Annotated in this window: 213 protein-coding genes, 4 tRNA genes and 1 pseudogene (1 of these 218 cut by a window edge); 140 read left to right on the plus strand and 78 right to left on the minus strand. The window is 66.8% G+C overall.

What is annotated here, in order from left to right; all coding sequences use genetic code 11:
- The 3 genes from IC40_RS0112735 to IC40_RS0112745 form a co-directional block, all read right to left on the minus strand.
- Positions 1-214, minus strand: partial view of an iron-dependent transcriptional repressor DtxR gene (locus IC40_RS0112735; RefSeq protein ID WP_030135097.1) — the start only. 488 nt of this gene lie to the left of the window's left edge; only the first 214 of its 702 coding nucleotides appear in the window; the start codon lies at positions 212-214; its stop codon lies beyond the left edge, outside the window.
- 157 nt (positions 215-371) lie between these two features.
- Positions 372-1,331, minus strand: coding sequence for a sigma-70 family RNA polymerase sigma factor (locus IC40_RS0112740; protein ID WP_030135098.1), 960 nt, complete (start codon positions 1,329-1,331; stop codon positions 372-374).
- A gap of 147 nt (positions 1,332-1,478) precedes the next feature.
- Complete coding sequence (locus IC40_RS0112745) at positions 1,479-1,889, minus strand: DUF3099 domain-containing protein (protein ID WP_030135099.1); 411 nt, start codon at positions 1,887-1,889, stop codon at positions 1,479-1,481.
- Positions 1,890-1,945: 56 nt separating this feature from the next.
- Here IC40_RS0112745 and IC40_RS0112750 point away from each other — a divergent pair, with 56 nt between their 5' ends.
- Positions 1,946-2,182, plus strand: a complete 237-nt coding sequence (locus IC40_RS0112750) for a DUF3039 domain-containing protein (protein ID WP_030135100.1) — start codon at positions 1,946-1,948, stop codon at positions 2,180-2,182.
- Here the strand turns inward: IC40_RS0112750 and IC40_RS0112755 are convergent.
- On the minus strand, positions 2,172-3,146 hold the full coding sequence (locus tag IC40_RS0112755) for a YihY/virulence factor BrkB family protein (RefSeq protein WP_030135101.1): 975 nt from the start codon (positions 3,144-3,146) through the stop codon (positions 2,172-2,174). The genes IC40_RS0112750 and IC40_RS0112755 overlap by 11 nt on opposite strands.
- A gap of 61 nt (positions 3,147-3,207) precedes the next feature.
- Complete coding sequence (locus IC40_RS0112760; RefSeq protein ID WP_023985651.1) at positions 3,208-3,399, minus strand: DUF7455 domain-containing protein; 192 nt, start codon at positions 3,397-3,399, stop codon at positions 3,208-3,210.
- A gap of 135 nt (positions 3,400-3,534) precedes the next feature.
- Here IC40_RS0112760 and IC40_RS0112765 point away from each other — a divergent pair, with 135 nt between their 5' ends.
- Positions 3,535-3,891, plus strand: a complete 357-nt coding sequence (locus IC40_RS0112765; protein WP_030135102.1) for a DUF952 domain-containing protein — start codon at positions 3,535-3,537, stop codon at positions 3,889-3,891.
- A gap of 46 nt (positions 3,892-3,937) precedes the next feature.
- Positions 3,938-4,744, plus strand: coding sequence for an SDR family NAD(P)-dependent oxidoreductase (locus IC40_RS0112770; RefSeq protein ID WP_030135103.1), 807 nt, complete (start codon positions 3,938-3,940; stop codon positions 4,742-4,744).
- Between the two features lie 13 nt (positions 4,745-4,757).
- Here the strand turns inward: IC40_RS0112770 and IC40_RS0112775 are convergent, their stop codons facing one another.
- Together IC40_RS0112775 and ppgK are read right to left on the minus strand one after the other, a co-directional pair.
- Positions 4,758-6,161: an RNA polymerase sigma factor gene (locus tag IC40_RS0112775; protein ID WP_030135104.1), complete on the minus strand. Its 1,404-nt coding sequence runs from the start codon at positions 6,159-6,161 to the stop codon at positions 4,758-4,760.
- Positions 6,162-6,346: 185 nt separating this feature from the next.
- On the minus strand, positions 6,347-7,108 hold the full coding sequence (gene ppgK / locus IC40_RS0112780) for a polyphosphate--glucose phosphotransferase (RefSeq protein ID WP_030135105.1): 762 nt from the start codon (positions 7,106-7,108) through the stop codon (positions 6,347-6,349).
- Between the two features lie 70 nt (positions 7,109-7,178).
- Here ppgK and IC40_RS0112785 point away from each other — a divergent pair, with 70 nt between their 5' ends.
- On the plus strand, positions 7,179-7,988 hold the full coding sequence (locus IC40_RS0112785) for an inositol monophosphatase family protein (protein WP_030135106.1): 810 nt from the start codon (positions 7,179-7,181) through the stop codon (positions 7,986-7,988).
- A 4-nt stretch (positions 7,989-7,992) separates the two neighbouring features.
- On the opposite strand, the gene cei is transcribed toward IC40_RS0112785, so the two are convergent.
- Positions 7,993-8,643, minus strand: coding sequence for an envelope integrity protein Cei (gene cei, locus IC40_RS0112790; protein ID WP_030135107.1), 651 nt, complete (start codon positions 8,641-8,643; stop codon positions 7,993-7,995).
- 170 nt (positions 8,644-8,813) lie between these two features.
- Between cei and IC40_RS0112795 the strand changes: the two genes are divergently transcribed.
- The gene (locus IC40_RS0112795) at positions 8,814-9,116 is read left to right on the plus strand and encodes a DUF4193 domain-containing protein (protein WP_015306517.1); all 303 of its coding nucleotides are present in this window, start codon (positions 8,814-8,816) and stop codon (positions 9,114-9,116) included.
- A gap of 31 nt (positions 9,117-9,147) precedes the next feature.
- Here the strand turns inward: IC40_RS0112795 and IC40_RS0112800 are convergent, their stop codons facing one another.
- Positions 9,148-9,636 (minus strand): DUF3093 domain-containing protein, encoded by a 489-nt coding sequence (locus IC40_RS0112800; protein WP_030135108.1) that lies wholly within the window; start codon positions 9,634-9,636, stop codon positions 9,148-9,150.
- A 25-nt stretch (positions 9,637-9,661) separates the two neighbouring features.
- On the opposite strand from IC40_RS0112800, the gene dut reads away from it, so the two are divergent.
- Complete coding sequence (dut, locus tag IC40_RS0112805) at positions 9,662-10,126, plus strand: dUTP diphosphatase (RefSeq protein WP_030135109.1); 465 nt, start codon at positions 9,662-9,664, stop codon at positions 10,124-10,126.
- Positions 10,126-10,833, plus strand: coding sequence for a DUF3710 domain-containing protein (locus IC40_RS0112810; protein WP_030135110.1), 708 nt, complete (start codon positions 10,126-10,128; stop codon positions 10,831-10,833). The genes dut and IC40_RS0112810 overlap by 1 nt, the downstream gene beginning before the upstream one ends.
- Here the strand turns inward: IC40_RS0112810 and IC40_RS0112815 are convergent.
- Positions 10,830-11,531: a hypothetical protein gene (locus IC40_RS0112815; RefSeq protein ID WP_030135111.1), complete on the minus strand. Its 702-nt coding sequence runs from the start codon at positions 11,529-11,531 to the stop codon at positions 10,830-10,832. The two genes, IC40_RS0112810 and IC40_RS0112815, sit on opposite strands and share 4 nt — an antisense overlap.
- 109 nt (positions 11,532-11,640) lie before the next feature.
- Here IC40_RS0112815 and IC40_RS0112820 point away from each other — a divergent pair, with 109 nt between their 5' ends.
- Together IC40_RS0112820 and IC40_RS0112825 are read left to right on the plus strand one after the other, a co-directional pair.
- Entirely contained in the window at positions 11,641-12,012 is a 372-nt protein-coding gene (locus IC40_RS0112820) for an OB-fold nucleic acid binding domain-containing protein (RefSeq protein WP_019512968.1), read from the plus strand.
- On the plus strand, positions 12,009-12,674 hold the full coding sequence (locus IC40_RS0112825; protein ID WP_030135112.1) for a DUF3159 domain-containing protein: 666 nt from the start codon (positions 12,009-12,011) through the stop codon (positions 12,672-12,674). Before IC40_RS0112820 ends, IC40_RS0112825 begins: the two co-directional genes overlap by 4 nt.
- On the opposite strand, the gene IC40_RS0112830 is transcribed toward IC40_RS0112825, so the two are convergent.
- Positions 12,648-13,313: a potassium channel family protein gene (locus IC40_RS0112830; RefSeq protein ID WP_030135113.1), complete on the minus strand. Its 666-nt coding sequence runs from the start codon at positions 13,311-13,313 to the stop codon at positions 12,648-12,650. The two genes, IC40_RS0112825 and IC40_RS0112830, sit on opposite strands and share 27 nt — an antisense overlap.
- On the minus strand, positions 13,310-13,978 hold the full coding sequence (locus IC40_RS0112835) for a potassium channel family protein (RefSeq protein WP_090559184.1): 669 nt from the start codon (positions 13,976-13,978) through the stop codon (positions 13,310-13,312). The genes IC40_RS0112830 and IC40_RS0112835 overlap by 4 nt, the downstream gene beginning before the upstream one ends.
- A 102-nt stretch (positions 13,979-14,080) precedes the next feature.
- Here IC40_RS0112835 and IC40_RS0112840 point away from each other — a divergent pair, with 102 nt between their 5' ends.
- The 5 genes from IC40_RS0112840 (at position 14,081) to IC40_RS0112860 (ending at position 18,601) form a co-directional block, all read left to right on the plus strand.
- Positions 14,081-16,084 carry an APC family permease gene (locus IC40_RS0112840; protein WP_191293373.1) on the plus strand — a complete coding sequence of 668 codons (2,004 nt, stop codon included), beginning with the start codon at positions 14,081-14,083 and terminating at the stop codon, positions 16,082-16,084.
- The gene (locus IC40_RS0112845; RefSeq protein WP_030135116.1) at positions 16,081-17,256 is read left to right on the plus strand and encodes a class I SAM-dependent RNA methyltransferase; all 1,176 of its coding nucleotides are present in this window, start codon (positions 16,081-16,083) and stop codon (positions 17,254-17,256) included. Before IC40_RS0112840 ends, IC40_RS0112845 begins: the two co-directional genes overlap by 4 nt.
- A gap of 184 nt (positions 17,257-17,440) precedes the next feature.
- Positions 17,441-17,743, plus strand: a complete 303-nt coding sequence (locus IC40_RS26865; protein ID WP_138158114.1) for a hypothetical protein — start codon at positions 17,441-17,443, stop codon at positions 17,741-17,743.
- A gap of 46 nt (positions 17,744-17,789) precedes the next feature.
- Complete coding sequence (locus IC40_RS0112855; protein ID WP_030135118.1) at positions 17,790-18,065, plus strand: helix-turn-helix transcriptional regulator; 276 nt, start codon at positions 17,790-17,792, stop codon at positions 18,063-18,065.
- 2 nt (positions 18,066-18,067) lie between these two features.
- Positions 18,068-18,601, plus strand: a complete 534-nt coding sequence (locus IC40_RS0112860; RefSeq protein WP_030135119.1) for a membrane protein — start codon at positions 18,068-18,070, stop codon at positions 18,599-18,601.
- Between the two features lie 2 nt (positions 18,602-18,603).
- Here the strand turns inward: IC40_RS0112860 and IC40_RS0112865 are convergent, their stop codons facing one another.
- Positions 18,604-19,146, minus strand: a complete 543-nt coding sequence (locus tag IC40_RS0112865; RefSeq protein ID WP_030135120.1) for a TetR/AcrR family transcriptional regulator — start codon at positions 19,144-19,146, stop codon at positions 18,604-18,606.
- 101 nt (positions 19,147-19,247) lie between these two features.
- On the opposite strand from IC40_RS0112865, the gene IC40_RS0112870 reads away from it, so the two are divergent.
- From IC40_RS0112870 to dxs, 3 genes are all read left to right on the plus strand, one after another.
- Positions 19,248-19,568 carry a hypothetical protein gene (locus tag IC40_RS0112870; RefSeq protein ID WP_138158113.1) on the plus strand — a complete coding sequence of 107 codons (321 nt, stop codon included), beginning with the start codon at positions 19,248-19,250 and terminating at the stop codon, positions 19,566-19,568.
- Between the two features lie 78 nt (positions 19,569-19,646).
- Positions 19,647-20,948, plus strand: a complete 1,302-nt coding sequence (gene nhaA / locus IC40_RS0112875; RefSeq protein ID WP_030135122.1) for a Na+/H+ antiporter NhaA — start codon at positions 19,647-19,649, stop codon at positions 20,946-20,948.
- A 27-nt stretch (positions 20,949-20,975) separates the two neighbouring features.
- A complete protein-coding gene (gene dxs / locus IC40_RS0112880) occupies positions 20,976-22,886 on the plus strand; it encodes a 1-deoxy-D-xylulose-5-phosphate synthase (protein ID WP_030135123.1) in 1,911 nt (636 codons plus the stop codon).
- Positions 22,887-22,897: 11 nt separating this feature from the next.
- On the opposite strand, the gene IC40_RS0112885 is transcribed toward dxs, so the two are convergent.
- The 3 genes from IC40_RS0112885 to IC40_RS0112895 are packed head-to-tail and all read right to left on the minus strand — an operon-like array spanning position 22,898 to position 25,231.
- On the minus strand, positions 22,898-23,389 hold the full coding sequence (locus IC40_RS0112885) for a phosphate-starvation-inducible PsiE family protein (RefSeq protein ID WP_030135124.1): 492 nt from the start codon (positions 23,387-23,389) through the stop codon (positions 22,898-22,900).
- 5 nt (positions 23,390-23,394) lie between these two features.
- Complete coding sequence (locus IC40_RS0112890; protein ID WP_030135125.1) at positions 23,395-24,648, minus strand: HRDC domain-containing protein; 1,254 nt, start codon at positions 24,646-24,648, stop codon at positions 23,395-23,397.
- 1 nt (position 24,649) lies between these two features.
- Entirely contained in the window at positions 24,650-25,231 is a 582-nt protein-coding gene (locus IC40_RS0112895) for a DUF3000 domain-containing protein (protein WP_030135126.1), read from the minus strand.
- Positions 25,232-25,310: 79 nt separating this feature from the next.
- On the opposite strand from IC40_RS0112895, the gene hemE reads away from it, so the two are divergent.
- Genes hemE through IC40_RS0112915 form a run of 4 tightly spaced genes read left to right on the plus strand, consistent with a single transcriptional unit; the run spans position 25,311 to position 30,778 of the window.
- A complete protein-coding gene (gene hemE / locus IC40_RS0112900; protein WP_030135127.1) occupies positions 25,311-26,360 on the plus strand; it encodes a uroporphyrinogen decarboxylase in 1,050 nt (349 codons plus the stop codon).
- On the plus strand, positions 26,357-27,697 hold the full coding sequence (locus tag IC40_RS0112905; protein ID WP_030135128.1) for a protoporphyrinogen oxidase: 1,341 nt from the start codon (positions 26,357-26,359) through the stop codon (positions 27,695-27,697). The genes hemE and IC40_RS0112905 overlap by 4 nt, the downstream gene beginning before the upstream one ends.
- A gap of 4 nt (positions 27,698-27,701) precedes the next feature.
- A complete protein-coding gene (hemQ, locus tag IC40_RS0112910; RefSeq protein WP_030135129.1) occupies positions 27,702-28,394 on the plus strand; it encodes a hydrogen peroxide-dependent heme synthase in 693 nt (230 codons plus the stop codon).
- Positions 28,395-28,447: 53 nt separating this feature from the next.
- A complete protein-coding gene (locus tag IC40_RS0112915; RefSeq protein ID WP_042509690.1) occupies positions 28,448-30,778 on the plus strand; it encodes a putative bifunctional diguanylate cyclase/phosphodiesterase in 2,331 nt (776 codons plus the stop codon).
- On the opposite strand, the gene msrB is transcribed toward IC40_RS0112915, so the two are convergent.
- From msrB to IC40_RS0112935, 4 genes are read right to left on the minus strand one after another with little or no spacing between them, the layout of a single operon-like run.
- The gene (gene msrB, locus IC40_RS0112920; protein ID WP_030135131.1) at positions 30,735-31,154 is read right to left on the minus strand and encodes a peptide-methionine (R)-S-oxide reductase MsrB; all 420 of its coding nucleotides are present in this window, start codon (positions 31,152-31,154) and stop codon (positions 30,735-30,737) included. The two genes, IC40_RS0112915 and msrB, sit on opposite strands and share 44 nt — an antisense overlap.
- Complete coding sequence (gene aftC / locus IC40_RS0112925; protein ID WP_030135132.1) at positions 31,151-32,422, minus strand: arabinofuranan 3-O-arabinosyltransferase; 1,272 nt, start codon at positions 32,420-32,422, stop codon at positions 31,151-31,153. The genes msrB and aftC overlap by 4 nt, the downstream gene beginning before the upstream one ends.
- Before the next feature lie 35 nt (positions 32,423-32,457).
- On the minus strand, positions 32,458-34,080 hold the full coding sequence (locus IC40_RS0112930) for an alpha/beta hydrolase (protein WP_411431663.1): 1,623 nt from the start codon (positions 34,078-34,080) through the stop codon (positions 32,458-32,460).
- A gap of 13 nt (positions 34,081-34,093) precedes the next feature.
- Complete coding sequence (locus tag IC40_RS0112935) at positions 34,094-34,864, minus strand: pyrimidine reductase family protein (RefSeq protein WP_030135134.1); 771 nt, start codon at positions 34,862-34,864, stop codon at positions 34,094-34,096.
- 35 nt (positions 34,865-34,899) lie between these two features.
- Here IC40_RS0112935 and zapE point away from each other — a divergent pair, with 35 nt between their 5' ends.
- Positions 34,900-35,937, plus strand: a complete 1,038-nt coding sequence (gene zapE, locus IC40_RS0112940; protein WP_030135135.1) for a cell division protein ZapE — start codon at positions 34,900-34,902, stop codon at positions 35,935-35,937.
- Here the strand turns inward: zapE and IC40_RS0112945 are convergent.
- The 6 genes from IC40_RS0112945 to IC40_RS0112970 form a co-directional block, all read right to left on the minus strand.
- A complete protein-coding gene (locus IC40_RS0112945; RefSeq protein WP_030135136.1) occupies positions 35,912-36,487 on the minus strand; it encodes a GNAT family N-acetyltransferase in 576 nt (191 codons plus the stop codon). The two genes, zapE and IC40_RS0112945, sit on opposite strands and share 26 nt — an antisense overlap.
- Entirely contained in the window at positions 36,451-36,975 is a 525-nt protein-coding gene (locus IC40_RS0112950) for a hypothetical protein (RefSeq protein WP_030135137.1), read from the minus strand. The genes IC40_RS0112945 and IC40_RS0112950 overlap by 37 nt, the downstream gene beginning before the upstream one ends.
- A 66-nt stretch (positions 36,976-37,041) precedes the next feature.
- Entirely contained in the window at positions 37,042-37,464 is a 423-nt protein-coding gene (locus IC40_RS0112955) for a PPOX class F420-dependent oxidoreductase (protein ID WP_030135138.1), read from the minus strand.
- Between the two features lie 9 nt (positions 37,465-37,473).
- Positions 37,474-38,184, minus strand: coding sequence for a Clp protease N-terminal domain-containing protein (locus IC40_RS0112960; RefSeq protein ID WP_030135139.1), 711 nt, complete (start codon positions 38,182-38,184; stop codon positions 37,474-37,476).
- A 48-nt stretch (positions 38,185-38,232) separates the two neighbouring features.
- Positions 38,233-38,709: an SRPBCC family protein gene (locus IC40_RS0112965; protein WP_030135140.1), complete on the minus strand. Its 477-nt coding sequence runs from the start codon at positions 38,707-38,709 to the stop codon at positions 38,233-38,235.
- Positions 38,706-39,374 carry a class I SAM-dependent methyltransferase gene (locus tag IC40_RS0112970; RefSeq protein ID WP_030135141.1) on the minus strand — a complete coding sequence of 223 codons (669 nt, stop codon included), beginning with the start codon at positions 39,372-39,374 and terminating at the stop codon, positions 38,706-38,708. The genes IC40_RS0112965 and IC40_RS0112970 overlap by 4 nt, the downstream gene beginning before the upstream one ends.
- Before the next feature lie 24 nt (positions 39,375-39,398).
- On the opposite strand from IC40_RS0112970, the gene IC40_RS0112975 reads away from it, so the two are divergent.
- Together IC40_RS0112975 and IC40_RS0112980 are read left to right on the plus strand one after the other, a co-directional pair.
- The gene (locus IC40_RS0112975) at positions 39,399-39,584 is read left to right on the plus strand and encodes a hypothetical protein (protein ID WP_019511834.1); all 186 of its coding nucleotides are present in this window, start codon (positions 39,399-39,401) and stop codon (positions 39,582-39,584) included.
- A 229-nt stretch (positions 39,585-39,813) separates the two neighbouring features.
- Positions 39,814-40,866, plus strand: a complete 1,053-nt coding sequence (locus IC40_RS0112980; protein ID WP_030135142.1) for a 3-deoxy-7-phosphoheptulonate synthase — start codon at positions 39,814-39,816, stop codon at positions 40,864-40,866.
- 5 nt (positions 40,867-40,871) lie between these two features.
- Here the strand turns inward: IC40_RS0112980 and IC40_RS0112985 are convergent, their stop codons facing one another.
- Positions 40,872-41,417 (minus strand): DUF1697 domain-containing protein, encoded by a 546-nt coding sequence (locus IC40_RS0112985; RefSeq protein WP_030135143.1) that lies wholly within the window; start codon positions 41,415-41,417, stop codon positions 40,872-40,874.
- A gap of 56 nt (positions 41,418-41,473) precedes the next feature.
- On the opposite strand from IC40_RS0112985, the gene IC40_RS0112990 reads away from it, so the two are divergent.
- The 7 genes from IC40_RS0112990 to IC40_RS0113020 all read left to right on the plus strand — a co-directional run bounded on the left by IC40_RS0112990 (position 41,474) and on the right by IC40_RS0113020 (position 45,793).
- On the plus strand, positions 41,474-41,905 hold the full coding sequence (locus IC40_RS0112990) for a type II toxin-antitoxin system Rv0910 family toxin (RefSeq protein WP_030135144.1): 432 nt from the start codon (positions 41,474-41,476) through the stop codon (positions 41,903-41,905).
- Positions 41,906-41,948: 43 nt separating this feature from the next.
- Positions 41,949-42,821, plus strand: coding sequence for an extracellular catalytic domain type 1 short-chain-length polyhydroxyalkanoate depolymerase (locus tag IC40_RS0112995; RefSeq protein WP_411431664.1), 873 nt, complete (start codon positions 41,949-41,951; stop codon positions 42,819-42,821).
- Between the two features lie 37 nt (positions 42,822-42,858).
- Positions 42,859-43,164, plus strand: a complete 306-nt coding sequence (locus tag IC40_RS0113000; RefSeq protein ID WP_030135146.1) for a hypothetical protein — start codon at positions 42,859-42,861, stop codon at positions 43,162-43,164.
- A gap of 39 nt (positions 43,165-43,203) precedes the next feature.
- Complete coding sequence (locus tag IC40_RS0113005; RefSeq protein WP_030135147.1) at positions 43,204-44,022, plus strand: hypothetical protein; 819 nt, start codon at positions 43,204-43,206, stop codon at positions 44,020-44,022.
- A gap of 53 nt (positions 44,023-44,075) precedes the next feature.
- Positions 44,076-44,264, plus strand: a complete 189-nt coding sequence (locus IC40_RS27840; RefSeq protein WP_131701330.1) for a hypothetical protein — start codon at positions 44,076-44,078, stop codon at positions 44,262-44,264.
- Positions 44,265-44,284: 20 nt separating this feature from the next.
- Entirely contained in the window at positions 44,285-45,010 is a 726-nt protein-coding gene (locus IC40_RS0113015) for an Rv2253/PknI dimerization domain-containing protein (protein WP_030135148.1), read from the plus strand.
- Positions 45,011-45,241: 231 nt separating this feature from the next.
- The gene (locus tag IC40_RS0113020; protein WP_051644330.1) at positions 45,242-45,793 is read left to right on the plus strand and encodes an LppA family lipoprotein; all 552 of its coding nucleotides are present in this window, start codon (positions 45,242-45,244) and stop codon (positions 45,791-45,793) included.
- On the opposite strand, the gene IC40_RS0113025 is transcribed toward IC40_RS0113020, so the two are convergent.
- A complete protein-coding gene (locus tag IC40_RS0113025; RefSeq protein ID WP_030135150.1) occupies positions 45,790-46,494 on the minus strand; it encodes a hypothetical protein in 705 nt (234 codons plus the stop codon). The genes IC40_RS0113020 and IC40_RS0113025 overlap by 4 nt on opposite strands.
- Before the next feature lie 134 nt (positions 46,495-46,628).
- On the opposite strand from IC40_RS0113025, the gene IC40_RS27845 reads away from it, so the two are divergent.
- The 3 genes and pseudogenes from IC40_RS27845 to IC40_RS0113040 all read left to right on the plus strand — a co-directional run bounded on the left by IC40_RS27845 (position 46,629) and on the right by IC40_RS0113040 (position 50,478).
- Positions 46,629-47,891 carry a hypothetical protein gene (locus IC40_RS27845; RefSeq protein ID WP_030135151.1) on the plus strand — a complete coding sequence of 421 codons (1,263 nt, stop codon included), beginning with the start codon at positions 46,629-46,631 and terminating at the stop codon, positions 47,889-47,891.
- Between the two features lie 116 nt (positions 47,892-48,007).
- Positions 48,008-48,205: pseudogene (locus tag IC40_RS27560) on the plus strand (helix-turn-helix domain-containing protein); the annotation flags it as partial.
- Positions 48,206-48,357: 152 nt separating this feature from the next.
- Positions 48,358-50,478 (plus strand): winged helix-turn-helix domain-containing protein, encoded by a 2,121-nt coding sequence (locus IC40_RS0113040; protein WP_030135152.1) that lies wholly within the window; start codon positions 48,358-48,360, stop codon positions 50,476-50,478.
- 829 nt (positions 50,479-51,307) lie between these two features.
- On the opposite strand, the gene IC40_RS0113050 is transcribed toward IC40_RS0113040, so the two are convergent.
- From IC40_RS0113050 to IC40_RS0113075, 6 genes are all read right to left on the minus strand, one after another.
- The gene (locus IC40_RS0113050; RefSeq protein ID WP_030135153.1) at positions 51,308-51,703 is read right to left on the minus strand and encodes a hypothetical protein; all 396 of its coding nucleotides are present in this window, start codon (positions 51,701-51,703) and stop codon (positions 51,308-51,310) included.
- A 123-nt stretch (positions 51,704-51,826) separates the two neighbouring features.
- Positions 51,827-51,901 (minus strand) — tRNA-Val (locus tag IC40_RS0113055).
- 13 nt (positions 51,902-51,914) lie between these two features.
- Positions 51,915-51,988: transfer RNA gene (locus tag IC40_RS0113060), tRNA-Cys, on the minus strand.
- A gap of 27 nt (positions 51,989-52,015) precedes the next feature.
- A tRNA-Gly gene (locus IC40_RS0113065) sits at positions 52,016-52,088 on the minus strand.
- 95 nt (positions 52,089-52,183) lie between these two features.
- Positions 52,184-52,600: a DUF6636 domain-containing protein gene (locus tag IC40_RS0113070; RefSeq protein WP_030135154.1), complete on the minus strand. Its 417-nt coding sequence runs from the start codon at positions 52,598-52,600 to the stop codon at positions 52,184-52,186.
- A gap of 22 nt (positions 52,601-52,622) precedes the next feature.
- On the minus strand, positions 52,623-53,636 hold the full coding sequence (locus IC40_RS0113075) for an alcohol dehydrogenase catalytic domain-containing protein (protein ID WP_030135155.1): 1,014 nt from the start codon (positions 53,634-53,636) through the stop codon (positions 52,623-52,625).
- 148 nt (positions 53,637-53,784) lie between these two features.
- Between IC40_RS0113075 and IC40_RS0113080 the strand changes: the two genes are divergently transcribed.
- The 4 genes from IC40_RS0113080 (at position 53,785) to pip (ending at position 58,940) form a co-directional block, all read left to right on the plus strand.
- A tRNA-Val gene (locus tag IC40_RS0113080) sits at positions 53,785-53,856 on the plus strand.
- Positions 53,857-54,014: 158 nt separating this feature from the next.
- The gene (locus tag IC40_RS0113085) at positions 54,015-57,332 is read left to right on the plus strand and encodes a bifunctional diguanylate cyclase/phosphodiesterase (RefSeq protein WP_030135156.1); all 3,318 of its coding nucleotides are present in this window, start codon (positions 54,015-54,017) and stop codon (positions 57,330-57,332) included.
- A gap of 57 nt (positions 57,333-57,389) precedes the next feature.
- Complete coding sequence (locus tag IC40_RS0113090; protein WP_030135157.1) at positions 57,390-58,013, plus strand: flavin reductase family protein; 624 nt, start codon at positions 57,390-57,392, stop codon at positions 58,011-58,013.
- 6 nt (positions 58,014-58,019) lie between these two features.
- On the plus strand, positions 58,020-58,940 hold the full coding sequence (pip, locus tag IC40_RS0113095; protein ID WP_019512679.1) for a prolyl aminopeptidase: 921 nt from the start codon (positions 58,020-58,022) through the stop codon (positions 58,938-58,940).
- 5 nt (positions 58,941-58,945) lie between these two features.
- Here pip and IC40_RS0113100 read toward each other — a convergent pair whose 3' ends face one another.
- From IC40_RS0113100 to IC40_RS0113145, 10 genes are all read right to left on the minus strand, one after another.
- Positions 58,946-59,314: a SpoIIAA family protein gene (locus IC40_RS0113100; RefSeq protein WP_019512678.1), complete on the minus strand. Its 369-nt coding sequence runs from the start codon at positions 59,312-59,314 to the stop codon at positions 58,946-58,948.
- Positions 59,315-59,346: 32 nt separating this feature from the next.
- Positions 59,347-59,700 (minus strand): ferredoxin, encoded by a 354-nt coding sequence (fdxA, locus tag IC40_RS0113105; protein WP_030135158.1) that lies wholly within the window; start codon positions 59,698-59,700, stop codon positions 59,347-59,349.
- Positions 59,701-59,775: 75 nt separating this feature from the next.
- Positions 59,776-61,116, minus strand: a complete 1,341-nt coding sequence (locus tag IC40_RS0113110; RefSeq protein WP_030135159.1) for an NtaA/DmoA family FMN-dependent monooxygenase — start codon at positions 61,114-61,116, stop codon at positions 59,776-59,778.
- 7 nt (positions 61,117-61,123) lie between these two features.
- Positions 61,124-62,269, minus strand: a complete 1,146-nt coding sequence (locus IC40_RS0113115) for an LLM class flavin-dependent oxidoreductase (RefSeq protein ID WP_234411579.1) — start codon at positions 62,267-62,269, stop codon at positions 61,124-61,126.
- Positions 62,270-62,339: 70 nt separating this feature from the next.
- Positions 62,340-63,434 (minus strand): NADH:flavin oxidoreductase, encoded by a 1,095-nt coding sequence (locus IC40_RS0113120; RefSeq protein ID WP_030135161.1) that lies wholly within the window; start codon positions 63,432-63,434, stop codon positions 62,340-62,342.
- 64 nt (positions 63,435-63,498) lie between these two features.
- Entirely contained in the window at positions 63,499-64,734 is a 1,236-nt protein-coding gene (locus tag IC40_RS0113125) for a DUF445 domain-containing protein (protein WP_030135162.1), read from the minus strand.
- Positions 64,731-65,387 carry an Abi-alpha family protein gene (locus tag IC40_RS0113130; RefSeq protein WP_051644332.1) on the minus strand — a complete coding sequence of 219 codons (657 nt, stop codon included), beginning with the start codon at positions 65,385-65,387 and terminating at the stop codon, positions 64,731-64,733. Before IC40_RS0113130 ends, IC40_RS0113125 begins: the two co-directional genes overlap by 4 nt.
- A gap of 221 nt (positions 65,388-65,608) precedes the next feature.
- Positions 65,609-65,734, minus strand: coding sequence for a hypothetical protein (locus tag IC40_RS28460; RefSeq protein WP_267880947.1), 126 nt, complete (start codon positions 65,732-65,734; stop codon positions 65,609-65,611).
- Between the two features lie 64 nt (positions 65,735-65,798).
- Positions 65,799-68,162, minus strand: coding sequence for a phosphoketolase family protein (locus IC40_RS0113140; protein WP_411431659.1), 2,364 nt, complete (start codon positions 68,160-68,162; stop codon positions 65,799-65,801).
- Between the two features lie 41 nt (positions 68,163-68,203).
- A complete protein-coding gene (locus IC40_RS0113145; RefSeq protein WP_030135165.1) occupies positions 68,204-70,696 on the minus strand; it encodes a glycogen/starch/alpha-glucan phosphorylase in 2,493 nt (830 codons plus the stop codon).
- An 81-nt stretch (positions 70,697-70,777) separates the two neighbouring features.
- Between IC40_RS0113145 and IC40_RS0113150 the strand changes: the two genes are divergently transcribed.
- The 4 genes from IC40_RS0113150 to IC40_RS0113165 all read left to right on the plus strand — a co-directional run bounded on the left by IC40_RS0113150 (position 70,778) and on the right by IC40_RS0113165 (position 74,624).
- The gene (locus IC40_RS0113150; protein WP_030135166.1) at positions 70,778-71,830 is read left to right on the plus strand and encodes a phosphotransferase family protein; all 1,053 of its coding nucleotides are present in this window, start codon (positions 70,778-70,780) and stop codon (positions 71,828-71,830) included.
- Positions 71,831-71,901: 71 nt separating this feature from the next.
- Positions 71,902-72,786 carry an acyl-CoA dehydrogenase family protein gene (locus IC40_RS0113155; protein ID WP_030135167.1) on the plus strand — a complete coding sequence of 295 codons (885 nt, stop codon included), beginning with the start codon at positions 71,902-71,904 and terminating at the stop codon, positions 72,784-72,786.
- Positions 72,773-73,855 (plus strand): acyl-CoA dehydrogenase family protein, encoded by a 1,083-nt coding sequence (locus IC40_RS0113160; protein WP_030135168.1) that lies wholly within the window; start codon positions 72,773-72,775, stop codon positions 73,853-73,855. The genes IC40_RS0113155 and IC40_RS0113160 overlap by 14 nt, the downstream gene beginning before the upstream one ends.
- Before the next feature lies 1 nt (position 73,856).
- On the plus strand, positions 73,857-74,624 hold the full coding sequence (locus tag IC40_RS0113165; protein ID WP_030135169.1) for an enoyl-CoA hydratase/isomerase family protein: 768 nt from the start codon (positions 73,857-73,859) through the stop codon (positions 74,622-74,624).
- 1 nt (position 74,625) lies between these two features.
- On the opposite strand, the gene IC40_RS0113170 is transcribed toward IC40_RS0113165, so the two are convergent.
- Positions 74,626-75,099, minus strand: a complete 474-nt coding sequence (locus tag IC40_RS0113170) for a DUF1990 domain-containing protein (protein WP_030135170.1) — start codon at positions 75,097-75,099, stop codon at positions 74,626-74,628.
- Positions 75,100-75,160: 61 nt separating this feature from the next.
- Between IC40_RS0113170 and IC40_RS0113175 the strand changes: the two genes are divergently transcribed.
- The 11 genes from IC40_RS0113175 to pdxT all read left to right on the plus strand — a co-directional run bounded on the left by IC40_RS0113175 (position 75,161) and on the right by pdxT (position 85,084).
- Complete coding sequence (locus IC40_RS0113175) at positions 75,161-75,778, plus strand: PaaI family thioesterase (protein WP_030135171.1); 618 nt, start codon at positions 75,161-75,163, stop codon at positions 75,776-75,778.
- Positions 75,775-76,200 carry a TIGR02611 family protein gene (locus IC40_RS0113180; RefSeq protein ID WP_030135172.1) on the plus strand — a complete coding sequence of 142 codons (426 nt, stop codon included), beginning with the start codon at positions 75,775-75,777 and terminating at the stop codon, positions 76,198-76,200. Before IC40_RS0113175 ends, IC40_RS0113180 begins: the two co-directional genes overlap by 4 nt.
- 66 nt (positions 76,201-76,266) lie before the next feature.
- Positions 76,267-78,321, plus strand: coding sequence for a threonine--tRNA ligase (gene thrS, locus IC40_RS0113185; protein WP_030135173.1), 2,055 nt, complete (start codon positions 76,267-76,269; stop codon positions 78,319-78,321).
- Positions 78,318-78,902 (plus strand): ATP adenylyltransferase, encoded by a 585-nt coding sequence (locus IC40_RS0113190; RefSeq protein WP_030135174.1) that lies wholly within the window; start codon positions 78,318-78,320, stop codon positions 78,900-78,902. The genes thrS and IC40_RS0113190 overlap by 4 nt, the downstream gene beginning before the upstream one ends.
- On the plus strand, positions 78,899-79,561 hold the full coding sequence (pgsA, locus tag IC40_RS0113195) for a phosphatidylinositol phosphate synthase (RefSeq protein ID WP_030135175.1): 663 nt from the start codon (positions 78,899-78,901) through the stop codon (positions 79,559-79,561). Before IC40_RS0113190 ends, pgsA begins: the two co-directional genes overlap by 4 nt.
- Entirely contained in the window at positions 79,558-80,508 is a 951-nt protein-coding gene (locus tag IC40_RS0113200) for a phosphatidylinositol mannoside acyltransferase (RefSeq protein ID WP_081843430.1), read from the plus strand. Before pgsA ends, IC40_RS0113200 begins: the two co-directional genes overlap by 4 nt.
- 8 nt (positions 80,509-80,516) lie before the next feature.
- The gene (locus IC40_RS0113205; RefSeq protein WP_030135177.1) at positions 80,517-81,662 is read left to right on the plus strand and encodes a glycosyltransferase family 4 protein; all 1,146 of its coding nucleotides are present in this window, start codon (positions 80,517-80,519) and stop codon (positions 81,660-81,662) included.
- The gene (locus IC40_RS0113210; RefSeq protein WP_030135178.1) at positions 81,659-82,681 is read left to right on the plus strand and encodes an NUDIX hydrolase; all 1,023 of its coding nucleotides are present in this window, start codon (positions 81,659-81,661) and stop codon (positions 82,679-82,681) included. Before IC40_RS0113205 ends, IC40_RS0113210 begins: the two co-directional genes overlap by 4 nt.
- A 67-nt stretch (positions 82,682-82,748) precedes the next feature.
- Positions 82,749-83,651, plus strand: a complete 903-nt coding sequence (pdxS, locus tag IC40_RS0113215; protein ID WP_019511267.1) for a pyridoxal 5'-phosphate synthase lyase subunit PdxS — start codon at positions 82,749-82,751, stop codon at positions 83,649-83,651.
- Between the two features lie 3 nt (positions 83,652-83,654).
- Positions 83,655-84,503 (plus strand): acyl-CoA thioesterase II, encoded by an 849-nt coding sequence (gene tesB / locus IC40_RS0113220; protein WP_030135179.1) that lies wholly within the window; start codon positions 83,655-83,657, stop codon positions 84,501-84,503.
- Positions 84,500-85,084, plus strand: a complete 585-nt coding sequence (pdxT, locus tag IC40_RS0113225) for a pyridoxal 5'-phosphate synthase glutaminase subunit PdxT (protein ID WP_030135180.1) — start codon at positions 84,500-84,502, stop codon at positions 85,082-85,084. Before tesB ends, pdxT begins: the two co-directional genes overlap by 4 nt.
- Here the strand turns inward: pdxT and IC40_RS0113230 are convergent, their stop codons facing one another.
- Entirely contained in the window at positions 85,085-86,296 is a 1,212-nt protein-coding gene (locus tag IC40_RS0113230; RefSeq protein ID WP_030135181.1) for an acyl-CoA dehydrogenase family protein, read from the minus strand.
- A 169-nt stretch (positions 86,297-86,465) separates the two neighbouring features.
- On the opposite strand from IC40_RS0113230, the gene IC40_RS0113235 reads away from it, so the two are divergent.
- Positions 86,466-87,221 (plus strand): YebC/PmpR family DNA-binding transcriptional regulator, encoded by a 756-nt coding sequence (locus tag IC40_RS0113235; RefSeq protein WP_030135182.1) that lies wholly within the window; start codon positions 86,466-86,468, stop codon positions 87,219-87,221.
- A 9-nt stretch (positions 87,222-87,230) separates the two neighbouring features.
- Here the strand turns inward: IC40_RS0113235 and IC40_RS0113240 are convergent, their stop codons facing one another.
- On the minus strand, positions 87,231-87,878 hold the full coding sequence (locus IC40_RS0113240; protein ID WP_030135183.1) for an NAD(P)H-binding protein: 648 nt from the start codon (positions 87,876-87,878) through the stop codon (positions 87,231-87,233).
- A 30-nt stretch (positions 87,879-87,908) separates the two neighbouring features.
- On the opposite strand from IC40_RS0113240, the gene IC40_RS0113245 reads away from it, so the two are divergent.
- The 6 genes from IC40_RS0113245 to IC40_RS0113270 all read left to right on the plus strand — a co-directional run bounded on the left by IC40_RS0113245 (position 87,909) and on the right by IC40_RS0113270 (position 91,670).
- The gene (locus IC40_RS0113245; RefSeq protein WP_042509692.1) at positions 87,909-88,217 is read left to right on the plus strand and encodes a hypothetical protein; all 309 of its coding nucleotides are present in this window, start codon (positions 87,909-87,911) and stop codon (positions 88,215-88,217) included.
- Between the two features lie 90 nt (positions 88,218-88,307).
- A complete protein-coding gene (ruvC, locus tag IC40_RS0113250) occupies positions 88,308-88,865 on the plus strand; it encodes a crossover junction endodeoxyribonuclease RuvC (RefSeq protein WP_030135185.1) in 558 nt (185 codons plus the stop codon).
- Positions 88,862-89,452 (plus strand): Holliday junction branch migration protein RuvA, encoded by a 591-nt coding sequence (gene ruvA / locus IC40_RS0113255; protein ID WP_030135186.1) that lies wholly within the window; start codon positions 88,862-88,864, stop codon positions 89,450-89,452. The genes ruvC and ruvA overlap by 4 nt, the downstream gene beginning before the upstream one ends.
- Positions 89,453-89,454: 2 nt before the next feature.
- Positions 89,455-90,510 (plus strand): Holliday junction branch migration DNA helicase RuvB, encoded by a 1,056-nt coding sequence (gene ruvB / locus IC40_RS0113260; protein ID WP_030135187.1) that lies wholly within the window; start codon positions 89,455-89,457, stop codon positions 90,508-90,510.
- Positions 90,511-90,515: 5 nt separating this feature from the next.
- Positions 90,516-90,902, plus strand: coding sequence for a DUF1304 domain-containing protein (locus IC40_RS0113265; RefSeq protein ID WP_030135188.1), 387 nt, complete (start codon positions 90,516-90,518; stop codon positions 90,900-90,902).
- 54 nt (positions 90,903-90,956) lie between these two features.
- Entirely contained in the window at positions 90,957-91,670 is a 714-nt protein-coding gene (locus IC40_RS0113270) for a hypothetical protein (protein ID WP_030135189.1), read from the plus strand.
- 16 nt (positions 91,671-91,686) lie between these two features.
- On the opposite strand, the gene gabT is transcribed toward IC40_RS0113270, so the two are convergent.
- A complete protein-coding gene (gene gabT / locus IC40_RS0113275) occupies positions 91,687-93,030 on the minus strand; it encodes a 4-aminobutyrate--2-oxoglutarate transaminase (RefSeq protein ID WP_030135190.1) in 1,344 nt (447 codons plus the stop codon).
- 197 nt (positions 93,031-93,227) lie between these two features.
- On the opposite strand from gabT, the gene yajC reads away from it, so the two are divergent.
- The 6 genes from yajC (at position 93,228) to IC40_RS0113305 (ending at position 101,328) form a co-directional block, all read left to right on the plus strand.
- Positions 93,228-93,587: a preprotein translocase subunit YajC gene (gene yajC / locus IC40_RS0113280; protein ID WP_030135191.1), complete on the plus strand. Its 360-nt coding sequence runs from the start codon at positions 93,228-93,230 to the stop codon at positions 93,585-93,587.
- Positions 93,588-93,667: 80 nt separating this feature from the next.
- On the plus strand, positions 93,668-95,479 hold the full coding sequence (gene secD / locus IC40_RS0113285) for a protein translocase subunit SecD (protein WP_030135192.1): 1,812 nt from the start codon (positions 93,668-93,670) through the stop codon (positions 95,477-95,479).
- 4 nt (positions 95,480-95,483) lie between these two features.
- Complete coding sequence (gene secF / locus IC40_RS0113290; RefSeq protein WP_030135193.1) at positions 95,484-96,716, plus strand: protein translocase subunit SecF; 1,233 nt, start codon at positions 95,484-95,486, stop codon at positions 96,714-96,716.
- Positions 96,716-98,365: an ABC transporter substrate-binding protein gene (locus tag IC40_RS0113295; protein WP_030135194.1), complete on the plus strand. Its 1,650-nt coding sequence runs from the start codon at positions 96,716-96,718 to the stop codon at positions 98,363-98,365. The genes secF and IC40_RS0113295 overlap by 1 nt, the downstream gene beginning before the upstream one ends.
- A gap of 49 nt (positions 98,366-98,414) precedes the next feature.
- The gene (locus IC40_RS0113300; protein WP_030135195.1) at positions 98,415-98,939 is read left to right on the plus strand and encodes an adenine phosphoribosyltransferase; all 525 of its coding nucleotides are present in this window, start codon (positions 98,415-98,417) and stop codon (positions 98,937-98,939) included.
- 79 nt (positions 98,940-99,018) lie between these two features.
- The gene (locus tag IC40_RS0113305; protein ID WP_081843437.1) at positions 99,019-101,328 is read left to right on the plus strand and encodes a RelA/SpoT family protein; all 2,310 of its coding nucleotides are present in this window, start codon (positions 99,019-99,021) and stop codon (positions 101,326-101,328) included.
- Positions 101,329-101,386: 58 nt separating this feature from the next.
- On the opposite strand, the gene IC40_RS0113310 is transcribed toward IC40_RS0113305, so the two are convergent.
- Together IC40_RS0113310 and IC40_RS0113315 are read right to left on the minus strand one after the other, a co-directional pair.
- A complete protein-coding gene (locus IC40_RS0113310; protein ID WP_030135197.1) occupies positions 101,387-102,379 on the minus strand; it encodes a peptidylprolyl isomerase in 993 nt (330 codons plus the stop codon).
- A gap of 16 nt (positions 102,380-102,395) precedes the next feature.
- Positions 102,396-103,271, minus strand: coding sequence for a peptidylprolyl isomerase (locus tag IC40_RS0113315; RefSeq protein ID WP_030135198.1), 876 nt, complete (start codon positions 103,269-103,271; stop codon positions 102,396-102,398).
- Positions 103,272-103,391: 120 nt separating this feature from the next.
- Here IC40_RS0113315 and IC40_RS0113320 point away from each other — a divergent pair, with 120 nt between their 5' ends.
- Together IC40_RS0113320 and hisS are read left to right on the plus strand one after the other, a co-directional pair.
- Complete coding sequence (locus IC40_RS0113320; RefSeq protein WP_030135199.1) at positions 103,392-104,060, plus strand: MBL fold metallo-hydrolase; 669 nt, start codon at positions 103,392-103,394, stop codon at positions 104,058-104,060.
- Positions 104,057-105,316 carry a histidine--tRNA ligase gene (hisS, locus tag IC40_RS0113325; protein WP_030135200.1) on the plus strand — a complete coding sequence of 420 codons (1,260 nt, stop codon included), beginning with the start codon at positions 104,057-104,059 and terminating at the stop codon, positions 105,314-105,316. The genes IC40_RS0113320 and hisS overlap by 4 nt, the downstream gene beginning before the upstream one ends.
- Before the next feature lie 64 nt (positions 105,317-105,380).
- On the opposite strand, the gene IC40_RS28250 is transcribed toward hisS, so the two are convergent.
- On the minus strand, positions 105,381-105,896 hold the full coding sequence (locus IC40_RS28250; protein WP_030135201.1) for a hypothetical protein: 516 nt from the start codon (positions 105,894-105,896) through the stop codon (positions 105,381-105,383).
- 22 nt (positions 105,897-105,918) lie between these two features.
- Between IC40_RS28250 and dtd the strand changes: the two genes are divergently transcribed.
- A complete protein-coding gene (dtd, locus tag IC40_RS0113335; RefSeq protein WP_030135202.1) occupies positions 105,919-106,350 on the plus strand; it encodes a D-aminoacyl-tRNA deacylase in 432 nt (143 codons plus the stop codon).
- Between the two features lie 50 nt (positions 106,351-106,400).
- On the opposite strand, the gene urtE is transcribed toward dtd, so the two are convergent.
- The 5 genes from urtE to urtA are packed head-to-tail and all read right to left on the minus strand — an operon-like array spanning position 106,401 to position 111,135.
- A complete protein-coding gene (urtE, locus tag IC40_RS0113340) occupies positions 106,401-107,093 on the minus strand; it encodes an urea ABC transporter ATP-binding subunit UrtE (RefSeq protein WP_030135203.1) in 693 nt (230 codons plus the stop codon).
- Positions 107,093-107,926: an urea ABC transporter ATP-binding protein UrtD gene (gene urtD, locus IC40_RS0113345; RefSeq protein WP_030135204.1), complete on the minus strand. Its 834-nt coding sequence runs from the start codon at positions 107,924-107,926 to the stop codon at positions 107,093-107,095. Before urtD ends, urtE begins: the two co-directional genes overlap by 1 nt.
- A complete protein-coding gene (urtC, locus tag IC40_RS0113350; RefSeq protein ID WP_030135205.1) occupies positions 107,923-109,053 on the minus strand; it encodes an urea ABC transporter permease subunit UrtC in 1,131 nt (376 codons plus the stop codon). The genes urtD and urtC overlap by 4 nt, the downstream gene beginning before the upstream one ends.
- The gene (gene urtB / locus IC40_RS0113355; protein WP_030135206.1) at positions 109,050-109,934 is read right to left on the minus strand and encodes an urea ABC transporter permease subunit UrtB; all 885 of its coding nucleotides are present in this window, start codon (positions 109,932-109,934) and stop codon (positions 109,050-109,052) included. Before urtB ends, urtC begins: the two co-directional genes overlap by 4 nt.
- A 7-nt stretch (positions 109,935-109,941) precedes the next feature.
- Complete coding sequence (gene urtA / locus IC40_RS0113360; protein ID WP_390894696.1) at positions 109,942-111,135, minus strand: urea ABC transporter substrate-binding protein; 1,194 nt, start codon at positions 111,133-111,135, stop codon at positions 109,942-109,944.
- Between the two features lie 277 nt (positions 111,136-111,412).
- On the opposite strand from urtA, the gene IC40_RS0113365 reads away from it, so the two are divergent.
- The 4 genes from IC40_RS0113365 to IC40_RS28255 all read left to right on the plus strand — a co-directional run bounded on the left by IC40_RS0113365 (position 111,413) and on the right by IC40_RS28255 (position 114,709).
- Positions 111,413-111,844 (plus strand): Rv2576c family protein, encoded by a 432-nt coding sequence (locus IC40_RS0113365; RefSeq protein ID WP_030135207.1) that lies wholly within the window; start codon positions 111,413-111,415, stop codon positions 111,842-111,844.
- A 48-nt stretch (positions 111,845-111,892) separates the two neighbouring features.
- Positions 111,893-112,936: an Rv2578c family radical SAM protein gene (locus tag IC40_RS0113370; protein ID WP_030135208.1), complete on the plus strand. Its 1,044-nt coding sequence runs from the start codon at positions 111,893-111,895 to the stop codon at positions 112,934-112,936.
- A gap of 76 nt (positions 112,937-113,012) precedes the next feature.
- Positions 113,013-114,275 carry a DUF222 domain-containing protein gene (locus tag IC40_RS26875; protein ID WP_051644334.1) on the plus strand — a complete coding sequence of 421 codons (1,263 nt, stop codon included), beginning with the start codon at positions 113,013-113,015 and terminating at the stop codon, positions 114,273-114,275.
- On the plus strand, positions 114,272-114,709 hold the full coding sequence (locus IC40_RS28255; RefSeq protein ID WP_051644335.1) for an HNH endonuclease signature motif containing protein: 438 nt from the start codon (positions 114,272-114,274) through the stop codon (positions 114,707-114,709). Before IC40_RS26875 ends, IC40_RS28255 begins: the two co-directional genes overlap by 4 nt.
- Here IC40_RS28255 and IC40_RS0113390 read toward each other — a convergent pair.
- The gene (locus IC40_RS0113390; protein ID WP_030135210.1) at positions 114,706-115,449 is read right to left on the minus strand and encodes a phytanoyl-CoA dioxygenase family protein; all 744 of its coding nucleotides are present in this window, start codon (positions 115,447-115,449) and stop codon (positions 114,706-114,708) included. The two genes, IC40_RS28255 and IC40_RS0113390, sit on opposite strands and share 4 nt — an antisense overlap.
- Before the next feature lie 74 nt (positions 115,450-115,523).
- Here IC40_RS0113390 and IC40_RS0113395 point away from each other — a divergent pair, with 74 nt between their 5' ends.
- The 3 genes from IC40_RS0113395 to IC40_RS0113405 are packed head-to-tail and all read left to right on the plus strand — an operon-like array spanning position 115,524 to position 117,489.
- On the plus strand, positions 115,524-116,156 hold the full coding sequence (locus IC40_RS0113395) for a TetR/AcrR family transcriptional regulator (RefSeq protein ID WP_030135211.1): 633 nt from the start codon (positions 115,524-115,526) through the stop codon (positions 116,154-116,156).
- 41 nt (positions 116,157-116,197) lie between these two features.
- Positions 116,198-117,118, plus strand: coding sequence for a carbon-nitrogen hydrolase family protein (locus tag IC40_RS0113400; RefSeq protein WP_030135212.1), 921 nt, complete (start codon positions 116,198-116,200; stop codon positions 117,116-117,118).
- Complete coding sequence (locus tag IC40_RS0113405; protein WP_030135213.1) at positions 117,115-117,489, plus strand: hypothetical protein; 375 nt, start codon at positions 117,115-117,117, stop codon at positions 117,487-117,489. Before IC40_RS0113400 ends, IC40_RS0113405 begins: the two co-directional genes overlap by 4 nt.
- On the opposite strand, the gene IC40_RS0113410 is transcribed toward IC40_RS0113405, so the two are convergent.
- The gene (locus IC40_RS0113410) at positions 117,486-118,724 is read right to left on the minus strand and encodes an acyl-CoA dehydrogenase family protein (protein ID WP_030135214.1); all 1,239 of its coding nucleotides are present in this window, start codon (positions 118,722-118,724) and stop codon (positions 117,486-117,488) included. The two genes, IC40_RS0113405 and IC40_RS0113410, sit on opposite strands and share 4 nt — an antisense overlap.
- Positions 118,721-119,842, minus strand: a complete 1,122-nt coding sequence (locus IC40_RS0113415; RefSeq protein ID WP_030135215.1) for an acyl-CoA dehydrogenase family protein — start codon at positions 119,840-119,842, stop codon at positions 118,721-118,723. Before IC40_RS0113415 ends, IC40_RS0113410 begins: the two co-directional genes overlap by 4 nt.
- Positions 119,843-119,944: 102 nt before the next feature.
- Here IC40_RS0113415 and IC40_RS0113420 point away from each other — a divergent pair, with 102 nt between their 5' ends.
- A complete protein-coding gene (locus tag IC40_RS0113420; RefSeq protein WP_030135216.1) occupies positions 119,945-120,835 on the plus strand; it encodes an acyl-CoA thioesterase in 891 nt (296 codons plus the stop codon).
- A gap of 57 nt (positions 120,836-120,892) precedes the next feature.
- Here the strand turns inward: IC40_RS0113420 and IC40_RS0113425 are convergent, their stop codons facing one another.
- Together IC40_RS0113425 and ypfJ are read right to left on the minus strand one after the other, a co-directional pair.
- Positions 120,893-121,411, minus strand: coding sequence for a DinB family protein (locus tag IC40_RS0113425; protein ID WP_030135217.1), 519 nt, complete (start codon positions 121,409-121,411; stop codon positions 120,893-120,895).
- Positions 121,408-122,304 (minus strand): KPN_02809 family neutral zinc metallopeptidase, encoded by an 897-nt coding sequence (gene ypfJ, locus IC40_RS0113430; protein WP_030135218.1) that lies wholly within the window; start codon positions 122,302-122,304, stop codon positions 121,408-121,410. Before ypfJ ends, IC40_RS0113425 begins: the two co-directional genes overlap by 4 nt.
- Before the next feature lie 75 nt (positions 122,305-122,379).
- Between ypfJ and IC40_RS0113435 the strand changes: the two genes are divergently transcribed.
- Entirely contained in the window at positions 122,380-123,855 is a 1,476-nt protein-coding gene (locus IC40_RS0113435) for a carboxylesterase/lipase family protein (RefSeq protein WP_030135219.1), read from the plus strand.
- Here IC40_RS0113435 and IC40_RS0113440 read toward each other — a convergent pair.
- The gene (locus tag IC40_RS0113440) at positions 123,849-124,340 is read right to left on the minus strand and encodes an SRPBCC family protein (RefSeq protein ID WP_030135220.1); all 492 of its coding nucleotides are present in this window, start codon (positions 124,338-124,340) and stop codon (positions 123,849-123,851) included. The genes IC40_RS0113435 and IC40_RS0113440 overlap by 7 nt on opposite strands.
- Positions 124,341-124,438: 98 nt before the next feature.
- On the opposite strand from IC40_RS0113440, the gene aspS reads away from it, so the two are divergent.
- Positions 124,439-126,214, plus strand: coding sequence for an aspartate--tRNA ligase (gene aspS / locus IC40_RS0113445; protein ID WP_030135221.1), 1,776 nt, complete (start codon positions 124,439-124,441; stop codon positions 126,212-126,214).
- Entirely contained in the window at positions 126,211-126,663 is a 453-nt protein-coding gene (locus IC40_RS0113450; protein ID WP_030135222.1) for a nitroreductase family deazaflavin-dependent oxidoreductase, read from the plus strand. The genes aspS and IC40_RS0113450 overlap by 4 nt, the downstream gene beginning before the upstream one ends.
- 14 nt (positions 126,664-126,677) lie before the next feature.
- Here the strand turns inward: IC40_RS0113450 and IC40_RS0113455 are convergent, their stop codons facing one another.
- A complete protein-coding gene (locus IC40_RS0113455) occupies positions 126,678-127,862 on the minus strand; it encodes a thiolase family protein (protein WP_030135223.1) in 1,185 nt (394 codons plus the stop codon).
- A 225-nt stretch (positions 127,863-128,087) separates the two neighbouring features.
- Here IC40_RS0113455 and IC40_RS0113460 point away from each other — a divergent pair, with 225 nt between their 5' ends.
- The 5 genes from IC40_RS0113460 to IC40_RS0113480 all read left to right on the plus strand — a co-directional run bounded on the left by IC40_RS0113460 (position 128,088) and on the right by IC40_RS0113480 (position 137,426).
- Complete coding sequence (locus tag IC40_RS0113460) at positions 128,088-129,431, plus strand: hypothetical protein (protein ID WP_030135224.1); 1,344 nt, start codon at positions 128,088-128,090, stop codon at positions 129,429-129,431.
- Between the two features lie 41 nt (positions 129,432-129,472).
- The gene (locus IC40_RS0113465) at positions 129,473-132,787 is read left to right on the plus strand and encodes a transglutaminase family protein (RefSeq protein WP_030135225.1); all 3,315 of its coding nucleotides are present in this window, start codon (positions 129,473-129,475) and stop codon (positions 132,785-132,787) included.
- On the plus strand, positions 132,787-135,411 hold the full coding sequence (locus tag IC40_RS0113470; RefSeq protein WP_030135226.1) for a circularly permuted type 2 ATP-grasp protein: 2,625 nt from the start codon (positions 132,787-132,789) through the stop codon (positions 135,409-135,411). Before IC40_RS0113465 ends, IC40_RS0113470 begins: the two co-directional genes overlap by 1 nt.
- On the plus strand, positions 135,408-136,295 hold the full coding sequence (locus IC40_RS0113475; RefSeq protein WP_030135227.1) for a transglutaminase family protein: 888 nt from the start codon (positions 135,408-135,410) through the stop codon (positions 136,293-136,295). Before IC40_RS0113470 ends, IC40_RS0113475 begins: the two co-directional genes overlap by 4 nt.
- A gap of 69 nt (positions 136,296-136,364) precedes the next feature.
- Entirely contained in the window at positions 136,365-137,426 is a 1,062-nt protein-coding gene (locus IC40_RS0113480) for a zinc-binding metallopeptidase family protein (RefSeq protein WP_030135228.1), read from the plus strand.
- 42 nt (positions 137,427-137,468) lie between these two features.
- Here IC40_RS0113480 and whiA read toward each other — a convergent pair whose 3' ends face one another.
- Together whiA and IC40_RS0113495 are read right to left on the minus strand one after the other, a co-directional pair.
- Positions 137,469-138,497 (minus strand): DNA-binding protein WhiA, encoded by a 1,029-nt coding sequence (gene whiA / locus IC40_RS0113485; RefSeq protein WP_234411580.1) that lies wholly within the window; start codon positions 138,495-138,497, stop codon positions 137,469-137,471.
- Positions 138,498-139,508: 1,011 nt separating this feature from the next.
- Positions 139,509-140,078 (minus strand): hypothetical protein, encoded by a 570-nt coding sequence (locus IC40_RS0113495; RefSeq protein ID WP_030135231.1) that lies wholly within the window; start codon positions 140,076-140,078, stop codon positions 139,509-139,511.
- Positions 140,079-140,146: 68 nt separating this feature from the next.
- Here IC40_RS0113495 and IC40_RS0113500 point away from each other — a divergent pair, with 68 nt between their 5' ends.
- The 11 genes from IC40_RS0113500 (at position 140,147) to aroB (ending at position 151,556) form a co-directional block, all read left to right on the plus strand.
- The gene (locus IC40_RS0113500; RefSeq protein ID WP_030135232.1) at positions 140,147-140,977 is read left to right on the plus strand and encodes a DUF3097 domain-containing protein; all 831 of its coding nucleotides are present in this window, start codon (positions 140,147-140,149) and stop codon (positions 140,975-140,977) included.
- Between the two features lie 9 nt (positions 140,978-140,986).
- Entirely contained in the window at positions 140,987-142,312 is a 1,326-nt protein-coding gene (locus tag IC40_RS0113505) for a replication-associated recombination protein A (RefSeq protein WP_030135233.1), read from the plus strand.
- A complete protein-coding gene (locus IC40_RS0113510) occupies positions 142,312-142,713 on the plus strand; it encodes a secondary thiamine-phosphate synthase enzyme YjbQ (protein WP_030135234.1) in 402 nt (133 codons plus the stop codon). The genes IC40_RS0113505 and IC40_RS0113510 overlap by 1 nt, the downstream gene beginning before the upstream one ends.
- Positions 142,714-142,788: 75 nt before the next feature.
- Positions 142,789-145,476 carry an alanine--tRNA ligase gene (gene alaS, locus IC40_RS0113515; RefSeq protein ID WP_030135235.1) on the plus strand — a complete coding sequence of 896 codons (2,688 nt, stop codon included), beginning with the start codon at positions 142,789-142,791 and terminating at the stop codon, positions 145,474-145,476.
- Between the two features lie 3 nt (positions 145,477-145,479).
- Positions 145,480-145,974: a Holliday junction resolvase RuvX gene (ruvX, locus tag IC40_RS0113520; RefSeq protein WP_030135236.1), complete on the plus strand. Its 495-nt coding sequence runs from the start codon at positions 145,480-145,482 to the stop codon at positions 145,972-145,974.
- Entirely contained in the window at positions 145,967-147,223 is a 1,257-nt protein-coding gene (locus IC40_RS0113525; RefSeq protein ID WP_030135237.1) for an endolytic transglycosylase MltG, read from the plus strand. Before ruvX ends, IC40_RS0113525 begins: the two co-directional genes overlap by 8 nt.
- 37 nt (positions 147,224-147,260) lie before the next feature.
- A complete protein-coding gene (locus IC40_RS0113530; RefSeq protein ID WP_036469958.1) occupies positions 147,261-148,094 on the plus strand; it encodes a shikimate dehydrogenase in 834 nt (277 codons plus the stop codon).
- Between the two features lie 9 nt (positions 148,095-148,103).
- Positions 148,104-148,529, plus strand: a complete 426-nt coding sequence (locus IC40_RS0113535; RefSeq protein ID WP_030135239.1) for a prepilin peptidase — start codon at positions 148,104-148,106, stop codon at positions 148,527-148,529.
- A gap of 81 nt (positions 148,530-148,610) precedes the next feature.
- Entirely contained in the window at positions 148,611-149,846 is a 1,236-nt protein-coding gene (aroC, locus tag IC40_RS0113540; protein WP_036470006.1) for a chorismate synthase, read from the plus strand.
- 2 nt (positions 149,847-149,848) lie between these two features.
- Positions 149,849-150,484, plus strand: a complete 636-nt coding sequence (locus IC40_RS0113545; protein ID WP_030135241.1) for a shikimate kinase — start codon at positions 149,849-149,851, stop codon at positions 150,482-150,484.
- Positions 150,477-151,556 (plus strand): 3-dehydroquinate synthase, encoded by a 1,080-nt coding sequence (gene aroB, locus IC40_RS0113550; RefSeq protein ID WP_030135242.1) that lies wholly within the window; start codon positions 150,477-150,479, stop codon positions 151,554-151,556. Before IC40_RS0113545 ends, aroB begins: the two co-directional genes overlap by 8 nt.
- On the opposite strand, the gene IC40_RS0113555 is transcribed toward aroB, so the two are convergent.
- Entirely contained in the window at positions 151,557-152,075 is a 519-nt protein-coding gene (locus IC40_RS0113555) for a B-4DMT family transporter (protein WP_030135243.1), read from the minus strand. It lies immediately after the preceding gene.
- A gap of 33 nt (positions 152,076-152,108) precedes the next feature.
- On the opposite strand from IC40_RS0113555, the gene IC40_RS0113560 reads away from it, so the two are divergent.
- The 4 genes from IC40_RS0113560 to IC40_RS0113575 are packed head-to-tail and all read left to right on the plus strand — an operon-like array spanning position 152,109 to position 154,799.
- On the plus strand, positions 152,109-153,200 hold the full coding sequence (locus IC40_RS0113560; protein ID WP_030135244.1) for an aminopeptidase P family protein: 1,092 nt from the start codon (positions 152,109-152,111) through the stop codon (positions 153,198-153,200).
- Between the two features lie 18 nt (positions 153,201-153,218).
- Positions 153,219-153,782 (plus strand): elongation factor P, encoded by a 564-nt coding sequence (efp, locus tag IC40_RS0113565; protein ID WP_030135245.1) that lies wholly within the window; start codon positions 153,219-153,221, stop codon positions 153,780-153,782.
- An 11-nt stretch (positions 153,783-153,793) separates the two neighbouring features.
- Positions 153,794-154,273, plus strand: a complete 480-nt coding sequence (nusB, locus tag IC40_RS0113570; RefSeq protein WP_030135246.1) for a transcription antitermination factor NusB — start codon at positions 153,794-153,796, stop codon at positions 154,271-154,273.
- A gap of 4 nt (positions 154,274-154,277) precedes the next feature.
- Complete coding sequence (locus tag IC40_RS0113575) at positions 154,278-154,799, plus strand: hypothetical protein (RefSeq protein ID WP_030135247.1); 522 nt, start codon at positions 154,278-154,280, stop codon at positions 154,797-154,799.
- 10 nt (positions 154,800-154,809) lie between these two features.
- On the opposite strand, the gene IC40_RS0113580 is transcribed toward IC40_RS0113575, so the two are convergent.
- Positions 154,810-156,210: an aminotransferase-like domain-containing protein gene (locus tag IC40_RS0113580; protein WP_030135248.1), complete on the minus strand. Its 1,401-nt coding sequence runs from the start codon at positions 156,208-156,210 to the stop codon at positions 154,810-154,812.
- 244 nt (positions 156,211-156,454) lie between these two features.
- Here IC40_RS0113580 and IC40_RS0113585 point away from each other — a divergent pair, with 244 nt between their 5' ends.
- The 8 genes from IC40_RS0113585 (at position 156,455) to IC40_RS0113620 (ending at position 165,518) form a co-directional block, all read left to right on the plus strand.
- Positions 156,455-156,919 (plus strand): GNAT family N-acetyltransferase, encoded by a 465-nt coding sequence (locus IC40_RS0113585; RefSeq protein WP_030135249.1) that lies wholly within the window; start codon positions 156,455-156,457, stop codon positions 156,917-156,919.
- 166 nt (positions 156,920-157,085) lie between these two features.
- Positions 157,086-158,678, plus strand: a complete 1,593-nt coding sequence (locus IC40_RS0113590) for an HNH endonuclease signature motif containing protein (protein WP_051644336.1) — start codon at positions 157,086-157,088, stop codon at positions 158,676-158,678.
- 198 nt (positions 158,679-158,876) lie between these two features.
- Positions 158,877-159,635: a GntR family transcriptional regulator gene (locus tag IC40_RS0113595; protein ID WP_030135251.1), complete on the plus strand. Its 759-nt coding sequence runs from the start codon at positions 158,877-158,879 to the stop codon at positions 159,633-159,635.
- A complete protein-coding gene (locus IC40_RS0113600; protein WP_019514073.1) occupies positions 159,632-159,859 on the plus strand; it encodes a 4Fe-4S dicluster domain-containing protein in 228 nt (75 codons plus the stop codon). The genes IC40_RS0113595 and IC40_RS0113600 overlap by 4 nt, the downstream gene beginning before the upstream one ends.
- Before the next feature lie 40 nt (positions 159,860-159,899).
- Positions 159,900-161,264: an ABC transporter substrate-binding protein gene (locus IC40_RS0113605; RefSeq protein ID WP_030135252.1), complete on the plus strand. Its 1,365-nt coding sequence runs from the start codon at positions 159,900-159,902 to the stop codon at positions 161,262-161,264.
- Entirely contained in the window at positions 161,261-162,103 is an 843-nt protein-coding gene (locus IC40_RS0113610) for an ABC transporter permease (RefSeq protein ID WP_030135253.1), read from the plus strand. Before IC40_RS0113605 ends, IC40_RS0113610 begins: the two co-directional genes overlap by 4 nt.
- Positions 162,100-162,840, plus strand: coding sequence for an ABC transporter ATP-binding protein (locus IC40_RS0113615; RefSeq protein ID WP_030135254.1), 741 nt, complete (start codon positions 162,100-162,102; stop codon positions 162,838-162,840). The genes IC40_RS0113610 and IC40_RS0113615 overlap by 4 nt, the downstream gene beginning before the upstream one ends.
- Complete coding sequence (locus tag IC40_RS0113620) at positions 162,837-165,518, plus strand: fumarate reductase/succinate dehydrogenase flavoprotein subunit (protein WP_030135255.1); 2,682 nt, start codon at positions 162,837-162,839, stop codon at positions 165,516-165,518. The genes IC40_RS0113615 and IC40_RS0113620 overlap by 4 nt, the downstream gene beginning before the upstream one ends.
- Here IC40_RS0113620 and IC40_RS0113625 read toward each other — a convergent pair.
- Positions 165,515-166,717: a serine hydrolase domain-containing protein gene (locus tag IC40_RS0113625; protein WP_030135256.1), complete on the minus strand. Its 1,203-nt coding sequence runs from the start codon at positions 166,715-166,717 to the stop codon at positions 165,515-165,517. The genes IC40_RS0113620 and IC40_RS0113625 overlap by 4 nt on opposite strands.
- Before the next feature lie 31 nt (positions 166,718-166,748).
- On the opposite strand from IC40_RS0113625, the gene IC40_RS0113630 reads away from it, so the two are divergent.
- The 13 genes from IC40_RS0113630 to metK all read left to right on the plus strand — a co-directional run bounded on the left by IC40_RS0113630 (position 166,749) and on the right by metK (position 181,115).
- Entirely contained in the window at positions 166,749-168,029 is a 1,281-nt protein-coding gene (locus IC40_RS0113630) for an MFS transporter (protein WP_030135257.1), read from the plus strand.
- Between the two features lie 71 nt (positions 168,030-168,100).
- Positions 168,101-168,682: a bifunctional pyr operon transcriptional regulator/uracil phosphoribosyltransferase PyrR gene (gene pyrR / locus IC40_RS0113635; protein WP_019514080.1), complete on the plus strand. Its 582-nt coding sequence runs from the start codon at positions 168,101-168,103 to the stop codon at positions 168,680-168,682.
- The gene (locus tag IC40_RS0113640) at positions 168,679-169,635 is read left to right on the plus strand and encodes an aspartate carbamoyltransferase catalytic subunit (protein ID WP_030135258.1); all 957 of its coding nucleotides are present in this window, start codon (positions 168,679-168,681) and stop codon (positions 169,633-169,635) included. Before pyrR ends, IC40_RS0113640 begins: the two co-directional genes overlap by 4 nt.
- Entirely contained in the window at positions 169,632-170,927 is a 1,296-nt protein-coding gene (locus IC40_RS0113645; RefSeq protein WP_030135259.1) for a dihydroorotase, read from the plus strand. The genes IC40_RS0113640 and IC40_RS0113645 overlap by 4 nt, the downstream gene beginning before the upstream one ends.
- 64 nt (positions 170,928-170,991) lie before the next feature.
- On the plus strand, positions 170,992-171,492 hold the full coding sequence (locus IC40_RS0113650) for a PH-like domain-containing protein (protein ID WP_030135260.1): 501 nt from the start codon (positions 170,992-170,994) through the stop codon (positions 171,490-171,492).
- Positions 171,489-172,655 (plus strand): glutamine-hydrolyzing carbamoyl-phosphate synthase small subunit, encoded by a 1,167-nt coding sequence (carA, locus tag IC40_RS0113655; RefSeq protein WP_030135261.1) that lies wholly within the window; start codon positions 171,489-171,491, stop codon positions 172,653-172,655. Before IC40_RS0113650 ends, carA begins: the two co-directional genes overlap by 4 nt.
- Positions 172,655-176,002 (plus strand): carbamoyl-phosphate synthase large subunit, encoded by a 3,348-nt coding sequence (carB, locus tag IC40_RS0113660; RefSeq protein WP_030135262.1) that lies wholly within the window; start codon positions 172,655-172,657, stop codon positions 176,000-176,002. The genes carA and carB overlap by 1 nt, the downstream gene beginning before the upstream one ends.
- Positions 175,999-176,799 carry an orotidine-5'-phosphate decarboxylase gene (gene pyrF / locus IC40_RS0113665; RefSeq protein ID WP_030135263.1) on the plus strand — a complete coding sequence of 267 codons (801 nt, stop codon included), beginning with the start codon at positions 175,999-176,001 and terminating at the stop codon, positions 176,797-176,799. Before carB ends, pyrF begins: the two co-directional genes overlap by 4 nt.
- 463 nt (positions 176,800-177,262) lie before the next feature.
- Complete coding sequence (mihF, locus tag IC40_RS0113670; protein ID WP_011894593.1) at positions 177,263-177,580, plus strand: integration host factor, actinobacterial type; 318 nt, start codon at positions 177,263-177,265, stop codon at positions 177,578-177,580.
- A 10-nt stretch (positions 177,581-177,590) separates the two neighbouring features.
- Positions 177,591-178,169 (plus strand): guanylate kinase, encoded by a 579-nt coding sequence (gene gmk, locus IC40_RS0113675; RefSeq protein WP_030135264.1) that lies wholly within the window; start codon positions 177,591-177,593, stop codon positions 178,167-178,169.
- Positions 178,170-178,263: 94 nt separating this feature from the next.
- Entirely contained in the window at positions 178,264-178,554 is a 291-nt protein-coding gene (gene rpoZ / locus IC40_RS0113680) for a DNA-directed RNA polymerase subunit omega (RefSeq protein WP_030135265.1), read from the plus strand.
- Between the two features lie 14 nt (positions 178,555-178,568).
- On the plus strand, positions 178,569-179,807 hold the full coding sequence (coaBC, locus tag IC40_RS0113685; RefSeq protein WP_030135266.1) for a bifunctional phosphopantothenoylcysteine decarboxylase/phosphopantothenate--cysteine ligase CoaBC: 1,239 nt from the start codon (positions 178,569-178,571) through the stop codon (positions 179,805-179,807).
- A gap of 99 nt (positions 179,808-179,906) precedes the next feature.
- Positions 179,907-181,115 carry a methionine adenosyltransferase gene (gene metK / locus IC40_RS0113690; RefSeq protein WP_030135267.1) on the plus strand — a complete coding sequence of 403 codons (1,209 nt, stop codon included), beginning with the start codon at positions 179,907-179,909 and terminating at the stop codon, positions 181,113-181,115.
- 60 nt (positions 181,116-181,175) lie between these two features.
- On the opposite strand, the gene IC40_RS0113695 is transcribed toward metK, so the two are convergent.
- Genes IC40_RS0113695 through IC40_RS0113705 form a run of 3 tightly spaced genes read right to left on the minus strand, consistent with a single transcriptional unit; the run spans position 181,176 to position 184,550 of the window.
- A complete protein-coding gene (locus IC40_RS0113695; RefSeq protein WP_030135268.1) occupies positions 181,176-182,654 on the minus strand; it encodes a flavin-containing monooxygenase in 1,479 nt (492 codons plus the stop codon).
- A 5-nt stretch (positions 182,655-182,659) separates the two neighbouring features.
- Positions 182,660-183,616 carry an alpha/beta hydrolase gene (locus tag IC40_RS0113700; protein ID WP_030135269.1) on the minus strand — a complete coding sequence of 319 codons (957 nt, stop codon included), beginning with the start codon at positions 183,614-183,616 and terminating at the stop codon, positions 182,660-182,662.
- Positions 183,617-183,620: 4 nt separating this feature from the next.
- Positions 183,621-184,550: an alpha/beta hydrolase gene (locus IC40_RS0113705; RefSeq protein WP_030135270.1), complete on the minus strand. Its 930-nt coding sequence runs from the start codon at positions 184,548-184,550 to the stop codon at positions 183,621-183,623.
- Here IC40_RS0113705 and IC40_RS0113710 point away from each other — a divergent pair.
- The 14 genes from IC40_RS0113710 to IC40_RS0113775 all read left to right on the plus strand — a co-directional run bounded on the left by IC40_RS0113710 (position 184,549) and on the right by IC40_RS0113775 (position 199,859).
- On the plus strand, positions 184,549-185,259 hold the full coding sequence (locus IC40_RS0113710; RefSeq protein ID WP_110783325.1) for a lysoplasmalogenase: 711 nt from the start codon (positions 184,549-184,551) through the stop codon (positions 185,257-185,259). The two genes, IC40_RS0113705 and IC40_RS0113710, sit on opposite strands and share 2 nt — an antisense overlap.
- A 67-nt stretch (positions 185,260-185,326) precedes the next feature.
- The gene (locus tag IC40_RS0113715; RefSeq protein ID WP_191293394.1) at positions 185,327-187,267 is read left to right on the plus strand and encodes a primosomal protein N'; all 1,941 of its coding nucleotides are present in this window, start codon (positions 185,327-185,329) and stop codon (positions 187,265-187,267) included.
- A 25-nt stretch (positions 187,268-187,292) separates the two neighbouring features.
- The gene (locus IC40_RS0113720; protein WP_030135273.1) at positions 187,293-189,113 is read left to right on the plus strand and encodes a DUF2207 domain-containing protein; all 1,821 of its coding nucleotides are present in this window, start codon (positions 187,293-187,295) and stop codon (positions 189,111-189,113) included.
- Positions 189,107-189,649 (plus strand): LemA family protein, encoded by a 543-nt coding sequence (locus tag IC40_RS0113725; protein WP_030135274.1) that lies wholly within the window; start codon positions 189,107-189,109, stop codon positions 189,647-189,649. The genes IC40_RS0113720 and IC40_RS0113725 overlap by 7 nt, the downstream gene beginning before the upstream one ends.
- 9 nt (positions 189,650-189,658) lie before the next feature.
- On the plus strand, positions 189,659-190,585 hold the full coding sequence (gene fmt / locus IC40_RS0113730) for a methionyl-tRNA formyltransferase (protein ID WP_030135275.1): 927 nt from the start codon (positions 189,659-189,661) through the stop codon (positions 190,583-190,585).
- Entirely contained in the window at positions 190,582-192,033 is a 1,452-nt protein-coding gene (locus tag IC40_RS0113735; protein WP_030135276.1) for an RsmB/NOP family class I SAM-dependent RNA methyltransferase, read from the plus strand. Before fmt ends, IC40_RS0113735 begins: the two co-directional genes overlap by 4 nt.
- Positions 192,034-192,077: 44 nt before the next feature.
- Positions 192,078-192,770: a ribulose-phosphate 3-epimerase gene (gene rpe, locus IC40_RS0113740; protein WP_030135277.1), complete on the plus strand. Its 693-nt coding sequence runs from the start codon at positions 192,078-192,080 to the stop codon at positions 192,768-192,770.
- A gap of 14 nt (positions 192,771-192,784) precedes the next feature.
- Positions 192,785-193,768 carry a bifunctional diaminohydroxyphosphoribosylaminopyrimidine deaminase/5-amino-6-(5-phosphoribosylamino)uracil reductase RibD gene (gene ribD / locus IC40_RS0113745; protein ID WP_030135278.1) on the plus strand — a complete coding sequence of 328 codons (984 nt, stop codon included), beginning with the start codon at positions 192,785-192,787 and terminating at the stop codon, positions 193,766-193,768.
- A gap of 177 nt (positions 193,769-193,945) precedes the next feature.
- Positions 193,946-194,095 (plus strand): hypothetical protein, encoded by a 150-nt coding sequence (locus IC40_RS27850; RefSeq protein WP_157837319.1) that lies wholly within the window; start codon positions 193,946-193,948, stop codon positions 194,093-194,095.
- Positions 194,096-194,254: 159 nt separating this feature from the next.
- Positions 194,255-195,118: a sugar phosphate isomerase/epimerase family protein gene (locus IC40_RS0113755; RefSeq protein ID WP_030135279.1), complete on the plus strand. Its 864-nt coding sequence runs from the start codon at positions 194,255-194,257 to the stop codon at positions 195,116-195,118.
- 48 nt (positions 195,119-195,166) lie between these two features.
- Positions 195,167-196,150 (plus strand): endonuclease/exonuclease/phosphatase family protein, encoded by a 984-nt coding sequence (locus IC40_RS0113760; RefSeq protein WP_051644337.1) that lies wholly within the window; start codon positions 195,167-195,169, stop codon positions 196,148-196,150.
- Between the two features lie 339 nt (positions 196,151-196,489).
- Positions 196,490-197,254: a glycosyltransferase family 2 protein gene (locus IC40_RS0113765; RefSeq protein WP_042509795.1), complete on the plus strand. Its 765-nt coding sequence runs from the start codon at positions 196,490-196,492 to the stop codon at positions 197,252-197,254.
- Complete coding sequence (locus IC40_RS0113770; protein WP_030135282.1) at positions 197,251-198,072, plus strand: FkbM family methyltransferase; 822 nt, start codon at positions 197,251-197,253, stop codon at positions 198,070-198,072. Before IC40_RS0113765 ends, IC40_RS0113770 begins: the two co-directional genes overlap by 4 nt.
- A 317-nt stretch (positions 198,073-198,389) precedes the next feature.
- A complete protein-coding gene (locus IC40_RS0113775) occupies positions 198,390-199,859 on the plus strand; it encodes a hypothetical protein (RefSeq protein ID WP_157837320.1) in 1,470 nt (489 codons plus the stop codon).
- A 72-nt stretch (positions 199,860-199,931) separates the two neighbouring features.
- On the opposite strand, the gene IC40_RS0113780 is transcribed toward IC40_RS0113775, so the two are convergent.
- The gene (locus IC40_RS0113780; RefSeq protein WP_030135284.1) at positions 199,932-203,804 is read right to left on the minus strand and encodes an alpha/beta fold hydrolase; all 3,873 of its coding nucleotides are present in this window, start codon (positions 203,802-203,804) and stop codon (positions 199,932-199,934) included.
- 254 nt (positions 203,805-204,058) lie between these two features.
- Here IC40_RS0113780 and IC40_RS0113785 point away from each other — a divergent pair, with 254 nt between their 5' ends.
- Together IC40_RS0113785 and IC40_RS0113790 are read left to right on the plus strand one after the other, a co-directional pair.
- Complete coding sequence (locus tag IC40_RS0113785; RefSeq protein ID WP_042509799.1) at positions 204,059-204,706, plus strand: hypothetical protein; 648 nt, start codon at positions 204,059-204,061, stop codon at positions 204,704-204,706.
- Between the two features lie 79 nt (positions 204,707-204,785).
- Positions 204,786-206,894, plus strand: a complete 2,109-nt coding sequence (locus IC40_RS0113790) for a hypothetical protein (protein WP_240478687.1) — start codon at positions 204,786-204,788, stop codon at positions 206,892-206,894.
- Between the two features lie 10 nt (positions 206,895-206,904).
- On the opposite strand, the gene IC40_RS0113795 is transcribed toward IC40_RS0113790, so the two are convergent.
- The 6 genes from IC40_RS0113795 to IC40_RS0113820 all read right to left on the minus strand — a co-directional run bounded on the left by IC40_RS0113795 (position 206,905) and on the right by IC40_RS0113820 (position 213,669).
- On the minus strand, positions 206,905-208,143 hold the full coding sequence (locus IC40_RS0113795) for a glycosyltransferase family 2 protein (protein ID WP_030135287.1): 1,239 nt from the start codon (positions 208,141-208,143) through the stop codon (positions 206,905-206,907).
- A 26-nt stretch (positions 208,144-208,169) separates the two neighbouring features.
- Positions 208,170-208,991 (minus strand): glycoside hydrolase family 16 protein, encoded by an 822-nt coding sequence (locus IC40_RS0113800; RefSeq protein ID WP_081843434.1) that lies wholly within the window; start codon positions 208,989-208,991, stop codon positions 208,170-208,172.
- Positions 208,988-209,947 carry a glycosyltransferase family 2 protein gene (locus tag IC40_RS0113805; protein WP_042509700.1) on the minus strand — a complete coding sequence of 320 codons (960 nt, stop codon included), beginning with the start codon at positions 209,945-209,947 and terminating at the stop codon, positions 208,988-208,990. Before IC40_RS0113805 ends, IC40_RS0113800 begins: the two co-directional genes overlap by 4 nt.
- Before the next feature lie 69 nt (positions 209,948-210,016).
- Entirely contained in the window at positions 210,017-211,276 is a 1,260-nt protein-coding gene (locus IC40_RS0113810) for a hypothetical protein (RefSeq protein WP_138158111.1), read from the minus strand.
- 93 nt (positions 211,277-211,369) lie between these two features.
- Positions 211,370-212,962, minus strand: a complete 1,593-nt coding sequence (locus tag IC40_RS0113815; RefSeq protein WP_030135291.1) for an MFS transporter — start codon at positions 212,960-212,962, stop codon at positions 211,370-211,372.
- Complete coding sequence (locus tag IC40_RS0113820) at positions 212,962-213,669, minus strand: LppX_LprAFG lipoprotein (RefSeq protein WP_030135292.1); 708 nt, start codon at positions 213,667-213,669, stop codon at positions 212,962-212,964. The genes IC40_RS0113815 and IC40_RS0113820 overlap by 1 nt, the downstream gene beginning before the upstream one ends.
- Positions 213,670-213,734: 65 nt before the next feature.
- Here IC40_RS0113820 and IC40_RS0113825 point away from each other — a divergent pair, with 65 nt between their 5' ends.
- The 3 genes from IC40_RS0113825 to IC40_RS0113835 all read left to right on the plus strand — a co-directional run.
- Positions 213,735-214,334, plus strand: a complete 600-nt coding sequence (locus IC40_RS0113825) for a riboflavin synthase (protein ID WP_030135293.1) — start codon at positions 213,735-213,737, stop codon at positions 214,332-214,334.
- Positions 214,335-215,881: 1,547 nt separating this feature from the next.
- Complete coding sequence (locus tag IC40_RS28600; protein ID WP_478354255.1) at positions 215,882-217,498, plus strand: cadherin-like domain-containing protein; 1,617 nt, start codon at positions 215,882-215,884, stop codon at positions 217,496-217,498.
- Positions 217,396-217,930, plus strand: a 535-nt coding sequence (locus IC40_RS0113835; RefSeq protein ID WP_030135295.1) for an Ig-like domain-containing protein, incomplete at its 3' end; no start/stop codon positions are given. The genes IC40_RS28600 and IC40_RS0113835, both read left to right, overlap by 103 nt.

Raw genomic sequence — 217,930 nt, forward strand, 5'->3', positions numbered from 1 at the left:
CCAGATTGCGGCCCTTCTCGGTGAGTTCGAGATGGCGGTCACCGGCGACGTGCAACAAGCCGTCGCGTTCCATCCGGGACACGGTCTGACTCACGGTCGGTCCGCTCTGATCCAGACGTTCGGCGATGCGGGCCCGCAGCGGCACCACGCCCTCTTCCTCGAGGTCATAGATCGTCCGCAGGTACATCTCGGTGGTATCGATGAGGTCGTTCATGCCCTACCTTCCAGGCCCTGCTGTTACCACCCGAGTCTAGCTGGCCGGTGTCGTGAGCAGGGTTCCAACATCCCTTGTGAACATCCAGGTGCACATCCACGACGTCGTGATGCCCGCCGCGGAACGCGACGGGCATCACGGGGTGGGTGGTCTGGGTTCAGCTGGCGTATGACCGCAACCGCTCGGCCCGATCTCCGTTGCGGAGCTTGGACATCACTTCGCGCTCGATCTGGCGGACCCGCTCGCGGGACAGCCCGAACAGCTTGCCGATCTGATCGAGGGTGCGCGGCTGGCCGTCGTCCAGACCGAAGCGCAGCCGGATGACCTGCTGCTCACGCTCGTCGAGGGTGGCAAGCACATACCGGATATCGGTATGCAGGAGCTCGGAGATCACGGCGTTCTCGGCCGACATCGCCTCGGCGTCCTCGATGAAGTCACCCAACGGTGCCTCTTCGTCACTGCCGACCGGCATGTCCAGGCTCACCGGGTCGCGGCTGTGCTCCAGCAGGTCGGTGATCTTCTCGACCGGGATGCCCGACTCCTCGGCCAGCTCTTCGTCGGTGGCCTCACGACCGAGATTCTGATGCATCTCGCGCTTGATGCGGGCCAACTTGTTGACCTGTTCGACGAGGTGGACGGGAAGCCGGATGGTGCGGCTCTGATCGGCCATACCGCGGGTGATGGCCTGGCGGATCCACCACGTCGCGTAGGTCGAGAACTTGAAGCCTTTGGCGTAGTCGAACTTCTCCATCGCGCGGATCAATCCGAGGTTGCCCTCCTGGATCAGGTCCAGCAACGGCATGCCGCGACCGGTATAACGCTTGGCCAGCGACACCACCAGACGCAGGTTGGCCTCCAACAGATGACGACGCGCTGCGTCACCGTCACGGACCACGGCCGCCAGATCGCGGCGTTTCGCCTCGCCGAGACGCTTCTTGGTGTCCAAGACATGCTGGGCGTACAGACCGGCCTCGATGCGTTTGGCCAGCTCGACTTCGTCGGCCGCGTTCAGCAGCGCGGTCTTACCGATGCCGTTGAGATACACGCGGACCAGGTCTGCGGCGGGGCTCTGGGCGTCCAGATCGGAATCGATGCGGCTTGCGGTGGCGATCGCCATTTACGGCCTCCTGCTCGGCGGAACTGTCACTGCGTACAACGCCCGAGGGGGTTCGTGAGTTCCCGCTCGGTTCCAGTGGCATACCACCTGACCTGCGGCTTTAAACAGACGACCTGAGAATGTCCTGAGAAGTGCCGAAGAGGCTGCTCAGTCGGGAACGCCGGGGCCCGCATGCGGACTGCCCGCACTCGGATCGGGCCGCACGGGTGCCTGCAGCGCCGGACGCTCGGCCGTCGGGAACAGCGGAGTACGCCGGCCCGAACGAGCATCGGGGTAGCGGCGCGGCTCGGAGGCGCTGCGCGGCGGACGGTCGTTGGCGATCAGCACCGCGATCCACGGCAGCGGGATCGAGGCCACGATGATCGCCAGCGAGATCAATCCGTTGTGCCAGACCCCGTAGGCGACGGCGGCCAGTACGAGCGCGGGAATGCGGAAGGACATCAGCGTCAGGTACTTGCGCACCCGGGCGCGGTGCTGCTCGTCGTGGGGAAGTGCAGCGCGGGTGATGAGCACCGGGCGACCTTGGTCGTCGAAACTCAGCTCAGGGCTTTGTTTCATATCTTTACTGTCCCACACCCGCGACACCTCCCGCACCTGCCGGGCACAATGGTGGGATGCAGACCCAGACCATCGAGCGGCCCGATACCGACGAACGCGTCGACGACGGGACAGATGACGACGCCCCCAAGGTCTTTCATTACGTAAAGAAGGACAAGATCGCCGAAAGTGCCGTCATGGGCACGCATGTCGTCGCGTTATGCGGTGAGGTGTTCCCGGTGACCAAGGCCGCCAAACCCGGTTCGCCGGTGTGCCCGGACTGCAAGAAGATCTACGAGCAACTCAAGAAGTAGCGTCGCCTGGATCGGGCCGCGGCTCGGACTTGGCGGTGCCGGCCCGCGCGGTGTCGGTCTTGGCCGATATCCACTCGCGAACCCGGTCCGCGTGCGTGACCGGGGCCGGCCACTCCTCCTGGATGGCCGCATTGAGTTCGGCGCCGATCATCACCGCGAAGCCCGCCAGGAAGGCGAACAGCAGGAAGGCGATCGGGGTCGCCAGTGCGCCATAGGTGTAGCCGGTCGCGGTGATCCAGGTCAGATAGAACCGAAGGCTGAACGTGGCGATCAGGAAGACCGCGGTGGCCAACACCGCGCCGACGACCAGTCGATGCGTGGGCAGCGGACTCGGTAGCGAGACGCGATAGAGCACGGTCACCACGACGATCAGCGCGATCACCAGCACGGGGTAGTAGCCGTACTGCAGCGCGTGCGACCAGCTCTCCGGGATGTACTCGGTGATCTTGCGCGGTCCGAGCGCGATGAACGGGGCGGTCAGCACCGCGCTGACCAGCATGATCACGTAGAGACCGAGCGCGAAGAAGCGCTGTCGGACCGGGTGGCGCAGCGGGGTCTGATCGTGCGCCTCGACCACCGAGTCCACGAAGGCCGACACGGCCGACGATCCTGCCCACAGCGATATGACGAATCCGAGCGACACCACCTCGCCGCGGGCCGAGCGCACGATGTCGTAGATGGTCGGCTCGATGATCTCGTTGACGACGTTCTGCGAGAAGAATCGTTCCGAGGTGCCGATCAACTGCTCTTCGATGGTCGGCAGGGTGTCGGGACCGAACAGCGGAGCGAGATAGGCCAGACTGCCCAGCATCCCGAGCAACAGCGGGGGCAATGAGAGTGCGCACCAGAATGCGGCTTGCGCGGACTCCGAGAAGATCGAATCGTCCCACGCCTTCGACAGCGTGCGCTTGAGGATGGGCCAGATGTGGTGGCGTGACGGTCTTGTCGAGGACTGGTCGCTCATCACTGGTCCAGCATTCCCGACGAAAGCACGCGCCGCCCCGAGGGGCGGCGCGTGATGTTCGCTATGCGTCGACCGGACTGACCTCGATCACGGCGGCCAGTTCGATCAGCTTCGCCTCGTGCTCGTTGGCGTGATGCTGGCAGAACAGCAGCTCGGCACCGGAGGGCAGCTTGGCGCGTACGCGTGCGGCGGCACCGCAGCGGTCGCAGCGATCCGCCCGGGTCAGTTCCGGACTCATCAGGGTTGCGTTCACGGCGCTTCCTCCGTTCTGCCTGGGTGCGTATGTCTACTGTGTCAGACGTTTTCGGTTCTGGCCTTGTTCCCCGGGGGTTCACCGGTGTGTCGTGTCTCACTGCGCCGGCGTTACCGTACGGGCAACCTGGACAGCGTGAGTACCCACACCGAGCTCCTTTTGCACCTGTGCGCCGCCGAAGAATGGGAGCGGGCCCGCGTTGCCGGTGAGCACCGGCCGGCATCGCTGGACGATGTCGGATTCGTGCACCTCTCCACTCCTGAACAGGTGCATCTGCCCGCCAATCGCTTGTTCGCGGGGCGGACCGATCTGGTACTGCTGCACATCGACCCGCGGACGCTGACCGATGAGGTGCGATGGGAGCCCGGGGTGCCGACCGATCCCGAATCGATGGTGTTCCCACACCTTTACGGCCCGTTGCCGACCGCTGCTGTGACAAGTGTCACGCGGTATCTGCCGGCGGCCGACGGCCTTTTCGCCGCACTCGGGTGAACGTCTTCGGACACGCCGCCATGGTAGTCACCGGTACGTTGAGCCGGTGATCTCAGAGCAGCGGGTCGCAGTGGTGACCGGTGCCAGCCGCGGTGCCGGGCGCGGCATTGCGACCGCACTCGGCGAGCACGGGTGGAAGGTCTATGCCACCGGACGCACCATCGACGCCGCACCGACCGGCGGCGTGGCGATCCGGCTGGACCACGCCGATGATGCCGCCGTGGGGGAGTTGTTCGCGCGCGTCGGCGCCGACGAGGGCGGGCTGGATCTCCTCGTCAACAACGCCGCCGTGGTCCATGACGACCTGACCGGGTCGAAGCCGTTCTGGGACAAGCCGATCGGCCTCGGCGATGTGCTCGACGTCGGCCTCCGCTCGGCATATGTCGCGTCCTGGCACGCCGCGCCGCTGCTGTTGCGGCGCCCACGCGGGTTGATCGCCTTCACCTCGTCGCCGGGGTCGGTGTGCTACATGCATGGTCCCGCCTATGGGGCGCAGAAGGCTGGGATCGACAAGATGGCCGCCGATATGGCCGTCGACTTCCGCGGCACCGATGTCGCGACGGTGTCGATCTGGATGGGCATCCTGCTCACCGAGCGGCTGCGGCGCGCGTTCGACGGCAAGCCGGAGGCTTTGGCGGCGACCGCCGAGCACGCCGAGACCCCGGAGTTCACCGGACATCTGATCGACGCACTGTTCGCGGATCCGGAGCTGGCCGCGCTGTCCGGGCACACGCTGATCGGAGCGGAGCTCGGTGAGCGCTACGGCATCACCGACGACGGTGGCCGCCGCCCACCGTCGCACCGCGCCTGGCTGGGCGCCCCGCGGACGCCCAGCGACACCGTCGTCCGATGACGGACCCGACCACCTAGTCGAGGTAGTCGCGCAACACCTGGGAACGGCTGGGGTGGCGCAGCTTGCTCATCGTCTTGGACTCGATCTGACGGATGCGCTCACGCGTCACGCCGTAGACCTGACCGATCTCGTCGAGGGTGCGCGGCTGCCCGTCGGTGAGGCCGAACCGCAGGCGCACCACGCCCGCTTCACGCTCGGAGAGGGTCTCCAGCACCGACTGCAGCTGGTCCTGCAGCAGCGTGAACGACACCGCGTCGACGGCCACCACGGCCTCGGAGTCCTCGATGAAGTCACCGAGCTGGCTGTCACCCTCGTCGCCGATGGTCTGGTCCAGCGAGATCGGCTCACGCGCGTACTGCTGGATCTCCAGCACCTTCTCCGGCGTGATGTCCATTTCCTTGGCGAGTTCTTCGGGGGTGGGTTCGCGACCCAGGTCCTGAAGCAGCTCACGCTGGATGCGCCCCAGCTTGTTGATGACCTCGACCATGTGCACCGGGATGCGGATGGTGCGGGCCTGGTCGGCCATGGCGCGGGTGATGGCCTGGCGGATCCACCAGGTGGCGTAGGTCGAGAACTTGTAGCCCTTGGTGTAGTCGAACTTCTCGACGGCGCGGATCAGGCCGAGGTTGCCCTCCTGGATGAGGTCCAGGAACGCCATGCCACGTCCGGTGTAGCGCTTGGCCAGCGACACCACCAGTCGCAGGTTCGCCTCCAGCAGATGATTCTTGGCACGGTCACCGTCGCGGCAGATCCACTGCATGTCGCGGCGCTGGGCGGCGGGCAGCTTCTCACCCTTTTCGGTGAGCTCGGTCATCAGCTGAGTGGCGTACAGGCCGGCCTCGATGCGCTTGGCGAGTTCGACCTCCTCCTCGGCGTTGAGCAGCGCGACCTTACCGATCTGCTTGAGGTAGGCGCGCACCGAGTCCGCCGAGGCGGTGAGCTCGGCGTCCTTACGGGCCTGCCGCAGGGCCTCGGATTCCTCTTCGTCCCAGACGAAGTCTCCGGAGGCCTTGTCCTTCTCGGACGGTTCGGCGATATCGTCGTCGCCGTCCTTGGCCGGCTTGGCCGCGGCGGGGGCCGCGTCATCGCCCTCGGCCTCTTCATCGGAATCCGCGTCTGCGGTGTCGGCCTCGTCGTCGGTCTCCAGGTCGTCGATCTCGACATCCTCGAGATCGTCGCCGGGCTCGACATCCAGATCATCGGCACCATCGAGTTCCTCGCCGAGGTTCACTTCCTCGCCGGACTCGTCCTTCTTGCCTCGCGGCGATGCGGCCTTGGCCGGTGCCTTCTTGGCGGGCGCCTTCTTCGCGGCCCGCTTGGCCGGTGCCTTCTTGGCCGGCGCCTTTTTCGCGGCGGTCTTGGTGGCGGTGGCCTTCACCGGCTCATCGGTTGCCGGGCTTGCCTCTGTCGCTGCCACGTACACCCTCTCGGTAATGCTGGACGGTGACCACGCGCAGGCGTCACCGACATTCTTCGGCTGTCTCGAATAGTGGCGTCGTATCTCTTGGGATATCCGCCGCTATCTGTCGGTGGCGGCCGCCGTCGACCATTGTAACGACAGTGTGGTCCACCACCGTGCCGAGCGGCAAATCCGGGCGTGTGTTACTGCACGTGAATGCCCTTGGCGGCCATCGCCGCGCCGACGATTCCCGCCGAGTTGCGCAGCGCGGCAGGCACCACGGGCGTGCGGTTCTTGAGCATCGGGATCCAGCGGTCGGCCTTGCGGCTGATACCACCGCCGGCGATGAACAGGTCGGGCCAGATCGCGTTTTCGATGGTCACCAGCACCTTGGTCACCTCTTCGGTCCAGCGCTGGTAGTTCCATTCCTTGCGCTCCTTCACCGAGGAGGCTGCCCGGTGCTCGGCTTCCTTGCCGTCGACCTCGAGATGACCGAACTCGGTATTGGGGAGCAGCACGCCGTTGTAGATCACCGCCGACCCGATGCCGGTGCCGAACGTGAGGAGCACGATCAGACCGCTGTTGTCCTTGCCCGCGCCGTATTGCTCCTCGGCAAGGCCCGCGGCATCGGCGTCGTTGAGCACGGTCACGTGCTGACCCTCCAGCACGTTGCTGATCACCTCGGGGGCGTTGGTGCCGATCCAGCCCTTGTCGACGTTGGCCGCGGTGCGCACGACGCCGTTGGTCACCACGCCCGGATAGGTGACGCCCAGGGGGCCGGTCCAGCCGAACTCGCGGACCACGGCCGCCACGGTGGCCGCGACGGCGTCCGGGGTGGCAGGTTGCGGGGTCGCCAGTTTGATCCGGTCGCCGATGAGGGTTCCGGTATCGAGGTCGACGATGCCCCCCTTGATACCGCTGCCGCCGACGTCGACGCCGAAGCCAGTATTGGGCGAATCGGTCATTGGAACGCTCCTCAGCAGGGTCCGGCGGGCAATCCGACATCACCCTAACGGGTTGTGGTGCGATGTACCCATGACTGATCCGCAGACGTTGCGCCAGGTGTCCGAGCAATTGGCCACGGAGGCGGCAACTTTCGTGCAGACCCGACGGGCAGAGGTGTTCGGGGCCGCGCCGGTCGCCGATGCGGTACAGGCCAAGAGCACGCCGACGGACCCGGTGACCGTGGTGGACACCGAGACCGAACGGCTGCTGCGTGACCGTCTGGCCGAGTTGCGGCCCGGCGAGCCCATCCTCGGTGAGGAGGAGGGTGGTTCGGCGGTGGCCGAACCCGGCGTCCCGGTTTGGGTGATCGACCCCATCGACGGGACGGTGAACTTCGTCTACGGCATCGAGGCCTATGCGGTGTCCGTCGGCGTCCAGATCGATGGTGTCTCGGTCGCCGGCGCGGTGGCTCATGTGTCGACCGGCGAGATCTACTCGGCGGCGGTGGGGCACGGCGCGACGGTCACCGGCGCCGGTGTGCGGACCGAGTTGCGCTGCAACACCATCGACGATCTGTCGATGGCGCTGGTGGGCACGGGCTTCTCCTACGATTCGGCGAACCGGGCCAGGCAGGCCGAGGTGCTGGCCGCGCTGTTGCCGCAGGTGCGCGATATCCGGCGCATCGGGTCCTGCGCGCTGGACCTGTGCATGGTGGCGCGGGGACGTCTTGATGCCTATTTCGAGGACGGCGTGCACGTGTGGGACTGGGCGGCCGGTGCGCTGATCGCCGCCGAGGCCGGAGCCGTGCTGCGACTGCCTGCCACCGGAGGGAGCGACGGGAGCGGTGCGCTGATGGCCGCCGCGCCCGGTGTCGCCGAGGCGTTGGCCGGCCGGATCTGAGAGCTCAGCAGGTGGCGCTGTGGATCTTGGTCAGCAGCGCGGCGTCGGCCGGTTGGGTCGCGTCGGGCCGCAGGCCGGCCAGCATCGCGTCGATATCGTCACTGCGACTGAACTCGCTGAACTCGGTGCCGACCGCCAGGTCAACGGTGTCATCGGTGCGGCCGTCCTGGAACAGCTCGGTGCACGGCGCGACGAGCCAGACCGCGGCCGCGGCCGCCCGGCCCGCCTCGCCGAACCGGATCTGACCCTGGCATTGGAGTCTGCTGTTGGCATACACCGGGTCGTTGGCCGCGGTGGGCTGGGCGAAGCCCAGACCCTGTAGCGCCCCGGACACATCGGCGGCCTGCCCGGCTTGACCGCTGGCGTTGAGGACGCGCACCTTGGTATCTGCGAGGCGGGCGGGCATCACCTCGGCCATTTCGGTACGCGAGACGGGTTCGCCGAGTTGGGTCTGGGTCGCGTCAGCGGCAGGCGGTGGCGCATTGCAGGCCACCGCTTCGGGCACCACGGTCGACTGGTTGAGCGCGACGACCCAGATCACGCCGGTCACCAGGGCCAGCACCACGAACAGGCACAGCACCGGGATGACGTTGCGGCGACGGAACGGCCGACCGTGCTTGTCGAACGCCGTGCCGTCGGTGATGGATGCGACCACCACTGCACCTTAGAGGTACGCCGCGATGGGTGCTTCTACCAGTACGTTTGTGCTGTGACATAAATCACAGTCAATCTGAACCCAATCGGGGCACGAATCATTTGGCGTAGGCGTTCTGCGCTGGTACAAAGCCTTGCTGCATGACGCTGCATGAAATAGGAGGGGATTGAATGGCCACCGACTACGACGCTCCACGGCGAACAGAGACCGACGACGTCTCGGAGGATTCGCTCGAAGAGCTCAAGGCGCGACGCAATGAGGCCCAGTCGGCCGTCGTCGACGTCGACGAATCGGAGTCCGCCGAATCGTTCGAACTGCCCGGCGCCGATCTGTCCGGCGAGGAACTGTCGGTGCGGGTCGTGCCCAAGCAGGCCGACGAGTTCACCTGTTCGAGCTGCTTCCTGGTGCACCACCGCAGCAGGTTGGCAAGCGAGAAGAACGGCGTGATGATCTGCACCGACTGCGCCGCCTAGCGCCGCATAACCGGTCCCGGTGATCCAGTAGTCAGCTGCGCAGGGCCGCCAGCACCCGGTCCGGGTGCCGGCAACTGACCAGCCAATAGGGGGTCGGATCATCGGGATCGTCGAGTACCACCAGCACCATCGGGCCGACCCAGGCCCGGTGCAGCACATAGGCCGCTGGGTCCAGTTGGCGACCCAGGGCCGACGATTTGGCCGATCGGGGAACCTCGGCCGACCGGGCGATCAGGTTCACCGGCAGATGTGCCGGACCCGCCCACAACTCGACCGGCGCCTCGTCTGAGGTGCCGTTCTGGACGACCCGGACTTCCATCCGTCCCATCCACATCAGCGCCGCCGCCGCAACGGGGAGCAGCACCGCATAGGGCACCCAGTCCGGCAGGGCGGCCACGCCCATGTTGACCTCGGCGGCGATCAGTGCGGCGAGGCCCAGTCCGGGCAGCCAGAACCACCACGGGACCCGGAGTCGCTCGCGGTAGCGCACGGTTTGGGCGATGGCGCGCGTATCGGACACGTGCCCAAGAGTAATCTTTGCGCCCGTGCCCTCTTCTCTGCCGGTCGTGCGATTGGATCGCGACCTTCCGATGCCCAGCCGGGCGCACGACGGTGATGCCGGCGTAGACCTGTACAGCGCCGTCGATGTCGACCTCGCGCCGGGGCATCGCAGCCTGGTCCCGACCGGGATCGCGGTGGCCATCCCGCACGGGATGGTCGGTCTGATCCACCCGCGGTCGGGATTGGCTACGCGCGTGGGTCTTTCGATCGTGAATAGTCCAGGAACCGTCGACGCCGGGTACCGTGGTGAGATCAAGGTGGCGTTGATCAACCTCGATCCGCAGCAGCCGATAGCGGTGCGACGCGGAGATCGCATCGCACAGTTGTTGGTTCAGCGGGTCGAGCTTCCGGAGCTGGTCGAGGTCTCGTCATTCGACGAGGCCGGGCTGGCTGACACTTCCCGTGGCAGTGGTGGCCACGGCTCTTCAGGCGGACATGCGAGTTTGTGATGACAGATAACGACGACGAAGATTTCGACGGCCCGTTCGACATCGAGGACTTCGACGACCCGGAGTCCGCGACGGTGGCGCGCCTGGACCTCGGTTCGGTGCTCATCCCGCTGCCGGCCGCCGGTCAGGTGCAGGTGGAGCTCACCGATCAGGGTGTGCCGAGCTCGGTCTGGGTGGTCACGCCCAACGGCCGGTTCACGATTGCGGCGTACGCGGCGCCGAAGTCGGCGGGGCTGTGGCGTGAGGTGGCCACCGAGCTGGCTGAGTCGCTGCGCAAGGACGGCGCCAAGGTGCGCATCGAGGACGGCAAGTGGGGCCGTGAGGTCGTCGGTGCCAGCACTTCGGTTCCACAGGGGCAGCAGCCCGGCGTGGTGCGCTTCATCGGTGTCGACGGTTACCGGTGGATGATCCGCTGTGTCGTCAACGGGCTCCCGGAAAAGGTCGACGCGCTGGCGGTCGAAGCGCGAGAAGCGTTGGCCGACACGGTTGTTCGTCGCGGTGACACGCCGTTGCCGGTGCGCACACCGCTGGCTGTGCAGCTGCCGGAGGCGATGGCCGCCCAGCTGCGTGCCGCGGCGGCCCAGCAGGCCGCCGCTCAGCAGGCCCAAGCCCAGGCTCAGGGGCAGGTCCCGCCGGAACCCGCAGCGCGGCGCAGCGCGCAAGGCACCGCGATGCAGCAGATGCGCAGCACCATCACCGGCGGCTAGAGCCCGCTCAGAGCGGTCAGGCAGGCCGCACCGAGGCGTGCCGGGTCGGCTCCGATCTCGTCGAGGGTCACCGTCTGCAGTGCGGCGCGCGGCGCCGCGGCGGCCCACTCGTAGCCGACCTGCCCGGGATGGATCGGGTCATCGATGGCCGCGGCAATGCCCATCGGCACCGTCAGCGTGCGTAGTTCATCGACCGTCGGAGCCACATATCCGGCGGCCTCCTCCATCGCATCGGGCAGGCCCGGCCACTGCCCGGCCCATGACCGGGCCAACTCCTCGGCCAGCCAGGCCGGACTCGATGCCCGCATCGCGGTGATCGTCGGCGCCAGCCCCTCGGTGCGTAGCTGATGCGCCGACGCGCGTGCCGCCAGCGCGGCCACGGCGTCCCCGGGCGCCCCCGACCAGGCGGGCAGCGCGGCGAGCACCGCGACGGTGCTGTCCGGGTGGGCCAACGCCCAGTGTGCGGCGACGGCCGCGCCGATCGACACCCCGCCGACCGCGATCGGACCGGCCGCCGCGGCGGTCTCGGTCAGCGCCGCCAGATAGCCGTCGATCAACCCGTGCGGGTCGGGAGCCGGGGTGAGTACCACCGCGCCCACCGCGTGCAGCGGCTCGGCGAAGGCGCGATAGGCGTAGTCGTCGTCGGATCCGGTGCCTGCCATCAGAACGGTCGTGACGCCTGTCAAGTCGACGGTCATCATCCGATCGTGCCGCGCCGATGCCCGGCGTGGCGAATCGGAACCAACAGGTCTACGGTGGCGTTGGTCAGTATGCGGATCGAAGACGATTCGCGGTGAGGGAGAGGTCATGGCTACCGCCGAGGGGTATCTTCGCCGGCTTACCCGCCGGTTGACGGAAGATCCCGAGCAACGCGATGTCGAGGAACTCAGCGATGAGGCCGCCGGCACCGGCGCGCAGAAGGCCATCGACTGCGAGCGCGGTCAGGAAGTCACCATGGTCGGCACGCTGCGCAGCGTCGAATGCAACGGCAAGGCCTGCGCCGGGGGCGTCAAGGCCGAACTGTTCGACGGGACCGATGCGGTGATGCTGGTCTGGCTGGGCCAGCGGCGCATCCCCGGTATCGAGACCGGCCGGACCCTGCGTGTGCATGGACGAATCGGCAAGCTCGACAACGGTGCGAAGGCGATCTACAACCCGCACTACGAGATCCAGAAGTGACGGGGGATACCTCCGAAGTCACCGCCGAGGAACCCGCCAAGAAGGGCGGCCAGGCGATCCTGGACCAGATGGGCGGCATCAGCGGCCTGATCTACTCCTCGCTGCCGGTCCTGGTGTTCGTGCCGGTGTCCACCAAGTTCGGTCTGATGCCCGCGATCTGGGCGGCACTCGGGGTGGCGGCGCTGGTCCTGGTGTGGCGGTTGATCCGGCGTGAGACGGTGCAGCCCGCGGTATCCGGTTTCATCGGCGTCGGGATCAGCGCGCTGATCGCCTGGTGGCTCGGTGAATCACGCGGCTACTTCGCCTACGGGATCTGGATGTCGCTGGTCTACGCCGCGGTCTTCACCGTGTCGATCGTGATCCGCCGACCGTTGGTGGGTTACGCCTGGGGTTGGTTCAGCGGTCACGGTAGGGATTGGCGCTCGGTGCGCCGGGCGGTGCTCGCCTTCGATGTGGCGACCTTCGCGTGGGCGATCGTCTTCGCATCGCGGTTCGTCGTGCAGCGTCACCTCTACGACGCCGACGACGTCGGCATGCTCGGTGTGGCCAGGATCGCCATGGGCTGGCCGTTGACCGGGGTGGCGGCCGTCATCACCTGGTTCGCCATCCGTGCCGCGCAGAAGGCGCTGCAGGACTCAGCGCGCCTGCGGCCGCAGGAGTAGCTGGCGTAGATCGTCCTCGGCCTCGGTGGTGGCCACGAAAACCAGCTCGTCGCCACCCTCCAAGGGTTCGTCACCTTCGGGGACAATCACCCGCTGGCCGCGCAGGATGGTCACCAGTGACGCGTCACGCGGCAGATTGAGGCGCTTGACGGCCTTGCCGCCCCACGGGGTGTCGTCGGGCAGGGTGATCTCCACCAGGTTGGCCTGGCCCTTGCGGAAACTGAGCAGCCGCACCAGGTCTCCCACCGCCACCGCCTCCTCGACCAGGGAGGCCAGCATGCGTGGGGTGGACACCGCGACGTCGACACCCCAGTTCTCGTCGAAGAGCCACTCGTTGCGAGGATCGTTCACCCGCGCCACCACCCGCGGCACCGCGAACTCCGTCTTGGCGAGCAGGCTCAACACGACATTGGCCTTGTCGTCACCGGTGGCGGCGATCACCACGTCGAATTCCTCGAGCCGCACCGACTCCAGCAGGCTCAACTCGCAGGCGTCGCCGAGACGCCAGTGCGCCGCCGGGATGGCGTCGACGTCGATGTGTTCGGGATCGCGCTCCAGCAGCGTGACCTCGTGGTTGGAAACGAGTTCACGGGCGATGGACCGGCCCACGGCGCCGGCTCCGGCAATGGCCACCTTCATGCGTCGTCCTCGCTGGGCGGTAGAGCCGAGATCGCCATGGCCTCGGCGATGTGACCGGAGATCGCGGCGATGAAGACCTGGTCACCGGCCTGGATGATGGTCTTGGCATCCGGGAGCAGACCACTGCCCATGCGCAGTAGGAACGCAACCCGGCCACCGGTGGTGGTCTCCAGCTCGGTCACCGGATGACCGGCCCAGTCCTGATGCAGCGGGAGCTCGGCCACGCCGACATTGCCCGACGGGTCCCGCCACTTGGTGGTCTCGGACTCCCTGGTCAGCACGTTGAGCAGCCGGTCGGTCGTCCACGGCACCGTCGCGACGGTGGGAATGCCCAAGCGTTCGTAGACCGCCGCGCGTTTGGCGTCGTAGATGCGCGCCACGACGCGCTCGACGCCGAAGGTCTCTCGTGCGACACGCGCGGAGATGATGTTGGAATTGTCACCGGAGGAGACCGCGGCGAAGGCGCCCGCCTCCTGGATTCCCGCACGCAGCAGCACATCCCGGTCGAATCCCATGCCGAGCACGCGCTCGCCGGTGAACTCCGGGGACAGCCGGTTGAACGCGGTGGAATCACGATCGATCACGGCCACCTCGTGTCCGATCCTGGACAGTCCGTCAGCCAGCGATGCGCCGACCCGGCCGCACCCCATCACCACTACCCGCACACTCGGTCCTCTCTGGCCGTCGTCCAGGAATACCGCCATATCCAACACACCGGTGTCCCGGCGCACCCGGAACGCTACAGCCAATCGTCGCTGCGCCTACTCTTGGCACTCGTGTCCAAGCTTTCGACCGCCGCCAGGCGGTTGGTCCTGGGAAGACCGTTCCGCAGCGACAAGCTGTCCCACACGCTGTTGCCCAAGCGGATCGCGCTGCCGGTGTTCGCCTCCGACGCGTTGTCCTCGGTTGCCTACGCACCCGAGGAGATCTTCCTGGTCCTCTCGGTGGCCGGCTTGGCGGCGTACTCGTTCGCGCCCTGGATCGGTCTTGCCGTTGCGCTGGTGATGATGATCGTGATCGCCAGCTACCGGCAGAACGTCCATGCCTACCCCTCCGGCGGTGGCGACTACGAGGTGGTGACCACCAACCTGGGTGGCACCGCGGGATTGACGGTGGCCAGCGCGCTGCTGGTCGACTACGTCCTTACCGTGGCCGTCTCGATGTCCTCGGCGATGGCCAACATCGGATCGGCGATCCCGTTCGTCAATCAGCACAAGGTGTTGTTCGCGGTGCTGGCGATCCTCGTGCTCGCCGCGCTGAACCTGCGCGGCATCCGCGAGTCGGGCACCGCCTTCGCCATCCCCACCTATGCCTTCATGGTCGGGATCTTCGTGATGCTGGGGTGGGGTCTGTTCCAGATCTACGTGCTGGGCCACGAGCTGCGCGCGGAGTCGGCGTCCTTCGATGTGCATTCCGAGCACGGTGACCTCATGGCGGTGGCCATGGTGTTCCTGGTGGCGCGGGCGTTCTCGTCCGGTTGTGCGGCCCTGACCGGTGTGGAGGCCATCAGCAACGGTGTCCCCGCATTCCAGAAACCCAAATCGCGCAATGCGGCCTCGACGCTGCTGATGCTGGGAGCGGTCGCCACCACGCTGTTCATGGGGATCATCCTGTTGGCCAAGGAGACCGGCGTGAAGATCGCCGAGCACCCGGAGACCCAGTTGGTGGGTGCCCCGGCGGGATATCACCAGAAGACGCTGATCGCCCAGCTCGCCGACGCGGTGTTCCACGACTTCCCGGTCGGCCTGTACGCCATCGCCGGGGTGACTGCGCTGATCCTGGTGCTGGCGGCCAACACCGCGTTCAACGGATTCCCGGTGCTGGGGTCGATCCTGGCCCAGGACCGATTTCTGCCGCGGCAGCTGCACACCCGCGGTGACCGGCTGGCATTCTCCAACGGGATCCTGTTCCTGGCATTCGCGGCCATTGCCTTCGTGGTGGCGTTCCAGGCCGAGGTCACCCACCTGATCCAGCTCTACATCGTGGGCGTCTTCGTCTCTTTCACGCTCAGCCAGATCGGGATGGTGCGGCACTGGACGCGGTATCTGAAGGTCGAGACGGACCCGGCCGTGCGTCGGCACATGATGCGCTCACGGGTGATCAACGCCGTCGGCTGTGTGTGCACCGGCACCGTGCTGGTGGTCGTCGTGATCACCAAGTTCATGGCCGGTGCGTGGATCGCCATCCTGGCCATGGGATCGCTGTTCGTGCTGATGAAGATGATCCGCAGGCACTACGACACCGTGGCGCGCGAACTCGACGAGCAGGAAGCCGAACTCGAGGACGTGGTGCTGCCCAGCCGCAACCACGCCGTGGTGCTGGTGTCCAAGCTGCATCTGCCCACCCGCCGCGCACTGGCCTACGCGCGAGCCACCCGGCCGGATGTGCTGGAGGCGATCACGGTCAGTGTCGACGACGCCGAGACCCGCGAGCTGGTGCACCTCTGGGAGGAGAGCGACGTCAGCACACCGCTGAAGGTCATTGCCTCGCCGTACCGTGAAATCACCAGGCCGGTACTGGATTACGTGAAGCGGGTGACGCGGGAGTCGCCGCGCACGGTCGTCACGGTGTTCATTCCCGAGTACGTCGTCGGGCACTGGTGGGAGCAGGTACTGCACAATCAGAGCGCGTTGCGGCTGAAGGGTCGGCTGCTCTTCGAGCCGAACGTGATGGTCACTTCGGTACCCTGGCAGCTCAACTCGTCGGAGCGGCTCAAGACCATGCAACCGCAATCGGCCCCCGGCGATGCACGCAGAGGATTTCTGGATTGATCGAGCTGACGCTGACCACCGGGCCGGCGGCCAACGGGGGCAGCTGTGTCGCCCGTCACGACGGGCGCGTGGTGTTCGTGCGGTACGCACTGCCGGGCGAGGTGGTCCGGGTGCGGGTGGTCTCCGAGCGCGGATCCTATTGGCACGCAGATGTTGTGGAGGTCATCGAGGCCTCGCCCGACCGAATCGACTCGCTGTGCTCCATCGCCGGGGCCGAGGGTTCGGGATGCTGCGATCTGGCGTTCGTGCAACCCGCTGCGGCGCGCCGGATCAAGGGCGACGTGGTGGCCAACCAGCTGAGCAGGCTCGGCGGGTTCGAGTGGTCCGGGGAGGCCGAGCAGGTGGGAACGGGGGGTGCCACCGGTTGGCGCACCCGTGTCCGACTGGACGTCTCGGACGCCGGTCGTGCCGGGTTCCACCGCTACCACAGTGACGAATTGGCCGAATCGCTGCACTGTGCGCAGCTGCCCGCCGGAATGCTCGAGGGCATCGATGGATCGCGTTGGCCGCCAGGGGCGCAGCTACACATCGCCGTCGACGATCTCGGTCGTCGCCATGTCGTACAGGCCGGACCGCGCACCGGACGCAAGGTGAGCACCCAGGTGGTGGAGGGCGACTACGAGGCCGTGCAGGAGATCGGCGGTCGGCGATGGCGCGTTCCGGTGACGGCTTTCTGGCAGGCGCACAAGGATGCTCCGCGCACCTACAGCGAGCTCATCGGTAGCGTCGCCGGTGCACAACCGGGTGGCACGGCGTGGGACCTGTACGGCGGTGCCGGGGTGTTCGCGTCGGTGCTGGCCGACGCCGTGGGGGAGAGCGGCCGGGTTCTCACCGTCGACACCTCCCGAGGTGCGGCGCGATCGGCGCGGGCGGCGCTTGCGGATGCCCCTCAGGTATCGGTGGTGACCGACTCCGTGCGCCGGGTGGTGGCCGCCGAACCATCGCGTCCCGACGTCGCGGTGCTCGACCCGCCGCGTTCCGGTGCCGGCCGTGAGGTCATCGATGCGCTGGCCGGTGTGCCGCGGGTTGTTCATATCGGTTGTGAGGCAGCATCGTTCGCGCGGGATATCGGTGAGTACCGACGCCACGGCTACGACGTGGAGTCGCTGCGCGTGTTCGACTCTTTCCCGCTGACCCATCATGTCGAATGTGTGGCGGTGCTGACCCGCTGACTCGGGCCGCGCGGTGCACCATGACAAGGTGCACGTCCCGGGAGAGAACGCGTAATCCGCCGGCGATCGGTGGTGCGGTCGAGCGGTAGACGGCCCCGGGCCTCTGACGTCGCCTCTGACAATCTCGACAATGCAGCGGTGGATTTCACGTCAGCGGGTATCCGCCGTTTCGGGGTGAATGTTCATGAAAAAGATCTCAGGTACGGCAGTCGCCTACGGCGGCTATGTCCTCTTCCTCGTCGGCTTCATATCGCTGGGCCTGTTCGTCGCAGCACTGGCCGTCGGGAGCGATTCGGCGATGGTGTGCGCCATCGTGTCGGCGGTGGCCTTTGCTTCGGCCGTCGCGGGGTTCCGAACGGGGGCGCGCCGGTTCGGCAGCGTCTGGGCGAAACCGATCACCGATGCTGACTTGCGCGTATACGAGGCCCGCTATCGCGATCGGCGACCGCCCGGCGCGGCTGGTCGCCGATCTTTACCGGCTGGATAATTGCTTTGACTTGACGGATCGTTGGGTTTTCCCAACAATTGCTTGTATGAGTCCGGTGAAACGGGGTGAAACGCTCCCGATCCACAACCGCATCCGCGTTCTGCGCGCGGAGCGCGGTATGAGCCGGGCCGACCTGGCGGCTCTCATCGAGGTCAACCCGCAGACCGTCGGTGCGCTGGAACGGGGCGATCATTACCCGAGCCTCGATCTCGCGTTCCGCATCTGCGATGTGTTCGATCTTCCGGTCGAGGCGGTGTTCTCGCGGACCGAGTTCGCACCGTTGTCCGGCCAGGTCTACCGACGCGACATGGGAGGCGATTGACGATGGCTGACGCGGATGTGATCGAGCGCTACCAGAACTTCCGGACCAGGCGGTTTTTGAAGCAGGAACAGGTGTGGGAGAACTCGCTACCCGGTTGGCGCAGCAGGCGGCGCAGGCGGATTCTCGTGGGAATCCTCGCGGTGACGTTCGTGGCGATGTTCGGCGTCAGCGTGTTGTGCGCATTCGGCGTGTCCTGGGCGCCGCTGCTGTGGCTACCCGCGTGCGTGGTGTTCTTCCCGGCCTGGATCGCCATGCAGATCGTGTCCAGTCGTCGCGGCGACGCGCCGCAGGGCGCGCTGGACGAATTCGAGATAGCCCAGCGCAACAGTGCCCGGTCGATCGGGCTCACCGTCACCCAGAACCTGGTGATGATCCCGGTGCTCTATCTCGTCTTCGGGTCTGTCATCACCGGTGGTACTGATCCCAACATGGCGTATGCGGGCGGCTTGATGGCTTTGACGACGTTGCTCATCGGCGGTTGCACCCCGGCGATGATCCTCGGCTGGACCCGCCCCGACCCCGAACCGGACGTCTGAGCTCAGCTGCGCAGCGCGGTCGACAGCAGGTCGAACAGTCGCCCCTCCCAGTCGCCGACCCGGCCGGTGCGTGCTCTTTCGGCGACGTACGCCCCGACAATGGCATCGATGAGCGCCTCCGGATCGATATCGGCCGGGATACTGCCGTCGGCCTTGAGCTCGTCGACGACGACGACCAGTGCCGCCCGCTGGTTGCCGAGGACTTCCCGGAACAGTCCGCTGAATTCTGGGTCTTCGTCGGTCAGGAGTGAGGCGAAGCCGCCGAATCCGATGCCACCGTCGACTGCGGCGACGGCGTTGCGCACCAGCCAGTGCAGCCGGTCGGTGGTGTCGGCGCGGGGCGGTGGCGGTGTGGGTGTCATCAACTCCGAAAGAGCGGCGCGCAACATGGCGCGCCGGTCCTGGTGCCGGCGGTAGATGGTGGTCTTGGCGATTCCGGATTGGGCCTGAACCGCCTGAATGGTCACCGCTCCGGGTCCCGCTGACCGCAACAGGTGCAGCGCGGTCCCGGTGATCCGACTGCCGACCTCGTCGGAATCCGCCATCGATGGTGTCCTCTCGGTCCCGGGAATGTCCGTCCTCCATTATGCGCTACGCTATACGTAGCGCTACGCAACGCGTAGCGTATCGCATGAAGGAGTGAATGATGAAGAAGTGGAAGGGCACGACCGTCATCTATCTCGGCTACGTCAGCCTGCTGGTCGGATTCCTGTGCCTCGGCCTGACGGTCGCCGCTCTGGCGGCGCGGAGCCCGTGGTTCATCGCGACCGCCGCAGTGCTGGTCGGTGCTTTCGGCGCGGCCGTCATCGGCGTTCGGAAGGGCCTTCGTCGAGGGGTTTCCAGCCTGTGGGCCGAACAACGCCCGTCCGGTGACTCCGAGCGGTACCTGGCCAGATACCGCGGCGGTGCCGGCACCGCGCCCGAGGCGACCCTCGACGTCCCCGTCGTCGGGTCCCGGGCGGCGTGACACCGCGACCGGTAATCTCCGTACCGGTGTGCCGGGAAGTCTGGTCGGCGTTCATTTCGCGCTGACCAAGGGAGCTTCATGAACAACCGCAGACTGCTCACCCTCGGCTCGTGGCCCGAGGCCAAACGGGTCTCGGAGATCCTGCGCAAGGAGACCGTCGGCGGCGTCATCCTGCTCCTCGCCGCGGCGTCCGCCATCATCTGGGCCAATTCGCCTTGGGCGGGCAGCTATTTCGCGATGCGGGACCTCGAGATCGGGGCCGAGCCGTTCGGGTTGCATCTGTATCTGTCGATCGGGCACTGGGCCGCCGACGGTCTGCTGGCCATCTTCTTCTTCGTGGTGGGACTGGAACTCAAACGGGAATTCGTCGCCGGCGACCTGCGCGACCCGGGTCGTGCAGCGCTGCCGATCGCTGCGGCAGTCGGCGGCATGGCGGCGCCCGCGCTGATCTTCGCCGCCATCGCATGGCGCGGAGGCGAGGGCGCGCTGCACGGCTGGGCGATCCCCACCGCCACCGATATCGCGTTCGCCGTGGCCGTGCTCGCGGTGATCTCGACCCATCTGCCGTCGGCGCTGCGGATGTTCCTGCTGACCCTGGCGGTCGTCGACGACCTGTTGGCCATCACGGTGATCGCGGTGTTCTACACCGACGATCTCGACATCGGCGCACTCGCGGCGGCGCTCATCCCCCTGGCGCTGTTCGCGTTCTGTGTGCAACGGGGCATCAAGGCCTGGTGGATCCTGGTCCCGCTGTCCATCGCGACGTGGGTGCTGATGCACGAATCCGGTGTGCACGCGACCGTTGCCGGCGTGCTGCTCGGCTTCGCCGTACCGGTGCACCGATCGGTCACCCGTGCCGGTAAGGACCTCGGTTCCGGCATGGCCGAATACTTCGAACACAAGACCCGTCCGCTGTCCGCGGGCGTGGCGATTCCGGTGTTCGCCTTCTTCGCCGCCGGCGTCGCGCTCGGCGGATTCAGCGGCTTGGCCCAGGCGCTGACGAATCCGATCACCCTGGGCATCGTGGCGGGCCTGGTGTTGGGCAAACCGGTCGGCATCTTCTTGACCACCTGGACGCTGTCGAAGCTCACCCGCGCCGAACTGGACAGTTCGCTGCGGTGGGTCGACGTCCTCGGGGTGTCGATGTTGGCGGGCATCGGTTTCACCGTGTCGTTGCTGATCGGTGATTTGGCTTACAGCGACGCGACACGCGAAGAGTTCGTCAAGGTAGGGGTGCTGACCGGTTCGCTCACCGCGGCAGTCGTCGCCGCGGTGGTGCTGGCCACCAGAAACGCCGCTTACCGCCGAATTCAAGAGGCCGAAACGGCCGACGATGATCATGACGGAGTGCCCGACATCTACCAGCCTCGACAGGACTGACCCATGGTGCGTGGGTAAGCTGGCGGGATGCTTAAACAGATCCGCGGACCAGCAGATCTACAGCGCCTGTCGCAGTCCCAGCTCACCGAGCTGGCCGGCGAAATCCGTGAATTCCTCATTCACAAGGTAGCTGCAACCGGCGGACATTTGGGCCCCAACCTCGGGGTCGTCGAGCTCACCCTGGCGCTGCACCGGGTTTTCGACTCGCCGCACGATCCGATCATCTTCGACACCGGGCATCAGTCCTATGTCCACAAGATCCTGACCGGCCGCGCCGACGACTTCGATCAACTGCGTATGAAGGACGGGTTGTCCGGTTATCCGTCGCGTGCCGAGAGCGAGCACGACTGGGTCGAGTCGAGCCATGCCAGCACCGCACTGTCCTACGCCGACGGGCTGGCCAAGGCTTTCGAGCTGTCCGGGCACCGCAATCGTCATGTCGTCGCCGTCGTCGGGGACGGGGCGCTCACCGGTGGCATGTGCTGGGAGGCGCTGAACAATATCGCCGGGTCCGACCGGCCGGTGGTCATCGTCGTCAACGACAACGGACGCAGCTATGCGCCCACCATCGGTGGCCTTGCCGATCACCTGGCCGCGCTGCAGCTGCAGCCGGGGTACGAGAAGTTCCTCGAACGTGGCCGTGATGTCGTGCGCGGGGTCCCCGTCATCGGTGAGATCTGCTACCAGTGCATGCACAGCGTCAAGGCAGGCCTGAAGGACGCGCTGCAGCCCCAGGCCATGTTCACCGATCTGGGTCTGAAGTACGTCGGCCCCATCGATGGTCATGACGAGCACGCCGTCGAAGCGGCGCTGCGGCACGCCCGTGGTTTCAACGCGCCCGTCATCGTGCACGTCGTCACCCGCAAGGGCATGGGCTACGGGCCTGCCGAGGCCGACGTCGCCGAGCAGATGCACGCCTGCGGTGTGATCGATCCGCTGACCGGTCTGGCGACCTCCGAATCGGCGCCCGGCTGGACCGCGACGTTCTCCGACGAGCTCATCCGGATCGCCCGGCGGCGCCGCGATATCGTCGCGATCACCGCGGCCATGCCCGGTCCAACGGGATTGAGCGCTTTCGGCCAGCAATACCCGGATCGTCTGTTCGATGTCGGTATCGCAGAACAGCATGCGATGACCTCGGCGGCCGGGCTGGCAATGGGGGGAATGCACCCGGTGGTCGCGGTGTATTCGACCTTCCTCAACCGCGCCTTCGACCAGATGATGATGGACGTTGCGCTACACAACCTGCCGGTGACGATCGTGCTCGACCGTGCGGGCGTGACGGGGCCCGACGGTGCCAGTCACAACGGCGTCTGGGACATGTCGATCCTGGGGATCGTGCCCGGGATGCGGGTGGCCGCCCCGCGCGATGCGGCCCGGCTACGCGAGGAACTGGGCGAGGCGCTCGAGGTCAAGGACGGTCCGACGGCGATCCGGTTCCCCAAGGGTGCTGTCGGCGAAGACATTCCGGCGTTGGAGCGGCGTGACGGTGTCGACGTGCTCGCCAAACCTGGACCGGGACTGACCGAGGACGTACTGCTGATCGCGGTCGGGTCGTTCGCCCAGATGGGCCTGGCCGCCGCTCAGCGTCTGCAGCAGCAGGGGATCGGCGTCACCGTGGTCGATCCGCGCTGGGTGCTCCCCGTGCCCGAGGTGTTGCAGGCCATGGCGAAGGCGCACAAACTGGTGGTCACCGTCGAGGACAACGGTCTGCACGGTGGTATCGGATCCTCGGTGTCGGCGGCGTTGCGCCACAACGAGATCGATGTGCCGTGCCGTGACGTGGGTGTGCCGCAGGAGTTCCAGGTGCACGCGTCGCGCGGTGAGATCCTCGCCGAGGTCGGCCTGACCGATCAGCACATCGCCCGACAGATCACCGGGTGGGTCGCCGCACTGGGCTCAGCGGTGGGGGACCGGGTCGAGAACAGCGTCGACTAGCGACCTTGTGCTCAGTCGTCCTCGTCGGGCGGCGCCGCCAGCCGGCGTTGCCGCAGTACCCATGCCGCGATCGCCAGGACAAGTACGAGTGCGCCGAGCACCCCGGTCTGCACGATGGTCCTGGCGAATTCCGGGCCCTGGCCGACCAGCTTCGCCGCCTCCACTGACTGCACCACGATCTCCTTGATGCAGGCCAGGATTCCGACGATCAGAAACGGTTCGACGGCAATCTCGTGCGATCGCAGGCTCGTTCGCACCGCGTAGAGCAGTTCGACGAAGATGAAGATCAGCAGGACACCGTCCAGCAACTCAAGCATCACGTTGGAGGTCGGCGCGTCCAGAAGTGAGAACATGGTCTTGACCTGGGCGACCAGCAGGGCCACCGCTCCGGCCACCAGGATCACCGCGATACCCCAGTAGACGGCGTCCTCGACGATGCTCAGGACGCGGTCGGCGAACCGCTGGCGGTCCTTCTCGTCGTGCGTTTCTTCCTTCTCGGCCATGTCGGCTACCCGTCGGCGGGTGTGGTCAAGGCTTGCGTCAACACCGGCACCGTGAGCTCCCGCTGCCACGGGCGCGCTCCGGCCTGCGTCAGGTAATCCTCGACCGCTGCCCGCACATCGGGCACCGGCTGCCAGTCCCAGCACAACCGGCGCACGGTATCGGGCGTCAGTAGATTCTCGGTGGGTACCGAGACACGTTCGGAGAGTTCGGAAAGGGCGGCGCGCGCAGCCTCGAGCCGTTCGGCGGCCTCCGGCTTGCGCCGTGACCAGCGAGCCGGCGGCGGCGGACCGGTGGTGGGCTCGGCGCCCGTCGGTGGATCCGGGTCGGTGCGGGCCCTGGCCAGCGCGTCCAGCCATACCTGCGCGCTGCGGCGCTGTCGACTGCCGCCGAAAACCGGCAAGGCGGTGAGCTTTTCGATGGTGTCGGGGTCGCTGGTGGCGGCGCTGACGATCGCGGCGTCGGGCAGGATACGTCCCGGCGCGATATCGCGGCGCTGGGCAATGCGGTCGCGGGTGATCCACAGTTCGCGCACGGCGGCCAGAGCGCGCGGGTCGCGCACCTTGTGGATACCCGATGTCCGCCGCCAGCGGTCACGCCGGGTGACCGTCGGTTCGGCGGTGCGCAGATGCTCGAATTCCTGTGCCGCCCAGTCGGTCTTGCCCTGTTCGGCGAGCACCGTCGCGAGCGCCTCACGCAGCTCCAAGAGCACCTCGACATCCAGCGCCGCGTAGTTGAGCCAGTCGGCGGGCAACGGACGCTTGGACCAGTCCGCGGCGCCATGCCCCTTCACCAGACCGAGGCCCAGCAGCCTGCGCACCATCTCGGCGAGGTTGACGCGCTCGAACCCGGCCAGCCGCGCACCCAATTCGGTGTCGTAGAGCCGCGGCGGTGTCATGCCCAGCTCCGCCAGGCAGGGCAGGTCTTGGTCGGCGGCATGCAGCACCCACTCGTCGGTGCTGAGCACCTCGGCCAGCGGGGCCATGACCTTCAGCGTGTCGCCGCCGTGATTGACCGGGTCGATCAACACGATGCCCGATCCGGCGCGCTTGATCTGAATCAGGTAGGCGCGGTTGGAGTATCGGAAGCCCGACGCGCGTTCGGCGTCGATCGCGAACGGGCCCGATCCGGCGGCAAGCAGGTCGGCTGCCTTGACCATGTCGCTGGGGTACAGCGCTACCGGCGGCACGCCGCCTGCGGGTGCCAGCAGGGGAGTCGCCTCGGGTTCGGGCGCGGCCCCGGAGTCCTCTGATTCGGTCATGTCAGGCGCGGGTGCGGGATCCCAAGCTCGTCACGCCGGCCGGCGGTAATCCAGCCGCATGCTCCAGCACCTCGCAGAATGCCTGCACGTGCGGGCCGAGTTCCAGGTCGGTTGCCGTCCACGAGGCACGCAGCTCGAGCTGATGGGCGCGTGGGGGCCCGGAGATGTCGCCGTAGCGCACCGAGGTGGTGGCGGTGACGGTGCCGCCGAGGGCGGTGACCGCCTGTGCGTGCGCGGCCAGCGCGTCGGCCAACCAGCTCCACGCAACCTCCGGCAGCAGCGGATCGACGGCCTCGGTGGAGTCCAGGTCGGCCTGGATGTAGGCAACCAGTCGCATGGTGCCGTCCCAGGCCTCGGCACCCTCGGGATCGTGCAGCAAGATCAGCCGACCGAAGGCGTCGCCGTCGGAGCGCTCCGGCACGACCGCGACGTCCGGGTGGCGGACCTCGGCGCCCAGCGCGTAGCTGAACGGGGCCAATCGCTGCGGGGGGCGGATCGGACCCAGCTCGATCTCCGGCCGCACGGTTGCGGCATTCATCGCCGCAACTGCGGTCCGGAACTGAGCCGGTTCGACGGATGTCACAGTCAGCGACGCTAGCCCCAACTGCTCTCAGCCTTGCGCAGGCGCGCCGTCTTTCGGGCGCGTGGCAACATAGGTGCCGATGAGCACCCGTCGTGACCTGCCAGAGTCGCCATTTCTGGCCGCCGCTACCGGCCGCACCCCGTCCCACACCCCAGTGTGGTTCATGCGGCAGGCCGGGCGTTCGCTACCCGAATACCGTGCGCTGCGCGCCAACCACAAGATGCTGGAGGCCTGCTTCGATTCCGAGCTGGTCTGTGAGATCACGCTGCAGCCGGTGCGCAGGCACAAGGTGGACGCCGCGATCCTGTTCTCCGACATCGTGGTGCCCCTGCGGGCCTCCGGTGTCGCATTGGACATCGTTCCCGACGTCGGACCGGTGATCGAGCACCCGATCCGCACACCGGCCGATGTGGCCGCACTCACCCCGCTGGAGCGTGCGCAAGTGGCACCTGTCAGCGATGCGATATCGCTACTGGTGGCCGCGCTGGGGGATGTTCCGCTGATCGGATTCGCCGGCGCCCCGTTCACGCTGGCGTCCTACCTGGTGGAGGGCGGGCCGAGCCGCAACCACGAGAAGACCAAGGCCATGATGCTCGGCGAACCCCAGACCTGGCACGCCCTGATGACCTCACTGACCGATCTCACGATCGGCTTCCTGGAGGCGCAGTTGGACGCCGGTGTCGACGCCATCCAGCTCTTCGATTCCTGGGCGGGCACGCTGTCGCTGGCCGATTACCGCGCCTACGTCCTGCCGCACAGCTCGCGGATCTTCGCGACGCTGGCGCCGCGTGGCGTGCCGATGACGCACTTCGGCGTCGGCACCGCCGAACTGCTCGGTGCCATGGGTGAGGCCGGCGCGACGATGGTCGGGGTGGACTGGCGGACGTCGCTGACCGCGGCGGCCCAGCGCGTGGGTCCTGGAAAAGCGCTGCAGGGCAACCTCGATCCGGTGACGTTGTTCGCCGGCTGGCCCGCGGTCGAGCGTGCCGCGCGTGCCGTCGTCGAAGATGGCCGGGCCGCGGTGGCCGCGGGCGCGGCCGGACATGTCTTCAACCTCGGTCACGGTGTGCTGCCCGCCACCGATCCCGAGGTGGTGACCGACCTGGTCTCGCTGGTGCATTCGTTGTGACCACGTACTGCGTTGTCGGCGGCGGAATCTCGGGATTGGCCGCCGCCTACCGGCTGCGGGTCGCGGCCGGTCCGGATGCCGAGATAACGCTGTTCGACCCCGCCGACCGGCTCGGCGGGGTGCTGCGCACCGAACAGGTCGGCGGCATGACGATGGATCTGGGCGCCGAGGCGTTCATCACGCGCAGGCCCGAGGTTCCCGCGCTGCTTGCCGAGTTGGGGCTGACCGACCGGCAGGTGGCCAGTGCCGGTGCGCGACCGCTGATCTACAGCCAGGGCAGGCTGCACCCGCTGCCCACCGGCACCCTGCAGGGCGTGCCCGCGCATGCCGAATCGGTGGCCGGTCTGGTCGACGAGGCGACCGTCGCACGGATAGCCGACGAACCCCGCCGACCGCTGAACTGGCGGCCGGGCGCTGATCCGTCGGTTGCCGAGCTGATCGGTGATCGCTTCGGCGCCCAGGTCGTCACCCGGTCCGTCGAACCGCTGCTGACCGGTGTCTACGCGGGGTCGGCCGCGACCATCGGCGTGCGCGCTGCGTTCCCGGCGTTGGCGGCCGCCCTGGACCGCGGTGCCCGCAGCCTCACCGAGGCGGTGCGGACCGCCCTGCCGCCGCCACAGCCCGGCCCGGTCTTCGGTGCGCTCGACGGCGGTTACACCGTGCTCGTCGACGAACTGGCCCGCCGCGCCGGGGTGCGCTGGGCGCAGGTCGGCATCGAACGGGTGGCGCGGTCCCCGCGTGGTTGGGACCTGGTCGACGACGAGAGCAGGCACTGGTCGGCTGATGCGGTCGTGCTGGCCGTGCCCGCGCCGCGGCTGGCCCGCCTGATCGAACACGTCGCACCGCGCAGCGCGGCGATCGCGCGCGGAATCCCGGTGGCCTCGACCGCCCTGGTGGCGCTCGCCCTGCCCGGTGGCACACCGCTGCCGGACCAATCGGGCGTGCTGGTCGCCAGCGGCGAGGCATTGCACACCAAGGCCATCACGTTGACCTCCCGCAAGTGGGGCAGGCGCGGCAATGTCGAGCTGGTGCGGTTGTCCTACGGCCGGTTCGGGGACAGCCTGGCCCGAAGCGTCGGTGACGACGAGTTGTTGAACTCTTCGCTCGACGACCTGCAACAGGTGTTCGGGATCAGCACCGACCCTGTCGATTTCCGGGTACAGCGCTGGATCGAGGCCATGCCGCAGTACGGGCCCGGCCATGCCGAGCGGGTGGCGGAGTTGCGCGCCGGACTGCCGCCGACGTTGGCCGTCGCCGGTGCCTACCTCGACGGGATCGGGGTGCCCGCCTGCGTGGGGTCCGGCACGAAGGCGGCGGCACGGCTGGTGGCAGGATAGCCATATGGCCAAGCTCGATTACGACTCGCTCAACTCGATGACCCGGTACATGATGATCTCGGTGTTCGCCGTCCAGCCGGAGGCGCTCGACGCCGACCGCAGTGCCGTCATCGACGAGACCGCGACCTTCCTCAAGCAGCAGGAGGAGGGCGATGTCGTCGTCCGTGGCCTCTACGATGTCTCCGGTTTCCGGGCCGATGCCGACTACATGATCTGGACCCACGCCGAACGCGTCGAGGATCTGCAGGCCACCTACAAGGCCTTCCGGCGCACCACCCTGGGGTTGGCCAGCGATCCGGTGTGGAGCGTCGTCGCCCTGCACCGGCCCGCGGAATTCAACAAGAGCCATGTCCCGGCGTTCATCGCCGGTGAGGATCCCGGCGATTACATCTGCGTGTATCCCTTTGTGCGGTCCCTTGATTGGTATCTGTTGCCCGATGACGAGCGCCGCAAGATGCTCGTCGAGCACGGGATGGCCGGCCGGGAGTACCCGGACGTGCGTGCCAATACCGTGCCGGCGTTCGCCCTCGGTGATTACGAGTGGATCCTGGCCTTCGAGGGGCCGGATCTGGCCCGCATCGTCGAGCTGATGTGGAAGCTGCGCTACACCGATGCCCGGCGCCACGTCCGCGAGGAGACGCCGTTCTTCACCGGTCCGCGGGTGGGTGTCGAACAGCTGCTGAACGCCCTGCCGTGACCCCACGCCCCGACCGGATGCGCGTCGACCTGATTGTTTGCTAGCGTTTGACGATGCCGACAGTCGCCCGGGTGGGGGGCGGGGCCGCGGTCACCACCATCGCGTTCTCCGTGTGGCTGCTCACCGGCTGGGGTTCACCCGATGTGCGGGTTGCGGTCGAAGATCTGGCCTTCATCGTGATCGCGGTCTTCGTGACCGGTTGCTGTATGCACGCGGCATGGCGTGCCCAGGGTCGGCAGCGGGTGGTCTGGGGCTGTGTCAGCGCGGGCATGGTCGGCTACACCTTGGGCTCGGCCATCTGGGCGTATTACGAGGTGTGGCAGGTGGCGTCGCCCTTCCCCTCGATCGCCGACGTGGCCTATCTGGTGTTGCCGATCTTTGTCTGCATAGGTTTGCTGGCTGTCCCGCACGCGGCGTCCGGCTACACCCACGGCAGGCTGGCGCTCGACGGTGTCATCGTGGCGGTCGCGTTCTTCCAGATCGGCTGGTGGACGGTGGTGGACACCATCCTGCAGTCCGATGGGGCAGGTCGTCTCTTACTGGGCATTGCGCTGGCGTACCCGATGCTGGACCTCGGGGTGCTCACGGTGGCGGTGCTGGTCCTGTCCCGGGCGCCCGCCGGTCAACGTCAGTCTCTTGCGCTGCTGGTCGGCGGGATGACACTGATCGCCATCGGCGACGGCATCTTCGTGTTCACCAACACCCATGACAACGAGTCGTGGGTGCCCTTCTCCAGCATCGGATGGGCACTCGGGCTGTTGCTGATAGCGCTGGCCGCCCTGACGTCCCGCAGGGACACCAGCACGCGGGCCGATATCGATCAGCCGATCACCCGCGGCGCCATGTGGTTGCCCTACATCCCGATCGTGCTGGCCCTGGCCGCGGCGGCGATGCACTTTGCTGGATCGCCGGGGGTGCCGCCGGCCCTGTTGATCTCGGTGCTGCTCATCGTGCTGGTGCTGGTGCGGCAGTTCATCGTGGTGGGGGAGAACAGTCGGCTGCTGGAAACGGTGGCCGCCCAGGCCATGCGCGATCCGCTGACCGGGCTGGCCAACCGCGCACTGCTGCAGGACCGACTGACGCACGCGATGGCGCTGCACGAGCGTGACGACGAGGCCGTCACGGTGCTGTCGATGGACCTCGACGACTTCAAGCTCGTCAACGACGGACTGGGCCATCCGGCCGGTGATTCACTGCTGATCCAGGCCGCGGAGCGCATCGTCACCTGCACCAGGGCCGGCGATACCGTCGCCCGGATGGGTGGCGACGAGTTCGTCGTGCTGATGGAGGGTGACGAGGCCGCCGCGCGGATGGTGGCCCACCACGTGGTGGCGGCTTTCGCCGATCCGTTCGTGGTCGACGGATATGAGTTGCGGCTCTGTCCCAGCGCGGGGTTGGCCGTCGCGAATGCCGAGGGGCCCAGGCTGTCGGCCGATGATCTGCTCAAGCGGGCCGATCTGGCGATGTACGCCGCCAAGCGCGGCCGCATCACCGGTGTGCACATCTACTCCGATGACGATGTACCGGCCGGCATGGCGGATCCGGTGCAATTGCGTCGCAGAGCGGGCGACAGCGCGCACGACAGCGCGATCGCGTTCCAGATGCTGGGCCAACTGCGCCATGCGATAGACAACTTCGAGCTCACGCTGGTCTACCAACCGAAGTTCGACCTGGTCGACGCATCGATCATCGGGGTCGAGGCTCTGGTCCGCTGGCCGCATCCCGACCGCGGACTGCTCGGGCCGGACCAGTTCCTGCAACTGGTCCGCGATCACGGGTTGATGCGACCCATCAACGAACTGGTGCTCGAGCAGGCGCTCGGACAGGTGGCCATCTGGCGGGATCTGGGTTTCCGGGTTCCGGTCGCGGTCAACATCTTCGCGCCCTCACTGGCCGACTTCGGGCTGCCGGACCGCATCCAACGGGCGCTGCGGGCTCGGGATCTGCCGTCCGAGATTCTGACCGTCGAGATCACCGAGGATCTGCTGCTCGACAACCGCGAGGTGGCCGCCACGGCGATCGACCAACTGCGCGCCAGCGGTGTCCGGGTGGCCATCGACGATTTCGGCAGCGGATATTCGGCCCTGTCGTACCTGCGCGATCTGCACATCGACGAACTGAAGCTGGACAAGGGCTTCGTCACCACCATCACCGCGGATCGCCGTGCCGGCGCCATCGTGCGGGCGGTGATAGACCTGGCCCGGGAACTCGGCCTGAGCACCGTGGCCGAAGGTGTGGAGAGCGCCGAAACCGCTTCGCTGTTACGGGAGTACGGCTGCCAGGTCGGGCAGGGGTACTACTTCAGCGAACCGCTGACACCGGCGCAGTTGCTGGCACTGCTCAGGACCCGGCGGCGGGAACCAGACGCAGCGATATGGAATTGATGCAGTACCGCTGGTCGGTCGGCGTGGGGTAGCCCTCACCCTCGAAGACATGTCCGAGGTGGCTGTGGCAGTTGGCGCAGATGACCTCGACGCGCGTCATGCCCAGCGAGTCGTCACGGCGCAGGATCACCGCGTCGGAGTCGGCGGGATCGTAGAAAGACGGCCATCCGCAGTGGGATTCGAACTTCTCGGTGCTGCGGAACAGCTCCGCCCCGCAGGCCCGGCACTCGTAGACCCCCGCGGTCTTGGTGTCGGTGTACTCGCCGGTGAACGGCCGTTCGGTACCCGCGCGGCGCAGCACCTGGAATTCGGCGGGGTTGAGCTTCTCGCGCCATTGGTCGTCGGTCAGCTCGATCTTGGGACCAGGGGTCGTCATGATTTCACGCTAGCGCGCCGATCGGCATCCGTCATCCACGGCGGATCGATGCCGGAATCCAGCCTGCCGTCGGCCTTTGCGTCCAGGTAACGGAAGTACAGCACGCAGAACACGACGATCAACAGCAGTGACCAGCCGTACGTGATCTTCATGTACTCCAGGAAGCGTCCGGTGGTCGGCCAGTGCGCCAGCAGCCAGCGGTCCATGGTCATGAATCCGTACACCGCAAGCCAGGCCGGCCAGTTGTGCAGTACCGAGTTGCGCAGCACCACCGTCATCAGGAACGGGAACAGCATGGTCGAGTAGTAACCCTGCCCCAGCGAGAGCACCAGGAACGAGGCGGTCAGCAGCACGCCGGAAGAGGTCAGCAGCCAGAACAGCGGGTCGCGTTCGCGGTAGTACTTGTAGAGCAGGTAGAGGCTGCCCGCGGCCAACAGCAGGAACAGGATGCGCAGGGACAGGATCAGCCACATCGGCAGGCCGTAGTAGATGCCGTTGCCCAGGATCGAGGAGTTGAAGTAGTCGCGCGTCTCCATGATGTAGGGCAGTGTCCGGTGCACGAAGCTCATCGGGTCCGACACCAACGGCCAGGCGGCCGCGTTGAAGATCAGCGGGACGCCGAAAGCCGTGATCAAGGTGTAGAACTGGCGGTTGAGCACCGGCAGCAACAGCAGCGGCGCCAGGGATGGTTTGACCACCAGCGTCAGGCCGATCGCGGCGCCCGCCAACAGTTCTGCGGTGCGCCCGCCCTTGAGCAGGAACCGGAAGAACAACACCGCGCCCAGCAGCATGCAACCGTTGATGTTGGTGAAAACCAGTGTGTTCGTGACTGATTCGGTGCAGAACATGGCCAGCAGCAGTGCGGGCGCGGCCACCGAGGACAGTGTGTAGTTGAACATCCGCAACAGCAGGTATGCCGCGATCAGGAACGCGATCACATTGAATGTGATGTACCAGTACCGGGCGGCATCGACGGGCAGGTAGCCGAACGGGGCGAGCAACAGCGTTCCGCCGGGTGGGTACAGGTAGTGCGGATCGACGTGGTTGAAGTTCTCGTTGTAGATGTCCCAGCCCATTTTGAAATTGATGACGGCCCGGTAGACCGGCCCGAAGTCATCGGTGATGTAGCCGTTGGTGCCCAGCACATAGCTGCGGTGGATCACCGAGAGGATGGCGATCGGCCACAGAACCGACCGCAGGATCGTTGCCGTCGACGGCGGTGTGGTGCTGGGACGGAACGCGTTCAGGACGGACTGCTGGAACGACACCTGCGCAATTTACACCGGGCGTCCTGACGGTCCACTCAGGCAGGGCAGAACGTGTCGGTCTCGGGCAGCGTGCCTTTTTCCAGGTAACCGATCACCGGGGGCAGCGCGCAGGGCGAGTAGATGCTGGCGCCGTGTCCGATGCCCTGGAAGATCACCCGCTTGCTGTTGGAGCCGGCATTGATGATGGTGGCCGCGACCGCGGCGACGCCTTCGTTGCCGATGACGGGATCGTTCTGCACACCGAGCAGCAGGGTGGGGATCTTCAGATCCTTGGGGTCCTCGCCCGCCGAGCCGCTGGGCCAGCTCAGGCAGTTCACCATGCGCAGTGCGCCGACGGTGCCGAATTGGGGGTAGGTGCGGTTCCAGGCGACGACGAGTTCGCGGACGCGGTCGGGGGTGGGTCGGTTGAGTGCATCGCTGCAGCTGTTGACGAACTGGCCGTCGGTTTGACGAAGATCCTCGGCCTGGGCGATCAGATCGGTCATGGCCCCGGTGTCACCGCCGCGGGCGGCGGCGATGGCGCCGCCGAGAGCATTGGTCGCTGCCACCCGATCACCGCGGGGGAAGGCCAACGCGGTGGTGATGGCGTCGGCGACCGCGGCCTCGGAGGCGCCGTTGGGTCCGCGTCCCTCGCGGGCGGCCTTGAGCAGCGCGTCGACCTCGCCCTTGGGGTCCGGGCTCAGCGGGCAGTTGATGGCGGTGCACTGCGCGGCGAAGGCGTCCAGCGCGGCCTGCTGGCCCTTGACCTTCTGCTCGGCGGCGGCCTCGGCGCCGATCGCCAACGGCAGGGGGGAGTCCAGCACCAGGCGGGAGACCTTGTCCGGGTGCGAGCCGGCGTAAGCCAGTGCGACCTGGGCACCGTTGCCGATCCCGAGCAGCGCGATGGTCGGCACGTCCCAGGTGCTGCGCAACCGCTCGATGTCCTCGGCGGCGTGGGCATTGTCGTAGGCCGAGTCGCCGGGGGCGATGGTGTCGGTACAGGTCGTGGTGGCGGTCTGGGCGATCGCGCCGAGCTTGGCCACCGGGTCGTCCCCGGTCTCGAACTGGGTCTGGTCGATCATCTCCTGGCGGTCGAAAAGATCGCGGCAGTCGATGGCCTTGGACAGTCCCATGCCGCGGCGGTCGACCGCGACGATCGGGTTGGTCTTCAGGATGTCGGTGCCCGACCGGGACAGCCAGACCGGCAGCTGGGTGGACGACGGCAGGTCGCTGCCGGTGGTGAACACCAGCGGGCCGGCGTCGGCCGGGGTGGCACTGGTGCGGGCGCGCACCACACCGATCGGGATCGTCCCGTTGGCACCCTTGATGGGATCGAGGTCGGCGTCATAGGTCGCACATTCGAGGGTGACACCGGGCACCGGCGCCACGGCGGCGTCACGGAATGTCTGTGCGGTGCAGTCCGACCAGTTCAACGCCCGGTCGTTGTCGGCGCTCGGCGCTTCCCACGCCGGTGGTCCGGAGACCGTGGGTGTGGGTTCCGGAGCACCCTGCGGGCCGGCGCCCTCGTCGGTGGCGTATTGCGGGTTGGCGGCCAGCAGGGGTGCACATGAGGTCAGCAATACGGCGACCGCGGAAACCCCGAGTGCCCTGATCGCCGGACGGACTCCTCGAGTCGCCGCGCTCCTGCCCGCCGTAACCATGCCGACCACAGTAGCGATCACGCACGCCGGATCAGTCGCGGCTGTAGCGCGTGTACAGATAACCGTCGTCGTCGGTCAGCGTGTGCCGTCGGCGCATCCGGGTGATCGCCTCGTCATGGCCGTCGGTGATGCGCTTGGCCGAACCGCCCACCAGGGTCGGCGCGATCGTCAGGCACAGTTCGTCGAGCAATCCCGCCGAGATCAGGGCGCCGAGCAGGCTGGGGCCACCCTCGGTGAGTACCCGCGGCAGGCCCAGCCCGGCCAGCGTGTCCAGTGTGGTGGCCAGATCGACGGTCCCGGGATCACCGGGGGCGGAGCAGTCATACACCTGCGCCAGCCCGGCGAACTCGGCGCGCGCCTCCTCGGCGGACTCGTGGGTGGTCAGGATCAGTGGCGGCACCTCGGTCTGCGTGAACACCGGCAGGCTGTGGTCCAGCCGTGCGCTGCGCGTGACCATGGCGATGGGTGGCACCTCGGCCTGGCCCCGGGCGTTGCGCGCCTGGCGTTCTGCCGCACCCAGCTGCGCACCGGAATAGCCTTCGACGCGCACCGTGCCCGCGCCGACGAGCACCACATCGGCGAGCTCGCGCATCAGGCGGTAGAGCGCGCGGTCTCCATCGCCGCCGAGGACGCCGGATTTCCCGTCGGCGGTCGCCGCCCCGTCGAGACTGGTGATGAAGTTGGCCCGCACCCAGCAGGAACCGAGCTTTTCGGGGTAGGCGTACAGCTCGGAAAGCCCGGCACCGGCATCCTCGACCGGGCCCAGCGTTGTGAAATCCGTCCCAGCGGCGCTATCCGACATGGGTTTCATTGCAGCACGTCGATAAGGTGCACGACATGCAAAGCGGCGCCGGGGTCGATGGTTTGGTGGATCGGCACCCCAAGGTGACGCCGGAACAGCTGGTCGCCCGGCTGGTGCCGCCGCCGACCTTCGCCGATGTCAGCTTCGACACCTACCGTCCCGATCCCGCCGAGCCGTCGCAGGCCGCGGCGGTCGAGCGGTGTCGGGAGTTCTGCGAGCAGGCGCTGCAGCGCCGGGCCGGCAAGAAGAAGCTGTTCGGTAAGCGGGAGGTGCTGCCCGGGGTGGGGGTGTACCTCGACGGCGGGTTCGGTGTCGGCAAGACCCACCTGCTGGCCTCCACCTACTACGCCCTGACCAACGCCGACGTGGCGCCGACGGCGTTCGCGACGTTCGGCGAGCTGACCCAGCTGGCCGGGGTGTTCGGTTTCACCGAGTGCATCGAGCTGCTCAGCCAGTACATCGTGATCTGCATCGACGAGTTCGAACTCGACGACCCCGGCAACACCACGTTGATCTCGCGGCTGCTCTCGGCACTCGTCGAGCGCGGGGTGTCGATTGCCGCCACCTCCAACACGCTGCCCGAGCAGCTGGGTGAGGGCCGGTTCGCCGCACAGGATTTCCTGCGCGAGATCAACACGCTGGCCGCGATCTTCACGACCGTGCGGGTCGAGGGTCCCGACTACCGGCACCGCGGTCTGCCGCCCGCGCCGGAGCCGCTGTCCGATGACGAGGTGCGCGCCCGCGCCATCGGCGTCGACGGCGCGACGCTCGACGATTTCGACGCGCTGTGCGCCCACCTGGCGACCATGCATCCTTCGCGCTACCACGCGTTGATCGACGGGGTCCGTGAGGTGTTCATCACCGGCGTGCACCCGATCACCGATCAGAGTGTGGCGCTGCGACTGGTGGCCCTGACCGACCGGCTCTACGACGCCGGCGTCCCGATCCTTGCCTCGGGCACCAAGCTCGACACGATCTTCAGCGACGAGATGGTGGCCGGCGGCTTCCGCAAGAAGTACCTGCGGGCCACCTCCCGGTTGTTGGCACTCACGGCCGCGGCGCAGTCGGGCTGAGCCCTCGCACCATCACGTAGTCGTTCTCGACGTTGTTTCCCAGCTGGAACGTCTTGGTCCCGGCGATCTCGAAACCCGATTTCGTGTAGAAGCGTTGGGCCCGGGCGTTGTCCTGGTTCACCCCGAGCCACACGCATGCCGCGCCCAGGTCGGTGCAGTGTCCCAGCGCATGTGACATCAGTGCGGCGGCGACGCCGCGGCCATGGGCTTCGGGTGCGGTGTACATCTTGGACAGTTCGACGGTCGGCCGGAGCGGGACGGCGCTTTGCACGTCGGGGTCATCGGGCTCACCGCGAATCAGCATGGTGTAGCCGAGGATCCGTTGTTCCTCGCAGGCGATCAGCACGATGCGATCCGGGTCGCGCAGATAATCCCGGAAGGCCTGCGGTGAGAGGTGGGTCGCGACGAACGCGGCCACATCGGCGGGGTCGGATTCGGGCGGGCAGGCCAGTGGGAAGGTGGCGGCCGCGACCGCGGCCAACTCGTCGACATCCGCGGCCGTGGCGGCCCGGATCACGGCAGGGGAGAGCCTGGCTGCCAGATGTTCCACTGCGCCAGATGGGTTCCGGTCTGCGGGTTGATCATCACCACGTTGGTGACCAGCGCGCGGTAGACGTCCCAGTAGACCCCGCCGGAGACGGTGGCCCCGGGCGGGGCGTTGAGCAGAGCCTTCTCCAATGCATCGGGGGCGTCGGTGTGCTTGGCGGCGTAGGCGTCGGCGTACGGGGTGACACCGCTGAACGTGGTGGCGATCGACAGCTTGAACGGATTGGGTGCGGAGATGACGTGCACCGTGATGCCGGCGCGCCACGGGCCACCCTGGGCGCGCCAGCGCGGCGAACCGTTCCAGCCCCAGCCGGGCGGGACGGGGACCGGGAGCACGTCGTGGACGGTCACATCGGCGACGAAGTCGTCGTATTGGACGCGCAGCGTCTGTCCGAGATCACCGATCGGCGTCTCGGCCGCGGCGGCGGGCGGGGCGACACCGACCGCCACCAACGTCATGGCGGCGATAAGGATCGACAACAAGCGCGACATACAAACCCTCCCTTTGCTGCCTCGCATGATGGCACATGCCCGGCGGCGGCTCGGAGGTTCGGCCGTTTAGGCCACCCAGGGGCCGTGTCCGCCGATGGATTCGATGCGGATCCGGGTCAGGAATCCGTCGGGCGCATCGGCGGGTGGGAAGTGCTCATCGGAGCCGAGCATCGCGACGGCCAGCTCCTTGAGGACGTCCAGGCCGCCTTCGACGACGCGTGCGGTCCCGGTGACCGACAGGTACTCGCGTTGCTGGCCGGGCTTGGCGGGAGCCAGGATGGTGGCGGTGACCCTGCCGTCGCGGCGGACGTTGCGCACCTTGCGATAGGTGTCGCTCAGGTGGGCCGAGACCAGTTCGTCGCCCTCGGGGGTGGACTGCAGCGCGACCCAGACGACGGTGGCCTGCGGGCTGCCGTCGGGGTTGATGGTGACCAGCGTGGCGTCGGCGCCCGCACCGATGAGTTCACGGGCGGCTGCGTTGAGTTCCATGTCGCAGTTCTACAGTTCGTCGTCGGGTTTCATTCCCGGCATCGCCGACAGCAGGTCGACCAGGGTGGCGGTGAGCCGATCCCTGTCGAGGCCCAGGCCGTGCAGGGGGCCGTCCCCGGCTTCGGATTCCAACAGCGCCAGCAGCATGTGTTCGGTGCCGATGTAGTTGTGGCCCAGGCGAAGTGCCTCGCGGAAGGTGAGCTCCAGGACCTTCTTGGCGGCACCGTTGAAGGGCACCAGGTCCATTGTCTGACCGGTGGCGGCCGGCAGGGTGATCGCCGCGCGAAGCTGGTCGGGTTCGATGCCCTGGGCCCGTAGCAGGGCGATGGCCAGCGAGTCGGTATCGACCAGCAGACCGAGAATCAGGTGCTCCGGGGTGATCTCGGTGTTCTCTGCGTCGCGGGCGGCGTTCTGGCTGAAGACGACCGCGGCGCGGGCTCGCGGGGTGAACCGTGCGAAACCCTCGTTGGGGTCGATGGTGTCGCCCTTGGGGACGAACCGTTTCTGGGCGGCCTGTTTGGTGACGCCCATGCTGGCGCCGATGTCGGTCCAGGAGGCCCCGGAGCGGCGGGCCTGGTCCACGAAGTGGCCGACGAGGTGGTCGGCGACCTCGCCGAGGTGTTCGGCGGCCAGGACGGCGTCGGAGAGTTGTTCGAGGGCGTCGGTGTGGACGGACTTGATGGTGCGGATCAGGTCGTCGAGGCTGACGGAGGTGCTCATGCGTCAACCGTAGGTTGACGGACCATTGTCGTCAACCCCGGGTTGACGCTATGGCCGCGGATAGCCGCGCCGCACCGTGCGATCGAGAATGCCCAGCGTCGCGCGCAGTGCCGACTCGGGGATCACCGGGAAGATGCCCGCCTCGCGCCACTTGTCGTCGATGGCCGACCAGTCGTAGAACGATGTCACGACGGTCCCGTCGTCGGCGGGCTCCAAGCGGTAGCCGTAGACGTGGCCGATCTGCGGCTTGATCTGGCCGAGGATGGTCCAGGCGATCAACCGGTCCTGCTCGTAGTCGACGATATCGACGGTCACGTCGTACTTGCCCATCGGAAAGTCGTTGAGCGCCTCCCGATCCATGTGCACCACGAATTGGTCACCGACCTGTCGGGCCGGCTCGCCGCTCGCATCCTGCAACATGCCGGAGGCGTCGATGGCCACATGGCCGTGCGGATCGGTCAGCACGGCGAAGATGTCGGCGGCCGGGGCGGCGATGGTGCGTTGGACTTCCATGCGGTCGCTCACGGGGACACTCCTTGCTGGCGGTTGGGTTTGCGGGCGATCAGATACCCCTGCGGGGTCGATTCGACACCGTCGTCGTCGGGGGCGCGGACCAGTTGGGCGTACACCGGGAGGCCCGCGGCGCCGAGCGACTCGGCGACCGAATCCGGGCGGCGGCGCTCGAAGACCAGATCGACGTGTTCGCCGAACGCCTCGGTCAGATGACGTGGTTGATCGCCGACCTGAAAGGCCGCCAGCGCGACGCCGCCGGGAATCAACACGCGACGGAACTCGGCGAACACCCCGGCCAGGGCGTCGTCGGGCACATGGATGATCGAATACCACGCGCACACCCCGCCGACGCTTTCGTCGGGCAGCGGCAGCGCGGTCATCGATCCGACGGTGAAATCGATACTCGGCCACGCTCGGCGCGCCTGGTCGATCATGTTGGGAGACAGGTCGATTCCCGATACGGCGGCGCCATACTCCCGCAGGATCGCGGTGGCCGCGCCGGTCCCGCAGCCGACATCGACGACGGGCCACCCTGCCGGTACCGAATCGGCGAACGCCCGCAGCATCGCGCGGTCGACAGGCTTGTCGTCGAGGTGGCCCGCGAAGGCGTCGGCATAACCGGCGGCAGTGCGGTCATAGCCGGCTCGGGTGCGCTCCAGAAACGAGATGTCAACCATCGCTGCCGAGGTTACTGTCGCAGTATGCGTATCGCGGTGTTGTGCATCGGAATCGTCCTGGCGGCCTTCGGCACCCTGTTCGCCCTGCAGGGTTTCGGTGCCGTCGGAGGCAGTCCGATGAGCAACACCACCACGTGGTCGGTGCTGGGTCCGCTGATCGCCTTGATCGGGGTGGGCATCGCCGGTTATGCCTGGCGGCTCAAGCCGTGACGCCGAGGCCGCTTTGGCCCGTGCGCGGCGGGCGTGTAACCTGGCCGACGTGAACATCGGTGTATGCGCCGCCTATTGGCGCTTTATCAAGGCTCCGGGCGGAGCCGATAAAGCGTTGATCTAACCGCGCATCCACCCGGAGCCCAGGCAGTGACCACCACGGTCGCTGCCTTTCGTCATTACGAGGGCGCCGAAACTCACGCAGGTGCCCGTAGCAGGAAGGCACCCCATGAATCTGGCGCAGATCGCCACCGCACCCGCGACGTCGGACCGGCGGATTCGCAGTTTCAGCGAGATCCCCAGCCCACACGATGTGCTCACCGAGTTCCCGCTGGGCGCGCGGCGGGCCGAGCGGGTGGCGCGCGACCGCGACGAGATCGCCGACATCCTGGCCGGTCGCGACGACCGGCTGCTGGTCGTGGTCGGCCCGTGTTCGGTGCACGACCCCGAGGCCGCGCTCGACTACGCCGGCCGGCTGGCCACGGTGGCCGAGGAGCTCAAGGACCGGCTCAAGATCGTCATGCGGGTGTACTTCGAGAAGCCCCGCACCACGATCGGTTGGAAGGGCCTGATCAACGATCCGGGCATGGACAACACCTTCGACGTCACGCGGGGGCTGCGCACGGCCCGCCAGTTGCTGCTCGACGTCATCGACATCGGTCTGCCGGTCGGATGCGAATTCCTCGAACCCACCAGCCCGCAGTACATCGCCGACGCCGTCGCCTGGGGCGCCATCGGGGCCCGCACCACCGAATCGCAGGTGCACCGCCAGCTGGCCTCGGGTCTGTCCATGCCGGTCGGTTTTAAGAACGGCACCGACGGCAACATCCAGGTCGCCGTCGACGGTGTCAATGCCGCTGCGGCCCAACATGTCTTCTTCGGAATGGATGACATGGGCCGGGGCGCCCTTGTCAACACCGCGGGTAACGAGGACTGCCATGTGATCCTGCGCGGCGGCACCGGCGGACCCAATTACGACGCATCCGCGATCAATGCGGTAGCCGACAAGCTGGTGGCCGCCGGCCTGCCCGGCCGGGTCGTCATCGACTGCAGCCACGCCAATTCCGGCAAGGATCACGTCCGGCAGGCCGTCGTGGCCGCCGAGGTGGCACAGCTGGTGCGCGACGGACTGCCGGTCAGCGGTGTCATGTTGGAGAGCTTCCTGGTGGCCGGCGCCCAGTCGCCGGATGCCAAGCCGCTGACCTACGGCCAGTCGGTCACCGACAAGTGCATGGATTGGGCCACAACGGATCTGGTGTTGCGCGAGCTCGCGCGCCGCTGACCCGGCTAGCCCTGCTCGTCGAGCAGGGCCAGCAGGGCCTGTGTGGTCTTCCAGTTCCGGATCGTCATCTGCTTGTACTCGGCGGTGGTGGTGATCTTGCTCAATCTGCTCTTGGTCCGTTCGGCGCTCAGCCGCGCGAAATACACCACCCCGGTACCCGGCCAGGCCTGGTCGACCCCGTCGCGCAGCGTGACGATATCCATCACGCGCGACGCGGTCAGGGGTGCCTTCAGGAAGATGGCGTCGGAATGGAACGTGTCGGGTTCGGCGCCGAAACCCTTGGGAGCCTTGGTGACCACGTTGCGCAGCTGGCGGTGTGAGCGCACGACCACGACCAATGGAACGCCGAAGGCCTTCTCCAAGGTGCCTTCGATGGCGCTCTCCAGGTTCGCGGGATCGTCGTCGGTGTCGAACAGCACGTTGCCCGACTGGATGTAGGTGCGCACGTTGTCATAGCCGTGCTCGTCGAGGGTGGCACGCAGATCCTTCATCGCGATGATGTTCTTGCCGCCGACGTTGATTCCGCGCAGCAGCGCGGTATAGCGGGTCATCAGCCGAACTCGACGTTGCTGCGGTGCATCGCACCGAAGCTACTAGCATTCCGCCCATGGCAAAGGTCGAACTTTCCCGCGAGCTGTCGATCGACCCGCAGACCGCATGGGACCACGTGTCGAACCTCGACGCACTGGGGGACTGGCTGGTCCTGCACGAGGGCTGGCGTAGTGATGTCCCCGACGAACTGTCCGCCGGTACGACACTGATCGGGGTGGCCGGTGCGAAGGGCATGCGCAACAGGGTCACCTGGACGGTGCGCAAGTTCGATGCTCCGCGGCTGCTGGAGGTCACCGGCAAAGGCGTCGGCGGGACCAAGTACGGCCTGAAGATGGCGGTGAAGCCCACCGCGTCGGGGTGCGCGTTCACCGTCACCATCGACCTGGGCGGGCCGCCGCTGTTCGGTCCGATCGGTGCGGTCGCCGCACGCACCGTCAAGGGCGATATCGAGCGGTCGGTCGACAAGTTCGAGTCGCTGTACGCCTGAAGCATCTAAGCTCGCCCACGTGTGGGGGAGACGCGCCGTGGCGTTGCTGGTTGTGTTGGCCTGTGTGCTGACACCGGTACCGGTGGCCGCCGCCGAAGCGCCGGTGGCGCATATCGACTTCGGTGGGCTGAGCCGCACCTATCAGGTGCATGTGCCGCCGGGGACGCCGAAGGGACTGGTGCTCAGCCTGCATGCCGGCGGGCAGACCGGCGCGCAGCAGGCCGCGCTGACCAACTTCGATCCGGTGGCCGATCAGCACGGTTATGTCGTGGTCTATCCCGACGGGATCGACTTCAGCTGGGCCGATGGGCGCGGCGCCTCGGTGCCCGACCGCACCGGCGTCGACGATGTCGGATTCCTGGTGACGTTGGTGCAGCGACTTTCGGCTGACTTCGGGATACCTCCTGGCCGGGTGTTCGTTACCGGGTTGTCGGCGGGCGGTTTCATGGCGAATCGGTTGGCCTGTGAGCGCGCAGACGTGTTCGCCGCCATCGCGACCGTCGGTGCGTCTCTCGGGACCAATGTCGGGTGCCATCCGTCGCGCCCGGTGTCGGTGTTGACGATCCACGGCACGTTGGACCCGATCGTGCCGATCGGTGGCGGACCGATGATGGGCCGCGGTGGGGCGAGCACCGTCCTGGCGGCCACCGCGCTGGTCGACAGCTGGCGACACCTCGACGCCTGTGACGCAGATCCGTTGATCGAACCGCAGCCCGGCGTCGACGCCCAGTTCGTCGAGCGGATCAGTTATCACTGCGCCGAGGGCTCGTCGGTGGTCTACATGCGGGTCGACGGCGGCGGGCACACGTGGCCCGGGGCCCCGGAGATCCTGCCGGCCAACCAGGTGGGCCCGGCGATCCGGTCGTTCAGCGCCTCCGAGGCCGCCGCGGTGTTCTTCGACGAACACGGGCGCTGACTTCCGTCGACCCACACTTCGAACATATGATCGAATGGTGGGTGAGATGCAGTCCATCGGGTACGGCGGGCAGCCCACGCGCGAGGTGTTCCGCCGGGTCGATCCGCCGCAGACCGTGTTGGTGGATCTGGCCGCGCTGTTCCCGCGCCAGCCGCACTGCCGGTGGGGCCGCCAGCACCCGCTGGGGCTGCAAATGCACAAGGTCGTCGAGGCCCAGCTGACCTGCTGGGGGTTGTGCGAACAGGGTGCGTGGTGGGGGTTGGTCACCTACCCGGTGCGCTTCGGTGCCCGGGAACGGCCGGTGACGCACTGGGTTCCGGCCTGGATGCTGACCCTGGGCTGATCCCGCCGCCTTGACGGTGGCGGGTGAGATGCTGCTTGCGTGGCAGACAAGGTGGTCGACGACGCCGTGAAGGACCGGGCGGTGCAGTACAACATCGCCCTGACCGTCCTCGCGGTGCTGACCGCGGTGGTGGCGCTGCTGACCAATCTGACCGGCGGGGGCTGGGAGCTCGGGCTGCGGATCACGACCGTCGTGCTGGCCACCGCCACGGCCATCACCGGGTTGTTCAAGTTCCGCAATGAGCGCGCCTACAAGGCGCAGCAGGAGGGCCAGAAGGCCGACCTGGAGCAGGCGTTGCGCGCCGAGTCGCGGCGCACCTCGTTGCTGATCAACGGCGCGATGTTGGGCACCGCCGACAAACTGCGCCGGTTCGCGGCGATGGACCAGACCGCTCGGGACCGCGAGATCAGCGGGTTCCGGTCGTCGATCGTCAGCAAGGTGTGCGACCTGATGCAAAGCGATGCGCCGCGTGCGGCGTACTTCCGGGTGCAGCATCGCCCCGGCGGTTCCCGGGTGATGACGTGCGGGTCCTATGTCGACTCGATCAACCGCGAGGATTCCTTCACCAGCGAATTCGTCGAGGGGACCGGTGGCGATCAGGGCGTGTGGACGCTGATCGACCACGGTGACGTCGAGAGCAGCAACGACACTGACGCGCACATCCCGGAGACCTGGGATGTCAGCAGGGGGCGTGTCTACAAATCTTTCGTGTCGGTGGCGGTGCGTGCCGACGTGGCCTTCGGGATGCTGACGGCCAACACTTTGGAGAAGGACGGGTTCAGCGCGTCCGATATCGCCTCGATCAAGATTCTGGCGCACCTGTTGGCCGCGGCCGAGGCGACGGGGCAGCCGCGATGACGCGGGGGACGGGTTCGCCCGTGTTGTCGGATGTCGCCGCTAGGCTGGACGGTATGTCGAGGAAGGGAGTGCAGACCATGGCTCGTGCCGTGCAGTTCCACGACGATGACATGAAACGCGCCTGGGAAGAGGCGATCGTGGCCGAGCGGGAGGCCGAGTTGCATCCCGAGCGCACCGCCGAGCGTCGGCGCCGGCTGATCCGCTGGGTACAGGCGCGCGATCTCGCGGCGTCGGTCGCGTAGCGGTCCAGGCGCAGTCGGGCATGCCCGAGCCCTCAGGTGGTGAGGATCCCACCGGCTATATGGCCGATGCCGGGTCGCCCACCGAGCTGGCCGGCATCGCCGATGCCGACACCCAGTCGGCGTTCGCCTGGGGGCTCGACGAGGAGCCCGAGCCGCAGGCACCACGCACGCTGAGCCCGGCGGTGATCACCGCAAGTGCCGTGGCGGCGGCCGTGGTGGTGATCGCCGCGGCGTCCGCGGTCGCGGTATGGGCATTGCGCGATGAGCCGGTGAGCGCGCCGGCGCCCCGGCCGGATCTGCTCAACGGGGTGTATCACGTTGAATACCAACCGGACCGGGCCACGACATCGGGTACCGACCGTCCGGTCAGCTGGGGTGTGCAGGGCGCGCCGACCCAGGATTGGCTGACGCTGACCACCACATGTGCCGACGGACCCTGTATCGCCAGCGGGGAGGTGCTCGGCCCCGACCGGCAGCGGATGGCCGGAGCGCGGACGCTGTCGTTCCAGCTCACCGACGGGACATGGCGCGATATCGCGCCGGCCCGGGTGAAGTCCACCTGTCGTTACGCCGACGGGTCGATCGCCGGTGAATCCTGGACGACGGTGACCCTGGGGTTCACGCCGCGTCCCGACGGCACGTTCACCGGTGAGCTGACCACGGTGGTCGACACCAATGAGTGCGGCGATCAGGGGAACACCGTGGTGACGCCGTTGACGGCGGCCCGGGTGGGGGATGCGGTGTGAAAGTGCGTAGGTGCAAGGTCAGGGCTCCATGTGCGTAGGCAAGCACCGAAGTTGGATAGAACCCAAGTTCGTTTGCGGAACCCTGACCCGCACTCAACGAGAACTATCCGATTGGATGCGTCCTCGCAGCTGAATATACCCAATCGTGGCTCAGATCACACGTCGGGGGTGTGGCGCCGAAAGTTTGCCGGTCTAGCTGTCGGGCGTGCAGACCCCTGGAGGCTGATGAGGATGAGTGCCGTGAAAACCGCCCTTGCCGTCGTCGTGGTGTCGATGGCGGCGCTGACGGCTTGCGGAACGACAAGCGGAGTCAACGGTGGGGCAGCGGTGACCAGAGTCGAGGGGGCAGATCCAGAAGCCATCCTGCGCACGAGTCCCTCGTTCGAGGATGCGCAACGGCAATACCGGGCGGCCGTCCAGGACTGGGCCAACCAGATCGCGTCGACGTCACCGAGTTTGACCTGGCGGGTGAAAGAGGACGGCTGGGGAGGATGCACCGGCGAGTACGCCAACACACCAGGGGTCCACGCCTACATCTATGTCGTGTTCGATGGGCCGATATCGGATGCGGCGTGGCCGTCGGCGCTCGACGTGGTGCAGCGGGGCGCCGCACAGCTCGGTGCCACGGCGGTGACCGCGACCGTCGATCGGCCAGGGGATCACAACGTGATCTTCTCCGGCAACGACGGCATCACAGTGGAATTCGGAACCAAGGCCGCTGGTGTGCTGTCGGCGAAATCAGATTGCCGGCTGCGGTCTGGGACTTTTGGCCGAGGGAATTAGTCCGCAGGAAGCACGGCGGCGAGATCCAGGGAGATGGCGATGTCGTCGGCATTACCGGAGGCGAATCCGGTGTCACCGGGAGCGCCCTCGGTTGCGTTCTTGCGGGCCGTGTCAATCATCTCTTGCGTTGCATCGTCCATCGTCCAGAAGCTGCCGAGTATCAGGACGCGTCGACCAGAAGTCAGCGTCATCTGGCCCACGGTAATCATGTCTTGAACAATCGCCGGTTCGGCGTCGGCTTCGCCAAGGACGACGTGGTACTCGAGGTGATGCGGGGGGTCGGGTGTCTTGTAGAACCGTATGGGCTGTTTGTCACTAGGCCGCTTCTCGTTGACAGTCTGTCGAAACGTGTTCGAGGGAGTGCGGATTCGAGCGGCATGTACCCAACCCGGAGCAAGTTCAGTCGTGGCTTCATAGCGTTCGATCAGACGGTCCTCGCCGTCGGGCAAGTTGACCTTCTTGGCGCCCTCCTCGGTGAACGCGAATCGCCAACGGCCCGACTGGTGGAAGCTAAGTTTTGCCGCACCCATTAGTCCGCGGGTGCCGACGTAGATGTCGTCGCTGTTCCGCGAACCGACGACAGTCCACGTCAGCGACCGCGGCCCGTCTGGATGGCCGGTGGCCCAGCGGATTGTCCCGGGGTGCTGCAGCGTGAGGATGTCGGAGGGCTTCGTGACCATGTGGTATTTCGAGTCGCTCATCGGTTCCGATGATCTCATCCTGAGATAGACGAGGCCTGGCTATCAACACGTTGGCGCGCGCCGAAACGGGTGCCCGATGCGCACGGGCACTTTATCGGGGTCGTAGTAACGTCGCATGTCGGTAGTCTCCGCACATGACAATCGGATTCTGCCGAGATATCCCGCTTCAGGATTCGAACGGCACATTTCGACACGGCGCGGTCTTTCTGCTGCGACGTCCGGCGGCCCAAGATTGGTCGATACCGCTTGACGGCTGGACCACGACTGTCCAACAGGGCAAGGGTGTGGTTGTAACGTTCGGCCCCTCGTCGGCAACCACGTTTGACGACACCCATTCGGAGTCACTTCGCGCTGCCAACGATGCGCTCGACTACATGTGCATGCGTGGGTGGGAGGACCTCGCTATCAGACTGGATTCTCATGAGAGCCTGGTGTGGTGGGTCGATCCGACCTTTGGACAAGTGGTCCGTGCGAGAGTGATTGACCTTTCGACTTCGCGCATCGGCCCAATTCACGTAGAAGTGCGAGCGCCATCGGGGGAACTTCGACCTAGTCCGCCCCCGCCAACGCCACTACAGCACGATGCGTTTCGCTTCATACGGATGGCCCGTACGGCACAGAACCTTTTTGATTCTTACCGGAACATGTTCCTCGCACTGGAGGCGTTGCTCAGCGATATCCGCCCTCGCCAAATGAAGCCTGACGGGCATCCTGCCGAGAACGAGCGGGCATGGCTCACGGCGGCGCTGACAGCGGCTGATCCGATGGTGCCCTACAGGGATCTCGCACCAGACGGGGAGGCAGATCCGATTGGTTGGTTCTTCGACAACACCTACGGCAATGAACGTTCGGCGTTGATGCACGCGAAGCCGGGTTTAACCCGCCTGCCTCAGGACGATGCCGGCAGGTCTGAGTTGCGCGCTTCGCTGCATATCCTATGGAGCTACATGCATCGGCTAGTGGGGGCGCGGCTGGGCGTTCAGTTCAACTCCGGCCAATTCTCCGCATACGGTTGGGAATGGCTGATGGGGCAGATGTTCGACCATATGCGTCTATTCGCGAGTGGGGTTGAATTGCCCGGTCAAGATGTACAGCTTTCGGAGTCCATGGAGGACGCCATAGCTGAGCGCATCTGCTATCCGTCGACCGTAAGTGAGCGAACGACTGAACAGCCAATGTTGATCTCCAAAACGGGCGTGTTCGACCTAGGCGAGTTGAGGGGCCTCCCTTGTATCCATGAGTTGGGGGCGGCGATGCCTGACGGTGCTGGGGGAGTGAAAGCGTTCAAGACGGAGATCGCTGGTCCTCTAGTGCTTGGCGATGCAGTCCAGAGGTTTGAAATTGTCGCAGGTATACACAACGTAAATAGTTCAGATTTGCCGATATTCTCCGCCTAACCGTAGTGCGCGTTGGACTCCTCGAACCCTGTGGACGCAATGCGGCGGCCACTTCCGGTTGCCATCGGCTCGGTTGACTTCGCGGAGAAGGTAATCGGCGAGACCGCGGAGCATGACGACATGCGGCGCGGGAAGCGCGGAGGGCACGTGGGCAGTCTGTAGGACGTCCAAAGGCGCTGGATCCGTCAAAAATGGCGCTTGCCGAGCGCATGCACGCTAGCGGCGAATCGGCAAGCACCATAGCCAGCGTCCTCCGCGTGAGCCGAGCTACGGTATACCGCGCCTTCTCAGACGTGACCGAAAGCGATAGCTGATATCCAGGACACCGTGGTTGCCGAACCTCTTCTCTTCCACCTGAAGTTCGACGGTTGACACTAGGGTTTAGCATTATTGCGTTCCCAACCGGCGTTGATGTTTGGACGTCGGGTGTGCGCGATCTGCGTTCGGGTCAACGAAAGGGTAAGCAGTGGCGCCTCAAAATTCCGGCGATGAACGAGACCGGTTCGCCGAGGCCATTCAGTCCCTGAAGCTCTACCGCAGGGCTGAGCTCGAAAGCGCCCAGGGCGAGGACTTGATCGAAAAGCTGTATGTCGACCCGCTGCCTCAGGACCATGTTCATAAGCTGCTTCGACAGCCCAATACGACATTCCTAATTGGTCGAAAAGGTACCGGTAAGTCAACCGTTTTTCTTCGCGCCCAGAAGAGCCTACTTGCTGAGAAGAATGTGCTTTCGACCTATGTTGATATCAAGACTGTTTACGAGTCTGCGCAGGTGGATCCGGAGACCGCTAAAAAGATAGCCCAGTCGGAAGATGCTTTACCCGAGAACGCGCTACAGCAACTGCTTCTTATGACGGCATTCATTCGCGCTGTCGTTGAGGGCGTGCGAGACGACCTAAAGAAGCAATTACAGGCGTCTTGGAAGCTCCGTGTGAGGGAAGCCTTCACAGGAGGATATGAGGGTTTGTTCAACAACTTGGACAACTTTATCCATACCTTGGAGACGCCACAGTTCATAGACGTGCAAGGGATAAGAAAAGCATCGGTCAAGAGTCGCGCACTTGATAGAAGCTCAGGTGGAATGGGTGCTGGTTTAAAAGTTGACGCCGCATCTCTTCCCGAAGCGCACCTAGACGTCTCCGCGACAAACGATTCTGAATCTGAGTCAGAATTTTTGTATTCAGAGCTTTTGCTCAGAACAATTGATATCCGCTCCTTGGTCAAAAGCTTTAAAAAGCTGCTAGAGCCGCTTGGCGCCAAGCATTTGTACGTTTTTCTGGATGACTTCTCGGAGTTGCCCATCAGCGCGATGCAGACGGTCGTTGACGGACTCATCGCGCCTTTGAATAACTGGTCAGAGGAACTAGTCAAGTTCAAGATTGCTGCTTATCCCGGACGCATTTACTACGGCTCATTGGATAAGTCAAAGATAGACGAGGTGAGTCTGGACTTGTACAATCTGTACGGCCAACATTCGGTAAGCGAGATGGAGGCCAAAGGGGTTGATTTTGTTCGGCGTCTCGTCGATCGACGTTTGGAGTTCTTTGGTCTGCGCGCGGATGACTTTATCACTTCACGACGTCCGGAGGCCGTCTGGACTGCGCTTTTCCAAGCGTCGCTGGGGAATCCTAGAACTCTGGGGTACATCTTGTACTTCGCCTACGAAAACCAGATTTTGTATGGTCGTAAAATAAATATAACCAGCGTGAAAGACGCCGCGAAGAGATATTACGAAGAGAAGATCGAACCATACTTCAATATGGGAGCTTTTCTCCATGAGGCGTTCGAAGAGAAATCTACAATATTCAGCCTGAAAGAGTTGCTGGAGAAGATCGTGGATCGGGCGCGCCATTTGCGGTCAAAGCACGCCGCTAATATATTTCAAGCAATTCAGGGGCAGCATCCTACTAGTCATTTCAATTTGAGTCCAATCTTTGACAGTATACTATCAACTCTTGAGCTCAATTTTTTTGTAACCAAATACTACATTATGAGCAATCGAGATGGCAATCGCGTATCTGTCTATGCACTTAACTATGGGTTATGTGAAAAATACACGATTGCGTTCGGGCGTCCGGTCGAAAATAGAGAGGATCGACTATACTTTGTGGAGCGGGTGTTCGACTATAACGCAATTCTGCAAGATTATATGGTGAGCAATCAAGAAATTCGTTGCGATAATTGTTCGCACATTTTCGATCCTAGCGAATTAGATGCACTTAAACGCTTCAAAATGCTCTGCCCTGAGTGCAGGGCTGGGAGGTGCGTTGTTACTAATATCTCGCGAAAATACGAGTCAGTTATCCGCGCGGTCAACGCGGAGCAACTTCTGCCAGCAACTGAGTTGGGTATACTCCAGACGCTTAGTGTGGAATCAGAACCCTTACGTGCGGGTGACATTGCGGGAGAACTTGACGTTTCATATCAGCTGGTTGGAAAAAGAGCCAAGAAATTAAGTGAGCAAGATCTAGTAGATAGGCGCATGAACGGGGGTCGCCGCCAGTTCAAAATCAGCGAGTCGGCGCGCCGAATATACTTCGATCCGGCCCGAAATACAGACCTAGAGCTATCCCAGGACAACGATTAGCCGACGACGCTCCTCCTTTGCGCGCGATCTAGGCGGCGGCACGGGGCGAGCCGCCAAACGCCATTACGCCGCCGCCGTCCAGGCGGGGTTCACGCCAGTGTCTCTATTGCTCCTGATTCACCATGAGTGCAGGGTGCCGACCTGCCACGTATCTGGCTTAGTCACCCGACGCGAGGGCACCGCCGTACTTAATCCTCAAGGGTGGCGTTTTGGTAGAGCTGGGAAAGATCACCCTCGGAGTTCAAACGTTCAGTTTCACTGTTAAAAAGCAGATCCCGGCGCTGACGGGCTACACCATGAGGTGAGTGCAGATCTCCATCATTTGATGGACCATTGCCCGATCTGGTCTGACCGAGTTGGAGGTCTCGGTCTCCACCTCGACAACCTCGCGTGGCTCTGGCGGTCTCGTCAGAACCGCATAGACGCGAACGTCCTGCATTCCCTCGTTGACTCGGTGGGCAATATGATGATCGGCTCTTTCGTAAATTTCCCTGTGCGATTCGAGAAAGTCGGGTGGCAGGGTGTCTAGCCACTCGCTACCTCGCGGCCTCGCGGCCTTCGGTGCTGATTCTTGCCATTCCCCGCCCCACTCACGAATATGCGCCGGTACGTGATAAGGCTTGCCGTCCAGAGAGCTTGCCTAATGTCACCGTGGGGGTTGCTGGTCAACACAACTGGCTGGCGCAAGTAAAGCTCTGCGTATCTGTGCGCTGAGTGCATGTCGTGAAGCTGAGACGTGAGATCAGCGATGTCACTCGCTGCGGCTCCCTTTATGGGCACCTGCGGAAGGCCCTCGGGAGATAGCGGCCGATCCCTCATCGCTTGGCCGTCACGTTTCTGGACCTGCAAAGCCGCCCCATTCGTGCTCCTCGTCATCGCCGGGACCGTAGTAGGTGATGCGAATCCAGCCCGGTGAGCGTTGCACCGTCATCCCGCCCAGGTTCTCAAGCATCGTCTCATCGGAACGAAGGGCGCAGAAGGTATAGCCGGGAAGGGAACGAAAGACGAAAGGCACCTTACCGCCGCGAATCCGTGGAGTGTCACTCTGCCCGTTGCCTACGGGACCCGACCCACCGGACTCACTTAGGATCGCCGGAATCTCTCTGCGTGCGGTGAACTTGAGAAATCCTTCCGAGCGGAATCCGCCCTCAGGGTCAATAGACCTGGTCACTGTAAAGCTCACATCGGGCAAGGCGTCCAGCTTGAACGCAGCGGTGTCTTCCACAGGGCTGAGGCTACGGCTCACCTATGACATTCCGTAGCAAATAAAACCCGACACGCTATCGCATGTTGATTGCATGAGATTTATGGAGCGTATCTAGATACATGCTCTGACCTGCATGAACTGTGGTGCGCGATACTGGGATTGAACCAGTGACCTCTTCCGTGTCAGGGAAGCGCTCTCCCGCTGAGCTAATCGCGCCGGGGGTCGAACTTGGAGGTGGAGACGGGAATCGAACCCGTGTGCACGGCTTTGCAGGCCGTTGCCTCACCACTCGGCCACTCCACCATTGGGGTTGATGCCACTGCACCTTCGAGCGGATGACGGGATTCGAACCCGCGACCCTCACCTTGGCAAGGTGATGCGCTACCAACTGCGCTACATCCGCGTGCTCCGAGTGAGATCGTCACCCGGTGCGGATCAGAACATTAGTCCAACCCCACGCGTAACCACAAATCACTCGAAACATGCAGGCAATCAGTCCTAAAACACCTGGTAAACCTGGCATGAGATCGAGAAGCCGTGTCCGCCGTCGCCCTCCCGGCACGACATTGCGCTCTCGGTACTGGTGCAACTCAGCGCTCCGCGCGTGATCGTCTGGCCGTATCCCAGGACATCGGCTCCGCCCAGCGTCGTATCCCCAGCACAGACGAACGTCGCGGGCTCACCGACGCCCATCTGCAGACCCTGACCGTAATCAAACTCACAGTCGGCCGGTCGGGCCGGCGGCGCCCAATCCCGCTCGGCGATATCGCAGCGCACATAGTCCACATCCAGCACGCACCCGACGTTGCCGCTCGGTGAGCGGAAGTGCGCCGGCTCCTGCGCGACGGCCGGAGCTGCCCACACGATCGTCGTGGCACCGGTGAAGGCAAGCGCGACCGCCACCCGAAGGGTCATGGCGCAAATCTAACGCCCCAGGTCAGACCGTGAGCACCATTCGGTACCGGGCCTTGCCGGTATCCATCGCCGCATACGCCTCGGCCGCCTGCGCCAGCGGCAGTTCCTGGATGCGGGCCCGCACCCCGGATTGCACCGCGAACTTCATGGTGTCCTCGACATCGCGCGCGGTGCCCGACGGATGCCCGGTGATGCTCACCCCAGGCGTGATCAGCTGCAGCGGGCTCACCGGCAGCGGATCGGGCGTCACTCCCACCACGATCAGCTCACCGCGGGGCAGCAGCCCGCCGACGGTGTCGGCCATCGCCTGGGAGTTGGCGGCCGTGGCCAGCACCACCTGCACCCCGCCGAGCGCCTGCAGCGCTTCGCTGACATCACCGGCCTTGGAGTCGACGTAGTGGTGCGCGCCGAGATCGAGGGCGTCCTGCTTCTTGTCGGCCCCACGCGCGATCGCGACCGTCTCGAATCCCATCGCCCGGGCGAACTGCACGCCCAGATGCCCGAGGCCGCCGACGCCGAGCACGGCCACCCGGTCACCGGGCTTGGCGCGCGTCTCGCGCAACCCGTGGAACACCGTGACGCCCGCACAGGCCATCGGGGCGGCCTCGGCGAAGGACAAGCCCTCGGGGATGCGGGCGAGCGCGCTCGCGGGCACTGTCACCGACTCGGCATAACCGCCGGGGTAGTGCCAGCTGGGGATCTGGCCGTTCTCGCAATGGATGAAATCGCCCTTGCGGCACTGGGTGCAGTGCCCACAGTTGCCGCCGAACCAGCCGACGGCCACCCGGTCGCCCACCGCGAACTCCTGCACGCCGTCGCCGATCTCGGCGATGGTGCCCGCGATTTCGTGGCCCGGTGTCAGCGGCCAACTCAGCCCGGGGAAGCCACCGTTGACGAAGGCGTGGTCGGTGCCACAGACCCCGCAGGCCGCTACCGCGATGCGGACGTGGTCGCGGCCCGGCGACGTGGTCTCGACGTCGGTGAGTTCCAGCGGCGCTCCGGCCGATGCGACATGTACCGCTTGATGACGTGCCATCTCGTTCCTCGCTCCTTGGTGGTGGTGTGCCATATACATACCCACGCATGGGTCGATCGAGGGCACGGATTCGCCGAAAATGGCGCCACCGTGACCAGCGGATTCCAGCTGGCAGGTAAGTGCGTGCTAGTCTTCGTCCTCGTTCCCCGGTCTCGTAGCTCAGGGGGAGAGCGTCCGCCTCACACGCGGAAGGTCACTGGTTCGATCCCAGTCGGGACCACAGCAGTGCCGCCCGTAAGGGCGGCATTTTTCGTGAGTGGGTCGCGAGCGTCAGCAAAGGCCGGACCCGTCATTCGCCGTTCATTCGTGGATTCACCTCGCGGTTGGCCGAGCCGGCGCGCATGCTGATAATTGACGTCTACGACAGAAAACGGTGTGATGACGCGACGGGCACATTCGGCGACGATCATGGTCGTCTTCGCGGTGGCCTATGCGTTGGCCATCGCCGCGGGACGTGCGACGCGGCTGGCCGGTAGCGAGGTCGCGCTGGCATGGCCCGCGGCCGCGGTGGCAATCATCTGGCTGCTCGTGATGCAACAACGTGGACTGGTGGAACGCGGTGTCCATCTCGTAGCCCTCGCGGCCGTCACCTTCGCCACCAATCTGGTCACCGGCGCCCCGCTGACGGTGGCCGGCTGGTTCGTTTTGGTCAACATCACACTCGCGGTGGTCACCGTGCGACTGCTGCGGTGGCGGGGCACCACGGCTGCGCTGCGTGACCCGGCGGACCTTGCGCAGTTGGTCGGCGCGGTGACCGGTGGTGCGAGTTGTGCGGCCGTGCTGGCCACGGTCTACTTCGCTGCGACCGGCGATGTTCGGGTCGGGGAGACCTTCGCCCTGTTTCTCGTGCGGAACGGAACGTCTGCTCTGCTCGGTGTGTCCATCTGGCTCAGGCTGCGCGACGTGGTGTGGCGGCGTCCGAAGATCACTGCAGGCAAGGCCGCTGAAGCGGTGGGAGTTGCCGCGGCGGTGACTGCTGTGTTCGTCGGGACGTTCTGGGTCAACACCGGTGCGTCACTGGCCTTTCTGAGTCTCGTGCCGGCGATGTGGCTGGCGCTGCGCTACAGCACTACGGTGAGCACGGTCTTCCTCGCGTTGGCCGGGACGTGGATCATCTACGCGACGCTGTCGGGCCGGGGAGGTTTTGCGCTCGCCGACGCAGAGAACCGCGCAATTCTGGCGCAGACCATGGTGTGCACGCTGACCATCGTGACGCTTGCGCTGTCGCTGTACCGCGATTCCCGGGCGCGACTCATCACGCAATTGGAGGCTGCGCGCGACCGCGCGGACCGCGACTCGCAGATGCTGGGCGCCGTTCTGGACAGCATCCATGACGGTGTGGTCGTGGTTGCTGCGGACGGAACGGTCGTGTTGGAGAACGCACGGGCGAATGAGTCGCAACTGGTGCCGGATGTGTTGTCCGCCGTCGAATTGCCCGATCTCCCGTCCGGCGAGAGCTCCAGCGCACCCCGCGACATTGTGGTGTCCTCGCACGACGCCCGGGTCGTCGAGTTGACGGCATCACCCTTGGCAGATCTGTCGCGACACATGGTCATCGCGTTCCGTGACGTCACCGACGAACGCAAGAATGCAGATGATCTTCGCCAGGCGCGGGACCTGTTTGCCGGCGTCTTGCAGGCCGCGTCGGAACAAGCGATCATCGGCGCGGACCCTTCGGGCCGGATCACCGTGTTCAACAACGGTGCCGAGCGCCTGCTCGGTTGGACCCGTGCAGAGATGCTGGGTCGTTCGCTGCTGAGCATCCACCGCCTGCCCGAGGTCCGTTCCCGTGCAAGGGAGTTGGGTGTCCCAGCCGGTTTCGAGGTGCTCACCCGACTGGTCACGCCGGATCGGGCGGAAGTCCGTGAATGGACATACGTCAGGCGCGATGGTGCTTTCGTCCGTGTCAGCCTCGCGGTATCGCAGATGACAGACCCGGACGGATCGTGCACCGGATACATCGCCGTGGCAACGGATATCACCGAACAGGACGCCGCGAAGCGAGCACTCGCCGAGAGCGAAGAGCGGTTCAGGCTGGCCTTCGACACCGCACCGATCGGAATGTTCCTGTTCGATGTCGGGAACGGATCGGCCGGGCTCATCACCCGGTGCAACCAGTCGATGGCGAATCTGCTCGGACGGCGGCCGAACGAGGTGCCCGGGATGCACGTCACCGATCTCTGTGATCGTGAATTGACCTTTTTTCCAGAGGGTTTGGCCCGGTTACGGGACCTAGAGGTCGGTGATAGGTTCGAAGCCGAGGTCGCCTTACGCCGCGTGGACGGTTCCGTGGAATGGGGTTCGGCCTCGGCCTCGGTCATCGCTCCCGACGGGACCAGACCGTACGGCATCTGCATGGTCGAGCACATCACCGCGCGAAAGCAGGCGGAAGCCGCCCTGCAGCACATGGTCTTGCACGACCAATTGACAGGTCTGGCCAACCGAACGTTGTTGATGGAACGCGCCGACCGTGCGCTGGCCGAGGCGGGACACGAAGATGGCGTCGGCGTCGGGGTGATCTTCCTGGATCTCGACGACTTCAAGGCGGTCAACGACACCTGGGGCCATGGCGTGGGTGACGAGGTTCTGACCTTGGTGGCTCGACGGATCCAGTCCGTGATCAGGATGGACGACACCGCCGCGCGGCTGGGTGGGGATGAGTTCGTGGTGCTGTGTCCCGATATTGCCGATGTCGAACAAATACGACAGGTGGCACAACGAATCCGCGCCGAGGTCAGGATGCCGATACAACTGTCCACCGGTCACGTCTTCGATCAGTTGTCGGTCAGCGCGGGTGTGGCGATGTCGCGGTCTGACTCCACGGCAGAGACCCTCTTGCGGCGCGCGGACGAGTTGATGTATTCGTCCAAGCGCCAAGGCAAGAACCTCATCACGTTGGGGAGCCGATCGGACAAGACCACCATGATGGTGGCGTCGCAACTGATCTCCGAGTTGGGACGTGCAGTGCGTGGCGGAGAATTGGTGGTGCATTTCCAGCCGATCGTCGCCCTGGCCACCGGCCGCTGCGCAGCGATGGAGGCACTGCTGCGGTGGGAACACCCCGAGCAAGGCCTCCTCATGCCGGACATGTTCCTCGATGTCGCGGAGAATTCGCCACACATGCCGGCGATCGGCCGCTTCGTGTTGAACGAGGCGTGCCGCCAGGCCGCACAGTGGACCGGTTCCTTGGCGTCGGCAGCCATCCACGTCAACGTTTCCGGACGACAGCTCGAAGTCGGGGATCTGTACTCCGATGTCACGGACGCGTTGAACGGATCGCGGCTGAGTTCGGACCGGCTGGTGTTGGAACTGACGGAAACGTATGCGGGGCGCATCACCCCGTCCGCCAAAGCCGATCTCGTACGGTTGTGGAAGGCAGGCGTTCGTATCGCGATCGACGACGTCGGCACCGGATTCAGCAGTCTGTCGAAGATCGTCGACCTGCCGGTCGACATCGTGAAGATCGACAAGCAGTTCATTGCCGGGTTACCCCATGACGCGCGGTGTGCGGCCATCACGCAGGCGGTGCTGAGCTTGGGGGAGACCCTGGGCTTGTCGACCATCGCCGAAGGTATCGAGACAGCGACGCAGCGTGAGCTGCTGTTGGACTGGGGCTGTGCGCTCGGACAGGGATTCCTGTTCGGACGCAGCGCAAGCCTGGACGGGGATGACGCCGGTGAGCTGATCACCGGTTGATCAATCGTGGGTCGGTAGGGTTTGGGGTATCGACGCGAATTCCGAGAAGAGGGTGCCGTGGCCGGACCAGAGGCCCATTTCTATCTGACCGCCGAGGGCACCGGGCTGCCGCACGACCCCTTCAACGCCATCGTGGGGCCCCGGCCGATCGGCTGGATCTCCACGGTCAACCCCGAGGGTGTCCGCAACCTGGCGCCCTACAGCTTCTTCAACGGATTCAACTACCGGCCGCCGATCATCGGGTTCTCCTCGGTCGGCTGGAAGGACAGCGTCGCCAACATCGAGGCCACCGGAGAGTTCGTCTGGAACCTGGCCACCCGCGACCTCGCGGTGGCGATGAACGAGACCTCGGCATCGCTACCCCCGGACGAGGACGAATTCGTCCGCGCCGGATTGACCGCCGCGCCGTCGCGCACCGTAGCCGCACCGCGCGTGCTGGAAAGCCCGGTCAACTTCGAATGTGCACTCACCCAACTGATTCAGCTCCGCGACACCGCTGGTGACCCCGTCGACACCTGGATGGTGCTCGGCCAGGTGATCGCGGTGCACATCGACCGGCAGTGGCTGGTCGACGGGGTCTATGACACCACGGGTCCACGTCCGATCCTGCGCGCCGGCGGCCCGGCCAACTATTCCGAGGCCGGCCCCGACGGTGTGTTCACCATGCAGCGACCGAACTGACCGATCATGGGACTGCTCGACGTCGGTGACGGCAACCAGATCTTCTGGGAGCGGCGCGGCAATCCGGACGGCCCCACCGTGCTGATCGTGCACGGCGGGCCCGGCAGCGGTCGATCCCGGACGGCGCACAAAACGTTCGACGACAACCACTTTCAGATCGTGTCCTTCGATCAGCGAGGTTGCGGGGACAGCCGGCCGCACGCCGCCGACCCGGCCACCGACATGAGCGTCAACACCACCTGGCACCTGATCGCCGATATGGAGAAACTGCGCGAGCACCTCGGCGTGCAACGCTGGCTGCTCTTCGGCGGTTCCTGGGCGTCCACGCTGATCCTGGCCTACGCGCAGCAGTACCCGCAGCGCGTCTGCGGCATCATCCTGATCGGGGTCACCATGACCCGGCCCGCCGAGATCGACTGGCTCTACCGCGGCCTGCGGCTACTGCTGCCCGCGCAGTGGGAGCGTTTCCGTGCAGCGGTGCCCCCGTCATTGCGCGACGGCAACCTCGTCGAGGCCTACCGGCAGTTGATGGAGGACCCCGATCCGGCGGTGCGCCACCGGGCCGCGCATGAATGGTGCACATGGGAGGACGCTGCGATCGCCCACGAGCACACCGGCACGCCCGGACAGTACAGCGCGAAACCGGATACCGCGAAACTGGCGTTCGTGCGTATCTGCACGCACTATTTCGCTCGGCACGGTTGGCTGACCGACGGTCAGCTGCTTCGCGACGCCCACCGACTGGCCGGCATCCCCGGGGTTCTCATCCACGGTCGGCTGGATCTGTCGGCACCGTTGCTCACCGCATGGGAACTGGCCCGTGCGTGGCCGGACGCGGAACTGATCGTCATCGAGGATTCCGGGCACACCGGCAGCCCGGCCATGAGATCGGCTATCGCACAGGCCATCTCACGCTTCACGTCGTGATCGGCTCAGCCCGCGGCCCACTCGGCGGCACGGTCCAGCTCGTTACCGCCGAAGACGGCCAGCTCGCCGGGGACCATCCAGCCGATGGCATGCATCGTATGGCGTACCCAGTCCTTGTCGGACACCACCGCGATCCGCTTGAACGCCGAATGGTGATGCAAGAGCGCGCCGAAACCCATCTTCAGGTCCTCGGTCAGCCCGCCGGGGCCGAACCCGTCGTAATCCTGGTCGATCACCTCGACGATGCGGATCTCGGCGGACTTGCCGAGGTCCTCCATGACGGGCTGGAACTCGCGCAGTTCCTCGCCGGAGATGCGCCCGGACACCCGGATCCCGGTCACACCGGTCGGCATGTCGGTCAGTATTTCGATCATGGCTCCATCATGCTCCCGACGAACGCGACGCGTCAGTGCGCGGGCACGTCGCGTGTGGGCATCGCGGCCACCAGCGGGGTGTCGACACCGACGCGGCCCACCGCGGCCGCCCCGCCCGGCGAGCCCAGGGGAGCGTCACGGCCCGGCAGCACCGTTTCGAAGAACGCCGCATTGTCGGCCATATAGGGCAACTCGTTGTCGTCGAGGTCGCTCTCGTAGGCGATGGCGTCAACCCGGCAGGCGATGCGGCAGGCGCCGCAGTCCACGCATTCGTCGGGGTTGATGTACATCGACCGGGCGCCCTCGTAGATGCAGTCGGCCGGGCATTCGGCCACACATGACTTGTCCATCACGTCGATACATGCCGATCCGATCACGTAGGTCATGGGTCGACGGTAGAAAACTCCTGTCACCGGCACCGGAGTCCAAGGGCCGCACTCGGGAGGGACTTTGGTCCCTTTCTAGAGCGCAAGCCCCAGATGCTCGCGCAGGGTGCTGCCGGTGTAGTCGGCGCGGAACACCCCGCGTTCCTGCAGCAGCGGCACCACCGTGTCGACGAACGGGTCCAGTCCGCCCGGGGTGACATGCGGCACCAGGATGAAACCGTCGCTGGCATCGGCCTGGACAAGGGTGTTGAGCTGTTCAGCCACCGTCGCCGGTGACCCGATGAAGTTCTGTCTGCCGGTGACCTCGATGATCAGCTCCCGGCTGGTGAGGTTCTCTGCCTCGGCCTTGGCGCGCCACTCGTTGGCCACCGCCACCGGGTCGCGGTGCATCCGCACGCTGGCCCGGCCCCGGGCGATGGTGTTCTCACCGACGACCGGATCGACCGAGGGCAGCGGCCCGTCCGGATCATGGTCGGACAGATCGCGATTCCAGAGTTGTTCGAGGAATTTGATCGCCGTCGCGGGGGAGACCTGCGCCAACCGCACCTCGTGGGCGATATCGGCGGCCTCGGCGTCGGTGTCACCGAGCACGAACGTCGCGGCAGGCAGGATCAGCAGCTCGTCATGGTGTCGACCGTGCGCGGCGAGCCTGCCCTTGACATCGGTGTAGAACGCCTGCCCGTCGGCGAGGGTGCCGTGGCGGGAGAAGATCGCATCGGCGGCACGCGCGGCGAACTCGCGGCCGTGGTCGGAATCCCCGGCCTGGAATATGACCGGGCGGCCCTGCGGGCTGCGTGGCACGTTGAAACGGCCGGTGATGTCGAAATGGTCGTCACGGTAGGCGAATCGGCCGGGCTCACCGGTGGACAGGAATGTTCCGGACGTCTTGTCCGCGATGATTTCGTCCCCGCGCCACGAGTCGAACAGCGTGTGCGTGGCCGCCAGGAAGCTCTCGGCGCGTGCATAGCGCTGGTCCTCGGCCAGGAACCCGCCGCGCCGGAAGTTCTCCCCGGTAAAGGCATCCCACGAGGTCACGACGTTCCACGCCGCCCGCCCACCGGACAGATGGTCCAACGATGCGAATTGGCGTGCCACCTCATAGGGTTCGTTGAATGTCGAGTTGATGGTGCCGGTCAGTCCGAGACGGTCGGTCACCGCGGCCAGCGCGGCCAGCACCGTGAAGGTGTCCGGCCGGCCGACCACGTCCAGGTCGTAGATCTGGCCGCCCTGCTCGCGTAACCGAAGTCCTTCGGCCAGGAACAGGAAATCGAACTTGCCCCGTTCGGCGGTGCGCGCGAAGTGCGCGAACGACGCGAAGTCGATATGGCTGCCGGAGTTCGGGTCGCTCCACACCGTCGTGTTGTTGACGCCGGGAAAATGCGCGGCGAGATGAATCTGCTTGATCGGCTTGCTCATATCCGCCCTAGGGGTGTGCGTACCGGTTGGCCGGGCGGGACAACCCGAACAGTCCGCGCAGGGTCGACTTCGCGTAGCCCGTGCGGAAGATCCCGCGGCGCTGCAGCTCGGGAACGAGCCCACCGGTGATCTGGTGCAGGTCGTGGGGTATTGCTGCCGGCCGCAATCGGAAACCATCGGCGCCGCCGGCCTGCCACTGGTGCAGCAGATCGGCCAACTGTGCCGGTGTCCCGACGAAAACTTCGGCATCACTGATGTATTCGCGCTCCAGCAGCTCGTCGAGCCGCGCGCGGTGTGCTGCGGCGGCGGCGCTGGTGTCGGCCAGGAAGACCACCACGTCGGCGATCAGGCGCACCGCCGTCAACCCGGCAGGCCGGTGTGTGGCGATGGTGTCGGCGATAGCGACGATCTCGTCGGCATGGTGCGGGGTGATGAAGCCCAGATCGGCACCGGCGGCGACCAACCGGTAGGCCGGGTCACCGTGAGCCAGGGCGGCGACCAGCGGCTGACCCTGCGGCGGGCGCGGGGTGATCGACGGGCCCTTGACGGAGAACCAGGTGCCCTCGAAGTCGATGTAGTGCAGCTTGTCGCGGTCGACGAACCGCCCGGTGGCGGCATCGCGGATCTCCGCATCGTCCTCCCAGCTGTCCCATAGCCTGCGCAGCACCTCGACGTAATCGGCGGCCTCGGCCATTGTGTCGTCGGCGACCTCGCGGCCGAAATGACCCACCGTTTCCGGGTTGGACGACACCTGAACGCGGACCCCGGCACGGCCGGTGCTCACATAGTCGAGCGTGGCGATGGCCTTGGACAGGTGGAACGGCTCGGTATGGGTGGTGATCGCCGTCGGGATCAGGCCGATGTGTCGTGTCAGTGGCGCCACCCGTGCGGCGATCTGTACGGCGTCCAGGCGGCCGCGCAGCCGGTCGGTCCGGGTGTCCGGGCGGAACGGATGGTCCGACTGCAACGCCAGTCCGTCCTCGATGGTGACGAAATCGGCCAGCCCGCGTTCGGCCTCGGCCACCAGATCGGTCCAGTACGAGGCGGTGAGCACATCGGTGGGCCTGGCGTCGGGCAGCCGCCACGACGCCGGATGCCACCCGGTGCCGTCGAGTGCGATGCCGAGGTGCAGCGGTACCACCGGTCTGCTCACACCCTCAGTCTTCCCGACCGCGCCGTGGCGGCAAGTAATCTGCGCAGCCTGATTTGGTTCGTCCGGCCGGTCACGCCAATGCTGCCAGCGCCTTCGCCGGGTCGTAGCCCGCGAAATCGGCCAGCGTGCCCTCGCGCAGCCGATTCACCCACGCCGGGTCGGCGAGCAGCGCCCGGCCGACCGCCGCGATATCGAACTCACCGGCCTCGAACTGGGCTACCAGTCGATCCGCCGAGTCGGGTTCGATCAGTTGGCCGGGCTTCTCACTTCGGAACTGGGTCTGCAAGCCCACCGAGCCGACGGCGATGACCGGCAACCCGGTGATCCTCTTGGTCCAGCCGGCCAAGCTGAGCTCGCTGCCGGAATCGGCGAATGCGGGAACGTAGTGTCGACGGGTCGAGGGATGGAAGACGTCCACACCCGCCGCTGCCAGGGGTGCCAGGATCCCCTCGAGTTCGCCCGCGTCGGATGCGATGGTCGCCGAGTAGTCGGCACCCTTCCACTGTGAGAAACGGAAGATGATCGGGTAGTCGGGGCCGACGGCGGCCCGCACCGCGGCGACCACCTCGGCAGGGAATCGGGTCCTGGCAGCCAGCGATCCGCCGTATTCGTCGGTGCGCTGATTGGTCTTCTCCCAGAGGAATTCGTCGATCAGGTAGCCGTGCGCGCCGTGGATCTCGATAGCGTCGAAACCGACGTCGCGTGCCGCCACCGCGGCATCGGCGAAGGAGGCGGCCACCTCCGCGAGCTCATCGCGGGCCAGGGCTCGGCCCTTCGCATCGCCCTTACCGTCGAGTCCGGAAGGGCTGACCACCGTCACCCCATCGGTGTCGCTGCGCTCGGCGCCCTGATGCCACAGCTGCGCGGCGACGGTGCCGCCTTCGTTGTGTACCGCATCGGTGACCCGGCTCCACCCGTCGAGCACCTCGTCACCGGCAATGGTCGGGATGGAGGTCGGGTAGCCCGCGGCTGGATCCGGAAGTCGGACACCCTCGGTGATGATCAGACCGACCCCGCCGGCCGCGCGTCGCCGGTAGTACTCCGCGACATCGGCACCGGGCACGCCACCGGGGGAGGCCTGCCGCGTCATGGGTGCCATCGCGAAGCGATTGGGCACCGTCAGTGAACGGACGGTCAGTGGTGTGAAGAGGGTGTCGACGCTCATGGATCGGTACAACCGGTCGCCGACGGTCATTCATTCCACCTTTCGCGCGCCACGGTGCGCGGGATCAGTGCGCAAGTAGCAGGATCAGCTGTAGTTGTAGTTCTCCGCAGAGGAAGCCGAGTGCCGAACCGAGCACGACGATGATCCACTCGTCGTCCTTGAACGCGGGGCGCAGCAGGTTCTCATACGACTGCGAGTCCAGCCCGTTCATCTTCTCGATCATCACATTCTCAAGGTCGAGTCTGCTGGCCGCGTATTCCTCGATGTAGGAGGAGGTCTCCGGGAGCTTCTCGATGATGGAGGTGGCGATCTGGACCTTCATCTCCTGGTACTGGCGTCCGCCGAGAACGTTGATCACCCTGCCCGCGAAGCCCATCTGACTGTCGATCGTGCGGCCGATCTCGGTCTGGATGATGTCGAAGAACTTGTCGGACATGGGGCCGGTGAGCAGGCTTTCCATGATGGCCTTGGGGGTGAAGATCTCGCGTGCCATCAACGCGGCGTAGCCCCGGATGACCTCCTCGCGATGCGCCTGGAACACGCCTTGCCAGGTGATGCCGAGGAAGACGTTCTTGCGTTGCAGCGGCCGGAAGATCATCTGAAGTGCAATCCAGTCGGTCAGACCGCCGGTGATCAGACCGAACAGCGGCAGCGCCAGATGCCAACCGGTGACCCCGAACACCAGCATCTGGACCAGGCCGATGATGAAGCCGAAGTACAGACCGGACTTGATCAGGAACTTGAAGGCCGGCCTGCCGATGTCCTGGAAGACCGCATTCAGGGTCGCCTTGTCGCGCACGAGGTTCGTCACCACCATGTGCTTGATGTCGAAGATCTGGTCGACCTGGCCGCGGAACTCCTCGAACATCCCGCGGGCGGCCGTTGGTATGCGGCCCTCGACGTTGGCGACGATGAGATCCTTCACCTGATCCGGGGTGGCGCGCCAGACCTGCGGCTGAAACGACAGCATCATGGTGTCGACCAGTTCCTCTGCTGCCTCGCGCAGAGGTTCACCCAGTTCGGCGACCAACTCGTCGGGATCGATCTTGTCGAACAGTTCTTCGGGTTTGAGTATGCCGGAGGTCAGCGAATCTACTGCTACGGCAGCCATTTTCGGCGCTCTCTTGGGAATCTGCCCCTGCCATCCGAGATAGGGCTTGATGCCCTTGAACTCGACGGGATGGAACATCATCTTCAGACACAGGATCTTGGTGATCCAGCCGACGAACGCCGCGCCGAACGGAATGGTGAAGTACACCCACACCGGGTAGGCGAAGGCGTTCGCCCAGAAGTCGCTCATTTGGCAGCCTCCCACAACTCTTGGCCGAGGTCGCTGATGCGTACCGTGCGCCGCACGACGCGTGCCGCCCGGACGCCACGGCGTGCGGTGGCGAGCGCGATGTTGACCACCGAGTCGGTCAGCAGCATCTCGTACTCGTCGGATATCGATGATGCTTCCGGCCCGAGGCGGACAAGCCCCAGGTGCAGCATCCGGGTGAGGTAGAGCGGGGTGTGGCGAGGCAGCGATACGCCGGCGGAGCGCCCGACCGTCGAGGCGTTCTTCAAGGCGAACACCGGGGTTCCGCCGGTGCCGGGCTCGGCGATGTGGATCACCGGGTACGCCGATCCGTCGGACAGCGCGGCCAGGATGCGGGCTTCGTCGGGCACCAGGGCGTTGAGCAGATGAAGGTAGAGAGCGTCGCGGCTGGTGTCGGGGCTGCTGTACATCGAGCGGTCGAGGAGCGTCCGTAATACGGCATTGGGGGACTCGTCCACGTCCGGTGACGCAGTGATGGTGGGCGGATCGAGTTCGTTGAGATGATGGCGCGCTATCCGGATCAGGGCGCGTTCGACATCGACGAGCAACGGTGTGAGGTCGGCTACAAACGGCGCTCGCTTGGCGACGCCACCGGCCAAGCGTAGGCCGCCGCTGATCAGCCCTTCCAGATCCATCCGCCCACCCGTGCCGCGTCCGCTGTTGCAGTTACGGCTAGCAGATTAAGTGCAGAACGGGCCGTCGACGCAAAGCTTCCGGGCGGTAGGACGGCGTGCGAAATGCGCACCTGGACTGGCGCATCGCGAGTCGTTACGGATTATCGTCCGAATATCGGCACACAGCTCGAGATCCGAATCCAAAACGTCGAAATCCGAGCAGAATTCGCATCAGCTGAGGGTCAGCGGTTGGCCAGCAGCAGCGCTATGGCCGCCAGGGTCAGCAGCACCGATGTGACGATTGGCACAAGAACCCAACTGCGCATCGCGTCGGGCCGAGGGGAGTTGTTCTTTGCCGGTGTCGGCATCGCGGTATTCCTTTCGGTCGACCGGATACAATTATGGTTACCCAACCCGCGAGACGCGAAAACGTCAGTCCGACCGTTCCCAGGTCCAGCCGGTGATCGACGGGTGATCTTCACCGTGTTCCCGGGTGTACAGCCGGGCCTGCAGCCTGGCGTCGAGCATCTCCTGACGCAGACCGGCGGCGTTGCTGCCGAGGCTCGCAACGCGGTCGATCACGTCGATGACCAGGTGGAACCGGTCCAGGTCGTTGAGCATGACCATATCGAATGGGGTGGTTGTGGTCCCGCGCTCCTTGAACCCGCGAACGTGAAGTTGATCATGATTGGCGTGCCGGTAGGCAAGGCGGTGGATCAGCCACGGATAACCGTGATAGGCGAAGATGATCGGCTTGTCTGTGGTGAACAACGCGTCGAACTCGTGGTCGGACATGCCGTGTGGATGTTCGGAATCCGGTTGCAGGCGCATGATGTCGACCACATTGACCACCCGCACCTTCAGGTCGGGCAGACGGCGACGCAAGATATCCGCTGCGGCAAGGGTTTCCAAGGTCGGAATATCGCCCGCGCAGGCCAGCACCACATCGGGTTCACCGGTGGTCGTGCTCGCCCACTCCCAGATGCCGGCTCCGCGCGTGCAGTGCGCGACGGCCTCGTCCATGGTCAGGTAGTTCAGTGCGGGCTGCTTGCCTGCGACGATGACGTTGATGTACTGCCTGCTGCGCAGACAGTGGTCGGCCACCGACAGCAACGTGTTCGCATCGGGCGGCAGGTACACCCGCACGACCTCGGGCCGCTTGTTCGCGACATGGTCGATGAACCCGGGGTCCTGGTGCGAGGCACCGTTGTGATCCTGGCGCCAGACATGCGATGTGAGTAGGTAGTTCAGCGATGCGATGGGTCTGCGCCAGTCGAGGTGGTTGCTGCTGGTCAACCATTTGGCGTGCTGGTTGGCCATGCTGTCCACGATGTGGATGAATGCCTCGTAGCAGCTGAAGAAGCCGTGCCTGCCGGTCAGCAGGTAGCCTTCCAGCCATCCCTGGCACATGTGTTCGGAGAGCACCTCCATGACGCGGCCATCGGGGGCCAGGTGCTCGTCGTCGGCGGATTGTTCTGCCTGCCAGGCCTTGTCGGTCTTGTCGAACACCGCGGACAAGCGGTTCGACGCGGTTTCGTCGGGTCCCATCAGGCGGAAGTTGTCGGGGTTGGCGGCGATCACATCGCGCAGATAGGTGCCGAGTACCCGGGTCGCCTCGCCGGTGGTGGCGGCGGGATCGGGTACGTCCACGGCGTAGTCCGCGATCGGCGGGAGGTTCAGCTCACGCAGCAGGACACCGCCGTTGGCGTGTGGGTTGGCGCTCATCCGCCGGTCTCCGACCGGGGACAGTGCGCGTAGTTCGGGACGCAGCGCACCGGCGGAGTCGAACAACTCCTCGGGTCGATAGCTTCGCAGCCATTCCCGCAGCGCCTCCAGATGTGCTGCGTTGGTGCGCGTTTCCGATAGCGGAACCTGATGCGAGCGCCAGGTGCCCTCCACCTTCTTGCCGTCCACCTCGTGCGGGCCGGTCCACCCCTTCGGGGTGCGCAGGATGATCATCGGCCACAGCGGACGGCCGGTCTGGCCGTCCTGCCGCGCCGCCCGCTGGATGGCTGCAATCTGATCGAAGGCATCATCGAGCGCGGCCGCCAGCTGCCGGTGCACATCGGCGGGATCATCGCCGGCGACGGTGATCGGGATGTAACCGTAGCCGCGCATCAGGGCGTCGAGTTCGTCGGCCGGGATACGGGCCAGCACGGTCGGGTTGGCGATCTTGTAGCCGTTGAGGTGCAGGATCGGCAGCACCGCGCCGTCACGGGCGGGGTCGAGGAATTTGTTGGAATGCCAGCTGGTGGCCAGCGGCCCGGTCTCGGCCTCGCCGTCCCCGACGACGGCGGCGACCACCAGGTCGGGGTTGTCGAAGGCCGCGCCGAAGGCGTGCACCAGGGCGTAGCCCAGTTCGCCGCCCTCGTGGATGGAACCCGGTGTCTCGGCCGCCACGTGGCTGGGGATGCCGCCGGGAAAGGAGAACTGCCGAAACAGCTTCCGCAGGCCCTCGACGTTCTCACCGATGCCGGTGTAGATCTCCGAGTAGGTGCCCTCGAGGTAGGCGTTGGCCACCAGTCCCGGCCCACCGTGCCCGGGGCCGGTGATGTAGATGATGTTGGCATCGCGTTGCCGGATCACCCGGTTCAGGTGTGCGTACAACAGGTTGAGACCCGGGGTGGTGCCCCAATGCCCCAGTAGGCGCGGTTTGACGTGCTCGGGCGCCAGGTCCTCGCGTAACAGCGGGTTGTCCAGTAGGTAGATCTGGCCGACGGACAGATAGTTCGCGGCCCGCCAGTACGCGTCCAGTGCGGTGACTTCGTCCTCGGTCAGGGATGCGGATGCCATCATGATCCAGGCCTACCACGACTGGCGCGATATAAACACCCGCGTCATTTTCCGTTCGTCACCGTGACGGCGTGCACGCCCCAGATGTCATCGCAATATTCAGCGATGGCCCGGTCGGAGGAGAACTTGCCGCTGCGGGCGGAGTTGAGGATCGACATCCGCGACCACGCGTCACGATCCTGCCAGGCGGCACTGACCCGGTCCTGGCACGCCACATACGAGGCGTAGTCGGCGAGTACCAGGAATGGATCGTCGTAGGTCAGGTTGTCGATCAGCGGCCGGAAGACCTCGGTGTCCCCGTGCGAGAAATGGCCGCCGGCAATCAGATCGAGGACGGCCCGCAGCTCCGGGTCCGCGTCGATATACGACGACGGGCGGTAACCACTGCGCTTGAGTTCCTCGACCTCCTCGACGGTGAGCCCGAACAGGAAGAAGTTCTCCGGACCGGCCTCGGCGCGGATCTCGACGTTCGCACCGTCGAGCGTGCCGATGGTCAGCGCGCCGTTCATCATGAATTTCATGTTGCCGGTGCCCGAGGCCTCCTTGCCTGCGGTGGATATCTGTTCGGAGAGGTTGGCGGCCGGATAGATCAGGTGGGCGTTCTGCACGTTGAAGTTCGGCAGGAACACCACCTTCATGTACCGATTGACCTCGGGATCGAAGTTGATCATGTCGCCGACGGCGGTGATGAGCTTGATGATCCGTTTGGCCAGGAAGTAACCGGGGGCGGCCTTGCCGCCGAAGATGTAGGCCCGCGGCGCCATGTCGATACCGGGATTGTTCTTGATGCGCAGATATTGGGTGACGATGTTGAGCACGTTGAGGTGCTGGCGCTTGTATTCGTGGATGCGTTTGACCTGGATGTCGAACAACCAGGTCGGATCGAGCTCGACACCGGTCTCGGCGTAGACGAAGTCGGCGAGCCGGGACTTGTTCGCGCGCTTGACATCACGCCACTCGGCACGGAAACCGTCATCATCGATGAAGGCCTCCAGTCCGCGCAACCGGTCCAGGTGGGTCAGCCAGCCGTCGCCGACGGTGTGGTCGAACAGTTGCCGCAGCCCGGGGTTGGAGAGGGCGACGAAGCGGCGCGGGGTCACCCCGTTGGTCTTGTTGGAGAATCGCTCCGGCCACATCTCGTAGAAATCCTTGAGCACGCTGTCCTTGAGCAGCTCGCTGTGCAGGGCGGCAACCCCGTTGATGGCATGGCTGCCCACGGTGGCCAGGTGCGCCATCCGGACCGACTTGGCACCGTCCTCGTCGATCAGCGACATCCGCCGCACCCGGTCCTCGTCACCAGGGAAGCGCGCCCGGACCTCGTCGAGGAACCGGCTGTTGATCTCGTAGATGATCTCCAGATGCCGCGGCAGGCTCTCGCCGAAGATTCCCAGCGGCCACTTCTCCAGCGCCTCCGGCAGCAGCGTGTGGTTGGTATAGCCGAAGGTGGCCACCGTGATCGCCCACGCCGTGTTCCAGTCCAGGCGGCGCTCGTCGACCAGCAGCCGCATCAATTCGGCGACACCGATCGAGGGGTGGGTGTCATTGAGTTGGATGGCGAACTTGTCGGCCAGTTCGTAGATGGACAGGTCGGCCAGATCGTCGACGATGTGCAGGACGTGTTGCAGCGAGCAGGAAACGAAGAAGAACTGCTGCAACAGGCGCAGCCGCTTGCCCACCTCTGGCTCGTCGTTGGGATAGAGCACCTTGGTGACGGTCTCGGAGGTGACCTCCTCCTCGACGGCCTTGTAATAGTCGCCGGTGTTGAAGGCCTCCAGGGCGAACGATTGCACCGCACGCGCGCTCCACAGGGTGAGCACATTGCAGGTCTTGACGCCATAGCCCTGGATCGGGGTGTCATAGGCGACGCCCTGGATGACGCGCTGGGGGATCCAGCGGGCGCGCAGCACCCCGGCGTCATCGTGATAGCGCTCGGTGTGCCCACCCCACAGCACCGGGTAGTGAACATCGGGTTTGGCGATTTCCCAGGGATTTCCGTTGAGCAACCAGTTGTCGGTCTTCTCGACCTGCCAACCGTCCTGCAGCTCCTGGTCGAAGATGCCGAACTCGTAGCGGATGCCGTAGCCGATGGCGGGCCGCTCCAGGGTGGCCAGCGAGTCCAGGTAGCAGGCGGCCAATCGGCCGAGACCGCCGTTGCCCAACCCGGGCTCCTCCTCGCAGTCCAGCACCTCCTCCAGATCCTGACCGAGCTCGGCCAGCGCGGTGCGCGCCGCGTTCTCGATACCGAGGTTGAGCAGGTTGGCACCCAGTTGCGGGCCCATCAGGAACTCCGCGGACAGGTAACAGGTGAGCTTGCTGCCCAGGTCCAGTGACGTCTGGGTGGAGGCGACCCGGTTGTCCTGCATCCGGTCACGCACCGCCAGCGCCAGCGCCCGGTAGTAGTGCTCGGGACGCAGCGCCGCGGCCGGCCTGCCGATCGAGTAGCGGATGTGGTCGATGATGGCCCGTCGCAGCGCGTCGGCCGACAGTCCGGTGCGGCTGGGTTCGTAGGCGGGCGCGGAGGCGGCTACATCGGTCATGATCGAAGTCTTGCAGCCACGCGCGTACCGCGCGCGCTCAATGCGCGTCGGCCCGGTGAACGGATATGAGACGCTGCCGGGATGTCCGGTGTGCCCGAACTCGTCGACGTCCTGCCTCAGCATCGGTTCGACGAGCACGCGCTGACCCGTTTCCTCGGCGAGCACGGTATCGACGGTCCGCTGCAGATCCGCCAGTTCCAGGGCGGCCAGAGCAATCCGACTTTTCACATCGTCAGTCCCACAGGCGAATTCGTGCTGCGCAAGAAGCCGCCCGGTGCGCTGCTGCCCAAGGCGCACGATGTGGGGCGCGAGTATCGGGTGATGTCCGCGCTGTCCGACAGCCCGGTCCCGGTACCCCGGATGCGGGTGATGTGCCCCGACGACTCGGTGCTGGGCACCCCGTTCTTCGTGATGGATCACGTGCCGGGCCGGATCTTCGCCGATCGGGTGCTGCGCGACGGGACACCCGCCGAGCGGGCGGCGGTCTATGCCGACCTGGCCAGGGTGCTGGCCGCCCTGCACACCGTGGACTGGCAGTCGGCGGGGCTGTCCGACTTCGGGCGCCCGGACGGTTATCTGGCGCGCCAGGTGGCGCTGTGGACCAGGACATGGCAGACCGTCAAGGTCGAGGAGTGCGCCGAGATGGATCACCTGGCGGACTGGCTGCCTGCACACCTGCCTGCCACCGACGAGGCCTGTATCGCCCACGGTGACTACCGGCTGGGCAATGTGCTGTTGCATCCGACCGAACCACGCATCGTGGCCGTGTTGGACTGGGAGTTGTCCACCATCGGCCATCCGCTGGCCGATCTCGGTTATGCGGCGATGACCTACCACCTGCCCGGGGACAACGACCCGCTGATGGGGGTCGCGGGGGAGGACCTGACCGGCACCGGCATCCCCGACGAATCCGCCTTCGTCGCCGAGTACTGCCGCCATGCAGGCCGCGAGATCCCGAAGGACCTGCCGATCTTCGTGATCTTCTCGATGTTCCGGTTGGCCGCGATCGTGGCGGGGGTGTGGCGGCGCGGACTGGACGGCAACGCCTCGGACTCGAGGGCGGGTACCGATCTGTTCCGCGACCGGTACCGCAACCTCGCGCAGCGAGCCTGGGAGCTGGCCGGCAGGCTGTGACAAACGCCCGTCGGGTAGTACAGTTCTGGCCGTATGAGAATCGGATTCTCCAGAAGGGATAAGCTCCTCTCATGGATGTTCGGCTGACCAGTGAGCAGCAGCAACTGCGGGACGCGGCCGCCAAGCTCGCCGATGACCTCGGCCCGGGTGCCGTCGGTGAGCTCGAGGACGACCAGCGTGTCGCCCGGCTGGAGAAGACGGTGGCCGCGACCGGGTGGCGGTCGCTGCGCTCGGACGGCGCCTCCGGTGTGGAGGTGGCAATCGTCGCCGAGGAGTTCGGCCGGGGCCTGGTCGACGCACCGTTCCTCGGGCCCGTGCTGGCCGACGATATCGGGCACACCGGCGCGACGATCGTCGTCGGCGACATCGCTCCCGACGCCCGGGGCATCAGCGAGGGCGTGGCGCTCGACGGGCCCACCGTCGGGACCGTCGCGCTCGGCGAGGCAGCCCCCGGCGTCGACCTGACCCGGTGGCGGGCGGCGGCCGGCGAGCTCACCCCGGCCGGCGCGCTCGACGACGAGAAGATGCTGCGCGCGCAGGCGCTCGCGCTGGTGGTCACCGCGGCCGACATCCTCGGCGCCGCCCGCGGCGCCTTCGACCTGGCGACCGACTACGCCAAGATGCGTGAGCAGTACGGCAAGGCCATCGGTTCCTACCAGGCCATCGCACATCTGCTCGCCGAGAGCCTGGTGCTCATCGAGGGCTCGATCAGCATCCTGCGGTACGCGGCATGGGCCGTCGACGAAGAAGAGCCCGCCGTCGCGCTGGAGGCGGCCCGGGTGGCCAAGGTGTACTGCGCGCGATCGGCGCACACCGTCTGCGAGACGTCGATCCAGGTGCACGGCGGTATCGGCAACACCTGGGAATGTGCGGCGCACGTCTACCTGCGCCGGGTGCTGGTCTCCACGGGGCTGTGGCCGGTGGCGTTGAAGGAGATCTCCGTTGGACTTTCGTGACTCCGAAGCCGAACTCGCCTTCCGGGAGCGGCTGCGCGCCTGGCTCACCGAACAGGCGCCCAACTTCCCCAAGTCGACCGAAGAGTACTGGGCGCGGCAGGGTGAGTGGCACCAATCCCTGCACGCCGCAGGTTTTTTCGGCGCAACCTGGCCGAAGAGATTCGGCGGCCTGGAACTGCCCGCGGTGTACGACGTGATCGTCGACGAGGAACTGGCGCGCGCCGGTGCGCCGCCGCGGCCGAGCCTGGGCTACCTGGTCACCGGGCTGGGCCGGCACGGTAGCGCGGAGATCCAGCAGCGCTTCCTGCCCGGCATGATCGACGGCACCGAACGGTGGTGCCAGGGTTTCTCCGAACCCGGCGCGGGATCCGATCTGGCCTCGTTGACCACCACCGCCACCTTGGACGGCGACGACTATGTGATCAACGGGCACAAGATCTGGACCAGCTACTCCGATGTCGCCGACTGGTGTCTGCTGCTGGCCCGCACCGACAAGGACGTGCCCCGGCACAAAGGCATCTCGGCATTCCTGGTCGACATGCACCAGCCCGGTATCGAACAGCGGCCGTTGAAGATGATCAACGGTGTCAGCAACGAGTTCGGGCAGGTGCTCTTCGACGGAGCGCGGGTGCCCGCGACCCAGATGGTCGGCGATCCCGGCGACGGCTGGGCACTGGCGATGACGGTTGTCGGCCACGAACGCGAACCGTCGACGCTCGGGTATGCCGCCCGGTACGAAAAGACCGTTAACCAGTTGGCGCGCAAGGGCGAACCGGGCGATGAATTGGCCTGGGCCACAGTGCAGGTGCAGGTGCTGCGCCAGCACGTCCGCCGCCGGCTCTCCGAACAGCTCGACGGGATATCGCATGGCCCTGAAGGTTCCATCGACAAGCTGTTGATGACGTGGGTCGAGCAATCCGTCGGTCATGCGGTACTGGCACAGACCGGCACCAGCGACCCCGACCTGTTCAGCACGTATCTCTACAGCCGGTCCCAGAGTGTGATGGGCGGCACCTCGCAGATCCAGAAGAACATCATCGCGGGCCGAATCTTGAGAATGGCGGTGTGACATGTACGACATGCCCGACGAGATCCAGGTGGAGGCCGACGGCCCGCTGCGGATCATCACGCTGAACCGGCCCGACGAGCTCAACGCCGTCAACGACGATCTTCATGTCGGTCTGGCTCGCATCTGGAGCCGGCTCAGCCAGGACCGCACCGCCCGCGCGGCGGTGATCACCGGTGCAGGCAAAGCGTTCTCGGCCGGCGGCGACTTCAACTACATCCAACAGATCAGCCAGGATGCCGATCTGCGTGCCAAGACCATCGCCGACGGTCGCGAGATCGTGATGGGCATGGCCCGCTGTCGGATCCCGGTGATCGCCGCGGTCAACGGGCCGGCGGTCGGTCTGGGGTGCAGCGTGGTGGCTCTCAGCGACATCGTCTACATGGGGGAGCGGGCGTTCCTGGCCGATCCGCACGTGCAGGTCGGCCTGGTCGCCGCCGACGGTGGCCCACTGGTCTGGCCGATGCAGATGAGCATTCTGCAGGCCAAGGAGTACGCGCTGACCGGCGCGCGGATCCCGGCGGCCAAGGCCGTCGAGCTGGGGCTGGCCAATCATGTGGTCGCCGATCCACTGGCCGAGGCGCTGGCCGCAGCCAGGAAGATCCTGGAGCTTCCCCAGCAGGCCGTCGAATCCACCAAGCGGATCCTGAACATGCAGCTGGAGCGCCAGGTGTCGATCACCCTCGACTACGCCACCACGGCCGAGGAGCTCACCTTCGGCACCGACGATCTGAAGAACAATGTGGCGAAGCTGTTGCAGGGCAACAAATGAATCAGACCGCGCTCAGATAGCGGCGGGTGATCACCCGCTGGGCCAGGCGGGTCACCGGGCCGCCGAGCTTGCTCCACCACGTCGCGTGCCGGGCGAAGGCGGTCACCTCGGCGTGCACCGAACCGTCGGTGGGGTCGTAGCGCACCGCGAACAGCTCCTCGCCGGTCTCCGGGTGCCCCGGCAGTGTCCCGTAGGCGAAGCCGCGCCGGTCCGGCTCGTCGAGCAGATAGACCACCCGGCAGGGTGCCCGCAACGGCCAGAAGCCCACGGTCACCTCAACCCCGACGGCGGCCGATTCGGCGTCGGCATGCACCAGTACCCCCGCTCCGCGCTGCATGCCCCAGTGCAGGACGGCGTCGGCGGCCTCCTCGAAGCGGGCTCGCCCGTGCCCGATCACCGCGGCGACCCGGACGTGCTGATAACCGGAGGGCAGCGGGCCCTTGGTCGCACCCACCTCGGCATAGGTCAGATCCATCCCTGCCACTATCGCAGGCGCGTGCGCTGCAGCGGCGCGGTCGTGCAATAACGTGACAGCCGTGAGCACCGGCACCGCGCACCCCGGCGGCGGGTTCAATCCGCCCGAGCCGACCGAAAAGGGGGGCCCCGACTACGGACGTTTCGTCGAGGCGGTCCGCACCCTGCAGGATCACGCGCGGGCAGCCGACGCGCCCGACGAGGTGATCAGCGAAGCCGCCGATCTGGTCGAGAAGGTCTCGGCATTGCTGGCGCCCTACGAGGCCGACGAATGGCACTCCCCGTCGGGGCGAAGGCTCGACCTGCCCAATCGGGGCAACATCATGTCGGTCCCGATGGATCTGCGCGTCGCCGACGACCGGGTCACCGGCACCGTGCTGTTCCGTCGTTACCACCTCGGGCGCAACAGTGCCGTGCACGGCGGTGTGCTCGGGCTGCTGTTCGACTCACTGCTCGGGTTCACCACCGCCAAGCTCACCAAGAGCCTCTTTCAGCGCACCGCCCATCTGGGTATCGACTACCGCAAGATCGTTCCCATCGGCCGTGAGCTGCAGGTCGACGCGGGTATCGACCGCATCGACGGGCGCAAGATCTTCGTCAGCGGTCGGCTGCTCGACGGTGCCGAGGTGCTCACCGAGGCCGACGCGCTGTTCGTGCGGCTCAAGCCGGGGCAGCCGTGACCGACACCGGTAGACACGACAAGCGGGCGTGGGCACGGTGGCGGGACAAGCTGCGGGGCCGCCCGGTCGCCGACCTGATCTACCGCACGGTGGTGGGCGTGGTCGGCACCGTTGTGCTGATCGTCGGCATCATCGCCATCCCCTACCCGGGCCCGGGGTGGGCCATCGTGTTCCTGGGGCTGGGAATCCTGGCCACCGAGTTCCGCGCCGCGCAGGTCGTCCTGCATTGGGTGCGTATCCGCTACGACAGGGCGATGGCCTGGTTCGGCAGACAGCACATCGCGGTGAAGGCACTGAGTGCGCTGCTGACGGCGGCCTTCGTCATCGCATCGCTGTGGCTGTTCGGGGCGCTCGCGCTGGTCGGCGGCTGGGTCGGAATCGATTGGTCCTGGCTGAAGAGCCCGATCGGCATCGGGTCGTAGGCATTGCGCTGGCACAACCCCGATAGCATGGTCGCGATTCACTCGAACCGATGAGGAGATCCACCGATGACCGCCGCCGCCAGTAAAGCCCCCGCAGCCCCGATCCGGGTTGCTGCCGGGACTACCGCCGGGGCGGCGGTGCGCGAAGCGGGACTGCCCGAGCGCGGCGCGCCCGATGCCATCGTGGTCGTCCGCGACGCCGACGGCCGGCTGCGCGATCTGAGCTGGACGCCTGATAGCGATGTGGACGTCGAGCCGGTGGCCGCCGACACCGAGGACGGCCGCAGCGTCATCCGGCACTCGTGTGCCCACGTGCTGGCCCAGGCGGTGCAGGAACTCTTCCCGCAGGCCAAGCTGGGCATCGGCCCGCCCATCACCGACGGCTTCTACTACGACTTCGACGTCGCCGAACCGTTCACCCCCGAGGACCTGGCCAAGCTGGAGAAGCGGATGGCCAAGATCATCAAGGACGGTCAGCTGTTCTCCCGGCGCGTCTACGAGTCCAAAGAGCAGGCGCGCGAAGAGCTTTCCGGTGAGCCCTACAAGCTCGAACTGGTCGACGACAAGTCCGGCGCCGACGACCCCGAGGTGATGGAGGTCGGTGGCGACGAGCTGACCGCCTACGACAACCTGAATCCGCGCACCAAGGAACGCATCTGGGGCGATCTGTGCCGCGGTCCGCACATACCCACCACCCGCTACATCCCGGCGTTCAAACTGACCCGCAGCAGCGCGGCCTACTGGCGCGGCAATCAGGCCAACGCGAGTCTGCAGCGGGTGTACGGCACCGCATGGGAATCCCAGGACGCCCTGGACCGCCACCTGGAACTGATCGAGGAGGCCCAGCGCCGCGATCATCGCAAGCTCGGCGTCGAGCTGGACCTGTTCAGCTTCCCCGACGAGCTCGGCTCGGGTCTGCCGGTCTTCCACCCCAAGGGCGGCATCATCCGCAAAGAACTGGAGGACTACTCGCGGCGCAAGCACGAGCAGGCCGGCTACCAGTTCGTCAACACCCCGCACATCACCAAGGAAAACCTGTACATCACCTCGGGACACCTCGAGTGGTACGCCGACGGCATGTTCCCGCCGATGCAGATCGACGCCGAATACAACGAGGACGGCACGGTCCGCAAGCCCGGCCAGGACTACTACCTCAAGCCGATGAACTGCCCCATGCACCATCTGATCTACCGGTCCCGGGGTCGTTCCTACCGCGAACTCCCGTTGCGGCTCTTCGAGTTCGGTTCGGTGTACCGGTACGAGAAGTCCGGCGTCGTGCACGGCCTGACCCGGGTGCGCGGGATGACCCAGGACGACGCGCACATCTACACCACCCGCGAGCAGATGCGCGACGAGCTGACCTCGCTGCTGCAATTCGTCCTCGACCTGTTGTCCGACTACGGACTCGACGATTTCTACCTGGAGCTGTCCACCAGGGACCCGGAGAAGTCGGTGGGTTCGGACGAGCTGTGGGAGGAAGCCACCGCCACACTGCGTGAGGTGGCCGAGGCCTCCGGGCTGGACCTGGTGCCCGATCCCGGGGGCGCGGCCTTCTACGGTCCCAAGATCTCGGTGCAGGTCAAGGATGCGCTGGGCCGCAACTGGCAGATGTCGACGATCCAGCTCGATTTCAACATGCCCGATCGCTTCGAATTGGAGTACACCGCACCGGACGGCAGCCGACAGCGCCCCGTGCTGATCCACCGCGCGTTGTTCGGTTCCATCGAGCGGTTCTTCGGGGTGCTCACCGAGCACTACGCCGGCGCGTTCCCCGCGTGGCTCGCGCCGGTGCAGGTGGTCGGGGTGCCCGTCGCCGATGCACATCTGCCGTACCTGGAAGATGTTGCCGCCCAGCTTCGTTCCCGCGGGGTGCGGGTCGAGGTCGACGGCAGTGACGACCGGATGGCCAAGAAGATCGTCAACCACACCAACCAGAAGGTGCCGTTCATGCTGCTCGCCGGCGACAAGGACGTCGATGCGGGAGCGGTCAGCTTCCGATTCGGTGACCGTACCCAGGTCAACGGGATCGCCCGTGATGCCGCCGTCGACGCGATCGTGGACTGGATTGCCCGCCGCGAGAATGCAACTCCCACCGCGGATCTGCTGTCGGTGCCGACATGACCGAAGCCTCCGACGGCAACGACGCGATCATCGACACCGGCGTCGGTGACCCGGACCATCTGCAGCGGCTGTGGACACCACACCGGATGAGTTACATCGCCGAGTCGCCGATGAAGAAGGGTTCCGGTTCGGCGCTGTCGAAGGAGCCGTTCACCGACATTCCTGCGATGTCGGACGAGGACGGCCTGATGGTGGCGCGCGGTGAATTGGTGTACGCGGTTCTCAACCTGTACCCGTACAACCCCGGCCATCTGATGGTGGTGCCGTATCGGCGGGTGTCCGAGCTGGAGGATCTGAGCAGCGCGGAGACCGCCGAGCTGATGGCCTTCACCCAGAAGGCCATTCGGGTGATCAAGGCGGTATCGCGCCCGCACGGGTTCAATGTCGGGCTGAACCTCGGCACGTCGGCGGGCGGATCGTTGGCCGAACACCTGCACATGCATGTCGTGCCCCGCTGGGGCGGGGACGCCAACTTCATCACCATCATCGGCGGGTCGAAGGTGATCCCGCAGCTGCTCAGCGAGACACGCACACTGTTGGCCGACGAGTGGGCCAGGCAGGCGGAGCAGTCCAGGCCATGAGCAACTTCTACCTGATGACCCGGGCGGCCTACACCAAGATTTCGGGACCGGTCGCCAGGGCGGCGCTGCGGACCGGCCTCACCCCGGACAGCATCACCATCCTGGGTACGGCCGGCTCCATCGTGGCGGCACTCACGCTGTACCCGATGGGGCAGCTGTGGTGGGGCTCGGTGGCGGTGTTCTTCTTCGTGCTGGCCGACATGCTCGACGGGGCGATGGCCCGAGAACGCGGCGGCGGAACGCGATTCGGCGCCGTGCTGGACGCGACCTGCGACCGGCTCAGCGACGGTGCGATATTCGGTGGACTGGTGTGGTGGGCGGCCTTCAGCGCCCACAACACCGCGCTGGTGGTGGCCGCTCTGATCTGCCTGGTCACCTCCCAGGTCATCTCCTATATCAAGGCCCGCGCCGAGGCCAGTGCTCTGCGCGGTGACGGTGGCATCATCGAGCGCCCCGAACGGCTGGTCATCGTGCTGATGGGTGCCGGGTTCGCCGGGCTCTTCGGATTGCCGGTGTTGCTCGACATCGCCATGTGGCTGCTCGCCGCGGCCAGCCTCGTCACGTTGGCGCAGCGGTTACATGCCGTGCGGACCTCGCCGGGGGCCATGGAGCCACTGCCGACCGCGACCCCGGCCGGACCCACCGAGGACGGTCAGTGAGCACGCCGTCGGCGGGACTGCCGAATGTACGCGGCTTCCGGGTGCCCCTCGGAGGCCAGCTGTCCGACCTGGGTTACGCGGCCGGTTGGCAGCTGGTGCGCGCCATGCCGGAGTTCGCCGCCCGCAACATGTTCGACGCGGGTGCGCTGTACGCCGCGCGCGGCGGCGGGCCCGCCCAGTTGCGCAAGAACCTGGCGCGCGTCATCGGTGTGCCACCCGCGCAGGTGTCCGACTCCCTGGTGCGCGCCTCGCTGGCCTCCTACGGTCGGTATTGGCGCGAGGCGTTCCGGTTGCCGTCGATGGATCACGTCGCGGTGGCCGCGCGGGTGCAGGAACGCGTCGAGGGCCATCACCACATCGAGACGGCGCTGGCGGCCGGCCGTGGCGTGGTTCTGGCGCTCCCGCACAGCGGTAACTGGGATATCGCCGGGGTGTGGTTGACCAACACCTACGGCCGATTCGCCACCGTTGCCGAACGTCTGAAACCCGAGTCGCTGTACCAGCGTTTCGTCGACTACCGGGAAAGCCTGGGTTTCGAGGTGCTTCCGCTGACCGGCGGCGCCCGTCCGCCCGCCGAGGTCCTGGCCGACCGGTTGCGTGCCAACGGCCTGGTGTGCCTGATGTCCGACCGGGACCTGACCCGGTCCGGGGTGCAGGTCGAGTTCTTCGGTGAGGCCACCCGGTTGCCGGGTGGGCCGGCCAGGTTGGCGTGTGAGACCGGCGCCGCCCTGCTGCCGGTGCACACGTGGTTCGAGAACGACGGTTGGGGACTGCGGATGCACGCCCCGCTGGATACCTCTTCCGGAGATATCGGTGCCATCACCCAGGAGTTGGCGCGTCACTTCCAGTCCGGTATTGCCGAACATCCCGCGGACTGGCACATGTTGCAGCCGCAGTGGCTCGCCGATCTGTCGGCCGAACGCCGCGCTCGCCTCGAAGGACGCTAGGGGAGCGCATGCGCATCGGGATGGTGTGCCCGTATTCGTTCGACGTACATGGTGGTGTCCAGGCGCACGTGTTGCAGTTGGCCGAGGTCTTCCGCGCCCAGGGGCACGAGGTCAGTGTGCTGGCTCCGGCCTCCCCGCATGTCACCCTGCCCGATTACGTCGTGTCCGGCGGCCGGGCCGTCCCGATCCCGTACAACGGGTCGGTGGCGCGATTGCGTTTCGGACCGGCCACTCACCGCAAGGTCAAACGGTGGCTCATCGACGGCCGCTTCGACGTGCTGCATCTGCACGAACCGAACGCCCCGAGCGTCTCGATGCTCGCCTTGATGATCGCCGAGGGGCCGATCGTCGCCACTTTCCACACCTCGACGACGAAGTCGTTGACGCTCAGTGTCTTTCAGGGAATGCTGCGCCCGTTGAACGAGAAGATCGTCGGCCGCATCGCGGTATCCGATCTGGCCAGGCGCTGGCAGATGGAGGCCCTCGGCTCGGATGCGGTGGAGATTCCCAACGGGCTCAACGTCGCCGAGTTCGCCGATGCGCCGCTGCTGGACGGTTATCCGAGACCGGGCCGCGCGGTCCTGTTTCTCGGTCGCTTCGACGAGCCGCGGAAGGGGATGGCCGTGCTCTTGGGGGCCCTGCCGCGGCTGGTCGAGCGGTTCCCCGATATCGAGGTGTTGGTCGTCGGTCGTGGTGACGAGGCCGAACTGTCCGAGCACGCCGGAGAGTACGCGCGCAATCTGCGTTTCCTCGGCGCGGTGGACGATGCGACCAAGGCCTCGGCACTGCGCAGTGCCGATGTGTACTGCGCACCCAACACCGGCGGCGAGAGCTTCGGCATCGTCCTTGTCGAGGCGATGGCGGCAGGCACAGCGGTCGTCGCCAGCGATCTGGACGCCTTCCACCGCGTGCTCGAAGGTGGTGCCGCCGGAAGGTTGGTGCCCGTCGACGACGCCGATGCATTGGCCGACGGGCTGATCGAGGTGCTCAGCGACGACGAGGCCCGGCACGGTTACGTCGTCGCCGCCGGCGCGGCCGTGCGCCGCTACGACTGGTCGGTGGTGGCCGGTGAGATCATGCGCGTGTACGAGACGGTCAGCGGTTCCGGTAACAAGGTTCAGGTCGCAGGCACAGCGGGCCGGAGCACCGCATGATGATCTGGCTGGTCGTGCTGCTGGTGGTAGTGGGGGCGGCGCTGCTGCTGACCGGCAGCTGGGCGTATCTGACCGCGAACCGACTCGACCGGCTGCATGTCCGCTACGACCTGTCCTGGCAGGCCCTTGATGCGGCGCTGGCCCGTCGCGCCGTGGTGGCGCGGGCGGTCGCCCTCGACGCCTACGGGCACGGCCCACAGGCCCAGCGGCTGGCCGCCCTCGCCGATGCTGCCGAGCGTGCCGACCGCCCGTCGCGGGAGGCCGCCGAGAATGCCCTCTCGGCGGCGCTGACATTGGTGGATCCGGCGGTCCTGCCCGCGGCGTTGGTCGCCGAACTGGCCGATGCCGAGGCGCGGGTCCTGCTGGCGCGCCGCTTCCACAACGATGCGGTGCGCGACACCCTGGCACTGCGCGAACGCCCCATGGTGCGGCTGCTGCATCTGGGCGGCACCGCCGCGCTGCCAACGTATTTCGAGATCGCCGAGCGCGCCGGCCTGGCCGCGCGCCACGGTGCCGCCCAGCGGGTGTCGGCCCGGATCGTGCTGCTCGACGAGGACGGCCGGGTATTGCTGTTCCGTGGTTCGGACCCGGCCGGCGACGGCAGCCGCCGCTGGTGGTTCACCGTCGGCGGGGCAGTGGAGCCGGGTGAGGAACTCGCCGACGCGGCGGCGCGCGAGCTGTTCGAGGAGACCGGCCTGCGGGTGTCGGCGGCGGAACTGGTCGGACCGGTCTGGCGCCGGGATGCGCTCATCGATTTCAACGGGTCGGTGATGCGCAGCGAGGAACACTTCTTCGTGCACCGTACTCGGTGCTTCGACCCGTCCAGCGCCGGTTACAACGAGCTGGAGCGCCGCTACATTCAAGGCCATCGCTGGTGCGATGCGACAATGATCGCCGAGCTGGACGCCAACGGAGAACCCGTCTACCCCCGACAGCTCGGCGCGTTGCTGGCCAGGGCCGGTGAGCTCGCCGATGTACGGGGCGCCGGACCGGGGACGCAACCTCAGATCATTCGCTGAGGCTGCGGATTCAATTGTTTTGGTGCCACCTTTAGACTGGATCGGTACCTGAGTGGAGGAGATTGCGATGGAATTCGGCGAGCAGGGCAGCCAGACCGGTACCGCGCGGGTGAAGCGCGGGATGGCCGAGATGCTCAAGGGCGGCGTCATCATGGATGTCGTCACCCCCGAGCAGGCGCGCATCGCCGAAGCCGCCGGCGCCGTCGCGGTGATGGCTCTGGAGCGGGTACCCGCCGACATCCGCGCCCAGGGTGGGGTCTCGCGGATGAGCGATCCGGACATGATCGAGGGCATCATCGACGCGGTCACCATCCCGGTGATGGCCAAGGTGCGGATCGGCCATTTCGTCGAGGCGCAGATCCTGCAGAGCCTGGGCGTCGACTACATCGACGAGTCCGAGGTGCTCACCCCGGCCGACTACACCAACCACATCGACAAGTGGCGGTTCACCGTTCCGTTCGTCTGCGGGGCGACCAACCTCGGCGAGGCGCTGCGCCGGATCACCGAGGGCGCGGCGATGATCCGCTCCAAGGGGGAGGCCGGAACCGGTGACGTCTCCAACGCCACCACCCATATGCGCAAGATCGGTGGCGAGATCCGCCGACTCACCTCATTGAGTGAGGACGAGCTGTTCGTCGCCGCCAAGGAACTGCAGGCCCCCTATGACCTGGTGGTCGAGGTGGCCAAGGCGGGCAAGCTGCCGGTCACACTGTTCACCGCCGGTGGCATCGCGACCCCGGCCGATGCGGCGATGATGATGCAGCTCGGCGCCGAAGGCGTGTTCGTCGGGTCGGGCATCTTCAAGTCCGGCGATCCCGCCGCTCGCGCCGCGGCGATCGTGAAGGCCACCACCTTCTACGACGATCCCGACGTGCTTGCCAAGGTCTCGCGGGGGCTGGGGGAGGCCATGGTGGGTATCAACGTCGACGATATCCCGGCACCGCACCGGCTCGCCGAACGCGGCTGGTAGCCCATGGCGATCGAAGAGATCCTCGACCTCGAACAGATCGAGGTCAACATCTATCGCGGGGGTGTGTTCAGCCCCGAATCCGGTTTCCTGCAGCGCACATTCGGCGGCCACGTCGCCGGGCAGTCGCTGGTGTCGGCGGTCCGGACCGTCGACCCGAAATTCCAGGTGCACTCGCTGCACGGGTATTTCTTGAAGGGCGGGGACGCGCGGTCGCCGACCGTCTACAGCGTGGAACGGCTGCGCGATGGCGGCTCGTTCTGCACGCGCCGGGTCTCGGCGATCCAGCACGGCGAAACCATCTTCTCGATGTCGGCGTCGTTCCAGACCGATCAGAGCGGTATCGAGCATCAGGACGTCATGCCGACGGCGCCGCCGCCGGACGATATCCCCGACTTCAAGTCGGTGAGTCGGGTATTCGACGATGCCAGCTTCCGGCAGTTCGACGAGTGGGATGTCCGCATCGTGCCGCGCGATCAGACCAATCGCCTGCCGGGCAAGGCATCTCAGCAGCAGGTGTGGTTCCGCCATCGTGACCCGCTGCCCGATGACCCGGTGCTGCACATCTGTGCGCTGGCCTATCTTTCGGATCTGACACTGCTGGGCTCGGCGCAGGTGAACCATCCCGACGAGCGCAAGCACCTGATGATCGCCTCATTGGACCACGCGATGTGGTTCATGCGCCCGTTCCGCGCCGACGAGTGGCTGCTCTATGACCAGTCCTCGCCGTCGGCCTGCGGTGGGCGCGCGCTGACCGAGGGCAAGCTGTTCAACCAGTACGGCGAGATGGTCGCCTCGGTGATGCAGGAGGGACTGACCCGCTATCAGCGCGATTTCGTCCCGGCTCCGAAGTGACGGTGCGGGTCGGGGTTCTCGCGCTGCAGGGTGACACCCGCGAACACCTCGCGGCACTCGCCGAGGCCGGTGCACAGGCCTGCACGGTGCGCCGGCTGACCGAACTGGATTCGGTGGACGCATTGGTCATCCCGGGTGGTGAGTCCACCGCGATGAGTCACCTGCTGCGTGAGTTCGAACTGCTCGAACCGCTTCGGGCCCGGCTTGCCGACGGTATGCCCGCGTATGGGTCGTGCGCGGGGATGATCCTGCTGGCCACCGAGATCCTCGACGCCGGGGTGCCCGGCCGCGAGGCGCTTGCGCTAGGCGGCATCGATATGACCGTGCGTCGCAACGCCTTCGGTCGTCAGGTCGATTCCTTCGAAGAGACCATCGCGTTCACCGGACTGGATTCCGATGTGCACGCCGTCTTCATCCGGGCGCCGTGGGTCGAGCGTGTCGGACCCGGTGTCGAGGTGCTGGCCACCGCCGCCGGCCATCCGGTGGCGGTGCGCCAGGGCAAGGTGCTCGCGACGTCGTTCCATCCCGAGGTCACCGGCGACCGCCGGGTGCACGCGATGTTCGTCGACTCGCTGCGCTGACTAGCGGATGGCCAGCCCGGTCAGGGTGCGGGCCATCACCAGACGCTGGATCTCGCTGGTGCCCTCGAAGATGGTGAAGATCTTGGCGTCGCGGTGCATCCGCTCCACCGGGTACTCGCGGGTGTAACCGTTGCCGCCCAGGATCTGAATGGCTTCGTCGGTGACATAGGTGGCGGTCTCGCTGGCAACCAGCTTGGCCATCGAACCCTCTGCGGACTCGAACGCCTTGCCGTTGCGGGCCATCCAGCCCGCCCGGTAGACCAGCAGACGGGCCGCGTCGATACGGGCCTTCATATCGGCCAGCTTGAATGCCACACCCTGGAACTCGCCGATCTTGCGGCCGAATTGCTCACGCTCGCAGGCATAGTCGAGGGCGTACTCGTAGGCGGCGCGAGCCACCCCGACCGCCATCGCGCCGACGGTCGGCCGAGTGCGCTCGAAGGTCGCCATCGCGGCCTGGCCGTTGGTCCGCTTGCCCTCGCGAACCCGCGCGATGCGCTCGTCGAACTTCTCCTTGCCGCCCAGGATCAGATTCCCGGGGATGCGCACGTCCTCCAGGACCACCTCGGCGGTGTGCGAGGCGCGGATGCCGTGCTTGAGGAACTTCTGACCCTGGCTGAAACCGGGGGTGTTGGGCGGGATGATGAACGACGCCTGCCCGCGGCTGCCGAGTTCGGGATACACCGAGGCGACCACGATGTGGACCTCGGCGATACCGCCGTTGGTCGCCCAGGTCTTCGTACCGTTGAGCACCCATTCGTCGGTGGCCTCGTCATAGCGCGCCTTGGTCAGGATCGAGCCCACATCGGAGCCGGCGCCGGGCTCGGAGGAACAGAACGCCGCGACCTTGGGGTCCTCGACGCTGCCGAACATCTGCGGCAACCACTCGCCGACCTGTTCGGGAGTGCCACCACCGGCCAGCGAAGCCGCGGCCAGGCCCGTGCCCAGAATGGACAAGGCGATACCGGCGTCACCCCAGAACATCTCCTCGAAGGCGACGATCATGCCGAGACCGGAGGGCTCGGCCGCCTGCTCGGCGAAGAACTCCATGGAGTAGAGGCCGATCTTGGCGGCCTCTTTGATGATCGGCCACGGAGTCTCTTCGCGCTCGTCCCACTCGGGGGCGGCGGGCCGCACGACGTCGGCGGCGAACTCGTGAACCCACTTCTGCACGTCGAGCAGGTCGGAGGACAACTCCAGGGAGAAGGTCATGGACCAACCTTACTTTGGAGTAAGTTAACCGGGGAAGTGACTGTGGCTCAGTTAACACTTGTTCATCGGACGGTGTCGCCGGCTGGACCGTGCCCCGCCACGCCGATCCACGTCCTCGGTGCCCGTAGACTGGTCAACTGACGTTTCACCGAAAAGAGGGCGTACCTGCATGAGCGGCCATTCCAAGTGGGCCACCACCAAGCACAAGAAGGCGATCATCGACGCCCGTCGTGGCAAGAACTTCGCCAAGCTGATCAAGAACATCGAGGTCGCCGCTCGCACCGGCGGCGGTGACCCCGGCGGAAACCCCACGCTGTATGACGCCATCCAGAAGGCCAAGAAGAGCTCCGTCCCGAACGACAACATCGAGCGCGCGCGCAAGCGCGGCGCCGGTGAAGAAGCAGGCGGCGCCGACTGGCAGACCATCACCTACGAGGGTTACGGGCCCAACGGTGTCGCTGTTCTGGTCGAGTGCCTGACGGACAACAAGAACCGCGCGGCCGGTGAGGTCCGGGTCGCCATGACCCGCAACGGCGGCAACATGGCCGACCCGGGTTCGGTGTCCTACCTGTTCTCCCGTAAGGGCATCGTCACGCTGGAGAAGAACGGGCTCTCCGAGGACGATGTGCTCGCCGCGGTGCTGGAGGCCGGTGCCGAGGAGATCAACGATCTCGGCGACAGCTTCCAGGTGATCTCGGAGCCCACCGATCTGGTGGCCGTGCGCACCGCTCTGCAGGATGCCGGTATCGACTACGACTCCGCCGAGGCGAGCTTCCAGCCCTCGGTCAGCGTCCAGGTCGACCTGGAGGGCGCCCGCAAGGTGCTCAAGCTGGTCGACGCGCTCGAAGACAGTGACGACGTGCAGGATGTCTACACCAATGTCGACATCCCCGATGATGTCGCCGCACAGCTCGACGAAGACTAGCGACCAGGACTAGAACAATGCGCTGATCGGGGTGTCACCGGCGATCAGTTCGAAGGTGCGCCCCGCGGTGTCCGGATGGTCGAGCACCGCCAGCAGCACCGCCGCGACATCGGCGCGCGGGATCTCGCCGCGACCGGTGGACTCGGCGATGTGCACCCGTCCGGTGCCCGCATCATCGGTCAGCCGTCCCGGCCGCACGATCGTGCTGGCCAGCGCGGCGCGCGCCCGCACCTCGGCGTCGGCATCCGCTTTGGCCCGGATGTAGGCGCGGTACACCTCGTCGTAGGCGTCATCGAGGCTGCGATCGTCGGCCGAGATGGCCGAGACCATCACATAGCGCGCCACGCCCGCGGCCTCGGCGGCGTCGGCAAGCAGGATCGCGGCATCGCGGTCGACGGTCTGCTTGCGCGCCACGCCGCTGCCCGGGCCTGCGCCCGCGGCGAAGACCACCGCATCGGCCCCGCGCAGCACCTCGGCCAGCGTGGACACCGACGTGCGCTCCAGGTCCAGCACCTCGGCGCTCGCGCCGACCGCCTGCAGATCCGGCACGTGAGCCGGATTGCGCACCAGGCCCACCGCGGTGTCACCCCGCTCGGCCAACAGCCTTTCGAGGATGAGGGCGATCTGACCATGTCCACCGGCGATGACGACTCGCATGACTCCAGCCTGCCACGGCAAGATGTCCCGGTGGCTGTGGTGACAGATCCCCGTGGCGTGCAATGGTCGGTGCGCCGCCGCTGGTGGCCGTTCGGTGAGGTCTTCGATCCCGCCTTCGACGGGCTGATCGGATTGCTCCTGGTGGTCCCGACGCTGCTGCTGTGGCCGCTGTGGTTCGCGGCCAAGATGCTCGGGGTGCGCTGGCGCATCGTGGTCGAGCGGGACGGTGTCGAAGTGGAGACCGTGCTGGTTCGTGGGTGGCGCCGGTCCACCGGGCGGATCGACGAGATCGCCCTGCAGGTTGCGCGTGGCTGGCGGTCGGGCCACTTCGATATCTGAGCGAGCCGGTATCCGAGCGTGTCCCTGCCCGGCGCTGTCGGCCCGGGCGGCTAACCTATCGAACAGGTGTTCTGATGTGAAGGGGTTGGCGTGCGGGTAATGGGAGTCGATCCCGGTTTGACGCGCTGTGGGCTGTCCATGATCGAGAGCGGTCGGGGCAGACATGTGACGGCGCTCGATGTCGACGTCGTGCGCACGCCCGCCGACGAGCCGTTGCAGAAGCGGCTGCTGACCATCAGCGACACGGTGGAGCACTGGATGGACACCCACGTCCCCGATGTCATCGCGATCGAGCGGGTGTTCGCCAATCACAATGCCAACACCGCCATGGGCACCGCCCAGGCAGGCGGGGTGATCGCGCTGGCCGCGGCCCGCCGGGGTATCGACGTGTACTTCCACACCCCGTCGGAGGTGAAGGCCGCCGTGACCGGCAACGGGCGAGCCGACAAGGCCCAGATCACCACGATGGTCACCAAGATCCTTGCGCTGCAACAGAAACCGACTCCGGCCGATGCTGCCGACGCGTTGGCGCTCGCCATCTGCCACTGCTGGCGCGCGCCGATGATTGCCAGGATGGCCGAGGCCGAGGCCAAGGCGGCCGAACAGAAGAAGCGGTATCAGGCGCGGCTGAAGGCGGTGCGGGCATGATCTCCTCGGTGCGCGGTGAGGTCCTCGACATCGCCCTCGACCACGCGGTCATCGAGGCCGCCGGCGTCGGCTACAAGGTGATGGCCACACCGTCGACGCTGTCCACCTTGCGTCGCGGGGCCGACGCCCGGCTCATCACGGCGATGATCGTGCGTGAGGATTCGATGACGCTCTACGGTTTCGCCGACGGTGAGGCCCGCGACCTGTTCAGCACCCTGCTCGGGGTGTCCGGGGTGGGCCCGAAGATCGCGCTCGCCACGCTCGCGGTCTACGACGCCCCGGCGCTGCGGCAGGCGCTGGCCGACGGCGACGTCACCGCGCTGACCCGGGTGCCCGGTATCGGCAAGCGCGGTGCCGAGCGGATGGTGCTGGAACTGCGCGACAAGATCGGCGCAGTGCCCGGTTCCGCCGGTGGGGCCACCGCCACCGGCCATGCCGTGCGCACCCCGGTGGTGGAAGCCCTTGTCGGCCTTGGGTTCGCGGCAAAGCAGGCCGAGGAGGCCACCGACAAGGTGCTCGCCGACGATCCGACCGCCACCACCTCCGGCGCGTTGCGTGCCGCGCTGTCGATGCTGGGTAAGAAGTAGCCATGGGTCGTTTCGAGGACGAGGAACCCGAGGAGCGTGATGTCTCGCCGGCGTTGACCGTCGGCGAGGGGGATGTCGACGCCAGCCTGCGGCCGCGGTCCCTGGGCGAGTTCATCGGCCAGCACCGGGTGCGTGAGCAGCTGCAGCTGGTCCTGGAGGGTGCCAAGAATCGCGGCGGCACACCGGATCACATTCTGCTGTCCGGGCCGCCCGGCCTTGGCAAGACGTCGCTGGCGATGATCATCGCCGCCGAATTGAGCTCGGCGCTGCGGGTCACCTCGGGCCCGGCGCTGGAGCGCGCGGGCGATCTGGCGGCCATGCTGTCGAATCTCGTCGAGGGTGATGTGCTGTTCATCGACGAGATCCACCGCATCGCCCGGCCCGCCGAGGAGATGCTCTACCTGGCGATGGAGGACTTCCGCGTCGACGTCGTCGTCGGCAAAGGGCCAGGGGCGACGTCGATTCCGCTCGATGTGGCGCCCTTCACCCTGGTCGGGGCGACAACCAGGTCCGGAGCGCTGACCGGGCCGCTGCGCGACCGGTTCGGCTTCACTGCCCACATGGACTTCTACGAACCCGCCGATCTGGAGCGGGTGCTGCACCGCTCGGCAGGGATCCTCGGTATCGGGCTGGAGGCCACCGCCGGTGCCGAGGTCGCTCGCCGTTCCCGCGGCACCCCACGTATCGCGAACCGGTTGTTGCGTCGGGTGCGCGATTACGCCGAGGTACGTGCCGACGGGGTGATAACCCGCGATATCGCCAAGGCGGCGCTGGAGGTGTACGACGTCGACGAACTCGGACTGGATCGGCTGGACCGGGCGGTGCTCACGGCGTTGACCCGCAGTTTCAACGGCGGCCCCGTCGGGGTGTCGACGCTGGCGGTGGCGGTCGGGGAGGAGGCCACCACCGTCGAGGAGGTGTGCGAACCATTCCTGGTGCGCGCCGGGATGATCGCCCGCACCCCGCGCGGACGGGTGGCGACCCCGTTGGCGTGGACACACCTCGGGCTGGAACCGCCGGTTCGCGGTCTCGGTCAGCAGTCCGGCCTGTTTGAATAGTCGGCATGCTTGTCGCCGCTTTGATCGTCGCCGCCCTCGCCGCGCTGCTGCACGTCTACATCTTCGTCATGGAATCGGTGACCTGGACCTCGCCGCGCACCCGCGCGACGTTCGGGATGAGTGCCGATGAGGCGGCCGCCACCAAGGAGCTCGCCTTCAACCAGGGCTTCTACAACCTGTTCCTGGCCATCGTGTCCGCGATCGGGATCGCCGCAGTGGCAATGGGGCACAGCGGTATCGGCGCGGCGTTGATCCTCGCCGGGGTCGGCTCGATGCTGGCCGCGGCGCTGGTGCTGCTGATCTCCTCGCCGGACAAGGCGCGCGCCGCGATCAGCCAGGGTCTGTTCCCGCTGATCGCCGTCGTGCTGCTGGTGATCCACCTCGTCGGCTAGCGGTTTTCGCGGGGTCCGAGCTGGGTAAACACCATTCGGCAGAGGAGGCCCCCCATGACCGATACACACGTTTCCCCCCGCGGCGGCAGGCTGCACATCGCGCGCAGCCGCGGTGCCCTCAGCGGAGTCCTGTTGATCGCCCTGGGGTTGTGGGGCGCCCTCATTCCATTCGTCGGGCCGTACTTCGACTTCGCCTACACACCCGACACGCCGTGGGCATGGACCATGGGCCGGGGCTGGCTACAGCTACTTCCCGGCGTGGTGGCCGTCATCGGTGGCATATTGCTGCTGGTCTCGCGCAACCGCGCCACCGCCATGCTGGGCGGCTGGCTCGGCGTCGCCGCGGGTGCCTGGTTCGTGGTGGGTCGGGTGCTGGCCGCGCCGCTGGGTCTCGGCACGCCGGGCAGCCCCGTCGCGGTGACCGAGGCGAAGAGCGTGGCGCTGGAGCTGTCCTATTTCTCCGGCCTGGGCGCGGTGATGGTGTTCCTGGCCGCCGCCGCGATCGGCCGCGTGTCGGTCCGCAGCGTGCGCGATGTCCGGGATGTCCGGGTACGCGACGACGAGCGCGTGCGTGACACCGTCACCGGGGACAGCGCCGTCCACGACGACCACACCAGGGCCATCCCGCTGCATCAGCCGACGTCGGAGACGCGGCAGGCAACGGGTCCGATCATGGCGACCGAACCCGATCACACGACCGTCCCGACCCGGCGCAGGGGACTCAAGGACCGGCTGTTCGGTTCGTCGAAGACCCCGGTGTCGCACTAGCGGCACCACGGGCGGGTCAGCGCAGTGCGGCCAGCGCCTCGGCCAGGATGTCGAGCGCCTCGTTGAGCAGGTCGTCGCTGATCGCCAGTGGCGGCAGGAACCGCAGCACGTTGCCGTAGGTACCGCAGGACAGCACGATGACACCCTTAGCGTGCGCGGCGGCGCACAAGGCCTTGGTCAGCTCGGCATCGGGCTCGGTGCCGCCGGGCTTGACCAGTTCGACGGCGATCATCGCGCCGCGACCGCGGACGTCGCCGATGCGATCGTCATCGGCCTGCATGCGGTGCAGTCGATCCTTCATCAACCGCTCGATGGCGCCGGCGCGGGCAACCAGCCCGTCGGTCTCGATCGTCTCGATGGTCGCCAAGGCCGCGGCGCAAGCGATCGGATTGCCGCCGTAGGTGCCGCCCAGCCCGGACACGTGCGGGGCGTCCATGATCTCGGCGCGCCCGGTGACCGCGGACAGCGGTAACCCGTCGGCGATGCCCTTCGCGGTGACGATCAGGTCCGGTTCGATGCCCTCGTGTTCACAGGCGAACATGGCGCCCGTCCGGGCGAACCCGGTCTGCACCTCGTCGGCGATGAACACCACATCGTTGTCCCGGCACCAGGCGAGCAGGGCGGGCAGGAATCCCGGTGCGGGGACGATGAATCCGCCCTCACCCTGGATGGGCTCGATGATGACGGCCGCCAGGTTGTCGGGGCCGATCTGCTTGTCGATGACGGTGATCGCGCGCTTGGCCGCCAGTTCGCCGTCCTCTGCCAGTTCCTTGCCGAACTCCGCATCGCGGAAGGGATAGGACAGCGGAGCCCGGTAGATCTCCGGGGCGAACGGGCCGAAACCGCTCTTGTAGGGCATCGATTTGGCGGTCAGCGCCATCGTGAGGTTGGTGCGGCCGTGATAGGCGTGGTCGAAGGACACCACGGCCTGCTTGCGGGTGTAGGAGCGGGCGATCTTGATCGCGTTCTCGACCGCCTCGGATCCGGTGTTGAACAGCGCAGAACGCTTGTCCCCGCTGCCGGGGGTGAGCCGATTGAGGTGTTCGGCCACGGCCACGTATCCCTCATAGGGCGTCACCATGAAGCAGGTGTGGGTGAACAGATCGACTTGCGCGGTCACCGCGTCGACCACCCGCGGCGCGGCGTTGCCGATGGTGGTGACGGCGATGCCCGAGCCGAGGTCGATCAGCCGGTTGCCGTCGATGTCCTCCAGGATGCCGCCGGCGGCACGGGCGGCGTAGACGGGCATCGTCGTGCCGACACCGCGGGCGACCGCGGAATTCTTGCGCTCGATCAGCGCCGAGGACTTCGGGCCGGGGATGGCGGTGGCGAGATGGCGGCTCTGTTCGACGGCAGGCACGGCTGACTCCTGTGGCGTTACGGGTGAAAACAGCAACTCAGACGCGATCCATCTTCGAATCGCGTCGGTTCCGCCCCATTGTGTCACGGTTTCCGTCGGTCGGGGCCGGGTTGCCCGGGTGACCGGCAAATCGGGCGAGCCGATAGTGGCACACTGGTGTGCCGTACCCGCTGACAACTGCGAAGGACAGCAGCTCCATGGATCTCGTCGTATTCCTGCCCCTCTTCATCATTCTGGGCGCCTTCATGTTCTTCGCGTCGCGCCGCCAGAAGAAGGCCATGCAGGCCACGATCGATCTGCACGAGTCGCTGACCGTCGGTGACCGGGTGCACACCACCTCGGGTCTGCAGGGCACCATCGCCGGCATCACCGACGACTACGTCGACCTGGAGATCGCCCCCGGTGTGGTGACCACCTGGATGAAGCTGGCCATCCGCGATCGCATCGAAGACCTCGACAACGATGATGACGACGCCGATGACAACGAGACGTTCGAGGGCCAATCCGGTGCCGTCGAACTCACCGACCGCCCGACACCCAAGACTGACAGCAACTGAGCCAGGGTCACCGCGTACCCTCCCGGTAGCGCAGTCCCTGTCAACGCCGTCCTTAATCGTTTCGAGGAGACCCAAGAACCGTGGCTTCGTCTTCGGCGCCGGTCCACCCTGCCCGCTATCTGTCGCTCTTCCTGGCACTCCTCGTCGGTGTGTATCTGCTGGTCTTCCTGACCGGCGATAAGAATCCCGAGCCCAAGCTGGGTATCGACCTGCAGGGCGGCACCCGCGTCACACTCACCGCCCGCACGCCCGACGGCTCGCGTCCCACCCGCGACGCCCTGATCCAGGCGCAGGAGATCATCAGCTCGCGCGTCGACGGACTCGGTGTCTCCGGCTCCGAGGTCGTGATCGACGGTGACAATCTGGTCATCACGGTCCCCGGAAACGACGGAACCGAGGCTCGCAGCCTCGGCCAGACCGCACGCCTCTACATCCGTCCGGTCATCCACGCGATGCCCGCCCAGCCGGCCGGTGATCAGGCACCCGCCGAGGGTACGCCGCAGGGACTGCCACCAGGCGGTCAGATTCCGGGCATGCCGCCCGGTATGGATCCCGGCGGCATGCCGCCGCTGATCGCGCCGGCCGAGCCCGAGGCGCCGGTCCGGACGCCAGGTCAGCCCGGGTCTCCCGCCGCGCCGCCCGCAGCCCAGCCGCGCCCGTACCCGCTGGAACCGGCGCCATCGCCGACCCCGTCACCGACGCCGTCTCCCACACCGGCGCCGTCTCCCGCACCGGCTCCCGGTGCGCCCGCCTCGCAGGCGCCCGGCGCACCCAACGAGGACGCCTCGCTGGCCCAGCGCATCGCCGACGAGAAGCAGCTGCGGCAGAGCACCGACCAGAGCATCCAGTTGTTGGCACTGCAATTCCAGGCCACCCGGTGCAACGAGGATGACGTGCTGGCCGGTAACGACGACCCGAACCTGCCGCTGGTCACCTGCTCGACCGATCACAAGACCGTCTTCCTGTTGGACAAGTCGATCATGAGCGGCGAGGAGATCCAGACCGCCGGATCCGGCTTGGACCAGCAGCGCGGCGATTACGTCGTCGACGTCGAGTTCAAGAGCGGCGGCTCGAAGATCTGGGCCGATTTCACCGCGGCCAACGTCGGCACCCAGACGGCCTTCACGCTCGACTCGCAGGTCGTCAGCGCCCCCGAGATCCAGGAGGCGATCCCCGGCGGACGCACCCAGATCACCGGGCAGTTCACCGATTCCTCGGCCCGCGAACTGGCCAACGTCCTCAAGTACGGCTCGCTGCCTCTGTCGTTCGAATCCTCGGAGGCCGAAACCGTCTCGGCGACACTGGGTTTGACCTCGCTGAAGGCCGGTCTCATCGCCGGTGCCGTCGGTCTGGCGCTGGTGCTGCTGTACTCGCTGCTGTACTACCGGGTGCTCGGCCTGCTGACCGCGCTGTCGCTGATCCTTGCCGGGGCCATGGTCTATGCACTGTTGGTGTTGCTCGGTAGATGGATCAACTACACCCTCGATCTGGCCGGTATCGCCGGTCTGATCATCGGTATAGGCACGACCGCCGACTCGTTCGTGGTGTTCTTCGAGCGCATCAAGGACGAGATCCGCGAGGGCCGTTCGTTCCGATCGGCCGTACCGCGCGGTTGGGCCCGTGCCCGCAAGACGATCCTTTCCGGTAACGCGGTGACCTTCCTGGCCGCGGCGGTGCTCTACATCCTGGCCGTCGGCCAGGTGAAGGGCTTCGCGTTCACCCTCGGCCTGACCACCATCCTCGACGTGCTGGTGGTGTTCCTGGTGACCTGGCCGCTGGTGTACCTGTCATCGAAGTCCACGACGCTGGCCAAACCGGCGTTCAACGGTCTCGGTGCCGTCCAGCAGATCGCCCGCGAACGGCGTGCCGCGCCCACGACAGGACGGGGTTAGTCAGATGTCGGCCAAGAATTCCTCTCCGGAGACGCTCGGGACCGAGGCAGGCACCGGATCGGCTCAACAGCACGGATTCTTCGTGCGCCTCTACACCGGTACCGGTGCCTTCGAGGTCATCGGTAAACGCAAGCTGTGGTACGCCGTCAGCGGCGTCATCGTCGCGATCTCGCTGCTGGCCATGCTGATCCGCGGGTTCGCCTTCGGTATCGACTTCGAGGGCGGCACCAAGATCTCCATGCCGGTCGACGGTGCCAAGGGGCAGGCGACCACCGAGCAGGTGGAGACCGTGTTCGGTGAGGCCATGGGCGGCGCCCCTGAAACCGTCGTCATCGTCGGCAGCGGGCCGTCGGCCACCGTGCAGATCCGCACCGAGACCCTCAGCAACGAGGACACCGAGAAGGTGCGCGCGGCCCTGTTCGACGCGTTCGCGCCCAAGGGCACCGACGGCCAGCCCAGCATTCAGGCCATCAGCGATTCGGCGGTCTCCTCGACGTGGGGCGGCCAGATCACCCAGAAGGCCCTGATCGCTCTCGTGGTGTTCCTGGTGCTGGTGTCGATCTACATCACCGTGCGCTACGAGCGATACATGGCGCTGGCCGCCCTGGCAGCGATGTTCTTCGACCTCATCGTCACCGCCGGCGTGTACGCGCTGGTGGGCTTCGAGGTCACCCCGGCCACCGTGATCGGTCTGCTCACCATCCTCGGCTTCTCGATCTATGACACCGTCATCGTGTTCGACAAGGTCGAGGAGAACACCGAGGGCTTCGAACACACCACCCGTCGAACGTTCGCCGAACAGGCCAACCTGGCGGTCAACCAGACCTTCATGCGATCGATCAACACCAGTCTGATCTCGGCGCTGCCGATCATCGCGCTGATGGTCATCGCCGTCTGGCTGCTCGGTGTGGGCACCCTGCAGGACCTGGCGCTGGTACAGCTTGTCGGCGTGCTCGTCGGCACCTACTCCTCGATCTACTTCGCCACGCCGCTGCTGGTGACCCTGCGTGAGCGCACCGATGTGGTGCGTAACCACACCCGCAAGGTCATGCGCCGGCGCGCGGCGGTCGCCGCCAAGTCCGAAGGTGCCACCGAGCTCGATGATGACGATGCGGCACAGGATCTGACCGCCGACGCCGTCGAGGTGAGCACCCCGGCCGCTCCGGCACCGGACAAGCCCGCGCCCGGTGCCAAACCGTTGCGGCCCAACCGACCGTCGGGCAAACGGCGGACGTAATGGCGAGCCTGCGAGGCACTCGCCGCGCAGCGGCCGCCCTGGCGATGACGGCGGGGCTGGTACTGACCGGTTGCTCGGCAGGTTCCGACGGTGTCATCGACTACGCCGTCGACGGCACGTTGACCAGCTACAACACCAACACCGTCGGCGGTGCCGCCTCTGGCGGCCCGCAGGCGTTCGCCCGTGTGCTGACCGGTTTCACCTATCGCGGTCCCGATGGGCAGACCGTGAGCGACCGGGACTACGGCACCGTCGCGGTGGTCGGCCGTGCCCCGCTGATCCTGGACTATGAGATCAATGCGGCCGCCGTGTACTCCGACGGCAAGCCGATCACCTGTGACGACATGGTGCTGACCTGGGCCGCGCAGTCCGGGCGATTCCCGTTGTTCGATGCGGCCAGCACCGCGGGGTACCGCGATATCGCGACCGTCGACTGCGTGCCGGGGCAGAAGAAGGCTCGGGTGACGTTCAACCCGGACCGCGGAATCGTGGACTACGGTTCGCTGTTCGGTGCCACCGCCTTGTTGCCCGCCCACGTGCTCGGCGATCAGCTCGGGCTGGGGGAGGCCGGGGTGACCCGCGCCATCCAGAACCAGGATCTCCCGGCGGTCGACCGCATCGCCGCGGCCTGGAATACCAGCTGGAATCTCGGCCCCGACACCGACACCAAGCTGTTGCCCTCCTCCGGGCCCTACAAGATCGAGTCCATCACTGAGCAGGGTGCGGTGGTGCTGACCGCCAACGACAAGTGGTGGGGCGCGAAGCCGGTGACCCCGCGGGTGACGGTGTGGCCCAGGGGCGCAGATATCCAGGACCGGATCAACGACGGCACCTTCGACATCGTCGACATCGCGGCCGGCTCGTCGGGCCTGATCAACCTGCCCGCGGGTTACACCCGCACCGACACCCCGTCGGCCGGTATCGAGCAGCTGATCTTCTCCGCGCAGGGGCTGATGGCCGCGCCGCCGAATCGTCGTGCACTGGCGTTGTGCACCCCGCGGGAGAGCATCGCCCGCAACGCGCAGGTGCCGGTGGCCAACGCGCGGCTGAACCCGACCGCCGAGGACGCCCTGTCTGCCGCCGAGAGTGCGGTCGCGGCAGGGCAGTTCGTGGCTCCCGACATCGAGGGCGCCCGTCTGGCGCTGAACAATCAGCCGCTGACCGTGCGCATCGGATACCAGAGTCCGAATCCGCGGTTGGCCGCCACGGTGGGCGCCATCGCCCAGGCGTGTGGACCGGCGGGGATCACCGTCACCGATGCCGCAGGAGACGCGGTGGGTCCGCAGAGCCTGCTCGACAATTCCATCGACGTCCTCATTGGCAGCACCGGCGGCGCCGTCGGCAGCGGTTCCACCGGCTCGAGCGCCCTGGATGCCTACGACCTGCACACCGGCAACGGCAACAATCTCTCCGGGTACAGCAACGAGCGCATCGACGGCATCATCGACGCGCTGGTGGTGACCGCCGACCCCAAGGAGCAGTCCCGACTGTTGGGTGAGAGCGGCCCCATCCTCTGGGCGGACGTGCCGACCCTTCCGCTGTACCGTCAGCAGCGCACCCTGTTGACCGCCAAATCGGTGGGTGCCGTGAGCAGCAACCCGACTCGCTGGGGAGCAGGATGGAACATGGACCGATGGACACTGTCGTGAGTTCGAACACTGTCGTGAGTTCGAACGCTGTCGTGAATCTGGCACTGTCGTGAGTGATGCTGCGGCACTGATCAATCGGCTGACCCGGGAGGTGAACGACTTCCCGAGCCCCGGAGTCCAATTCAAGGACCTCACCCCGGTGCTTGCCGACCCGCAGGGCCTGGTGGTGCTGACCGACGCGTTGGCCGAGTCCGCGGAGGGCGCCGACCTGATCGCCGGTGTCGACGCCCGTGGCTTCCTGCTCGGTGCTGCGGTGGCACTGCGCCGCGGTACCGGCGTACTGGCGGTGCGCAAGGGTGGCAAGCTGCCGCCACCGGTGCACAGCGTTTCCTACGACCTGGAGTACGGATCGGCGACCCTGGAGATCCCGGCCGACGGTATCGAACTGGCCGGTCGCAGCGTTCTGGTGATCGATGATGTGCTGGCCACCGGCGGCACGCTGGCCGCGGCAGCCCAGGTGCTGGAACGGGCCGGGGCTCGGGTGATCGGTGCGGCCGTGGTGTTGGAGCTGGTGGGTCTGAACGGGCGCGCCGCGATCCAACCACTGCCGGTCACCAGTCTCATCACAGGCTGAGAGATATCCTCGAAGTCTTGACGATGGCGAGGAGGTGAACGTGGCCGGCGAAGACAACGTTGCGAACGGCACCGGGCAGGTGGTCCAGACTCCGCCGTCGGCCGAGGCCGCCGCTGCGGACACCGCCAAGATCAGCGCCTCGCGCCGGGTGCGGGCCCGGCTCGCCCGGCGGATGACCGCCCAGCGCAGCCCCGTCAACCCGGTGCTCGAACCGCTGGTGGCGGTGCACCGGCAGTTCCACCCGAAGGCAGATCTGGCCATCCTGCAACGCGCCTACGATGTCGCCGAACAGCGCCATGCCGACCAGATGCGCCGCTCCGGTGATCCCTACATCACCCATCCGCTGGCCGTGGCGAACATCCTGGCCGAATTGGGCATGGACACCACCACGCTGGTGGCCGCGCTCCTGCACGACACCGTGGAGGACACCGGGTACTCCCTCGACGAGCTCACCAACGATTTCGGCAGCGAGGTGGGCCACCTCGTCGACGGGGTGACCAAACTCGACAAGGTCGCGCTCGGCACCGCCGCCGAGGGTGAGACCATCCGCAAGATGATCATCGCCATGGCCCGCGACCCCCGCGTGCTGGTGATCAAGGTCGCCGACCGGCTGCACAACATGCGCACCATGCGTTTCCTGCCGCCGGAGAAGCAGGCCCGCAAGGCCCGCGAGACGCTGGAAGTCATTGCCCCGCTGGCACATCGGTTGGGTATGGCGACCGTCAAATGGGAGCTGGAGGATCTGTCCTTCGCGATCCTGCACCCCAAGCGGTACGAGGAGATCGTCCGCCTGGTCGCCGACCGTGCGCCGTCGCGGGACACCTACCTGGCCAGGGTGCGCGCCGAGATCGGCTCCTCGCTGGCGGCCATGAAGATCAGCGCCACCGTCGAGGGCAGGCCCAAGCACTACTGGTCGATCTATCAGAAGATGATCGTCAAGGGCCGCGATTTCGACGATATCCATGACCTGGTCGGCGTCCGCATCCTGTGTGACGACATGCGTGACTGCTATGCCGCCGTCGGTGTGGTGCACTCGCTGTGGCAGCCGATGGCGGGCCGGTTCAAGGATTACATCGCCCAACCGCGGTACGGGGTGTACCAGTCGCTGCACACCACCGTCATCGGCCCGGAGGGCAAGCCGCTGGAGGTGCAGATCCGCACCAACGATATGCACGACACCGCCGAGTTCGGTATCGCGGCGCACTGGCGGTACAAAGAAGCCAAGGGGCGCAACGGTGTACCGGGCGGGCACACCGCCGCCGAGATCGACGAGATGGCGTGGATGCGTCAGCTTCTCGATTGGCAGCGGGAGGCCGCCGACCCTGGTGAGTTCCTCGAATCGCTGCGTTACGACCTTGCGGTGCAAGAGATTTTCGTGTTCACCCCCAAGGGCGACGTCATCACATTGCCCACCGGGTCGACACCGGTGGACTTCGCCTACGCGGTGCACACCGAGGTCGGTCACCGCTGCATAGGGGCGCGGGTCAACCATCGCCTGGTGGCTCTGGAACGCAAGCTCGAAAACGGGGATCAGGTCGAGGTTTTCACCTCGAAGGCCGCCAACGCCGGGCCATCGCGGGATTGGCAGACCTTTGTCGTGTCGCCGCGAGCGAAGGCCAAGATCCGGCAGTGGTTCGCCAAGGAACGCCGTGAGGAGGCGCTGGAGGCCGGTAAGGAAGCGATCGTCCGGGAGGTCCGTCGTGGCGGACTTCCGCTGCAGCGGTTGATGAGTGCGGACTCCATGACGACGCTGGCCCGCGAACTGCACTACGCCGACGTCTCTGCGCTCTACACCGCGGTGGGCGAGGGCCATACCTCGGCTCGGCACGTCGTGCAGCGTCTGCTTGCCCAGTTCGGTGGTGACGAGGAGGCCGAGGACGAGATCGCCGAGCGGTCGACGCCTGCCACCATGCCGGTGCGCCACCGCACCAGCGATGACGTCGGGGTGTCGGTGCCCGGCGCGGTCGGGGTGTTGACCAAGCTGGCCAAGTGCTGCACCCCGGTCCCCGGTGACGTGATCATGGGTTTCGTCACCCGCGGCGGCGGGGTCAGCGTGCACCGCACCGACTGCACCAACGCCGAGTCGCTCCAGGAGCAGTCCGAGCGCATCATCGAGGTGCAGTGGGCGCCCTCGCCGTCCTCGGTTTTCCTGGTGGCCATCCAGGTCGAAGCGCTGGATCGGCACCGGCTGCTATCCGATGTCACCCGCGTGCTCGCCGACGAGAAGGTCAACATCCTGTCGGCTTCGGTGACGACCTCCAATGACCGGGTCGCGATCAGCCGGTTCACCTTCGAGATGGGCGATCCCAAGCACCTTGGTCATGTGCTCAATGTCGTGCGCAATGTCGAGGGGGTCTACGACGTGTACCGGGTGACTTCCGCGGCGTGAGCCGCAGTCCGGCTTCCGCGGCGTGAGCCGCAGTCCGGCTTGCGCGGCGTGAGCCGGGTTACTGCACCACCACCGCTTCGATGGTCACCGTGGTGGCGGGCTTGCCGTCATCACCGCCGTCGGCGACGCCGTCTGCCGCGATCTCGTCGAGCACCTTGAGCCCGCTGGGGTCGATGGTGCCGAACACCGTGTACGTCGGCGGCAGCTGAGAGTCCTTGTACACCAGGAAGAACTGGCTGCCGTTGGTGCCCGCCCCGGCATTGGCCATGGCCAGCGTGCCGCGCGGGTACAGCATGGGAGCGCGGATGGCGGGGTCGGTCAGCCGGAACTGGTTGGTCGGGTATTCGTTGGGAAATCGGTAGCCCGGTCCGCCGTCACCGGTGCCGGTGGGATCGCCGCATTGCAGCACCCCGAGCGTGTCGTTGGTGGTCAATCGGTGGCAGGTGGTGTCGTCGAAGAAACCCTGCGCGGACAGGCTGGCGAAGTTGTTGACCGTGCAGGGTGCCTTGCCATTGTCGAGCTGCAGGCCGATATAGCCCCGGTCGGTGCTGATCTCGGCCTCGATCGTCGCCGGCGTCGTGGGGACCCGGCCCATCAATGGCGGATCCACCGGTTTGGCGGCTTTTTCCGGGGTCGGCAGGTACTGGCAGTTGGAGCCGAGCGTCGCCGGCGCCTTGAACTCCGGAAGGGGTTCGACGACGCCGGGGGTGGCCGTGTAACCCGGTCCGGACGGGTTGTAGTGGCGGATGTCCTCGACGACCGCGCGCGTGGCCACGATGGCGACGATGAGCACCAGCACCCCGAAGGCGGTCAGCAGGTAGCCGAGCACCAGCCCGGCGATGGCCATACCGCGGCCCTCGTCACCGCTGCGTTTGATCTGGTAGAGCGAGATGTGCCCGAACACGATGCCCAGCGGCGCGACGAGGATCCCGCAGATCAGCGCGGCCACCGCCAGTGAGTTGGTCGGCCGCCGCTCGGGCGGATAACCGTACTGCGCCGGCGGATGACCCCATTGTGGTGGGGGGTAGCCGTACGGCGGCGGGACGCTCATCGGGTGGGTCGGTTGCTCAGTCGACCGCGATGGACTTGACCATCACCTTGGTCGCGGGCTCCCCGTCCTGTCCGCCACCGGCGACCCCGCCCGCGGCGATCTTGTCCAGGGTGGCCAGTCCGGTCTCGTCGATGGTGCCGAACACGGTGTAACCCGGGGGCAGCTGGGAGTCCTTGTACACCAGGAAGAACTGGCTGCCGTTGGTGCCCGCACCGGCATTGGCCATGGCCAGCGTGCCGCGCGGGTACAGCACGGGCTGCTGCAGCGCCGGGTTGTCGGGCTGGTACTGGTTGGTCGGGTATTCGTTGGCGAACTGATAGCCCGGCCCGCCGGTGCCCTGGCCGGTCGGGTCGCCGCACTGCAGCACCGACAGGCTGTCGCTGGTGGTCAACCGGTGGCACGGGGTGTCGTTGAAGTAGCCCTGCTGGGCGAGGCTGGCGAAGCTGTTGGTGGTGCAGGGCGCCTGCGCGTTGTTCAGCTCCAGACCGATATTGCCCTGGTCGGTCGACATGCTGACGCTGACCTTGGCCTCGTCCATCGGGATGGCGCCGGTCCGCGGCGGGTTGACCGGCTTGCTGGCCTTCCCGGCCGCCGGGTACTGGCAGTTCTGGCCGAGTCCGGCCGGGGCGACGAACGGGGGCAGCTTGCCGTCGGCCGCGGGCTGCGGGGCGTTGGGGTCGACCGTCGTGGTGGTGGACGCAGAGGCCGTCGTGTCGGAATCCTTGGTGGTGATGACGACCGTGGCCACCACGGCGCCGATGACGACGACCGCGCCCACCGCCGAGGCGACGATGGTGAGCATTCGCTGCCGCTTGGCCTGTGCGGCCCGTCGCTCCAGCTGCCGCTCGAGCTTGCGCTTTGCCGCTGCCCTTCGCTGTTCGTTGGTCGGCACCGCCGTTGTCCTCCTCATTCGCCGAACACGTCGGCAACGAGTGTGCCAGGCGTTTCTGAGTGTCGGCCGTGCGACCCGCGCGAATACCGGTCCGCCGAGTGGACATGGGAAACTGACCGGGTGCTGATCACCGGATTCCCGACGGGGGTGCTGGCGTGCAACTGCTACGTGTTCGCAGCGCACGCGGGCGCCGATGCCGTCATCGTCGACCCCGGCCAGTCGGCGTCGGCGCGGCTGCAGCGCATCCTCGACGAGCACCGGCTCACCCCGGCCGCCGTGCTGCTGACCCACGGCCATATCGACCACATGTGGTCGGCGCAGAAGGTGGCCGACCGGTATGGCTGTCCGGTGTACATCCACCCCGCCGACCGGGCCATGCTCACCGACCCTGTGCAGGGTCTGACCAGCGGAGGTTTGTGGGGGACGCTGGGCAGACTGACGCTGGGCGCGGTGTTCTCCGAGCCCCGCCAGCTCGTCGAACTGCGCACCGACGGTCAGGTGCTGGAGTTCGGCGGCGTCCGGGTGAGCGTCGACCACACACCCGGGCACACTCGCGGGTCGGTGTGTTTCCGGATCCAGGGCCAGGTGTTCACCGGTGACACCCTGTTCCAGGGGTCGGTGGGTCGTACGGACCTGCCCGGCGGCAGCGGCAACTCCCTGATCGACTCGATCATGACCAAACTGATGGTGCTCGACGACGACACCGTGGTACTCCCGGGCCACGGCCCGAGATCCACGATCGGCATCGAACGCCGCACCAACCCATTTCTCGAAGGCCTGGTTCTGTGACTGATTTCCGCGCCCCCAAGGGTGTGCCCGACTACTTCCCGCCCGATTCGGCGGCGTTTGTCGCCGTGCGTGACGGCCTGCTCGGAGCGGCCCGGCGGGCCGGCTACGGCGATATCGAGTTGCCGATCTTCGAGGAGACCGCGCTGTTCGCGCGCGGCGTCGGCGAGTCCACCGATGTGGTGAGCAAGGAGATGTACACCTTCGCCGACCGTGGTGACCGGTCGGTGACGCTACGCCCGGAGGGCACCGCCGGGGTCATGCGGGCAGTCATCGAGCACGGCCTGGATCGTGGGGCGCTGCCGGTCAAACTCTGCTACTCGGGGCCGTTCTTCCGCTACGAGCGTCCGCAGGCCGGCCGGTACCGCCAGCTCCAGCAGGTCGGGGTGGAGGCCATCGGGATCGACGACCCGGCGCTGGATGCCGAAGTGATCGCCGTCGCCGACGCCGGATTCCGGGCCCTGGGCCTTGACGGCTTCCGGCTGGAGATCACCTCCCTGGGGGATGACACCTGCCGCCCGCGGTACCGGGAATTGTTGCAGGAGTTCCTCTTCAAGCTCGATCTCGACGAGGAAACGCAGCGGCGAGCCCAGATCAACCCGCTGCGGGTGCTCGATGACAAGCGCCCGCACGTGCGCGAGATGACCGCCGATGCCCCGCTGATGCTCGACCATCTCTCCGAGGTGGCTAAGGCGCATTTCGACACCGTGCTGGCGCACCTGGACGCCCTGGGCGTGCCGTATGTGGTGAACCCGCGGATGGTGCGCGGTTTGGATTACTACACCAAGACCACGTTCGAGTTCGTACACGACGGACTGGGCGCGCAGTCCGGTATCGGTGGGGGTGGCCGCTACGACGGTCTGATGAGTCAGCTTGGCGGGCAGGACCTTTCCGGGATCGGGTTCGGCCTCGGTGTGGACCGCACGCTGTTGGCGTTGCGCGCCGAGGGCAGGACGGTCGGTGCCACCAACCGGGTCGACGTGTTCGGGGTTCCGCTGGGCGAGGCGGCCAAGCTGGAGTTGGCGAGGCTGGCGGCGGCGCTGCGGGCCAACGGTGTCCGGGTGGATCTGGCCTACGGGGACCGCAGCCTGAAAGCGTCGATGAAGGGCGCCGACCGCTCCGGTGCGCGCCTGGCGCTGGTGGCGGGTGACCGTGACATCGAGGCGGGCACGGTCGGGGTGAAGGACCTGTCCAACGGCGAGCAGACCGATATCGCCGCCGACGCCGTGGTGGCCGAAGTGCTCTCCCGGCTGGGCTGACTACCCGGCGAGCGTGCGTGTCTGCACCAAGACACGCGGGCATCAGGGGCGAGTCGGCGCACGTTCACCGGCCGAACACCGCCGTGTTCAGCACTGTGTCGAGGTTGCCCAATCCGCCCCCGAACGGGTTGGCGCGCTTGAGCACATCGGTTCCGTGCGGGGTGGTGACCACGAGTTTGGGGGAGCTGGACGTCAGCTGCATCCGGCGGTGGATGCTGATTCGGTCCAGCGGAATGAGCAGCCCGGTCACATCCCGGTAGGTGTGACGGTCGCGGTCGAACACCGCGACCGGGGTGCAGGTGTCCAATGGAGCGCTGCGCGCGGTCCGCAGTGTGCGCAGGATCGCGTACAGGCCCGCGCCGGTGGCCAGTCCGACGGCGCACAGAGCCGCGCCGATGATGCGAGGTACACCGACCGGGGTGAACAGCACCAGTGCGCCGAACCCGCCGACCACCAGCGTGACGATCAGCAGGACGAAGGCGGTGATCTCGGCCGTGCCGTTGCCACGGTCGATGACGATGATGTTCTTGCCGTCCTCGGCCACCACCAGCCCGCCGTGCTCGGCGATGATGCGCATCATGGGCACACTCTAGGGTCGGAGGATGCGAGTTCTGGTGCAACGGGTGAGGTCGGCGCGGGTGACCGTCGAGGGCGCGACGGTGGGGGAGATCAATCCCACCGGTCAAGGCCTGCTCGCACTGGTGGGCATCACCCACACCGATGACGCGGCGCTGGCGGCGAAGATGGCCGAAAAGCTTTGGCGGCTACGCATTCTCGATGACGAGGCCGCAGCAGCCGATGTCGATGCGCCGATCCTGGTGGTCAGCCAGTTCACGCTGTACGCCAATACCGTCAAGGGCCGGCGGCCGTCGTGGAACGCGGCCGCCCCGCGTCCGGTGGCCGAACCGCTGATCGACGCCTTCACCGCCGCGCTGCGCGAGCTGGGCGCGCAGGTCGGCACCGGGGTGTTCGGCGCCGATATGCAGGTCGAGCTGGTCAACGACGGCCCGGTGACGGTGCTGCTGGAGCTCTAGTCAGATGGCCACGACGGCGGTGCCGTCAGATTGCCACGACGGCGGTGCCGTCAGATGGCCATCGCGGCGCGCACCTCGGCCTCCGAGGACGACCCACCGGCGCCGCTGGAGGTGACACGGCCGGACTCCAGGATGTAGTAGCGCTGCGCGGATTCCAGCGCGAAGCCGATGTGCTGCTCGACCAGCAGCACCCCGAGATCGCCCCGCTGGGTCAGCGCGGTGATGGCCTGTTCGATCTCGTGCACCACCGAGGGCTGGATGCCTTCGGTGGGCTCGTCGAGGATCAGGCATTTCGGTGTCGTGATGAGCGCGCGGGCGATCGCGAGTTGTTGGCGTTGGCCGCCGGAGAGCAGCCCGGCGCGACGTCCCAACAGTTCCTTGAGTGCCGGGAACAGGTCCAGCTGTTCGTCGATGAGTGCCTTGCCGTTTTTACGGCCGTCGGCGACCACCTGGAGATTCTCGGCGGTGGTGAGCTGGCCGAAGGATTGCTGACCCTGGGGCACATAGGCGATACCACGCGCGACGCGGGCGCTCGGGCGTAACTTGGTGATGTCCTCACCGTCGAACCGCACCATGCCGGCACTGCATTTGAGCAACCCGACAGCGGCCCGCAACAGGGTCGTCTTGCCTGCGCCGTTGTGCCCCATCACGGCGGCCACGCCGTCGGAGGGCACCTCCAAGGACACCCCGTGGATGACTTCCGAGCGCCCGTAACCGGTTCGGACGTCGACGAGCTCGAGCATCAGGATTCCTCTTTCAGTTCGTCGGGCACGCCCTCGGTGCCTGCCGCGGCGGTGCCCAGATAGACCTCCTGCACCTTGGGGTTGGCCTGGACCTCGGCGACCGAACCCTCCGCGATCACCTGACCCCGGGCCAGCACCGTCACCGAGGTCGCGAACGCCCGCATGAAGTCCATGTCGTGCTCGACCACGACGACGGTGCGCTCACCGCCGATGCGCCGCAGCAGGTTTCCGGTCTCCTCGCGTTCCTCATGGCTCATCCCGGCCACGGGCTCGTCGAGCAACAGCACCTCGGCGTTCTGCACCAGCAGCATGCCGATCTCCAACCACTGCTTCTGGCCGTGTGCGAGCACCCCGGCCGGCTTGTCCGCCAACGCGGTCAATCCCGTTGTCTCCAGGGCCTCTTCGATGGCGGGTAAGACACCCGCACGACGGCGCAGCAGCGTCCATGCCGAGCGGCCCGCTCCCGCGGCGATATCGAGGTTCTGCAGCACGGTCAGCTGTTCGAACACCGTCGCGGTCTGGAAGGTGCGGCCCACGCCGTTACGGGCGATCTGGTGGACCTTCTTGCCCAGCAGTTCCACCCCGGACTTGCTGACCGACCCGGTGGCCGGCACCAGACCGGTGATCGCATCGATCACGGTGGTCTTGCCCGCACCGTTGGGGCCGATCAGGAACCGCAGGTCACCCTGGAACAGGGTCAGGTCGACATCGCTGACGGCCTTGAATCCATCGAAATCGACTGTCAAACCCCGTACTTCGAGGTACTGGGTGCCCATGCCGACGTTGCCGCCTGCGGTGGGCTCCGGATGGTTGTCGGTCAAGGTGACGCTCATGCGCTGGCTCCGGCCTTCTCGGATTCCGGTTCGGGATCGGGGTCGGGCACCGACACCGGGTCCGGTGCGTCGCCGTCGCCGGGGGTGTCCTTTTTCTTGCGGCGCAGGAAGACCGCCAGTCCGGCCAGACCCGCCGGGAAGAACCCGACGACCAGGATGAACAGCAGGCCCTGCCCGTAGATCCACCCGGAGGGGTACTGCTCGGAGAACAGGGTCTGCGCCCATGCCACACCGATGGCGCCGAGCACCGGTCCCAACAGCGTCGTCCGCCCGCCGATGGCCACCCCGATCAGGAAGGCGATCGAGGGCAGGATGCCCACCTGCGACGGGCTGATGAAGCCCACGATGGGCGCGAACAGCGCACCGGCGATGCTGGCGAACAACGCGGCGGTCGTGTACGCGACGACCTTGATGTTCGCCGGATCGTAGCCGAGGAACCGGACCCGCTCCTCGCCGTCGCGCACCGCCACCAGCAGTTCGCCGTAGCGGCTCTGCATCAACTGCCGTACCACGGCGACGACCACCAGCAGGGTGCCCGCAGCGATGAAGTACAGCATCTGCTTGTTGGCCGGATCGGCAAGGCGGAACCCGAAGAATGTCCGGAACCCGTTGAGCCCGTTGGATCCACCGAGACTCATCTGGCCTACGAGCAGGATGGCCAACGCGGCCGCCAGCGCCTGGGACAGGATCGCGAAATAGGCGCCCTTGACGCGGCGCTTGAACACGCCGAGTCCGAGCGCCGCGGCGATGGCGGTCGGGATCAGCACGATCGACACCAGGGTCACCAGGGGAGAGGCGAACGGTGCCCAGAAGCCGGGCAGCTCACGGACGCCCTGGATCTGCATGAAGTCCGGCACGCTGTTGCCCGCGAACTGGGCGTCGGCGATCTTGAGGTGCATCCCCATGATGTAGCCACCGATACCGAAGAACACCCCTTGCCCGAGCACCAGCATGCCGCCGCGGCCCCAGGCCAGTCCGATACCGACCGCAACGATGGCGTAGCAGAGGAACTGGCCGAGCAGGCCGAGCCGGAAGGTCGACAGCGCTGCGGGCGCCACCCCGAACAGCAGCACCGCGGCCACACCGAAACCGGCCCATGTCTGCCAGCGTCCAAGGATCGTTCTCACACCAAACTCCTTGTCCGAACGGTGAACAGGCCCTGCGGGCGGGCCTGCAGGAAGATCACGATGATGACGAACAGGATCACCTTGGCCAGCGATGCCGTGGTGTTGTACTCGATCACCGAGTTCAGGAATCCGATGCCGAACGCGGCGATCACCGTTCCCTTGATCTGGCCGAGACCACCGACCACGACCACCAGGAACGCGTCGATCAGATAGGCCTGACCGATCGTCGGGCTGGTGGAGCCGATGAGCGTCAGCGCCACACCCGCGACGCCGGCCAGACCCGACCCGATGAAGAAGGTGGTGATGTCGGTCTTGCGCGACGAGATACCGCTGGTCTCGGCGAGATCGCGGTTCTGCACCACCGCCCTGATCCGCCGGCCCATCGGGCTGGCCTTGAGCGCGATGGCCAGCGCGGTGACGCAGGCGACGGCCAACACCAGGATGAAGATGCGCGTCTTGGGCACGACGGCACCGAAGATCTCGAACCCGCCGGACAACCAGGACGGGGCGATGACGTTGACCGCCGGCGCGCCGAAGATGTCACGGGCCAACTGCTGCAGGACGAGTCCCACGCCGAAGGTGACCAGCAGGGTGTCCAACGGTCGGTGATACATCCGCTGGATCAGGGTGACCTCCAGCAGGACACCGAACAATCCGCCGATGACGAAGCCGATGATCAGCGAGATGATCAGCGAGACACCGGTATTGGAGATGATCTGCTGGACGACGAAGGTGGTGTAACAGCCGGCCATGATGAATTCGCCGTGCGCCATGTTGATGACGCCCATCTGACCGAACGTGAGGGACAGGCCGAGTGCAGCCAGCAACAGGATCGAGCCGAGGCTCAATCCCGTTGCCAGCTGTCCGATGAGGACATCCATGCTGTTCTTACCCGGACAGGCCGGCGGCCCACGGGTAGGACTTCAGGTACGGGTCCGGCTCGATGGGTGCGGGGGACTCCCACACGGTGTAGATCAGACCGTCGGGCTTGATCTCACCGATGCGGGCGGTCTTGGTGATGTGGTTGTTCTCACCGTCGATGGTGACCTTGCCCTCGGGGGCGTCGAAACTCACGCCACCGGCGTTGTCCTGAATTGCCTTGACGTCGAACGATCCTGCCTTTTCGACGGTGTTCTTCCACAGGTGGACCGAGACGTAGGCGGCCTCCATCGGATCGGAGGTGGGCTTGTTCGCGCCGTAGGCCTTCTTGTACGCGGCGACGAACGCGTCGTTCACCGGGGTGTCGATGGTCTGGTAGTAGTTCCACGCCGTCAGCTGATCGGTGACGTTCTGCACCCCGATACCGCCGACCTCTTCCTCGGCGATGGACACCGAGACCACCGGCATCGCCTGCGGGGTCAGTCCGACGTTCTTGTACTCACGGAAGAAGGCGACGTTGGAATCGCCGTTGAGGGTGTTGAACACCGCGTCGGCGTCCGCGGTGCGGACCTTGTTGATGATCGTCGAGAAGTCCGTCGAGCCCAGCGGCGTGTAATCCTCGCCCTTGATCTCGATCCCGTTGGCCGCGGCGTAGGCCTTGATGATGCGGTTGGCGGTCTGCGGGAAGACGTAGTCGCTGCCGACCAGGTACAGCGACTTGGTGCCCTTTTCCTTCAAATAGTCCAGCGCCGGGACGATCTGCTGGTTGGTGGTTGCCCCGGTGTAGAAGATGTTGGGAGAGGATTCCAGGCCCTCGTACTGGACCGGGTAGTAGAGCAGGGAGTTGTTGTCTTCGAACACCGGCAGCATGGCCTTGCGGCTCGAGGAAGTCCAGCCACCGAAGACGGCCGCCACGCAGTCGCTGTTGATCAGCTTCTGCGCCTTCTCGGCGAACACGGTCGGCTCCGAGGCGCCGTCCTCGCCCACCAGTTGGATCTGCTTGCCGAGAACGCCGCCGCCGGCATTGATCTCGTCGACGGCCAGTTTGATGGAATCACGCACCGTGACCTCGGAGATCGCCATGGTTCCCGACAGCGAGTTCAGCGAGCCGACCTTGATGGTGTCACCGGAGGTGTCCACACAGGATGCTGCGGCGCTGCCACCCTCGTCGGTGGCCTTGCTGCCGCAGGCAGAGAGCAGCATCGAGGCGGTGACCACGACGCTTCCCGCTAACAGAAATGATCTCTTCGACGTCGGTCGGAGGTGTGCCATCAACGGCCTTTCGTTCGAGTTCGGCTGTATGAGCGGAACTTTCGGACCCGTGTGGGTGTCGAATCGGCACGTTATGGGCGCTACGTTTCTGTGAAATTTCTGTATGTGACGAACAAATTAACCTCTTGCTCACGCCCTGTTTTCTCGTGCCAGGCCGCGTCTGGGCGGCTGGTGTAACAATCCGGTAGCGTCCCGCGATGTGTTGGTCATGCGAAAAGCTACGAGCAAGATCGGTGCAGCAGCGGGCGCGGCCACCCTTCTGGCGGGTGCCGCTCTGGCATTCGGGCCGGCGGCCGCCCATGCAGAGCCGGAGGGCCAGTTGGTGCGCTACACCCTGACCTCGGGTGCGCCCTATCAGTTCCAGGTGTTCTATCTGACGGCCCAGCCGCCCAATATGGCTGCCTACAACGCCGACGCCTACGCATACGCCAAGCGCGAGACGATCACCGTCGGGCCAGGGGCCCCGTGGGTGTTCGAGACCACGCTCGCCGACCCCCAGTGGGCGATCCTGCAGGTCAGCAGCACCACCAAGGGCAGCGTCGGCGCGCCGAACGCGCACTGCGACATCGTGGCGGGCGATCAGGTCATCGCGGCTGCGGACAATCCCTACAGCCCGATCTGCCAGGGCACTCAGTGGTAGTCCGCTGACCGCTTGACAAACCCTATCGAACAATTGTTCGATAGGGTTATGCGGTGGGACGGGCAGGGGGTGCGGGTCGATGACGGCGCGCTACCCGGTCTGGCCCGCCTCGGCTTCGTTCGCAGCGTGCGTACGCCAGAGTTCGACGGGATCACCTTCCACGAGATTCTGTGCAAGTCGGCGTTGAACAAGGTGCCTGACGCGTCGATGCTCCCGTTCAAGTACACCGTCAATGGTTATCGCGGTTGCTCGCACGCCTGCCGGTATTGTTTCGCGCGGCCCACCCACGAGTACCTGGACTTCGATCCCGGATCGGACTTCGACACCGAGATCGTCGTCAAGACCAACGTGGCCGACGTGCTCGCACGGGAACTCCGGCGCAGGTCATGGGCCCGGGAAACGGTGGCGCTCGGGACCAATACCGATCCGTACCAGCGTGCCGAGGGTCGCTACCGGTTGATGCCGGGCATCCTGACCGCGCTCGCCGAATCCGGAACACGGTTCTCGATCCTCACCAAGGGCACCCTGCTGCGCCGCGACCTGCCGCTGATCGCCGACGCGGCACATCACGGACCTGGCGCCGCCGTGTCGATCTCGCTGGCGATCGCCGACCCGGAACTGCAGCGGGTGATCGAGCCGGGCACACCGTCGCCGCATGCGCGGCTGTCGCTGATCTCGGCGATTCGAGACGCCGGGCTCGACTGTCATGTGATGGTCGCCCCGGTGCTGCCCCGGCTGACCGACTCGGTGGAACACCTCGATGCGTTGTTGCGCCAGATCGCCGAGGCCGGCGCGACCAGCGCGACGGTGTTCGGACTGCATCTGCGGGGGTCGACGCGCGGGTGGTTCATGCAGTGGCTGGAGCGCACCTATCCCGAGCATGTCTTCGAATATCGGCGGTTGTACCGACACGGCGCCTATCTGCCTGCGGACTATCGCGACGAACTTCGTACCAGGGCGGCCCCGTTGCTGGCCCGGTACGGCCTGACCGGGCGGTCGGCGCGTGTCGCCATGTCGGCACCGCCGCCGCCGGCCCGCGCCGGTGCCGTTTCCTCCGAAGTCGCGGCACCGGCGCATCCCACCCTGTTCTGATTACCGCCTGCGCAGCGTTGACCAGCGGTTTTCGCGGCCTGAAGGATCTGTCGGGGTCGCGAGTAGTATAGAACACATGTTCGAATATTTGGCATTGCGGGGACTCAGTGACGAGGCGCTGACGTCCGCGATCACCGCCGAGACGCAGGCCGAGGCCGCGGCCGCAGCGCGCCGGTTGGCGTTGATCGCGGAGGCGACGTCGCGTTGGTGCGATGGCGAGGACGAGTTCTCTGCGTTGAAGCTGATCGACGGCTGGGCCCAGGCCAAAGCCCAGATCGGCGCGGCCTGCAACATCGGGCCGCACGCCGCCAACACCCAGATGCGTATCGCCGTGGCACTGCGTGAACGACTCCCGCGGACCGCGGCTGTCTTCGGCACCGGGGCGATCTCGGCGAAGGTGATCAGTGCGATCACCTGGCGCACCCACCTGGTCACCGACCTCGAGGCGCTGGCGTCCATCGATGCCAAGATCGCCGAGAACGCCCACGGCTATGGAGTGCTTTCGGAGGCGGCGCTGACCGCGGCGGTCGATCACTGGGTGCATGAGTTCGATCCGGTGGCGGTGATCCGGTCCAAGACTGCGGCCAGGGATCGTTATCTCGAGTTCGGTGACCGCGATGACCCCGACGGGGTCGTGTCGTTCTGGGGGCGCATGCGTGCCACCGACGCCAAGATCACCGATGCCCGCGCCGACGAGTTGGCCGACGGTGTCTGCGACAACGATCCCCGCACGAAACGGGAGCGCCGCGCCGACGCCATAGCCGCTGTCATGGCCGGCGGGCCCCGGCTGACCTGCCTGTGCGGGGACCCAGCGTGCGCGCGGTCGGGGAAAGACCCGCGGTCGGGTGCGGTCACCATCTACGTGCTCACCGGTCAGCGCCCCGACACCGGCGAAGCCGCCGGCCCGGCACCCGAGCCCGGGCCGGATGGCGGCCCCAGCCGGGACCGGTCGAACCCGATGAGGGGCCGGGTGATGAATCTGAGGAGAGCCAGTCAGCCGAGAAACCGGCCGCGGCTCAACAGCCCCCGGCCGAAGAACCCGCTCCTGCCGAGGCGCCCGACGCCGAGCCGCGATCGCCTGCCGCGCCTGCCGCGCCTGCGGCGCATGCATGGCCGGCCGCGCCTGCGGCGCATGCATGGCCGGCCGCGCCTGCGGCGCAGAACGCCCCACCCGGTGCCGGGGCCGGCATCTCCCTGGACGGCGCCATCATCCCGGCCCACCTACTCACCGAACTCATCACCACCGGCGCCACAGTCCGACCCATCAGCAGCCCCGCAGATCTCGGCACCGAAAACCGCTACCGGCCCTCCGCCAAACTCAGCGCCTTCGTCCGGATGACTTTCATGACGTGCGCTTTTCCCGGCTGCGGGCGCCCCGCCCACAAAGCCGATCTCGACCACCTCACCCCGTGGCCCGCTGGCGCCACCCACCCCGGCAACCTGCGGCCCTATTGCCGCGAACATCACCTCATCAAGACCCTGAAAACCGGCTGGATCCCCACTGCGTGCCCCGACGGCTCGACGACCTGGACCGCACCCACCGGCCACACCTACGCCACCAGACCTCTGGGGCCAGTTCTGTTTCCGCGCAAAGCCTTTGATACCGAGATCCCGAGAACCAGGCACATCACCCTGCTCGACCACGACAACCGCGAGCCCGCCCTGCCCACCCGCCGACGGACTCGAAAACGGGACCGCGAGTACCGCATCAACGCCGAACGCGTCCGCAACGCACTCGAAATCGCCCTCGAGAGCGACCCGCCGCCCTTTTAACTCAGACCCCGCAGCACCGCTCGGGCGACCGGGCTCGGCTCGTCGGCTTCCAGGTCGAGCTCGCCGGTGGGCTCCAGCGGCGGCTGCGCCATGAAGCGCGGCACGCCGCCGCGGTGCGCGGTGCCGGTATGTACGAGAAACGGATGGCACAGGTACACATCGCCGATGCGACCGGTGGCCGCTATGACCGAACAGTCGGCGGTCGCCGGGACGACCTGCTCGCAGACCGACATCCAGGGCGCACCGTCAGGGCCATGACGTGCCAGCACCGTCGGCACCGCCAGATGGGAACCGACCCGGATCTCCGTCGGTGCGTCGTTCGGGCCGACATCGGAGAACAAGAACAGCATCAGCAGGGCGCGACCGCGGGAGCGCAGGTTCAGCCGCATGCCGTCCTCGGCGTAGAAGGATGCTTCGACATGCCAGCCCGCGTCGCGCGCCGGTTCGGTGCTGGGAAAGCGCAGCGGGAAGGTGCCCAGCCCCAGCCGCGGCTGCCATCGGCCGGGGCCGACCAAGGCGTTGTAGGCGGCGTGCAGGGTGCCGGTGTTTGCGGCGGCGGTGAACTCCGGCGTGGCCATGCTGGTCACCCGCACCAGCGATTCGGTCCAGGTATCCGGGTCGGCCGGGTTCAAACCGATGGCCTGCCACAGCTGCTGCTGGCAGCGCACGCCGAGATCGCGATCGAAGGCCGATTCGATCTTGACGAAACCGTCGGCGATGAACCGGTCGACATCAAGCATGGGGCCATGGTGGCCGGACCGGCGCAGGAGGTACAAATCGTTTTGGCGATCGGCTGTCGCCGTAGCCTTGAGCCGTGACTCGACCCGCTCGGCGGCCCGACCGACGTACCATCGCGACCACGGCGACGATCCTGGAGGCCGCTCAACGGCTGTTCGCCGAGCGCGGCTTCCATGCGGTCGCCATGGATGCCATCGCAGAGGAGGCCGGGGTGGCGGTCGGGTCGATCTATCACCACTTCGGTAACAAGGACGCCTTGTATCTGGCTCTGGTGGAGCGCGCCCTGGAGATCAACGAACAGGTGATGGCGCAGGCATACACCGAGGATCGCACCCCGGTCGAACAACTGATCGCCGCGAGCGACGCCTACTGCCGGTTCAATCTGGAGAATCCCGGCCATTTCCGGATGGTGGCGTTGCGGGCGGTCGATATGCCGCCCGGGGAGTTGGCCGGCGAAGTCGAGCAGCGCATCGCCGACAAGGTGGAGGCACTCGTCGGTGATGTCGCCGATGCGCTGCGGCGCGCCGATGCTGCCGGTCAGATCCACTGTCCCGATCCGGGGCGCACCTCGGTGTTCCTGTGGTCGGCGTGGAACGGCGTGCTGGGCTCTCGCTGGCGACCGGACCGGCTCGCCCTCGACGATGCTGAACTGGAGCGGGTGCTCGGGGTCGGCAGGGACATCGTGATCCGCGGTCTCCGCACCGAATAGTTTCTTGTAGGACCGTTCAGTTTTGTAGTACCGTTCAAAACATGGTGCTGGCGGCGGCGGTGCAACTGAATGCGACGCTCGGGGATGTGGCCGCCAATCTCGTTGCCTGCCGACGGCTTGCCGATGAAGCTGGCGACGCCGGGGCAAAGGTGATCGCGCTGCCCGAGTTCTTCACCACGGGCATCGGTTTCCTTCGGGAGCTGATCGACACGGCGCTGCCGGTGGACGGCCCGGCGACCGACCTGCTCTGCGACGTGGCGCGCAGGCATGGCGCGATGGTCGGTGGTTCGTTCCTGTGCCGGGATGCCGACGGCCATATCCGCAACGCGTATCTGCTCGCCGATCCCACCGGCGTCGTCGGGAGACATGACAAGGACCTGCCCACGATGTGGGAGAACGCCATCTACACCGGCGGCAGCGATGACGGCGTGCTCACCTGCGGGGAACTCTCGGTGGGTGCGGCCGTCTGCTGGGAGCTGATGCGCACCCAGACGGTCCGACGGATGCGCGGCAGGGTGGATCTGGCCATGACGGGTTCGGGATGGTGGTCGATCCCACCCTGGCCGCCGCGGCCTCTGTTCGACCGCCTCGAAAAGGCCAATGCCGCGACCGCGCGGCGGGCGGCAACCGATTTCGGGCGGTATATCGGCGCGCCCGTGGTGCACGCCGCACACGTCGGCGAACTCCAGTGCCCGATGCCATGGCTGCCGATGCGGTATCGCGGATACTTCGAGGGCAATGCGCTGATCACCGACGCCACCGGCGCCGTGCTGGCCGAACGGTCCCGCGTCGACGGCGAAGGTGTCGTGCTGGCCGATATCACGCTAGGTCGCGTCGATCCGTCCGACGTTGCGCCGCGACGTTTCTGGCTGCACCGTCGCGGTGTCCTGCCGGCGGCGGTGTGGCATTACCAACGACTGCACGGGCAGCGCTGGTATGAGAGGAATGCGGTGAATCGATGAGCGTACTGGTGCAGATCGGACTCTTCGAGCTGGCTTTCGGGGCGCTGCTCGGCTGGGCCGTTGCGGGCAATCTGCTTGCGCCCGAGGCGATCAAGAGGCTGGGGATCGTCAGCCCCCGGCGCATCATGCAAGCCCATCTGGACTACATCATGATGGGCGTCATCCTGATCGCCGTCGGGTTGGCGCTGCCTGGTCTGACGGCCTGGATCGCCACCCTCGTGGTGCTGGGAACCCTGCTTAATCCCACGTTGTTCCTGCCGATGGCTTTCAGCGAAAAGGCTTCGAGCACAACCGCCTTCAAGGTCATCAGTCTGCTGTCCTTCGTGGCGACCAGTATCGGACTGGTCGGTGCCGCGGTCAGCGCGCTCTAGCCCCGGCTCCGCTTCACCTGATTGAACGGCACACCGCGATCGGCGGCGGGCTCGCGCGGGAATCCGAGGATCCGCTCGCCGATGACATTGCGTGCCATCTCGGAAGTGCCCCCGCCCAGCGAGCCGGTCTGGCGCGACAAGTAGCGCACCCCGATGTCCGAAAGGCCGGAGCCGTCATCGATCACCCCGGACGTTCCGGCGATGGCCAGTGCGGTATCGACCTCGAGTTCGGTGGTCTCGGCGTGCATCAACCGGATGAGGGTCCCAGCATTCGGTGGCAACGATCCGTCGGCGATCGACGCGCCCACGTGATCGATCAGCTGCTCCTTGACGATTCGGCGCACCAATGCCCGGCCGGCAAGATCCTGTACCCGCGGATCGTCGGCCTGACCCGTGGCCGTGGCGATGGCGACATGGTTTGGCGGCATCTCGCTGGCATTCTCCGCGCCCGTGCCACTGGCGAATTCGGACCCGCCCCCGACCGCACGTCGCTCGTGGTGGAGCTGTCGCGAAGCGACGGTCCAGCCGTCGTTGACAGCGCCGACCACGGCGTCTTCGCCGAGTTCCAGGCCGTCGAAGAATTCCTCACAGAATTCCTCGTTGCCGTTCACCTCGGTGATGCGGCGCATCGTGATTCCCGGCGCATTCAACGGCACCAGGAACATCGTCAGCCCTTCGTGTTTGGGCACGGTCCAATCGGTGCGCGCCAGCATCAGCCCGTAATCGGCGGCGAACGCACTGGTGCTCCAGGTCTTGGCGCCGTTGATGATCCACTTGTCGCCGACCTTCTCGGCCCGGGTGATCACACCGGCCAGATCGGATCCGCCGCTGGGCTCGGAGAGCAACTGGCACAGGATCTCGTCGCCGCGGATGGCCGCCGAGATGCGATCGCGCTTCTGTTGCTCGCTGCCGACGTCGAGGATGGTCGCCGAGCAGATGGTGAACGACGGTGTGTTCAGGATCAACGGCATCTCGAAGAACCGGCACTCGGTGTTGAACGCCTTCTGAAACGCGTAATCCAGCCCGAGACCGCCGTATTCGCGCGGGAAGCAGATCCCGGCGAACCCTCCCGCGTACAGCTTGCGCTGCAACTCCTTGGCGCGGTCCCAGGACTGCTGCTCGGCGCGCACCGAGAACGGCGGGTTCTCCGGATCGATGGCGGGCATGTTCTCGGTGAGCCAGCGGCGCGCCCGCGCGGCGAACTCGGCGACGGTCTCGGTGGAGGTCACGGTCATGTGGGAACCTTCCGGCTCAGCTCGAAGACGGCGCGGTGATGTTCTTCCGGTGAACCGAACATCGCCCGGTTCAACGTGGCCCGGCGCAGGAACAGATGCAGATCGTGCTCCCAGGTGACACCGATACCGCCGTGCAACTGCACGCAGTCCTGCAGCATCACCGGGGCCCGCTCGGCCACATAGGCTTTGGCGACACTGACGAGTTTGGGTGCATCCTCCGACCGGTTGCCGACTGCCTGGACCGCGCCGGCAGTGGTGGCCCTCGCCGCCTCGAACCACAGCTTCATATCGGCGAAGCGATGTTTGAGTGCCTGGTAGGACGCCAATGGCCGGCCGAAACTGTGCCGGTCCAACAGCCACTGCTGTGTCATGGCCAGCACCGAATCGAGGATCCCGACGATCTCGGCGCACTGCAGCAGCAGGGCGACCTGGCGCTGCCGCTCGATCACCGCGGGTGTCTGCTCGGCTGTACCGACCAGCGCCGCCGTCGGTACCTCGACGCCGTCGAACGCCACTCTGGCGTACCGGCGCACCATGTCCACCGAAGGCTGCGGCCCTACGGTGACCCCGGCGGTGCCGGCGGGGACCAGGAACTGGCGCACCAACCCGTCGAGCGTCGCGGTGACCAGCAGCAGGCCAGCCGAATCCCCGGCTTCCACGCGGTCCTTGACCCCGTCCAGTCGGTACCCGTCGCCGACCGCGGTGGCGGTGAGTTGCGGTTGCAGCGGCGACCATTGTTGTCCGGGTTCGTACACCGCCCAGCTTGCGATCGCGTCACCGGCCACCAGTGACGCGATGGCCTCCTCGTGATTCTCGGGTGCTTCTGACAGCCCGGCCAGCACGACGCTCACCGGGTGTAACGGCCCGGGGGCCACACTGCGGCCGGCCTGCTCGGCAAGCATCGCGAGGTCGGCCACGCCGTCTCCGGAGACGCTTCCGCCGCCCAACTCCTCGGGAACCAGCAGGCTCGCCCATCCCAGTTCGGCTGCCCGCTGCCACCAGGCCGGGTCGACTGACACCCCGGCACCGTGCATATCCCGGATGCGCCTCAGCGACGCTTCCTTTTCCAGGAAGGCCTGCGCCGTCGACGTGAACAGCATCTGCTCGGGGTTTGTCATAGGCGTTTCCGTCTTCTGCAAGGCATATTCTCTAATAGGGTAATGACGTTATCATGCGATACAGCCGCTGCGTTGTGACCAATCCCGGAAAGAGGACGCTCTATGACGACGTCAGATCAGGCCACCGAGTCGGTGGAGTGGACGGTGGGCGGTCTGCTCGAACTGTTCGAGCCCGAAGGCGATGGGGACAACCGATTCATCGCGCAGACCGGACTCGTCGGTGCCGACGACCGTCAGGTGGTCGAGGGCACGCAGGTGTTGGCTCAGGCGATCGTCGCCGCTGCCCGGCGTTTCCCGGACAAGTCGGTGCGCTCGGTGTACGCGGTGTTCGCCAGGGTGGTGGTCGTCGGCCCGCCGGTCGAAATCGAGATCGACGTCGTCTCCGAGGGACGCTCGACGGCAACCGCAGTGGTCACCGCATCGCAGCGCGGCAAACGCTGCATCACCGTCACCGTGCTCGCCGACGTGCCCTCGGGCGATGTGATTCGCCACCACCTGCCCATCGCCGATGTGGCGGGTCCGCGGGACGCTCAACCGTCCATCATGCCGATGCGCGGACGCCAGGTGCGGTTGGTCGACGTCATCGATGTCAACAGCCCCGATGAGGTCGGTCCGCCTGAGCTACACGCCTGGCTGCACTACGATCCGATTCCGGCGCGTCCGGAACTCGCCAAGGCCCTCATTGCTTATTTCACCGGACATCTGGGGATTTCGACGACCATGCGAGCACACGAGGGTATCGGTACGGCGCAAGCGCATCTGACCGTGTCCACCGCACCCATGACGGTGTCGGTCAGTTTCCACGAGCCGGTGCAGTGGCAGGGATGGCTGCTCTACGGGCATGAAAGTACTCAGGTCGGGGCCGGCATGTCCTACGTTCGGGGCACTGTGCACACCGAGGAGGGCGAACTGCTCGCTTCGTTCACCCAGGACGGTTTGATTCGTCCGCTGCGCACCAGCGATACCGATATCAAGCATCAGTCGCGACTCTAGTGGCCGGCAGCCCCGGGGCGGTCGGCTCGTCGGTGGTCTGCCATCGGGCAGCGTTCCCTACGAGACGTCCCAGGCGTGATGGACGATATCGTGCAGGTGGTACACGGCGATGGTGGCGACGGTGAATTCGCTTCCATTGCTGCGTAATCCGCGTCGCTCCCAGCTGTCCGCGGGCACCGAGTCATACCGATCGGCCACGGTGTCGGCCGCGTCACGCAGCTCCGCGGCGACGACCAAGGGATCTTGGGCGCCGTAATCGTCGTCAACCGCCGTGGCGTCCTGGTCCCAGTTCGGGAATTGCGGATCGGTCTGGCTCAGCATCAACTGCACGCGGTGGTCGAAGATGCGGTGCACATCGCGGATATGGCAACCGTATTCGAGATTCGACCAGACTCCCGGCGCCGGGCGGCTCCGGACCCCCTGCTGAGACAGCCGGCCAACCCAATCAGCCGCATCGCGGCGGATATGTCCCGCGACGGCGGTCGGATGCACCGTCGCCGGATCGAACCCGCAGTCCGGGCAGGCCCGGGTCAGCACCCAGGTCCAGTCCTTGGTGTCGGGTTGGATATCGCTCAACGCAGGGCGCCCGGAGCGAAGGTGTCGCACTTGTCGGGTGCACCGGTCTGGTAACCGGTGGTGAACCACTGCTGGCGCTGTTCGGAGGAGCCGTGCGTCCAGGACTCCGGGCTCACCCTGCCGGTGGCGGCCTCCTGGATCCGGTCGTCACCGACGGCGGAGGCTGCCGACAAGGCGTCGGCAATATCCTTGTCGCTCAACGGTTGCAGGAAGGTCACATCGGTGCCCTCCTGTTTGGTCGTTGCCGCGTAATGTGCCCACACCCCGGCGTAGCAGTCGGCCTGCAATTCGGTGCGCACCCCACCGCCGGTCGGACCGGTCGGATCCTGCTGGGCGCGTCCCAACACTCCCAGCAGGTTCTGCACGTGGTGCCCGAACTCGTGGGCCACCACGTACTCCTGCGCGAAAGGTCCACCGCTGGAGCCGAACTGGTCGCGCAGCACGTCGAAGAAGTCGGTGTCGAAATAGGCGGTCTCGTCGGCGGGGCAGTAGAACGGGCCCACCTCGCTGGTCGCGCCACCGCAGCCGGTGTTCACCGACCCGGTGAACAACCGAACCTGCGGGCGGCGGTACTCGGGAAGCAGCTGAGTCCAGACCGCATCCACGGAGTTGCCGGTCGCCACCACCCGGCACTGCACCTTCTCGTTGGCATCGGCGCCGGTCCGGCACTGTGCCAGATCGAAGCCGGGGGCCGAGACACCCTCGGTGTCCATCCCTGCCCCCTGATCCTGGGGGAGCACACTGCTCGGATCGACCCCGAGGAAGAGCGCCACCACCACCAGCAACAGGCCGCCGACGCCACCGCCGAGCGCGATCCGACGACCACCCCCGCCGCCGCGGCCGCTGCTGGAGGACGTGCTCGTGTCGATCTGCATGCCCTCGTTGAAGGTCATCGTCCCCACCCATCTGACGTGTCGCCGCCGTCTCGTGTTCAGACCGGGCTCAGCTTTGCACACTACGATTCACCCGTGCCCTCTGTCGCCGAACTGTCGACGATCGTGCCGACCGTCCAAGGCCTGCTGCGCGGTACCACCGAGGGCGGCGTCGGTGTGTGGCGCGGAGTCGCCTACGCCGAGCAGCCGGTGGGGGATCGACGGTTCCTCGGTCCCCAGCCGCTGCGCCCGTGGGACGGTGTGCGTGACGCGATCGACCACGGTCCGCTGCCGCCGCAGGGCCGTTCCTTCGTCGGCGGCGGCCGCGACGACCCGAAGATCCGCGACGAGGCCTGCCTGACGGTCACCGTCTGGTCACCGGACGTGTCGGCGTCGCTACCGGTCATGGTGTGGATCCCCGGCGGCGCGTTCGTCTACGGCGCGGGTCAGTTGCAGCTGTACAACGGTTCCAGGCTGGCCGCCAACGGCAACGTCGTCGTCGTCAATGTCACGTATCGACTGGGAGTCTTCGGCGGTTTCGAACTCGGTGACCTCGGACCGGGATTCGACGACAATCTGTGCCTGCGTGACCAGATCGCAGCGCTGCAATGGATACGCGAGAACATCGGGTCCTTCGGTGGGGACCCGAACCAGGTGACGGTGTTCGGTGAGTCGGCCGGTGCCACCTCGGTGTTGGCGCTGCTGGCCAGCCCGGCCGCCGCGGGCTTGTTCGACAGGGCCATCGCACAGAGCCCGGCGTTGCCGTTGATCGCCGATCGCGAGGCGCGCGCCCGGCAATCGCACGCCTTCCTCGCCGAACTCGGCGTCGAGGCAGACGAGGTCAAGGCGCTGCCGCAGCGCCGGTTGCGCCGGGCCGCGGGCACCCTGCAACTGAACAGCGTCGCGCAGACCCCCACGTTGGCCTACGGACTGACCCACGGCGTCGACCTGCTACCGCACCACCCGATCGAGGCGGCCAGCCTCGGCGCGGTGGCCCCCATCCCGCTGATCATCGGCACCAACAGCCACGAGGCCTCGATGTTCGCCTGGGGTAAACCGCCGATGCTGCCGACAACGGTGGCCGGTGTCGAGGGCTTCTTCGCCCGCTGGGCGCCGGATGCCCGAGACCGGGTGCTGGCCGCTTATCCGGACTTCCCGCGTCGCCGCGCGTTGGTCGACTTCGGTTCAGATGCGATGTTCGGTGCGCCCACCTGGGCCTTCGTCGACGCCTACAGCGCGGACGCACCGACCCACATGTACCGGTTCGATCACACCACCTGGACGCTCAAAGCGTTGGGGCTCGGCGCCACCCACGGCAGCGAGATCGTGCACATCCAGCACAGCTACAGCTCGTATCTGGGCCGCAAGTTGCATCCGCTGGGGCGGCGGGTGCAGCCCTCGGTGGGCAGGCGCATGCAGCGCACCTGGCTGGATTTCGCCACCGACGGGCTCAGCGAGTGGCCGCGCTTCGACACCCGCGACAGGCAGACCCGGGTGATCCGGTCCACCCGCGATGTCACCGTCGCCGATCCGGACGCGGTGCGCCGGGAGGCGTGGGCCGGCGTCTACTGATACCTGGCGTCGGTGTAGCGCCGCAGGTTGTGCAGGAAGCGCTGGAACATCCAGGCCATCACCGGCCGGCCGGCGGCCATCCCGATCCGGGCCGCGGTTCCGTTGGGTCTCATCGCCATCACCCAGGTCAGATGACAACCCTGATCGGTCGGCACGATCCAGTAGTCCTCGGCAAAGGCGGCGATGCTCCTGGTCGAGGCTTGATTGAAGCGAAACGCCATGTGGCTGTGCGGTTCCCAGGCCAGGAACTCCTCGTCGCCGATGATGCCGCCGCGCATTGTGACGGTGCGGGTGGTGCCGATGTCATAGGGCTGGGGGCTGGTCCATTCGACCTTGGTGATGACCGAGGCCCATTGCGGCCAGGATCCGGCGTCGGAGAGCACCTCGAACAACTGCTCCGGGGTGATCGCCAGATCCACGGTGCTGACGAACCGGAACGGCGCATCGGAGATGAAGTCCAGGTCGACAAGCTCGCACGGATACATCGCCACCAGCCGACCTTAACCGGGACGGCGTCGACCCGGTGAGGGAGGCGTCTCTAGACTGAGCAGTCGTCATCCACACCCAGACATCAGGAGTTTTCGTGCTGCGCAGTCACCCCGCCGGTTCGTTGCGGTCCACCGATGCCGGACAGACCGTGACCTTGGCGGGCTGGGTGGCCCGGCGGCGTGACCACGGCGGCGTCATCTTCATCGACCTGCGCGACGCCTCGGGGGTATCGCAGGTGGTCTTCCGGGACGCCGCGGTGCTCGAACAAGCCCACCGGTTGCGCGCCGAGTACTGCGTCTCGGTCACCGGCGTGGTCGAGGTGCGCCCCGAGGGCAACGCCAACGCCGAGATCCCGACCGGGGATATCGAGGTGAACGCCACCGAGTTGACGGTGCTGGGGGAGAGCGCGCCGTTGCCGTTCCAGCTGGACGAGACCGCCGGTGAGGAGGCCCGACTCAAGTACCGCTACCTCGACCTGCGCCGCGAAGGCCCAGGCAACGCAATCCGGCTGCGCTCCAAGGTCAATGCCGCCGCCCGCGGCGTGCTTGCCGAGCACGATTTCGTCGAGATCGAGACCCCCACGCTGACCCGCTCGACCCCGGAGGGGGCCCGGGATTTCCTGGTGCCCGCGCGGCTGCAACCCGGCAGCTTCTACGCCCTGCCGCAGAGTCCGCAGCTGTTCAAGCAGCTGCTGATGGTCGCGGGCATGGAGCGCTACTACCAGATCGCGCGGTGCTACCGCGACGAGGACTTCCGCGCCGACCGCCAGCCCGAGTTCACCCAGCTGGACATGGAGCTCAGCTTCGTCGAGGCCGATGACGTCATCGCGATCTCCGAGCAGGTGCTTCGCGCGGTGTGGTCGACGATCGGCTACGACCTGCCGACGCCGCTACCGCGGATCAGCTACGCCGAGGCCATGCGCCGGTTCGGTTCCGACAAGCCCGATCTGCGCTTCGGTGTCGAACTGGTGGAGTGCACCGAGTACTTCGCCGACACCAGCTTCCGGGTGTTCCAGGCTCCCTATGTCGGTGCGGTGGTGATGGACGGCGGCGCCTCGCAGCCGCGCCGCACCCTGGACGGCTGGCAGGAGTTCGCCAAACAGCGCGGGCACAAGGGGCTGGCCTATGTGCTGATCGGCGAGGACGGCTCACTCACCGGCCCGGTTGCCAAGAATCTCTCCGACGCCGAGCGCGACGGGCTGGCAGCCCATGTCGGCGCCAAGCCCGGTGACTGTGTGTTCTTCGCCGCGGGCACCGCCAAGGGCGCCCGCGCGCTGCTGGGCGCGACACGCATCGAGATCGCCAAACGCCTCGATCTGATCGACCCGACGGCGTGGGCGTTCACCTGGGTGGTCGACTGGCCGCTGTTCGAGCCCGCCGATGATGCCACCGCCTCCGGTGACGTCGCCGTGGGCTCGGGCGCCTGGACCGCGGTGCACCACGCGTTCACCGCCCCGCAGCCCGGGTCGGTGGACACCTTCGATTCCGATCCGGGGTCCGCGCTGGCCAACGCCTACGACATCGTCTGCAACGGCAACGAGATCGGTGGCGGGTCGATTCGTATCCACCGTCGCGATGTGCAGGAACGGGTGTTCGCGATGATGGGGATCGATCACGATGAGGCCACCGACAAGTTCGGATTCCTGTTGGACGCGTTCACCTTCGGCGCTCCGCCGCATGGTGGTATCGCCTTCGGCTGGGACCGCATCGTGGCGCTGCTTGCCGGCACCGACTCGATTCGCGACGTGATCGCATTCCCCAAGTCCGGTGGTGGTGTGGACCCGCTGACCGACGCGCCGGCACCGATCACCGAGCTGCAGCGCAAGGAAGCGGGAATAGACGCCAAGCCGGAGAAGCTGGATTCGAAATGACAGATGACATCGACAAGGACCGGATGGTGTCCGACGCCGCGGCGTTGAGCGACTTCAACCGCCAGATCGTCGAGGAGTTCCGGGCCAACGCGGGTAAGGTCGGCGGCCCGTTCGAGGGCAGCACGCTGGTGCTGCTGCACACCGTCGGCGCCAAGTCCGGCCAACCGCGCCTCTCTCCGTTGGCCTACCTGGAGATCGACGGCAAGGCGTTGGTCGTCGGTTCGTACGCCGGTGCGCCGAAGGACCCTGCGTGGGTGCACAATCTGCGAGCCGATCCGAGTGCGCGAATCGAGATCGGCGCCGACGCCTACGACGTCACCGCGCGTGAACTACCCGCCGACGAGCGTGATGCGACGTATCCGAAGATCGTCGAGAAGGCGCCGGTGTTCGCCGAGTACCAGGCCAAGACGTCGCGGGCGATCCCGCTGTTCGAACTCGTCAGGGCCTAGCACCCGGCGAGGTCTCACAGCCGCTCGAAGATGGTGGCGTTGGCCATCCCGCCGCCCTCGCACATCGTCTGCAGCCCGTAGCGTGCACCGCGCTGCCGGAGGGCATGGACCAGAGTCGTCGTGATGCGGGCACCACTGGCGCCGAGTGGATGTCCGATCGCGATGGCACCGCCGTTGACGTTCACCTTGGCCAGGTCCGCACCCACATCGTTGGCCCAACTCAGCACCACGGGTGCGAAGGCTTCATTGACCTCGAACAGGTCGATATCCGACAGCGCCAGCCCCGCTTTGCGCAGCACCTTCTCGGTGGCCGGGATGACGCCGGTCAGCATGTAGAGCGGATCGGAGCCGACGACGGTGGTGGTGTGCACCCGGGCCAGCGGGGTCAGACCCAGCCGGCGCGCGGTCGCACCGCTGGTGATCATCACCGCGGCGCTGCCGTCGGACAACGGCGAGGAGTTGCCAGGAGTGATGTTCCAGCCTATCTGGCTGAAGCGCGCCGCGTAGGCCTCGGAGAAGAATGCCGGTCGCAGACCCGCGAGGGTCTGCACGCTCGTGTCGGGGCGGATGATCTCGTCGCTGCTCAGGCCGGCGATCGGGGCCAGTTCATCGTCGAAAAGCCCGTCCTTGGTGGCGCGGGCCGCCTTCTCGTGGCTGGCGGCGGAGAACTCGTCGAGCTGGGTGCGCGAGAGTCGCCATTTCGCGGCGATCAGCTCGGCGCTGATGCCTTGGGGGACAAGCCCGTCGGGATAGCGGTCGGCCATGCCGCGGCCGAACGGATCGCTGCCAGGCAGCACCGAGGAACCCATCGGCACCCGCGACATGGACTCCACTCCGGCGGCGATCACGATGTCGTAGGCGCCGGCGAGGACGCCCTGGGCGGCGAAGCTGATGGCCTGCTGGCTGCTGCCGCACTGGCGGTCGACCGTGGTGCCGGGCACCGTTTCCGGGAAGCCCGCGCCCAGCAGGGCGTTGCGCGCGATGTTGACGGCCTGGTCGCCGACCTGGGTGACGGCACCGGCGATCACATCATCGACCAGAGCCGGGTCGACACCGGTGCGGGTGATGAGCTCGCGAAGGCTGTGCGCCAGCAGGTCGGCGGGTAGGACGCCGTGCAGCGCGCCGCCGGGTTTGCCCTTACCGATGGGGGTGCGCACCGCGCCGACGATGACCGCGTCACGATCCGAGTAGCCACTCATGTTGTCTCCTGACAGCTGGGTATCGCTTTCATTACTCTGATGGGAACGCGGGAAAGAGGCGATTCCGACCCGCCGTGGAGTGTGATCCGCATGACAATCGAAGCTTCACCGAGATCGATGAAGCCCCGCAAAAAATTGTCCAGGCCGTTAAAATTTCGCCGTCTACACGTGCAGGGGGGCCCACACGTGCCGGACACACTGTGGCAAGAAAGGGCCCCGGCGCATATGAGCCTTCCGGCTGACAACACGCTGGCGTATATGGATCAGGGTTCCTACCTGGCGCTCCGTGCGCTGGGTCGAGGACCGGTCATCCAATATGTCTGGATCTACGAACGCGGCGTCGACATGGACGGGCTGCGGCGCTTTCAGCGCAATCTCGCCCGCACCCTGCTGGGTCGCCGCCTGGAACGTTCCTCCATCCCGCTGGGTCGCCACCACTGGGTGCCCTGCGGTGAGTCAGCCGATATCGAGATCGCCGCCACCGAACGGCGCCGCGACGAGGTGTGGGATTTCGTCGAAGAGCGCGGCAATGTCCCCGTCGACCCCGAGCACGGGCCGCCGTGGCATCTGGCCGTCCAGCCGCTGGCCGAGGGCGGATCGGTGGTCACGCTGGTGGTGTCCCATACCGTCGCCGACGCCGCCGCCCTCATCGAGTCGATCACCCATGCCGTCAACGGCACCGGCCGCGACCTCGACTATCCCGCGCCGCGATGCCTGAGTCGCCGGCAGGCGCTGCGGCGCGATCTGACGATCACCGCACGATCCGTCCGCGAGGTGCCGGCCGCCGTGCTCGGTGCGGCGCGGCTGGCCCGAGCACAATCCGACGACCTGTCCGAGTCGGCCAAGGCGGTTCCCGTCGCGGCGCCCCGCAGACACGGTGAGCGTCCGGTCAGTCTGCCGACGGTCTCGGTGCGCGTCGACGCAGACGAATGGGATGCGCGCGCCAAAGCACTTGGCGGAAGTAGCAATGTGCTGCTGGCCGGTGTCGCCGCGCGGGTGGGGGCGGCCATCGGCCGTGTCGACGATTCCGGCCGCGTGATGTTGTCCTTGCCGGTCAGCGAACGTGTCGAGAACGACACCCGAGGCAACGCGCTCAACACCATCACCGTCATGGCCGACCCGCAGCTTGCCCACGGCGACCTGCGGCCGATCCGCAGTGGGATCAAGGCTGCCCTTGTGGACTTGGCGGCGACCCGAGAACAACTGCTCGCGCCGTTGCCGCTGGCGCCCTACACACCCAAATTCCTGCTGCGCCGGCTGGAGAAGTTGGTCCTCAAGGTGGGTAAGCCGATCGGATCCTCCAACAGCGGTGCGCTGCCCGAGGAGGTCAACCGGCCAGATGGAACGCCGGCGGACATGTTCGTCGCGCACTCGCCGGAGCCGGGAATCACCGCGACCGATCTGGATCGGATGGGTGGAAGGTTACTGCTGGCTGCCGGAACCGTCGGTGGCGCGGTGTGCATCTCGGTCACGTCATGGGAGCCGGGTGCGCCCAACACCAAGGAGGCCCTGATGCAGGCCGTCAAGGAGGCCTTCTACGATTTCGACCTCGTCGCGACCATGGAGTAGGCCGCGCTGCGCGCCGACCCGCGTTGTGGTGGGATTCGGTGATGGGTATCAAAGTGGCGCTGGAACATCGGACCAGCTACACGTTCGACCGGCTGGTGGACATCCACCCGCATGTCGTCCGTCTCCGTCCGGCACCGCATTCCCGTACCCCCATCGAGGCCTACTCCCTGCAGGTCGAACCGGCCGACCACTTCATCAACTGGCAGCAGGATGCGTTCGGCAACTTCCTGGCCCGGCTGGTGTTCCCGGATCGCGCGCGCAGCCTGACCATCACCGTCGGGTTGATCGCCGACCTGAAGGTCATCAACCCGTTCGACTTCTTCATCGAGGAATGGGCCGAGCACTTCCCGTTCCGCTACCCCAAGGAGTTGCTGGCCGACCTCGAGCCCTACCTTCGCCCGGTCGACGAGTCCGAAGAGGGTTCCGGCCCCGGCGAACTCGTCCGCAAATGGGTGGAGAACCTCACCATCGCCGAGGGCACCCGCACCATCGATTTCCTGGTCAACCTCAACGCGGCCGTGCGCGCCGACGTCGGCTACAGCGTGCGCATGGAACCAGGTGTGCAGACCCCGGATCACACGCTGCGCACCGGGATCGGCTCATGCCGCGACTCGGCTTGGTTGCTGGTGTCCGTCCTGCGCCAACTCGGGCTCGCCGCCCGGTTCGTCTCGGGATACCTCGTGCAGCTGGCCTCCGATGTCGAGGCGCTCGACGGCCCGTCGGGACCCGCGGCCGATTTCACCGACCTGCATGCCTGGACCGAGGTGTTCATCCCCGGCGCCGGGTGGATCGGATTGGACCCCACCTCGGCGCTGTTCGCCGGGGAGGGCCACATCCCGCTGTCGGCCACCCCACACCCGGAATCGGCCGCGCCCATCACCGGGGCCATCGGACCGGCCGAGGCAACCCTGGATTTCAGCAATGTGGTGACCCGGATCCACGAGGACCCCCGTGTCACCCTGCCCTACACCGAGCAGTCCTGGGCGGCCATCAATGCCCTTGGTGAACAGGTCGACGCGCGGCTGGCGGCCGGCGATGTCCGGCTCACCGTCGGTGGCGAGCCGACCTTCGTCTCGGTGGACAACCAGACCGACCCTGAGTGGACCACCGCCGCCGATGGGCCGCACAAGCGGGAGCGGGCATCGGTGCTCGCCGAACGATTGCGCCGGGTATGGGCGCCCAACGGGCTGGTGCAGCGCAGTCAGGGTAAGTGGTATCCGGGAGAGCCGTTGCCGCGCTGGCAGATCGGACTGATGTGGCGGACCGACGGGGAACCGTTGTGGAACGACCCGGCCCTGCTGGCCGATCCGTGGGCCGACCCCAAACCCGATCCTGCGCCCGCGGGTGCCGATGCCCAGCTGTTGGCCGCCGTCGCCGACGGACTGACCCTGCCCGCCCGACAGGTGCGCCCTGCATATGAGGACCCGCTGAGCCGACTAGCCGGCGCCGTCCGCCAACCCGCCGGTGACCCGGTGGAAGAGTCCGACGACCTTGCCGACGACAGCCCGGCCCGCCGCGCCGCGTTGCTGGCAAGGCTCGACGAGCCGGTCGCCGAACCGGCCGCCCACGTCCTGCCATTGCACCGCAGGGCCGACGATTCCGGTTGGGCGAGTGCGGACTGGACCTTGCGGCGCGGTCGGATCGTGTTGCTGGAAGGTGATTCGCCCGCCGGTCTGCGGTTACCGCTGAACTCGATCAGCTGGCGGCCCCCGCAGCCGACCTTCGCCACCGATCCGCTGAGCCCCCGCGGTGGACTGGCCCGCGGGCCGGCCCGCCAGGCCCAGGCGCCGGTCGAGGATGCCGAGACCGCGCCGCCGACGGCGCTGGTCGCCGAGATCCGCAACGGCCTGCTGTATGTGTTCTTGCCGCCCACCGATGCCCTCGAGCATTTCGTCGACCTGGTCGCCCGGGTCGAGGCGGCCGCCGCAGCGATCGAGACCCCGGTGATCATCGAGGGCTACGGACCCCCCGACGACGGGCGGCTGACGTCGATGTCGGTGACCCCCGATCCCGGCGTCATCGAGATCAACGTCGCGCCCACCCGCAGTTTTGCCGAGCAGCGGGCGCAGCTGGAGACGCTCTACAACGAGGCGCGGCTGGCGCGGTTGTCCACCGAATCCTTCGACGTGGACGGCAGCCACGGCGGTACCGGCGGCGGTAACCACATCACCCTCGGCGGGGTCACGCCCGCGGATTCGCCGCTGCTGCGCAGACCCGACCTGCTGGTCTCGCTGCTGACCTATTGGCAGCGGCACCCGGCGCTGTCCTATCTGTTCGCCGGGCGATTCATCGGCACCACCTCCCAGGCACCGCGCGTCGACGAGGGACGCAGCGAAGCGCTGTACGAACTCGAGATCGCATTCGCCGAGATCGACCGGCTGGCCCAGGAGGGTGCCGCACAAGCCTGGGTCACCGACCGCGCGCTACGACACCTGCTGACCGATATCACCGGTAACACCCACCGCGCCGAGTTCTGCATCGACAAGCTCTACAGCCCGGACAGCCCGCGCGGGCGGCTGGGGCTGCTGGAACTGCGCGGCTTCGAGATGCCGCCGCATTATCAGATGGCCATGGTGCAGTCGCTGCTGGTGCGGGCATTGGTCGCCCGGTTCTGGGACGAGCCGCTGCGCGCCCCGCTGATCCGCCACGGGGCAAATCTGCACGGCAGATATCTGTTGCCGCACTTCCTCATTCACGATATCGCCGACGTCGCCGCCGACTTGCGTGAACACGGTATCGACTTCGACACCAGCTGGCTGGACCCGTTCACCGAGTTCCGTTTCCCGCGCATCGGCACCGCGGTGTTCGACGGCGTGGAGATAGAACTGCGCGGCGCCATCGAACCGTGGAATGTTCTCGGCGAGGAGTCCACCGCGGGCGGCACCGCCCGCTACGTCGACTCCTCGGTGGAGCGCGTGCAGGTGCGGCTGGTGGGTGCGGACCGCAATCGCTATATCGTCACCGTCAACGGTCATCCGGTGCCGCTGCTGGCCACCGACAAGGCCGATATCCAGGTCGGTGGTGTGCGCTACCGCGCCTGGCAGCCGCCCAGTGCCCTGCACCCGACCATCACCGTCGACGGGCCGCTGCGCTTCGAACTCGTCGACGCCGCCTCGGGGGTGTCCCGCGGTGGCTGCACCTATCACATCGCGCATCCGGGCGGCCGTTCCTACGAGCGACCGCCGGTCAATGCGGTGGAGGCCGAATCACGCCGTGGCCGCCGGTTCGAGGCGACCGGATTCACCCCCGGCCGGGTCGATCTGGCCGACCTGCGGGAGAAGCAGGCGCGCCAATCGACCGATATGGGCGCGCCAGGGATTCTGGACCTCCGCCGGGTGCGTACCGTGCTGCGGTGATGGTTGCACAAACAGAGATGACGGCACGCGCCGAGGACGTGCTGGCCGGCTACCGGAGCCGCCGCGCCCAACAAGCGTTGTTCGATGTCCGGGGCACGGTCGGAAACGGCTTCGACGAGTTCGTCGACGCCGCAGGCGCCATCCGGCCCGCCTGGCAGGAGCTGGCCGAATGCGTGGCCGAGCGGGGCCGCGACGGGTTGGACCGACTGCGGGTGACCGTGCGCAACCTCGTCGACGACGACGGCATCACCTACGTGCACGTCGACAAGAGCGCCGCGGACACCGCCCCGGACGGTGGCGTCGCCGAGCCGTGGCATCTGGACGCGCTGCCGCTGCTCATCTCCACCGCCGACTGGGACGTCCTGGAAGCCGGGCTGGTGCAACGGTCGCGGCTACTCGACGCGGTGCTCACCGACCTCTACAGCGCGCGCGTCTCCCTCACCAGCGGGGTGCTGCCCCCACAACTGCTCTTTGCCCATCCCGCGTACGTGCGGGCCGCCCACGGGATCGAGGTCCCCGGCAAGCATCAGCTGTTCCTGCACGGCTGTGATGTCAGCCGGGCCGCCGACGGCAGTTTCCGGGCCAACGCCGACTGGACCCAGGCCCCCTCGGGAGCCGGCTACGCGCTCGCAGGTCGTCGGGTCATCGCCCACGCCGCCCCGGACCTGTATGAGCGCATCGCCCCGCGGCCGGCCTCCCCGTGGGCGCAGGCGTTGCGGCTGGCGCTCATCGATGCGGCACCCGAGGCCGCCGAGGAGCCCGTGGTGGTCGTGCTCAGTCCGGGTGCGCACTCCGAGACGGCCTTCGACCAGGCCTACCTGGCAAGCGTTCTCGGTTTCCCGCTGGTGGAGAGTGCCGACCTGGTGGTGCGCGACGGGAAACTCTGGATGCGTTCGCTGGGCACCCTCAAACGCGTCGACGTGGTGTTGCGCCGAGTGGATGCCGACTATGTCGACCCACTGGACCTGCGCGCCGATTCCCGGCTCGGGGTGGTCGGTCTGGTCGAGGTGCTGCGCCGCGGCGCGGCGACCGTCGTCAACACCCTCGGCAGCGGCATCCTGGAAAGCCCAGGGCTGATGCGCTTCCTGCCTGAGTTGGCCGAACTGCTGACCGGTGAGACCCCGCAGCTGGCATCACCGCAGATGTACTGGGGCGGAATCGATGTGGAACGGTCTCATTTGCTTACCCAGCTGTCGCGGTTGCTGATCAAACCGGTCACCGGGGGCAAGACGATCGTCGGTCCAGCGCTGTCGGTGTCGGCCCGCGAACAGCTTGCCGCGTGCATCGGCGCGAACCCGTGGCAGTGGGTCGGCCAGGAACTACCTCAATTCTCCTCGGCACCCACCGATTTCCTGCCCGGTGGGGTGTCCGCGGCCGATGTCGGCATGCGTCTTTTCACGGTGGCCCAACGCGGCGGCTACGCCCCGATGATGGGCGGGCTGGGTTTCCTGCCCGCTCCCGGCAATGCCGCATACACTCTCGATACCGTTGCGGCCAAAGACGTCTGGGTCCGTACCCCGGATCGTGCCAAAGCGGTGCCGACCCCCTCGGTGGACCTGCCGGTCATGACGCCGAGCCCCACCAGGGCGGTCAGCTCGCCGCGTGTGCTGTCGGACTTCTTCTGGTTGGGCCGCTACGCCGAACGCGCCGAGAACATGGCGCGGCTGCTGACCGTCACCCGCGAGCGCTACCACGAGTACCGGTACCGCCAGGATATGACCGAAAGTCAGTGTGTGCCTGTCCTGTTGGCTGCTATCGGCGTGATCACCGGCACTGACACCGGCTCCGGTGGCGACGATCACGAGTCCATCGCGATCGCACCGAGCACCTTGTGGTCGCTGACCGCCGACCGGCGCCGCCCGGGATCGCTGGCCCAATCTGTCGAACGGCTCGGGCTGGCGGCCCGCGGCGTGCGCGACCAGATGTCCAACGACACCTGGATGGTGCTCGCCGCGGTGGAGCGCGCCGTCGGGTCCAGGGCCCGCCAGCCGGAATCCCAGGCCGCCGGTGACGCCTACCTGCTGACCGCCCACACCCAGACGCTGGCGGGCATGCTCGCGCTGTCCGGGATGGCGGCCGAATCGATGGTCCAGGATGTCGGCTGGTCGGTGATGGACATCGGCAAGCGCATCGAACGCAGTCTCGGGCTCACGGCGCTGTTGCGCGCGACCATGACGGCGGTACGGGCGCCCGGCGCGGAACAGGCCGTCACCGAGTCGATGCTGGTGGCCTGCGAGTCATCGGTCATCTACCGCCGCCGGATGCTCGGCAAGGTCAGCATCGCCGCGGTGGCGGATCTGGTGCTCTTCGACGCAGAGAACCCGCGCTCGCTGATCTATCAGTTCGACCGACTGCATCAGGGTCTGCGGCGGCTGCCGTCGTCGTCGGGTTCGTCACGTCCGGAACGGCTGGCCGACGAGATCACCGCACGGCTGCGTCGTGTCGATCCGGACGATCTGGAGGCCGTCGACGCCGACGGCACTCGTGCCGAACTGGCCGATCTGCTCGACGGCCTGCATTCCGACCTGCGTGAGCTGTCCAGTCTGATCACCGCCGCGCATCTGTCGCTGCCGACCGGCATGCAACCGCTGTGGGGTCCCGACGAGCGGAGGCGGCTACCGTGACGCGAACAGGAACCCGGCGGTACGAGATCACCCACCGCACCACCTACCGGTACTCCGATGATGTCACCGGCTCGTACGGCCGCGGTTATCTGACCCCACGCGAACTGCCGGGCCAGCGGCGGCTGTCCCACGAATTGCTGATCGAGCCGGAGGCGGCCGACAGTTCGGTCAGTCGGGACGCCTACGGCAACACCAGTTCCTACTTCCATGTCACCGAACCGCACCGCACCCTCACCGTCACGGGTCACTCGCTGGTGGAGGTCGATCCGCCGGCACCGGAGCTCTACGAGGGGGGAGCTGCGCGCGCACCCTGGGAGATATCGCGCCCGGTCGGTCCCGACGGTGCACTCGCCAGCGAGTTCACCCTGGATCTCGCGCCCCCGGAGATCACCGATGACGTCCGCGCCTACGCGGCGCCCAGTTTCGTTCCGGAGCGGCCGCTGATCGAGGTCCTGCGTGACCTCAACTCGCGGATCTTCCGCGATTTCACCTACCGGTCGGGCTCGACGACCATCTCGACGGGGGTGGCCGAGGTGCTGGCGGCCCGGGAGGGGGTGTGCCAGGACTTCGCCCGCCTGGCCATCGCGTGCCTGCGGGCCAATGGCCTGGCCGCCAGCTATGTGTCCGGGTACCTGGCCACCGACCCGCCGCCGGGCAAGGAACGCATGATCGGCGTCGACGCCACCCACGCTTGGGCGTCGGTGTGGACGCCGCAGAACCAGTGGCTGGGGCTGGACCCGACCAATGACCAGTTGGTCGACGAGCGATATGTGGTGGTCGGCTTCGGCAGGGATTACGCCGACGTGCCGCCGCTGCGCGGGATCATCTACACCGAATCGGAGAGTAGCGTTATCGAAGTCTCAGTCGATGTGGCGCCGAACTGACTCCCTGGTGGTTTAGGCGTTCGCCGCAGCGGGCACCAGCTAGCGGCCGTGCGAACAGGGAGAGCGTACATGCGGGATTTCAATTGTCCGAAGTGTGGACAGCGACTGGCGTTCGAGAACTCGAAATGCCTGTCCTGCGGTTCGGCGTTGGGCTTCTCGCTCGACGATATGGCCCTGCTGGTCATCGCCAGCGGTGACGAGAGCGAGCACGCCGGGGCGGTCGACGAGCACAACTATGCGTTGTGCGCCAATCTTTATGCCGCCGAATGTAACTGGCTGGTCAAGGTCGGGGAGGGCTCTGGGCTGTGCGCATCATGTGCGTTGACCAGGACCAGGCCCGCCGATTCCGACACCGTGGCGATGGCCGCCTTCGCCGCCGCCGAGCGCGCCAAACGCCGGATGATCGCCGAGCTGACCGAGCTGAAGTTGCCCGTGGTCGGCCGCGAGGACGATCCGAAGTACGGGTTGGCCTTCGATCTGCTGTCCAGCGAGTTCGAGAAGGTCTTCACCGGCCACGCCGACGGGGTGATCACCCTTGACCTGGCCGAGGGCGATGATGTGCACCGCGAGCAGCTACGGGTGTCCATGGAGGAGCCCTACCGCACGCTGCTCGGTCACTTTCGGCACGAGATCGGCCACTACTACTTCTACCGGCTGGTCAGCCCAGTCCCGGAGTACCTGGAACGGTTCAACGAGTTGTTCGGTGATCCCGATCTTGATTACCAAGCAGCGCTGGACCGGCATTACAGCGAGGGAGCGCCGGCCGGCTGGAAGAACGATTACGTATCGTCCTATGCCACCATGCATCCGGCCGAGGACTGGGCCGAGACCTTCGCCCACTACCTGCACATCCGCGACACCCTGGATACCGCCGCGGCGTTCGGATTGGCGCCGGCCGGGGCGACCTTCGACCGACGGGTGTTGGGCCCCAGCGGTTTCGACACCATCATCGAGATGTGGCTGCCGCTGACGTGGGCGCTGAACATGGTGAACCGGTCGATGGGCCGCGACGATCTGTACCCGTTCGTGTTGCCGCCGGCGGTGCTGGAGAAGATGCGATTCATCCACACCGTGATCGACGAGATCACCTCCTCGCCGGACAAGCTGGCCGCGGTGGGCGGCGCGGCCTGACGGCCCAGCAGGCTGCGGTGGACCGTTCGCGCGGTCGTGCGTCTAGGTAGCGGTGGCGGTGTCGGGAAGGCCGGCTTTCTTGGCGGTCCGATCGGCGAGTTCCAGAAGTCGTCGAATTCTGCCTGCGACAGCATCTTTGGTCATCGGTGGATCGGCGCGGCGGCCCAGTTCACTCAAGGCGAGGTCGGGATGGGCCAGGCGTAGTGCTGCGGTGGCTTTGAGATGGGCGGGTGCGGTCTCCCCGAGAATCTGCATCGCACGCCGCACCCGTGCAGTGGACTCGGCGGCCGCCTCGGCCGCCCGCCTGGTGTTTGCCGACTCCAACGTGGGGCTTCGTCCGATTCCGTTCTGAGAGTGCTGATGATGGTGGCGATTCGCCCACAGCGCGCTTGTTTCGGGAGCGCCGATTCGCGCCAGCAGCGTGGTGACGGCCTCGTCGTTGCGCAGGACGACGCAGTCGCGGCCGCGGACTTCGTGCCGCTGCGCGGTGATCCCCAGGCGGCGTGCGACGCCGGCCAGTGCCATCGCCGCTTCCGGGCCGGGGCTGTAGACGGTGAGTCCCCGGCGATGTCCGGTCGCCGCCAGGTGGCCGGTGGCGAGAATCGCACCGCGCCAAGCCGCTTCCAACTCCTCGTGGGCGCCACCGACGATCCACGGAGGTATCCCGTTGACCGGCCGGCCGCGGTGGTCGATCAGTCCGGTTTGCCGGGCGAGGTTCTCGGCGTGACTGACGCGCAGAAGATAGCGATTGGCGCTGCCCGAAACGGTGTGCGCCATGTTCAGTGTCGGTGCGGCGCCACATAGGTGAAAGATGTTGCTACGTAGGCGTTGGGCAGTGGGGAAGTGATCGAGTTCGGCGTCGAGGACGACCGTGTTGCCGATGATGGCGAGCCCGCCGGTGAGTCGGAGCATCACCGCGACTTCGGCCCTGCGGGTCTTGGCCGTTCCTGGCGCAACGGAGCTGAGTTCGTTCTTGACCAGGGTCACCGGTTGCCGTGGGATCGACACGTCGCGGTCACCGTGTGCATTCAGGCCGGGTCGGCCGCCGGCGGTGACCATGGGCTGCGACATCAGCTGCAATCCTTTCCGCTCGATCCGGCTGGTGGAATGACTCAGGTGAAGACGGATCCACCAGCTGTACGGGGGCCGCTGCGTGGCCTGAGAGGCCGTGGAGCTGTCTGATCTGGTGTGTCCATCGTGTTGTCGCGAGCAGCTCACCACCCGCGAACGACTTCACTTTACATGGTGGTTGACACGTCAGTCAGTTATATGTGGCTGTGGCATTGCACACGTGCTGAACTGGTCTGCGGGAGTACCGGGCCGTAGGTGGCAAACGGAGTTCGTGCGTGTTGGCCGTCAGCCGCGCACCGAGATCGGTTGAAGGCGATAGCGGTACGAAGCGGCCTGGACGATGAGATGGCGAATCGAAACCCGTTGTCGCGGTGGGCGTGCCCACAAATGCGCATCGATGCGCGCGATGACCGGTGCCGCCGCTGAGCCCAGCGGACGCGGGTGGCCCCACGGGGCAGAACGTACTGGCGTCGGCCGCAGCGTCGCGGCTTTTGCAGTCCGTTGCGGCGTGAACGAAGTGGCTATTGCCGAGGGGTGCGTCGGACTTGCCGTACCGTATGAAAGGTGACTGTAAGGGAGCGCTCCGGTTGGAAAGTGCAGGTTATAGTTGGGTTTGCTTCGGCCCTCGTGTTTGCTCTGCTCATATTGGTCAACTCATTGCCGACCGTCTCGCTGGCCGAGGACGGAACGTACAGAGTCGATGACTGCTTCCGCTGCAACCCTGTCCCCGGCACGTGGCAGACCTACGGCGGGGTCGCGGCGCGCTGTGCATGGATGGTGCGCACAGAGGAAAAGGACGTTGTTGACCACGGCGAGTTCGCTCCGGGTGAGAGCGGACGTGTAGTGCTCCACAAAGGTGAGTACCTCACGACAGTCGGTTGTCAGCCCTGGGTGTTGATCGGCTGATCGGTCAACTCGGCATTATTGCGTGCTGACGTGCGGGCCCGCCCGTTGCCGGAGTTTCTTTCCTGCGGTGGGTGAACCGAGTGGCCGGCTGTTCGGCGCGGCCGTTCAACTCAAGCGCAGGTACGTCTGTCCGCGCGGGGACAGCCGATAGCCGGTGCCCAGACTGATGGTCAGCCCGAGCCCTTTCAGCTGTCTGACCCTGCGCTTGAACCGCGCTGTGTCGGTACCGACCCGAGCGGCCAGATCCGGTGCCCGGACACCTTCGTTGTCGCCGATCAGATGCAGGTACGTCCTGGTCCAGGGTTCGGTGGCCGCGTCCCAGCGGTCCAGTCGCGCGGTGATCTCGGCGATCTCGTCGGCGGTCGGTATGCCCTCGGCCAGGGCAGGACGCTCGTCCGGAGCCAGATAGCAGACCCCGATCAGATACGTGTGCGCGGCGATGCGCCCATCCAGTTCTGCCTGCGCGGTGGCGGCGTCGGGGTAGCCGGCCGCACGGGCTTGCGCCGGTGTCACCCGGTAACCGGCCGGGCATTCGTCGACCGAGTCGACATACACGGTCCCGGCCTGGGTGCGTTGGGTGCCGCCGGCCTTGACCCGCGGGCGGTCCCACTTGCGCAGCACCAGGGTGATGGCTCCGGCCGCGATACCGTCGGCCGTCGCACGATCGAGCAACACATCTCGATGCTATGACGGCGGCATGTCGTATCGGCGGGTCCGCAGCGGGGCTTTCTAGGATCGCCCGCGTGACTGATCGATACGGCTCCGACATCCTGTCTCGAAACCCGCACACGCCTAAGCGCGTTCGCTCCGTCGAACACCCGGCGGAGCGGGGACTGGTGGTCGAGGATCCCTCCAGCGGTTTCGTCGGCGCGGTGGTGCGTATCGAGAACAACCGGGTGGACCTGGAGGACCGCAACGGCCGGATCCGCTCCTTCCCGCTGGGCCCCGGCTTCCTCGTCGAGGGCAAGCCGGTGATTCTGACGGTGCCCAAGCGTGCCCCGGCCGCGCCGGCCCGCACCGCTTCCGGGTCGGTGGCGGTCGCCGGTGCGAAGGCGCGTGTCGCCCTGGCCAGCCGGATCTACGTCGAGGGCCGCCACGACGCCGAACTCGTCGAGCAGGTGTGGGGTGCGGATCTGCGCATCGAGGGTGTCGTCGTCGAATACCTGGGCGGTGTGGACGATCTGGCCGGCATTGTCGCGGAGTTCCAGCCCGGGCCCGGCCGCAAGCTCGGCGTGCTCGTCGACCACCTGGTGGCGGGCTCCAAGGAATCGCGGATCGCCGCCGAGGCGATGCGCGCGAGCTCAGGTGACCATGTGCTGGTGGTCGGGCACCCGTACATCGACATCTGGCAGGCGGTCAAACCCGAACGACTGGGCCTGAAGCAGTGGCCGGTGATCCCGCGCGGTATCGACTGGAAACACGGGATCTGCGAGGCGCTGGGCTGGCCACATGCCACCCAGGCCGATATCGCCGGCGCCTGGCAGCGCATCCGCGGCCGCGTCCGGGACTGGAACGATCTGGAACCGGCGCTGATCGGGCGGGTCGAGGAGCTGATCGACTTCGTGACCGCTTAGCGTTGAGGGGTGGCCGACAGTCTGTTCGACATGCCCGGAGATTCCCCTCCGGGTGATGCGCTGCCGACGGCCGCCAGTCCGCTCGCCGTCCGGATGCGTCCGGCCACGCTCGACGACGTGGTCGGCCAACAACACCTGCTCAGACCGGGATCGCCACTGCGCCGCCTGGTGGAGGGGTCCGGTGCGGCCAGCGTGATCCTCTATGGCCCGCCCGGTACCGGCAAGACCACGCTGGCCTCGTTGATCTCCGGTGCCACCGGGCGTCGATTCGAGGCGTTATCGGCGCTGTCCGCAGGGGTCAAGGAGGTGCGCGCGGTCATCGAGGAGGCCCGTCGCGCCGCGATCCGCGGACAGCAGACGGTGCTGTTCATCGACGAGGTGCACCGGTTCTCCAAGACCCAGCAGGACGCCCTGTTGGCGGCGGTGGAGAACAGGGTGGTGCTGCTGGTGGCAGCGACCACCGAGAACCCGTCGTTCTCCGTGGTGGCGCCGCTGTTGTCGCGATCGTTGATCCTGCAGCTGCAACCGCTGGACGCCGACGATATCCGTACCGTGCTGCAGCGCGCGGCGACCGACGAGCGGGGATTGGCGGGCAAGGTCGCGCTCGACGACGACGCGCTGGAGCTGTTGGTCACATTGTCGGCCGGGGATGCCCGCCGCGCGCTGACGGCGCTGGAGGTGGCCAGCGAAACGGGTGAGCGGATCACGGTCGAGGTCGTCGAGCAGTCGCTGGATCAGGCCGCGGTGCGCTACGACCGCGACGGTGACCAGCATTACGACGTCGTCAGCGCCTTCATCAAATCGGTGCGCGGCTCCGATGTCGACGCCGCGCTGCACTATCTGGCTCGGATGCTGACCGCGGGGGAGGACCCGCGCTTCATTGCGCGCCGACTGATGATCCTGGCCAGTGAAGATATCGGGATGGCGGATCCGAGCGCGTTGCCCACCGCGGTCGCCGCGGCGCAGACCGTGCAGCTGATCGGGATGCCCGAGGCGCAGCTGACCCTGGCGCACGCCACCGTTCACCTGGCCACCGCGCCGAAGTCGAATGCGGTGACCACGGCGCTGGGCGCGGCGATGGGTGACATCCGGGCGGGCAAGGCCGGGTTGGTGCCCGCGCATCTGCGGGACGGGCACTATGCCGGTGCCCAGAAACTGGGTAACGCGGTGGGCTACAAGTACGCCCACGACGCGCCGGGCGGCGTTGCGTCACAGCAATATCCGCCGGACGAATTGGTCGGCGTCGACTACTACCGGCCCACCGGGTACGGCGCCGAACGCGAGATCGCGACCCGGTTGGAGAAGTTGCGCGCCATCATCCGAAGGAAACGCTGATGAAGACCCATCTGCTCGATCTGGACACCTCGCGTCGCCGGATCGTCGACCTCACCGACGAGGTCGCACGGTTCTGCGCGGGCAGGGGCGACGGACTGTGCAACGTCTTCGTCCCGCACGCCACGGCGGGCATCGCCGTCATCGAAACCGGGGCGGGCTCCGACGACGATCTGATCGACACCCTGGAGCGTCTGCTGCCGCGCGATGATCGCTACCGGCATGCGCACGGTTCGCCCGGCCACGGTGCCGATCACGTGCTCCCGGGCCTGGTGTCACCGTCGGTGACGGTGCCGGTCGGCGACGGCACGCCATTGCTGGGAACCTGGCAGAGCATCGTCCTGGTGGACCTGAACAGGGACAACCCGCGTCGGTCGGTGCGGCTGAGCTTCGTGTCGGGCTGAAGATTCCGACCGGTAACCAAACGGTACTGTGGTGCGGTCGTTGTATTCGCAGGTTGGACCAAAGGACAGCAGCACGTGCAGACACACGAGATCAGGAAACGCTTCCTCGATCACTTCGTGAAAGCGGGACATACCGAGGTGCCCAGTGCCTCGGTGATCCTCGACGATCCCAACCTGCTGTTCGTCAATGCCGGCATGGTGCAGTTCGTGCCCTTCTTCCTCGGTGCGCGCACCCCGCCGTACGAGCGGGCGACCAGCGTGCAGAAGTGCATCCGCACCCCGGATATCGAAGAAGTCGGTATCACCACCCGCCACAACACCTTCTTCCAGATGGCCGGCAACTTCAGTTTCGGCGACTATTTCAAGAAGGGCGCCATCGAGCTGGCCTGGACGCTGCTGACCAACCCGGTCTCCGAGGGTGGCTACGGCTTCGACCCGGAGCGCCTGTGGGCGACGGTCTACCTCGATGACGACGAGGCCATCGAACTGTGGCAGGAGGTCGCCGGGCTGCCGCTCGAGCGCATCCAGCGCCGCGGCATGGCCGACAACTACTGGTCGATGGGCATCCCCGGGCCTTGTGGACCGTGCTCGGAGATCTACTACGACCGCGGACCCGAGTACGGCGTCGACGGCGGGCCGGAAGCCAACGAGGACCGCTACATCGAGATATGGAATCTCGTGTTCATGCAGAACGAGCGCGGCGAGGGGACGTCGAAGGACGACTTCGAAATCCTCGGGCCGTTGCCGCGCAAGAACATCGACACCGGCATGGGTGTCGAGCGCATCGCCTGCCTGCTGCAGGGTGTGGACAACGTCTACGAAACCGATCTGGTGCGACCCGTTATCGACAAGGTGGCCCAGTACGCGCCCCGCGGCTACGGCCAGGGCAACCACACCGACGATGTCCGCTACCGCATCATCGGCGACCACAGCCGCACCGCCGCCATCATCATCGGCGACGGTGTCAGCCCCGGGAACGAGGGGCGCGGTTATGTCCTGCGCCGCCTGCTGCGCAGGATCATCCGCGCTGCCAAGCTGCTCGGGGTGGAGCAGCCCATCATGAGCGAGCTCATGGTCACCGTGCGCGACGAGATGGGACCGTCCTACCCCGAACTCGTCACCGACTTCGACCGCATCCACCGCATCGCGGTGGCCGAGGAGACGGCGTTCAACCGGACCCTGGCCTCGGGATCGCGGTTGTTCGACGATGCCGCCGAGGCGACCCGCAGCGCGGGCAAGTCCACGCTCTCGGGCGTCGACGCCTTCACGCTGCACGACACCTACGGCTTCCCGATCGAGCTCACCCTCGAGATGGCCGCCGAAGCAGGCCTCAGTGTGGACGAAGAGGGTTTCCGCGGGCTGATGGCCGAGCAACGGCAGCGGGCCAAGGCGGACGCCGCCGCCCGCAAGCAGGCCCACACCGACCTGTCCGCGTACCGCGACCTCGTCGATGGTGGCCCCACCGAGTTCACCGGTTTCGATGAGCTCGCCACGCAGGCAACCATTCTCGGCATCTTCGTCGACGGCACCCGGGTTCCGGTGGTCAGCCACGGCAGCACGGACGGCACCGTCGAGCTGATCTTGGATCGGACCCCGTTCTACGCCGAATCCGGTGGCCAGATCGCAGACGAGGGCACCATCACCGGCACCGGCTCGTCGGAGACGGCCAAGGCGACCGTCACCGATGTGCAGAAGATCGCGAAAACGCTGTGGGCGCACCGCATCCGGGTCGAATCGGGTGAGTTCGTCGAGGGTGACACCATCCTCGCCGAGGTGGATCCGACCTGGCGGCACGGCGCGACCCAGGGCCACTCGGGCACCCATATGGTGCACGCGGCGTTGCGAGAGGTGTTGGGGCCCAACGCTGTACAGGCCGGCTCGTTGAACCGCCCGGGCTACCTACGATTCGACTTCAACTGGCAGGGATCGCTGTCGGAGGCCCAGCGCACCCAGATAGAAGAGGTCGCCAACGAGGCCGTGCAGGCCGACTACGCGGTCAACACGTTCAACACCGGACTCGACCAGGCCAAGGCGATGGGCGCGATGGCACTGTTCGGGGAGAACTACCCCGACGAAGTGCGGGTGGTCGAGATCGGTGGGCCGTTCTCGCTGGAACTGTGCGGCGGAACTCATGTGCGCAGCTCCGCGCAGATCGGTCCGGTGACGCTGCTCGGGGAGTCCTCGGTGGGCTCCGGCGTGCGACGTGTCGAAGCCTATGTGGGCCTGGAATCCTTCCGGCATCTGTCCAAGGAACGCGCGCTGATGGCCGGGCTGGCCTCCTCGCTGAAGGTGCCGTCCGAGGAGGTCCCGGCCCGGGTGGCCAACCTCGTCGAGCGACTGCGCGCCGCTGAGAAGGAACTCGACAAGGTGCGTCTTGCCAACGCCCGCGCCGCCGCGGCAAACGCCGCCGCCGGTGCCGAGACGGTCGGTAAGGTCCGTCTGGTGGCACAGCGGATGGCGGGCGGGGTCTCGGCCGGGGATCTGCGCAGCCTGGTGGGTGACATCAAGGGCAAGCTGGGCTCCGAGCCCGGTGTGGTCGCCCTGATCGCCGAGGGCGACGACGGCAGCGTGCCGTTCGTGGTTGCGGTGAATGCGGGCGCTCAGGATTTGGGTCTGAAGGCCGGCGACCTGGTCAAGGTGCTGGGCGGTCCGGTCAACGGCCGTGGGGGTGGGAAGGCCGATCTGGCCCAGGGTTCCGGTAAGGGGGCGGCGGGTATCGACGCGGCGTTGGCCGCGCTGCGCGCAGAGATCTCCCGGAGCTAGCCGGTGCCACTGGACGTCGACCGCAGCCCTGACCGGCCCGGCCCCGATGACCCGGGGCGCGGCCGGCGGCTCGGGGTCGATGTCGGCACCGTGCGTATCGGCGTGGCAGGCAGCGATCCCGACGGGATCCTGGCCACTCCGCTGGAGACGGTCAAACGGGAACGCACCGGACGGCATCTGCGTCGGTTGGTGGCGCTGGTACAGGAGAACGATGCCGTCGAGGTCATCGTCGGGTTGCCGCGCACGCTGGCCGACCGCTCCGGATCGTCGGCCCAGGATGCCGTCGAGATGGCCGACAAGCTGGCCGAGCTGATCGCGCCGGTACCGGTGCGATTGGCTGACGAACGACTGACCACGGTGAGTGCACAGCGGGCGCTCCGGGATGCCGGAGTGCGCGCCAAGAACCAGCGGGCCATGGTCGATCAGGTTGCGGCAGTGGGGATTCTGCAGACCTGGTTGGACCAGCGCCGGTCCGCATTAAGGGTGGCCGATGAGTGACCAGTGGGATTCACAATGGAGTACCGACCGCCATGAGCCGATCGCCGTCGGACCGCCGCGTCGCCGGATGAATCGCGCCGAGCGCGCCCGGGCGCGACGGATGGCCCGACGGCGGCGGACCTACACGATTCTCGCGGTGGCGACCCTCGTGGTGGTCGTCGTCGGCGCGGTGTTCGTCGGATCGCGAATGTGGCACAACATGTTCGGAAGCGGCGGTGACTTCGCCGGCGAAGGTGTCGACGATGTCGTCATCGAGGTGCACAGCGGGGACACCACCACCGCGATCGGCCAGACCCTGCAACAGAGCAATGTCGTGTCTTCGTCGAAGACCTTCGTCGAGGCGGCCGCGACCAACCCGGCGATCGCGGCCATCCAGCCCGGCTTCTACAAGGTGCGCACCGAGATCCCGGCCGCCAATGCGGTCGAACGCCTCGCCGATCCGGCCAATCGTGTCGGCCAGCTCGTCATCCCCGAGGGCCGCCAGCTCGACGATGTCGCCGATGTCAAGACCGACGCGGTGACCGAGGGCATCCTGACGCTCATCTCCCAAGCCTCGTGCGTCGATCTCAACGGCACCCGGGAATGCGTCTCCGCAGAGGACCTCAAACGCGCCGCAGGCAGCGCTGACCCCGCCACCCTCGCCGTCCCGCCGTGGGCGAACCCGGGCCTGGAGGCCATGGGCGACGACCATCGCCGGTTGGAAGGCCTGATCGCCGCGGGTAGCTGGAATGTCGACCCGTCGGGAACGCCGGAGAGCATCCTGGCGGGATTGATCCGGTCGAGCACGGCGACCTACGAGGCCAACGGATTGCTCGATGCGGCCACCACCGCCAACATCACGCCCTACCAGGTGCTCGTGGTGGCGTCGCTGGTGCAGCGCGAATCCAAGCCCCAGGACTTCTCCAAGGTTGCCAGGGTGATCTACAACCGGCTCGCCGAGAACCGGAAGCTGGAGTTCGACTCCACGGTCAACTATTCGTTGGACCGCACCGAGGTGGCCACCACCGACGCCGACCGAGCACGGATCACGCCGTGGAACACCTACGCCTCGTTGGGCCTGCCCAAGACGCCGATCTGCTCACCGGGGGCGCCGGCGGTCGTCGCCGCCGAGAACCCCGCGATCGGGGACTGGCTGTACTTCGTCACCATCGACCTGCAGGGCACCACCAACTTCACCCGCGATTACGACGAGCATCTGGCCAATATCGAGATCGCCAGGCGCAACGGTGTGCTCGACAGTGCCCGATAGGCGGCCCGCCGCCGTGCCCGATAGGCGGCCCGCCGCCGTGCCCGATAGGCGGCCCGCCGCCGTGCCCGATAGCCGGCCCGACATCCGGCGGGCCGCGGTGCTGGGTTCCCCGATCTCGCATTCGCGCTCACCCGATGTCCACCTGGCCGCCTACCGCGCGCTGGGACTGACGTCGTGGACCTATGACCGCATCGAATGCACGGCCGACCAATTGCCGGGACTGGTCGCCGGGCTCGGCCCCGAATGGGTCGGCCTCTCGGTCACCAAACCGGGCAAGTTCGCCGCACTGGCCACCGCCACCGAACGCACCGAACGCGCCGCACTGGTCGGCTCGGCCAACACCCTGGTGCGCACCGGAACCGGATGGCGTGCCGATAACACCGATATCGACGGGGTCATAGGCGCGTTGTCCGATCACGTGGATGCCCCGCAACGCGCGGCGGTGCTGGGCTCCGGCGGCACCGCGCCGGCCGCGGTCGCCGCACTGGTGAGTCTCGGTGTGCGTCATATCGCCGTGTTGGCCCGCGATGAGGCCAAGGCCGCCGAACCGGTGGCCATCGGACGCCAACTCGGTGCCGATACCGAGTGGGTCGAACTGGGCCGCCCGGTCGCCGAGCTCGACGTCGCGGTGAACACGCTGCCCGCCGAGGTCGCCGCGCGATACGCCGACACCATCGCGACGGTGCCGGTGTTGCTCGACGCCATCTACGACCCGTGGCCCACACCGTTGGCCGCGGCCGTGCGCACCGCCGGGGGCCGGGTGGTCAGCGGACTGCAGATGCTGTTGCATCAGGCCGTCGCCCAGGTCGAGCAGTTCACCGGCATGACCGCTCCGCAAGAGGTGATGAGAGCGGCCCTCGAACGGCCCTAGCCTGGATATATGGGGTGGGCCGCGGTGGGCGTGTGGTTGACCGCGCTGACCGTCTACGACCTACGGCAACGCCGACTGCCCAATATGTTGACGCTGCCCGGAGCCCTGCTGGTGCTGTGCTGGGCGGCATCCTGCGGCCGCGCAGCGCCCGCGCTTGCCGGCGCGGTCGCGCTGTTCGGCAGCTATCTGGCCATCCATCTCGCGGTGCCCGGCCACCTCGGTGCCGGCGACGTCAAGCTTGCGCTCGGCGTCGGAGCACTGACAGGTGCCTTCGGCATCGACGTGTGGGCGCTGGCCGCCCTGGCCGCCCCGCTGCTCACCGCGACCTGGGCGCTGACCGCTCGGTTGTTCGGCCGTACCGATCCGCTCGCACACGGGCCGGCCATGTGTGTCGCGAGTGCGGTGGCCGTGGTGTCGGCGGTCGGCTGGATTTAGCGGCTCGGCGCTGGGCTGGATTTAGCGGCTCAGCCGCTGGGCTGGATTTAGCGGCTCAGCCGCTGTGGGACAATGGCACCCGTGTTGCGATGGACTACCGCAGGTGAATCCCATGGTCGCGCCCTGGTGGCGATGGTCGAGGGGATGGTTGCCGGGCTGGCGGTGACCTCCGAGGATATCGCCGCCCAGCTGCAGCGCCGCCGTCTCGGGTACGGTCGCGGCGCCCGGATGAAGTTCGAGAAGGACCAGGTCACAGTGTTGGCCGGGGTACGTCACGGCCTCACCCTCGGCGGACCCATCGCCGTCGAGATCGGTAACACCGAATGGCCGAAGTGGGAGACCGTGATGGCCGCCGACCCGGTGTCGGCCGAACAACTCGACAGCGATGCCGCGCGCAACGCCCCCCTGACCCGCCCGCGCCCGGGCCACGCCGATTACGCCGGGATGCTCAAGTACGGCTTCGACGACGCTCGCCCGGTGCTGGAACGGGCCAGTGCCCGCGAAACCGCGGCGCGTGTCGCCGCGGGCACCATCGCCCGGGCCTTCCTGCAGCAGGCACTCGGCGTCGAGGTGGTCTCGCACGTCATCTCCATCGGCGCCTCGGCACCCTACGACGGCCCGCCGCCGCAGCCGCAGGACCTGGCCGCCATCGACGACAGCCCGGTCCGCGCCTTCGACAAGGACGCCGAGGCCGCCATGATCACCGAGATCGAAGCCGCCAAGAAGGACGGTGACACTCTCGGCGGCATCGTCGAGGTCGTGGTCAGCGGCCTGCCCGTCGGGTTGGGTTCGTTCACCAGCGGTGACAACCGCCTCGACAGCCAGCTGGCTGCCGCGGTCATGGGCATCCAGGCGATCAAGGGTGTCGAGATCGGCGACGGCTTCGAAACCGCCAGACGCCGGGGCAGCGTCGCCCACGACGAGATCTACCCCGGCCCCGACGGCATCGTCCGGTCCACCAACCGCGCAGGCGGCCTGGAAGGTGGTATGACCAACGGGCAGCCACTGCGGGTGCGGGCCGCCATGAAGCCGATCTCCACCGTGCCGCGTGCCCTGGCGACCGTCGACATGGCCACCGGCGACGAGGCCGTCGCAATCCACCAGCGCTCCGACGTGTGTGCCGTGCCGGCAGCCGGTGTGGTCGTCGAGACCATGGTGGCGCTCGTGCTGGCGCGCGCGGCACTGGAGAAGTTCGGCGGCGACTCGCTGGCCGAGACCAAGGCCAATGTGGACAGCTATCTGGCCGCGGTCGTGGAGCGCTCCGGCGGACTGGAGAGCAGCGACTCGGGGAAAAACTCAGCGGCGCGGGCGGGATAGCCATGGCGCCCAAGGCTGTTCTGGTGGGAATGCCGGGCTCCGGCAAATCCACCATCGGACGGCGGCTGGCCAAGGCGCTGGGAGTTCCCTTGCTGGACACCGACGTTGCCATCGTCGAGACCACCGGCCGCAGCATCGCCGACATCTTCACCGACGGTGAGCCGGCGTTTCGAGCCATCGAGGCCGACGTGGTGCGCAAGGCGCTGGCCGAGCATGACGGTGTGGTGTCCTTGGGCGGTGGCGCGGTGACCACCCCCGCGGTGCGCGAGGCGCTGGCCGGGCACACCGTGATCTACCTGGAAATCAGCGCCGCAGAAGGAATTCGGCGTACCGCTGGAAGCGCGCGCCCGCTGCTGGCCGGCGAGGACCCCGCCGAGAAGTATCGGGCTCTCATGGACGCCCGGGTGCCACTCTTTCGTGAGGTGGCCACCATGCGGGTCAACACCAACCGGCGCAATCCCGGTGCCGTGGTGCGCCATATCGTCACCCGCCTGCAAGGCTGCGGTCCGTCCCGGCCACGGCGCCGACGCCGCCCGGCCTGGCGGCGGCTTCCGACCGTTCTCAACCCGGCACCGACCACCGAGGCCCCGCCCACTCCGGCGGCGCTGGCCAAACGAGCAGAGGCACGCAATGAGTGAACCCGTCACAGTGGACGTTCTGGTCGACCGACCCTACCCGGTCATCATCGGCACCGGTCTGCTCGAGGATCTGGGCCGCACCCTGACCGGGCGGCACAAAGTCGCGATCCTGTACCAGCCGACGCTGGCGCAGACCGCCGAGGCGGTGCGTGAGCATCTGGCCGGCCTCGGCATCGACGCGCATCGCATCGAGATCCCCGACGCCGAGGCAGGCAAGGAATTGCCTGTCGTCGGCTTCATCTGGGAAGTGTTGGGCCGCATCGGAATCGGGCGCAAGGATGCCGTTGTCAGCCTCGGCGGGGGAGCGGCCACCGATGTGGCCGGTTTCGCCGCGGCCACCTGGTTGCGCGGCGTCGACATCGTGCACGTGCCGACCACACTGCTGGGCATGGTCGACGCCGCCGTCGGCGGTAAGACCGGAATCAACACCGATGCCGGCAAGAATCTGGTGGGCGCCTTCCATCAGCCGCTGGCGGTGCTCGTCGATCTGGCGACGCTGCAGTCACTTCCGCGCAACGAGATCGTTGCGGGCATGGCCGAGATCGTGAAGGCCGGCTTCATCTCCGACCCGGTGATCCTCGATCTCATCGAGGCGGATCCGGAGGCCGCGCTGGATCCGGCCGGGACGGTCTTGCCGGAACTGATCCGTCGTGCCATCGCCGTCAAGGCCGAGGTGGTGGCCGCCGACGAGAAAGAGTCGGCGCTGCGCGAAATCCTGAACTACGGGCACACGCTGGCGCATGCCATCGAACGGCGCGAGCGCTACAAGTGGCGCCACGGTGCCGCCGTCTCGGTGGGCCTGGTGTTCGCCGCAGAGCTGGGTCGTCTCGCGGGGCGCCTCGATGATGACACCGCAGACCGGCACGCGCGGGTACTGACCTCGCTGGGTCTGCCGGTCAGCTACGACGCCGACGCGCTGCCGCAGCTGCTGGAGTACATGGCCGGGGACAAGAAGAACCGTTCCGGGGTGCTGCGTTTCGTCGTGCTCGACGGACTGGCCAAGCCCGGCCGCCTCGAAGGGCCGGACCCGACTCTGCTGGCGGCGGCCTACTCCGTGGTCGGCACGCGGTAGTTAGCTCTTGGCCGGCTCTTCGGGGCCGGGCTGGACCGCGGCGAACACGTCGGTGTCGGCGCGGTCCTCATCACCCTCACGGCGCCGGACGAACGGCGGAGCCTTCCGATCGACCGTCCAGCGGCCGACAGTCACCGCGATCACGCCTGCCACGAAAACCAGCAGCGCGGTGAACGCGGCGAACGAGGTCAGCTCGCTGAGCAGGCCGCCGGTGTAGAGCGCGGGGTAGAACAACCCGATGAACCAGCACACCAGGTCGCCCAGCAGCCCGGCGATCAGGCCGGCCACCAACCACACCATCGCCAGATCCTGGCGGCGGTCCGGGTCGCTCTGCGCGCGGGCGTCGGCGCGGCCGTCGGCGTAGGCCCACAGCAGTACCGGAACGGCCAGGAACAACCCGAGCGTCGGGCTGATCCATCCCGCTTGCGTCGGGAAGGAATCCACCAGGACTCCCTGGATCAAACGCAGCACCACCACGACCGCGGCGAACACGAGTCCGCGCAGCAACCACTTGCTCATGAGGGCACAGCCTAGCGAGTAGCGTCATCGACCGTGACGATATCTGCGCGCAGAGACCGGTTGCGGCGGCGGCTGGCGGCCGCCGACCTGGACGCAATGCTGGTAACGGACCTGGTCAACGTGCGTTATCTGTCAGGATTCACCGGTTCCAATGCCGCGCTGCTGGTGTTCGCTGAACGGGACACGCCGGTCTTGGCAACCGACGGGCGTTATGTAACGCAGGCCGCCGCCCAGGCGCCCGACGCCGACGTGGTCATCGAGCGGGCAGTGGGCCCCGCCCTGGCCGCTCGGGCCGCCGACGGAGTGCGCCGGCTGGGCTTCGAGAGCCATGTGGTGACCGTCGACGGTTTCACATCGTTGGAGCGGGCCGGAGCCGGCGTCGAATTCGTACGGGCCGCCGGGATGGTCGAGCGGCTGCGCGAGGTCAAGGATGTCGGCGAGATCGCGATACTGCGCTTGGCCTGCGAGGCGGCCGACGCCGCACTGCACGACCTCGTCGAACGGGGCGGCCTGCGGCCCGGCCGGACGGAGAAAGAGGTCAGGCGGGACCTGGAGTCGCTGATGCTCGACCACGGCGCCGACGGGGTCTCATTCGAGACGATCGTGGCAACCGGATCGAACTCGGCAATCCCGCACCACCGACCCACCGACGCCGTGCTGGCCACTGGGGATTTCGTCAAGATCGACTTCGGCGCGTTGGTGGCGGGCTATCACTCCGATATGACTCGCACCTTCGTTTTGGGCAGCGCCGCGGACTGGCAGCGCGAGCTCTACGAGTTGGTGGCGACCGCGCAGGCGGCCGGCCGGGCGGCCGTGCTGCCCGGGGCGGACCTGCCCGCGGTGGACGCCGCAGCACGTCAGGTGATCGCCGATGCCGGCCACGCCGAGAACTTCGGGCACGGGCTCGGACACGGGGTCGGACTGCAGATACACGAAGCGCCGGGAATCAGTGCCTCGGCCGTCGGTACACTGCTTGCTGGCGCTGCGGTCACCGTGGAGCCCGGCGTCTACCTGCCCGGCCGGGGCGGTGTCCGAATCGAGGACACCCTGGTCGTCGGCAGCGAGGACGCACCCGAACCCGAATTGCTCACCCGGTTCCCCAAGGAACTGGCTGTCATCACCTGATCTAGGAGCTGTACACACGTGGCATCAACCGCCGACTTCAAGAATGGTCTCGTCCTGCAGATCGAGGGACAGCTCTGGCAGATCACCGAGTTCCAGCACGTCAAGCCCGGTAAAGGCCCTGCATTCGTGCGTACCAAGCTCAAGAACATCCTGTCGGGCAAGGTCGTGGACAAGACGTTCAACGCCGGTGTGAAGGTCGAGACGGCCACCGTCGACCGCCGCGACGCCACCTACCTGTACCGCGATGGTTCGGATTTCGTCTTCATGGACTCCGAGGATTACGAGCAGCATCCCCTGTCGGAATCCCTGGTGGGCCGCCTCGCCGACTTCCTGCTGGAGGGCATGGCCGTGCAGATCGCGTTCCACGACGGTGCGCCGCTGTACCTGGAGCTGCCGGTGACGGTGGAACTCGTCGTCACCCACACCGAGCCGGGCCTGCAGGGTGATCGCTCCAACGCCGGCACCAAGCCCGCCACCGTGGAGACCGGCGCCGAGCTGCAGGTGCCGTTGTTCATCAACACCGGGGACAAGCTGAAGGTCGACTCGCGCGACGGTTCGTACCTCGGCCGGGTCAATGGCTGAAGGCCGGACGAATGGTTGACCGTAAGGGCGACCGCGGTCGGCATCAGGCCCGCAAACGCGCCGTCGATCTGATCTTCGAGGCGGAGGCCCGCGGTATCACCGCCGCGGAGGCGGCCGATTCGCGCAACGCGCTGTCGCATACCCAGGCCGATATCTCGCCGCTGAACCCGTACACCGTGACGGTGACGCGCGGTGTCACCGAGCATGCCGCGCATGTCGACGATCTGATCTCCTCGCACCTGCAGGGGTGGACGCTGGACCGGCTGCCCGCGGTCGACCGGGCGATCCTGCGGGTCGCGGTGTGGGAACTGCTGCACGCCGAGGACGTACCCGAGCCGGTGGCCGTCGACGAGGCGGTCGAGCTGGCCAAGGAACTGTCCACCGATGACTCCCCGGGCTTCGTCAACGGTGTGCTCGGACAGGTCATGCTGGTGACCCCGCAGATCCGGGCCGCCGCTGCCGCACTGCGGCCGTCGGACGGCGCGGAGTAGGACCGTGCCGCAGGACTGGGCGCCGTACACGAGCCTGCAGGACGCGGCGGCGGTGTATCTGCGCGATCCCGATCTTGCTCTGGAGCAGATGCGATCGGTCGTCGAATTCCCCGGCATCGCGGCGTTCATCATGTCGCGCGGGGAGTCCGAGGAGCACTGGGGCACCGCGGTGTGGCAGGAGGTGGTGGCCACCGATGGGTTGCGTCTCATCCTGTGGCGCGCCGACGACGAGTTCGACGACGACCGGCGACAGTTGACCTCATCGGTGCGCACCATCCTGCTCTCGACGATCAGCGACCACATCCTGAGCACCCAGTTCGACGTGCTCTCCGACGGCACCCGCCGGCTGGCCGAGGTGCGGCTGCGGATGTACACCCAGTTGGTGACCAGGGCCCGGCGCACATCGGCCACCGACAGCGATCTGTACTGCGAGTCCTTCCGCTATACGAAGACCGTCGACAACGGGGGACTGGCGCAGATGGAGCGGCTGCTGCAGTTCGGCCGGGTGTTGTCGCGCTCGCTCTGAGTGTCCCGACTCAGTGCGCGGAGCCGGCCACGCGTCCGATGACGTCGGCGAGTGTGCGGACCCCCTCGGCCAATTGGGCGGGACTGGCGGCACCGTAGGAGAGCCGGAGAAACGGTGCGGGCGGCTCGTTGACGAAGAAATGGCGTCCGTCACCGACGAGTACTCCGTCGGCATACGCGGCGGCAGTCACTTCGCGGGTGTCGATGCCGTGTGGCAGCTTCGCCCAAAGATGAATGCCCCCTTGCGGAATGGTGCCGATGCCGACGTCGGGCAGCGTGGTCCCGATGGCCGCGATCAACGCATCGCGTCGCGTCGCCAGTTCGGTGCGCAGGCGCTTGAGGTGGCGGGGCCAGCCGGTCGACGTCAGCAGGCTGTGCCCGATCTCCTGGATGAGCGGCGCCACGCATATGTCATCGGCGGTGCGCGCGGCTCGTAATCGTTCGCCGGCGGGCCCCCGCGCGATCACGGCGCCCAGCCGAAGAGCGGGAGAAGCGGATTTCGCCAGAGTCAGGATCGTGACGACGTGCCCGTGCGGATCCGCGGTGAACAGCGGCGGTGGTGGGTGCGCGTCGATGCCCAGATGTCTGGCCCAGTCGTCCTCCAGCAAGAATGCTCCGTACGTTGCCGCGATCTCGAGAATCTGGGTCCGGCGTTGCGCACTGAGGACCGCTCCGGTCGGATTGGCGTAGCTGGGCTGTATGTAGACCAGGCGTGCCTTGGTTCGCTCGAGTTCCTCGGCGAGGCGTTCGACGACGATCCCCTCGGAATCGGCGGGCACCGATGCCACCTTCAGTCCCGCGCTCTGTGCGGCCAGAATTGCTCCGGGATAGCTGGGACTCTCGGTGATGACCGTGGCGCCGGGCTCGGCAAGGGTGCGCATGGCGAACACGAGCCCCTGTTGGCCGCCCGACACCACCAGCACGTCGTTCGGGTCGGCGCGGTATTCGGCCGCTATGACCCGCCGAAGTTCCGGTAAGCCGGCGACCGGCGTGATCGCGTGGGCGCGAGAGTTCTTCGCCGATCGGCTGGCGATGCGATGCAACTCGGCGGTCGGGGACAGTTCCGGCGCGAGGTACCCCCAGGACAAGGGAAGGTGATCGGCCGTACCGTATCCGCCCAACCGCGCGGCGCGGTCGGCATCGACCCGTGCCGGTCCGAGAGCTTGCGTCTGCCAGGAATAGTCGGGTTCGGCCAGCCGCTGTCGTCCGGTGACGAAGGTGCCGCGCCCTGGCTCCGCGCGGATCAACCCCAGCGCGCTGAGCTCGGACAGCGCGGCCGAAACCGTTGCGGCACTTGCGTGATACTCACCGGAGAGTGCTCTGACTCCCGGCAGCTTGGTACCCGCGGGCAGCGCGGCGATACGGCCGAGCAGGGTGGTTGATATCTCGGATGCTCTGTTATCGTTATTCATGGGAATACCAGATAACGTTACTCCTTTTCTGAGCAAAGCGTTACCCAATCGCCCCGTTGCGACATTCCGCTCCGTCCGGACCTTCCCGTCAATCGCGATCAGCCGCTCGCCGTAGTGGCTGATCGGTGACATTCCGGAGTCGAAAGGGGCTGTGAGTCAACACCTCAAGCGGAGTAGAACCCGCGTGGCGCCGAACGGGCGCGCAGAACCAGATATCGAAAACACGATTCACATGGGAAAGAACATGGCTGACACAACCGCACCTGTTATCCGCACGCTCGAAGCCGCCGACGAGACTCGATGGCGTTCGCTGTTCCGCGCGTATCGCGAGTTCTACAAACTTGAGGAATCGGAGGAGATCGTCTCTCGTGCTTGGGGTTGGCTGATGGATCCGCGCCACGAGTGCAAGGCGATCGTCGCCACGGTCGCCGGCGAACTGGTCGGCTTTGCCCACCACCGCCGGTTCTCCTCGCCGTACACGGGCTCGACGGGGATTTTTCTTGACGACCTTTTCACCGATCCTGTGGTGCGCGGAAAAGGCGTGGGGCGAGCGCTCATCGGGCGCCTCACCGAGATGGCGGCAGCCGAGGGGCGGTCGGTGGTCCAATGGGTGACCGCTGCGGACAATCTGCAAGCCCAGGCGCTCTATGACACGTTGGCCACGCGCACGGCGTGGGTCACCTACGAGGCTGCACCCGCGGCGAAGTAGTCGACGTCGGGCCCGGCCCATGCCTATCGGGTCGGGCCCGTGTCGCGCTTTCGCCAAAGTGACTCGCTGGCAGCGGGTTTGGTGCCTCAGGTCTTTCTTTGGTCTCGTCTGCCTCTGGTGTCACATTGTGGCGTGTTCTGTCGGTGGTCGCACGTATGTTCGAGTCATGGGATCGGATGTGGTGGCCAGTCGGGAGTCGGTGCAGCATGCCCTCTCCGACCGCGCCGCGTCGGTCAAAGCACTGTTGGATGCCGATTTCACCTGCTTTGACACGGCGGAGTTGTTGGCGATCCAGTCTGAACGCGAGGAACGTGCCCGCGCCGATGCGGCGGTCGATCACCGGATCCTAGCGGTGTTGATGGATCGGGCGACCGCCCATGAGATCGGGGGCAAGACCTGGGCCGACGTGCTGTCCACTCGGATGCGCCTGTCCGGGGCTGAGGCGGGCAGGCGGATTCAGGCCGCCAAGCAGTTGGGGCCACGCCACGCCATGGGCGGAGAGGTGCTGGCGCCGTTGCTCCCGGCGTGTGCGGCCGCGTTGGCCGCGGGCACGATCAACGACGGGCATATCCGGGTCATTCGCGGCGCAGTGCACCAGGCCGCGAAACACACCGCTCCGGCCAAGTGTGCGGAGCTCGAAGAGATCCTGGTCTCGGTGGCGGCGGCCGCCGGTCCGGAGACGGTGCAGGCAGCAGCCACGCACGCGTTGATGTTGCTAGACCAGGACGGCCCCGGCCCGGACCTGGCCCGCCACAGGCGCGGGATCAGGATCGGCAAGCAAGATGCCGACGGGCTCACCCATATCAGTGGTTGGGTCGATCCCGAGCTGGCCGCCTATCTGGGGACCGCCTTCGATGCGTGGGCCCGGCCCGGGATCAACAACCCCGACGACGCACAGCCGCAACACAATCCGGATCCCAATCCACTCGATGGCGACCTCGACGCCGACCTCCAGTCAGACGCAGAAGCAGAGAGTAACGCTGAGCCCGAACGCGATATGGCAGCCGGGTCTAATCTTGGGTCTGAGTGGGCGCCGAGCGTTGATGATGTGCCCGAGTTCAGGACCTTCGATGATCTGGCCGACCCGACAGCTCTCCGCGACACCCGCACCGCTGTGCAACGCAACCACGACGCCCTCAAAGCCATTCTGCGCGACACCCTGATGTCCAAGAGGCTCGGCCAGCACGGCGGGCTACCGGTCACCGTCGTGGTCTCGACCACCCTGGCCGAACTCGAAGCCGCCGCCGGCATCGCGGTCACCGGTACCGGCACCCTCATGCCCATGGCTGACCTGATCCGCCTGGCCGAGCACGCCCACCACTACCTGGTCGTCTACCGACACCACACCGCCGAACCGCTCTACCTGGGCCGCACCAAACGGCTGGCCACGAAAGCCCAACGCCTGCTGCTCTACAACCGCGACCGTGGCTGCACCCGCCCCGGTTGCACCCGATGCGCCAACCTCACCCAGGTCCACCACGCCGACCCGAGCTGGGCCCGCGGCGGACGCACCGACGCCCCCACCCTCGGTCTGGGCTGCGGACCGGACAACCGCCTCGCCGAACTGGGCTGGACCACCGCAATCGACCCCACCAGCGGCCGCGTCCACTGGCACCCACCACCACTACTGGACACCGGCGGCGACACCATCAACCACCACTTTCACCCCGAGGAACTCCTCGGGAAGTTCCTGGGCGAACACGGCGACGCCGAACAACCACCAGACCGGGACGAACCGGATGGCGGCGATAGTGGCTGATCCCGATCCGTACGACGCGCAGCATTTCGATTCAGTGCGATCGGAAGTCGAACCAGCTTCGGTGAGGTGGCGCAATAACACATCGCGCCGCGATCGTGGCTGGTCCCTCGGCTACGACGGCGGCGTAATGGGTCCGCTGCTGCTATCCGGGCTGCTCAGCGGTCGGGAACGTGTCCGGATCGGTTTTACGGTGATCGGGTGGCAGCCACCGATCCGACACCGATCCGCCGCGCGCGGGCCGATCAGGCCCGTCCGGTCGCCGATCTGTTGCGCCATCAGATCCACGCCGGTGGCTATCCCGATGGCCTGCCCAGCGAAACCGAACTGGCCGCCGAATTCTCGGTCTCGCGCAACACCATCCGTGAGGCGCTCGGCGTTCTGAAGGACGAGGGCCTGATCGATCGCGGCACCCGAGTGGGCACCCACGTCGCGGTGCGCAAACTCGACCACGGCCTCGATGCGCTGGTGGGGCTGAAGGAGACTTTCAAGCACTACGGCGAGGTGCGCAATGAGGTCAGGGCCGTCCTCACCATGGCCGCCCCGCCCGCGGTGGCCCGCAAGCTCGATCTCGCCCCCGGCTCCGAAGTCGTCTATATCGAACGGCTGCGCTACCTCGGCGACCTCCCGCTGTCGCTCGACCTCACCTACCTCGCACCCGATATCGGGGAACAGGTCATCACCCATCCGCTGGAGACCAACGATGTCTTCGCCCTCATCGAGCAGGTCAGCGGCCGGCAACTCGGCTCGGCCGCGCTCGCTCTGGAGGCCATCGCGGCCGACCCGCACTCCGCGGACACCCTGCAGGTACCCGACGGCGCCGCTTTGCTGATGTTGGAACGCCTCACCAGCCTCGACGACGGCCGACCCGTCGACCTCGAATACATCCGGATGCGTGGAGACCGGATCACCATGCGCAGCAACCTCTCCCGAAACCAGCCCGGTAGGAGCTCACAATGACCCTGGTGAACAACCGCGTCGACGTCCCGGTGACCATCGACGAATCGCTCTGTATCGAAGGCTGCACCCTGTGCGTCGAGATCTGCCCGCTGGACTCGCTGGCCATCAACCCGGAGAACGGTAAGGCCTTCATGCACGTCGACGAGTGCTGGTACTGCGGACCGTGCGCCGCACGCTGTCCCACCGGCGCGGTCACCGTCAACATGCCATTCCTCATCCGCTGACACCGGCCCGTCGGCTCAGCCCTCACGAAAAAGGCCCGTTGTGAAGAAACCACTCGTTGCGCTGCTCGCTGTCCTGACCGCGACCGTCACCGCCTGCTCGCTGGACTCCAACAACTCCGCCGATGACGTCGTCGATGTCGTGATCGGCTACCAGTCCAAGACCATCAACACCGTGACCGCCGGAACCTTGCTGCGTGCCAAGGGATTCCTGGAACAGCGGTTGGCCGACGTGACCGCCGAGAACGGCACGAAATACAACGTCGTCTGGCAGGACTACGACACCGGCGCGCCCATCACCGCACAGATGGTGGCCGAGAAGATCGACATCGGGTCGATGGGCGACTACCCGATGCTCATCAACGGATCCAAGACCCAATCCAACGAGCGCGCCCGCACCGATATCGTCTCGGTGACCGGCTACCACCCCAAGGGTGCGCTGAACATGGTCGTCGTCGACCCCGCCTCACCGGCGCAGACGCTCACCGACCTGGCCGGCCAGAAGGTCTCGGCCAGCGTCGGGTCCGCCGGTCACGGCACCCTGGTGCGGGCGCTGGAGCGCGCGGGCCTGGACCCCAAGACCGGTGTCGAGGTACTCAACCAGCAGCCGCAGGTGGGTGCCTCGGCGCTGGAATCCGGTCAGGTTGACGGCCTTTCGCAGTTCGTGGCGTGGCCGGGACTGCTGGTCTACCAGGACAAGGCACGGTTGCTGTACGACGGTGCCGAGCTGGACTACCCGACGCTGCACGGCGTGGTGGTCCGCGAGGATTACGCCGACCGTCATCCCGAGGTGCTCGACGCATTCCTGCAATCCCAGCTCGACGCCACCGAGTTCCTGAACGCCGAACCGTTGGAGGCCAGCCGGATCGTCGCCGACGGCAGCGGGCTGCCGCAGGAGGTCGTCTACCTGTACAACGGGCCCGGGGGTACCTCCTTCGACACCACACTCAAACCGTCACTGGTTGACGCGCTGAAAGGTGATGTGCCGTACCTGAAGTCGATCGGCGACTTCGCCGAACTCGATGTCGCGGGTTTCGTCAACGACGGGCCGTTGCGCAAGGCGTTCACCGAACGCGGCCTGGACTACCAGGCGGCGCTGGAGGCGAAGACCGCTCCGAACGGCGGTGAGCTGTGGCTGCAGGGCTCCGACTCCACCCAGATCGTGGCCAATCCGACCGAACTGCTGCGCGCGGTACGCGCCGCGGAGACAGACGGTGCGACCGTGCGCGCGGCCTACGTCCCGGATGCCGAACTGGGCACCCGGTGGTTCGCCGACAAGGCGGTCTGGGTCAGAGACGGCCAGAGCTATCTCCCGTTCGGTACCCAGGCGGGCGCCCAGCGGCATCTCGCCGCCCATCCCGGTGCGGCCGTCATCAGTTATCGCGAGGCGCTGGTGGGTGTGCAATGACCGCGGTACTCGATCCTCCGACGACCGCGACTCCGGAGACGACAAAGCCGGTCACCCCGCGGGCGTGGCGACACCGGCTTGTCCGGGTGGCGTCGGTCCTGGCCGCGATCGGCCTGTGGGAACTACTGACCGCCAACGGTGTTCGGCTCTGGCTGCGGTTCGATACGCTGCCGACGGTCACCGAGATCGGTGCCGCCCTGGCGGCCAAGGCCGGCACGCAGGAGTACTGGTTGGATCTCGCGCAGTCGCTGATCCGCATCCTGACGGGTTTCGGACTCGCCGCGCTGCTGGGTGTGGTGACCGGAATCATGCTGGGCCGGTCCCGCTGGTTCGCCGATATCTTCGGCCCGCTCACCGAACTGGTGCGGCCCATCCCGGCCATCGCGGTGGTGCCGGTGGCGATCCTGCTGTTCCCCTCCGATGAGGCAGGCATCGTCTCGATCACCTTTCTGGCCGCCTACTTCCCGATCATGGTGAGCACCCGGCACGCGGTGCGGGCGCTGCCGACCATCTGGGAGGACTCGGTGCGCACCCTTGGCGGCGGCCGCCTCGACGTGCTGCGCCAGGTGGTGTTACCAGGCATCCTTCCCGGCCTGTTCGGCGGACTGTCGGTCGGTATGGGGGTGGCCTGGATCTGTGTGATCTCGGCGGAGATGATCTCGGGGCGGCTCGGTGTGGGTTACCGCACCTGGCAGGCCTACACGGTGCTGGACTATCCGGGCGTGTTCGTCGGCATCATCACCATCGGGGTGCTCGGTTTCGGCACCGCCGCGGCGATCGAGCTGATCGGCCGCCGCGCCACCCGCTGGTTGCCGCGCGGCGAGGAGACCCAACGATGAGCACCACCGTGGCCACCGGTATGGCGCTGGAGCTGCACGATGTCACCCTGTCCTACACCGGCTCCCCGGTCCTGCGCGGACTGGAGCTGACCGTGCAGCCCGGCGAGATCCTGGTGCTGACCGGGCCGTCGGGATGCGGCAAGTCGACCGTGCTGCGGGCACTGGCCGGTCTGCTGGCACCCGACACCGGCCGGGTGCTCGCCGACGGCGAGCGCGTCGCCGGCACCTCGCGGGACCGCGGCATGGTGTTCCAGGACAGCGCGCTGTTGCCGTGGCGTACCGTTCGGTCCAATATCGAACTGGCACTGAAACTTCGCGGCGTTCCCCAAGCCGGCCGCCGCGAACGCGCCGAACGCTGGATCGAGGAGGTCAACCTCACCGGCTACGGTGACCACCTACCCAAGAGCCTGTCCGGCGGTATGCGCCAACGGGTGCAACTGGCCCGTGGCCTGGCCGGCGCCCCACGCGCGGTGATGATGGACGAACCGTTCGGGGCGCTGGACGCGCAGACCCGCGCAGCCATGCAGCGTCTCCTGATCGACACCTGGCAAGCACACCCGACGACCATCGTCTTCGTCACCCACGATGTCGACGAGGCGCTCAAACTCGGCGACCGGGTCGCGGTGCTGGGCGGCGGCGGCCTGCGGCTGCTGCGCGAGGTTCCCCGACCCAGGACCGAGGGGCTGGACCGAAGCGCGCAACGTACCGAACTCATCGAAGCATTGGACAACTCATGATTCCCGATCTCGCCGATACGATCCGCCTCGACTGCGATGTGCTGGTGATCGGCGGCGGTACCGCGGGCACCATGGCCGCGCTGACCGCCGCCGAGAACGGCGCCAACGTGCTGCTCCTGGAGAAGGCCCATGTCCGGCACTCCGGTGCACTGGCGATGGGGATGGACGGGGTGAACAACGCCGTCATCCCCGGCAAGGCCGAACCCGAGGATTACGTCGCCGAGATCACCCGGGCCAACGACGGAATCGTCAACCAGCGCACCATCTATCAGACCGCCACCCGCGGCTTCGCGATGGTGCAGCGGTTGGAACGTTACGGTGTCAAGTTCGAGAAGGACGAGCACGGCGAATACGCGGTGCGCCAGGTGCACCGTTCCGGGTCGTACGTGCTGCCGATGCCCGAGGGCAAGGACGTCAAGAAGGCGCTCTACCGGGTGATGCGGCAACGCTCGATGCGCGAGAAGATCCAGATCGAGAACCGGCTCATGCCGGTCCGGGTGCTGGTATCCGATGGCAGAGCGGTGGGTGCGGCCGCACTGAACACCCGCACCGGGGAGTTCGTCGCCGTCGCCGCCAAGGCCGTCATCCTGGCCACCGGACCCTGCGGCCGGCTCGGTCTGCCGGCCTCGGGGTACCTCTATGGCACCTACGAGAACCCCACCAACGCCGGTGACGGCTACTCGATGGCCTACCACGCCGGCGCCGAACTGTCCGGAATCGAGTGTTTTCAGGTCAATCCGCTGATCAAGGACTACAACGGCCCGGCCTGTGCGTATGTGGCCAACCCGTTCGGCGGGTATCAGGTCAACGCCGAGGGGGAGCGCTTCGTCGACTCCGACTACTGGTCGGGGCAGATGATGTCGGAGGTGCACAGCGAGATCGAATCGGCCCGCGGACCCATCTACCTGAAGGTGTCACATCTGCCGGACGAGACGCTGACCGCACTGGAAAACATCCTGCACACCACCGAACGGCCCACCCGCGGCACGTTCCACGCCAACCGCGGCCACGACTACCGCACCCACGATATCGAGATGCACATCTCCGAGATCGGCCTCTGCAGTGGACATTCCGCATCCGGGGTGTGGGTAGACGAGCACGCCCGCACCACCGTGCCCGGTCTGTACGCCGCCGGTGATCTGGCGTGCGTCCCGCACAACTACCTGATCGGCGCGTTCGTCTACGGCGACCTGGCCGGTGAGCACGCCGCGGGCTCGCTGGCCGATGCGCCTGCGCCGGCGGAGCTGCCCGCCGATCAGCTCGCCGCCGCCCACGAGCTGATCTATCAGCCGCTGCGTCAACCGGACGGCCCGCCACAACCCCAGGTCGAGTACAAGCTGCGCCGATTCGTCAACGACTATGTGGCACCGCCGAAGACGGCCGCGAAGCTGTCCATCGCGGTGCAGACCTTCGAGCGGATGCGCGAAGAGGTGGCCGGTATCGGGGCGCGGACCCCGCATGAGCTGATGCGGGCGGTCGAGGTGTCCTTCATCCGCGACTGCGCGGAGATGGCGGCCCGGTCATCGCTGACACGTACCGAATCCCGTTGGGGCCTTTACCATGACCGTGCCGACGTGCCGATGCGCGACGATCAGGAGTGGGGCTTCCACCTGAATCTGCGCAAGAACGCCGCCGGGGAGATGGAGTTCCTGAAACGCCCGGTGGCGCCCTATCTGGTGCCGGTGCCCGGCCTGGACCATGTGCCGGCGACCAGCCTGCACGCCCCGGCCGTCGCGGTCGATCAGCCGGAACTGTTCGGCGGCAAGGCGCCCGCGACCGTGGTGTCGCGGGTCGCCGAGCCCGCGTTGCAACCACCGTCGCCGCGGATCGCCGCGGTGCTGGCACTCGACGAACCGACACTGGTCGAGTTGTCGGAGTACCTCGCCGATGTCGATCCCGGTGTGCGGCGCACCGCGGTGGCGACCCTGGTGGAGAACCTGCCCGACGGGTACTGCCCGGCGCTGCTGGCCGCACTCGGCGACGAGGACCGCGAGGTGCGCTTGCAGGCCGCCGACTCGGTACGCGAACTGGTCGAGGTGTTACCCGATCCGGAAGCGATTGCCGTGCAATTGAATTCCGATGATCCGGTGGTGCGCGCCGCTGCGGTGTACGTGCTGAGTTCCCGGCGCGCGGGCAGCGCCGTCGACTACCGCCGGGCGGTGACCGACGGCGATCAGCGGGTCCGTATCGAGGCGGTACGCGCACTGGTCTCGGTGGACGATGTGGAGGGCGTGGCCGCCGCGGCCACCGATGACAGCCGAGAGGTGCGCATCGCCGTCGCCAACGCGCTGGCCACGCTCGCCGCCGGCGGTGACACCGTGCGCGCGCTACTGGCCGACCGTGATCCGCTGGTCCGCGCCGCCGCGCTGGCCGCCCTCGGGGTGCTCGGCGACGCCGATGCCGATGTCCCCGTCATCGAACGCGCGTTGGCCGAGCCGGCCTGGCAGATCCGGGTCGGAGCGGCAAGAGCACTGTCCGGGGTGTCGGCGCCACTGGCGGTGCCGACGCTGTCGCGGGCACTCACCGACACCCATCTGGACGTGCGCAAGGCCGCCGTGCTCAGCCTGACCCGGTGGGCGGGGTCGGAGACTGCGGCGCGGGAGGCACTGGGCCTGGCGCTCAAGGATGTCGACGCCGACGTGCGGGCGTATGCCCGCAGGGCGCTCGAACCCGCTTAGAGCCCCAGTCCCTGATATGTGCGGCGGACGAATTTCGGTTGCGCCATACGCAATTTCGCCAATGACGTGTTACCGGCCACCTGGGCGATATCGGAGGTCAAATCCGGATAGTTCTGGATCAGGTACAGCACAATGACGTCATTGGCCGGGTCGGCCTGCCACCAGGTGCCGAATGCGCCCGGCCAGCCGAAGGTGCCCAGCCCACCCGGGCCGAAGAAGCGCTCGGACTGCGCGGGATCGGTGACCACCGACATCGACAACCCGAAGCCGCGGCCGATCCAGAACGGCACGCCGAGGAAATTGTCGTTCTTCTGTTCCGCGGTCAACCGATCGGTCCGCATCAGCCGTACCGATTCGGGGGAAAGCACCCGGATACCGTCGACCGTGCCGTCGCCGAGCAGCATCCTGGCGAAGGTCAGGTAGTCATCGGCGGTCGACAGCAGTCCACCCCCGCCGGTGCAGAACTCCGGTGGGGTCAGCGCCGGCGGGCCGATCACATCGTCCCGCAGTCCGGTTGTGTCGTCGAGGGCATACATGGTCGCCATCCGGCGCCGCTGGACCAGGCTGAGCGCAAAACCGGTGTCGGACATGCCGAGTGGTTCGAAGATGCGCTCGGACAGCAGTTCGTGGAGCGGTTGGCCGGCGATCCGGGAGATGGCGATGCCGAGCACGTCGGTGCCGTGACTGTAGGTGATCCGTGCCCCGGGTTGATGCACCAGCGGCAACTTCGTCAGCTCGGTCAGCCAGCGCTGCTCGTTCTGGCGGTAGGACAACCGCCCGTACGCCTTGGCCAGTGGTCCGGTGATCGAGAACGGGTAGGCGAAGCCCGCCCGGTGGGTCATCAGATCGTCGAAGGTGATGGGCCGACGCAGCGCAGTGGTGTCGTCCAGCGGGCCCTGCGGGTCGATGAGCACCCGCAACCCGTCGAGCTCGGGCAGCCACCGCGAGACCGGGTCATCGAGACGGAAGTGACCCTGCTCCAGCAGTGTCATCGCCGCGGCGACGGTGACGGGCTTGCTCATGGACGCGATCCGGAAAATGGTGTCGCGCTGCATCGGCAGCCCGGCCTGCACATCGCGGTGCCCGAGCTCGTTGACCTGGACGACCCGGCCGGCATGCCACACCAGTGTCACCGCGCCGGCGAGCAGGCCCGCGTCGATGGCCTCCGAGATGGAGGCGTGGTTGTTGTCGATGTTCATCACCGCTGACGTTAACGTGTGCCACATGCAGATGCGGAAGGTGGCTTTCGCGAGCTTCGTGGGCACCGCCATCGAGTTCTACGACTTCTACATCTACGGAACGGCCGCCGCGCTGATCTTCCCGCATGTGTTCTTCCCCGAGATGGGGCCGACGATGGCCACCGTCTCGTCGTTGGGCACCTTCGCCGCGGCCTTCTTCTCCCGGCCGATCGGCGCCGCGGTGTTCGGCCACTTCGGAGATCGGTTGGGACGCAAGCGGACGCTGGTGGCCACCCTGCTGATCATGGGCATCTCGACGGTCGGCGTCGGCTTGGTGCCCGGTGCCGCCACCATCGGGATCGCCGCGCCGATCCTGCTGCTGTGTCTGCGGTTGTGCCAGGGATTCGCCGTCGGCGGGGAGTGGGCCGGATCGGCCCTGCTGTCGGCCGAGTACGCACCGGCGGCCCAACGCGGCCGATACGGCATGTTCACCCAGCTGGGCGCCGGTGCTGGTCTGGCGGCCAGCAACCTGGTGTTCTTCACCGTCGCCATCACCATCGGGGAGAAGAGTCAGGTGTTCCTCGACTGGGGCTGGCGGGTGCCGTTCCTGCTGAGCGGTCTGCTGGTCATCGCCGCGCTCTACATCCGGCTGCGCATCGACGAGACGCCGGTGTTCGCCGACGAACGGCGAAGCGGGCAGGTGCCGCGCGCCCCGCTGGCCGAGCTGCTCCGTCTGCAGTGGCGGCAGGTGCTGTTGGCGGCCGGCTGCATGGTGAGCATCTTCACGATGAGCTTCCTGGGTGGCACCTACCTGCTCAGCTATGCCAGCACCACGATCGGGCATCCCCGCGCGCTGATCCTGGCCGTCGGTGTGCTCGCCGGGGTCGCACTGATGAGCACCACCGCGATATCGGCGATCCTGTGCGACCGCTACGGGCGGCGTCGGATCATCCTCGCCGGTTTCCTCGTCGCCCTGCCGTGGGCCTTCGTGGTGATGCCGCTGATCGACACCGGCTCCGAGGTGCTGTTCGCGCTCGCCATCGGCGGGACCTTCGCGGTGTTCGGTGTCTCGTACGGACCGATCGCGTCATTCCTGCCCGAGACGTTCGCCACCCGATACCGCTACACCGGCGCCGGACTGGCCTTCAATCTGGCAGGCATCGTCGGCGGCGCACTGCCGCCGCTGGTCGCGGGTCTGCTCGTCGACGATTTCGGCGGCTGGGCGGTGGGCCTGATGATGGCCGGATTCGTCGCCGTCAGCGTGGCGTGCACCTGGATGCTGCCCGAGACGAAGGGCACATCACTGCGGGACGGAATCGCCGCGGGCGCCTGATAGGCTCTCCGGCAGTTCGACGTCCTTTAACGATCCGTCCAGAGAGGCGGAGAAGGAGGTCCAGGTTGACTGTGGGCGAAGCGGTACCGAGCCCCGACCGGGAATTGATGTCCGCCGCGGATGTGAGCCGGACGATTTCGCGCATCGCGCATCAGATCATCGAGAAGACCGCGCTGGACGCACCGGATGCCCCGCGGGTGGTGCTGTTGGGCATCCCGACCCGCGGTGTGACGCTTGCCGCGCGGCTCGCGGAGAAGGTCGAAGAGTTCTCCGGGGTGGCGCTGCCGCACGGGGCGATGGACATCACGCTCTATCGCGACGACCTGAACTTCAAACCGCCCCGCCCGCTGGAGTCCACCTCGATCCCGGCCGGCGGTATCGACGGTGCGTTGGTGATCCTGGTCGACGATGTGCTGTATTCGGGTCGCTCGGTGCGCTCGGCCCTGGACGCGCTGCGCGATATCGGCAGGCCGCGGATCGTGCAACTGGCGGTACTGGTGGATCGAGGCCACCGGGAGTTGCCCATCCGCGCCGACTACGTCGGCAAGAACGTGCCCACCTCGCGCGCCGAGAACGTGAAGGTGCGCCTGCAGGAACCCGACGGAGAGGACAGCGTGCGGATCGCACCGTATGGAGGACCTGACCGCTCATGAAGCATCTGTTGACCGCCGCGGAGCTGTCCCGCGACGAGGCGACGGCGATCCTCGACGACGCCGACCGGTTCCGTGAGGCACTGCTGGGTCGCGAGGTGAAGAAGCTGCCCACCCTGCGCGGGCGCACCATCATCACGATGTTCTACGAGAACTCCACCCGCACCAGGGTGTCCTTCGAGGTGGCGGGCAAGTGGATGAGTGCCGATGTCATCAACGTCAGCGCCTCGGGATCCTCGGTCGCCAAGGGCGAGTCACTACGTGACACCGCCCTGACCCTGCGCGCCGCCGGCGCCGACGCGCTGATCATCCGACACCCGGCCTCCGGTGCGGCGCAGCAGCTTTCGGAGTGGACGGCCGAAGAAGACGGTAAGGGTCCGGCCGTCATCAATGCCGGTGACGGCACCCACGAACATCCCACCCAGGCGTTGCTCGACGCGCTGACGCTGCGCCAACGGCTCGGCACGATTGCCGGCAGGCGAATCCTGATCGTCGGCGATGTGCTGCACAGCCGGGTGGCCCGCTCCAACGTCGAATTGCTGGCGACGCTCGGTGCCGAGGTGGTGCTGGTCGCCCCGCCGACGCTGCTGCCGGTGGGAGTCGCGGGCTGGCCGGTGACGGTATCGCATGATCTGGACGCCGAACTGCCCGCCGCCGATGCGGTGCTGATGCTGCGGGTTCAGGCCGAACGGATGAACGGCGGTTTCTTCCCGTCCGCCCGCGAATACTCGGTGCTCTACGGACTGTCCGAGAAGCGTCAGGCGCAGCTCGCCGACCATGCGGTGGTGCTACACCCGGGACCGATGCTGCGGGGCATGGAGATCGCCTACTCGGTGGCCGATTCCTCGCAATCGGCGGTGCTGCAGCAGGTTTCCAATGGCGTCCATGTGCGGATGGCGGTGCTGTTCCACCTGCTGGTGGGTGCCGACGCCGACGGAGTGGGAGTGGTGGCGTGAGTGTTCTGATCAAGGGCGTCCGCCTCTACGGTGCGGGCGACCCCGTCGACGTGCTGATCGCCGACGGCCAGATCGCCCGGATCGAAGCGGGGATCGGGTCCGAGGCCGCCGACGCCGAGATCGACGCGACCGGCCAGATCCTGCTGCCGGGCTTCGTCGACCTGCACACCCACCTGCGTGAACCGGGGCGGGAGTACGCCGAGGACATTGAAACCGGTTCGGCCGCAGCCGCACTCGGTGGCTACACCGCGGTATTCGCCATGGCCAACACCGACCCGGTGGCCGACAGCCCGGTGGTGACCGACCACGTCTGGCATCGGGGCAGGCAGGTCGGCCTCGTCGACGTGCACCCGGTCGGCGCCGTCACCGTCGGCCTGGAGGGCAAGCAGCTCACCGAGATGGGCCTGATGGCCGCCGGCGCCGGACAGGTCCGGATGTTCTCCGATGACGGCATCTGTGTGCACGATCCGCTGATCATGCGCCGCGCGCTGGAATACGCCGGTGGCCTCGGCGTGCTGATCGCCCAGCATGCCGAGGAGCCACGTCTGACCGTGGGCGCCGTCGCGCACGAGGGTCCCCATGCCGCCAAGCTCGGCCTGGCCGGTTGGCCGCGTTCGGCCGAGGAGTCCATCGTCGCCCGTGACGCGATTCTGGCCCGCGACGCGGGTGCCCGGGTGCACATCTGCCACGCGTCCACGGCCGGAACCGTGGAATTGCTCAAATGGGCCAAGGCGCAGGGTATCTCGATCACCGCGGAGGTCACCCCGCATCACCTGCTGCTCGACGACGGTGTGCTGGCCAGCTATGACGGCCGCAATCGGGTGAATCCGCCGTTGCGCGAAGCCAGTGACGTGCAGGCGTTGCGGCAGGCGCTCGCCGACGGCGTGATCGACTGCGTGGCCACCGATCACGCGCCGCACGCCGAACAGGAAAAGTGCTGCGAGTTCGCCAACGCTCGCCCCGGCATGCTGGGTCTGGAGACCGCGCTGTCGGTGATCGTCGAGACCATGGTGCAACCGGGCCTGCTGAGCTGGCGCGATGTGGCCCGGGTGATGAGCGAGGCACCGGCGGCCATCGTCGGACTTCCCGACCAGGGCCGTCCGCTCGCGGTGGGGGAGCCGGCCAACCTGACCGTCGTCGACCCGGACACCACCTGGACGGTCACCGGATCGTCATTGGCCAGCCGGTCGGACAACACGCCGTTCGAGTCGATGGAACTGCCGGCGAAGGTGACGCTGACGCTGCTGCGCGGCAAGATCACCGCGCGCGACGGCCGGAGCCCCGTCGCATGAAGGCCCAGCGAGTAGCGGAGCAGGGTCAGCATGAAGGCCCAGCGAGTAGCGGAGCGGATCGCGCATGAATGACGGCACACTGATCGGGTCGCTCATCCTTGCGGCCGTCATCGCCCTGCTGATCGGGTTCTTCATCCGTCGGCTGCTCACCGGGTGGCGACACCGCATCGAGCGCCAGGTCGAGATGATCGGCAACCTGCCCCCGCTGCCCGACACCGTCGGGCCTGCGCTGGCCGGGCCCACCAAGGGCCTCTATGTCGGCAGCACCATCGCACCGCATTGGAATGACAAGGTGGCCGCGGCCGCACTGGGCTTCCGGTCCAAGGGTGCGCTCACCCGTTATCCGGAGGGAATCATGCTGCAGCGCAGCGGAACCGGTCCCATCTGGATCCCCGACGAATCCATCGTCGCGGTGCGCGGTGAGCGGGCGATGGCCGGGAAGGCCCTCACCCACGAGGGCATCGTGGCCATTCGTTGGACACTTCCGTCGGGTACCGAGATCGACACCGGCTTCCGGCCGGACGACCGGACAGAAACAAAGAACTGGGTCAAGGAGGACGAGTGACGGTCAGCGACAAGCGCAGCGGTACCGCAGAGCGTGCCCTGCTCGTGCTGGAGGACGGCCGGGTGTTCACCGGGACCGCCTTCGGCGCGATCGGACAGACGCTGGGTGAGGCGGTGTTCTCCACCGGCATGTCCGGCTACCAGGAGACGCTGACCGACCCGAGCTACCACCGCCAGATCGTGGTCGCCACCGCGCCGCAGATCGGTAACACCGGCTGGAACGGCGAGGACGGCGAAAGCCACGATGACAAGATCTGGGTCGCCGGTTACGCGATCCGCGACGCCTCGCCGCGCCCGTCGAGCTGGCGTGCCACCGGCACCCTCGACGACGAGCTGCAGCGTCAGGGCATCGTCGGGATCGCCGGGATCGACACCCGCGCGCTCGTGCGGCATCTGCGCACGGTCGGCTCAATGAAGGCCGGCATCTTCTCAGGTGCCGCCCTCGCCGACGCGAAAGATGTGGACACCCTGGTCGACCGCGTGCGCAACCAGCCGTCGATGCTGGGAGCCGATCTGGCCGGTGAGGTGTCCACCGACTCGCTGTACACGGTGGACCCCGCCGGCGAGCACCGCTTCACGGTCGCCGCGATCGATCTCGGCATCAAGACCAACACCCCGCGCAACTTCGCCAAGCGGGGCATCCGCACCCACGTGCTGCCCTCGGCCGCCACCTTCGCCCAGATCGCCGAGCTCAACCCCGATGGCGTCTTCCTGTCCAACGGGCCTGGCGACCCGGCCACCGCCGATCACATCGTCGGGGTGACGCGCGAGGTGCTCGGCGCCGGGATCCCGCTGTTCGGAATCTGTTTCGGCAACCAGATCCTGGGCCGCGCGCTGGGCCGGTCGACCTACAAGATGACCTTCGGCCACCGCGGCATCAACATCCCGGTGATCGACCACGCCACCCGCAGCGTCGCCATCACCGCGCAGAATCACGGGTTCGCCCTCGAAGGCGAGGCGGGCGAGGAGTTCGACACCGACTTCGGCAGGGCGATCGTCAGCCACACCTGCGCCAACGACGGCACAGTCGAGGGCATCAAGCTCATCGACGGGAGCGCGTTCTCGGTGCAGTACCACCCCGAGGCCGCGGCCGGTCCGCGTGACGCGGAGTACCTGTTCGACCAGTTCATCGACCTGTTGGGCCGCAAGGCGGGAGAGAAATAATGCCACGTCGTTCCGACCTCAACCACGTCCTGGTCATCGGTTCAGGGCCGATCCTGATCGGCCAGGCCGCGGAGTTCGACTACTCGGGCACCCAGGCCTGCCGCGTGCTGCGCGCCGAGGGCCTGCAGGTCACCCTGATCAACTCCAACCCGGCGACGATCATGACCGACCCCGAATACGCCGACAACACCTATGTCGAGCCCATTACCCCGGGCTTCGTCGAGAAGGTCATCGCCCAGCAGGCCGAGCGCGGCAACAAGATCGACGCGGTGCTGGCCACCCTCGGTGGGCAGACCGCCCTGAACACCGCGGTCTCGCTGTATGAGAGCGGGGCGTTGGAGCGCTACGGCGTCGAGATGATCGGCGCCGATTTCGACGCCATCCAGCGCGGTGAGGACCGGCAGAAATTCAAGGACATCGTGGCCAAGGTGGGTGGCGAATCCGCCCGCAGCCGGGTGTGTTTCACCATGGACGAGGTGCGCGACACGGTCGCCGACCTGGGCCTGCCTGTGGTCGTTCGCCCCAGCTTCACCATGGGCGGTCTCGGCTCCGGGATGGCGTACTCGGCCGAGGATGTCGAACGGATGGCCGGTGACGGCCTTGCCGCGTCGCCCAGTGCGAACGTGCTGATCGAGGAGTCCATCTACGGCTGGAAGGAATACGAGCTCGAGCTCATGCGCGATCACCACGACAACGTGGTGGTGGTCTGCTCGATCGAGAACTTCGACCCGATGGGTGTGCACACCGGTGATTCGGTGACCGTCGCCCCGGCGATGACGCTGACCGATCGCGAGTACCAGACGATGCGTGATCTGGGCATCGCGATCCTGCGCGAGGTCGGGGTCGACACCGGCGGCTGCAACATCCAGTTCGCGATCAACCCCAAAGACGGCAGGCTCATCGTCATCGAGATGAACCCACGTGTCTCGCGGTCCAGCGCGCTGGCGTCCAAGGCGACGGGGTTCCCGATCGCCAAGATCGCCGCCAAACTGGCCATCGGCTACACCCTCGATGAGATCGTCAACGACATCACCAAGGAAACCCCGGCCTGTTTCGAGCCGACCCTGGACTATGTGGTGGTCAAGGCACCGCGGTTCGCCTTCGAGAAGTTCCCCGGTGCCGACCCGACGCTGACCACCACGATGAAATCCGTGGGTGAGGCGATGTCGTTGGGCCGCAACTTCATCGAGGCGCTCGGCAAGGTGATGCGGTCCCTGGAGAACAAGCGGGCCGGCTTCTGGACCGGACCCGATCGCGATGCCTCCCTGGAGGAGCTGCTCACCGATCTGCGCACCGCCACCGACGGCCGCATCTACGTCATCGAGCAGGCATTGCGCCTCGGTGGCACCGTCGAGCAGGTCGCCGAGGCGTCCGGAGTCGATCCCTGGTTCGTCGACCAGATCAACGGTCTGGTGGCATTGCGCGCCGAATTGGTCGACGCGCCGGTGCTCGACGAGTGGCTGCTGCGCCGGGCCAAGCACAACGGTTTGTCCGACGGCCAGATCGCCGCGCTGCGGCCGGAACTCGCCGGCGAGAGCGGGGTGCGGGCCCTGCGTGAGCGGCTCGGTATCCGCCCGGTCTACAAGACCGTGGACACCTGCGCCGCCGAATTCGAGGCCCGCACGCCCTATCACTACAGCAGCTACGAGCTGGACCCGGCGGCCGAGACGGAGGTCGACCCGCAGACCGAGAAGCCCAAGGTGCTGATCCTCGGCTCGGGACCCAACCGCATCGGGCAGGGCATCGAGTTCGACTACAGCTGTGTGCACGCGGCGACCACGCTGAGCCAGGCCGGGTTCGAGACGGTGATGGTCAACTGCAACCCCGAAACGGTGTCCACCGACTACGACACCGCCGACCGGCTCTACTTCGAGCCGCTGACGTTCGAGGACGTGTTGGAGGTCTACCACGCCGAGCAGGACTCGGGCAGTGGCGGTCCCGGCGTCGTCGGCGTCATCGTGCAGCTCGGCGGGCAGACCCCGCTGGGCCTGGCCGAGCGACTGGAGCGTGCCGGGGTGCCGATCGTGGGCACCAAGCCCGAGGCCATCGATCTGGCCGAGGACCGTGGACAGTTCGGTGAAGTTCTGGTCAACGCCGGTCTGCCTGCCCCGCGCTTCGGCACCGCGACCAGCTTCGAGCAGGCCCGCCGCATCGCCGCCGATATCGGCTACCCGGTGCTGGTGCGGCCCTCCTACGTGCTGGGCGGCCGCGGTATGGAGATCGTCTACGACGAGGAGACCCTGCAGGGCTATATCGAGCGCGCGACCGAACTGTCCCCGGAGCATCCGGTGCTGGTCGACCGGTTCCTCGAGGACGCCATCGAGATCGACGTGGACGCGCTGTGCGATGGCACCGAGGTCTACATCGGCGGCGTCATGGAGCACATCGAGGAGGCCGGTATCCACTCCGGCGACTCGGCGTGCGCGCTGCCGCCGGTCACCCTCGGCCGCACCGATATCGAGAAGGTCCGCCAGGCCACCGAGGCCATCGCGCACGGGATCGGCGTGGTCGGCCTGCTCAACGTCCAGTACGCCCTCAAGGACGATGTGCTCTACGTGCTGGAGGCCAACCCGAGAGCGTCCCGCACGGTGCCGTTCGTCTCCAAGGCGACCGCGGTGCCGCTGGCCAAGGCGTGTGCACGGATCATGCTGGGCGCCACCATCGCCGAGTTGCGTGCCGAAGGTGTGGTGGCGCGCACCGGTGACGGGGCCACGGTGTCCCCGCACGCCCCGATCGCGGTCAAGGAGGCGGTCCTTCCGTTCCACCGGTTCCGCAAGGCCGATGGTTCCCAGGTGGATTCGTTGTTGGGCCCGGAGATGAAGTCGACCGGCGAGGTGATGGGTATCGACCGTGACTTCGGTACTGCGTTCGCCAAGAGCCAGAGTGCGGCCTACGGTTCGCTGCCCGCATCTGGCACGGTCTTCGTTTCGGTGGCCAACCGCGACAAGCGCTCGCTGGTGTTCCCGGTGAAGCGGCTGGCCGACCTCGGCTTCCGGGTGCTGGCCACCGAGGGCACTGCGGAGATGTTGCGCCGCAACGGCATTCCGTGTGACGAGGTGCGCAAGCACTTCGAGACCGAGAACGAATCCGGTGCCGACGGGCGTCGCTCAGCTGTCGAGGTGATCCGCGCCGGCGAGGTCGACATGGTGATCAACACCCCGTACGGCAACTCCGGGCCACGCATCGACGGGTACGAGATCCGCTCGGCGGCGGTGTCGGTGAACATCCCGTGCGTGACGACGGTGCAGGGCGCGTCGGCCGCGGTGCAGGGCATCGAGGCCGGGATCCGCGGTGATATCGGGGTGCGCTCGCTGCAGGAGTTGCACAGCCAACTGGCCGAGAAATGACCCCGTTCGGGTCACGCCTGGCCCACGCCGTCGCGGCCAGGGGGGCGCTGTGCCCCGGGATCGACCCGCACCCGGAGCTGTTGACCGCCTGGGGACTGGGCACCGGTATCGGCGGACTGCGCACCTTCAGCGATATCTGCGTGCAGGCCTTCGCCGATGTCGCGATCGTCAAACCGCAGGTGGCCTTCTATGAGGCGTACGGCTCGGCCGGCTTCGCCGTGCTGGAGGCGACCATGGCGGCACTGCGCGATGCCGGGGTGCTGGTGCTCGCCGACGCCAAGCGCGGTGATATCGGCTCCACCATGGCCGCCTACGCCCAGGCCTGGGCCGGTGATACCCCGCTGGCCGCCGACGCCGTCACCGCGTCGCCGTATCTGGGCTTCGAATCCCTGCGCCCGTTGCTCGACCTCGCCGCCGCCAACGGCAGGGGAGTGTTCGTACTGGCCGCGACGTCGAACCCCGAGGGCGCAGGCCTGCAGGGGGCGTTGACCGGGGATCGCACGGTGGCGCAGACGATCGTCGACGCCGTCGGTGCGGAGAACCGCCGCACCGGCACCGGGTCGGTGGGCGTCGTGGTGGGTGCCACGCTGGCCCAACCGCCGGATCTGGACGCGTTGGACGGGCCGGTGCTGGCACCGGGGGTCGGCGCACAGGGCGGCCGGGTTCAGGACCTCGGCCGGCTGGGGCCGCGGGTGCTGCCCGCGGTGTCGCGCGAGATCCTGCGCGCCGGTCCGGACGTCAAGGCGATGCGTTCAGTGGTCGCCGGGCTGCGCGAGCAGCTCAGCCGGCTGGCCTGAGTGCCCCGTGCGCCCTCCTGGCGTGCCGCTGCCGCCTCGATCGGGCCTTCGTGAGTCTGGGAAGCGCTGCCCGGTGTGACCGTGTGCGCTCGGCGACGCTACCGACCGGTAGCGCCGGGTCGGCGACACGCCCGACACGCCATGACCAGCGAAAATTTCTCATTCCACCGCCAGGATCGGCGTTTACCCGGGCTCCGGTGACGCGTGCAGAAACCGGCGCCAACCTCGTTGAGGTGCGAAAACCCCCGTTATGCAGGCACATCGTCCGCCCAGCGGGCCGATCGGCAATTTGTCCGATGCGGGGCGGTGTGCTCGGCGCACGCTGTACACGCTGGTCTTTTGGCCGGATTACCCGGGGGTGGGGTTAGCTTTCGTCAGGATGCGTGGGTACGGTCGTCGTCGCTGGCTGGTTACGTGATCCAGCCGTGATGAAACAACAGATGGCGAGAGACGGAGGAACCCCGTGGCCCTTCCCCAGTTGACCGACGAACAGCGCGCGGCAGCGTTGGAGAAGGCTGCTGCCGCACGTCGAGCGCGAGCCGAGCTCAAAGATCGGCTGAAGCGCGGCGGCACCAACCTCAAGCAGGTGCTCACCGACGCCGAGACCGACGAGGTCTTGGGCAAGATGAAGGTTTCCGCGCTGCTGGAGGCCCTGCCCAAGGTCGGCAAGGTCAAGGCACAGGAGATCATGACCGAGCTGGAGATCGCCCCGACCCGCCGCCTGCGCGGCCTCGGCGACCGTCAGCGCAAGGCCTTGCTGGAGAAGTTCGACTTCTCCTGAGCGCGAACAAGTGAATACCGGTGGTGGGCCGGGCAACGCCGCAGTCGTGGTTTTGTCCGGCCCGTCCGCTGTCGGGAAGTCCACCGTGGTCCGCTGCCTGCGTGACCGGATTCCCGACCTGCATTTCAGCGTGTCCGTGACGACACGTGCACCGCGACCCGGCGAGGTCGACGGTGTGGACTACACCTTTGTCTCGCCCGCCGAGTTCCAGCGTCTGATCGACGATGACGAGCTGCTCGAATGGGCCGATATCCACGGCGGGCTGCATCGTTCGGGGACACCCGCGGCGCCGGTGCGCAGCGCCACGGCCGCCGGAGTGCCGGTGCTCATCGAGGTGGATCTGGCCGGTGCCCGCGCGGTGAAGGCCGCCATGCCCGAGGCGATCTCGGTCTTCCTCGCCCCACCCAGTTGGGCGGCGCTGGAGGAGAGACTCACCGGCCGGGGTACCGAGAGCCCGGAGGTCCAGGCCCGTCGGCTGGCGACTGCCAGGCAGGAACTCGCGGCCAAGGACGACTTCGACGTGGTGGTTGTCAACAGTCAATTGGAGTCAGCGTGCTCGGAATTGGTATCCTTGCTGGTGGCCCACTGAGCGATGGCGCCTCGCACCACGCGGCAGCGCTGCCACACAGCCGTCCACCACATTTTCGCTAACGCCGAATCTTGATTACACCGGGAGATAATTCGTGAGCACGCCTGTCGAGAACATCGACGCCGCCAGCGCATACGACACACCGCTGGGCATCACCAACCCGCCGATCGACGAGCTGCTCGACCGCGCATCCAGCAAGTACGCGCTGGTCATCTACGCCGCCAAGCGCGCGCGTCAGATCAACGATTACTACAACCAGCTCGGTGACGGCATCCTGGAGTACGTCGGTCCGCTGGTCGAGCCGGGTCTGCAGGAGAAGCCGCTGTCGATCGCGATGCGCGAAATCCACTCCGACCTGCTCGAGCACGCCGAGGGCGAGCAGTAAGGCCCTCCGGCTACATGGAGCAGAAGCGGATCGTCGTCGGTGTTGCCGGCGGGATTGCCGCCTTCAAGGCGTGCACAGTCGTCCGCCAGCTCAAAGAGGCAGGCCATTCGGTCCGCGTCGTGCCGACCGAGTCGGCGCTGAAATTCATCGGTGCGGCCACCTTCGAGGCGTTGTCCGGCCAGCCCGTGCACACCGGCGTGTTCGAGAACGTCGACGAGGTGCCCCACGTGCGGATCGGCCAGCAGGCCGATCTCGTGGTGGTCGCCCCCGCCACCGCGGATCTGATGGCTCGCGCAGCCGCGGGGCGTGCCGACGACCTGCTTACCGGGACGCTGCTCACCGCACGATGTCCGGTGCTGTTCGCGCCGGCGATGCACACCGAGATGTGGTTCCATCCGGCCACGACCGACAATGTCGCCACCCTGCGTCGCCGCGGCAACGTCGTGCTCGAACCCGCGTCGGGCCGGCTCACCGGTGCCGACACGGGCCCGGGCCGGCTGCCCGAGGCCGAAGAGATCACCACCCTGGCCGGGTTGCTCTTGGAGCGCGGTGACGCGCTGCCCTATGACATGGCCGGGGTGAAGGTGTTGGTGACCGCGGGTGGAACCCGCGAACCCCTGGACCCGGTCCGATTCATCGGCAATCGCAGTTCCGGCAAGCAGGGCTATGCCGTCGCCAGGGTGATGGCCCAGCGTGGTGCTGACGTGACCCTGATCGCCGGGAACACCTCGGGCCTTGCCGACCCGGCCGGCGTCGAGGTCGTGCACATCGGGTCGGCCGCTCAGCTCGGTGCCGCCGTGACCAAGCTGGCACCCGAGGCGCAGGTGCTGGTGATGGCCGCCGCCGTCGCCGACTTCCGGCCCGCCCAGGTGGCCACGGCCAAGATCAAGAAACGCGTCGATGACGACAGCGCACCCTCGGTCGAGCTCGTCCGCAACGATGATGTGCTGGCCGGCGCCGTGCGGGCCAGGGCCGACGGCCAGCTTCCCAACATGAAGGTCATCGTCGGGTTTGCGGCCGAAACCGGGGATGCCAACGGCGATGTGCTCTTCCATGCGCGGTCCAAACTCAAGCGCAAGGGCTGCGACATGCTCGTGGTCAATGCCGTCGGGGAGGGCAAGGCGTTCGAGGTGGACCACAACGATGGCTGGATGCTGTCGGCCGACGGCACCGAAACCGCACTGGAGCACGGTTCGAAGACTCTGATGGCAAGCCGTATCGTGGATGCGATCGGAGCGCTCGTACACCGGTGACTTCGCGGTGCAGGTAACGGTTGCGCCAATCAAGATTTACCTGTTGGCTGCCAATGAGCACACCAATGATTTGTCTGTCTAACTAATGGAGGATGCCACGTGAGCGCAGGTCGCTTGTTTACCAGCGAGTCGGTCACCGAAGGACACCCCGACAAGATCTGTGATGCGATCAGCGACTCGATCCTGGATTCTTTGCTGGCCGCTGATCCGAAGTCCCGCGTCGCGGTCGAGACCGCCGTCACCACGGGCCAGGTGCACGTGATCGGTGAGGTGACCACCTCGGCCAAGGAGGCCTTTGCCGATATCAGCCAGACGGTGCGTGACCGCATCCTGGAGATCGGCTACGACTCCTCGGACAAGGGCTTCGACGGCGAAACCGCCGGGGTCAACATCGGTATCGGCCGCCAGTCGCCCGATATCGCCCAGGGCGTGGATACCGCGCACGAAACCCGTGTCGAGGGTGCCGGCGATCCGCTGGACCTGCAGGGCGCCGGTGACCAGGGCCTGATGTTCGGTTACGCGATCAAGGACACCCCCGAGCTGATGCCGCTGCCCATCGCGCTGGCACACCGGCTGGCGCGCCGGCTCACCGAGGTGCGCAAGAACGGCAAGCTGGCCTACCTGCGTCCGGACGGCAAGACACAGGTCACCGTCCAGTACGACGGCACCACCCCGATCCGGTTGGACACCGTGGTGCTCTCCACCCAGCACGCCGAGGGCATCGACCTCGACGGGCAGCTGGCACCGGATATCCGCGAGCAGGTCGTCAACACCGTGCTCGACGACCTCGGCCACGAGACCCTGGACACCTCGGACTTCCGGCTGCTGGTCAACCCGACCGGCAAGTTCGTCCTCGGTGGCCCGATGGGTGACGCCGGCCTGACCGGCCGCAAGATCATCGTCGACACCTACGGCGGCTGGGCCCGCCACGGTGGCGGCGCCTTCTCCGGCAAGGATCCGTCAAAGGTGGACCGCTCGGCCGCGTACGCGATGCGCTGGGTCGCCAAGAACGTGGTGGCCGCCGGCCTGGCCGAGCGTGTCGAGGTGCAGGTCGCCTACGCCATCGGCAAGGCGGCCCCGGTCGGGCTGTTCGTCGAGACCTTCGGTTCCGAGACCGTGGACCCGGCCCGCATCGAGAAGGCCATCACCGCGGTGTTCGACCTGCGTCCCGGCGCCATCGTCCGCGATCTGGACCTGCTGCGACCGATCTACGCGCCGACCGCGGCCTACGGCCACTTCGGTCGCACCGATGTCGACCTGCCCTGGGAGCGCACCAACAAGGTCGACGAGCTCAAGGCGTCGGTCTAACTTCTCTACGATTTCGGCGCGGAAACGTACGCTCACCGGACGTTTCCGCGCCGAAATTGCTTATGTGCCGGCGGTGAAGGCGTAATCGTGCAGCGGGAAGCTGCGACTGCGCCACCACGCCTCCGGCGTGCTCGCCGGTCGCAGCGGCACATCGCCGTTGCGGTCGAAGTAGTAGCTGTTCGCCAGCGAGCAGCTGTCCTGCCAGAAGATCTGCCGGTGCCGTTTGCGCATCATCTCGTCGAAATAGCGCGCATTGGCCTCGCGGCGGACCTCGACCCGGGTGGCACCTGTCCGCGCCGCCTCCCGCAGGCACCGCACGATATGGCGGGTCTGCGTCTCGATCAATGCGAAATACGATGATCCGACGTAACCGTAGGGTCCGCAGACGCTGTAGAAGTTCGGGAAGCCCGGCACGCTGACACCCTCGTAGGCCTGCATCCGGTTTTCCGTCCAGAATTCGGCGAGTGACACGCCGTCGGCGCCGATCAGCGGGAAGGTACCCGAGTCGACATCGAGCACCGCGAAGCCCGTCGCCAATATCAGCACATCGATATCGTGGGCGACGCCGTCCGAGGTCACCACGGCGGTCGGGGTGATCTCTTCGATCGGCGCGGTGACCAGCTCCACATTGTCCCGGTTGAATGTGCTCAGGTAGCTGTTGTGGAACGCCGGCCGCTTACATCCCACGGCGTATCGCGGGGTCAGCTTGTCCCGCAGTGCCGGGTCCTTGACCTCGCGGCGCAGATAATTCAGACCGAGGCGCCGGGTGCCGCCGCTGAGCGGGAACACACTGTGATACTGCGCGGACAGCGGAAAGGTCACCTCGACATAGGCCTGGCTGAGCGCCCGCTGCACGGCGCTACCGAGCGGCAAGCGCATGGCCCACCGAGCCGGGGCGGGCAGCGGCATGTCGAGTTTCGGGAAGCACCAGATCGGTGTTCGCTGAAAAACGTTGAGCCGTCTGACGATCGGGGCAATCTCGGGGATCAGTTGCACCGCTGAGGCGCCGGTGCCGATCACGGCGACCCGTTTACCGGCCAGGTCGACGCCGTGGTCCCAGCGGGCGGTGTGCATCGTGGTGCCGGCGAAGGTGTCCACCCCGGCGATATCGGGCATCTTGGGCACATTGAGCACGCCTGCGGCGTTGATCAGGTGCCGCGCGGTGATGCTCCCACCGTCGGTCTGCACGATCCACAGGTTGTTCTCGGTGTCGAAACGGGCGCCGGTGACCTCGGTGTCGAATCGGATCCGCGCGGCGATCCCGTACTTCTCGACACAGTGATCGGCATACGCCTTCAGCTCCCGGCCGGGCGCATAGGTGCGTGACCAATCCGGACTCTGTTCGAACGAGAACTGGTAGGAGAACGACGGGATGTCCACGGCGATACCGGGATAGGTGTTCCAGTACCAAGTGCCGCCGACCTCGGCGCCGGCCTCCACGATCAGGTAGTCACCCAGCCCCGCCCGGTCCAGGGCGATGGCCGCACCGATACCGGAGAATCCTGCGCCGATGATCAGCGTATGGACTTCCGGTGTCATGGCATTCACCTGTGCAGCGCGGTCCGAAGTGCGGCGATACCGCGACCGGCGGCCTCGGTCGCCACCGCCGATGCCAGGGCCAGGCTGACGAAGCCGTGCACCAACGTGGGTTCGTTGCTGTGTTGCACCGCGACCCCCGCCGCGGCCAGCATCTCGGCGTACTTCGCACCGTCGTCACGCAGCGGATCATGCTCGGCGGTACCGATATAGGCGGGCGGCAACCCCGCCAGCGACTCGGCGTTGGCCGGTGCCACATCGGTCGGCAGGCCGGCCGGGTCGTCGAGGTCCACTCCGGGCAGGTACCAGGTCAGAAAGGCATTGGTGACATCCCGATTGAGAATGTAGGCGTCGGCATTCTCGATGAACGACGGTGCCGAGCGGTCGCCGACGGCCACCGGGTACCACAGCAGCTGGAACACCAGCGGTGGGCCACCGGCATCGCGGGCCCGCAAGGCCATCACCGCCGAGAGATTCCCGCCCGCTGAATCTCCGGCCACGGCAATGCGATTCGGGTCGCCGCCGAGCTCTGCGGCGTGCTCACCCACCCATTGCAGAGCCGCCCAGGCATCCTCGACCCCGGCGGGGAAGGGATGCTCTGGCGCGAGCCGGTAGTCGACCGACACCACGATGGCCTCGGCGCCCACCGAGTGGGCGCGCGCGACATGGTCGTGGGTGTCCAGATCGCCGATCGCCCATCCGCCGCCGTGGTAGTAGACGATGACGGGCAGGTTGTCGTGCTGTTCGACCGGTGGCCAGTAGATCCGCGCCGGGATGTCCTGCAGCTCACCGGATCCGATGACGCGCTCCTCGATGCGCAGCTGCACCAGCATGTTCGGCGGTGGTTTCAGCGCGCGGAACTTCTCCCTGGCCACCTCGACACCATCGTCGACGGAGAACGCCAGGGGCACCGCATCGAGCAGGGCCTTGAGATCGGGATCGACGGCCGGGCGCGCAGAGGTCATGCCGTCAGGCTAACGCCCCGCGCAGTGCGGCGAGGCCACGATCGACCGCATCGGTGGCGGCCGGTACCACCCCGTGATAGCCGAGATAACCGTGCACCAGGGTTTCGGCGTTGTGGACCTGTGCGGTCACCCCGGCGTCGGTGAGCAGTTCGCCGTAGCGCACGCCGTCATCGCGCAGCGGGTCGTATCCGGCGACCGCGATATAGGCAGGCGCGACGCCGGCCAGCGACGGTGCGCGGGCCGGAACCAGCGTCGCCGGCGGATTCTTCAGATCGGTACCCCCGGCATAGAGCACCGAGAAGCCCCCGACGGCACCGCGCCCGAGGATCGGCGCGTCGGCATTCTCGGTGAACGACGGCAGCGAGGTGTCCCAGGTGGTGGCCGGATACCAGAGCAGTTGCATCCGCAGGTCCAGTCCGGCGTCGCGCGCCAGCAGGGCGACCACGGCGGCCAGATTGCCACCGGCGGAATCCCCGGCGACGGCGATGCGGGTGGCGTCGGCGCCCAGTTCGTCGGCGTGGGCGGCCACCCACTGCGTCACGGCCCAGCAGTCCTCGACCGCGGCGGGGTAGGGATGTTCCGGGGCCAGCCGATAGTCCACCGACACGACCACGGCGCCGGCACCGACGGCGTGCTCACGCGCGGTGCCGTCATAGGTGTCCAGATCGCCGACCACCCAGCCGCCACCGTGCAGGAACAGCACCACCGGCGGGCGGGAGTCCTGGGTCGGCGGCCAGTAGACCCGCACCGGGATGTCGGCGATGGTGCGGTCCTCGGTGCGCAGCTCGGGGTGCACCTCCCGGCGCGGCAGGGCGCGGAAACGCTCCCGGGCGGCCTCGGGGCCTCCGTCCATGGTCAATTGGAACGGCACCGCTTCCAGTACCTTCTCCAGGATGGGGTCCAAGGCGGGTCTGTCGGTACCGGTTTCAGGCATGGCAACACCGTACGCAGCGCGACGCACCCGTCTGCTGTGGGCTCTCGCGGTGGTGGCGGGCGCCGGTTACGGCATCTTCCTGATCACCGTCGCGCTGCGGATGCCCGCCGGTGCCGAGCTGACCGGGCAATTCGCCTTGCAACCTGCGGTCAAGGCGGCCGCCGCGGTGCTGCTGGCGCTGGCGGCGTGGACGCACCCGGTGACGAGGGAGCGGCGCTGGTTGATCGCGGCGCTGGTCGGTTCGGCCGCCGGGGACTATCTGCTGGCCATGCCGTGGTGGGAGCCGTCGTTCGTGCTGGGGCTGGCCTCGTTCCTGATCGCGCACCTGTGCTTCCTGGCCGCGCTGCTCCCGCTGGTGGCCCGACGGCGATCCCGGTTGATCGCGGCCTGCCTGGTCGTGCTGGCCTGCCTGGCGCTGCTGGTGTGGTTCTGGCCGGCCCTGTCGGAGCAGGGGATGGCATTGCCGGTCACGGTGTACATCGGTGTGCTCGGGGCGATGGTCTGCGCGGCGCTGTTGGCTCGGCTGCCCACACCATGGACCGCGCTGGGAGCGCTGTGTTTCGCGGTATCGGATTCGATGATCGGCATCAGCAAGTTCGTCCTCGGCGACGAGCGGCTCGCGGTCCCGATCTGGTGGGCCTATGCGGCATCGCTGTACCTGATCACCGCCGGATTCTTCTTCGGCCGCGCACGCGGGGTGCGTGACTAGTGGGCGTGCGGTGACCCCGACGACCCGACACCCCGCCGAACACGAACCGATCGCGCGGGTGGTCCCGATGCTGTCGGTTCCGCACCTGGACCGGGACTTCGACTATCTGGTGTCGGCCGAGCAGTCCGATGACGCCCAGCCCGGGGTCCGGGTGCGGGTGCGTTTCCACGGCCGCCTGGTCGACGCCTTCGTCCTCGAACGGCGCTCGGACACCGACCATGCCGGCAAGTTGGGCTGGCTGGACCGGGTCATCTCGCCCGAGCCGGTGCTGACGCCCGATATCCGTCGCCTGGTCGACGCGGTGGCCGCACGCTATGCCGGGACCCGCCCCGATGTGTTGCGCCTTGCGGTTCCTCCACGGCATGCCCGGGCCGAGAAACCCGCACCGTCATCGGAGCAGGCCGATCTCGCGCCTGTCGACAGCTCCGCGTGGAGCGCGTACGGCCGCGGCGAGCAGTTCGTCGCCGCCCTGGGTGACGGCCGCGCCGCGCGCGCGGTGTGGCAGGCCCTGCCCGGTGAGAACTGGGCCGACCGGCTCGCCGAGATCGCCGCGGTGACCGTGCGGGCCGGTCGCGGCGCGCTGATCATCGTGCCCGACCAGCGTGATGTCGATGCCGTGCACCGCGCCGCGATCGCCCTCGTCGGGGACCAGGCGGTGGCGCTGTCGGCCGGGCTGGGGCCTGCGCAGCGGTACCGCCGCTGGCTGTCGGTGCTGCGCGGGCAATCCCGGTTGGTGATCGGCACCCGCAGCGCGGTGTTCGCACCCGTCGCCGAGCTGAGCCTGATCGCCGTCTGGGACGACGGCGACGACTCGCTGTCCGAGCCGCGCGCACCGTATCCGCACGCGCGCGACGTCGCGATGCTGCGGGCCCACCAATTGCGTTGTGCGGCAGTCATCGGCGGCTATGCCCGCACCGCCGAGGCGCATGCGCTGGTGCGCAGTCGGTGGGCGCACGACCTGGTGGCCACCCGGGCGGTGGTGCGCCAGTACGCCCCGCGGGTGGTCGCGCTGGACGACAACGCCTTCGATCACGCCCGCGATCCGGCCGCCCATACCGCCCGGTTGCCGTCGATGGCATTGCGGACGGCACGCGCGGCCCTGGAAGCCGGGCACCCGGTGCTGGTGCAGGTGCCCAGACGCGGTTACATCCCGGCGCTGGCGTGTGCGAAGTGCCGGACCGTCGCTCGCTGCCGGCATTGCACGGGCCCGCTGCAGCTCACCGGTCGCGACGCCCATGGCGCAGTGTGCCGGTGGTGTGCCCGTACCGATCTCACGCTGCGCTGCGCCAACTGCGGCTCCGACACCGTGCGGGCCGTCGTGGTGGGTGCGCGGCGCACCGCCGAGGAACTCGGCCGCGCGCTGCCGGGTGCCAGCGTCATCACCTCCGGGGGCGATTCGGTGATCTCGACGGTGCCCGCCAAGCCGGCCGTCGTGGTGTCGACCCCCGGTGCGGAACCGGTGGCCGAGGGTGGGTACGGCGCGGCGCTGCTGCTGGACAGCTGGGCACTGCTGGGCCGCCAGGACCTACGGGCCGCCGAGGACACCCTGCGCCGCTGGATGGCCGCCTCGGCACTGGTGCGCAGCCGCGCCGAGGGTGGCACGGTGGCCGTCATCGCCGAGTCGGCGATCCCGACCGTGCAAGCTTTGATCCGCTGGGATCCGCTGGGGCATGCCGAATCCGAACTGGCCGCCCGCGACGAGGTGGCGCTGCCACCAGCGGTGCACCTCGCGGTGCTCGACGGGGTGCCCGAGGCGGTGCACGCCCTGCTTGATGCCGCCCAGTTGCCCGATGACGCGGAGCCACTCGGCCCGGTCGACCTGCCGCCGGGGGCCCGTCGCCCGCCTGGTCTGGCGGTGGACAGTCCGGTGGCGCGCATGCTGGTGCGGGTGCCGCGGGCCGGGGGGCTGGACCTGGCCGCAGCGCTGCGGCGGGCGGTGAATTCGCTGAGTTCGCGCCACGATCACGAGCCGGTTCGCGTCCAAATCGACCCGTTGCACATAGGCTAGCCACGTCGGCGGCGGGAGGTGCGTGATGGGACGGCTGTTCAAAATGCTGATCCCGTTGCTGCTCATCGCGTTTGGCGTGCTCTGGCCGGTGGTGTTCAGCGCCGGGTTCGACGGCGCGGCCGGCAATGACGGCGGGGCGGCCGAGGATCCGGTGCGCATCACCGAGTACCGCGCGCACTACACCGTCTCCGCGGACGGCGATCTGCACGCCGTCGAGACCATCACCGGGGATTTCCCGTCCGGCAGGCACGGCATCTTCCGCTACTGGGACATCACCAACCAGAACAACCCGAACGTGCGACAGGTGCCCGCTATCGAATCGGTGCTCCTCGATGGTGACCCCGAGCCCTACCAGATGCTGTGGGAGGGCCGGGAACGTTTCCGGGTGGCCAAGATCGGTGATGCGGACTGGACCCTGAACCCCGGCAGCCATGTCTACGAGATCCGTTACTCGGTGCCCGGGGTGCTCGATCCCGGAACCACCGGAGCCGGCCGGGAGTTCCCGTCCGGGACCGGCGGGGACGAGGCCGAGACGGTGTTCTTCTGGAACGTCGTGGCCCCGGGCTGGAACAACCGCATCGAAAAGGCCGACATCACCGTGACCCTGCCGGCGCGCGTCACCGGTGCGCAGTGCGCGGTCGGGTACGGCGTTGGCCGACCGTGCACCGACCTGAGCGTGCGGGAGCGGGCCGTGACGTTGTCGGCGCAAGACCTTGCGCCGCACACCCCACTGACGGTGCGTGCCGGAGTGGACATGCCGGCACCGACACGTGCCGAGGTGCCGTGGAATCACCATTGGGACCGGGTCCTCGGGTCATCGGTCACCCCGGTGGTGGTGCTGCTGGGGTTCTCGGCGCTGGCCGGGGTGATCGCGCTGCTGTGGTTCCGCAGCACCGTCGAACGCGCACCCGGCTTCGGGCTGCAGTACGCGCCGCCGCCGGGACTGGGGCCGGTACAGGTCGAATTCATCCGCACCGAATCCGTTCCCAAGCACGGCCTCACCGCGACGCTGCTCTACCTGGCCGAACGCCGACTCGTCGAGCTGCAGCAGGTCAACGAGCACCACTGGGATGTCACGGGCACCGCCCAACCCGGTGCGTGGGCCGATGTCGACCCGGTCAGCGTCGCCGTCGGTTCGGCGCTGAAGGTGATCGGGCCGGGCGCGACGTTCTCGGCGAAGAAGTCGGCCAAATCAGGGGAGAAGCTCACCAGGGCGAAGACGGACATGGCCGACGCGGTGCGCAAGTGGGCGCTCGACGAGGGCCTGATCGTGAAGCGGCGCAGCGAACTGTGGCTGCGCACGGCCAACGCGGTGGCCGGCATCCTGATGGTCTGCGGATTCTGCCGGTGGGGGTTCCCGACCACGTTGTGGGCGTTGCCGTTCGCGACCTTCTTCCTGTTCTCGGCTGCCTCCTGGGGAGACGGCGTAGGCACCCGGCGGACCGAGGCCGGTCGCGTGCTGTGGTCACAGGCCGGCGGGTTCCACCGCGTGCTGTCCACCGATTCTGCGGAGAGCCGATTCGACTTCGCGGCCCGCAAGGATCTCTACACCGCCTACATCCCGTTCGCGGTGGCGGCGGGCGTCGCGGCCCTGTGGGCACAGAAGTATCAGGCGAGCACCGGTGTGGTTGCACCGCAACCGGATTGGTACAACTCGTCGTCATCGACGGGCAGCCCATCGAGTTTCGGCTCGAATGGACCGAGTTTCGACAGTTTCGAGTCGGCATTGTCGTCGTCGATCGGCGCCTACACCGCATCCCAGTCGTCGTCATCCAGCAGTAGCAGCAGCGGAGGCAGCAGTGGTGGAGGTGGCGGTGGCGGAGGAGGAGGGGGAGGTTCATGGTGAGGGCCGTGCTCGTTCTGGTGTTGTTGCTCGCGGTGGCGGTGCTGATCGTCATCGTGGTCGGCTACAACAAGCTCAAATCTGCCGATCTACGGGTGGCGGAGGCGCTCTCGGGTATCGACGTCGAACTGACCCGGCGAGCGTCGCTCATCCCCAGCCTGGTGCACACCGTGGGTACCTTCGCCGCCCACGAACAGGCCGTCCTCGACCGGGTTGCCCGGGCCGGCGCCGCATTGGACGCCGCTGCCGGTGGGGCCTCGGTCACCCAGCGCAGCGCGGCCGAGAGCCAGCTGGACAATGCGGTCGGCCGGGTTCTCGCACTCGGCGCGAGCTACCCGCAACTGGGTTCGTCGGAGAACTTCCTCAACCTGCAGCAGAACTTGACCGACACCGAGAACAAGCTGGCCTTCGCGCGTCAGTACTACAACGATGCGGTGGCCGGATCGAATCGACTGATCACCACCATGCCGTGGATGTTCATCGCTCCGATCGCCGGGGTGAGCGAGCGCGAGTTCTATCAGACACCGCGTCTTACCTAGACTGGCGCGGTGCGTCTTCTCTTTGCCGGTACCCCGGAACCCGCGCTGCCCTCGCTGCGCGCTCTGGTTGACTCCCAGAATCACGACGTGATCGCGGTGCTGACCCGGCCGGATGCGGCGGCCGGGCGCCGCGGCAAGCCCGCGCCGTCTCCGGTGGCGCAGTTCGCAGCCGAGCGGGGTATCCCGGTGCTCAAGCCCGAGCGGCCCAACAGCGCCGAGTTCGTGGCCGAACTCGCCGAACTGGCGCCCGATGCCTGCGCAGTGGTGGCCTACGGGGCGCTGTTGCGCGACGAGTTGCTGGCCGTTCCCACCCACGGCTGGGTGAACCTGCACTTCTCGCTGCTGCCCGCCTGGCGCGGTGCCGCGCCGGTGCAGGCCGCGATCGCCGCCGGTGACACCGTCACCGGTGCGACAACCTTCCGCATCGAACGCGACCTGGATTCCGGACCCATCTTCGGGGTCGTCACCGAGACCATTGCGCCCACCGACACCGCGGGCGATCTGCTTGCCCGGCTGGCTGTTTCGGGCGCCGGGTTGCTGGCGGCCACGATGGATGGTATCGCCGACGGTTCGCTGATCCCGGTGCGTCAGCCCGCCGAAGGGATCACCGTGGCCCCGAAGATCACCGTCGACGAGGCGCGGGTGCGCTGGGAGTTACCCGCCCACGTTGTCGACCGGCGGATTCGGGCCGTCACGCCGAATCCGGGCGCGTGGACCATGATCGGTGACGTGCGGGTGAAGGTGGGTCCGGTGCGTGTCGACGAGGACAAGGAGCTCGCCGTGGGCGAGATCGAGGTGGGCAAGCGCGATGTGTGGATCGGTACCGGCTCGAATGCGGTGCTGCTCAGCTGGATTCAAGCACCCGGAAAGAAGCCGATGAACGCCGCGGATTGGGCGCGCGGGGCGCGGCCGGACGTATCGGTGCGTGCGCTGTGAGCCGCCCGGGACAGGGCCGGGGCGGGCGACCGCCGCATCGCCAGGGCCAGCGCGGCCCGCAGCGCAAGGGCCCGCAACGGACTCCGCTGGATCCGGCCCGCCGGGCCGCCTTCGACACCCTGCGCGCGGTGACCGAGCGGGATGCCTATGCCAACCTGACACTTCCATCGCTGCTGCGCGAACGCGGGATTACCGGGCGTGACGCAGCTTTCGCCACCGAGCTGGCCTACGGCACCTGTCGGGTGCGTGGCCTGCTGGATGCGGTCATCGCCGCTGCGGCGGGCCGGGACGTGGACCGCATCGACCCGGTACTGCTGGATCTGCTTCGGCTCGGTGCCTATCAACTGTTGCGCACCAGGGTCGATGCGCATGCGGCGGTCGACACTACTGTCGACCAAGCGGGGATCGAATTCGATTCGGTGCGGGCCGGTTTCGTCAACGGTGTGCTGCGCAAGATCGCGGGCCAGGATGAGGCGGCCTGGGTGGCCGAGCTCGCGCCGTCGGCGAGCACCGACCCGGTCGGTCATGCCGCGTTCCTACATGCGCACCCGCGCTGGGTGGCGCAGGCTTTCGTCGATGCGCTGGGCGCCCGAGCCGGTGAGTTGAACGCGCTGCTGGCCAGCGACGACGAGCGCCCGGTGGTGCACCTGGTCGCTCGGCCAGGCATGCTGACCGCGGCCGAACTGGCCGAACAAACCGGCGGCACCGTCGGCCGATACTCGCCCTATGCGGTCTACCTGCCCGGCGGTGACCCGGCCGACGTCGCCGCGGTGCGTGGGGGTGCCGCGCTGGTGCAGGACGAGGGTTCGCAGCTGGTGGCCCGCGCGCTCACACTGGCAACCGTCGAGGATGCCGATGCCGGCCGGTGGCTCGACCTCTGTTCCGGACCGGGCGGCAAGACTGCCCTGATCGGCGCTTTGATCCGGTCGTCGTCGGGCACGTCCTCGGCCAGGGTCACCGCGGTGGAACCGGCCGAACACAGGGCCGATTTCGTGGTGCAGAACACCTCGGGTCTGCCGGTCGACGTGTTGCGGGTCGATGGGCGTGAGACCGGCTTGGCGGTCGGCAGTTTCGATCGGGTGCTCGTCGACGCGCCTTGTACCGGGCTCGGCGCATTGCGGCGCAGGCCAGAGGCGCGTTGGCGGCGGCAGCCCGGCGATGTGCCTGCGCTGGGGCGGTTGCAGCGGGAGCTGCTGGCCTCGGCGATCGGCCTCACCCGGCCCGGCGGGGTGGTGTTGTACGCGACCTGCTCTCCGCACCTGGCAGAAACCGTAGGTGTGGTCGCCGATGCGTTGCGCAGACACCCGGTGACCGCGCTGGACACCCGCGAGTTCTTCCCCGGGGTGGACCACTTGGGTGACGGACCGTACGTGCAGCTCTGGCCCCATCGGCACGGCACGGATGCGATGTTCGCCGCGGCACTGCGTGTCGGCGCCCCGAAGGATTGAGGGCGAGCGCAGCGACGGGGTGGGCAAAAAGTAGGCTGACCGGCATGGCAGGTCAAACTCCCAGCGCGCCGCTGATCGCCCCGTCCATCCTGTCCGCTGATTTCGCCAGGCTTTCCGACGAGGTCGCCGCGGTGGCGGGAGCCGATTGGTTGCACGTCGACGTGATGGACAACCATTTCGTCCCGAATCTGACGCTGGGCTTGCCGGTGGTGGAGAGCCTGCTCAAGGCGACCGATATCCCGATGGACTGTCATCTGATGATCGACCAGCCCGAGCGGTGGGCCCCGCCGTACGCCGAGGCGGGGGCCTACAACGTCACCTTCCATGCCGAGGCGACCGACAATCCGATCGGGGTGGCTCGCGATATCCGTGCCGCCGGCGCCAAGGCCGGGCTCTCGGTGAAGCCCGGTACGCCATTGGAGCCTTACCTGGAGATCCTGCGTGAGTTCGACACCCTGTTGGTGATGTCGGTCGAGCCCGGTTTCGGTGGCCAGAAGTTCATCCCCGAGGTGCTCGCCAAGGTGGGTACCGCTCGGCGGTTGGTGGATGCAGGTGAGCTGACCATCGTGGTGGAGATCGACGGCGGTATCAATGCCGACACCATCGAACAGGCCGCCGAGGCCGGGGTGGACTGCTTCGTGGCGGGCTCTGCGGTCTACAGCGCCGAGGATCCCGCCGACGCGGTGGCCCGGCTGCGCAGGCAGGCCGCGGCGTCCTCTCCGCACCTGAAACTGTGACGCCGGAAGCCGCGATGCGGCTGGCGATCGAGCAGTCGGAGCGTGTGAAGGGTGCCACGTACCCCAATCCGCCGGTGGGCGCGGTCATCCTGGATGCCGGGGGAGAGGTAGTCGGTGTCGGTGCGACCGAACCCACCGGCGGTGCGCATGCCGAGGTGATCGCCATGCGGCGGGCCGGCAAGCTGGCACGTGGCGGCACGGCGGTGGTGACATTGGAGCCGTGCAACCACCACGGTCGCACCCCGCCCTGCGTGGACGGGTTGTTGGCTGCCGGTGTGGCACAGGTGGTGTACGCGGTCGAGGATCCGAATCCGATCGCCGCCGGAGGGTCGGCCCGGCTGCGTGAGGCCGGTGTCGGGGTCGAATCCGGGGTCGAGAGCGCCGCAGTGGCCGGTGGCCCGTTGCGGGAGTGGTTACACAAGCAGCGCACCGGTTTACCGCACGTCACCTGGAAGTTCGCGACGAGTGTCGATGGCCGCAGCGCGGCCGCCGACGGCAGCAGCCAGTGGATCACCAGCGAGGCCGCCCGTGCCGACGTGCACCGGCATCGTGGCACGATCGAGGCCATCATCGTCGGAACCGGAACGGTTTTCGTCGATGACCCCACGTTGACCGCCCGTCGTCCGGACGGCAGTCTCGCCGATCGTCAACCCCTGCGCGTCGTCGTTGGTGAGCGCGAGATCTCTTCGGAGGCAAACGTTCTCAACGACGACACCCGCACGATGGTTATCCGGACCCATGACCCACATGAGGTGATCAGGGCGCTGTCCGATCGCACCGCGGTGTTGTTGGAGGGCGGACCGACGTTGGCGGGTGCGTTCCTGCGGGCCGGCGTGATCGACCGGATCCTCGCCTATGTTGCGCCCATTCTGCTGGGCGGTCCCGTCACCGCCGTCGATGATATCGGCGTGTTGAACATGGCCGGTGCTCAGCGGTGGCGCTTCGACGCCATCGAGCCGGTCGGTCCGGACGTGCGCCTGAGCCTGGTACCCAATTGACCGCCCGATGTGAGTGTCCCCACACCGGGTAGCCGATGTGATGTCGTCCGAAGTGCCTGGTAGCGGGCCTGTGCCGAGGGTCGTGATGAGCAGGCTGGATGGCTGCGGCGGTAGAGTTCATGGCAGCGCCCTTCACCGACGAGTTGCGCGTGATGAGCACTAGTAAAGGACGTGAGCATGACTGCTTTGCAGGACTGGCTCAGCATCAGCCCGATGAACCCCCGTGCCGTGAAAACGTTGTTTCTCGACCTGCTGCGGGCGGGCAACGACCGCCCGCAGTGCAGCCACGGACCCAAGATCATGCGGCCCGGGCTGGAACGCTGCTGATTTTGCTGAATCCACCGATCCGGTAACACGGGCATCCCCGGCAGAAATGCCGGGGGTGTAAAAGGTAGGGCCCACATCTCTGTCCCGATCCGCAATGATGGCTCGCGTGAGGGTACTTCCGCTCGAAACTATCGAGCCGGAGGGGAGAGGGCGGTGGTCATGGGGTCGCAGCATCGACGGTCTGGCACGGGGCGTCTTCTTTCGCTGGCGCCGCTGACGGTGTTGGAATTGGATCCCGCCGAGTTGGTCAGCTGCGCGGCCGAGGCCGGTTTCGATGCGGTAGGGCTCAGACTCATCCCTGCCACCGATCAGGAACCGGTGCGCCCGACGATCGGAATGACGGCGTTGATCAGGGAAACCCGGCGCCGCCTCGATGATTCGGGTCTTCGGCTGCTGGATGTCGAGGTCGTCCGGTTGGTGCCGGATACGACCGTACGCGCCGATTTCGAGGGCATCCTGGAGACCGGGGCCTTTCTCGGGGCCAGTGAGGTCCTGGTGACCGGATATGACCCGGACCACCACCGGACTGCGCACAATCTGGCCGAATTATCCCTCCTGGCAGCTGAATACGGGATTGCGGTCAATCTGGAACCGATGCCGTGGACTGCGGTACGTAATGTGGACGAGGGCGCCGCACTCGTCGCGAAGTGCCCGGTGTCGGCAGGTTTGTTGATCGACGCCATCCACTATGACCGTGCCGGGAACAGTCCCGCCGAACTGGAAGCGCTACCGCGTGAGTGGATTCGGTACATACAGATCTGTGACGCACCGGCCGAGCGTCCTGCGACGATGGCGGAGCTCATCCATCAGGGTCGCTGTGCACGGCTGCTACCGGGTGCTGGGGGCATCGATCTGGTGTCGATGATGCGGGCGCTGCCCGACGATGTACCGGTGAGTGTGGAGGCTCCGTTGCACAGTGATGCGCCGGCGACGCTGCGTGCCGCGCTTGCGGCGAAGTCCGCTCGGGATGTGCTGGCTCTCGTTGCCGACCGTGAGTGGTCGCCGTTGTCCTGGTCCGCCTGACAGGTCGAGGATCGACAACTCGGACCACACAACGCGGATCTCAGAATCGTGCAACCGTTTCGCCGGGCTTCCGGAATCTGCGGGGCACTGCTGCTCATGATCGCGACGATCGGTGTGGCTGCGCACTTCGTGGGATTGACCAGTACCTTGGTCGCCTGGGCTGCTTCGTTCACACCCATCGCCGTGCTGGTCGCGGCAGCGGCACTGTTCGCATGTTGGGTCGGTGGTCGGCGCTGGTTGGCACTGGTGGCCGCCGCGATACTGGGGATCGGTGTGACGACGCAGGTTCCGCTGTATCGCGGAACGGCGGAAGTGCCGGCAGCAGATATGCAGATACGACTGATGCAGGCCAACATCCGACTTGGTGGTGCGGATGCGGCGGCGCTGCGTACCGAGGTGGACGAGCGCGCGGTCGATCTGCTGACGGTGATCGAGTTGACCGACCAGGCCGTGAGCAACCTTGTCGCCGCGGGTCTGCGCGAGGTGCTGCCGTTTGCGTGCGAGCGACCACGTGCCGGGGGCGGCGGGGCGGGGGTCTATTCGCGATACCCGTTACGCGACTGCGCCGAACTCGACGGATTCGTGTTGAACAACCTGCGGGTGGTGGCGGACATGCCGGGAGCGGGCCCGACCGCGGTGTATGCGCTGCACCCACTTCCGCCGTACCCGGAGCCCGCCTGGAAGTGGGTGTTCGAGCTCAAGAGGCTGCGACCGGTGTTCGAGAACGAACGACATCCGGTTCTCGTCGGAGCGGATTTCAACTCGACATACGACCACAAGCAGTACCGCGAACTGATCGCCAACTCATCCCGCCCGGGTACTGCACCGCTGCTGGATGCTGCCGAGTATGTGGGAGCGGGCGTGGTGCCCACATTTCCCGCCGGCCGCCTCATCCCGCCGGTACTGGCCATCGACAGGATCCTGGCCCGCGGCTTCACGCCGCTGTCGTTTCAGCGCTTGGCGCTACCGGGGTCCGATCACATGGGCGTGTTGAGCACGCTGGCTGTGGCCCAGACGATTTCATCGTCCTGATACAGCATTCTGCTGTGATGTGTTGATGTGCAGAACATTTGGTATCAGCAGTACGGTGTGGTCTGCGTCATACCCTAAGAGGTAGCTGACAATTTCATGTGAGTGCTCGCTAGTGTCGTTCTCGCAATCAAACTTCTTGGCGGTGGGCCGCATGTGCACGATGTCTGCACTCTGCATGCCTGGGTCTTCCGAATGCGAAAGGCAATGAGCACCTTGACGGATACGGTGGAGGGAGCGGGTGTCGAGCAAATGATGAAGTCGATGCCCAGGCTGCCACAGGCGGCGAGCGGCAAACTTCTTGAGCATCGCGACGATGACGACTCTGTGCGCGGATCGGATATGGACGACGATGCCCGCGGAACGGCTCGACCCACCGTGACCGTGGTCATTCCCACTCGCAACGAAGCGCGGAACCTGCCATATGTCGCAAAGCGGATGCCTGCGGTCGACCAGATCGTGGTGGTCGACGGCAACTCGATGGACAACACCGTGGAGGTCGCTCGGCAACTGTGGCCAGAGGCATTGATCGTCAACCAGACTCGAGGCGGTAAGGGCAACGCCCTCGCCTGCGGGTTCGAGGTCAGTACCGGTGACATCGTGGTGATGATCGATGCAGACGGGTCGACCGACCCTGCGGAGATCCCCGATTTCGTCGGTGCATTGATCGCCGGCGCGGATTTCGCCAAGGGCAGTCGCTTCACCGCCTCCGGCGGCAGTGACGACATCACCAAACTTCGCCGGTTGGGCAACAAGGGTTTGAACTGGCTGGTGAATCGACTTTTCGGCACCAGCTTCACCGACCTGTGTTACGGCTACAACGCGTTTTGGCGGACACACCTGGAGGTCTTGGACCTGCCGCGGACGGATGTGAGCGAAGCGCAGTGGGGTGACGGATTCGAGATCGAGACCGTCATCAACGTCCGAGTCGCGCTCAATGGCCTCGCGATCGAGGAGGTCAGTAGCTTCGAAGGCAAGCGGATCTACGGACGCAGCAACCTCAATGCCGCCACCGACGGATTGCGGGTGTTGCGCACGATCGGGCGGGAGCACCGGCGCCGTCCCACCCGTGCCGGGGCGGCGCGATCGGCTGCTTTCACGCGATGAGCAGGTTGCGCGAGAAGCTGGGGCACACGCTGGCGCTGAGCCAGAGTATCGGACTCCCCGCAGCGCTGAGCTTGGTGGCGCGGCGGGCACTGGGCGTATCCCGACCGGTGACTGTCCGGTGTGGCGCGCACCGCCTGACGGTGCGCCCCTGCGACAGCGATCCCTTTGTGCTGGCGCAGATTTTCACCGCGCGCGAGTACGACGCGCATCCGTTCTGGATGACGCGACTGAAAGCGGTGGCATCCGAGGTGGCGGGCGCCGGGGGAGTTCCGGTGATCATCGATGCGGGCGCGAATGTGGGCTACTCCGCGCTGTATCTGGCCGAACACTTCCCGGACGCGGTGATTCTGGCTGTGGAACCCGACCCCGCCTGCGTTCAGTTGATCGAGCGGAACTGCGCGCACCATCCGCGGATCAGGCCGGTTCATGCCGCGTTGTGGAGCCATGGCGACGGGGTGGATCTCAGCGCCGGTGACGAGGGATCTTGGGCGAATCGGGTCTCCGGCAGGGGTGCCACCCCGTCGGTGACACTGGAGACGCTGCTCGATGGCATTGCCGGTGCGGTGCCATTCATCGTCAAACTCGATATCGAAGGCGCCGAATCCGAAGTGTGCCAAGCCTCGCCGGAGGCCATCGCCTCATTTGCCTGCATCATGATCGAACCACATGACTGGATGCTGCCCGGATCCGGTGGCCTGGCGCCGCTCTACGATGCGGTGGCCGGCAAGAAAATGGACACCCTGATCCGGGACGAGACGCTGATGCTCTTCGATTGCTCGATGTCGGAGGCGCGCAGCCGTACGCAAGTTCATCTCTGAATGTTCTGATCTATTGCAAGGCAGTGCTATTGACGCGCCATCGGCGAGTGAGCCGTGGTGTGCTTCGTTGTTCTTCCATCCGTTGCGGCGCTTCCTGATAAGACGCTCAGTACACGGTTGTGCCGCCAGGGGTAGGCCTTGTAAGAGATGTTGCGCTGCAATAACATTCGCGTCGGTCATATCTGACCGATCATCAATCAAGTCAATCTAGGAGAACCGTGTCACTCGCTGTTCCCGTGGCCTCGGGGCGTGACTTCTGGTCTGCGTCATCGACATCCACGCCTCTGAAGAAGAGGTTGCTCATCGCATCCGTCGCGATGACGGGCGCGTCGGTCATCGCCGTGACGCCCGTTGCGCAGAACCTGCCGGCGTTGGAGGCCGCGCAGCAGCGCGCGGTCGAGCTCGTCGCCTTCGAGAATCCCTTCGCGGTGCTCGGTGCCACGTTCTCGAAGGCGTTCGAGAACCTGAACAACCGTGGTACCGAAATCTCGGCGACCCTGGTGCCGAATCTGTCGGCGATCCTCGGCAACGAGGAACTCCAGCGCGAGTTGTCGGTGCTGCTGTTCCGTCCGGAGACGGTGGCCCAACAGTTGCAGGATCGGCTTGCCGAGCATCAGGCGACCCTGCAGACCGGGTGGGAGCAGTCCCAGGCCGGCTGGGCGGCGCACACCGAGCTGCTGCCGGGTGTCTTGGAGCGGGCCAACAGCGAACTGGCGGCGGGCAATTTCACCGAAGCCTTCGCCCATATCAACGACTGGTTCATCTTCGGACTCGGCGCAGCGGGCTGGCCGCTCTACCCGAGCTTCGCCGTCCCGGGCCAGGTTGCCAACGACGTCGGCGCTCCCGCCATCGGGGCCATCCTGAATGCGCTGCTGGTGGGTGACACCACGCTGGCCGGCTACCCGCACGCCATCATGGTTCCGTTCGTGAGCGCCATCTTCCGGTTCACCGACAGCCTGGACGAGATCCGAGCGGCGGCACAGGCCGGCGACGTGGTGACGGCGATCAGTCACACGGTCAACCTGCCCGTCAAGGTGCTCGGCGCGTTCCTCAACGGTTACAGCCCGAGTATTGCCGAGGACTGGAATGTCTTCCCGGGGCTGCTGACCCCGGGTGGACCCATCGACTCGTTCCTCGTGCAGTACCCCTCGCTGATCGCCAATGCGCTCAAGGCACTGACCGGACAGCCGGCGGTGGAGAGCGGGGCCGAGGCGCTCGACAAGGTGTCGTCGACCGCTCTGGCCGCCGAGGGTGACACGGTGACGCTCAGCGTCGAAACCGGCTCCGGTGCAACGCCGGTCGAATCCGTGTCCTCGGGTACCGAAGACCCGGCCACCGATGGCGAGACTGCCGAGCCGGGCACCTCGGTTCCGACCGAAGAGGCCGGCTCCGCGGAAGAGACGGCCACCGAGGATGCCGGCGCGGCGGTCGATCCGACCACGCCGGTTGTCTCCGAGGAGACCACCGCCGGCAATGCGGCTGCCGGTGAGAGCGCGGACGCCGATGCCGAGGCAGACAGCAAGGCCGACGCGAAGGCAGACTCCACGGCCGACAGCAAGGCCGACAAGGAGGCCAAGGCCGACATCAAGGATGCCAAGGCTGACAAGTCCGACAGCAAGACCGACAAGGCTGATAAGGGCGACAGCAAGGCCGACAAGGCTGATAAGGGCGACAGCAAGGCCGACAAGGCCGACAAGTCTGACAAGGCAGACGCGAAGTCCGGGTCGTCGGACAGCAAGCCCTCCAGCAGCTCGTCGAGCAGCTCGGGTAGCTCCAGCAGCGACTGAGGCTTCGGCTGGCGCAGAACAGAATACGGCCCCCTCACCGGAGGGGGCCGTATTTTTGTGCTTGGCTCCAGCTCAGCGCTGCGCGCGGATCATGTCGGCGACCCGTCCGACGTGTGGCTCCCGCACCACCGAATCGTGGTCGCAGTTGATCCGCTGCACCGACAAGTCCCCGGTGAGCAGTTGCGGCCACACACGTTCGTCGTCGCGGTTGAAGCTGCTGAGTATCAACAGCGTCCGGCCCGGATACGGGCGGGGGCGGTGTAACCGGCCGACCCGCACGCCCACCTCACGCAACGCTGCCACCTTCTCGTCCGGTGTGCCGTCGAGGATTCCGGCCAGTGGCAACCACAGTCGCTGCCGCCAGAGTTCGCGTGGCGCTGCCGGAGGTTGTTCCAGCAGTGTGGATCCGACATCGGGTAGCTCCCGCCGAGCCGCGCGAACGGTCCGCGGGGGCAGGAACGGGTCCAGCAGGGTGACGAGTTCCACCTGGTGGCCGAGTGCTCGAAGCCGGTTGGCTACATCGATGGCGATGAATGCGCCGAGCGAGTGGCCCGCCAACCGGTACGGACCCGTCGGCTGCAGGGACAGCAGATCACTCAGGTGCCGCCGCGCGGCCCGTCCGATCGTCCAGTCCGGAAAAGCACGATTCTCCAGACCCTGAGCTTGAAACGCGATCACGGCGGTGTCGACGCCCAACCGGTCGGTCAGTGGAACGAACGACAGTGCCGAGGCGCCCGCACCGGCAAAGCAGAACAACGTCGATCGGGTGTGCTCGCCGGGGGTGCGCAGCACGACGGTCGTGGGTCGGATTCCGCTGTCCCGCAACACCGCTTCGCCAGCCCGACGTGATCGCACCACCTCGGCGAACTGCGCGATGGTAGGCGCCGCGGCCAGATCCGACGCGGTGAGTCGGATGTCGTGCTCTCCTCCGACGAGGCTGATCATGCGCTGGACGTTGAGCGAGTCACCGCCGAGAGCATAGAAGTTCTCGTCCCGGCCGATCTGATCGAGCCTGAGCACCTCGGCCCATGCGGTGGCGATGGCAGACTCCAGGCCGTCCTCGGGTGCGGTGATCGGTCCGCGGGTGGGTGCCGGCAGCGCCCGTCGGTCGACCTTGCCGCGCTCATTGCGGGGGAGCTCCTGGAGCATCACCACGTTGGTGGGGACCATCCATGCCGGCAGCCTGGTGTGTAGCTGGGCCCGGATATCGGCCACCGCGGGACTGCGCAGCTCTGGGTCGGGGGCCACGTAGGCCGTGAGCACGGGTGCTCCGGAATGCTGGTCGGCGACGACGAGCGCCTCGCGAACCCCGGGGCAGTCGAGCAGCGCGGCTTCCACTTCGGCCGGCTCCACCAAATAACCACGGATCTTGACGGCGGCATCCATTCGCCCCAGCACGACGAGCGTACCGTCCTCGGTGATCCTGGCCCGGTCGTTGGTGACGAATGTGCGGCTGCCGTCGGGATTTGTCGTGAAAGTTGTCGAAGCGCTGTCTGCCCTGAGGTATCCGGCGGCGACATAGGGGGAGGTGACGGTCAGTCGGCCGAGTTCGTCGATACCGAGTTCCTTGTGCGGAACGGCAACGCCGGCCGGGATGACCCCCGCGGGGACCTCCTCGTCGGGCCAGATGTCGAAATGCGCGATGCCCAGTGTCTCCGAGGATCCCGCCCAGTTCGTCAGTACGGCATTCGGCGCGAGCTCCCGCGCGCGTCGCAGGACGTTGCCGTACACAGGCTCACCCGTGGTCACGATGCGCTGCACGCCGGACAGCGTGCGACCCGAGGCGGCCTCGGTCAGCGACTGCAGAAACGACGGCGTGCACATCACGATGTCAGCGTCGGCGAGCCGGTCGATCGCCGACTCCGGGGTGCAGTTGCGTGGGTCGATCGAGACGACCTGAGCACCCGAGAGCAGGGCGCCGACCAGCACGTTCATCCCGGCGGCGAAGCTGACCGGCATACACAGCGCGACGCGGCTGTCTTCGACGATGCCGAACCGGTCGCGGTGCAGAATCCAGTCGCTCAACCAGGTTCCGTGCACGTGCAGGACTGCCTTGGGTTCACCGGAGGAGCCCGACGTGAATTGGATGCTGGTGACCCGTTGCCGGTCAAGCGCCGCAGAGGGTCCAGGAGCGGGTGTTCGCTCCGGCGGTGTGTGTGCGGGCCAGACGGTGCACCCGTGGGCGAGCTGCCGAGCCGGTGCGTGATCGGGGTCGTCGACGATGACGGTGTCGACGCGGCGGCCGTGTTCCCGCAGGGCATCGAAAATATGGATGATCCGGTCTTGGGGAAGTCCGGGATCCAACGGCACCAGCGGTGCGCCGGCGGCGAAGCTGCCGAGGACCACCGCCGCGATCTGCGGACTCAAATCAGCCACCATGGCCACGGGGGCCTCAGGATCGTGTCGTCGGCGCAATGCGTGTGTCCATGTCTCGGCGGCGCTTTTGAGCTCTCCGTAGGTGATGGACGCGTTCGCGGTGCGCACTGCCACGCTGTCGCGCTTGTCTTGAGCAATCTGTCCGAATCGCTCACTCACCGAGTCGAACTCGATCGGTGCGATATGGCTCAGTTCGGGCCGGATTGGGATGGTGCGGACCGGGCTGTCGAGGGCCTGTCCGCTCGGGGTTGCGGCCACCCGCCGCAGCAGCGCGACCGTGGGTCCGAGAACAACGAGTGTGATGAGCAATTCGCCTGCGACGTAGGTGTATCCGACCGCGTCGATCCCCCACTCGGGGGTGGTCAGGATCACACCGACCACCACCAGCACACCCAGCAGCACCTGGGAGATGACGGCCAGCCGCAGCTTGCGCTGCAGCCGAGCCAGCGCGGTGTAGATGGTCGTCAATGCCACTGCGGGCAACACCAGGGCCATCGTTCTGATCAGCGTCGTGCCGTTGGCGGCATAATGCGGGCCGAGGATCCCCAGGATGAACGGGGCGGCCGCCATCAGTACCACGCAGCCGGCGACCGCGGATCCACCGCACAACAGCACGAAGCGCTTGGTGCACGCCCACACGTCGGCGCCCGGGGTGGATGCGGTGGCGATGAATGGCGCCGCGGTGGCCACGATCAGCGCACCCAGCGTGTTGACCACCAGCCAGCACATCGAGAAGTACGCGTTCATCTCGGTGCCGAGCTGTGCCACCACGATCAGCGGTACCAGCAGCGGCACGATCACGTTGATGGCGTTGATCGCGTAGGAACTGGCGAAGAAGTTGACCAACTCGCGACGGTCGGGCAGATCGGCCGTTCCGGTTCGGGCACTCGTCTCCCTGCGGATGACGACGATCGCGATGATCCCGGTGATGACCGCCGCGGGCAGCACCCATGACCAGACGATCGCCGAACCGGTCGCCAGCGGGATCATGCCCGCGACGATGACCAGTTTGGCGATGGATTGACTGATGTTCTTGGTGGCGATGGCACGGGCACGGCCCAGCCCGATCAGGATCTGGTCCTGTAGCGCATAGATCGCGAGGATCACCACGAACAATGGGAAGAACAGTAGGTCAACCGGATCCGGGAACAACTGGGCGCGTGGTCCCAGGACGGTGAAGGCGGCGCCGAACACCAGAGCCGTCGCGGCGACGAACATCATGCCTTGACGGACGATGCTCTTGGTCCGGTGACCGGCCAGCGGGAGGAAGCGCTCGTACAGGCTGCCGAGACTGAAATTGGCAAGGATGGCGATCAGCGTCGCCGAGGTGATGATGGCCGATGCGCGTCCGACCTCCGCGGTGTCATAGCCCCGCGCGGCGACGGTCCAGAACACGAATCCGAGCACGCCGGTGGCTGCACTGGAGGTCATGACCGCGGCGATGTCGATACTCAGTCCGCCGCGTCGCGGGGTGGCGGAGACGACAGATGGTGTCTGGTCGCTCAGATCCGCTGCCGGCGAGGATGTTTGTCGTGATTCCAGGGTGTCGGGTCGGCCGATCGTGGGCATGTGGCGGTGTTCCTAGCGGGAGGTCGAATGAGGCGTTGGCGCCACCAGGAGGAGGATACTGAGTCCTCGCCAGATTGGTTAGCCTACCCAAAGTAGTGATGCTCATCATACTGGTAGAGGTAGCGGCCAGTTTCGTCGGCGTTGTTGCTAGTCTCCAGCAGTTGAGTCGAACTCTATTGCCGTGACGGCGTTTTCGTCACCGGCGAGGCGTCGTGGGGCGGATCGAGGACTCCGCGGCCGAGGAGGGTGAGGTAGTGCGTCCGAGTGTTCTGTCCCGGTTCACCGGGTGGGTGTCCTTGGTGCCGTTGCTCTTCTTCGCCGCCGAGTGGGTGGTGGCCGCGTCCTGGCGTGGGTTCTACGGCTATCACGAGGACCTGCTCGGCCCGCTCGGAACCGCCTTCTGCGGACCGGTGGGCAACTGGCCGTGCAGCGAGCTGTACCGGGTCATGAACATCGCCCTGGTGGTGGCCGGCTTGGCTGTCGTATTCACCGCCGCCGGACTCTTCGCCCAGCGGGTGACCGATCGGGCCGGTGCGCTGTTGCTCGTGGCGGCGGGACTCGGCCTGACGGTCAGCGGCGCGATCACCCAGAACGTCAGCTACACCGGCAATCTCACCGCCATCATGGTGTTCATGACCCTCGGGTCGGTGGGGGCGTTTCTGATCGCGACCAGTTCGACGACCCGGATGACGGGGGAGCGGCGCCTAGTGGCCGTGCTCGCGTCGCTGGCCAGTCTGATCGGGTACTTCGCCTATGTCGGTGGTGTGGACATCGTCGGACCAGGTGGGGTGCAGCGGTTGTGCATCTACGGAATCCTGGTCACCGTCATCACGGTGGGCACCGTCGGATTGACGAGGACGCCGGCCGCCGGCATCCACGAACCAGTCGAGCACACCCGATGATCGCCAACGGATTTCGTCGATGACAGCCACGCTGGAGGCTGGTTCGGGGACCTCGAGTTCCGGTGGACCAGAGGCGGGTGTGAGGCGCCGTGTGCCACTGCTGCGGGTGCGCATGGCCGATCTGGCGGTGGCCGGCGCAGTGGCAGGTGTCCTCGCCCTGACGGGCCTGCCCGATGTGGCGCGCGGGATCGCTCTGCTGGTGTTCATCGCGATAGGTCCCGGCGCTGCTGTGCTGAGCTGGGTACCGATTCCACGGCGAGCGCTGTTGTCGACGGTTCCCGTGCTCGGCGCCGCGATCACCACGCTGGTGGCCATGGCGGCGATGTGGTCCTACCGGTGGAATCCGCCCGAGATCTTGTGGACTCAGGTCATCGCGGTGTGCGTCAGTAGCGGCTACTGGTACTACCGCCATCCTGGTTGCGCCGGCTCCGGCGTGCGCTGGCGGGCGGTCCCGAACTCCACGGTGGCCCACCGGTCGGTTGTGCGCACCCACCTTTCGCTGGTGCTCAGCGCTGCCGCGGTCCTCATCTGGGTGATTGCCGTACCGGGTCTGCCGGGCGTCGATGCGAGCTACTACGGGCTGCTGTTCTCCGGCACCGGGCCACTGCTGGCGGTGTGTATCGTGCTGTGCGCATCGGGGCTGCTGGTCGCGGTGCGCGACCGCAGGCTGGTCCCGGCGGCGGTGGCCGTTGCAGCAGCAATCCTCGTCTCCCGTGTGACCACATTCGTGGCCACCGAGGTGCCGCTCTACGACTGGACCTACAAACATCTGGCGGTCGTCGACTACATCCTCGTGCATGGGCGTATCGCGCCGGACGGCACCGACATCTACGCCCAGTGGTCGGCCTTCTTCGTCATGTTCGCCTGGTTCAGCGATGTCACCGGTGTGCAACCGATCACGATCGCCCATGTCTTCGCGCCGATCATTCATGTCCTGATCGCGCTTGCCGTGTACTGCGCGGCGAGGGTGATCGGGCAGTCGCGTCGCACCGCCCTCACCGCGGCGTTTCTGGCCGAGGTCGTCAATTGGGTTGGTCAAGACTACTTCTCACCACAGGCGTGGTCGTTGGTGTTGGCCTTCGGGATGATCGTGCTACTGCTTGCCTCACCGCGCAGCCGGCCGGCCGGCGTCCTGGCGATCGTCGTGTTCGCCGCCGCGGTGCCCACCCACCAGCTGACCCCGTTCTGGGCTGTCGCCGTCGTGTGTCTGCTCTGCGTGATGCGGCGCGCGCGACCGTGGTGGATCTCGGTGGTGATGGTCGCGATCGTGGGCGGCTACCTGTTGCTCAACCTCGAAGCGGTGCTGCCCTACGGGGTGTTCTCCGGCAGCAGCCCGGTGAGCAATGCCACCAGCAATATCGTGAGTTCGGGTATGCCTGCCAAGGATTTCACCTCGCTCGTGGTCCGATCCTTGTCCCTGGTGGTCGTGGCCACCGCCTTCGGTTGTGCATTGTGGCGTTGGCGGCGCAAACAACCGGTGGTGGCGCTGGGCATCGTGGCGTTCTCGTCATTCGGTCTGCTGCTCGGGCAGAACTACGGTGGCGAGGCGATCTTCCGTGTCTATCTCTACGCGATACTGGGTTGCGCGATCCTGATCGCACCGGCACTGGTCGGTGCGGTGGATCGCCGCCGTGTCGGCATGCGCGGGGCATCGAGTCGGCTGATCGCCGGACTCTGCCTGAGCGGGCTCTCGCTGGCCGGCCTGCACGGCTATGTGGCGCTGTGGCCGATGGTGGTGGAGACCCGCGCACAGATCGACCTGATGAACTCGATCACCGAGGGCGCCGATCCACGCACTCGGCTGGTGATGATCCGGCCGAGCGGCATGCCCACCCGGGTCAACGCGGACTATGCCGAACTGACATTGTTCAATCCCTATTTCGACGAGTCGATCGCCTACGACCTGTGGGATGGCCGCGATCCTCGGCTACCGGAACTGAAAGCGAACTTCCCGGCCGACGACGACATAGCCACCTTGGACGACAACGCGACACGCGAGGCCTACATGGCCTACCTGATGTTCAGCGAACAGTCGAACAAGGCGGTGCGCTACTACGGCGATTACCGGCCGGAGGCCATCGAACTGCTGCAGGATGCGTTGCGTGCGTCGCCGAACTGGACGGTCTTCTACGAAGACGGTGCCACCCTGGTGTTCCGGAGTATCAACCAGGAGAAGGCATCCGAATAGCCGGACCGGCTCAGCCGGCCTCGTGCATCGGATCACGGCGGCGACCCTGGCGTCGGCCCCGCCACAGCGCCAACGGGCCGCCGAGAACCGACAGGACTTCGGTCCGGCCGATGGCCCGAGGGATGCTGTCGCCGAGGTCCGCCGGCGGAATCATGATCGCGCCGTACCCTGCGCCGGCGCGCACCGAGGACCGGAACTGTCTGCGCGCCAAGGAGAATGCCAGCCTGCGATGAGCCGGTTCGCAGAACACCTTCGTCAACCAGGCGCCGAGGCCCAGACCATACCCGCGCGCCTGGGCCAGCAATGCAGTGCTGTCACTGCGATGGCGGTGCCAGACGATGGCCGCCGGTTCGTTGACCAGGGTGTGTCCGGCGGCCACCAGTCGGAAGAACATGTCGATATCCTCGCCGCCCTTGGTCGAGGTGCCCGCACCCAGCGCCTCGTCGAAGCCGCCCATCTCGAAGGCCGCACGGCGTCTGACGGCGAAGTTGGCTCCGGTACCGTAAATGCCGACCTGGAAGGGGAACAACGGCAGGTCCGGCGGCGGAGCGGCCATCGAGTAGGCGCGCGGTGCCAACGTGCCGGCCCAGGACACCCGCTGGTCGAAGTAGACCTGCGCCGCCGTGCGGAGTTCCCCACTGGGAACCATCCCGCAGACGCAGGCGACATCCGCGGACCGGGCGAAGCCCCGAGCCAGTCCTTGCAGCCAGTACGTGTCGACCACGACATCGTCATCGGTGAACGCCACGATGTCATGCTGGGCAGCATGTAGACCCGCATTGCGGGCATTGGACAGTCCGGCGATGGGTTCCAGCACGCGTCGGATGCGGGCGTCTCCGGCCTCAGCGACCACCCGTTCCGTCGCATCCGTCACCGGCGCGTTGTCGACCACGATGATCTCGAAGTCGGGATAGTCGATGGCGGACAGTGATGCCAGGGCGCCGGCCAGATCCTCGGGCCGTTCCCTGGTGCACAGCACCACCGATATCGGCGGTGCTGGATCAGCTGCGGGCACATCCAGCACCGGGGTGGACCCGGGAAGGTCCAGGGTGACGGTGTCGCCGACGATATCGGCCTCGACGAAATCGATGGGTTGTGCCCGGTCGCGCAACAGGATTCGGGCTTGCCGATAACCTGCGGAACGCGTGATGTTCACGGTGACCCGACCGTTGTGGTCTCCCACCAGGTCGATATCGAGGCATCCGATCCAGCGCGCGTGCGCACTGTCGGGGGCACCGCCATGTGCCATCACAGGATCCATCGTCACAGCGGTGTTCACAGTTCGGTGACCCTTACCCAGTCGATGAGCATTGTTGTGGGGAACGGCGTCGATTCGTCGGCCGGGCCGGGCCAGTCGCCTCCGACGGCGAGGTTGAGCAACAGCTGGAACGGTGCATCGAACACCCACGTGGCACCCTCTTCGAGGTTCAACGGCGTGACCGTGAGCAGGGTCGTATCGTCGACACCGGTGACGATACGACCAGGTGTGCGTTCGACCCAGTAGGTGCGGAATACTCCGGCGAGCGGGAACGGCACCGGCCCGGTTGCCGACATCTGTTGTCCGCGTTCGGTTCCGCTCTGCGGAGCGTGCACGCCCGAATGCCATTCGGTGGCCTGATTGAGCGTCTCGATGACGTCGATCTCACCGGCGGCCGGCCAGCCGACCTGGTCGAGATTGGCCCCGAGCAGCCAGAACGCGGGATGCAGGCCCGCGCCCGCGGGCAGCGCGATGCGCGCCTCGGCGCGGCCGAAGGTGAACGCGAAGCTGCCGTTGGTGTCGACCCGTGCCGAGGTGATCTGTCCGTCGGCGCCCCGACGAGCGGTCAGGGCCAGGTGCCCGTTGCCGTCCAGCGCGATGTTCTCCGGATGGTCGGTGTAGATCTGGGCCTCGTTGTTGCCCCAGCCGCCACCGCCGGTCGCGATCTGCCAGATCCCGTCGGGCGGAGCGCCGGCGGGGCCGTCGAACTCGGAGTTCAACAGAATGCGCGGAGCACCGTCGGCCGTGTCGGCGGTACTCAGCAGAGCGCAGGCACCTACCACCGTGCCGACGACGAGCAGCGCGCAGCCCTTGCCGAGGGTCGATAGGCTCGGTCTCACGCCGCCGCCTTCGCAGATCGGGCACTCAGCGCCATACCTGTCACGTAACCCGCTGCGGTGTAGCCGAATCCGATGACCAGTGCGAGCACGCGACGGGGATTTGCCCGGGCCCGCCAGGCTCCGGACGGCAGGATGCGGCTGGTGTAACTGCGCTCGCTGGACAGCGCGGCTTGCCGACCCGAGATCCGGGCCAGCACGGCCTTGGATCGGCCCTCCTGGTAGCACCGGCGGGTGAAGTACCCCAGTGTGGCCCGCTCGGCCGGAATGTGATGATCGACTTGGAAGCCGGTGTGCCGGATGATGCGGTGGCCAGGGAATCTGGCGTGCAGCTGGACACCCATCAATGTTTCCTCACAACCTGCGAGCAGATCGCCGACGCGTCCGAGTTCGGTTGAGAAGCCCTCGATCTCGACCAGTGCCGTCCGCCGTACCGCCATTGCCGCGCCGATGGGGTTACGGATCTGTTCGCCGCAGGCCGGTAGTCCACGGTAATCGCAACCGACCACCCAGCCGAACTCATCGGGGAACCAGCCTGGGGCTGACCCTGAAGCCCAGTCGGCTCGCACCGCGCCACCGATGGCGACGACGCTCCGATCCTCGAACGGGGCACGCGCGTGGTCGAGCGCCCCGCTCGCCGGCACGGCGTCGTCGTCGACGAAGACCACGACCTCACCGCGTGACCGGGCGACCCCGGTGTTGCGTGCGCCCGACAATCCGCGCTCAAAACGGTTGGCAATCAGTGCGATCTGTTCGGGCAGCGTGCTCTGCAGGTCGGCCAGCAGATCGTCGTTGTGGTCTACCACCACGATGATCTCATCCCGAGCAGCGATCTGGTCGAGTGTGGTTTGTATTGCCCGCAGCACCTGGGTGCGCCGGGCAGTGGTATAGCAGCAGATGACGACCGACAGGCTTACCGCGGACACGGCAAGACCGTCGTGCGCTGATACGGGCGGCACGGCATCGACTCCAGGGATACGCGACGGGGGCGCGGCAGTGTGGTGAATATGGTTTGGGGCCAGACTATCTCAGTCTGTGCCCGTCAGGTCGGCTACGGTCTGGGGAAGGAGAGCCAGCGCCTCGGCGACCGCGTCCGGATCGTGTACCGAGCGGTGGAATTCGGCGGTGAACCACAGGTTCTCCGCGACTCCCACCGATGTGACGGTGAGACCGCTGGTGGACGCCGGGTCGGACGCGACCAACATGCACGCCTGTCGGCGGTCGGTGAACGGCCAGGCGCCGTTCCGTTGCGCCCAGCCCAGATTGGAGTGCAGCAGCTGAGGTGGCGGCACAACGGCGGGGGAGTCGAGGGTACGTCGATCCGAGCCGCGGCGTGCTTTCGCGGTGCCCACCAACAGATTCGCGACCGGGCGGCCCGTTCTGCCGGCCCGCGTCATCGCCCGCTGCAGTGCGGCCGGGCCACCCGCCCGGTCGAGCGTGAAATCCAGTCCCGCCGAGAACGATCCGAGTGTGTCCTTGTCGCGGGGCAGGTAGCGGCGGACATCAAAAGGGATCTTGACGGTTTCGGACAGCCTGATGCCGGTGCGGCCGAACGCCTGGTGCAATGCGAAGGTGAACAACGCCACCATGCTGACTCCGGGCAGCGCGGCGTCGCGGCGCGCGCGCATCTCGCCGAGTTGACCGGCCGTCAGGCCGAGCCTGCGGGTGGTCGGCGAGCAGGCGAATCCCGTGTATGCACCGGCATCGGGTCCCGTGTCGTTGCCGGCCATCAGCGGCTGACGACGGGCGGCGGCAAGCAGTTTGGCGACGCGCAGCGGGTGCACCGCGAAAGTCTTCATGGCGGCGCTGCGCAGTGGGTGCGGCGTGCGTGCATAGCGGTGCCACGTCGCTGCATCGGCCGGATCGGTGAGTCCGAACAGCACGTCGAGCAACGTGTGGATGAGCGGGATCTCACCGAGCCCGTGACTGAAATCGATGGCAAGCCACTGCCCGGCTGCGACCACAGTGACGGCTCGGTCGTCCAGGGTGCGGACTGTCTGTAGGAGTTCGGTCGGATCCGATGCCGGCGCGACCGAGTGCAGTCGCGGCGCACCGGCGGGATCGATGTGACGCCAATGAGTGCTCGCCGGTGACGGGTCCAGGCAGAGCCGAGCGACCGGTCCCACGGCGGTCATGGCGGCAAGCCGCGCGGCGAGCAGATCCGGTGCCGGCAGCTTGAGCGGCCCGACCACGATGGCCGATCGGCGCCTGCTGTGGGCTGCATCCAGGGTCGCCACCGGTACGCGGGGCGTCTGCGCCACACATCGATCGGCAACCAGATAAGACATGACGCAGCGACCTTAGCAATGTCGGTCGCCGATGGTGGGTCTACCTTTTGTGACGCAGCCCGTCTGGTCGCGTGCGATGGGTCGACTCAGTGGTCAGGACTGCGGCGATGCCGGAAACGGCTCGTTGCCAGCTGCTTTCGCGATATCGCTGTCGTCATGGTCAGCCTCGACTGCGTCGCCGCGGCTGCTGATGAAGACTGCTGCGAGGGCTCCCACCAGACACACGACCGCCGTGATGGCGAAGATCTCGCCATATTGCATGGTGTATGCGGTCCGGGTGTTCTCCATCAGCTGCCTACCGGCATCCATCATGTTGGTGGTGTTGACGACCGGTAGTGATGCCAGGATTTGGTTGAACCGGTAGAGACCCCACGCCGAGAGCGCCGCCATGCCGATGAGCATGCCGATCATCCGCGACACGACGACCGCGGCCGAGGCGATTCCGTGTTCGGCCGGCGGTACGACCCGCAGGGCCGCCGACGTCAGCGGACCGATCACCAGGCCCAGGCCGAAGCCGGCAAGGGCGAGGTCGGTGTCGAAGGCGGGCAGCGTGAACAGGCCGAGATCATGACGGGCGGACAACACATCGACGGTCCAGTGCGAGATCAGCCAGTACCCGAAGGCCGCGATGATCAGACCTGTCACCGCGATCGGCCGATCACCGATACGGGTGGCCAACCAACCACCGAGCAGCGCGCCGATCGGCAGGGCGATGAGGAAGCGCAGCAGCAGGACGACCGCTTCGTTCTTGTCCATGCCGAGCACGCCCTGGCCGAACAACTCCACGTTGACCAGCGTCACCATCAGAGCGGCACCTGCGCATAGGGATGCGCCCAGTGCGGCGAGGAACGGCCGGAACTTCACACCCGCCGGTTCGAGCAGGCGCGTGGTGGCCCGCTTTTCCCAGACGAAGAACCCGATGATGGTGATCACGGCGACGATCAGCAGCGGGATGCCGTAGCTCGGCAGCAGGTTCTTGCCGTCGGGCGACGGGTTGTAGAGACCGACGACGGCCGCGCCGAGCGCGATGGCCAGCAGCACACCGCCGACGACGTCGACCTTCTGCAGCGGCTGGTCCTTGTCCCTGGACGGGACACTGAAATGGATCATCACCATGGCGACGGCCGCCATCGGGATGTTGATCCAGAAGATGTCGCGCCAGGTGTTCAGCGCCCACACCACGGCGATGCCGTACAGCGGACCCAGCACACTGCCGAGTTCCTGCGCTGCGCCGATGCCGCCGAGCACGGTCGCCCGGCCGCGGTCGGACCACAGATCGGCCGCCAATGCGAGGGTCACGGGCAGCAGCGCGCCGCTGGCGATGCCGAGAAGGGTCCGTCCGATGACCAGGGTGGTCAGGTCACCGGCCAGGGCCGTGACCGTGGAGCCGACCATGAATCCGAGCAGGCCGGCCTGCAGGATCATTTTGCGGCCGAATCGGTCCGAGGCCTTGCCCAGCAGCGGCATCGCTGCGATGTAGCCGAGCAGATAGCTGGTCACGATGGGCGTGACCTGCTGAATCTGATTGATCGGTATGCCGACGTCGCGCATGATGTCGGTCATGATGGTGATCACGACATACGTGTCGAGCGCACCGAGGGTGACCGCGAGGCCACCCGCACTTATTGCCAGGCGGCGGTTGGTACCCGCGCGCCCCCCGGCTCGGTGGCTGGTGGCCGCCGACATCAGGTCGCGGGCTTCGTGACGGTGACCTGCTTACCCCAATCGGACAGGGTCATCGTGATGGTGTTGCCGGCGGAGGGCTCCAGCATCACCTGAGCCAGCTGGTGATCGCCGTCCTCCCGAATCCAAGCGGTACCCGGGGCGGGAGCGGTCGCGTTGAGCTGCGGGGCGATCTTGTTGACCGCCTCGGGCGGGACGGTACCGGTGATCTTGACGGCGTCCGAGCCGCCGATCGCCTCGCGGCCGACGGCCTTGGCGTCGGTGAAGCTCGACAGCACGTTGGCCAGTCCGTTGTCGGGGTTGAGGATCGCGGAGATGTCGTAGATATCGGCGGCAGGACCGAAGTTCTGCATGTTGCCGCCCTTGGTGATCGCACCGTAGAGATCACCGTCGACGACGACGAAACCGACGTCGGTGAGTTTCTGCCCGAGGAAGAGAAGGTCGGCGCTGCCCTGCGCGGCGACAGCGGGCGCATTGGTCAGGTCACCGCTGAGGTGGGCGATGGGTAGTTCCTTGATCTCACCGCCCACGGCGAGTTCGAGGTGCACGCTCTGTTGGGCGCGCGTGGTGGCCGCCGACTCGGTCAACAAGGTCGCGGCGTCGGGGAGTGGCGCGTCGTTGGTCTTCGACGAGCAGCCGACGAATGCGAGGGCCATGATCGCGGCGAGGACGGGAAGAAGGATTCGGACTGCACGGGGGCGCGTCTGCATGTTGTGCATCGTAGTGGAGCGCCCTGAATGGACGTCCGATACATGCAGCGCACTAACCTGTGGGCATGTTCACCGGAATCGTGGAAGAGCTCGGCGAAGTGGTCGGCAAGGAAGATTTGCCTGATGCCGCCCGCTTCGTGATTCGGGGGCCAGTGGTCACCTCTGACGCAGGTCATGGCGATTCCATTGCGGTGAACGGCGTGTGCCTGACGGTCGTTGAAGTTCGCCCGGACGGCGCTTTCACGGCGGATGTGATGGCCGAGACACTTAACAGGTCGAGCTTGGCAGCAGTGGGTGTCGGCAGCCGGGTCAATCTGGAGCGAGCGGCAGCGGTCAACAGCAGGCTCGGGGGCCATATAGTCCAGGGCCACGTCGACGGCACCGGGACAGTCGTCTCGCGGTCACCGTCGGAGAACTGGGAAGTGGTGCGGATGTCGCTGCCGGCTCCGCTGTCCCGCTATGTGGTGGAAAAAGGTTCCATCACGGTCGACGGCATCTCGCTGACGGTCTCAGGGTTGGGGCCGGATTGGTTCGAGGTTTCGCTGATTCCGACGACGCTGGGACTGACCACGCTCGGCTCCGCGGTGGTCGGCACGCCTGTGAATCTTGAGGTGGATGTGATCGCAAAATACGTCGAGCGGCTACTCGGCGAACGTGACCGCTGACGCTTTCGCTTCGCTCCTTGCAGATGCAGCAACGTCGCGAGGTCAGCTCGACAACATCCGGTGGAGCGTCCGATTCGGTCCGGAAGCGAAATATTTTTTCCGTCGGTCGACGGTTCCTGCCGTGGTCCCGCGCGCGATTGTGACCGTTCCTGACACGTGATTGCCGCATAGTTAAAAGCGAACAACTGTTTACCTTTTTGCGCGCTCTCGGCCGCTCTGAACCGGTCACTTGACAGCACCCTTCCGCATGTCGAAAGCGCAGCTTGGATGCCCTGTTTTGAATGAGTCGGTAGTGCTTCTGCCGCCCGGCCTGGCATACGCGGTACGCAACGGTTCCCCCACGTTGCCTGTGGGTTGGATGTGACCTTGTTGCTAGCGCGCCCGCTGGCACCCTTTCGATCATGAAAATTGTCGTCCGAATTGATCGATTGCGTCCGCTGGGGTACCGACGGGCAACGAAATCCCGGGCAAAAGTTCCGCCGAAGATGCTTTTCAGTTATTGACCACCGTGTTAACTTACGCCGCAGTCAATACCCTTCGGCTCCGCTCGGTCGGCAGCTAAAGGGCCGTCACAGCGGTCGATGTCGAGGAGCACCATGGCAACCCATCGGAAGAATTCGTCGAAGAAGCGGATGCGCGCCGGGGAATTCGCCGTGGCGGCATTCCTCGGCCTCGCGGTCACCGCCGCGCCGGCCGTCGCGGCCGCCGATACCACCGACGGACCGTCGACGGGACCGGCCTCGGATTCCGACCACAAGGCCGGTGACAACACCGGCGCGTCCAACGGGACCGGTGGCTCGGGCACCGTCAAGACCGGTGGCCTCGGGACGTCCGAGAATGACTCCGACGACCGCGGGTCCGATACCCGGACCGGTGGCGTCAAAGAACGCGATGAGTCCAAAGACGACGACAGCCTCAAGAACGACGACCTCAAGAACGACAGCCTCACGAACGACGACCTCACGAACGATGATGAGACCGCCGGCAGCACGGTCCTGACCGGCACCAACGGTAGCGGTGGCGAGAACAGCGGTGGCAGCGTCGGTGCGACCCCGATCGTCGATGAGCAGCCCCCCACCGAGGGCACCGGCACCACCACCACGGGGGAGGCCGGCACCGGGACGACGACCGAACAATCCGGAACCGGCAGCAACACCGGTGGAGACGGCGTCACGACCGAACCGGGAACCCAATCACCGGGCACCGCCCCCGAAGGCGAAGGCACTGAAGGCGAAGGCACCGAAGTCGCCCCGGGTACCGTCGACGGCCCTTCGGACAATGCCCCGATGGTTGCCCCGGTCGTCGTTCCCGAGGTCGGGCACGCGAACCAGTACGCAGCCCTGGCCGGCTCGGATCCAGCGCCCACGCCCCCGGCGCTGGCCTCGGCGCTGTTCGATATCGACATCGTCCCCAAGCCCCCGGTCATCCCGGCCTTCGAACCGTTCATGGGCATCGTCAATGCGTTGGCGGGTTTCGTCGACGCCATCTTCCCGCCCTATGCCGCCGACCCGATCCTCAATCCGACTCAGGTCGCGGCCGGATGGGTCATGACGCTGTTCGCCGGGTTGCAGGGCACGTACTGGAATGGTGAGCCCACCCCCTTCACCTTCGGTGCACTGGTACTGGTGACGGCGGCCTACAGCCGCTACGAGCGACTGGCCACCAACCAGCTGCCGGGTGCGCCGACCGTGTCGGCCGGCCCGCTGCCGCTGACCTGGAAGCTCAAGAGCATCGACCCCAACGGCGACCCGCTGGTCTACTCCGTGGACTTCAGCGGACAGCCGAGCAACGGACTCATCACGATGAGCCCCGACGGCACCTTCAGCTTCGTACCGAACTCGCTCGATGACCTCAACAACGGCACCGATGTCACGTTCACCGTCCGGGTCAACGACAGCTTGGGCTTCCTCGACCACCCGTTGACCCCGGACGGTAACGATGCTTACTACACGGTGAGCTTCCGCTACCCGGGCCTGGGCATCAACAACCTGCCGTACTTCGGTTCGGGCGGCCACGCACAGGTGACCGGATACGACCCCGTCACCGGCAAGGTCACCATCACCGCGGCGGCCACCGACGCCGACGGCGATCCGTTGACCTACACCGCTGAAGCGTTGTGGGGCAGCGTGGTTCGCAACGAGGACGGCACGTTCACCTACACCCCGAGCGATGCCGCCCGTCACGGTGCTGCGGCACTGCTCGGCGTGAAAACAGATCTCGTCTCCATCTGGGCCAATGACGGCCGCGGCGGCATCACGCTGCTGCCGACCGTCGTGAGCGTCGACATCGTCAGCGCCAACACCCCGCCGACGATCACCGTCGGTACCGCCACCACCGAGCCGATCACCGGCATCATCACCGGTTCCTTCGAGGTCAAGGATGACGATGACGACCTCGTCATCGTGACCGGCGATGTGGTGACCCCGCGCGGCGGCATCGTCGTGGTGACCCCGTTCGGCTACATGTACACACCGACCCTCGCGGCGCGGTCGCAGGGCGGCACCGACACCTTCACCGTCACCCTCAACGATGCGCACGGCGGCGTCGTCGAGGTGTCGGTGACGGTGACCATCAACCGGATCAACTCCAACCCGATCGGCGGCATCACCGTTGCGCTGCCGGACTCCGACGGCGTAGTGCGGGGCACCGTTGCCGCCACCGACTTCGACGGTGACGACCTGACCTTCACGCTCGCCAACGGCGCCTCGTCCGGGCACAGCGCCAACGGCGGCATCGTGCTGCTCAACACCGACGGCACCTTCACGTTCATCCCGAAGCCGGCCGGACTGCTCGGCGGCCTCACGCTGGACTCATTCGAGGTCCTTGTCTCCGACGGTCGCGGCGGCACCACGACCACCACGGTCACGCTATCCGCCGACCTGGATATCGATCCGGTGGTCACGTCCAACGTCGACGGTGTGGTCAAGGGCGGACTGCAGATCAGCAACAACGCCAACACCGGCCTGCTGACCTACAGCCTGGGCAGTGGTCCGTCCAAGGGCACTGTGACGGTCAATGCCGATNNNCGGCGGGTTGGAACGAGACCGACACGTTCACGATTGTGGGCACGGTCGACGGCCAGTCGATCACGGTTGCGACCGTCAAGGTCGTCCCCAAGCCGAACGTCGCGCCCACCGCCCCGCTCATCGGCGGCGACACCGTGATCGGCGGGTCCGGTATCGCTTCGGGGACGGTGCACGCCTCGGACGAGAACGGTGACACCCTGCACTACAGCGTCGACGGCCCCGGTGGCAGCTCGACGAAGGTGTTGTCCAACGGTGCGATCGTGACGGTCGACCAGAACGGCAACTGGCACTACATCCCGGGCCTCGACAGCGGAGACCCGGTGTTCGGCGCCATCGCGTTGTCCACCTTCACGATCTACGTCACCGATGGCAAGGGCGGTGAGGCCAGCACGCTCATCACTGTCAACACCCACAACCTCAGCATCCCGGTGACGAAGTCGGGCAGTAATGGGACGGTGACCGGTGGGTTGACGTTGACTGCTGCTGAGCAGGGGTTGATGACTTATAGCGTGGGCAGTGGTCCGTCCAAGGGCACTGTGACGGTCAATGCCGATGGCACGTATACGTATA

It is taken from the genome of Mycolicibacterium neoaurum ATCC 25795, assembly GCF_000691525.1.
Taxonomy (GTDB): Bacteria; Actinomycetota; Actinomycetes; order Mycobacteriales; family Mycobacteriaceae; genus Mycobacterium; species Mycobacterium neoaurum.

What these genes read in the sequence shown, in the direction of transcription:
- IC40_RS0113755 (WP_030135279.1), top strand. Translation starts at nt 194,255, where the DNA reads ATGGGGTCGCAGCATCGACGGTCTGGCACGGGGCGTCTTCTTTCGCTG.
- IC40_RS0113460 (WP_030135224.1), top strand. Translation starts at nt 128,088, where the DNA reads ATGAGCCTTCCGGCTGACAACACGCTGGCGTATATGGATCAGGGTTCC.
- ruvA (WP_030135186.1), top strand. Translation starts at nt 88,862, where the DNA reads ATGATCTCCTCGGTGCGCGGTGAGGTCCTCGACATCGCCCTCGACCAC.
- IC40_RS0113070 (WP_030135154.1), bottom strand. Translation starts at nt 52,600, where the DNA reads ATGACCCTTCGGGTGGCGGTCGCGCTTGCCTTCACCGGTGCCACGACG.
- nhaA (WP_030135122.1), top strand. Translation starts at nt 19,647, where the DNA reads ATGAACAACCGCAGACTGCTCACCCTCGGCTCGTGGCCCGAGGCCAAA.
- urtE (WP_030135203.1), bottom strand. Translation starts at nt 107,093, where the DNA reads ATGCTCGAGCTCGTCGACGTCCGAACCGGTTACGGGCGCTCGGAAGTC.
- IC40_RS0113795 (WP_030135287.1), bottom strand. Translation starts at nt 208,143, where the DNA reads ATGGCACATGGCGGTGCCCCCGACAGTGCGCACGCGCGCTGGATCGGA.
- IC40_RS0112750 (WP_030135100.1), top strand. Translation starts at nt 1,946, where the DNA reads ATGCAGACCCAGACCATCGAGCGGCCCGATACCGACGAACGCGTCGAC.
- IC40_RS0112950 (WP_030135137.1), bottom strand. Translation starts at nt 36,975, where the DNA reads ATGTCGCGCTTGTTGTCGATCCTTATCGCCGCCATGACGTTGGTGGCG.
- IC40_RS0113810 (WP_138158111.1), bottom strand. Translation starts at nt 211,276, where the DNA reads ATGTCTTATCTGGTTGCCGATCGATGTGTGGCGCAGACGCCCCGCGTA.
- IC40_RS0112955 (WP_030135138.1), bottom strand. Translation starts at nt 37,464, where the DNA reads ATGGAACTCAACGCAGCCGCCCGTGAACTCATCGGTGCGGGCGCCGAC.
- ppgK (WP_030135105.1), bottom strand. Translation starts at nt 7,108, where the DNA reads ATGACCGATTCGCCCAATACTGGCTTCGGCGTCGACGTCGGCGGCAGC.
- IC40_RS0113390 (WP_030135210.1), bottom strand. Translation starts at nt 115,449, where the DNA reads ATGCTTGATGTCGACCGGTTCATCGCCGACGGTTTCGTCAAGATCGAA.
- IC40_RS0113075 (WP_030135155.1), bottom strand. Translation starts at nt 53,636, where the DNA reads ATGGCACGTCATCAAGCGGTACATGTCGCATCGGCCGGAGCGCCGCTG.
- IC40_RS0113780 (WP_030135284.1), bottom strand. Translation starts at nt 203,804, where the DNA reads ATGCCCACGATCGGCCGACCCGACACCCTGGAATCACGACAAACATCC.
- ribD (WP_030135278.1), top strand. Translation starts at nt 192,785, where the DNA reads ATGCGGCTGGCGATCGAGCAGTCGGAGCGTGTGAAGGGTGCCACGTAC.
- IC40_RS0113615 (WP_030135254.1), top strand. Translation starts at nt 162,100, where the DNA reads ATGAGCACCACCGTGGCCACCGGTATGGCGCTGGAGCTGCACGATGTC.
- IC40_RS28250 (WP_030135201.1), bottom strand. Translation starts at nt 105,896, where the DNA reads ATGATGCGCATCATCGCCGAGCACGGCGGGCTGGTGGTGGCCGAGGAC.
- thrS (WP_030135173.1), top strand. Translation starts at nt 76,267, where the DNA reads ATGACCGCCGCCGCCAGTAAAGCCCCCGCAGCCCCGATCCGGGTTGCT.
- IC40_RS0112885 (WP_030135124.1), bottom strand. Translation starts at nt 23,389, where the DNA reads ATGGCCGAGAAGGAAGAAACGCACGACGAGAAGGACCGCCAGCGGTTC.
- msrB (WP_030135131.1), bottom strand. Translation starts at nt 31,154, where the DNA reads ATGACGACCCCTGGTCCCAAGATCGAGCTGACCGACGACCAATGGCGC.
- IC40_RS0113015 (WP_030135148.1), top strand. Translation starts at nt 44,285, where the DNA reads ATGCCCGAGCCCTCAGGTGGTGAGGATCCCACCGGCTATATGGCCGAT.
- ruvB (WP_030135187.1), top strand. Translation starts at nt 89,455, where the DNA reads ATGGGTCGTTTCGAGGACGAGGAACCCGAGGAGCGTGATGTCTCGCCG.
- IC40_RS0113230 (WP_030135181.1), bottom strand. Translation starts at nt 86,296, where the DNA reads ATGACCTTCTCCCTGGAGTTGTCCTCCGACCTGCTCGACGTGCAGAAG.
- IC40_RS0113620 (WP_030135255.1), top strand. Translation starts at nt 162,837, where the DNA reads ATGATTCCCGATCTCGCCGATACGATCCGCCTCGACTGCGATGTGCTG.
- IC40_RS0113235 (WP_030135182.1), top strand. Translation starts at nt 86,466, where the DNA reads ATGAGCGGCCATTCCAAGTGGGCCACCACCAAGCACAAGAAGGCGATC.
- IC40_RS0113625 (WP_030135256.1), bottom strand. Translation starts at nt 166,717, where the DNA reads ATGAACATCGACAACAACCACGCCTCCATCTCGGAGGCCATCGACGCG.
- IC40_RS0112935 (WP_030135134.1), bottom strand. Translation starts at nt 34,864, where the DNA reads ATGTCGGATAGCGCCGCTGGGACGGATTTCACAACGCTGGGCCCGGTC.
- zapE (WP_030135135.1), top strand. Translation starts at nt 34,900, where the DNA reads ATGCAAAGCGGCGCCGGGGTCGATGGTTTGGTGGATCGGCACCCCAAG.
- IC40_RS0112915 (WP_042509690.1), top strand. Translation starts at nt 28,448, where the DNA reads ATGCCGACAGTCGCCCGGGTGGGGGGCGGGGCCGCGGTCACCACCATC.
- IC40_RS0112975 (WP_019511834.1), top strand. Translation starts at nt 39,399, where the DNA reads ATGCGTATCGCGGTGTTGTGCATCGGAATCGTCCTGGCGGCCTTCGGC.
- IC40_RS0112990 (WP_030135144.1), top strand. Translation starts at nt 41,474, where the DNA reads ATGGCAAAGGTCGAACTTTCCCGCGAGCTGTCGATCGACCCGCAGACC.
- IC40_RS0113510 (WP_030135234.1), top strand. Translation starts at nt 142,312, where the DNA reads ATGAAGACCCATCTGCTCGATCTGGACACCTCGCGTCGCCGGATCGTC.
- IC40_RS0112970 (WP_030135141.1), bottom strand. Translation starts at nt 39,374, where the DNA reads ATGGTTGACATCTCGTTTCTGGAGCGCACCCGAGCCGGCTATGACCGC.
- hemQ (WP_030135129.1), top strand. Translation starts at nt 27,702, where the DNA reads ATGGCCAAGCTCGATTACGACTCGCTCAACTCGATGACCCGGTACATG.
- IC40_RS0113715 (WP_191293394.1), top strand. Translation starts at nt 185,327, where the DNA reads ATGCTGTCGGTTCCGCACCTGGACCGGGACTTCGACTATCTGGTGTCG.
- urtB (WP_030135206.1), bottom strand. Translation starts at nt 109,934, where the DNA reads ATGGATGTCCTCATCGGACAGCTGGCAACGGGATTGAGCCTCGGCTCG.
- whiA (WP_234411580.1), bottom strand. Translation starts at nt 138,497, where the DNA reads ATGTCGCAGCCCATGGTCACCGCCGGCGGCCGACCCGGCCTGAATGCA.
- dtd (WP_030135202.1), top strand. Translation starts at nt 105,919, where the DNA reads ATGCGAGTTCTGGTGCAACGGGTGAGGTCGGCGCGGGTGACCGTCGAG.
- IC40_RS0113110 (WP_030135159.1), bottom strand. Translation starts at nt 61,116, where the DNA reads ATGAGCAAGCCGATCAAGCAGATTCATCTCGCCGCGCATTTTCCCGGC.
- IC40_RS0113590 (WP_051644336.1), top strand. Translation starts at nt 157,086, where the DNA reads ATGGGATCGGATGTGGTGGCCAGTCGGGAGTCGGTGCAGCATGCCCTC.
- secF (WP_030135193.1), top strand. Translation starts at nt 95,484, where the DNA reads ATGTCGGCCAAGAATTCCTCTCCGGAGACGCTCGGGACCGAGGCAGGC.
- IC40_RS0113555 (WP_030135243.1), bottom strand. Translation starts at nt 152,075, where the DNA reads ATGAGCAAGTGGTTGCTGCGCGGACTCGTGTTCGCCGCGGTCGTGGTG.
- IC40_RS0112860 (WP_030135119.1), top strand. Translation starts at nt 18,068, where the DNA reads ATGGCTGACGCGGATGTGATCGAGCGCTACCAGAACTTCCGGACCAGG.
- IC40_RS0112865 (WP_030135120.1), bottom strand. Translation starts at nt 19,146, where the DNA reads ATGGCGGATTCCGACGAGGTCGGCAGTCGGATCACCGGGACCGCGCTG.
- carB (WP_030135262.1), top strand. Translation starts at nt 172,655, where the DNA reads ATGCCACGTCGTTCCGACCTCAACCACGTCCTGGTCATCGGTTCAGGG.
- IC40_RS28460 (WP_267880947.1), bottom strand. Translation starts at nt 65,734, where the DNA reads ATGCCGACACCGGCAAAGAACAACTCCCCTCGGCCCGACGCGATGCGC.
- IC40_RS0113535 (WP_030135239.1), top strand. Translation starts at nt 148,104, where the DNA reads ATGGGGTGGGCCGCGGTGGGCGTGTGGTTGACCGCGCTGACCGTCTAC.
- IC40_RS0113580 (WP_030135248.1), bottom strand. Translation starts at nt 156,210, where the DNA reads ATGAATAACGATAACAGAGCATCCGAGATATCAACCACCCTGCTCGGC.
- IC40_RS0113240 (WP_030135183.1), bottom strand. Translation starts at nt 87,878, where the DNA reads ATGCGAGTCGTCATCGCCGGTGGACATGGTCAGATCGCCCTCATCCTC.
- IC40_RS0112745 (WP_030135099.1), bottom strand. Translation starts at nt 1,889, where the DNA reads ATGAAACAAAGCCCTGAGCTGAGTTTCGACGACCAAGGTCGCCCGGTG.
- IC40_RS0113450 (WP_030135222.1), top strand. Translation starts at nt 126,211, where the DNA reads ATGACAGATGACATCGACAAGGACCGGATGGTGTCCGACGCCGCGGCG.
- IC40_RS27840 (WP_131701330.1), top strand. Translation starts at nt 44,076, where the DNA reads ATGTCGAGGAAGGGAGTGCAGACCATGGCTCGTGCCGTGCAGTTCCAC.
- urtD (WP_030135204.1), bottom strand. Translation starts at nt 107,926, where the DNA reads ATGAGCGTCACCTTGACCGACAACCATCCGGAGCCCACCGCAGGCGGC.
- IC40_RS0113130 (WP_051644332.1), bottom strand. Translation starts at nt 65,387, where the DNA reads ATGGATCTGGAAGGGCTGATCAGCGGCGGCCTACGCTTGGCCGGTGGC.
- IC40_RS0112755 (WP_030135101.1), bottom strand. Translation starts at nt 3,146, where the DNA reads ATGAGCGACCAGTCCTCGACAAGACCGTCACGCCACCACATCTGGCCC.
- IC40_RS0113020 (WP_051644330.1), top strand. Translation starts at nt 45,242, where the DNA reads ATGAGTGCCGTGAAAACCGCCCTTGCCGTCGTCGTGGTGTCGATGGCG.
- pgsA (WP_030135175.1), top strand. Translation starts at nt 78,899, where the DNA reads ATGAGCAACTTCTACCTGATGACCCGGGCGGCCTACACCAAGATTTCG.
- IC40_RS0112795 (WP_015306517.1), top strand. Translation starts at nt 8,814, where the DNA reads ATGGCCACCGACTACGACGCTCCACGGCGAACAGAGACCGACGACGTC.
- IC40_RS0113125 (WP_030135162.1), bottom strand. Translation starts at nt 64,734, where the DNA reads ATGAGCGACTTCTGGGCGAACGCCTTCGCCTACCCGGTGTGGGTGTAC.
- IC40_RS0113705 (WP_030135270.1), bottom strand. Translation starts at nt 184,550, where the DNA reads ATGCCTGAAACCGGTACCGACAGACCCGCCTTGGACCCCATCCTGGAG.
- coaBC (WP_030135266.1), top strand. Translation starts at nt 178,569, where the DNA reads ATGGAGCAGAAGCGGATCGTCGTCGGTGTTGCCGGCGGGATTGCCGCC.
- IC40_RS0112740 (WP_030135098.1), bottom strand. Translation starts at nt 1,331, where the DNA reads ATGGCGATCGCCACCGCAAGCCGCATCGATTCCGATCTGGACGCCCAG.
- IC40_RS26865 (WP_138158114.1), top strand. Translation starts at nt 17,441, where the DNA reads ATGAAAAAGATCTCAGGTACGGCAGTCGCCTACGGCGGCTATGTCCTC.
- IC40_RS0113205 (WP_030135177.1), top strand. Translation starts at nt 80,517, where the DNA reads ATGCGCATCGGGATGGTGTGCCCGTATTCGTTCGACGTACATGGTGGT.
- IC40_RS0113815 (WP_030135291.1), bottom strand. Translation starts at nt 212,962, where the DNA reads ATGTCGGCGGCCACCAGCCACCGAGCCGGGGGGCGCGCGGGTACCAAC.
- IC40_RS0112870 (WP_138158113.1), top strand. Translation starts at nt 19,248, where the DNA reads ATGAAGAAGTGGAAGGGCACGACCGTCATCTATCTCGGCTACGTCAGC.
- hemE (WP_030135127.1), top strand. Translation starts at nt 25,311, where the DNA reads ATGAGCACCCGTCGTGACCTGCCAGAGTCGCCATTTCTGGCCGCCGCT.
- IC40_RS0113770 (WP_030135282.1), top strand. Translation starts at nt 197,251, where the DNA reads ATGAGCAGGTTGCGCGAGAAGCTGGGGCACACGCTGGCGCTGAGCCAG.
- IC40_RS0113210 (WP_030135178.1), top strand. Translation starts at nt 81,659, where the DNA reads ATGATGATCTGGCTGGTCGTGCTGCTGGTGGTAGTGGGGGCGGCGCTG.
- IC40_RS0113650 (WP_030135260.1), top strand. Translation starts at nt 170,992, where the DNA reads ATGAATGACGGCACACTGATCGGGTCGCTCATCCTTGCGGCCGTCATC.
- dxs (WP_030135123.1), top strand. Translation starts at nt 20,976, where the DNA reads ATGCTTAAACAGATCCGCGGACCAGCAGATCTACAGCGCCTGTCGCAG.
- IC40_RS0113165 (WP_030135169.1), top strand. Translation starts at nt 73,857, where the DNA reads ATGTACGACATGCCCGACGAGATCCAGGTGGAGGCCGACGGCCCGCTG.
- IC40_RS0113140 (WP_411431659.1), bottom strand. Translation starts at nt 68,162, where the DNA reads ATGATGGCATCCGCATCCCTGACCGAGGACGAAGTCACCGCACTGGAC.
- IC40_RS26875 (WP_051644334.1), top strand. Translation starts at nt 113,013, where the DNA reads ATGTTCGAATATTTGGCATTGCGGGGACTCAGTGACGAGGCGCTGACG.
- IC40_RS0113295 (WP_030135194.1), top strand. Translation starts at nt 96,716, where the DNA reads ATGGCGAGCCTGCGAGGCACTCGCCGCGCAGCGGCCGCCCTGGCGATG.
- nusB (WP_030135246.1), top strand. Translation starts at nt 153,794, where the DNA reads ATGGTTGACCGTAAGGGCGACCGCGGTCGGCATCAGGCCCGCAAACGC.
- IC40_RS0113085 (WP_030135156.1), top strand. Translation starts at nt 54,015, where the DNA reads ATGACGCGACGGGCACATTCGGCGACGATCATGGTCGTCTTCGCGGTG.
- tesB (WP_030135179.1), top strand. Translation starts at nt 83,655, where the DNA reads ATGGCGATCGAAGAGATCCTCGACCTCGAACAGATCGAGGTCAACATC.
- IC40_RS0113825 (WP_030135293.1), top strand. Translation starts at nt 213,735, where the DNA reads ATGTTCACCGGAATCGTGGAAGAGCTCGGCGAAGTGGTCGGCAAGGAA.
- IC40_RS0112980 (WP_030135142.1), top strand. Translation starts at nt 39,814, where the DNA reads ATGAATCTGGCGCAGATCGCCACCGCACCCGCGACGTCGGACCGGCGG.
- IC40_RS0113710 (WP_110783325.1), top strand. Translation starts at nt 184,549, where the DNA reads ATGGCAACACCGTACGCAGCGCGACGCACCCGTCTGCTGTGGGCTCTC.
- IC40_RS0113120 (WP_030135161.1), bottom strand. Translation starts at nt 63,434, where the DNA reads ATGAGCGTCGACACCCTCTTCACACCACTGACCGTCCGTTCACTGACG.
- yajC (WP_030135191.1), top strand. Translation starts at nt 93,228, where the DNA reads ATGGATCTCGTCGTATTCCTGCCCCTCTTCATCATTCTGGGCGCCTTC.
- IC40_RS0113600 (WP_019514073.1), top strand. Translation starts at nt 159,632, where the DNA reads ATGACCCTGGTGAACAACCGCGTCGACGTCCCGGTGACCATCGACGAA.
- IC40_RS0113150 (WP_030135166.1), top strand. Translation starts at nt 70,778, where the DNA reads ATGTCCGGTGTGCCCGAACTCGTCGACGTCCTGCCTCAGCATCGGTTC.
- IC40_RS0112820 (WP_019512968.1), top strand. Translation starts at nt 11,641, where the DNA reads ATGGCTACCGCCGAGGGGTATCTTCGCCGGCTTACCCGCCGGTTGACG.
- IC40_RS0113695 (WP_030135268.1), bottom strand. Translation starts at nt 182,654, where the DNA reads ATGACACCGGAAGTCCATACGCTGATCATCGGCGCAGGATTCTCCGGT.
- IC40_RS0112960 (WP_030135139.1), bottom strand. Translation starts at nt 38,184, where the DNA reads ATGAGCACCTCCGTCAGCCTCGACGACCTGATCCGCACCATCAAGTCC.
- rpe (WP_030135277.1), top strand. Translation starts at nt 192,078, where the DNA reads ATGGCAGGTCAAACTCCCAGCGCGCCGCTGATCGCCCCGTCCATCCTG.
- pip (WP_019512679.1), top strand. Translation starts at nt 58,020, where the DNA reads ATGGGACTGCTCGACGTCGGTGACGGCAACCAGATCTTCTGGGAGCGG.
- fdxA (WP_030135158.1), bottom strand. Translation starts at nt 59,700, where the DNA reads ATGACCTACGTGATCGGATCGGCATGTATCGACGTGATGGACAAGTCA.
- IC40_RS0113420 (WP_030135216.1), top strand. Translation starts at nt 119,945, where the DNA reads ATGACGACGTCAGATCAGGCCACCGAGTCGGTGGAGTGGACGGTGGGC.
- IC40_RS0113440 (WP_030135220.1), bottom strand. Translation starts at nt 124,340, where the DNA reads ATGTATCCGTGCGAGCTTGTCGACCTGGACTTCATCTCCGATGCGCCG.
- IC40_RS0113405 (WP_030135213.1), top strand. Translation starts at nt 117,115, where the DNA reads ATGAGCGTACTGGTGCAGATCGGACTCTTCGAGCTGGCTTTCGGGGCG.
- IC40_RS28255 (WP_051644335.1), top strand. Translation starts at nt 114,272, where the DNA reads ATGACTTTCATGACGTGCGCTTTTCCCGGCTGCGGGCGCCCCGCCCAC.
- IC40_RS0112810 (WP_030135110.1), top strand. Translation starts at nt 10,126, where the DNA reads ATGACAGATAACGACGACGAAGATTTCGACGGCCCGTTCGACATCGAG.
- IC40_RS0113025 (WP_030135150.1), bottom strand. Translation starts at nt 46,494, where the DNA reads ATGAGCGACTCGAAATACCACATGGTCACGAAGCCCTCCGACATCCTC.
- IC40_RS0113640 (WP_030135258.1), top strand. Translation starts at nt 168,679, where the DNA reads ATGAAGCATCTGTTGACCGCCGCGGAGCTGTCCCGCGACGAGGCGACG.
- IC40_RS0113155 (WP_030135167.1), top strand. Translation starts at nt 71,902, where the DNA reads ATGGATGTTCGGCTGACCAGTGAGCAGCAGCAACTGCGGGACGCGGCC.
- IC40_RS0113765 (WP_042509795.1), top strand. Translation starts at nt 196,490, where the DNA reads ATGGACGACGATGCCCGCGGAACGGCTCGACCCACCGTGACCGTGGTC.
- IC40_RS0113585 (WP_030135249.1), top strand. Translation starts at nt 156,455, where the DNA reads ATGGCTGACACAACCGCACCTGTTATCCGCACGCTCGAAGCCGCCGAC.
- IC40_RS0112890 (WP_030135125.1), bottom strand. Translation starts at nt 24,648, where the DNA reads ATGACCGAATCAGAGGACTCCGGGGCCGCGCCCGAACCCGAGGCGACT.
- IC40_RS27850 (WP_157837319.1), top strand. Translation starts at nt 193,946, where the DNA reads ATGACTGCTTTGCAGGACTGGCTCAGCATCAGCCCGATGAACCCCCGT.
- IC40_RS0113400 (WP_030135212.1), top strand. Translation starts at nt 116,198, where the DNA reads ATGGTGCTGGCGGCGGCGGTGCAACTGAATGCGACGCTCGGGGATGTG.
- IC40_RS0113310 (WP_030135197.1), bottom strand. Translation starts at nt 102,379, where the DNA reads ATGAGCGTCCCGCCGCCGTACGGCTACCCCCCACCACAATGGGGTCAT.
- IC40_RS0113270 (WP_030135189.1), top strand. Translation starts at nt 90,957, where the DNA reads ATGACCGATACACACGTTTCCCCCCGCGGCGGCAGGCTGCACATCGCG.
- IC40_RS0113775 (WP_157837320.1), top strand. Translation starts at nt 198,390, where the DNA reads ATGACGGGCGCGTCGGTCATCGCCGTGACGCCCGTTGCGCAGAACCTG.
- IC40_RS0113610 (WP_030135253.1), top strand. Translation starts at nt 161,261, where the DNA reads ATGACCGCGGTACTCGATCCTCCGACGACCGCGACTCCGGAGACGACA.
- IC40_RS0113455 (WP_030135223.1), bottom strand. Translation starts at nt 127,862, where the DNA reads ATGAGTGGCTACTCGGATCGTGACGCGGTCATCGTCGGCGCGGTGCGC.
- IC40_RS0112815 (WP_030135111.1), bottom strand. Translation starts at nt 11,531, where the DNA reads ATGACCGTCGACTTGACAGGCGTCACGACCGTTCTGATGGCAGGCACC.
- IC40_RS0113820 (WP_030135292.1), bottom strand. Translation starts at nt 213,669, where the DNA reads ATGCAGACGCGCCCCCGTGCAGTCCGAATCCTTCTTCCCGTCCTCGCC.
- IC40_RS0113470 (WP_030135226.1), top strand. Translation starts at nt 132,787, where the DNA reads ATGGTTGCACAAACAGAGATGACGGCACGCGCCGAGGACGTGCTGGCC.
- IC40_RS0113630 (WP_030135257.1), top strand. Translation starts at nt 166,749, where the DNA reads ATGCGGAAGGTGGCTTTCGCGAGCTTCGTGGGCACCGCCATCGAGTTC.
- IC40_RS0112855 (WP_030135118.1), top strand. Translation starts at nt 17,790, where the DNA reads ATGAGTCCGGTGAAACGGGGTGAAACGCTCCCGATCCACAACCGCATC.
- IC40_RS0113720 (WP_030135273.1), top strand. Translation starts at nt 187,293, where the DNA reads ATGGGACGGCTGTTCAAAATGCTGATCCCGTTGCTGCTCATCGCGTTT.
- IC40_RS0113545 (WP_030135241.1), top strand. Translation starts at nt 149,849, where the DNA reads ATGGCGCCCAAGGCTGTTCTGGTGGGAATGCCGGGCTCCGGCAAATCC.
- IC40_RS0113700 (WP_030135269.1), bottom strand. Translation starts at nt 183,616, where the DNA reads ATGACCTCTGCGCGCCCGGCCGTCGATCCCGATCTCAAGGCCCTGCTC.
- IC40_RS0113525 (WP_030135237.1), top strand. Translation starts at nt 145,967, where the DNA reads ATGAGTGACCAGTGGGATTCACAATGGAGTACCGACCGCCATGAGCCG.
- IC40_RS0113100 (WP_019512678.1), bottom strand. Translation starts at nt 59,314, where the DNA reads ATGATCGAAATACTGACCGACATGCCGACCGGTGTGACCGGGATCCGG.
- IC40_RS27845 (WP_030135151.1), top strand. Translation starts at nt 46,629, where the DNA reads ATGACAATCGGATTCTGCCGAGATATCCCGCTTCAGGATTCGAACGGC.
- IC40_RS0112785 (WP_030135106.1), top strand. Translation starts at nt 7,179, where the DNA reads ATGACTGATCCGCAGACGTTGCGCCAGGTGTCCGAGCAATTGGCCACG.
- IC40_RS0113365 (WP_030135207.1), top strand. Translation starts at nt 111,413, where the DNA reads ATGCGAAAAGCTACGAGCAAGATCGGTGCAGCAGCGGGCGCGGCCACC.
- IC40_RS0113370 (WP_030135208.1), top strand. Translation starts at nt 111,893, where the DNA reads ATGCGGTGGGACGGGCAGGGGGTGCGGGTCGATGACGGCGCGCTACCC.
- pdxS (WP_019511267.1), top strand. Translation starts at nt 82,749, where the DNA reads ATGGAATTCGGCGAGCAGGGCAGCCAGACCGGTACCGCGCGGGTGAAG.
- IC40_RS0113170 (WP_030135170.1), bottom strand. Translation starts at nt 75,099, where the DNA reads ATGGATCTGACCTATGCCGAGGTGGGTGCGACCAAGGGCCCGCTGCCC.
- IC40_RS0113465 (WP_030135225.1), top strand. Translation starts at nt 129,473, where the DNA reads ATGGGTATCAAAGTGGCGCTGGAACATCGGACCAGCTACACGTTCGAC.
- urtA (WP_390894696.1), bottom strand. Translation starts at nt 111,135, where the DNA reads ATGCTGCTCTCTGCCTGCGGCAGCAAGGCCACCGACGAGGGTGGCAGC.
- aroB (WP_030135242.1), top strand. Translation starts at nt 150,477, where the DNA reads ATGAGTGAACCCGTCACAGTGGACGTTCTGGTCGACCGACCCTACCCG.
- pyrF (WP_030135263.1), top strand. Translation starts at nt 175,999, where the DNA reads ATGACCCCGTTCGGGTCACGCCTGGCCCACGCCGTCGCGGCCAGGGGG.
- IC40_RS0113190 (WP_030135174.1), top strand. Translation starts at nt 78,318, where the DNA reads ATGACCGAAGCCTCCGACGGCAACGACGCGATCATCGACACCGGCGTC.
- IC40_RS0113480 (WP_030135228.1), top strand. Translation starts at nt 136,365, where the DNA reads ATGCGGGATTTCAATTGTCCGAAGTGTGGACAGCGACTGGCGTTCGAG.
- IC40_RS0113415 (WP_030135215.1), bottom strand. Translation starts at nt 119,842, where the DNA reads ATGACAAACCCCGAGCAGATGCTGTTCACGTCGACGGCGCAGGCCTTC.
- ypfJ (WP_030135218.1), bottom strand. Translation starts at nt 122,304, where the DNA reads ATGACCTTCAACGAGGGCATGCAGATCGACACGAGCACGTCCTCCAGC.
- IC40_RS0113725 (WP_030135274.1), top strand. Translation starts at nt 189,107, where the DNA reads ATGGTGAGGGCCGTGCTCGTTCTGGTGTTGTTGCTCGCGGTGGCGGTG.
- IC40_RS0113410 (WP_030135214.1), bottom strand. Translation starts at nt 118,724, where the DNA reads ATGACCGTGACCTCCACCGAGACCGTCGCCGAGTTCGCCGCGCGGGCG.
- IC40_RS0112985 (WP_030135143.1), bottom strand. Translation starts at nt 41,417, where the DNA reads ATGACCCGCTATACCGCGCTGCTGCGCGGAATCAACGTCGGCGGCAAG.
- IC40_RS0112830 (WP_030135113.1), bottom strand. Translation starts at nt 13,313, where the DNA reads ATGAAGGTGGCCATTGCCGGAGCCGGCGCCGTGGGCCGGTCCATCGCC.
- IC40_RS0113145 (WP_030135165.1), bottom strand. Translation starts at nt 70,696, where the DNA reads ATGACCGATGTAGCCGCCTCCGCGCCCGCCTACGAACCCAGCCGCACC.
- IC40_RS0113265 (WP_030135188.1), top strand. Translation starts at nt 90,516, where the DNA reads ATGCTTGTCGCCGCTTTGATCGTCGCCGCCCTCGCCGCGCTGCTGCAC.